216 protein-coding genes, 1 tRNA gene and 1 pseudogene (1 of these 218 running past the window's edge) are annotated in these 228,050 nt (G+C 59.9%); 105 read left to right on the top strand and 113 right to left on the bottom strand.

Going from position 1 to position 228,050, the window contains the following annotated elements:
* The first annotated feature begins 707 nt into the window (after positions 1–707).
* The gene (locus ACVDG9_RS22725) at positions 708–2,681 is read left to right on the top strand and encodes a M23 family metallopeptidase (RefSeq protein WP_173013818.1); all 1,974 of its coding nucleotides are present in this window, start codon (positions 708–710) and stop codon (positions 2,679–2,681) included.
* A gap of 143 nt (positions 2,682–2,824) precedes the next feature.
* On the opposite strand, the gene ACVDG9_RS22730 is transcribed toward ACVDG9_RS22725, so the two are convergent.
* The 9 genes from ACVDG9_RS22730 to ACVDG9_RS22770 all read right to left on the bottom strand — a co-directional run bounded on the left by ACVDG9_RS22730 (position 2,825) and on the right by ACVDG9_RS22770 (position 16,995).
* On the bottom strand, positions 2,825–6,046 hold the full coding sequence (locus tag ACVDG9_RS22730) for an efflux RND transporter permease subunit (RefSeq protein ID WP_447239053.1): 3,222 nt from the start codon (positions 6,044–6,046) through the stop codon (positions 2,825–2,827).
* A complete protein-coding gene (locus ACVDG9_RS22735) occupies positions 6,043–7,071 on the bottom strand; it encodes an efflux RND transporter periplasmic adaptor subunit (RefSeq protein WP_447239054.1) in 1,029 nt (342 codons plus the stop codon). Before ACVDG9_RS22735 ends, ACVDG9_RS22730 begins: the two co-directional genes overlap by 4 nt.
* 13 nt (positions 7,072–7,084) lie before the next feature.
* Positions 7,085–7,288: a YgaP family membrane protein gene (locus ACVDG9_RS22740; RefSeq protein WP_152505406.1), complete on the bottom strand. Its 204-nt coding sequence runs from the start codon at positions 7,286–7,288 to the stop codon at positions 7,085–7,087.
* A 206-nt stretch (positions 7,289–7,494) separates the two neighbouring features.
* On the bottom strand, positions 7,495–10,092 hold the full coding sequence (clpB, locus tag ACVDG9_RS22745) for an ATP-dependent chaperone ClpB (RefSeq protein WP_023002993.1): 2,598 nt from the start codon (positions 10,090–10,092) through the stop codon (positions 7,495–7,497).
* A gap of 255 nt (positions 10,093–10,347) precedes the next feature.
* Entirely contained in the window at positions 10,348–11,073 is a 726-nt protein-coding gene (locus tag ACVDG9_RS22750; RefSeq protein ID WP_447239055.1) for a DUF4167 domain-containing protein, read from the bottom strand.
* 361 nt (positions 11,074–11,434) lie between these two features.
* On the bottom strand, positions 11,435–12,283 hold the full coding sequence (gene prmC, locus ACVDG9_RS22755) for a peptide chain release factor N(5)-glutamine methyltransferase (protein ID WP_447239056.1): 849 nt from the start codon (positions 12,281–12,283) through the stop codon (positions 11,435–11,437).
* Position 12,284: 1 nt separating this feature from the next.
* A complete protein-coding gene (gene prfA, locus ACVDG9_RS22760; RefSeq protein ID WP_447239057.1) occupies positions 12,285–13,358 on the bottom strand; it encodes a peptide chain release factor 1 in 1,074 nt (357 codons plus the stop codon).
* Positions 13,359–13,412: 54 nt separating this feature from the next.
* Positions 13,413–15,680, bottom strand: coding sequence for a phosphoenolpyruvate--protein phosphotransferase (gene ptsP, locus ACVDG9_RS22765; protein ID WP_023002989.1), 2,268 nt, complete (start codon positions 15,678–15,680; stop codon positions 13,413–13,415).
* A 64-nt stretch (positions 15,681–15,744) separates the two neighbouring features.
* Positions 15,745–16,995, bottom strand: coding sequence for an aspartate kinase (locus tag ACVDG9_RS22770; protein ID WP_055659596.1), 1,251 nt, complete (start codon positions 16,993–16,995; stop codon positions 15,745–15,747).
* A gap of 193 nt (positions 16,996–17,188) precedes the next feature.
* Here ACVDG9_RS22770 and ubiG point away from each other — a divergent pair, with 193 nt between their 5' ends.
* The 3 genes from ubiG (at position 17,189) to ACVDG9_RS22785 (ending at position 19,421) form a co-directional block, all read left to right on the top strand.
* Positions 17,189–17,950, top strand: a complete 762-nt coding sequence (gene ubiG, locus ACVDG9_RS22775; protein ID WP_447239058.1) for a bifunctional 2-polyprenyl-6-hydroxyphenol methylase/3-demethylubiquinol 3-O-methyltransferase UbiG — start codon at positions 17,189–17,191, stop codon at positions 17,948–17,950.
* Positions 17,950–18,645 carry an alpha/beta fold hydrolase gene (locus tag ACVDG9_RS22780; protein WP_062486793.1) on the top strand — a complete coding sequence of 232 codons (696 nt, stop codon included), beginning with the start codon at positions 17,950–17,952 and terminating at the stop codon, positions 18,643–18,645. Before ubiG ends, ACVDG9_RS22780 begins: the two co-directional genes overlap by 1 nt.
* Before the next feature lie 230 nt (positions 18,646–18,875).
* Complete coding sequence (locus tag ACVDG9_RS22785; protein ID WP_023002985.1) at positions 18,876–19,421, top strand: hypothetical protein; 546 nt, start codon at positions 18,876–18,878, stop codon at positions 19,419–19,421.
* 202 nt (positions 19,422–19,623) lie between these two features.
* Here the strand turns inward: ACVDG9_RS22785 and ACVDG9_RS22790 are convergent, their stop codons facing one another.
* The 5 genes from ACVDG9_RS22790 to ACVDG9_RS22810 form a co-directional block, all read right to left on the bottom strand.
* Positions 19,624–19,995: a response regulator gene (locus ACVDG9_RS22790; RefSeq protein WP_168687525.1), complete on the bottom strand. Its 372-nt coding sequence runs from the start codon at positions 19,993–19,995 to the stop codon at positions 19,624–19,626.
* 381 nt (positions 19,996–20,376) lie between these two features.
* Positions 20,377–20,904 carry a DUF1178 family protein gene (locus tag ACVDG9_RS22795; RefSeq protein WP_023002983.1) on the bottom strand — a complete coding sequence of 176 codons (528 nt, stop codon included), beginning with the start codon at positions 20,902–20,904 and terminating at the stop codon, positions 20,377–20,379.
* The gene (locus ACVDG9_RS22800; protein WP_447239059.1) at positions 20,901–21,755 is read right to left on the bottom strand and encodes a carbon-nitrogen hydrolase family protein; all 855 of its coding nucleotides are present in this window, start codon (positions 21,753–21,755) and stop codon (positions 20,901–20,903) included. The genes ACVDG9_RS22795 and ACVDG9_RS22800 overlap by 4 nt, the downstream gene beginning before the upstream one ends.
* A gap of 47 nt (positions 21,756–21,802) precedes the next feature.
* Positions 21,803–22,060, bottom strand: coding sequence for a glutaredoxin 3 (gene grxC / locus ACVDG9_RS22805; RefSeq protein WP_006932400.1), 258 nt, complete (start codon positions 22,058–22,060; stop codon positions 21,803–21,805).
* Positions 22,061–22,174: 114 nt separating this feature from the next.
* Complete coding sequence (locus ACVDG9_RS22810; RefSeq protein WP_447239060.1) at positions 22,175–22,936, bottom strand: ComF family protein; 762 nt, start codon at positions 22,934–22,936, stop codon at positions 22,175–22,177.
* Between the two features lie 214 nt (positions 22,937–23,150).
* Between ACVDG9_RS22810 and ACVDG9_RS22815 the strand changes: the two genes are divergently transcribed.
* Positions 23,151–24,062, top strand: coding sequence for a methyltransferase domain-containing protein (locus ACVDG9_RS22815; protein ID WP_447239358.1), 912 nt, complete (start codon positions 23,151–23,153; stop codon positions 24,060–24,062).
* Positions 24,063–24,081: 19 nt separating this feature from the next.
* Here the strand turns inward: ACVDG9_RS22815 and ACVDG9_RS22820 are convergent, their stop codons facing one another.
* The 4 genes from ACVDG9_RS22820 to ACVDG9_RS22835 form a co-directional block, all read right to left on the bottom strand.
* On the bottom strand, positions 24,082–24,309 hold the full coding sequence (locus ACVDG9_RS22820) for a Flp family type IVb pilin (protein WP_306355458.1): 228 nt from the start codon (positions 24,307–24,309) through the stop codon (positions 24,082–24,084).
* Between the two features lie 29 nt (positions 24,310–24,338).
* Positions 24,339–24,740 (bottom strand): 8-oxo-dGTP diphosphatase MutT, encoded by a 402-nt coding sequence (gene mutT, locus ACVDG9_RS22825; protein WP_289807984.1) that lies wholly within the window; start codon positions 24,738–24,740, stop codon positions 24,339–24,341.
* Positions 24,741–24,825: 85 nt separating this feature from the next.
* The gene (gene argJ, locus ACVDG9_RS22830) at positions 24,826–26,067 is read right to left on the bottom strand and encodes a bifunctional glutamate N-acetyltransferase/amino-acid acetyltransferase ArgJ (protein ID WP_075284199.1); all 1,242 of its coding nucleotides are present in this window, start codon (positions 26,065–26,067) and stop codon (positions 24,826–24,828) included.
* Positions 26,068–26,322: 255 nt separating this feature from the next.
* Positions 26,323–27,207: a peptidylprolyl isomerase gene (locus tag ACVDG9_RS22835; RefSeq protein WP_051990069.1), complete on the bottom strand. Its 885-nt coding sequence runs from the start codon at positions 27,205–27,207 to the stop codon at positions 26,323–26,325.
* Positions 27,208–27,476: 269 nt separating this feature from the next.
* Between ACVDG9_RS22835 and secA the strand changes: the two genes are divergently transcribed.
* From secA to ACVDG9_RS22870, 7 genes are all read left to right on the top strand, one after another.
* Positions 27,477–30,248 carry a preprotein translocase subunit SecA gene (gene secA / locus ACVDG9_RS22840; RefSeq protein WP_447239061.1) on the top strand — a complete coding sequence of 924 codons (2,772 nt, stop codon included), beginning with the start codon at positions 27,477–27,479 and terminating at the stop codon, positions 30,246–30,248.
* 109 nt (positions 30,249–30,357) lie between these two features.
* Positions 30,358–31,395 (top strand): glycosyltransferase family 2 protein, encoded by a 1,038-nt coding sequence (locus ACVDG9_RS22845; RefSeq protein WP_208993448.1) that lies wholly within the window; start codon positions 30,358–30,360, stop codon positions 31,393–31,395.
* Positions 31,385–31,816 carry a GtrA family protein gene (locus tag ACVDG9_RS22850; RefSeq protein WP_296599575.1) on the top strand — a complete coding sequence of 144 codons (432 nt, stop codon included), beginning with the start codon at positions 31,385–31,387 and terminating at the stop codon, positions 31,814–31,816. Before ACVDG9_RS22845 ends, ACVDG9_RS22850 begins: the two co-directional genes overlap by 11 nt.
* A gap of 3 nt (positions 31,817–31,819) precedes the next feature.
* Positions 31,820–33,340 carry a glycosyltransferase family 39 protein gene (locus tag ACVDG9_RS22855; protein WP_447239062.1) on the top strand — a complete coding sequence of 507 codons (1,521 nt, stop codon included), beginning with the start codon at positions 31,820–31,822 and terminating at the stop codon, positions 33,338–33,340.
* 68 nt (positions 33,341–33,408) lie between these two features.
* The gene (locus tag ACVDG9_RS22860; RefSeq protein WP_447239063.1) at positions 33,409–34,599 is read left to right on the top strand and encodes an adenylate/guanylate cyclase domain-containing protein; all 1,191 of its coding nucleotides are present in this window, start codon (positions 33,409–33,411) and stop codon (positions 34,597–34,599) included.
* Positions 34,600–34,652: 53 nt separating this feature from the next.
* Positions 34,653–35,447, top strand: coding sequence for an alpha/beta fold hydrolase (locus tag ACVDG9_RS22865; RefSeq protein WP_023002969.1), 795 nt, complete (start codon positions 34,653–34,655; stop codon positions 35,445–35,447).
* Positions 35,448–35,577: 130 nt separating this feature from the next.
* Positions 35,578–36,540 (top strand): hypothetical protein, encoded by a 963-nt coding sequence (locus tag ACVDG9_RS22870; RefSeq protein ID WP_447239064.1) that lies wholly within the window; start codon positions 35,578–35,580, stop codon positions 36,538–36,540.
* 80 nt (positions 36,541–36,620) lie between these two features.
* Here ACVDG9_RS22870 and ACVDG9_RS22875 read toward each other — a convergent pair whose 3' ends face one another.
* Together ACVDG9_RS22875 and ACVDG9_RS22880 are read right to left on the bottom strand one after the other, a co-directional pair.
* Complete coding sequence (locus tag ACVDG9_RS22875; protein ID WP_152505394.1) at positions 36,621–37,805, bottom strand: NAD(P)/FAD-dependent oxidoreductase; 1,185 nt, start codon at positions 37,803–37,805, stop codon at positions 36,621–36,623.
* A gap of 170 nt (positions 37,806–37,975) precedes the next feature.
* On the bottom strand, positions 37,976–39,913 hold the full coding sequence (locus ACVDG9_RS22880; RefSeq protein ID WP_447239065.1) for a methyl-accepting chemotaxis protein: 1,938 nt from the start codon (positions 39,911–39,913) through the stop codon (positions 37,976–37,978).
* 312 nt (positions 39,914–40,225) lie between these two features.
* On the opposite strand from ACVDG9_RS22880, the gene ACVDG9_RS22885 reads away from it, so the two are divergent.
* Positions 40,226–41,101, top strand: a complete 876-nt coding sequence (locus ACVDG9_RS22885) for a DMT family transporter (RefSeq protein WP_447239066.1) — start codon at positions 40,226–40,228, stop codon at positions 41,099–41,101.
* A 36-nt stretch (positions 41,102–41,137) separates the two neighbouring features.
* Here ACVDG9_RS22885 and ACVDG9_RS22890 read toward each other — a convergent pair whose 3' ends face one another.
* Positions 41,138–42,028: a YihY/virulence factor BrkB family protein gene (locus ACVDG9_RS22890; protein WP_023002964.1), complete on the bottom strand. Its 891-nt coding sequence runs from the start codon at positions 42,026–42,028 to the stop codon at positions 41,138–41,140.
* Between the two features lie 163 nt (positions 42,029–42,191).
* Between ACVDG9_RS22890 and ACVDG9_RS22895 the strand changes: the two genes are divergently transcribed.
* Positions 42,192–43,880, top strand: coding sequence for an acyl-CoA dehydrogenase family protein (locus ACVDG9_RS22895; protein ID WP_055660439.1), 1,689 nt, complete (start codon positions 42,192–42,194; stop codon positions 43,878–43,880).
* Between the two features lie 6 nt (positions 43,881–43,886).
* Here the strand turns inward: ACVDG9_RS22895 and ACVDG9_RS22900 are convergent, their stop codons facing one another.
* Together ACVDG9_RS22900 and ACVDG9_RS22905 are read right to left on the bottom strand one after the other, a co-directional pair.
* Positions 43,887–44,462, bottom strand: coding sequence for an MgtC/SapB family protein (locus ACVDG9_RS22900; protein WP_228871083.1), 576 nt, complete (start codon positions 44,460–44,462; stop codon positions 43,887–43,889).
* Positions 44,463–44,551: 89 nt separating this feature from the next.
* The gene (locus ACVDG9_RS22905; protein ID WP_055659623.1) at positions 44,552–44,980 is read right to left on the bottom strand and encodes a DUF4399 domain-containing protein; all 429 of its coding nucleotides are present in this window, start codon (positions 44,978–44,980) and stop codon (positions 44,552–44,554) included.
* 208 nt (positions 44,981–45,188) lie between these two features.
* On the opposite strand from ACVDG9_RS22905, the gene ACVDG9_RS22910 reads away from it, so the two are divergent.
* Together ACVDG9_RS22910 and ACVDG9_RS22915 are read left to right on the top strand one after the other, a co-directional pair.
* On the top strand, positions 45,189–45,641 hold the full coding sequence (locus tag ACVDG9_RS22910; RefSeq protein ID WP_023002960.1) for a host attachment family protein: 453 nt from the start codon (positions 45,189–45,191) through the stop codon (positions 45,639–45,641).
* A 145-nt stretch (positions 45,642–45,786) separates the two neighbouring features.
* Entirely contained in the window at positions 45,787–46,374 is a 588-nt protein-coding gene (locus ACVDG9_RS22915; protein ID WP_055659625.1) for an exopolysaccharide biosynthesis protein, read from the top strand.
* A gap of 28 nt (positions 46,375–46,402) precedes the next feature.
* On the opposite strand, the gene ACVDG9_RS22920 is transcribed toward ACVDG9_RS22915, so the two are convergent.
* Positions 46,403–47,434, bottom strand: a complete 1,032-nt coding sequence (locus ACVDG9_RS22920; protein ID WP_055659627.1) for a sodium:calcium antiporter — start codon at positions 47,432–47,434, stop codon at positions 46,403–46,405.
* Positions 47,435–47,629: 195 nt separating this feature from the next.
* On the opposite strand from ACVDG9_RS22920, the gene ACVDG9_RS22925 reads away from it, so the two are divergent.
* Together ACVDG9_RS22925 and ACVDG9_RS22930 are read left to right on the top strand one after the other, a co-directional pair.
* The gene (locus ACVDG9_RS22925; RefSeq protein ID WP_023002957.1) at positions 47,630–47,794 is read left to right on the top strand and encodes a hypothetical protein; all 165 of its coding nucleotides are present in this window, start codon (positions 47,630–47,632) and stop codon (positions 47,792–47,794) included.
* A gap of 124 nt (positions 47,795–47,918) precedes the next feature.
* Positions 47,919–48,080, top strand: a complete 162-nt coding sequence (locus ACVDG9_RS22930; RefSeq protein ID WP_156912406.1) for a hypothetical protein — start codon at positions 47,919–47,921, stop codon at positions 48,078–48,080.
* A gap of 143 nt (positions 48,081–48,223) precedes the next feature.
* Here ACVDG9_RS22930 and ACVDG9_RS22935 read toward each other — a convergent pair whose 3' ends face one another.
* Positions 48,224–48,475 carry a YMGG-like glycine zipper-containing protein gene (locus ACVDG9_RS22935; RefSeq protein ID WP_023002955.1) on the bottom strand — a complete coding sequence of 84 codons (252 nt, stop codon included), beginning with the start codon at positions 48,473–48,475 and terminating at the stop codon, positions 48,224–48,226.
* Positions 48,476–48,676: 201 nt separating this feature from the next.
* On the opposite strand from ACVDG9_RS22935, the gene ACVDG9_RS22940 reads away from it, so the two are divergent.
* Complete coding sequence (locus ACVDG9_RS22940; RefSeq protein WP_075283357.1) at positions 48,677–48,925, top strand: hypothetical protein; 249 nt, start codon at positions 48,677–48,679, stop codon at positions 48,923–48,925.
* Positions 48,926–49,031: 106 nt separating this feature from the next.
* Complete coding sequence (locus ACVDG9_RS22945) at positions 49,032–49,406, top strand: YkvA family protein (protein ID WP_023002953.1); 375 nt, start codon at positions 49,032–49,034, stop codon at positions 49,404–49,406.
* An 8-nt stretch (positions 49,407–49,414) separates the two neighbouring features.
* Here ACVDG9_RS22945 and ACVDG9_RS22950 read toward each other — a convergent pair whose 3' ends face one another.
* Positions 49,415–49,882: a translation initiation factor IF-3 gene (locus ACVDG9_RS22950; RefSeq protein ID WP_447239067.1), complete on the bottom strand. Its 468-nt coding sequence runs from the start codon at positions 49,880–49,882 to the stop codon at positions 49,415–49,417.
* Between the two features lie 332 nt (positions 49,883–50,214).
* Here ACVDG9_RS22950 and infC point away from each other — a divergent pair, with 332 nt between their 5' ends.
* From infC to ACVDG9_RS22965, 3 genes are all read left to right on the top strand, one after another.
* Positions 50,215–50,754, top strand: a complete 540-nt coding sequence (infC, locus tag ACVDG9_RS22955) for a translation initiation factor IF-3 (protein WP_075283347.1) — start codon at positions 50,215–50,217, stop codon at positions 50,752–50,754.
* A 165-nt stretch (positions 50,755–50,919) separates the two neighbouring features.
* On the top strand, positions 50,920–51,588 hold the full coding sequence (locus ACVDG9_RS22960; protein ID WP_447239359.1) for a flavodoxin family protein: 669 nt from the start codon (positions 50,920–50,922) through the stop codon (positions 51,586–51,588).
* Positions 51,589–51,603: 15 nt separating this feature from the next.
* On the top strand, positions 51,604–52,503 hold the full coding sequence (locus ACVDG9_RS22965; protein ID WP_447239068.1) for a sigma-70 family RNA polymerase sigma factor: 900 nt from the start codon (positions 51,604–51,606) through the stop codon (positions 52,501–52,503).
* 30 nt (positions 52,504–52,533) lie between these two features.
* Here the strand turns inward: ACVDG9_RS22965 and ACVDG9_RS22970 are convergent, their stop codons facing one another.
* From ACVDG9_RS22970 to ACVDG9_RS23025, 12 genes are all read right to left on the bottom strand, one after another.
* Positions 52,534–53,124, bottom strand: coding sequence for an HAD family hydrolase (locus ACVDG9_RS22970; RefSeq protein WP_447239069.1), 591 nt, complete (start codon positions 53,122–53,124; stop codon positions 52,534–52,536).
* Positions 53,121–54,392, bottom strand: a complete 1,272-nt coding sequence (locus tag ACVDG9_RS22975; RefSeq protein WP_447239070.1) for a glycerate kinase type-2 family protein — start codon at positions 54,390–54,392, stop codon at positions 53,121–53,123. Before ACVDG9_RS22975 ends, ACVDG9_RS22970 begins: the two co-directional genes overlap by 4 nt.
* Positions 54,389–55,402: a LacI family DNA-binding transcriptional regulator gene (locus tag ACVDG9_RS22980; protein ID WP_447239071.1), complete on the bottom strand. Its 1,014-nt coding sequence runs from the start codon at positions 55,400–55,402 to the stop codon at positions 54,389–54,391. The genes ACVDG9_RS22975 and ACVDG9_RS22980 overlap by 4 nt, the downstream gene beginning before the upstream one ends.
* A 7-nt stretch (positions 55,403–55,409) precedes the next feature.
* Positions 55,410–56,573 (bottom strand): dihydrodipicolinate synthase family protein, encoded by a 1,164-nt coding sequence (locus ACVDG9_RS22985; protein WP_447239072.1) that lies wholly within the window; start codon positions 56,571–56,573, stop codon positions 55,410–55,412.
* A gap of 27 nt (positions 56,574–56,600) precedes the next feature.
* Complete coding sequence (locus tag ACVDG9_RS22990) at positions 56,601–56,915, bottom strand: Dabb family protein (RefSeq protein WP_023002943.1); 315 nt, start codon at positions 56,913–56,915, stop codon at positions 56,601–56,603.
* Positions 56,912–58,504 (bottom strand): GMC family oxidoreductase, encoded by a 1,593-nt coding sequence (locus ACVDG9_RS22995; protein ID WP_447239073.1) that lies wholly within the window; start codon positions 58,502–58,504, stop codon positions 56,912–56,914. The genes ACVDG9_RS22990 and ACVDG9_RS22995 overlap by 4 nt, the downstream gene beginning before the upstream one ends.
* 25 nt (positions 58,505–58,529) lie before the next feature.
* Positions 58,530–59,288, bottom strand: a complete 759-nt coding sequence (locus tag ACVDG9_RS23000) for a 3-ketoacyl-ACP reductase (RefSeq protein WP_447239074.1) — start codon at positions 59,286–59,288, stop codon at positions 58,530–58,532.
* Entirely contained in the window at positions 59,285–60,769 is a 1,485-nt protein-coding gene (locus ACVDG9_RS23005; protein ID WP_447239075.1) for a GMC oxidoreductase, read from the bottom strand. The genes ACVDG9_RS23000 and ACVDG9_RS23005 overlap by 4 nt, the downstream gene beginning before the upstream one ends.
* A 3-nt stretch (positions 60,770–60,772) precedes the next feature.
* Entirely contained in the window at positions 60,773–61,882 is a 1,110-nt protein-coding gene (locus ACVDG9_RS23010; protein WP_055659653.1) for an ABC transporter ATP-binding protein, read from the bottom strand.
* A gap of 4 nt (positions 61,883–61,886) precedes the next feature.
* A complete protein-coding gene (locus tag ACVDG9_RS23015; RefSeq protein WP_370198002.1) occupies positions 61,887–62,750 on the bottom strand; it encodes a carbohydrate ABC transporter permease in 864 nt (287 codons plus the stop codon).
* An 8-nt stretch (positions 62,751–62,758) separates the two neighbouring features.
* The gene (locus ACVDG9_RS23020) at positions 62,759–63,664 is read right to left on the bottom strand and encodes a carbohydrate ABC transporter permease (RefSeq protein ID WP_023002937.1); all 906 of its coding nucleotides are present in this window, start codon (positions 63,662–63,664) and stop codon (positions 62,759–62,761) included.
* Between the two features lie 164 nt (positions 63,665–63,828).
* Positions 63,829–65,079 (bottom strand): ABC transporter substrate-binding protein, encoded by a 1,251-nt coding sequence (locus ACVDG9_RS23025; protein ID WP_370198003.1) that lies wholly within the window; start codon positions 65,077–65,079, stop codon positions 63,829–63,831.
* 268 nt (positions 65,080–65,347) lie between these two features.
* Between ACVDG9_RS23025 and ACVDG9_RS23030 the strand changes: the two genes are divergently transcribed.
* On the top strand, positions 65,348–66,397 hold the full coding sequence (locus ACVDG9_RS23030; protein WP_447239076.1) for a LacI family DNA-binding transcriptional regulator: 1,050 nt from the start codon (positions 65,348–65,350) through the stop codon (positions 66,395–66,397).
* A gap of 8 nt (positions 66,398–66,405) precedes the next feature.
* Here ACVDG9_RS23030 and ACVDG9_RS23035 read toward each other — a convergent pair whose 3' ends face one another.
* The 6 genes from ACVDG9_RS23035 to ACVDG9_RS23060 all read right to left on the bottom strand — a co-directional run bounded on the left by ACVDG9_RS23035 (position 66,406) and on the right by ACVDG9_RS23060 (position 74,617).
* Positions 66,406–67,926 carry an aldehyde dehydrogenase family protein gene (locus ACVDG9_RS23035; RefSeq protein WP_447239077.1) on the bottom strand — a complete coding sequence of 507 codons (1,521 nt, stop codon included), beginning with the start codon at positions 67,924–67,926 and terminating at the stop codon, positions 66,406–66,408.
* Positions 67,923–68,696 (bottom strand): enoyl-CoA hydratase/isomerase family protein, encoded by a 774-nt coding sequence (locus ACVDG9_RS23040; RefSeq protein ID WP_447239078.1) that lies wholly within the window; start codon positions 68,694–68,696, stop codon positions 67,923–67,925. The genes ACVDG9_RS23035 and ACVDG9_RS23040 overlap by 4 nt, the downstream gene beginning before the upstream one ends.
* Positions 68,693–70,267, bottom strand: coding sequence for an acyl CoA:acetate/3-ketoacid CoA transferase (locus tag ACVDG9_RS23045; RefSeq protein ID WP_023002932.1), 1,575 nt, complete (start codon positions 70,265–70,267; stop codon positions 68,693–68,695). The genes ACVDG9_RS23040 and ACVDG9_RS23045 overlap by 4 nt, the downstream gene beginning before the upstream one ends.
* A gap of 2 nt (positions 70,268–70,269) precedes the next feature.
* Positions 70,270–71,268, bottom strand: coding sequence for a Gfo/Idh/MocA family protein (locus tag ACVDG9_RS23050; protein ID WP_031270236.1), 999 nt, complete (start codon positions 71,266–71,268; stop codon positions 70,270–70,272).
* Between the two features lie 487 nt (positions 71,269–71,755).
* Positions 71,756–73,873: a sensor histidine kinase gene (locus tag ACVDG9_RS23055; protein WP_447239079.1), complete on the bottom strand. Its 2,118-nt coding sequence runs from the start codon at positions 73,871–73,873 to the stop codon at positions 71,756–71,758.
* Complete coding sequence (locus ACVDG9_RS23060) at positions 73,874–74,617, bottom strand: response regulator transcription factor (protein WP_023002928.1); 744 nt, start codon at positions 74,615–74,617, stop codon at positions 73,874–73,876.
* Between the two features lie 211 nt (positions 74,618–74,828).
* On the opposite strand from ACVDG9_RS23060, the gene ACVDG9_RS23065 reads away from it, so the two are divergent.
* The 5 genes from ACVDG9_RS23065 to ACVDG9_RS23085 all read left to right on the top strand — a co-directional run bounded on the left by ACVDG9_RS23065 (position 74,829) and on the right by ACVDG9_RS23085 (position 81,462).
* Positions 74,829–75,869: an ABC transporter substrate-binding protein gene (locus ACVDG9_RS23065; protein ID WP_447239080.1), complete on the top strand. Its 1,041-nt coding sequence runs from the start codon at positions 74,829–74,831 to the stop codon at positions 75,867–75,869.
* 197 nt (positions 75,870–76,066) lie between these two features.
* Positions 76,067–77,095 carry an ABC transporter substrate-binding protein gene (locus ACVDG9_RS23070; protein ID WP_031270233.1) on the top strand — a complete coding sequence of 343 codons (1,029 nt, stop codon included), beginning with the start codon at positions 76,067–76,069 and terminating at the stop codon, positions 77,093–77,095.
* Between the two features lie 236 nt (positions 77,096–77,331).
* Positions 77,332–79,563, top strand: a complete 2,232-nt coding sequence (locus ACVDG9_RS23075) for an ABC transporter permease (RefSeq protein WP_055659662.1) — start codon at positions 77,332–77,334, stop codon at positions 79,561–79,563.
* Positions 79,560–80,621: an ABC transporter ATP-binding protein gene (locus ACVDG9_RS23080; RefSeq protein WP_447239081.1), complete on the top strand. Its 1,062-nt coding sequence runs from the start codon at positions 79,560–79,562 to the stop codon at positions 80,619–80,621. The genes ACVDG9_RS23075 and ACVDG9_RS23080 overlap by 4 nt, the downstream gene beginning before the upstream one ends.
* A 1-nt stretch (position 80,622) precedes the next feature.
* Positions 80,623–81,462 carry an inositol monophosphatase family protein gene (locus ACVDG9_RS23085; protein WP_447239082.1) on the top strand — a complete coding sequence of 280 codons (840 nt, stop codon included), beginning with the start codon at positions 80,623–80,625 and terminating at the stop codon, positions 81,460–81,462.
* A gap of 86 nt (positions 81,463–81,548) precedes the next feature.
* On the opposite strand, the gene ACVDG9_RS23090 is transcribed toward ACVDG9_RS23085, so the two are convergent.
* A complete protein-coding gene (locus ACVDG9_RS23090; RefSeq protein ID WP_447239083.1) occupies positions 81,549–82,430 on the bottom strand; it encodes a hypothetical protein in 882 nt (293 codons plus the stop codon).
* A gap of 52 nt (positions 82,431–82,482) precedes the next feature.
* Positions 82,483–83,412 (bottom strand): GlxA family transcriptional regulator, encoded by a 930-nt coding sequence (locus ACVDG9_RS23095; protein ID WP_447239084.1) that lies wholly within the window; start codon positions 83,410–83,412, stop codon positions 82,483–82,485.
* A gap of 96 nt (positions 83,413–83,508) precedes the next feature.
* Here ACVDG9_RS23095 and ACVDG9_RS23100 point away from each other — a divergent pair, with 96 nt between their 5' ends.
* On the top strand, positions 83,509–84,348 hold the full coding sequence (locus ACVDG9_RS23100) for an MBL fold metallo-hydrolase (protein WP_447239085.1): 840 nt from the start codon (positions 83,509–83,511) through the stop codon (positions 84,346–84,348).
* 134 nt (positions 84,349–84,482) lie between these two features.
* Here ACVDG9_RS23100 and ACVDG9_RS23105 read toward each other — a convergent pair whose 3' ends face one another.
* Both ACVDG9_RS23105 and ppk2 read right to left on the bottom strand, forming a co-directional pair.
* On the bottom strand, positions 84,483–85,490 hold the full coding sequence (locus ACVDG9_RS23105; RefSeq protein ID WP_447239086.1) for a Gfo/Idh/MocA family protein: 1,008 nt from the start codon (positions 85,488–85,490) through the stop codon (positions 84,483–84,485).
* 263 nt (positions 85,491–85,753) lie between these two features.
* Positions 85,754–86,662: a polyphosphate kinase 2 gene (gene ppk2, locus ACVDG9_RS23110; protein ID WP_055659675.1), complete on the bottom strand. Its 909-nt coding sequence runs from the start codon at positions 86,660–86,662 to the stop codon at positions 85,754–85,756.
* Between the two features lie 222 nt (positions 86,663–86,884).
* Between ppk2 and ACVDG9_RS23115 the strand changes: the two genes are divergently transcribed.
* The 9 genes from ACVDG9_RS23115 to ACVDG9_RS23155 all read left to right on the top strand — a co-directional run bounded on the left by ACVDG9_RS23115 (position 86,885) and on the right by ACVDG9_RS23155 (position 95,855).
* Entirely contained in the window at positions 86,885–87,526 is a 642-nt protein-coding gene (locus ACVDG9_RS23115) for a TetR/AcrR family transcriptional regulator (RefSeq protein WP_447239087.1), read from the top strand.
* A 75-nt stretch (positions 87,527–87,601) separates the two neighbouring features.
* Complete coding sequence (locus ACVDG9_RS23120) at positions 87,602–89,209, top strand: carboxyl transferase domain-containing protein (RefSeq protein ID WP_055659680.1); 1,608 nt, start codon at positions 87,602–87,604, stop codon at positions 89,207–89,209.
* Between the two features lie 4 nt (positions 89,210–89,213).
* A complete protein-coding gene (locus ACVDG9_RS23125) occupies positions 89,214–89,639 on the top strand; it encodes an ASCH domain-containing protein (RefSeq protein WP_023002915.1) in 426 nt (141 codons plus the stop codon).
* Positions 89,636–90,157 carry an O-acetyl-ADP-ribose deacetylase gene (locus ACVDG9_RS23130; RefSeq protein ID WP_447239088.1) on the top strand — a complete coding sequence of 174 codons (522 nt, stop codon included), beginning with the start codon at positions 89,636–89,638 and terminating at the stop codon, positions 90,155–90,157. Before ACVDG9_RS23125 ends, ACVDG9_RS23130 begins: the two co-directional genes overlap by 4 nt.
* Positions 90,147–90,476 carry a type 2 periplasmic-binding domain-containing protein gene (locus ACVDG9_RS23135; protein ID WP_023002913.1) on the top strand — a complete coding sequence of 110 codons (330 nt, stop codon included), beginning with the start codon at positions 90,147–90,149 and terminating at the stop codon, positions 90,474–90,476. The genes ACVDG9_RS23130 and ACVDG9_RS23135 overlap by 11 nt, the downstream gene beginning before the upstream one ends.
* Positions 90,477–90,479: 3 nt before the next feature.
* A complete protein-coding gene (locus tag ACVDG9_RS23140) occupies positions 90,480–92,474 on the top strand; it encodes an ATP-binding protein (RefSeq protein ID WP_447239089.1) in 1,995 nt (664 codons plus the stop codon).
* The gene (locus ACVDG9_RS23145; protein ID WP_447239090.1) at positions 92,461–94,092 is read left to right on the top strand and encodes an acyl-CoA synthetase; all 1,632 of its coding nucleotides are present in this window, start codon (positions 92,461–92,463) and stop codon (positions 94,090–94,092) included. The genes ACVDG9_RS23140 and ACVDG9_RS23145 overlap by 14 nt, the downstream gene beginning before the upstream one ends.
* 117 nt (positions 94,093–94,209) lie before the next feature.
* A complete protein-coding gene (locus ACVDG9_RS23150) occupies positions 94,210–95,070 on the top strand; it encodes a hydroxymethylglutaryl-CoA lyase (protein WP_023002910.1) in 861 nt (286 codons plus the stop codon).
* Positions 95,067–95,855 carry a crotonase/enoyl-CoA hydratase family protein gene (locus tag ACVDG9_RS23155; RefSeq protein WP_447239091.1) on the top strand — a complete coding sequence of 263 codons (789 nt, stop codon included), beginning with the start codon at positions 95,067–95,069 and terminating at the stop codon, positions 95,853–95,855. Before ACVDG9_RS23150 ends, ACVDG9_RS23155 begins: the two co-directional genes overlap by 4 nt.
* Positions 95,856–96,062: 207 nt before the next feature.
* On the opposite strand, the gene ACVDG9_RS23160 is transcribed toward ACVDG9_RS23155, so the two are convergent.
* The 7 genes from ACVDG9_RS23160 to hemC form a co-directional block, all read right to left on the bottom strand.
* Positions 96,063–96,800, bottom strand: a complete 738-nt coding sequence (locus tag ACVDG9_RS23160) for a hypothetical protein (protein WP_447239092.1) — start codon at positions 96,798–96,800, stop codon at positions 96,063–96,065.
* Positions 96,801–97,088: 288 nt separating this feature from the next.
* Entirely contained in the window at positions 97,089–97,910 is an 822-nt protein-coding gene (locus ACVDG9_RS23165; RefSeq protein ID WP_208984613.1) for a response regulator, read from the bottom strand.
* Positions 97,911–98,653: 743 nt separating this feature from the next.
* A tRNA-Thr gene (locus tag ACVDG9_RS23170) sits at positions 98,654–98,729 on the bottom strand.
* A gap of 200 nt (positions 98,730–98,929) precedes the next feature.
* Positions 98,930–100,972 carry a heme biosynthesis protein HemY gene (locus tag ACVDG9_RS23175; protein WP_447239093.1) on the bottom strand — a complete coding sequence of 681 codons (2,043 nt, stop codon included), beginning with the start codon at positions 100,970–100,972 and terminating at the stop codon, positions 98,930–98,932.
* Positions 100,973–101,049: 77 nt separating this feature from the next.
* The gene (locus tag ACVDG9_RS23180; protein WP_447239094.1) at positions 101,050–103,014 is read right to left on the bottom strand and encodes a COG4223 family protein; all 1,965 of its coding nucleotides are present in this window, start codon (positions 103,012–103,014) and stop codon (positions 101,050–101,052) included.
* A 120-nt stretch (positions 103,015–103,134) separates the two neighbouring features.
* Positions 103,135–103,851, bottom strand: a complete 717-nt coding sequence (locus ACVDG9_RS23185; protein WP_447239095.1) for a uroporphyrinogen-III synthase — start codon at positions 103,849–103,851, stop codon at positions 103,135–103,137.
* A 7-nt stretch (positions 103,852–103,858) separates the two neighbouring features.
* Complete coding sequence (gene hemC / locus ACVDG9_RS23190) at positions 103,859–104,785, bottom strand: hydroxymethylbilane synthase (RefSeq protein ID WP_447239096.1); 927 nt, start codon at positions 104,783–104,785, stop codon at positions 103,859–103,861.
* Positions 104,786–104,878: 93 nt separating this feature from the next.
* Between hemC and tsaD the strand changes: the two genes are divergently transcribed.
* The 13 genes from tsaD (at position 104,879) to ACVDG9_RS23255 (ending at position 115,203) form a co-directional block, all read left to right on the top strand.
* The gene (tsaD, locus tag ACVDG9_RS23195; RefSeq protein ID WP_062486703.1) at positions 104,879–105,985 is read left to right on the top strand and encodes a tRNA (adenosine(37)-N6)-threonylcarbamoyltransferase complex transferase subunit TsaD; all 1,107 of its coding nucleotides are present in this window, start codon (positions 104,879–104,881) and stop codon (positions 105,983–105,985) included.
* Positions 105,986–106,088: 103 nt separating this feature from the next.
* Positions 106,089–106,592 carry an NUDIX hydrolase gene (locus ACVDG9_RS23200; RefSeq protein ID WP_023002901.1) on the top strand — a complete coding sequence of 168 codons (504 nt, stop codon included), beginning with the start codon at positions 106,089–106,091 and terminating at the stop codon, positions 106,590–106,592.
* Between the two features lie 26 nt (positions 106,593–106,618).
* Positions 106,619–107,095 carry an NUDIX hydrolase gene (locus tag ACVDG9_RS23205; protein WP_447239097.1) on the top strand — a complete coding sequence of 159 codons (477 nt, stop codon included), beginning with the start codon at positions 106,619–106,621 and terminating at the stop codon, positions 107,093–107,095.
* Entirely contained in the window at positions 107,082–108,089 is a 1,008-nt protein-coding gene (locus tag ACVDG9_RS23210) for an NAD(P)H-dependent glycerol-3-phosphate dehydrogenase (protein ID WP_023002899.1), read from the top strand. Before ACVDG9_RS23205 ends, ACVDG9_RS23210 begins: the two co-directional genes overlap by 14 nt.
* Positions 108,090–108,566: 477 nt before the next feature.
* On the top strand, positions 108,567–108,857 hold the full coding sequence (locus ACVDG9_RS23215) for a YciI-like protein (protein ID WP_055659704.1): 291 nt from the start codon (positions 108,567–108,569) through the stop codon (positions 108,855–108,857).
* The gene (locus ACVDG9_RS23220) at positions 108,858–109,283 is read left to right on the top strand and encodes an EVE domain-containing protein (RefSeq protein ID WP_023002897.1); all 426 of its coding nucleotides are present in this window, start codon (positions 108,858–108,860) and stop codon (positions 109,281–109,283) included.
* Between the two features lie 27 nt (positions 109,284–109,310).
* Positions 109,311–109,982, top strand: a complete 672-nt coding sequence (locus ACVDG9_RS23225; protein WP_447239098.1) for a class I SAM-dependent methyltransferase — start codon at positions 109,311–109,313, stop codon at positions 109,980–109,982.
* 143 nt (positions 109,983–110,125) lie between these two features.
* Positions 110,126–111,298 (top strand): M20 aminoacylase family protein, encoded by a 1,173-nt coding sequence (locus ACVDG9_RS23230; protein WP_055659708.1) that lies wholly within the window; start codon positions 110,126–110,128, stop codon positions 111,296–111,298.
* A gap of 136 nt (positions 111,299–111,434) precedes the next feature.
* Entirely contained in the window at positions 111,435–112,229 is a 795-nt protein-coding gene (locus ACVDG9_RS23235) for an AlbA family DNA-binding domain-containing protein (RefSeq protein WP_023002894.1), read from the top strand.
* 1 nt (position 112,230) lies between these two features.
* Positions 112,231–113,001: a sulfite exporter TauE/SafE family protein gene (locus ACVDG9_RS23240; RefSeq protein WP_055659711.1), complete on the top strand. Its 771-nt coding sequence runs from the start codon at positions 112,231–112,233 to the stop codon at positions 112,999–113,001.
* 180 nt (positions 113,002–113,181) lie between these two features.
* Complete coding sequence (leuB, locus tag ACVDG9_RS23245) at positions 113,182–114,294, top strand: 3-isopropylmalate dehydrogenase (RefSeq protein ID WP_023002892.1); 1,113 nt, start codon at positions 113,182–113,184, stop codon at positions 114,292–114,294.
* Positions 114,295–114,374: 80 nt separating this feature from the next.
* The gene (locus ACVDG9_RS23250; RefSeq protein ID WP_023002891.1) at positions 114,375–114,794 is read left to right on the top strand and encodes a hypothetical protein; all 420 of its coding nucleotides are present in this window, start codon (positions 114,375–114,377) and stop codon (positions 114,792–114,794) included.
* Between the two features lie 13 nt (positions 114,795–114,807).
* Complete coding sequence (locus ACVDG9_RS23255; RefSeq protein WP_447239099.1) at positions 114,808–115,203, top strand: VOC family protein; 396 nt, start codon at positions 114,808–114,810, stop codon at positions 115,201–115,203.
* A 47-nt stretch (positions 115,204–115,250) separates the two neighbouring features.
* On the opposite strand, the gene ACVDG9_RS23260 is transcribed toward ACVDG9_RS23255, so the two are convergent.
* Positions 115,251–115,682, bottom strand: coding sequence for a YqaA family protein (locus tag ACVDG9_RS23260; RefSeq protein WP_447239100.1), 432 nt, complete (start codon positions 115,680–115,682; stop codon positions 115,251–115,253).
* The gene (locus ACVDG9_RS23265; protein WP_081713203.1) at positions 115,679–116,137 is read right to left on the bottom strand and encodes a MarR family winged helix-turn-helix transcriptional regulator; all 459 of its coding nucleotides are present in this window, start codon (positions 116,135–116,137) and stop codon (positions 115,679–115,681) included. The genes ACVDG9_RS23260 and ACVDG9_RS23265 overlap by 4 nt, the downstream gene beginning before the upstream one ends.
* Positions 116,138–116,197: 60 nt before the next feature.
* On the opposite strand from ACVDG9_RS23265, the gene ACVDG9_RS23270 reads away from it, so the two are divergent.
* A complete protein-coding gene (locus ACVDG9_RS23270) occupies positions 116,198–116,596 on the top strand; it encodes an antibiotic biosynthesis monooxygenase family protein (RefSeq protein WP_082809654.1) in 399 nt (132 codons plus the stop codon).
* A complete protein-coding gene (locus ACVDG9_RS23275; protein WP_447239101.1) occupies positions 116,596–117,087 on the top strand; it encodes a cytochrome b/b6 domain-containing protein in 492 nt (163 codons plus the stop codon). The genes ACVDG9_RS23270 and ACVDG9_RS23275 overlap by 1 nt, the downstream gene beginning before the upstream one ends.
* A gap of 88 nt (positions 117,088–117,175) precedes the next feature.
* On the opposite strand, the gene ACVDG9_RS23280 is transcribed toward ACVDG9_RS23275, so the two are convergent.
* Complete coding sequence (locus ACVDG9_RS23280; protein ID WP_447239102.1) at positions 117,176–119,395, bottom strand: esterase-like activity of phytase family protein; 2,220 nt, start codon at positions 119,393–119,395, stop codon at positions 117,176–117,178.
* A gap of 227 nt (positions 119,396–119,622) precedes the next feature.
* On the opposite strand from ACVDG9_RS23280, the gene ACVDG9_RS23285 reads away from it, so the two are divergent.
* Complete coding sequence (locus tag ACVDG9_RS23285; protein WP_055659725.1) at positions 119,623–120,822, top strand: multidrug effflux MFS transporter; 1,200 nt, start codon at positions 119,623–119,625, stop codon at positions 120,820–120,822.
* A 35-nt stretch (positions 120,823–120,857) separates the two neighbouring features.
* On the opposite strand, the gene ACVDG9_RS23290 is transcribed toward ACVDG9_RS23285, so the two are convergent.
* Positions 120,858–121,367 carry an arsenate reductase ArsC gene (locus ACVDG9_RS23290; RefSeq protein ID WP_228932467.1) on the bottom strand — a complete coding sequence of 170 codons (510 nt, stop codon included), beginning with the start codon at positions 121,365–121,367 and terminating at the stop codon, positions 120,858–120,860.
* 16 nt (positions 121,368–121,383) lie between these two features.
* The gene (locus ACVDG9_RS23295; protein WP_228932466.1) at positions 121,384–121,722 is read right to left on the bottom strand and encodes an ArsR/SmtB family transcription factor; all 339 of its coding nucleotides are present in this window, start codon (positions 121,720–121,722) and stop codon (positions 121,384–121,386) included.
* Between the two features lie 166 nt (positions 121,723–121,888).
* Between ACVDG9_RS23295 and ACVDG9_RS23300 the strand changes: the two genes are divergently transcribed.
* The 7 genes from ACVDG9_RS23300 to ACVDG9_RS23330 all read left to right on the top strand — a co-directional run bounded on the left by ACVDG9_RS23300 (position 121,889) and on the right by ACVDG9_RS23330 (position 128,334).
* Positions 121,889–122,971, top strand: a complete 1,083-nt coding sequence (locus ACVDG9_RS23300) for a pyridoxal-phosphate dependent enzyme (protein WP_447239103.1) — start codon at positions 121,889–121,891, stop codon at positions 122,969–122,971.
* Complete coding sequence (locus ACVDG9_RS23305; RefSeq protein WP_447239104.1) at positions 122,964–124,106, top strand: M24 family metallopeptidase; 1,143 nt, start codon at positions 122,964–122,966, stop codon at positions 124,104–124,106. Before ACVDG9_RS23300 ends, ACVDG9_RS23305 begins: the two co-directional genes overlap by 8 nt.
* A gap of 18 nt (positions 124,107–124,124) precedes the next feature.
* On the top strand, positions 124,125–124,868 hold the full coding sequence (locus ACVDG9_RS23310) for a maleate cis-trans isomerase family protein (protein WP_447239105.1): 744 nt from the start codon (positions 124,125–124,127) through the stop codon (positions 124,866–124,868).
* 208 nt (positions 124,869–125,076) lie between these two features.
* Entirely contained in the window at positions 125,077–125,214 is a 138-nt protein-coding gene (locus ACVDG9_RS23315; RefSeq protein ID WP_006937785.1) for a hypothetical protein, read from the top strand.
* A gap of 110 nt (positions 125,215–125,324) precedes the next feature.
* Entirely contained in the window at positions 125,325–126,359 is a 1,035-nt protein-coding gene (locus ACVDG9_RS23320; protein WP_023002877.1) for an aspartate-semialdehyde dehydrogenase, read from the top strand.
* A 336-nt stretch (positions 126,360–126,695) separates the two neighbouring features.
* On the top strand, positions 126,696–127,436 hold the full coding sequence (locus ACVDG9_RS23325) for a TenA family protein (protein WP_447239106.1): 741 nt from the start codon (positions 126,696–126,698) through the stop codon (positions 127,434–127,436).
* A gap of 4 nt (positions 127,437–127,440) precedes the next feature.
* Positions 127,441–128,334, top strand: a complete 894-nt coding sequence (locus ACVDG9_RS23330; RefSeq protein ID WP_023002874.1) for a DMT family transporter — start codon at positions 127,441–127,443, stop codon at positions 128,332–128,334.
* 491 nt (positions 128,335–128,825) lie between these two features.
* On the opposite strand, the gene ACVDG9_RS23335 is transcribed toward ACVDG9_RS23330, so the two are convergent.
* The 8 genes from ACVDG9_RS23335 to ACVDG9_RS23370 all read right to left on the bottom strand — a co-directional run bounded on the left by ACVDG9_RS23335 (position 128,826) and on the right by ACVDG9_RS23370 (position 133,693).
* The gene (locus tag ACVDG9_RS23335; protein ID WP_228870994.1) at positions 128,826–129,047 is read right to left on the bottom strand and encodes a hypothetical protein; all 222 of its coding nucleotides are present in this window, start codon (positions 129,045–129,047) and stop codon (positions 128,826–128,828) included.
* A 227-nt stretch (positions 129,048–129,274) separates the two neighbouring features.
* Positions 129,275–129,487 carry a hypothetical protein gene (locus tag ACVDG9_RS23340; RefSeq protein ID WP_055659743.1) on the bottom strand — a complete coding sequence of 71 codons (213 nt, stop codon included), beginning with the start codon at positions 129,485–129,487 and terminating at the stop codon, positions 129,275–129,277.
* A gap of 109 nt (positions 129,488–129,596) precedes the next feature.
* Complete coding sequence (locus ACVDG9_RS23345; protein WP_447239107.1) at positions 129,597–130,010, bottom strand: DUF1801 domain-containing protein; 414 nt, start codon at positions 130,008–130,010, stop codon at positions 129,597–129,599.
* A 20-nt stretch (positions 130,011–130,030) separates the two neighbouring features.
* Positions 130,031–130,459 (bottom strand): SRPBCC family protein, encoded by a 429-nt coding sequence (locus ACVDG9_RS23350; RefSeq protein WP_447239108.1) that lies wholly within the window; start codon positions 130,457–130,459, stop codon positions 130,031–130,033.
* Positions 130,456–130,782, bottom strand: a complete 327-nt coding sequence (locus tag ACVDG9_RS23355; protein ID WP_447239109.1) for an ArsR/SmtB family transcription factor — start codon at positions 130,780–130,782, stop codon at positions 130,456–130,458. The genes ACVDG9_RS23350 and ACVDG9_RS23355 overlap by 4 nt, the downstream gene beginning before the upstream one ends.
* 66 nt (positions 130,783–130,848) lie before the next feature.
* Positions 130,849–131,643, bottom strand: coding sequence for an ABC transporter ATP-binding protein (locus ACVDG9_RS23360; protein ID WP_447239360.1), 795 nt, complete (start codon positions 131,641–131,643; stop codon positions 130,849–130,851).
* Positions 131,640–132,683, bottom strand: a complete 1,044-nt coding sequence (locus ACVDG9_RS23365) for a FecCD family ABC transporter permease (RefSeq protein ID WP_447239110.1) — start codon at positions 132,681–132,683, stop codon at positions 131,640–131,642. Before ACVDG9_RS23365 ends, ACVDG9_RS23360 begins: the two co-directional genes overlap by 4 nt.
* Positions 132,659–133,693, bottom strand: coding sequence for an iron ABC transporter substrate-binding protein (locus ACVDG9_RS23370; RefSeq protein ID WP_447239111.1), 1,035 nt, complete (start codon positions 133,691–133,693; stop codon positions 132,659–132,661). The genes ACVDG9_RS23365 and ACVDG9_RS23370 overlap by 25 nt, the downstream gene beginning before the upstream one ends.
* Positions 133,694–134,035: 342 nt before the next feature.
* Between ACVDG9_RS23370 and ACVDG9_RS23375 the strand changes: the two genes are divergently transcribed.
* The 3 genes from ACVDG9_RS23375 to ACVDG9_RS23385 all read left to right on the top strand — a co-directional run bounded on the left by ACVDG9_RS23375 (position 134,036) and on the right by ACVDG9_RS23385 (position 138,904).
* Positions 134,036–135,676, top strand: coding sequence for a methyl-accepting chemotaxis protein (locus ACVDG9_RS23375; RefSeq protein WP_208993439.1), 1,641 nt, complete (start codon positions 134,036–134,038; stop codon positions 135,674–135,676).
* Positions 135,677–136,145: 469 nt separating this feature from the next.
* A complete protein-coding gene (locus ACVDG9_RS23380; RefSeq protein ID WP_447239112.1) occupies positions 136,146–137,240 on the top strand; it encodes an HD-GYP domain-containing protein in 1,095 nt (364 codons plus the stop codon).
* Between the two features lie 206 nt (positions 137,241–137,446).
* A complete protein-coding gene (locus ACVDG9_RS23385; RefSeq protein ID WP_023002861.1) occupies positions 137,447–138,904 on the top strand; it encodes a methyl-accepting chemotaxis protein in 1,458 nt (485 codons plus the stop codon).
* 101 nt (positions 138,905–139,005) lie between these two features.
* On the opposite strand, the gene ACVDG9_RS23390 is transcribed toward ACVDG9_RS23385, so the two are convergent.
* Genes ACVDG9_RS23390 through ACVDG9_RS23400 form a run of 3 tightly spaced genes read right to left on the bottom strand, consistent with a single transcriptional unit; the run spans position 139,006 to position 142,648 of the window.
* A complete protein-coding gene (locus tag ACVDG9_RS23390) occupies positions 139,006–140,028 on the bottom strand; it encodes a substrate-binding domain-containing protein (RefSeq protein ID WP_228872690.1) in 1,023 nt (340 codons plus the stop codon).
* Positions 140,029–140,084: 56 nt separating this feature from the next.
* The gene (locus ACVDG9_RS23395; RefSeq protein ID WP_023002859.1) at positions 140,085–141,113 is read right to left on the bottom strand and encodes an ABC transporter permease; all 1,029 of its coding nucleotides are present in this window, start codon (positions 141,111–141,113) and stop codon (positions 140,085–140,087) included.
* Positions 141,110–142,648: a sugar ABC transporter ATP-binding protein gene (locus tag ACVDG9_RS23400; protein WP_297844980.1), complete on the bottom strand. Its 1,539-nt coding sequence runs from the start codon at positions 142,646–142,648 to the stop codon at positions 141,110–141,112. The genes ACVDG9_RS23395 and ACVDG9_RS23400 overlap by 4 nt, the downstream gene beginning before the upstream one ends.
* 138 nt (positions 142,649–142,786) lie before the next feature.
* Between ACVDG9_RS23400 and mtnK the strand changes: the two genes are divergently transcribed.
* The 4 genes from mtnK to ACVDG9_RS23420 are packed head-to-tail and all read left to right on the top strand — an operon-like array spanning position 142,787 to position 146,832.
* Positions 142,787–144,049, top strand: coding sequence for an S-methyl-5-thioribose kinase (gene mtnK / locus ACVDG9_RS23405; RefSeq protein WP_447239113.1), 1,263 nt, complete (start codon positions 142,787–142,789; stop codon positions 144,047–144,049).
* Entirely contained in the window at positions 144,046–145,155 is a 1,110-nt protein-coding gene (gene mtnA / locus ACVDG9_RS23410; protein ID WP_075283981.1) for an S-methyl-5-thioribose-1-phosphate isomerase, read from the top strand. Before mtnK ends, mtnA begins: the two co-directional genes overlap by 4 nt.
* The gene (locus ACVDG9_RS23415) at positions 145,152–146,171 is read left to right on the top strand and encodes a sugar-binding transcriptional regulator (protein WP_062486654.1); all 1,020 of its coding nucleotides are present in this window, start codon (positions 145,152–145,154) and stop codon (positions 146,169–146,171) included. Before mtnA ends, ACVDG9_RS23415 begins: the two co-directional genes overlap by 4 nt.
* Positions 146,164–146,832, top strand: a complete 669-nt coding sequence (locus tag ACVDG9_RS23420) for a class II aldolase/adducin family protein (protein WP_447239114.1) — start codon at positions 146,164–146,166, stop codon at positions 146,830–146,832. Before ACVDG9_RS23415 ends, ACVDG9_RS23420 begins: the two co-directional genes overlap by 8 nt.
* A gap of 13 nt (positions 146,833–146,845) precedes the next feature.
* Here the strand turns inward: ACVDG9_RS23420 and ACVDG9_RS23425 are convergent, their stop codons facing one another.
* The 5 genes from ACVDG9_RS23425 to ACVDG9_RS23445 form a co-directional block, all read right to left on the bottom strand.
* The gene (locus ACVDG9_RS23425; RefSeq protein ID WP_023002853.1) at positions 146,846–147,349 is read right to left on the bottom strand and encodes a DinB family protein; all 504 of its coding nucleotides are present in this window, start codon (positions 147,347–147,349) and stop codon (positions 146,846–146,848) included.
* 22 nt (positions 147,350–147,371) lie between these two features.
* Positions 147,372–148,031 (bottom strand): carbonic anhydrase, encoded by a 660-nt coding sequence (locus ACVDG9_RS23430; RefSeq protein ID WP_139314252.1) that lies wholly within the window; start codon positions 148,029–148,031, stop codon positions 147,372–147,374.
* Positions 148,032–148,237: 206 nt separating this feature from the next.
* Positions 148,238–148,615 carry a hypothetical protein gene (locus tag ACVDG9_RS23435; protein WP_023002851.1) on the bottom strand — a complete coding sequence of 126 codons (378 nt, stop codon included), beginning with the start codon at positions 148,613–148,615 and terminating at the stop codon, positions 148,238–148,240.
* Positions 148,616–148,734: 119 nt separating this feature from the next.
* On the bottom strand, positions 148,735–150,492 hold the full coding sequence (locus tag ACVDG9_RS23440) for a sensor domain-containing diguanylate cyclase (protein WP_447239115.1): 1,758 nt from the start codon (positions 150,490–150,492) through the stop codon (positions 148,735–148,737).
* A gap of 200 nt (positions 150,493–150,692) precedes the next feature.
* Positions 150,693–152,699, bottom strand: a complete 2,007-nt coding sequence (locus tag ACVDG9_RS23445; protein ID WP_416384175.1) for a methylmalonyl-CoA mutase family protein — start codon at positions 152,697–152,699, stop codon at positions 150,693–150,695.
* Between the two features lie 276 nt (positions 152,700–152,975).
* Here ACVDG9_RS23445 and ccrA point away from each other — a divergent pair, with 276 nt between their 5' ends.
* On the top strand, positions 152,976–154,271 hold the full coding sequence (gene ccrA, locus ACVDG9_RS23450; protein WP_023002848.1) for a crotonyl-CoA carboxylase/reductase: 1,296 nt from the start codon (positions 152,976–152,978) through the stop codon (positions 154,269–154,271).
* A 138-nt stretch (positions 154,272–154,409) separates the two neighbouring features.
* Here ccrA and ACVDG9_RS23455 read toward each other — a convergent pair whose 3' ends face one another.
* Positions 154,410–155,084 carry a class I SAM-dependent methyltransferase gene (locus tag ACVDG9_RS23455; RefSeq protein ID WP_447239116.1) on the bottom strand — a complete coding sequence of 225 codons (675 nt, stop codon included), beginning with the start codon at positions 155,082–155,084 and terminating at the stop codon, positions 154,410–154,412.
* Between the two features lie 280 nt (positions 155,085–155,364).
* Between ACVDG9_RS23455 and ACVDG9_RS23460 the strand changes: the two genes are divergently transcribed.
* On the top strand, positions 155,365–155,901 hold the full coding sequence (locus ACVDG9_RS23460; protein WP_306355459.1) for a CAP domain-containing protein: 537 nt from the start codon (positions 155,365–155,367) through the stop codon (positions 155,899–155,901).
* A gap of 9 nt (positions 155,902–155,910) precedes the next feature.
* Here ACVDG9_RS23460 and ACVDG9_RS23465 read toward each other — a convergent pair whose 3' ends face one another.
* Positions 155,911–156,477 carry an SH3 domain-containing protein gene (locus ACVDG9_RS23465; RefSeq protein WP_023002845.1) on the bottom strand — a complete coding sequence of 189 codons (567 nt, stop codon included), beginning with the start codon at positions 156,475–156,477 and terminating at the stop codon, positions 155,911–155,913.
* A 200-nt stretch (positions 156,478–156,677) separates the two neighbouring features.
* Between ACVDG9_RS23465 and ACVDG9_RS23470 the strand changes: the two genes are divergently transcribed.
* Complete coding sequence (locus ACVDG9_RS23470) at positions 156,678–157,169, top strand: hypothetical protein (RefSeq protein ID WP_447239117.1); 492 nt, start codon at positions 156,678–156,680, stop codon at positions 157,167–157,169.
* 21 nt (positions 157,170–157,190) lie between these two features.
* On the opposite strand, the gene ACVDG9_RS23475 is transcribed toward ACVDG9_RS23470, so the two are convergent.
* Positions 157,191–157,922 (bottom strand): glycoside hydrolase family 25 protein, encoded by a 732-nt coding sequence (locus ACVDG9_RS23475; protein WP_031270181.1) that lies wholly within the window; start codon positions 157,920–157,922, stop codon positions 157,191–157,193.
* Between the two features lie 186 nt (positions 157,923–158,108).
* Here ACVDG9_RS23475 and ACVDG9_RS23480 point away from each other — a divergent pair, with 186 nt between their 5' ends.
* Both ACVDG9_RS23480 and xth read left to right on the top strand, forming a co-directional pair.
* On the top strand, positions 158,109–159,302 hold the full coding sequence (locus tag ACVDG9_RS23480) for a cation:proton antiporter (RefSeq protein ID WP_447239118.1): 1,194 nt from the start codon (positions 158,109–158,111) through the stop codon (positions 159,300–159,302).
* 70 nt (positions 159,303–159,372) lie between these two features.
* A complete protein-coding gene (gene xth, locus ACVDG9_RS23485) occupies positions 159,373–160,182 on the top strand; it encodes an exodeoxyribonuclease III (RefSeq protein ID WP_447239119.1) in 810 nt (269 codons plus the stop codon).
* Positions 160,183–160,367: 185 nt separating this feature from the next.
* Here the strand turns inward: xth and ACVDG9_RS23490 are convergent, their stop codons facing one another.
* Entirely contained in the window at positions 160,368–161,342 is a 975-nt protein-coding gene (locus ACVDG9_RS23490; RefSeq protein WP_447239120.1) for an NADPH:quinone oxidoreductase family protein, read from the bottom strand.
* A 164-nt stretch (positions 161,343–161,506) separates the two neighbouring features.
* Between ACVDG9_RS23490 and ACVDG9_RS23495 the strand changes: the two genes are divergently transcribed.
* Complete coding sequence (locus tag ACVDG9_RS23495; RefSeq protein ID WP_447239121.1) at positions 161,507–162,052, top strand: RNA methyltransferase; 546 nt, start codon at positions 161,507–161,509, stop codon at positions 162,050–162,052.
* 61 nt (positions 162,053–162,113) lie between these two features.
* Here the strand turns inward: ACVDG9_RS23495 and ACVDG9_RS23500 are convergent, their stop codons facing one another.
* Positions 162,114–162,686 carry a sigma-70 family RNA polymerase sigma factor gene (locus ACVDG9_RS23500; RefSeq protein ID WP_447239122.1) on the bottom strand — a complete coding sequence of 191 codons (573 nt, stop codon included), beginning with the start codon at positions 162,684–162,686 and terminating at the stop codon, positions 162,114–162,116.
* A 253-nt stretch (positions 162,687–162,939) separates the two neighbouring features.
* On the opposite strand from ACVDG9_RS23500, the gene ACVDG9_RS23505 reads away from it, so the two are divergent.
* Positions 162,940–163,449, top strand: coding sequence for an invasion associated locus B family protein (locus tag ACVDG9_RS23505; protein ID WP_023002837.1), 510 nt, complete (start codon positions 162,940–162,942; stop codon positions 163,447–163,449).
* A gap of 304 nt (positions 163,450–163,753) precedes the next feature.
* Positions 163,754–164,971, top strand: coding sequence for a dual-specificity RNA methyltransferase RlmN (gene rlmN / locus ACVDG9_RS23510; protein WP_077291540.1), 1,218 nt, complete (start codon positions 163,754–163,756; stop codon positions 164,969–164,971).
* A 128-nt stretch (positions 164,972–165,099) separates the two neighbouring features.
* Here the strand turns inward: rlmN and ACVDG9_RS23515 are convergent, their stop codons facing one another.
* A complete protein-coding gene (locus ACVDG9_RS23515; protein ID WP_370200627.1) occupies positions 165,100–167,286 on the bottom strand; it encodes a xanthine dehydrogenase family protein molybdopterin-binding subunit in 2,187 nt (728 codons plus the stop codon).
* Between the two features lie 3 nt (positions 167,287–167,289).
* Complete coding sequence (locus ACVDG9_RS23520; RefSeq protein WP_023002833.1) at positions 167,290–167,751, bottom strand: (2Fe-2S)-binding protein; 462 nt, start codon at positions 167,749–167,751, stop codon at positions 167,290–167,292.
* 181 nt (positions 167,752–167,932) lie between these two features.
* Between ACVDG9_RS23520 and ACVDG9_RS23525 the strand changes: the two genes are divergently transcribed.
* The 3 genes from ACVDG9_RS23525 (at position 167,933) to ACVDG9_RS23535 (ending at position 170,634) form a co-directional block, all read left to right on the top strand.
* Positions 167,933–168,553 (top strand): TetR/AcrR family transcriptional regulator, encoded by a 621-nt coding sequence (locus ACVDG9_RS23525; RefSeq protein ID WP_152505326.1) that lies wholly within the window; start codon positions 167,933–167,935, stop codon positions 168,551–168,553.
* Between the two features lie 166 nt (positions 168,554–168,719).
* Positions 168,720–169,940: an argininosuccinate synthase gene (locus tag ACVDG9_RS23530; protein WP_023002831.1), complete on the top strand. Its 1,221-nt coding sequence runs from the start codon at positions 168,720–168,722 to the stop codon at positions 169,938–169,940.
* A 10-nt stretch (positions 169,941–169,950) separates the two neighbouring features.
* Positions 169,951–170,634 carry a hypothetical protein gene (locus tag ACVDG9_RS23535; RefSeq protein WP_447239124.1) on the top strand — a complete coding sequence of 228 codons (684 nt, stop codon included), beginning with the start codon at positions 169,951–169,953 and terminating at the stop codon, positions 170,632–170,634.
* Here the strand turns inward: ACVDG9_RS23535 and ACVDG9_RS23540 are convergent.
* The 4 genes from ACVDG9_RS23540 to folP all read right to left on the bottom strand — a co-directional run bounded on the left by ACVDG9_RS23540 (position 170,631) and on the right by folP (position 175,270).
* Entirely contained in the window at positions 170,631–171,611 is a 981-nt protein-coding gene (locus tag ACVDG9_RS23540; protein ID WP_447239125.1) for a sulfatase-like hydrolase/transferase, read from the bottom strand. The genes ACVDG9_RS23535 and ACVDG9_RS23540 overlap by 4 nt on opposite strands.
* Positions 171,612–172,383: 772 nt before the next feature.
* Entirely contained in the window at positions 172,384–173,811 is a 1,428-nt protein-coding gene (locus ACVDG9_RS23545) for a sulfatase-like hydrolase/transferase (protein WP_447239126.1), read from the bottom strand.
* A gap of 110 nt (positions 173,812–173,921) precedes the next feature.
* Positions 173,922–174,437, bottom strand: coding sequence for a 2-amino-4-hydroxy-6-hydroxymethyldihydropteridine diphosphokinase (gene folK / locus ACVDG9_RS23550; RefSeq protein ID WP_077291535.1), 516 nt, complete (start codon positions 174,435–174,437; stop codon positions 173,922–173,924).
* Positions 174,434–175,270, bottom strand: coding sequence for a dihydropteroate synthase (folP, locus tag ACVDG9_RS23555; protein WP_447239127.1), 837 nt, complete (start codon positions 175,268–175,270; stop codon positions 174,434–174,436). Before folP ends, folK begins: the two co-directional genes overlap by 4 nt.
* Positions 175,271–175,564: 294 nt before the next feature.
* On the opposite strand from folP, the gene ACVDG9_RS23560 reads away from it, so the two are divergent.
* Positions 175,565–177,139 carry an alkaline phosphatase D family protein gene (locus ACVDG9_RS23560; RefSeq protein WP_447239128.1) on the top strand — a complete coding sequence of 525 codons (1,575 nt, stop codon included), beginning with the start codon at positions 175,565–175,567 and terminating at the stop codon, positions 177,137–177,139.
* A 214-nt stretch (positions 177,140–177,353) separates the two neighbouring features.
* Here ACVDG9_RS23560 and ACVDG9_RS23565 read toward each other — a convergent pair whose 3' ends face one another.
* Positions 177,354–178,565, bottom strand: a complete 1,212-nt coding sequence (locus ACVDG9_RS23565; RefSeq protein WP_023002824.1) for a multidrug effflux MFS transporter — start codon at positions 178,563–178,565, stop codon at positions 177,354–177,356.
* Positions 178,562–179,023: a MarR family winged helix-turn-helix transcriptional regulator gene (locus ACVDG9_RS23570; protein ID WP_152505321.1), complete on the bottom strand. Its 462-nt coding sequence runs from the start codon at positions 179,021–179,023 to the stop codon at positions 178,562–178,564. Before ACVDG9_RS23570 ends, ACVDG9_RS23565 begins: the two co-directional genes overlap by 4 nt.
* 204 nt (positions 179,024–179,227) lie before the next feature.
* Between ACVDG9_RS23570 and typA the strand changes: the two genes are divergently transcribed.
* The 10 genes from typA to ACVDG9_RS23620 all read left to right on the top strand — a co-directional run bounded on the left by typA (position 179,228) and on the right by ACVDG9_RS23620 (position 189,439).
* The gene (gene typA / locus ACVDG9_RS23575; protein WP_023002822.1) at positions 179,228–181,051 is read left to right on the top strand and encodes a translational GTPase TypA; all 1,824 of its coding nucleotides are present in this window, start codon (positions 179,228–179,230) and stop codon (positions 181,049–181,051) included.
* Positions 181,052–181,476: 425 nt separating this feature from the next.
* On the top strand, positions 181,477–182,400 hold the full coding sequence (locus ACVDG9_RS23580; RefSeq protein WP_447239129.1) for a sulfurtransferase: 924 nt from the start codon (positions 181,477–181,479) through the stop codon (positions 182,398–182,400).
* Position 182,401: 1 nt separating this feature from the next.
* Positions 182,402–183,532, top strand: coding sequence for a YeeE/YedE family protein (locus ACVDG9_RS23585; RefSeq protein WP_447239130.1), 1,131 nt, complete (start codon positions 182,402–182,404; stop codon positions 183,530–183,532).
* Positions 183,529–183,705, top strand: a complete 177-nt coding sequence (locus ACVDG9_RS23590; RefSeq protein ID WP_168687431.1) for a hypothetical protein — start codon at positions 183,529–183,531, stop codon at positions 183,703–183,705. The genes ACVDG9_RS23585 and ACVDG9_RS23590 overlap by 4 nt, the downstream gene beginning before the upstream one ends.
* Positions 183,706–183,862: 157 nt before the next feature.
* Entirely contained in the window at positions 183,863–184,915 is a 1,053-nt protein-coding gene (locus tag ACVDG9_RS23595; RefSeq protein WP_062486615.1) for a MaoC family dehydratase, read from the top strand.
* 76 nt (positions 184,916–184,991) lie between these two features.
* Positions 184,992–185,765: a helix-turn-helix transcriptional regulator gene (locus ACVDG9_RS23600; RefSeq protein ID WP_447239131.1), complete on the top strand. Its 774-nt coding sequence runs from the start codon at positions 184,992–184,994 to the stop codon at positions 185,763–185,765.
* Positions 185,766–185,850: 85 nt separating this feature from the next.
* Positions 185,851–187,332 (top strand): indoleacetamide hydrolase, encoded by a 1,482-nt coding sequence (gene iaaH, locus ACVDG9_RS23605; RefSeq protein ID WP_447239132.1) that lies wholly within the window; start codon positions 185,851–185,853, stop codon positions 187,330–187,332.
* 89 nt (positions 187,333–187,421) lie between these two features.
* A complete protein-coding gene (locus ACVDG9_RS23610; protein ID WP_447239133.1) occupies positions 187,422–188,024 on the top strand; it encodes an HD domain-containing protein in 603 nt (200 codons plus the stop codon).
* A 194-nt stretch (positions 188,025–188,218) separates the two neighbouring features.
* The gene (gene nudI, locus ACVDG9_RS23615) at positions 188,219–188,650 is read left to right on the top strand and encodes a nucleoside triphosphatase NudI (RefSeq protein ID WP_075284550.1); all 432 of its coding nucleotides are present in this window, start codon (positions 188,219–188,221) and stop codon (positions 188,648–188,650) included.
* A 204-nt stretch (positions 188,651–188,854) separates the two neighbouring features.
* Positions 188,855–189,439 (top strand): class I SAM-dependent methyltransferase, encoded by a 585-nt coding sequence (locus tag ACVDG9_RS23620; protein WP_447239134.1) that lies wholly within the window; start codon positions 188,855–188,857, stop codon positions 189,437–189,439.
* Positions 189,440–189,650: 211 nt separating this feature from the next.
* Here ACVDG9_RS23620 and ACVDG9_RS23625 read toward each other — a convergent pair whose 3' ends face one another.
* From ACVDG9_RS23625 to ACVDG9_RS23635, 3 genes are all read right to left on the bottom strand, one after another.
* A complete protein-coding gene (locus ACVDG9_RS23625; protein ID WP_447239135.1) occupies positions 189,651–190,922 on the bottom strand; it encodes a L,D-transpeptidase family protein in 1,272 nt (423 codons plus the stop codon).
* 344 nt (positions 190,923–191,266) lie between these two features.
* The gene (locus tag ACVDG9_RS23630) at positions 191,267–192,226 is read right to left on the bottom strand and encodes an acetyl-CoA carboxylase carboxyltransferase subunit alpha (protein WP_023002811.1); all 960 of its coding nucleotides are present in this window, start codon (positions 192,224–192,226) and stop codon (positions 191,267–191,269) included.
* Between the two features lie 331 nt (positions 192,227–192,557).
* Complete coding sequence (locus ACVDG9_RS23635) at positions 192,558–193,391, bottom strand: DUF3108 domain-containing protein (RefSeq protein ID WP_208984624.1); 834 nt, start codon at positions 193,389–193,391, stop codon at positions 192,558–192,560.
* Between the two features lie 340 nt (positions 193,392–193,731).
* Between ACVDG9_RS23635 and rpmB the strand changes: the two genes are divergently transcribed.
* Positions 193,732–194,028: a 50S ribosomal protein L28 gene (rpmB, locus tag ACVDG9_RS23640; protein WP_023002809.1), complete on the top strand. Its 297-nt coding sequence runs from the start codon at positions 193,732–193,734 to the stop codon at positions 194,026–194,028.
* A 116-nt stretch (positions 194,029–194,144) separates the two neighbouring features.
* Entirely contained in the window at positions 194,145–194,810 is a 666-nt protein-coding gene (locus ACVDG9_RS23645; RefSeq protein ID WP_447239136.1) for a VUT family protein, read from the top strand.
* Positions 194,811–194,880: 70 nt separating this feature from the next.
* Here ACVDG9_RS23645 and ACVDG9_RS23650 read toward each other — a convergent pair whose 3' ends face one another.
* From ACVDG9_RS23650 to ACVDG9_RS23665, 4 genes are all read right to left on the bottom strand, one after another.
* A complete protein-coding gene (locus ACVDG9_RS23650; RefSeq protein WP_447239137.1) occupies positions 194,881–195,921 on the bottom strand; it encodes an esterase-like activity of phytase family protein in 1,041 nt (346 codons plus the stop codon).
* Between the two features lie 19 nt (positions 195,922–195,940).
* Complete coding sequence (cobT, locus tag ACVDG9_RS23655) at positions 195,941–197,851, bottom strand: cobaltochelatase subunit CobT (RefSeq protein WP_023002806.1); 1,911 nt, start codon at positions 197,849–197,851, stop codon at positions 195,941–195,943.
* A 7-nt stretch (positions 197,852–197,858) separates the two neighbouring features.
* Complete coding sequence (gene cobS / locus ACVDG9_RS23660; RefSeq protein ID WP_023002805.1) at positions 197,859–198,845, bottom strand: cobaltochelatase subunit CobS; 987 nt, start codon at positions 198,843–198,845, stop codon at positions 197,859–197,861.
* A 67-nt stretch (positions 198,846–198,912) separates the two neighbouring features.
* Complete coding sequence (locus ACVDG9_RS23665) at positions 198,913–199,503, bottom strand: DnaJ domain-containing protein (RefSeq protein ID WP_023002804.1); 591 nt, start codon at positions 199,501–199,503, stop codon at positions 198,913–198,915.
* A 179-nt stretch (positions 199,504–199,682) separates the two neighbouring features.
* Between ACVDG9_RS23665 and ACVDG9_RS23670 the strand changes: the two genes are divergently transcribed.
* The gene (locus ACVDG9_RS23670; RefSeq protein WP_152505312.1) at positions 199,683–199,982 is read left to right on the top strand and encodes a BolA family protein; all 300 of its coding nucleotides are present in this window, start codon (positions 199,683–199,685) and stop codon (positions 199,980–199,982) included.
* 88 nt (positions 199,983–200,070) lie between these two features.
* Here the strand turns inward: ACVDG9_RS23670 and ACVDG9_RS23675 are convergent, their stop codons facing one another.
* Genes ACVDG9_RS23675 through ACVDG9_RS23685 form a run of 3 tightly spaced genes read right to left on the bottom strand, consistent with a single transcriptional unit; the run spans position 200,071 to position 203,222 of the window.
* A complete protein-coding gene (locus tag ACVDG9_RS23675) occupies positions 200,071–201,411 on the bottom strand; it encodes an HlyC/CorC family transporter (protein WP_023002801.1) in 1,341 nt (446 codons plus the stop codon).
* Positions 201,408–202,556, bottom strand: coding sequence for a 3-dehydroquinate synthase (gene aroB, locus ACVDG9_RS23680; RefSeq protein WP_447239138.1), 1,149 nt, complete (start codon positions 202,554–202,556; stop codon positions 201,408–201,410). The genes ACVDG9_RS23675 and aroB overlap by 4 nt, the downstream gene beginning before the upstream one ends.
* Positions 202,557–202,574: 18 nt before the next feature.
* A complete protein-coding gene (locus tag ACVDG9_RS23685; protein WP_023002799.1) occupies positions 202,575–203,222 on the bottom strand; it encodes a shikimate kinase in 648 nt (215 codons plus the stop codon).
* A gap of 157 nt (positions 203,223–203,379) precedes the next feature.
* Here ACVDG9_RS23685 and ACVDG9_RS23690 point away from each other — a divergent pair, with 157 nt between their 5' ends.
* Positions 203,380–203,523: a hypothetical protein gene (locus ACVDG9_RS23690; protein ID WP_167579543.1), complete on the top strand. Its 144-nt coding sequence runs from the start codon at positions 203,380–203,382 to the stop codon at positions 203,521–203,523.
* Positions 203,524–203,588: 65 nt separating this feature from the next.
* Positions 203,589–204,512 (top strand): site-specific tyrosine recombinase XerD, encoded by a 924-nt coding sequence (gene xerD, locus ACVDG9_RS23695; RefSeq protein WP_062486590.1) that lies wholly within the window; start codon positions 203,589–203,591, stop codon positions 204,510–204,512.
* A gap of 87 nt (positions 204,513–204,599) precedes the next feature.
* Here the strand turns inward: xerD and ACVDG9_RS23700 are convergent, their stop codons facing one another.
* A complete protein-coding gene (locus ACVDG9_RS23700) occupies positions 204,600–206,606 on the bottom strand; it encodes a methyl-accepting chemotaxis protein (protein ID WP_447239139.1) in 2,007 nt (668 codons plus the stop codon).
* Between the two features lie 413 nt (positions 206,607–207,019).
* On the opposite strand from ACVDG9_RS23700, the gene ACVDG9_RS23705 reads away from it, so the two are divergent.
* A complete protein-coding gene (locus tag ACVDG9_RS23705; protein ID WP_447239140.1) occupies positions 207,020–208,648 on the top strand; it encodes an AMP-binding protein in 1,629 nt (542 codons plus the stop codon).
* Positions 208,649–208,659: 11 nt separating this feature from the next.
* Here the strand turns inward: ACVDG9_RS23705 and ACVDG9_RS23710 are convergent, their stop codons facing one another.
* From ACVDG9_RS23710 to ACVDG9_RS23720, 3 genes are all read right to left on the bottom strand, one after another.
* Positions 208,660–209,778 (bottom strand): GNAT family N-acetyltransferase, encoded by a 1,119-nt coding sequence (locus ACVDG9_RS23710; RefSeq protein WP_447239141.1) that lies wholly within the window; start codon positions 209,776–209,778, stop codon positions 208,660–208,662.
* Positions 209,768–211,189 (bottom strand): lipopolysaccharide biosynthesis protein, encoded by a 1,422-nt coding sequence (locus tag ACVDG9_RS23715; protein ID WP_447239142.1) that lies wholly within the window; start codon positions 211,187–211,189, stop codon positions 209,768–209,770. The genes ACVDG9_RS23710 and ACVDG9_RS23715 overlap by 11 nt, the downstream gene beginning before the upstream one ends.
* Before the next feature lie 429 nt (positions 211,190–211,618).
* Positions 211,619–212,017, bottom strand: a complete 399-nt coding sequence (locus tag ACVDG9_RS23720; RefSeq protein ID WP_228870921.1) for a YchJ family protein — start codon at positions 212,015–212,017, stop codon at positions 211,619–211,621.
* 109 nt (positions 212,018–212,126) lie between these two features.
* On the opposite strand from ACVDG9_RS23720, the gene ACVDG9_RS23725 reads away from it, so the two are divergent.
* The gene (locus ACVDG9_RS23725; RefSeq protein WP_228870919.1) at positions 212,127–213,098 is read left to right on the top strand and encodes an endonuclease/exonuclease/phosphatase family protein; all 972 of its coding nucleotides are present in this window, start codon (positions 212,127–212,129) and stop codon (positions 213,096–213,098) included.
* 122 nt (positions 213,099–213,220) lie between these two features.
* On the opposite strand, the gene ACVDG9_RS23730 is transcribed toward ACVDG9_RS23725, so the two are convergent.
* Complete coding sequence (locus tag ACVDG9_RS23730; protein WP_447239143.1) at positions 213,221–213,586, bottom strand: c-type cytochrome; 366 nt, start codon at positions 213,584–213,586, stop codon at positions 213,221–213,223.
* A 188-nt stretch (positions 213,587–213,774) separates the two neighbouring features.
* Here ACVDG9_RS23730 and ggt point away from each other — a divergent pair, with 188 nt between their 5' ends.
* Positions 213,775–215,520 (top strand): gamma-glutamyltransferase, encoded by a 1,746-nt coding sequence (ggt, locus tag ACVDG9_RS23735; protein ID WP_062486562.1) that lies wholly within the window; start codon positions 213,775–213,777, stop codon positions 215,518–215,520.
* Positions 215,521–215,595: 75 nt separating this feature from the next.
* Here ggt and ACVDG9_RS23740 read toward each other — a convergent pair whose 3' ends face one another.
* From ACVDG9_RS23740 to ACVDG9_RS23750, 3 genes and pseudogenes are all read right to left on the bottom strand, one after another.
* Positions 215,596–215,985, bottom strand: a complete 390-nt coding sequence (locus tag ACVDG9_RS23740) for a hypothetical protein (RefSeq protein WP_235814940.1) — start codon at positions 215,983–215,985, stop codon at positions 215,596–215,598.
* A gap of 12 nt (positions 215,986–215,997) precedes the next feature.
* Positions 215,998–216,153: pseudogene (locus ACVDG9_RS23745) on the bottom strand (TetR/AcrR family transcriptional regulator); the annotation flags it as partial.
* 1 nt (position 216,154) lies between these two features.
* A complete protein-coding gene (locus tag ACVDG9_RS23750) occupies positions 216,155–216,535 on the bottom strand; it encodes a hypothetical protein (protein ID WP_055659851.1) in 381 nt (126 codons plus the stop codon).
* A 364-nt stretch (positions 216,536–216,899) separates the two neighbouring features.
* On the opposite strand from ACVDG9_RS23750, the gene ACVDG9_RS23755 reads away from it, so the two are divergent.
* Both ACVDG9_RS23755 and ACVDG9_RS23760 read left to right on the top strand, forming a co-directional pair.
* On the top strand, positions 216,900–217,685 hold the full coding sequence (locus tag ACVDG9_RS23755) for a ThuA domain-containing protein (RefSeq protein WP_023002786.1): 786 nt from the start codon (positions 216,900–216,902) through the stop codon (positions 217,683–217,685).
* Between the two features lie 70 nt (positions 217,686–217,755).
* The gene (locus tag ACVDG9_RS23760; RefSeq protein ID WP_447239144.1) at positions 217,756–218,823 is read left to right on the top strand and encodes a Gfo/Idh/MocA family protein; all 1,068 of its coding nucleotides are present in this window, start codon (positions 217,756–217,758) and stop codon (positions 218,821–218,823) included.
* Positions 218,824–219,113: 290 nt separating this feature from the next.
* Here the strand turns inward: ACVDG9_RS23760 and ACVDG9_RS23765 are convergent, their stop codons facing one another.
* Positions 219,114–220,145: an urea transporter gene (locus ACVDG9_RS23765; protein WP_168691922.1), complete on the bottom strand. Its 1,032-nt coding sequence runs from the start codon at positions 220,143–220,145 to the stop codon at positions 219,114–219,116.
* 800 nt (positions 220,146–220,945) lie between these two features.
* On the opposite strand from ACVDG9_RS23765, the gene ACVDG9_RS23770 reads away from it, so the two are divergent.
* From ACVDG9_RS23770 to ACVDG9_RS23785, 4 genes are all read left to right on the top strand, one after another.
* A complete protein-coding gene (locus ACVDG9_RS23770) occupies positions 220,946–221,191 on the top strand; it encodes a hypothetical protein (RefSeq protein ID WP_447239145.1) in 246 nt (81 codons plus the stop codon).
* A gap of 753 nt (positions 221,192–221,944) precedes the next feature.
* On the top strand, positions 221,945–222,877 hold the full coding sequence (locus ACVDG9_RS23775) for a helix-turn-helix domain-containing protein (protein ID WP_447239146.1): 933 nt from the start codon (positions 221,945–221,947) through the stop codon (positions 222,875–222,877).
* A 13-nt stretch (positions 222,878–222,890) separates the two neighbouring features.
* Positions 222,891–223,175, top strand: coding sequence for a hypothetical protein (locus ACVDG9_RS23780; protein ID WP_447239147.1), 285 nt, complete (start codon positions 222,891–222,893; stop codon positions 223,173–223,175).
* A gap of 32 nt (positions 223,176–223,207) precedes the next feature.
* A complete protein-coding gene (locus ACVDG9_RS23785; protein WP_447239148.1) occupies positions 223,208–223,516 on the top strand; it encodes a hypothetical protein in 309 nt (102 codons plus the stop codon).
* A 46-nt stretch (positions 223,517–223,562) separates the two neighbouring features.
* On the opposite strand, the gene ACVDG9_RS23790 is transcribed toward ACVDG9_RS23785, so the two are convergent.
* The 5 genes from ACVDG9_RS23790 to ACVDG9_RS23810 form a co-directional block, all read right to left on the bottom strand.
* A complete protein-coding gene (locus ACVDG9_RS23790; protein ID WP_447239149.1) occupies positions 223,563–224,879 on the bottom strand; it encodes a PD-(D/E)XK nuclease family protein in 1,317 nt (438 codons plus the stop codon).
* Positions 224,880–225,050: 171 nt separating this feature from the next.
* The gene (locus ACVDG9_RS23795; protein WP_447239150.1) at positions 225,051–225,527 is read right to left on the bottom strand and encodes a hypothetical protein; all 477 of its coding nucleotides are present in this window, start codon (positions 225,525–225,527) and stop codon (positions 225,051–225,053) included.
* Positions 225,528–225,579: 52 nt separating this feature from the next.
* A complete protein-coding gene (locus tag ACVDG9_RS23800; RefSeq protein ID WP_447239151.1) occupies positions 225,580–226,329 on the bottom strand; it encodes a hypothetical protein in 750 nt (249 codons plus the stop codon).
* A 120-nt stretch (positions 226,330–226,449) separates the two neighbouring features.
* Positions 226,450–227,334, bottom strand: coding sequence for a hypothetical protein (locus tag ACVDG9_RS23805; protein WP_447239152.1), 885 nt, complete (start codon positions 227,332–227,334; stop codon positions 226,450–226,452).
* A 347-nt stretch (positions 227,335–227,681) separates the two neighbouring features.
* On the bottom strand, positions 227,682–228,050 hold the final stretch of the coding sequence (locus ACVDG9_RS23810; RefSeq protein WP_447239153.1) for a hypothetical protein. Its footprint extends 411 nt past the window's final position; 369 of the gene's 780 nt are visible here — the last part of the coding sequence; the start codon falls outside the window, past its right edge; the stop codon is at positions 227,682–227,684.

Consider the following 228,050-nt stretch of genomic DNA (forward strand, 5'->3'; position numbering starts at 1 on the left):
CCTTGTTTGAAAGATCAGCGTACCTGCGTAACTCCTTAAAACCACCAGACATCCGAAAACATCCGATGATCGCAAGGCCAACGCCGCCTACGCTTCCCTTCCTTCAATAATCAAATTGTCAAAGAACCATTCGCCAGTCAGCAAATGCGGCCTGAAAGCCTTCAACCAAAGACGCCGAACCACTTCCCTGTTGCCAGGTCGATGCGGCAAAGTTGTTTGGTAGAACCAACAGCGAGGAGCGCCGTGTTGGCGGCGCCGCCGTCGATGGAGGGCGTTATACGCATGGCCTGAAGATGAGTCAACACTCTTTGTCAAAAAAGATTCACACAAGCCAAAACGTACGGATTCCCTTATCTAAATCATCGATTTAGTCCCGGAGCCTCGTCTTCTCCCGCGAATTTTTTCGATTTCTTTTTGTCTTTTTTGCTCCGGGAATACGGGAATGCCCACAGCCTCCCGTATGAGCCCCCTTATAAAGAAGACACGTAGCCCTATTGCGACCACAGAACCGACAAATTCTGCTCGTAACCCACCACCTCGAAGCGGTTCGCCTCGTGGGCATCCGTGCAGAAACAATTGACGATTTAAATCAAACACTGCATGTAGCAGGATCTGTTATGTTTAGCACCGCTGAAACATACTGGCCGTGGCCCAGGGCTGCGGGCTTCGGATTCACGCGATAGCTTAAAAGGACCGGACAGGTATTAATGCATTTGGGGCCCTTCCATAGCGCGCAGACCCTACGTATAGAGTTAGGTGAAGAGCCGCCGCTGCGCGGCTACGAAGGCCGTAGCGGCATGTCCGACCGTCGGCAGGTGTCTTTGCGCTGGTTTGCAGGTACCGTCCTGACAGGCGTCACTTCACTCGTATTGATGGGTGGAGCCCTCATGGCGGCACTCGACGGTCAATACAGTGTGGAAGCCGCACCCTCGTCCGGTGCATTTGTGAACGGCTTTGCCCTGTCCAGCGGTGGCGCCAAGGGCGATCGCGTCCTGCGCACCGCAGCCGAATATTCCAGCAAGCATGTCATCGACGTTAATGTGGTCACCCGCGAAGGTGACAGGGATCATATTCGGGTCCAGCCGCATGTCTTCGTCAGCGCAACGCTTGCGACCCGCAAGGATCCGGAACTCGCGGAGCGCATTCCCCCGTTCAATCCCTTGAACATGTTCGCTGACAATAACGACGATGATGGCGGCATCAGTGTTGCCGAAACCGGCACTCCGCTTCCAGCCGATTCCATCTATGGTGCAAAGCTGGAAAGCGAAGTCAGCATTTCGCTTGCCCCCTTCCCGTCTTCCAGCGGGGACATAGACCTCGACCGGACGCCGTCCGAAACCGAAGTTGAGCTTGCCGTTCGCGAAACCGCGCGCACTCTTTCTATTGACGCTGTCGAAATGGCGGCGAAATCCCTGGTTGATCCGGGCCGCTTCGATTTCAATCTCGCCCTGCAGCCCGACCTGGAACGCTACGCCGTGCGCATCACGCCGGAGAACGTTTCCTTCGTGTCCAAACAGGATGAGGACATCCGCTTTGCCGGGATGGACGAAAGCATCGTTCCCGTGACCAAGGACCAGGATCTGGTCGACGTCATGATGGATTATGACGCGACCGAAGATGAAGCACTTGCAATCTCGACTGCCTTCTCAAGCCTGTTCGGCATTTCGGACCTGACTGAAGGACAAAGATTGCGGATCGCCTATGCACCGTCGCCGGACGATCTGGAGCGGATGCGTCCTGAACGCGTCAGCCTTTATGAGAACACGGAGCACCGCGCTACGGTCGCCCGCTCGGACAGCGGCGCCTATATTGAGGCCAAGGAACCGAGCACGTTCCTTGCTGATGCCTTTGAGGAAGCCGACCGTGTTTCCTACGGCGGCCCGACCCCGGCAATCTACGACAGCCTCTACCAGACGGCTCTCGAACAGGACATGCCTGAAGAGATCATCAACGATCTGGTGCGCATGTTCTCCTTTGACGTCGACTTCAATGCGCGGGTCCAGCCGGGCGACGCCCTTGAGCTGTTCTTCACCGACGGCGACGACAACAGCCCGCCGAAGATCCTGTATGCCGCGCTCAACACCGGCAACACCACACGGGAATTCTACCGGTTCCGCACGCCAGACGACGGCGTGACCGATTTCTATGATGACACCGGTCAGAGCGCCAAGAAGTTTCTTATCCGCAAGCCGCTCAATGGCGGCAAGTTCCGCTCCGGTTTCGGCATGCGCCGCCACCCGATCCATGGCTACACCAAGATGCACCGCGGTGTGGACTGGTCAGCTTCGCGCGGAACGCCGATCATGGCGGCCGGGAACGGCACAATCGTCAAGGCCGGCTGGAGCTCTGGCTATGGCCGCCGTATCGAGCTGCAGCACACGAACGGCTATACCACGACCTATAACCACATGAGTGGTTTTGGCAGCGGCATCCGTGAAGGATCCAAGGTCACCCAGGGCCAGATCATCGGATATGTCGGCTCCACCGGCCTGTCGACAGGCCCGCACCTGCACTATGAAGTGCTCGTCAACGGCCGTTACATGGATCCGATGCGTATCAAGCTGCCGAAGGGCCGTACGCTGGATGGTGAAATGCGCACAGCGTTCGAAACCGAGCGCTACCGCGTCGACACCTTGCTGGACCGTGTCCGCAAGCCGTCGCGGATCGCTGCCATCAACTGACACTCCTGAAAAACAAAGTTCGGCCGGGGCCTTGGTACCCCGGCCGAACTTGTTGATGTCTGCACTCCAGACAGGCTTCGATCATTCAATCACCGCCTGAGGGACCGGCACCAACTTGACGCCGGCGACAATCAACCTACCGCTCATCCAGCTTCCGAAACTTCCTTCTGTCGTGCCTGGTCGCGGCGCAGAGCCATGTAGATCGCCGGGATCACCAGAACCGTCAGGATCGTCGACGATGCCAGACCGAAGAGCAGAGAAATCGCCAGCCCCTGAAATATCGGGTCGGTCAGGATAACAGCAGCGCCGATCATGGCGGCAAGCGCTGTCAACAGGATCGGCTTGAAGCGGATTGCCCCGGCTTCCAGCAGAACGTCCAGAAGCGGTTTGTCGGGCGTACGCGAATGCTGGATGAAATCGACCAGCAATATGGAGTTGCGCACGATGATGCCGGCAAGCGCAATGAAGCCGATCATCGATGTCGCCGTGAATGGCGCAGCAAACAGCCAGTGCCCCAGCATGATGCCGATCAGCGTCAGCGGAATTGGCGTCAGGATCACGAGCGGCAGTTTGAAGGAACCGAACTGGGCCACCACCAGGAAGTAGATGCCCAGGATCGCCACCATGAAGGCACCTCCCATGTCCCGAAAAGTGACCCAGGTGACTTCCCACTCGCCATCCCAGAGCAGTGTTGGCCGCGTTTCGTCTTCGGGCTGACCATGGAACGAGATCACCGGTTCACCGTCAGGTCCCCAATCCATGCCCTGGATCTTTTGTCCAACAGCCAGCATCCCGTAAACCGGTGCTTCGAACGCACCAGCCAGTTCGCCGGTTACCATTTCAACCGCGCGCCCGTTGTGGCGGAACACCGGAAAGGATGTCTTTTCCCTGCGAACCGTCACCACGTCGCCAAGCTCGATCACGCCCCGGCCTCCAGGCAATGCATTGGCCGGCACCGGCGTTGCAAGCACCGCTTCACCGATCACCATGTCACCCCTGGCTAGATGGATCCGGATCGGGATCGGATAACGCGCCCGGCCGCGGTGCGAATAACCGACCTCCGTTCCACCATAGAGGCGCCGGACGGTGTCGAAGACATCGCCCTGCTCGACCCGGTGATATTCAAGCCGGTCCTGATCGATGGCGATGCGCACCCGGTCGGCCTGGGTTCCAAAGGAATCGTCGACATCCACGATGAACGGCACGTCCTCGAAGGCCTGGCGAACCTTGCTTGCAACCGCGCGCCTGGTATCGGCGTCGGGCCCATAGATTTCCGCAAGCAGCGTCGCCAGCACCGGCGGCCCCGGGGGCGGCTCCACCACCTTCAACACGGTACCGGCGGGTAGGTCGAGACCTGTCAGCATCTCGCGGATATCCAGCGCGATGTCATGACTGGTCCGATCCCGCTCCCCCTTCTCGGTGAGATTGATCTGCACGTCGCCCTGTTCAGGCAGTGCCCGCAGATAGTAATGGCGAACCAGTCCGTTGAAATTGAAAGGCGAGGCAGTGCCCGCATAGCTCTGGAACGACAGGATTTCAGGCACCTCACCCAAACGGGCGACAATTTCCTGAAGAACCCTGTCCGTGTCCTCGACCGAAGACCCTTCCGGCAGATCGGCAAGCACCTGCAGCTCCGCCTTGTTGTCGAATGGAAGCAGTTTCACGGTAACGTCGGCGGTATAGAACAGCGCAAGCGAACCGATCGTGCAGACGCCGACGATCAGCAGAAAACCCCAGGCGCGCAGGCGCGAACCGATCAACGGTCTGGCAACCTTCGCGTAAATACGACCCAGAGCCCCGCCATGGGCTGCAGGCGCATGGGAATGGCCTCCGCCGCGGCCAGCGAATTTCATCATCAGCCAGGGTGTCAGCATCACGGCAACAAAGAACGAAAACAGCATCGCTGCCGAAGCATTGGCGGGAATCGGCGCCATATAGGGGCCCATCAAGCCTGAAACGAACAGCATCGGCAAAAGGGCGACGATGACCGTCAGCGTTGCGATGATGGTCGGATTGCCGACTTCCGCCACCGCTTCAACCGCGGCTTGCGTCCGGCTGCGATTATCCGACATGCCCCAGTGCCGGGCGATGTTCTCGATCACCACGATGGCGTCGTCCACCAGGATACCGATGGAAAAGATCAGGGCAAACAGGCTGACACGGTTGATGGTGTAGCCCATCAGATAGGCTGCAAAGAGCGTGAGCAGGATCGTCGTCGGGATCACCACCAGCGTCACCAGCGCTTCGCGCCACCCGATCGCCAGTGCGATCAGGACGACAATGGAGACTGTCGCAAGCCCAAGATGGAACAGCAATTCATTGGCTTTTTCATTGGCGGTCTCACCGTAGTTCCGGGTGATCTCCATATCCACGCCTTCGGGAAAGAGATCTCCGCGAATTGCTTCAAGCCGTGAAACGATTTCATCGGAAATCACCACCGCATTGGTACCCGGTCGTTTGCCAATGGCCAGCGACACCGCCGGGGCCAAGGTCAATGCTCCATCTTGCTTGCGAATATGGGCGACCCTGTGCTCTGCCGGTTGAGTGGCAAGGTCGATGCGGGCGACATCACGCACATAAACGGGCCGGGCATCACGAGCGGTCAGGAAGAGATTTCCGATCTCTTCGGCCGATTGCAACGTCTCCCCTGCGACCAGAACGCGCTGCTCTCCGGCTTCGCGAACATAGCCTGCGCGGAAGGACTTGTTGGCGCCCTCGATCTTGGCAGCCAGCTGCTGCAGCGTGATTCCGTAAAGCGACAGTTTTTCCGGGTCAGGTTCAACGCGAATGGCTTCCGGCTGCTCCCCGACGATGAACGTGAGACCGATGTCCGAGAGCTTGGCGATTTCGGTCTGAAGTTCACGCGCGATCCGGGTCAACCCGTTTGCCGTCCACCGTTCGGCGCCCCCCGGTGTCGGTGTCAGCGTAACGACGACAATGGCGACATCATCAATACCCCGGCCAACAATCAACGGCTCCGGAATGCCGACGGGGATCCGGTCCATGTTGGCGCGGATCTTTTCGTGCACGCGCAAGATGGCAGCGTCCGCGTCGGTCCCGACGAGAAACCGTGCCGTTACCAGCACACGGTCGTCCTGGGTCTGGGAATAGATATGCTCGACACCATCGATCGCCTTGACGATCGTCTCCAGCGGTTCCGTCACCAGTTTGACCGCATCATCCGCATTCAGGCCGTTGGCTTCCACATGAATATCGACCATCGGCACGGAGATTTGCGGTTCTTCTTCACGTGGCAGGGCAACAAGCGCAATCAGTCCGAGGGCAAGGGAAGCCATCAGGAACAGCGGGGTGAGCGGTGACCCGATGAAGGATCGGGTCAGCCATCCGGCAAGACCGAGTTTCATGGCACCAACACCCGATCACCGGCACGCAGTCCTGTCAGGATCTCGACCAGAACCGTCCCGTCGTGAAGAACATTTGCGCCTGGAACCACGGCGACATCCTGGGTGCCAGCCGCAACGGCAACCTGCACATAATCGACACCATGCCGGATCGAAAGAGCAGCTTCCGGCACCGCAATGACCTGACGCTCGCCGACGGGCACATGAACAAGGGTTCGTTCGTTGACGAAATAGTCTCCCAGGCCATCGACATCGACATCCGCCGTCACCCGGCCTTCGGTAATTTCGGGATAGACCTTCACGATCGTTCCGAAGGTTTGCCGGGTTGCGGTGCTCCCGGTCTCCGCAGCCTCTGGCTTGGGCTCAAGACCACGTCCACCCAGCAGGACTTTCGCTCCTGAGGTTATTTGGGCGGCATGACGCTCCGGGATGGAGAGACGCAGGAAGTATCGGCCGCTGGCAATCCGGGCGACCTCCTCTCCCGGCAGAATGACCGAGCCTTCCGTGACCGGCACCGTCAGAACGCGTCCGGCATTTGGGGCCAGGATCTCGCCTTCGCTGGCACGTTGGCGTACGACCGCCATCTCCGATTCCGCCGCAACGGTCTGGTTGGTGACAACATCGAATTGTGTGCGCACCTGGTCCAGCCGGCTTTGTGCCGCGCTGCCACGGGCGACCAGTTGCTCCACACGCTCCAACTCGGTGCGGGCATTGTGAAGCTGGGAGCGCAGAACCTCGATCCGGGCCTCCGCAGCCCCCAGTTCGAGTGCAATTTTCTCATCAACGACCAGGGCAATGACCTGGTCAGCCGTCACGACATCGCCCTCGCGCACGGAAATTGTCTTTATGGTTCCGCCAATGCGGGCACGGGCAGGAACGACCGTCCGGCTTTTGACCTCGGCAAATACCGCCTTGGTTTCCGGTACGGTGATCGGCTCGGCCAGAAATTCGCCGGCACGAGCCACCGGCGCGGCACCCGACGCTGCAGCCAGCGTCAAAAGGAAGAAAATGAAGATACCGCGTCTCATCTTGTCCTCCGCCTTACGAGAAGGCCACTCCCGGTTTCATGCCGAGCTTCTTGAAAATGATTGCTGCTGGACAAAAGCCGGTGACGGATGCCTGCATCAGGTTCAAGCCGACAAAGGCGTTGAGCAGATACCAGTAGGGCGAAACGTAAAATCCCAGCGCCAGGGACAAGAGCACCATGGCACCTGCAAACATCATGACTGCACGGTCGACTGTCATCTGAGTCTCCTTGATCGGATCAGCCGCCCTGGGGTTTCACCGAAGCGCGGCTCTTGTTTCACATTTATGAATATATGAATACCACAGCTTTTCGCGGGCCCGTTTGACAAAACGCAAATGCCCGGGCCAATCGAGCCACAAAACGAAAAACCCGCGGAAGTGTCCTTCCGCGGGTTTCCTTTTCATTTCTTTCAGCTTGCCTCAGATCAGGCGGCTGCGCTTTCCGAACCTTCCACCTGGAACATCAGGCGGTCTGACCCAGCCGTGACATCCACCGTCTGGCCGTCGAGGATTTCGCCGGCAAGCAGCTTTTCGGCGAGAGGATCCTGAACGTCCTTCTGGATCACCCGTTTCAGCGGCCTCGCTCCATAGGCTGGGTCGTAGCCCTTCTGAGCCAGCCAACCGAGAGCGCCGTCGTCCAATTTCAGCGTGATCTTGCGATCGCTGAGGAGAGCCCGCAGGCGCTCCAGCTGGATCTTGACAATATCGGCCATCTGCGCCCGCTGCAGGCGATGGAACAGCACGATCTCATCGAGACGGTTCAGGAACTCCGGACGGAAATGACCCCGCACGGCGCTCATCACCTCGTCGCGAACCGCATCCGTATCCTGACCTTCCGGCTGGTTGACCAGATACTCGGCCCCCAGGTTCGAGGTCATGATGATCAGCGTGTTGCGGAAGTCGACCGTCCGGCCCTGACCATCGGTCAGCCGACCGTCGTCCAGAACCTGCAACAGCACGTTGAACACGTCGCTATGCGCCTTTTCGATTTCGTCGAAAAGCACGACCTGATACGGGCGCCGCCGAACGGCTTCCGTCAACGCACCACCTTCCTCGTATCCGACATAGCCGGGGGGCGCGCCGATCAGACGGGAAACGGAGTGCTTCTCCATGTATTCCGACATGTCGATCCGCACCATTGCGCTGTCGTCATCGAAGAGGAACGACGCAAGTGCCTTGGTCAGCTCGGTCTTGCCGACACCGGTCGGTCCGAGGAACATGAACGAGCCAATCGGCCTGTTCGGATCCTGCAGACCGGCACGCGCCCGGCGCACCGCAGTGGAAACCGCATGAATGGCTTCTGCCTGGCCAATGACCCGGTTCGCCAGCATGTCTTCCATCTGAAGCAGCTTTTCGCGCTCGCCTTCCAGCATCTTGTCGACCGGAATTCCGGTCCACTTCGAAACGACCTGGGCAATGTGAGCCGGCGTCACGGCCTCATCGACCATGGCATCGGCATCCTCTGAAGCTTCCGCTTCGGCGAGTTTGCGCTCCAGCTCCGGAACCACGCCGTAGGCAAGCTCACCAGCCTTGGCCAGATCACCGCGACGCTGCGCGATTTCCAGGTCGATGCGGGCCTGTTCCAGCTGTTCCTTGATCTTCTGTTCAAGGTTCAGCTTTTCCTTCTCGCCCTGCCAGCGGTTGCTGAGTGCCTGCGACTTTTCTTCCAGATCCGTCAGCTCCTTCTCGAGCCTGGACAGACGATCCTTTGAAGCTTCGTCACTTTCTGCCTTCAGCGCCTCGCGTTCGATCTTGAGCTGGATGATCCGGCGATCCAGTTCATCCAGTTCCTCCGGCTTGCTGTCGACCTGCATCCGCAGCCGGCTGGCGGCTTCGTCCACAAGATCGATCGCCTTGTCCGGCAGGAACCGGTCGGTGATGTAGCGGTTGGAAAGAGACGCGGCCGAAACGATGGCACTGTCGGTGATACGGACCCCGTGATGGAGTTCGTACTTCTCCTTGATCCCGCGAAGGATCGAAACCGTGTCCTCGACCGTCGGCTCGCTCACGAACACAGGCTGGAACCGGCGTGCCAGAGCGGCGTCCTTTTCAACGTGCTTGCGGTATTCGTCCAGCGTTGTCGCACCGACACAGTGCAGCTCGCCGCGCGCCAGAGCAGGCTTCAAGAGGTTGGAGGCATCCATGGCCCCATCCGCCTTGCCGGCTCCAACCAGCGTGTGCATCTCGTCGATGAACAGGATGACCTTGCCCGCGGCCGCCTGGACTTCGGACAGAACACCCTTCAGGCGTTCCTCGAACTCACCCCGATATTTCGCGCCGGCAATCAGCGAGCCCATGTCGAGCGCAAGAAGCTGCTTGTCCTTGAGCGATTCCGGCACATCACCATTGACGATGCGCAGCGCAAGGCCCTCGGCAATCGCGGTTTTGCCGACCCCTGGCTCACCAATCAGAACCGGGTTGTTCTTGGTACGGCGCGACAGAACCTGGATGGTCCGGCGGATTTCCTCGTCACGGCCGATCACCGGGTCGAGTTTGCCTTCCCGGGCAACCTGGGTCAGATCCCGAGCGAATTTCTTCAGCGCGTCATACTGGTTTTCGGCAGTCGCGGTATCGGCCGTCCGGCCCTGGCGAAGCTGGTTGATTGCCTCGTTCAGTCCGTTTGGCGTAATGCCGTGCCGCTTCATCAGCTTGCCGGTTTCGCTGTCGCTGTCCATGGCAAGGGCGAGCAGAAGCCGCTCCACTGTGACGAAACTGTCTCCGGCCTTGTCGGCGATCTTCTCGGCCTGCTCGAACAGACGTGCGGTTGCCTGGCCCATGTAAAGCTGTCCGGACCCACCGGAAACTTTCGGCATCTTGTCCAGAAGGCCCTCAAGATCGCCCTTCAAGGCCTTGGCGTTGCCGCCGGCACGGTCGATCAGGCCACTGGCCATGCCTTCGGGATCATCCAGAAGAACCTTCAGGATGTGTTCAGGTGCGAATTGCTGATGGCCCCGCCCCAAGGCAAAGGTCTGAGCGGACTGAACAAAACCGCGCGCACGCTCAGTGTATTTTTCAAAGTTCATAAGTTACCTCCTACCCGTCCGCACCACCCGAAGCGTGGGGAACGATCTGGAATACGGACCCCTGATACGGGCATCCGCACAGCCTTTTGCAGTGCTGCTCCTCTAATATAGTGTTGCATATTCACCACAAAAGCCCCTGCGGCATCTTATTCTGTGCCGTCCGGAACGGATGTCTGCAAGCCAAACAAAAAACGGCGCCCATCATGGACGCCGTTTTATCTGTTTCAGCTTTATCGAGGCTGACTATCTACCGGATCATTCTCCGGCAGGAGCCTCGGCCGGAGCCTCTTCAGCCGCCTTGGCACGGCGCGGGCGCGCGACCCGGCGGCGTGGTTTCGGCTGATCCTCTTCGTCGGAACCGCCAGAAGCTTCAGCACCCTCCGCGGCGTCCGCCGTGGCCTGGCCTGCGTCAGCCTGATCACCGGAGGCCCGGCGCGGCGTGCGCGCACGAGGTGTCCGGGGGCGGCGGCGCGGCTTTTCGTCCGCTTCGTCGTCGCCGGCTTCGGCTTTCTCTGCCTTCTGGGAAGCGCCGTTGACCTTACCTTCCTGATCGATGACAGGCATGTCGTCGATGAAAGGCTGCGGGCTGTCGGCATCCATCAGGTCGTTGTCCGAGGAGGACACGTCCTGGGAAGACCGTTCTGCGCCATTGGAGTGGCCTGAGCCATTCGTTGCCGCGGCTTCGAAACCGTCTTCGGCTTCGTTGCGGGAAGAGGCATGCGCCATCGGCTGCTGTTGCGGCTGCGCGGCAGCCACAATGCGCAGATAGTGCTCCGCATGCTGGTTATAGTTCTCGGACATCACCCGGTCGCCGGATGCCTGGGCATCCCGTGCAAGCTGCTGGTACTTCTCTGCAACGTGCATCGCAGTACCGCGGATTTTCACATCAGGACCGTTTGATTCGTAAGTCCGGGTTAACGGATTTGGGCCCTTGCGGCCCCGTCCGCGCATACGCTTATTGCTTTGATTACCTGGTCTCATCCTGCCGTTTTCTCTTAAGGAACGGCGGTCAGCTTGACGCTGACCCAACATCGGAATTGCCTAAAACCGACACGAAATACCTGCCGAAACCAACAATGCTGGTTAGCGGCTGTCATTGAAAACATACGCAGCGCGCTAAAGGCCGATGGCCAACGCGATTGTCTTTTTCTTCGACAGTCCGAAACACCGGATAGTCCGATTTGCAACGGTTTCCAAAACGCTGAAGTTGCGCCGGTTCCCAGCTGCCGGATGCGCATGCCCCGCTAAACGCTGATAACATTTCCGGTCTCGGCAAGAGGAACGTACCCGTTTCCGTTGCGATTTCCAAGTGCTTTTTCGCCTTTGGATCAAATCCGCAAAATTAGAGCCTGCGCCCCACCACAACACGGTCGTTTCCGGAAAGATCTTTAATGATTTCAATCTCTACAAAGCCATGATGACGCAGCTGTTTTTCCAGATCCTCTCCTTGATCGAAGCCGATTTCGAGAGCGATCCAACCGCCCGGGCGCAGCAGCTTCACAGCATCCGCGACGATACGAACATAGGCTGTCAGGCCGTCCTCACCGCCATCAAGAGCAAGCTTCGGGTCATGCTGAATCACTTCGCGCGACAGTTCGGCGAGGACAGCGCTGCGGATATAGGGCGGGTTGCTGACAACCCAGTCGAAGCCGCTTTCCGGCCGCAGGGCGGAGGTATAGTCCGCCCGCACGGGAAGAAACCGGTCTTCCACGCCGTGCAGAGACGCGTTGCCTGCAGCACATTCGAGCGCCTGTTCCGACAGGTCCACCGCGATCATCCGGCTTCGGGGCAACTCGGCCAGCAACGTGACGGCGATCGCTCCCGTACCCGTGCCGATATCGCAGATAAACGGTGCTTCTTCAGGAGCACATCTTTCAAGCACGGCATCGATCAGGGTTTCAGTGTCCGGCCGGGGCTCCAGCGTTGCCTCGTTCAAATGAAATCGCCGGCCGTAGAAATCCCGCTCCCCGAGTATCCGGCCGACGGGCATCCCATCCAGGCGTTTCTGCGCATGGGCCTCTGCAAGTTCGGCCGCACCAGGTGCAGCCTCTTCCTGTTCACGAAAGACAAGATCCGACAGGGGCAGCTCGAGCGCCGCGCTGACCAGAAGCCTTGCATCCAGTTCCGGTGTCGGCAAACCGGCCACCCGAAACCGGTCGCGCACGGACCGGTAAAGCTGGCCGATGGTCACCTCAGGCCTCTTCGGTTGCCAGAAGATTGGTCTGGTGGTCCAGGATCAACGGCTCGATGACTTCGCCAAGCGCCTCCCCCGAAAGGATCTGCTCCAGCTTGTAGAGCGTCAAGCCGATACGATGATCCGTCACGCGGCCCTGCGGGTAGTTGTAGGTGCGGATCCGCTCGGACCGATCGCCGGACCCGACCTGCAACCGCCGGGCTTCGGTCCGCTCGCTCGCAGCCCGCTCGCGCTCCTCGTCATAGATGCGCGCCCGCAGAAGCTGCATGGCTCGCGCCTTGTTCTTGTGCTGCGAGCGTTCGTCCTGAACGGCAACGACGATACCCGTCGGCAAGTGCGTGATGCGCACTGCAGAATCGGTCGTGTTGACGTGCTGACCACCTGCGCCCGATGCGCGATAGGTGTCGATCCTCAAGTCGCTCTCCTGAACGTCGATATCGACGTCCTCCGCCTGAGGCAGCACGGCAACGGTTGCCGCCGACGTATGAATACGTCCGCCCGACTCGGTCGCAGGCACCCGTTGCACCCGGTGAACACCGGACTCGAATTTCATCTTGGCAAAAACGTTGTCGCCGGAAACGGACGCGATCACTTCCTTGTAGCCGCCGACTTCACCTTCGCTGGCAGACAGGATTTCCACCTTCCAGCCCTGAAGTTCGGCATAACGCTGGTACATGCGGAAGAGATCACCGGCAAAGAGAGCCGCCTCGTCGCCGCCGGTCCCCGCCCGCACTTCCAGGATGGCATCGTTGGAGTCCGCCTCGTCCTTCGGCAGCAGCCCGATGCGTACATCCTGGGCCAGTTCTTCGACGCGCTCTTCCAGCTCGTCGCGCTCCATTTCGGCAAGCTCGCGCATTTCCGCGTCGGAGGACGGATCCTGCACCAGTGACTTTGCACCGGCCAGATCCTGTTCCGCCTTGATCAACGCACGGATTTTGCCGACCAACGGCTCCAGTCCGGCATATTCCCGCGACAGCTTTACATAAGCGCCCGGATCCGGATTGGCGGACATCATGTGTTCGAGTTCAGCGAACCGGTCCAGCAGGGTATCAAGTTTGTGACGCGCCAGCATACGCGCTGATTCTCCAGAAATTATCGCTTTGACGGTGAGTTACGCCCGTTAGCGCTAAAGGGCAACATCGGTTTCGGCGGCAAAGCGCTTCAACACTTCCCGTATGTTGCTGTCATCGTGTCCCGGCTCCAGTCGCGGCAGCAACCTGGCGGACAGGCGACCGGCATCAAGGGTCCGAAGCATGGCTTTCACCGGCCCAAGAGACGCGGGCGACATGGAAAGGTCCCTGAAGCCCAGGCCTATCAACGCCATGCCTTCAAGTGGACGGCCAGCAAGCTCTCCGCAAAGGGTCACGGGCACATGAGCCTTATTTGCGGCATCCACGATGGATTTCAAGGCCCGGAGGAAGCCGACACCCAATGTGTCGAACCTGTCGGCAACACGCGTGTTGCCCCGGTCGACGGCGCAGAAGAACTGGAACAGATCGTTGGAACCGACAGACACGAAGTCGACATGGCTCATCAGTTCTTCCAGTTGGAACAGCAGCGAAGGCACTTCCACCATCACGCCCAGGCGGATGTTTTCCGGCGTGGCGTGACCGTGGCGGCGCAGGTGTTTGACTTCCTTGTCCACCAGCGATTTGGCCTGCAGGAATTCATCGACCACGGCAACCATCGGGAACATCAGTTTCAGGTCTCGGCCGGCGGCCGCATGCAGCAAGGCCCGGATCTGGGTTCTGAGCAGGCCCGGCCGATCAAGGCCGAGGCGCAGTGCGCGCCAGCCCATCGCCGGGTTTTCCTCCTGGATCGAGCGCAGGTACGGCAGCACCTTGTCACCACCGATATCGAGCGACCGGAACGTAACCGGTCGGCCCGCCGCCGCATCGAGAACCTGGCTGTACTGGGACTGCTGCTCCCGCATGCGCGGGAACGAAGACGCCACCATGAACTGCAGTTCGGTGCGGAAAAGGCCTACCCCGGCCGCGCCTGCCTCATCCAGGTGCGGCAGATCGACCAGAAGACCCGCATTCATCTGAAGCGAGATGTCGACACCGTCCCGCGTGACGGACGGCTTGTTGCGCAGGCGCCGATACTGGGCCTGTCGCCGCGCACGGAAGCGGACTTTTTCCGCATAGGCGTTTTCCAGATCGGCGGCCGGGCGCAAGTGCACTTCGCCGGTGTCGCCATCCACGATGATCGCGTCGCCGCCATCGGCCAGGCTGACGATATCATCCACGAGTCCGACCGTCGGGATGCCGAGTGCCCGGGCAACGATGGTCACGTGGCTTGTCGGACCGCCTTCTTCCAGCACCAGGCCGCGAATGCGGTCGCGACCGTAGTCCAGCAGTTCCGCCGCACCCATGTTGCGGCCGACGACGATCGCATCCTGGGGCAGTTCATCCAGGCCCGGGCCGTGTTCGCGGCCCATGAGTTCGCGAATAAGCCTGTGGGCAAGGTCGTCGAGGTCGTGCAGGCGCTCACGCAGATACGGATCGGTCTGGCGAAGCATCCGGGCGCGCGTGTCGCTCTGGACCTTTTCGACGGCAGCCTCGGCGGTCAGGCCGTTGCGGATCGCTTCCTCGATCTTCCGGATCCAGCCGCGGTCGTAAGCGAACATGCGGTAGGCTTCCAGCACCTCGCGGTGCTCGCCGATGGCCGCGATTTCTCCGCTGGCCAGCAGATCGTCGATCGAAAGACGCAGCCGGTTGATGGCAGCTTCCAGACGCCCCTTTTCCCGGTCCGTATCTTCCGCGATCAGGTTCGTGACGACGACACGCGGCTCATGCAGAACCACATGACCGAGGCCGACACCTTCGGCAAGGCCAACACCGTTGGAGGTGATCGGCCGGGAAAGATCCAGACCGGTGGCCTTCTGGGAAATGGCTTCCAGTTCACCGGCGGCGACCATTTCGGCGATCACCATGGCCGTCGTCTGCAGCGCTTCGACTTCGTCTTCCAGATAGGTCCGGTGAGACTTGTTCTGGACGACAAGAACGCCAAGCGTGCGGCCGGCTCTCAGGATCGGCACACCGAGGAAGGAATTATAGGCCTCTTCACCCGTTTCCGGCAGATAGGCAAAGCCCGGGTGGGCACTGGCGTTGGGCAGGTTCAGCGGCCGGGCTTCGGCCGCGATCAGGCCGACAAGACCCTGGCCGACGCGCAGCGACGCATTGTGAACCGCTTCGCTCTTCAGACCTTCGGTCGCATAGAGTTCGAGAACACCATCGGCGCGCAGGATATAAACGGAACAGACTTCCGCGACGACGTTCGAGGCGATCAACACCACGATCTTGTCGAGTCGCTCCTGCGCCGTGATCGGCTCCGCCATGACTTCGCGAAGCCGGCGGAGCAGAAGGCGCGGTCCGGCTAGGTTGCTGCGCATAGCGCCCCCGTTGATCCCGCTTCAAACAGGCCCCTTTTCTACAGGGGCCTGCCTCCCGGATGAACTATCCGTCCAACCCGTATAGCGAATGCAGAGTCCGCACCGCAAGTTCTGCATATGCTGAATCAATAAGCACAGAGATCTTGATCTCGGATGTGGTGATGGCTCGGATGTTGATACCCTTGGACGCGAGGCCGCGGAAACACTGGGCCGCGATGCCTGCATGCGAGCGCATGCCGATGCCGATGACGGAGACTTTCACCACGTCACGGGCGCCCTCAAGGTTCTGGAAACCGATGACGCCGCGATTGTCTTCCAGCACCTTGTTGGCGCGTTCGAAATCGCCTTCGGGAACCGTGAAGGTGATGTCGGTGGTCTTGCCATCCGGCGAAATGTTCTGGACGATCATGTCGACGTTGATGTTGGCATCCGCCAGCGGACCGAACACGGATTCGGCGACACCCGGCTTGTCGGCAACGTCACGAAGAGAGATCTGGGCTTCGTCCTTGGCATAGGCGATGCCGGTGACAACCTGCTGTTCCACGAGTTCATCCTCGTCGCAAATAAGAGTTCCAATCGGAAGGCCGTTCTCGCCGACCTGGGGCGCATCCGGATCGTCAAAGCTGGAGCGCACGAATGTTCTGACGCCATGAACCATGGCCATTTCCACGGAGCGCACCTGGAGCACCTTGGCGCCGAGCGAGGCCATTTCGAGCATTTCCTCGAAAGACACCCGGTCAAGACGCTGCGCCTTGGGCACGATGCGCGGATCGGTGGTGTAGACGCCGTCGACATCGGTATAGATATCACAGCGGTCGGCCTTGATGGCAGCGGCGATGGCAACGGCGCTGGTGTCGGACCCGCCACGACCCAGGGTCGCGATTCGGTTGTCCGGCGCCACACCCTGGAAGCCCGCGAGCACGGCCACCTGGCCCTGCTCGAGACGCTCGCTCAGGAAGCTGCCCTCGATATCGCGGATGCGGGCCGCACCGTGGTTCTCGTCGGTCTTGATCGGCACCTGCCAGCCTTGCCACGACCGGGCGTTGACGCCCATGTCCTGCAGCACGATGGCCAGGAGACCGGACGTCACCTGCTCGCCGGAAGCAACCACGGCATCATATTCGCGGGCATCGTGGAGCGGTGATGCCTCACGGCAAAACTCCACCAGCTTGTTGGTCTGTCCGGCCATGGCCGAAACTACCACCGCGACCTGATGGCCGGCGTCCACTTCCCGTTTGACATGGCGGGCGACGTTACGGATGCGATCGAGATCGGCAACCGAAGTCCCGCCAAATTTTAAAACCAGTCGGGCCATACCACTCGTATTCTTTATAGTCGTGTCTGGAAGCGCTGTTGCGCCTCTGGGATCGGCGCACATGCATACAGGCTGCGTTCCTTTGCTGCAACTGGGTGTCTTGACAAATAGTCTCAGACCTTGGAACGACTTCGAACCGTTGAATGACCAGGCGAAGCGCCAAGCCGCTTCACGCTCTTGAAAGGACCGTCCGATGACTGGCAGGGCTCAGGAAACCAGAAGCACGATCGACAGCGAGGAAGTCGCGCGCTTTTCCGCCATGGCAGAAGAGTGGTGGGACCCGACGGGCAAGTTCAAGCCCTTGCACAAGTTCAGCCCGGTGCGGCTGGGCTACATCAAGGAACATGTCTGCCGGCATTTCGACCGCAATCCGAAGACCACGGACGCGTTCAAGGGGCTGCGCTGCCTCGATATCGGCTGTGGCGGCGGCCTGTTGAGCGAACCGATGGCACGTCTCGGTGCCGATATGGTCGGCGCGGACCCGTCCGAAACCAACATCGAGATCGCCCGCCTTCACATGAAGACCTCCGGCCTTGAAATCGACTACAGGGCAGAAACAGCGGAAGCATTGGCAGCGGCGGGGGAGACCTTCGACGTTGTGTTCAACATGGAAGTGGTCGAGCACGTCGCCGACGTACCTCTGTTCCTGGAGGCCACCGCTCAAATGGTCCGTCCGGGTGGGCTGATGTTCGTCGCGACCATCAATCGCACGCTGAAAGCCTATGCACTTGCCATCGTCGGCGCCGAATACGTCCTGCGCTGGTTGCCGAAGGGCACACATTCCTACGAAAAGCTGGTCCGCCCTTCCGAAATCGAAGGCCCGCTTCAGACCGCCGGGCTCACCATGATCGACCGTTGCGGCGTCACCTACAATCCGCTGACAGACACCTGGGCCAGATCGCGCGATATGGACGTGAACTACATGCTGCTGGCGGAACGGGCGAAAGACAGCTGATGAGCGATCCGATCCTGTTCGTACCGGGCCTTCTGTGCACTGAAGCGCTCTACGCCCCGCAGATAGTTGCCTTTGCCGACCGACCGATCATGGTGGCAAACCACCGCGAACACGACAGCATCAAGGCGATCGCCGCCAGCATCCTGGAAAAAGCACCAGAGCGGTTTTCCCTTATCGCCTTGTCCATGGGCGGCTATGTCGCCATGGAAATCCTGCGCGAAGCGCCGGAGCGGGTTGGCAAGCTTGCCCTTCTGGACACCAACTCCCGGCCAGATACGCCCGACCAGTCGGAGCGCAGGCAGTTCCTCATCGACCTGACTCGCAAGAAGGGCTTTTCCAAGGTTCCCCACCTGCTTTACCCTGGGTTCGTTCATGAAAAGCGCGAGGAAGACGAAGAGCTGAAGGCAATCGTCGTCGAGATGGCGCAGGAAACCGGGCCCGAGGCCTTCATCCGCCAGCAGACCGCGCTTATCAACCGCATCGATTCCCGTCCCCGTCTCGGCGAAATCGCATGCCCCACGCTTGTGCTGGTCGGTGATGGCGACCGGCTCACACCGGTTGAAATCTCGCAGGAAATCCACGACCACATTCCTCAAAGCGAATTGGCGGTGATCCAAGGCAGTGGGCACCTGTCGCCTCTTGAAGCCCCTGAAAAGGTAACCGCGACACTGCGCGATTTTCTCAATCGCCCTTAACCCCGCAAATCGGCTGCACAAACCTGCGGCACAAATGCCTTTTACGTAAGAATCGGTATGCGATTTGATCCGTGTCAAAGCTTGGCCTTGATGCAAAGGTACAGTTACGTCACCTTTGGAGCGGGGCCCTGCGCTGGCAATGACAGAATGCGCAGGTCCGGGGACGGCAAGCCGGCGAAGAACGCCATGGCCAGCCGCAGGACGTCACACGAACAACCGGAGGATCTTTCATGCCGACGAAAAGCAATACAGGTGCCTTCGACTTCAGCGCCATGATGGCCGAATGGCCCAAGCTGCCGGAATGGCCGGCACCAACCGAATGGCCAATGCCTGCCTTTTCCAACTGGGCGTTTGCCGAGCGCGAAGACCGCATTGAAGCCAAGGCCATCGCAAGTTTCCAGAAAGTGGGCAAGACCATGTGGTCCCATGCCGAAAAGGCGTTTGATGACCACATGAATTTCGTCAGCCACCGGCTGCACCAGGACATGGAATGCGCCAAGTCCCTCAGCCAGTGCGCCGCGCCGGAAGAAACCATGGCAACCCTGCAGGATTTCTATTCCAGAATGGCGAGCGAATATCAGGACCATTTCGAAAAGCAGGCTGCCCTCTTCCGCGACAGCTTTTCAGAAAGCGCCGCCGTGGTTGAAGAGCTCAATGAAACGGCGATGGAAAGCGTCAACGAGATGAGCAAGGCTGCAGAAGAAAGCCTGGAAGAAACCAAGGCTGCGCTGAAACCGGCGCAGGCGCGGCGCAAACCGGCTTCAGCGAAACCCTGACGTCCTCGCCAGACCGGCCTATACCGATTAACCTGCTTCATCCCCCGGGCTGAAGCAGGTTTTCGTTTTGGTTGTCACGGAAAATTCCATTCGCCAGGCTCCACCGGCACCCGGTGAAACCGCGGCGAAACTGCACAATTCGGAAGCCAGGAAGACGCCTGCGTCCCAAACCGATCAGCAAAGCGCGCTCTGAAGGGCCCGCTTACGCCCGTTTGAGCAGCGTCCGGGCCGTTTCCACGGCAATCTGCAACCGCTTGGGGTTCGACGGCTTCGGAACGACTTCAGCCCCTCCGTAGCGATTCTTCAGGTCCACCTTGTCCGTATTACCGGTATGAAAGATGATCGGCACTTGCTGAGCATGCAGCGTGTCGGCCAGCGGATAGACAACGCCATCGGCCAGATCGACATCCAGAAGTGCCAACTCTGGCGGCTCTGAAGACACGCAGGAACGTGCCTCGGCAACGGTCGCGAATGGCCCGACAACCTGCAAACCCATGCCAGACAGGATATCTTCCAGCATCCAGGCGATCAGCGGCTCATCTTCCGCCACCATTACACGTATCGTATCGGGCATGTTCATCTCAGTCATCGACATCGGGAACCTCGGCACAGCATCATGATTATAAATGTTTGTTTCAATATTCAACACCGACAACCCGAAAAAGTTCCCAAGTCGATGTAAATTTTAAATATCCAAAATAATTAATAATGATTAACACTACGTAAGAAATTTCTTGGAACAATCCCACTACATAAACGCAATATATTTTCTTTTACGTAATCTTCATCTGAGACTACCGAAAGAGAAACGCCTCTTTCCCGGCAAACTAAACTTCCAGTGAAACGGCTGAGAAATCGCAACAGCAGGGAAATTGCAGAGGCCGGCAACCCGGGCGCGAAGCTCCCGCCCCTTTCCTGGGTACGCTCCGAACTTCACGCTGAAAGCCGCCTGAACTCAGTTCTTGTCGTCAGGCAGTTCAGGAAGTGCGAACACCTGGATGCCCTCGTCAAGCAATGCCTCGACATCCTTGGGCGTTGTCTCGCCATAGATGCTGCGTTCTTCAGCTTCGCCATAGTGGATCTTGCGGGCTTCCGCCGCAAAATTCTGACCGACGTTTTCCGAACTTTCGACGATACGCGCACGCACCAGCCGAAGAGCTTCGAGGATTTCCTTCTGCTGCACATCCTGAGGCAACAGGGCGGACGGGCGCATTTCGGTCGAGGCAGCTGCCGTCGGCGCATCGGCCTTGTTGGCAGCGGCTGCGGCCACCGACTGCATTTCCGCCTGCGCGGCACCGACAAGCGCCTCCCGCTTGCGTGCGGTTGAAACTGCCGGCGCCATCAAACCTTTCTGAACGCTGGTTGCTCCGCAGATCGGGCAGACAACCAGTTTTCGCGCACACTGCGCGTCGAAATCATCGGAATTGCGGAACCAGCCTTCGAAGGAATGTGCACTGTCGCAAACGAGCGTGTATTTGATCACGCCGAAATCTCCTTCAGACCATCCGCGTGACAGCAGACGAAATCCCGCTCGTTGGCGATCGCAGGGATGCGCGCCCGCGCATCGGCAACCTTCTGGGTGTCGATCTCGGCGAGAACGTAGCCGGGATCATCATTGTCTATCTCGGCGATCACGGCACCCCAGGGGTCGACAATCAGGCTGTGACCATAGGTTTCACGCCCGTCTTCATGCGTACCGCCCTGTGCAGCCGAAATCACGTAGGCACCGTTTTCAATGGCGCGGGAGCGCTGCAGTACGTGCCAATGCGCCTGCCCGGTCTGGCGGGTAAAGGCTGCCGGCCCCGTCAGAACCTGTGCACCCTGACGAGCCTGGGTCCGGAAAATTGCCGGAAATCTTATATCGTAACAGACAGCCATACCGACCTTGGCAAAGGGCAGATCCGCGATGACCGTCTGTGTTCCAGGTTCATAGGTTGCGGACTCGCGCCAGCTTTCGCCATTTGGCAGGTCCACGTCGAACATGTGGATCTTGTCGTAGGTCGCAAGGATCTTGCCGTCAGGCCCGATCAGAAAGGCACGGTTGGCGACCTTGCCGTTGCCGGCAAGCACGGCCAGCGACCCCAGATGCAGATAGATGCCCAGCTCGGCTGCAAGCGCACGTGCTCTTTTCAGGAACAGGTCGTCTTCGGCATCGGAAATCCGCTCCAGCAGTTCTTCGCGGCTGCGCACCAGAACATTGGACATTTCAGGCGTTTGAACGAATTGCGCGCCATCCTTTGCCGCTGCCCGGATCAGGTCTTCCGCAGCATCGGCGTTGTCCGAAATCGTCTTGCCGCTGCGCAGCTGAATGCATGCTGCCGTGAATGAGGTCATCCGACCGCTGTCTCCGTCCTGATAGGTAAGGTTGTTCGTTCAGTAAATCAGGACGCGAGCAATGCGTCCAGTTTACCTGCACGTTCCAGATCGTGAAGATCGTCGCAGCCGCCCACATGGGTTTTGCCGACGAAGACCTGCGGGAAGGTTGAATGACCATTGGCCTTCTGCACCATTTCCTTGCGCAGGCCTGGATCGAACGTGGCATCGTGTTCCGTGTAGGCAACGCCTTTCTTGTCCAGCAGCCGCTTGGCCGCCGTGCAGAAGCCGCAGAGCTGGCGCGTATAGATCACCACTTCAGCCATCAGGTCTTTTCCTTGCTTTTTGGCAGCTGCACGCTTTTTCCCGCACCGCCGCACACCAAATCCGGGCGTTATATGCGAGCGCGCGGCGAAAACTCAAGAGGAAGACCGTCGGGATCAGGTCGAGTTGCCCGAGCGCAAAGCAGGGTCGACTTGCGCAAATGTGAGCACGTCGACGGAAGCTGCCCCTGAAGAAAGCAGGCATTTACAGCAGGCCGACACCGTTGAACCGGTCGTCAGCACATCATCGATCAACACAACGTGACGCCCCTGAACCAGATCGGCCCGGACACCATCGACCTTGAACGCCGAGCGGACATTCTTGTGGCGGTCCTTGGCTGACAGGCCAACTTGCCGGCGCGTACGCTTTTGCCGCCTGAGGACCTGCGGTTCGAACTGACCACCGCATTCGCGGGCAACTTCCTTCGCCAGATCTGCCGCCTGGTTGAACCGGCGCTGCAGCAGTCGCATCCAGTGCAGTGGCACCGGCACCAGCAGGCTGTCCCTGCTCAGAAGTTCGCTGCCGGAACGCGCCATCCAGCGTGCCATCGGACGGGCAAGTTCCCGCCGCCCGGAAAACTTCAGCGCATGCACCATCTGCCGGGCAGGACCATCATAAAAGGCGACCGCCCGCAACCTGTCGAACACAGGCGGCGAGGCGATCGCCTGCGGGCTCCAGGCACCGTCGCCGACATCATAGGAGAAAGGAATACCGAGCCGCTGACACCAGGGCCGCTCCAGGAACGGCATCCGGGACCAGCATTCCGCGCACAATCCTGTCTGCTCGGACACCCGCGCATCGCAGCTGAAGCAGCGCTGCGGCAGCACGAAATCGAGCGCAAATCGCGCCGCGACTTCCGGCAGGCCGGCAATGTTCATCGCAAGGCTTCGCAAAACCGCTCCCCAATGGCACCCGATGGGAATAATTCTTCAAACTGAGGAATACCTTGGCACTGAAAACACAAATCTGGCCAGCCCAAACAAGCAGGAACTGGCCTGAACTTTCTGGAAGCCTGCTCCGCAAGCCGCCTGGCGCGACCCTTGCGCCTTTGACCTTGGCGGACGGATACCATATGTGACCGCGATAAGTTCGATGACAACCGGGATTGCCGTGACCGCACAACCAGATCTCTTCGACCGCTCCTTCTTCCGCACCTGCCGCCTGCGGGCGCTGATGGCTGCCAAACCGGGCGCGGACTTTCTGCTGAAAGCCGTCAGCGAAGATCTGCAGGACCGCCTGCTGCTGGTCAATCGGCGGTTTCCGGTTGCTGTAGATCTCGGTGGGCACTGCGCTCACGTGAGCGAAGCAATCCGGCAGTCCGGCAAGGCTGACCTCGTGTTGCGCGCAGATCTGTTTGCTGCCGACCCGAGCCTTGCTGCACCCGACCTTGTCTTCGATGACGCCCTGATCCCATTTAGCGACCAGTCGGTGGATCTGATCGTCTCCGCTCTCAACCTCCAATTCGTCAACGACCTGCCGGGCACACTGGTACAGCTCCGCCGTGCCTTGAAACCGGACGGCCTTTTTCTGGCAACCTTGCCCGGAGCCGGCACCTTGAGCGAACTGCGCGACAGCCTCACGCGGGCTGAGCTGGAAGTAAAAGGCGGTGCAGCTGCAAGGGTGTTGCCGTTTGCCGACACACGTGACCTCGGCAGCCTGCTTCAAAGGGCAGGCTTTGCGCTTCCGGTCACGGATCTGGACAGTCTGACGGTGCGCTATGATACGATGTTCGCACTGCTGGCGGATCTCAGGGCCATGGGTGCAACATCCGTGTTGAAAGACCGCAGCAGAAAGCCGCTGTCTCGACAGGTACTGCTGCGTGCGGCCGAAATTTATGCGCAGAACCACGCTGATGCGGACGGCAGGATCCGGGCGACATTTTCACTGGTAACCCTGTCGGGCTGGGCGCCGCATGAAAGCCAGCAGAAACCGTTGCGCCCCGGCTCGGCCAAGACACGGCTCGCAGACGCGCTTGGCGTTCAGGAACGGAAAATAGGCGACTAGAGGTAGCCGACGGCCCGGCTCAGCTGGAACCGAGCACACCTTGCAGAGCAGTCGAAATTGTTCCGAAGATATCGGTGCGCATGGCAGTACCGATAGCGGTCATGGCGACCAGGACGACAATGCTGATGAAACCGACAATCAGGCCGTATTCGATCATGGTCGCGCCGTGCTCGTCATCTCCGAAAGCTCTTCCTCGGCGAAAGGCCTGCAACATGCGGTCTGCGACGGTTTGAAATCGAAACGGCATGTGCCCCCCGGGGGTTTGAACAAACGGGCTTAAACGGCATCCAGGAGATGGGGTATCAGAGGTTCATCAGCGGCAGGCATCGGATAATCCCTCAGCCTGACAGCCCGCACCCATTTCAACGCCTGGCCTTCCTTGCCGAGTGGAGTTCCATTCCACCTGCGGCAAATGAACAATGGCATAAGTAGGTGAAAATCTTCGTAAGAGTGGCTGGCAAAAGTAAGTGGCGCCAGACACGCTTCGTTAACTTCAATGCCGAGCTCTTCCTCCAGCTCGCGTATCAGCGTCTCCTCGGGACGCTCACCTAGTTCGACCTTGCCGCCGGGGAATTCCCACAGTCCGGCCATGGATTTGCCTTCGGGCCGCTGCGCCAGAAGAATGCGGCCATCCGCATCCACAAGGGCGCAAGCGGCGACGAGCACGATCTTGGTCATTGGCAGATTGTCCAATCCTGAAACGCTGAATTAACGCGCGGTTAAGCACGTTTGCGGGCAGTACCGTCAGAACTGCTAGGGATACTCAGCTCCGGTAGTCGCCATTAATGGCGACATATTCCTTGGTGAGATCACAGGTCCAGACCGCCGCCTGGCCACTGCCGAGACCGAGATCGACCCGGATGACAATGTCTTCCTGCTCCATAACGGCAGAAGCCGCCGCTTCGCTGTAGTCTGGATCGCGTTCACCTTCCACGGCCACCCGCACATCGCCGAACCAGATGGCCAGCTTGTCGCGGTCGGCCGGCTCACCAGCCTTGCCGACGGCCATGACGACGCGCCCCCAGTTGGCGTCTTCGCCGGCGATTGCCGTCTTGACCAGCGGTGAATTGGCAATCGACAGCGCGATCCGCTTTGCGGACCCATCGCTTTCGGCACCTTCAACCCGCACTTCCACGAATTTGCGTGCGCCTTCACCGTCACGGACGATCTGATGGGAAAGGTCCAGCATGACGTCGCCAAGAGCGGCCCTCAGCACATCGACGCGCGGATCATCGAGCGAGGCAACGCTCTCCACGCCCTTTTTGCCGGCTGCACCGGTCGCGAACAGAAGAACCGTATCGGAGGTGGACGTATCGCTGTCGACGGTCACCGCGTTGAAGCTGCCGTCGACTTCCCCGCTGAGCAGAGCCTGGAGAACAGACGGAGCGATCGGAGCGTCGGTATAGATGAACGACAGCATGGTGGCCATGTCCGGCGCAATCATCCCTGCGCCCTTGGCAATGCCGTTGATCGTCACGGTAACACCATCCAGTTCAACGCTTGCAGTGGAGACCTTCGGATAGGTGTCAGTGGTCATGATCGCCTTGGCCGCATCCAGCCAGCTCGCGCTGCCCTGGTTGGCCTTCAATTCTCCGATGACACCGGAAAACTTGTCCGCCGGAAGCGGTTCGCCGATCACGCCGGTTGATGCCAGGAAGATTTCACCTTCGCTGCAGCCAAGCTCCCTGGAGACGATTTCGGCAGACAGTTCAACAGCTGCCTTGCCCTTCTTGCCGGTAAAGGCATTGGCATTGCCGGAATTGACCAGGAGCGCGCGGGCCTTGCCGCCACCGACCCGAGCCTTGCACCAGTCAACCGGCGCGGAAGAACACTTGGAACGGGTGAAGACCCCTGCGACGGCCGTTCCCTCGGCAACCGTTGCCAGCAGGACGTCGGTCCGGCCCTTGTACTTGATCCCGGCAGAGGCGGTCGCGAACTGAACACCCTCGATCTCCGGCATCTCGGGATAGGACTTGGGTGCAAGGGGAGATACGGTGGTCGACATCAAGGCGGTCCCGGTCAGATGATACAAAGTTCCGGATCAACGGGCGCTCAATCGAGATCGTTTGACCGTCCGGACATTGATCCATTCAAATGCGTGCGAGCACCTTGTCAGCGCTCGCCTGAACACTGGATGCTCTTGCCGTAAGCATGGGACAAAGGCAAGCCTTTTCAAGCCTTTTCGGGCGTGGTGCACAAAGGCTGCAAAAAAGCCCGGCAGTCTGACTGCCGGGCTTTCTGATTTCAGGCAGCGTTTGCCTTATTCGGTCTTCGCCGCACCGTCTTCGGCAGCAGCACCTTCTTCTTCGGACTTGGCCAGGGCTTCATCGAGGATTTCGACTGCAACCTGATCCTTCAGCTCGGCCATGCGGGCGTCATAGCGCTCGCGCATCAGCTGCTGGCGCAGACCGTTTGCGACTTCCTCGAACGCCGGCTTTTCCTGACGACGCTTGTCTTCAAGCTTGATCACGTGCCAGCCGAACTGGGTTTCGACAGGCTCCTTGGTATAGGTGCCCGGCTCCAGCGCAAAAGCCGCAGCCTCGAACGGCGGAACCATCTGACCCTTGACGAAGTACCCCAGGCTGCCGCCATTGGGACCGGACGGACCAGTAGATTTTTCGCGAGCCAGTTCAGCGAAGTCCGCGCCACCGTCCAGTTCGGCAATAAGGGCTTCAGCTTCAGCCTTTTCCTTCACCAGGATGTGACGGGCGTTGATTTCTTCCGGACCTTCGAAGTCGGCGAATTCCTTGTCGTATGCCGCCTGAACCTCTTCGTCGGTTACGGCACCGTCGATTTTCTGGGCAAGGTAAGCGTTCCGCAAGGCACGCAGTTTCAGGAAGTCGAGCTGGCGCTCGAAGTCCGGATCCTTGTCCAGGCCATCTTCACGAGCAGCATGCGCCATCAGTTCCATGTCGACCATGACGTCCAGAAGAAGCTTGCGCCACTGTGCCGGCGGGAACCGCTGCAATTCCTTGCCAAGGTCCTGCGCAGCAAAGGCGAGATCGGCTTCGGTGATTTCCGTGTCGCCAACTTTCGCGACCACATCGTCCGGTTCTGCAGCGGACAGAACGGTGGATCCGAGCGACAGCGCCAGGAGAGAAACGGCAAGCGCCTGAGCCGGCCTGCGCATCGAAATTCGGAACATGAGTAGTCCTTTACGTATCGGAACAGTAATCTTTCTTTCCCCTGTCTTGCAGGGGCGTGGCTACATTGCGCATTCCTGCGGCGTTGACAAGCATTCAGCCCCCTCTTATCTGTCGGGCGTCCTGGCCGTAGCGCCGGGAAGGCATCTTTTCGGCCGCGAATGCCGGCCAGCGCTCTGCGCCAGGCGGCAACGTGGACAGCAATTGAGACGATTTCATGGGCAGGCGCCTCTTTGCCAGTTGGCGCCGCCCGGTAGGGAAGGACCGCCACATGGCTGGCCTTGGCGCTTTAGCACGTAAGATTTTCGGTTCGGCGAACGACCGGAAGGTGAAGACATTTCGGGCAAAGGTCGAACAGATCAACGCCCTGGAGTCTGAGATCCAGGCTCTTTCGGACGACGCTCTCAGAGCCAAGACCGACGAGTTCCGAAACCAGCTGAAAAACGGCGCAAGCGTCGATGACCTCTTGGTTCCCGCGTTCGCAACCGTCCGCGAAGCGGCCCGCAGGGCACTCGGTCAGCGACACTACGACGTGCAGCTCATCGGCGGCATGGTCCTCAATTCCGGACAGATCGCAGAAATGCGCACCGGTGAGGGCAAGACACTTGTGGCAACCGCCCCGGTCTATCTCAACGCCCTGACCGGAAACGGCGTTCACGTCGTTACCGTCAACGACTACCTGGCACAGCGCGACAGCGACTGGATGGGTCAGGTCTACAAATTCCTCGGCCTCAGCGTCGGCTGTATCACCCACGGCCTGAGCGACGAAGAACGCCGGGCAGCCTACGCCGCTGACGTCACCTACGGCACGAACAACGAATTCGGCTTCGATTATCTCCGCGACAACATGAAGCATGACCGCCAGTCCATGGTTCAGCGCGGACATGCCTATGCCATCGTCGATGAAGTGGATTCGATCCTGATCGACGAAGCCCGTACGCCTCTGATCATTTCCGGTCCGCTGGAAGATCGCTCCGAATTCTACAATTCGGTCGACGCCTTCATTCCGCATCTGACTGAAGAAGATTACGAGCTCGACGAAAAACAGCGTTCGACCACCTTCACCGAAGCCGGTAACGAGAAGCTGGAAAAGCTGCTCGGCGAAGCCGGTCTGCTGAAAGGCGATTCGCTCTATGACGTCGAGAACGTCGCCATCGTGCACCATCTGCAGCAGGCGCTGAAGGCGCACAAGCTGTTCCAGCGCGACAAGGATTACATCGTCCGCAACGACGAAGTGGTCATCATCGACGAGTTCACCGGCCGCATGATGCCGGGCCGCCGTTTCTCCGAAGGCCTGCATCAGGCGCTGGAAGCCCGCGAGAGAGTGCGCATCCAGCCGGAAAACCAGACGCTGGCCTCCATCACGTTCCAGAACTATTTCCGCATGTACGGCAAGCTGGCCGGCATGACCGGTACCGCGTCCACCGAAGCCGACGAATTTGCCGACATCTACAAGCTGGAAGTGGTCGAAATTCCGACCAACGTTTCCGTCAAGCGGATCGATGACGACGACGAGGTCTACCGGACCGTTCAGGAAAAATTCCAGGCCATCGTCAAGCTGATCGACGACTGCAAGCAGCGTGCCCAGCCGATCCTGGTCGGCACCACGTCGATCGAGAAGTCCGAATATCTTGCCGAGATGCTCAAGAAGCACGGCTACAAGCAGATCGATCTCAGCGATCCGGCTGCTTTTGCCGCCGCGCAGAAGAACGAAGGCGGCAAGACCAAGGTCTTCGCGGTTCTCAACGCGCGCTACCACGAGCAGGAAGCTTTCATCGTTGCCCAGGCTGGTCTGCCGGGCGCCGTGACCATTGCCACAAACATGGCCGGCCGCGGTACGGACATTCAGCTCGGCGGCAACGCCGACATGCAGATCGCCATGGAACTGGGCGACATGCCGGAAGGTGAAGAGCGCAGCGCCAGGGAAGCGCAGATCCGCGCCGAAGTCGAGGACATGAAGCAGAAGGCGCTTGCGGCCGGCGGTCTTTATGTCATCGGCACCGAGCGTCACGAGAGCCGCCGCATCGACAACCAGCTGCGTGGCCGTTCCGGCCGCCAGGGCGACCCGGGCCATTCCAAGTTTTTCCTGTCCCTGCAGGATGACCTGATGCGCATCTTCGGGTCCGAGCGCATGGATTCCATGCTGCAGAAACTCGGACTGGAAGAAGGCGAAGCCATCATCCACCCGTGGATCAACAAGGCACTTGAAAAAGCTCAGCAGAAGGTCGAGGCACGCAACTTCGACATCCGCAAGAACCTGCTGAAATTCGATGACGTGATGAACGACCAGCGCAAGGTGGTCTTCGATCAGCGTATCGAGCTGATGGACAGCGAAGCGATCCAGGACGCGGTTTCCGACATGCGTCACGACGTGATCGACGATCTTGTATCCGCGCACATTCCCGAGCGCGCCTATCCGGAGCAGTGGGATACCGAGGGCCTTCAGGAAGAAGTCCGCAAGTATCTGAACCTGGATCTGCCGATCAAGGATTGGGCGGCCGAGGAAGGTATTGCCGACGAAGAGGTCAAGGACCGCCTGCGCAAGGCGGCCGACGCCGGCATGGCGCAAAAGGTTGCCAAATACAGCCCGGACATCATGCGTCAGGTCGAAAAGGCCGTGCTGCTGCAGACGCTCGACAACCTGTGGCGCGAGCACCTGGCCAATCTCGATCACCTGCGGTCTGTCGTCGGCTTCCGTGGTTACGCCCAGCGCGACCCGCTGCAGGAATACAAGACCGAAGCGTTCACGCTGTTTGAATCCATGCTGACCCAGCTGCGCCAGATGACCACCGCGCAGTTGATGCGGGTCGAACTGGTAACGGAACAGGCACCGCAGATGCCAGCCGAGCCGGAAATGCATGCTCATCACATCAATCCCTTGACCGGGGAAGACGAGATGGCCATGGCGGACGCCCAGCTTCCGGTACCTCCGGCGCAGCGTGACCCGGAAGACCCTGCGACCTGGGGCAAGGTCGGCCGCAACGAGGCCTGCCCTTGCGGCTCCGGCAAGAAGTTCAAGCACTGCCACGGCGTGCTTGTCTGACGGCAGTCGGAACAATTGACCATCGCGAAGGCCAGCCTCGTCAAAGGGCTGGCCTTTTTCGTGAAATTCCGGCAGGTTGCCGCCGACTTCAACCGGCTAACGAATGTTCATGCACACCAAAGCGGCTAACACTGTCTATGTCACCCGGCGGGAAAACGCCCGCCCGCAGGCACCGCTGCTCAGCGTCATCGTACCGGTCTTTAACGAAGAGGAAGTCATCCTCCACTTCCTGCGGGCAACCCGGCCGGTGCTCGAGCGAAGCGGCCTTCGTTACGAATATGTTTTCATAGATGACGGCAGCCGTGACAGGACCGCGGACATCCTGTCGGAGGAGCTTGCAAACGGCCTGCCGGGACGGCTTCTGGGCCTTTCCCGCAATTTCGGCAAGGAAGCTGCTCTTTCCGCAGGGCTCGAGGCGGCGAAAGGAGACATCGGTGTCATCATCGATGCTGACCTGCAGGACCCGCCGGAGCTCATTTTGCAGATGCTGGACGGATGGCGCGCGGGCTATGATGTCGTCTACGGCCTCAGGGTCGACCGGTCTTCCGACACGCTCATGAAGCGGTCCACGGCGGGCATGTTCTACAGCCTGTTCAACCGCCTGGCCAATATCGACATGCCCGCGAACGCCGGTGACTTCCGTCTGATCGACCGCTGCGTTATCGATGCATTGCTGCGCCTGCCGGAACGCAATCGCTTCATGAAGGGGTTGTTTGCCTGGGTCGGGTTTCCGGCCATGGCACTGCCCTATGAGCGCCCTCCTCGCCTGGCGGGGGCTGGCAAGTTCAATTACTGGAAGCTCTGGAACTTTGCGCTGGACGGCCTCACGGGCTTCACAACGCTCCCGCTACGGGTCTGGTTCTATGGCGGCGCCCTGATCTCTGTCGGCGCCTTCACCTATGCGCTTTATCTGACCTTACGCGTCCTCATCGAAGGCATCGATCTCCCGGGCTACGCATCGCTGATGGTCGCGCTTCTGTTCTTCTCGGGTGTGCAACTGCTGTCGATCGGCATGATCGGCGAATATGTGGCGCGGCTTTTCAACGAAGCGAAACAGCGGCCGGTCTTCATCGTTCAGGATGTCATCGAAGGTGGCAACACACCTCCATCCGCAAAGCAAACGGACGACGCCGCCAATGGCGCCTGAAATTCGCCATGGCAAGTTGAAGACGGAAACCGCTGCCGCCGGCAAATTCGCCGTGATCGGCGTGCTGGCGACGCTGACCCATGCCATTGTGGCGGGCAGCTTGCTGCAATCTGGAATGCTTCCGGCCTATCCGGCCAATATCTGCGGCTTCCTGGTCGCCTTCTGTGTCTCTTTCACCGGTCACTATTTCTGGAGCTTCTCGCACCTGCGCCGGAAGGGCACCGCAATCAGAAGCATGGCGCGGTTCCTGGTGATTGCCGTCTCCGGCTTCCTGCTGAACACCACCGTTCTGGCCCTGTGGCTGACGCTGACCCCCTGGCCTGATCTCATCGGCCTCCTGTTTTCCATCGCGATCGTGCCAGCCCTTTCCTTTGCCGGAGCCCGGCTCTGGGCCTTCTCGCACCATCCAGCCGAGACCTGACCCTTGATACGTCTGATCGAAAACGCTCCTTCAAGGGCGGCCCTCTATTACGCTGGCGGCCTCTGCCTGCTTTATGCCCTGATACCGGCCCTGACCTTTCCCAACCCGCCACTCGACGTGGTTGAAGGCTTTGCCTGGGGCCGGGAACTTCAGCTCGGCTATACCAAACATCCGCCGATGCAGGCCTGGCTTCTGGAGCTCACCTATCGTCTCACGGGAGGCCTCAGTGGCGGGTACTGGCTGAGCGCGCTTTCGGTTGCCCTTGGCTATCTGTTCATCTGGCGGCTCGCTCGCCGTCTCGGACTTTCCGGCCAGCAGTCCTTCTGGTCTCTCGTGCTGACCAGCGTAACCTTCTACTTCACGCTGCCCCTGCCGGAATTCAACCCGAACATCCTGCAGATCCCCATCTGGGCAGGCATGATGCTGCTGTTTCACCGGGCTTTGGACAAAGGCCGCCTGCTCGACTGGGTCCTGCTTGGCACCCTCGCCGCCTTCGGCCTTTATACGAAATATTTCGTGCTGCTCCTGATCGGTGCAATCGGACTTTATGCGCTGGTCTTCGCCGATGCCCGGCGGCATATCCTGCGCCCGGGCCCCTGGGTGACGATAGCCGTCTGCCTTGCCCTGCTGGTGCCACACGCGGCATGGCTTCTGGAAACGGATTTCCTGACGTTGCGCTACGCCGCCAGCCGCAGCAATCCGGCAGACGGTTTTGTCGACCACCTGTTCAATCCGCTGAACTTCCTGGCAGCTCAGATCGGCAATCACGCCGGCCTGTTCCTTGTGCTTCTGGCCGGTCTTGGCTGGCACGGCCTGAAACAGGTTCGCCTGCGCAGGCGCGAAGTTGCCACGCCCCTGGCCACACCTTCCGACCGCTTTCTGCTCTGGTTTGCCGTTCTGCCGCTTGCAGTTGTTCTGATTGCATCAGCCGTTACCGGCAACGAGTTCGAACATATGTGGGGCACGCCCATGTTCGTGCTGTCCGGCATCCTGGCGGTGCGGTTTCTGGCGCTACCGCAACTCTGGCCCTTTCCCGCCCGCGCCTTCGTTGCCGCCGTTGCGATCCAGGCGATTTTCCTGGGCATCCTGTTTGGGCAGGCGGTTCTGGAGCCGCACTGGAAACATAAGCAGACCCGGCTCCACTATCCCGGCAAGGCGATCGCCGAAGACATGGCACGCGTCTGGAAGGAGCACATGGGCACCGATCTTGCCTATGTGGCTGGCGATATGTGGTCGGCAGCCAACGTCACCACACAGGCCGCCAGCCGCCCGTCGATGTTCTATCTGCATGACCGGACCCTCAGCCCCTGGATCGACCCGAAGGATGTCCAGGAGAAGGGTCTGATGATCGTCTGGCGAGGCGACCGGGAAACACCGATTGAGGAAATCCGCCGCTATTATCCGGATGCTGTCCGCGAAGGGTCGCGAACGTTCGCCTACCTGACCTCCGGCAGCATTCCCGACGTCACGGTCAACTGGGTCATCATCCCGCCTGGCAAGGTGGTTTTCGAACCGGCGAATTAATCGCAAACGCTGGCACAAGCCGTCTGGAAACCGGACGAAAACAACACTAACTTGGCGCCATGATCAGTATGGCGGAAATCGACGGTGTGGAAGACTGGTTGATCGACCAGTCTCTTGGCTCGCCCGATCTGGGGTCGATGTTCGGAGAGATGTGCGAGCGCCTGCGCGCATGCGAGGTTCCTGTGGACCGCGCCATGATCGGCTGGTCAACCCTTCATCCCCTGATCGAGGCGGAAGCCGCCATCTGGGAAAACGGCACTGAAATCCAGCGCGAGCAGATTGCCCACAATGCCGAAGAAACAGACGAGTGGCTGCAAAGCCCTGTCCGTGCCGTGCTGGTCAACCAGGAATCCGTCCTGCGACGGCGCCTCAAGAATGCCAATGCCCCGCTCGAGTTTCCCTTGCTCGTTCGGCTGAAGGAAAGCGGGTACTCCGATTACATCGTCATCGCGACCGAATTCGACCTGCCGACCATCAAGGACCAGATTGCCACCTCCGGCATCGTGATCAGCTGGGCAACGCGGGAAACCGAAGGCTTTTCCGACGATGCACTGACCGCAATCCGCTACATTCAAAAACGCTTTGCCCTGGCCGCGCGCGCCACCATTCAGGGGCAGATCAACCAGACGATCGCAGAGACGTATCTCGGCAAGATCGCCGGCAACAAGGTGCTCAGCGGCCAGATCCGCCATGGCGACGGCCAGACCGTCGATGCGGTGATCTATTTCAGCGACATGCGCAATTCCACCGCGATTGCGGAACTGCTTGGTCCCGATGCCTACCTGTCGTTTCTGAACACCTATTTCGACGCGACAGCCGGTGCAATTCTGGCAAAAGGCGGCGAAGTGCTCGATTTTATCGGCGATGCCGTTCTGGGCGTCTTTCCCATAGGCGCACAAAGCCTGGACAAGGCGGTCGCACAGGCACTGTCGGCCGCGGATGAAAGCCGGAACCGTCTGAAAACGATCAACGCCAACCCGGCGCTGCCACACGTTCTAAAGGCCGGCATCGCCCTTTCCGTCGGCTCCGTCATGTTCGGCAATATTGGCGTCCCGCACCGGCTCACCTTTTCGGTGATCGGCCAGACGGTCCATGCGGCTGCACGGATCGAAAGCCTCACCAAGACCGTCGGCGCCGACGTTCTGATGACCGAAGACATCGCCCGCTTCGCCAGCGAACGATCAAAACCGGCCGGGTCGTTCGAACTGAACGGCTTCACCGACCCCCAGCCCCTGTTTACCCTGGACCGGCTTTTCTGAAAGCCGCCCGTCCGGCAGGTATTTCCTCATCCCACCGACAAGCAAAGACCGACATGACCGATCTACGTCCCGACGCCCCTTCCCATCTGCCTTTCAGAGACCAGGAAGCCACCGGCCCTGACAACGGTGCTCCGGTCGTGCTGCTGCACGGCTTCGGCGGCGACCGGCAAACCTGGCTCAACATACAGACGGCACTGGCTTCGAAGAAACGCTCCATCGCGTTCGACCTGCCGGGGCACGGCGAGGCGCTGGACTGGCCGCGGATCGGCAATGCGGGGGTTTCCGCAAAAGCTGTCGGGCAGTCTCTGGAGGCGCTCGAGCTGACGAAGGTCCATCTGGTCGGCCATTCCATGGGCGGCGCAGTGGCCGCGCTGATTGCCCTGCGCAATCCTGATCTGGTGGCCAGCCTCACCCTGCTGGCGCCGGGCGGCTTCGGCTCCGAAATCAATCACCGTCTGCTCCGTCGCTATGCGGCCGCAACGGATGCCGACACCATGGAAACCCTGCTGGAGCAGTTCTTCGGCTGGGAGTTCAAACTGCCGAAATTCCTCGCCAGAACGGCTGCCGAAAGCCGCGCGCGCCCGGGCGCGGCCGCGACACTGGAGGCAATCGCGGACGAGATCATCGACGGCAGCGTTCAAAAGACCCTGCCGCGCGACGAACTGGCAGCCCTGCCCATGCCGATCAAGGTCCTCTGGGGCACACAGGATCGTGTCCTGCCGACGCGCCAGGCCCACAAGTTGCCGGGTGTCGTTGCCACGCACATTTTCGAACGAACCGGCCACATGCTGCATCTGGAACTTCCCAAGGAAGTGACCCGGCTCATCCTTCAGAACGCTGGCTGCTGACGCGGACCAACATCTGGAACTCCAGAAAGTTTCCCCGTGATCTGGCCCCCCGGCGCGGTTTGGGATAGGTAGCAGGCCGAAACCCGGCCGGTCGGACGGCGGGGCCTGTATGAACCGAGCCGGAGCGCGCATGTCAGCCGAAATGTCAGCAGCCAACGATGTCATCGTCACGGCGGTGTCGGGCTATGAGCCGAAACACATGGCTGCCTGGTACAATTCCCTGAAGGCAACGGGGTATCGCGGCCGGACAGTCGCGGTGGCTTACAATGTCAGCGAAGCCCTTGTTGACTACATGAAGCACATGGGCTCGCTCGTCATCACCTTCGATCATGACGCCGGCCAGAAGCGCTATTCCTACTCGCAGCTTCGGGAAGAAATCGCCGACCATACCGATGGCGGCAAGCTTTACACCGACAGGCGCTGGACCTGGAACAAGCGCGTCCTGCGCTTCAAGGACAAGATCTACGACCGGCGCTTCTTCCATGCCAGTCACCTGGTGAAACAGCATCTCGATTCGCTTGGCGAGCCTGTGCGCTTCGTTGCGTTCTCGGATGCCCGGGACGTCATCTTCCAGTCGGACCCGTTCGCCTGGATGGAGGAGAACCTTGCTCCGGGCAAGGATCTCCTCATCGGTGAGGAAAGCATCACCCATGAAGACCCCTGGAACCGCCGGAACGTCCTGAAAACCTACGGCCGCCATGCCTATGACCGTGTGGCCAGGGTTCCCGTGTGCTGCGCTGGCTATTTCGCCGGCCGCTACGAGGCGATGATGGATTTCATGCTGGCGGTCTATTACTTCGACCAGACCAAGCGCAGCGGTGATCAGGCCGCCTTCAACCAGCTTCTGACCTTTTGCGGCTGGAAGGAAAAGGCCGAGAAGGTGAACTGGCAGGTTCCCTGGCTGCTGCACGCGGTCAGTGCGAATGTCGGCCCGGATGCGCCGGGATTCTGCATGCCGCGGGAAACCGTGCCGGTGTTCGAGGACGGGCTGGTCAAAACCTTCGACAAGCAGCCCTACGCCATCGTGCACCAGTACGACCGCAACAAGGAAATGACCGCCTATTTCATGGAGAAATTCGGCAAGGTCGAATAACAGCAGGCGCGAACCGCGGACAATGGAAGCGCTTCGCCCTCCTGTTGCCCGCCTGCACCTATCCTATCGGAACCTGTTGTTCAGGCTTCCGGCAGCAGATCATCACGCCACGGCTCACCGATCACCCGGCGGGCCATCATGTGCGAGCGCGGTGAATTGATGCTGTCGACGGCGATTAGTCGGCCATCGTGCAGGTAGGCGACATAGAACTTGTTGTCCTCGGTCGAACCCACGACCTTTGTGTCGTCATACCCTTCCGACAGACCGGCGATCTGCAGCTTGATGTCGTACTGATCGGACCAGAACCACGGCAACGGGTCGTAATCGACTTCCTGACCCAGCAGCGCCTGGGCAACCGCCTTTGCCTGGTCGATGGCGTTCTGGACGCTTTCCATGCGCACGGACCGCTGGTAGCGGTTGGAATAGAAACGCGTACAGTCACCCGCAGCGAAGATGTCAGGATCGCTGGTCTGGCCGCATCCATCCACCAGGATCCCGTTGTCGACCTCCAGGCCCGCCTCTGCGGCCAGGTGATCATTGGGCTCTGCACCGACGGCAACCAGAACCAGCTCCGCCGGAACCGTCTCGCCTGTCGACAACCGGACACCGGTGACACTGTCACCACCCTCGATTGCCTCGATGCCCGTATTCAGGCGCAATTCGATGCCGCGGGCCTTGTGCAGGCCGGAGAAATAGTCGGAGACCGCCTGGCTGACCACGCGCTTCATCGGACGATCCTGCGCCTCGATGACGGTGACCGACTTGCCCAGGCTTTTGGCGACGGCAGCGACTTCAAGACCGATGTACCCGGCTCCGATGATGGCGACATTGCTGCTTTTTTGCAGAATGTCCCGGATCACGTTGACATCGGCAATCGAGCGCAGCGTGACCACGCCCTTCTTGTCCGCACCCTCCAGCGTCAGCAGCCGGGCATTGGTGCCGGTTGCCAGAACCAGCTTGCCATACGGCAGCGTATCGCCGTTTGCCAGTGTCAGGCGCTTCGCGCCACGGTCGATCGCAACCACTCTGGTATTGGGAATGTGGTCGATATTGTTGGTGGTGAAGAAAGCCGGCGGGCGCAGCCACAAGCCTTCGGCGCCAATCTCGCCGGCCAGGAACTTCTTGGAAAGCGGCGGTCTTTGATAAGGCGGATGCGGTTCGTCGCCGATCAGCCGCAGCGGGCCTTCAAATCCGCCCTGCCGCAGGGATTGGGCGACCTGGGCTCCGGCTTGTCCTGCTCCGATGATGACGATGTCTTCCTGCATTCCGCTTCGCCCTCTTTGCGCTTGGCCGGTCCGGCGGATGGTGTGCCGGCCGATCGTTTGAGTGCATGGCTAGCACGAAGAAACGCAGGCCGCCAGAATGGCGAAACGCCGCGTCGGTGCGGACACGGCGTTTTTTCGATTTTCTTTGATTCAAGCGTTCCGGTTCGGGATCAGGCGCTGCGTACGCCTTGCAGGAATTCGGCAACTTCCTGCCGGATCAACGCGCCCTGCTCGCCAAGCGATTCTGCAAGGTGCTCCACTTCGGAACCGTTGGACCGTGCAAGCTCGGCAGCCGAACCGACAGCCTCCATGCTCGACACCCCTTGTTCGGACCGCGCCGAGGCACTGGAAACGTTGTGCGAGATTGCCTGAACGGCTTCGTCCTGCTGCTGCACGGCCGATGCCACAGCCGAGGCAAGGCCTTCCATGTCGGAGATGATCCGGTTGACGTCCTCGATCGCCTGGACCGCCTGACCGGAAGACCCCTGGATGGCCTCGATCTGGGTCGCGATATCCTCGGTGGCTTTCGAGGTCTGGTCGGCAAGCTGCTTCACTTCGGCAGCAACCACCGCAAACCCCTTGCCTGCTTCGCCCGCGCGGGCAGCCTCGATGGTCGCGTTCAGCGCCAGCAGATTGGTCTGGTTGGCAATGTCGCGGATCAGCCCCATGACTTCGCCGATCCGGTCTGCCGCGCTGGAAAGTTCCTGCATGGTGGCAACCGTTGAAGATGCACTCCGCACCGCCTGCTGGGCCACTTCCGTCGACTTGTTGGCCTGGCCGGCGATCTCGGCGATGGACGCGGCAAGCTCTTCCGCGGAATGAGCTGCGGAGGTGACGTTTTCCGCCGCCGTGCGCACCGCTTCGGCTGCTTCCCCGGACTGGTTGGCAACATCGTCGGCCGACTGTTCCATCGACTGGGACGTCTGCCGCAGTTCGCCGTTGGCTCGGTCAAGACTGTCGAGTGCCGCGGACACGGTCCCCTCGAACCGGCCGATCAGTGTATCGAGGCGGGCAACGCGTTCTTCGCGCCGCCGGTTTTCCTGATCCTGCGAGGCCGCAAGTTCAGCCCGCTCGACCGCGTTGTCACGGAAGACCTGAACCGTGCGGCTCATGGAAGCAAGCTCGGTGCTGCCACTGTCGTCCGGCAGGTCGAGGTCGGTCTGGCCGCTGGCAAGGGCTTCCATGGCCGACTGCAGACGCGCCAGCGGGCGCGCCACCGATTGGCCGATCACAAGCGCGATGGCCGGCAGCAGCAGAAGCAGAACCACGATAGCCCCGCCGATTGCATAGGTTGCGATCGACCGGGCCATCTCAAGCTGACCGGCGGCTTCACCTTGAATGGTGTTGGCGGCTTCGCTGAGGGAAGCGATGTGCGGTGGAACAAGTTCAAACAGGTTTTCCAGCAGTTCCGAATGCTCGCCCCGCTCTGTCTTGGCGACTGTGTAATCGTCGAAAGTCGTCTTGTATTTGGCCATGTTGTCGGCCAGCTCCGCCTTGATGGCGTCGGAGATATAGACTTTCTTCAAGAGCTTTTCGAAATCGTTGAACTCGCCCTGGAAAACCTCCAGCGCCGCCTCGGTATTGTTGAGCGTGAACTCCCGTTCCGCCAGCTGAACGGCCAGGATCGCGCGGGCCAGCTTTTCGAAATCCGGCCCGCCGCCGAATTTCATCTCTTCCGACAGGCGATGCTTGACCGCCCCAGCATATTCGTTGAGCCCCGCCAGATAGCCCTGCGTAGTGTCATACCCGATCTTCTGCTGGGCAGTGTCCAGCATCTCGAAAGCACCTCTTGTGCCTTCCAGCGTATCCTTGACGTCGGCGATTTCCGAAGCGTAGGCCGCTGCGGCCGGGTTGGTTGCGATCGTCTCCAGAACTGCGCTGGCTTCTTCAAGCTTGGCGTTGAAACTCTGGAATGTCTCGACGGATGGCGTGCTATGGTAACGCTCTTCAATCGAGCGCAGCGCTGCGGCGCTTTCCGACAATGTGCTGACCTGTCCGGCCAGTGTCGAACTGCTGCTCATGCGCGCAAAGGCCGAATTGAGCTCACCCTGGCTCCAGAAGAAGACACCGCCGATCGCAAGGAGCCCAACAATTGTGAAAAGGCTCAAGGCCAGAATTCTGGCTTTGACTGACAAATTCGCGAAGATCCGAAAAGGTGATTGAGATCTGAAGGCCACCAGCGTATGTCCCCTGGATCAACGGATGTGCCATCGGGGTCGATGTTTACATCCATGAGTTGATCGATCTGGAAGTGTTCGTGCTTCTGGCCTGCGTTTCTTTCACGACAGAACGTTCGAACACTCATGTTTGCGCCGTATATTTGACTATAAATGCCAACTTACGGTTAACATGCGTGTAACCCCACCGACTCGACGCAATCTAACCTTGCGTCATCTTCGACTTTGTCATTGAGGCTGCAATTGAATCTCCTCGCCAGAGCCGCACCGGCCATTTTTGTTTTGCTGTGGTCTACGGGCTTCGTCGGTTCTAAACTCGGCGCACCCTACATCGATCCGATGGTGTTTTTGACGGTCCGCTTCGTTGCGGTTTTGCCGGTGCTGATTCTGCTGGCGATGTTCTTGTCGAAGTCCTGGCCGAAAGATCCCGCTGCCATTGCCCATTGCATCTTCACCGGCATGCTGGTTCACGGCATCTATCTCGGTGGTGTGTTCTGGGCAATCAAACAGGGCATGCCAGCTGGAGCGTCCTCGATCATTGTCGGTCTTCAACCCGTGCTGACCGCGCTCATCGCGGTGGCTTTGCTTGGCGAAACCATTTCCCGCAGACACTGGCTCGCCATGGCCATCGGAGCGATTGGTCTTGCATTCGTTCTTGGTCCGAAACTCGACCTTGCCGGATCGGGCATCACGCCGGTGACGATATTCGTGGTCCTCATCTCCGTTGCAGCCATCAGCCTGGGAACGGTCTATCAGAAGCGTTTCGTACAGCACACCGACCTCATGGCGGCAACTGTCTGGCAGTACGTCGGCGCTTTGCTTGTCACAATTCCGCTGAGCCTGACCGAAAGCTGGCAGATCACCTGGTCAGGTGAGCTGATCTTTGCGATGGCCTGGCTCGTGCTGGTCTTGTCCGTCGGTGCAATCCTGCTCCTGATGCTGCTGATCCGCGAGGGCGCGGTCTCCCAGGTCGCCAGCCTTTTTTATCTGGTGCCGGTGGCAACAGCGGTGGAAAGCTATTTCCTGTTCGGTGAATCCCTGACACCGGTTCAGATCGGCGGCATGGTGCTGGTCATCAGCGCCGTCTTGACCATCCGCAAGAAGCCAGCAAGGAGCTAGGAGTGGTCCCCGGAAGCCGTCTTGCGGAAAATCCGGTCAGGCTTCTGTATCCAGCGCCAGCGCAAGCTGTTCCTGACGGCGGCGCCAGTAGCGCCGTTGACGGGAGATTGCCGCGTTGAGTTCACCACCCAGAATGAACACGAGCGCGCAGATATAAAGAAAGATCAGCGCGGTCATGATCCCGGCCAGACCGCCATAAGTGGAGACGTAATTGGCGAAGCTGGCGAGATAGGCGCCGAAGGCACTGCCGGCAATGATCCACATGAACAGTGTGGCGAGCACTCCGGGCCACAGGTCGCGGAAAGTGCGATGCCCCGCCGGCAGCAGCCAGTGGGTGATGAAAAGGCCGATGATCAGCAGCGATCCGGCCAGTGTGTATCGGGCAACGTTGATTGACAGCAGGAAAGTCTCGACCTGCGGCACGAAGACCTTCAGCCCCTCGAGGGCGAGCGGCGCCAGAACCACCAGAAACGTGTAGGCAAGCAGAATGCCGGCACCCAGCAGCACAAGCCCGATCGATTGCAGCCGCAACAGCACGATGGAGCGGTTTTCATGCTGCCGGTAGGCCCGGTTGAGCGCGGTACGCAGCGCCTCCACACCGTTGGAGGAAAACCACAAAGCGGCAACGGCGCCGAAGGTCACAAGGTCGCCGCGGCGAATGGTCAGGACATTCTGGATTTCCCGCACGACAGGCGATGCAACGCTTGCCGGCCAGGCATCGAACAGCAGTTCCGACACCGTGTCGGCAGCACCGGTCATGCCGAGAAAGGCCGCGAGCGAGGCGATGAAGATCAGCAGGGGAAATATCGCCAGCAACCCCGACAGTGCCACGTGACTGGCCATTGCAAAGCCGTCATCCCGGGCGAAGTGACCGATGGCGTCTTTCAGGACGGCGTAGATCACGAGAACTGTCTGTCTGGCGCTCATGACCCAAGATGTGGCCTGCGCTGACACAATTCGTCAAGCCTGGGTAGTGAAAACCGCATCCGCCAAAAGGTCTATAAATTCACGCTCGACAAATGAGGGTGTGCAACGCAACATAGCTTCAACAAGAAGCGCTGCTGCGCAACAAATGAAAACGGAGATCGCCATGTCCACCGCAGCCCTGCCGGCCGCAGAAACACCCGCAAGCCTTACCGAGCGAACGGAAGCTGCCGTCGCCACGCTCGATCATCTGCTCAATCTTGCAGCGCAGCGGGTGCGCGACCGCGTGAGCGAGGATGGGCGCATCTCCTCCCGCCTGATGGAAGAAGAGCAAAGGGCAACCCACGGACTGGCCTGGTTCGCAACCTATGTGGAGTCTCTGCGCCAATTGGATGCCTACGCGAAACGTCTGACCGCGGAAGGCCGCTACGGCGCTCTTGAGGACTACATCGTCCAGCTCGGATTTGCGGAGTACCTTGCGCAGATCTTTGGCGGCATTCCGATGAACCAGGGTGAAATCGTTCGCCTGGCGGATCTTGGCGTCTCTTCCGAAGAAGCTCTTGGCTTCCAGACAGCCGAAATCCTGTCGCTGATCGATTCCGGAAGCCGTCCGGAAATCCGCAGCGAGATCACCCGCCTGATCCGCGACCAGGCGGGCCATTCCACCTTCGGCGACCCAGGTCTGGACGAGACCATGGAGCAGATCCGCAACGAGATGCGCCGCTTTGCGGAAGACAACGTCGTGCCCAACGCGCACGAGTGGCATCTGAAAAACGAATATATTCCGCTTGAGATTATCGAGCAGATGTCCGAGCTCGGCGTCTTTGGCCTCACCATACCGGAAGAATATGGTGGCCTCGGACTTGGCAAGGAGGCCATGTGCGTCGTCTCCGAAGAGCTGTCCCGCGCCTATATCGGTGTCGGCTCGCTCGGCACCCGGTCCGAAATCGCGGCGGAACTCATTCTGTGCGGCGGAACGGAAGAGCAGAAGCAGCACTGGCTACCGAAAATCGCATCCGGCGAGATCCTGCCGACTGCCGTCTTCACCGAACCCAATACCGGTTCGGACCTTGCCTCGCTGAAGACCCGCGCCGTGAAGGACGGCGACGTCTGGAAGGTGTCCGGCAACAAGACCTGGATTACCCATCCGGTCCGTGCCGATATCATGACCCTGCTGGCCCGCACCAACCCGGATGAACCCGGCTACAAGGGCTTGTCCATGTTTATCGCGGAAAAGCCGCGCGGCACCGATGAGGAACCCTTCCCGGCAGACGGCATGAGCGGCGGTGAGATCGAAGTTCTCGGCTACCGGGGCATGAAGGAATATGAAATCGCTTTCGACGGCTTCAAGGTGAAGGGCGAGAACCTTCTCGGCCAGGTCGAGGGCGAAGGTTTCAAGCAACTGATGCAGACCTTTGAAGGCGCCCGCATCCAGACTGCTGCCCGCGCATTGGGCGTCGCCCAGTCTGCACTGGACCTGGGCCTGAGATACGCCGAAGAACGCGTCCAGTTCGGCAAGGAACTGGTCAACTTCCCGCGTGTTGCCGACAAGCTGGCCATGATGACTGCCGAACTGATGATCGCCCGCCAGCTGACCTATTTCTCGTCCTGGCAGAAGGATTCCGGCAAACGCTGCGATCTGGAAGCAGGCATGGCGAAACTGCTTGGTGCCCGCGTTGCATGGGCCGCGGCGGACAATGCGTTGCAGATCCACGGCGGCAATGGCTTTGCTCTGGAATATGCAATTTCCCGAGTCCTGTGCGACGCCCGCATCCTGAACATCTTCGAAGGTGCGGCGGAAATTCAGGCTCAGGTCATCGCGCGCCGCCTGCTCGAGACGCGCGGCAACGCCTGATCGTCATCAGATCGCCCCTTTGTCGCGATGGCCGTGTGCCTGCGCGTGGCGAAGCTTGTCAGATCTCTCGCTCATTCCCTCGTCCGGGGCGCTGTCCCGGGCCTGGGGGCCAAGCTTGCTTTGCAGGCGGCCGATGACGGCCAGGACAATCACCACCATGAGTGTTGCAAGACCCGCCAATCCGATCTGACCGACGCCACAGGCCGTGCCGATGGCGCCTGCCAGCCACATTGATGCACCGGTAGTGACGTTCTGCACCGAGCCGTTGCGGGAGAAGATCAGACCGGCGGAGAGGAACGCCACGCCCGCTGTCACGGCTTCGACCAGACGGAGCGGATCCACATTGACGTTGCTCGCCCCGGAAAAGGGAAGATCGGCAAGCGCCTGACTGATCAGGAGAAACAGACACGAGGCGAATGCGATAAGCATATGCGTCCTGAGCCCGGCATCCTTGCCACGCTCTTCCCGCTCGAACCCGATGATACCGCCCAGAACGATGGCCGCAATCATCCGCAGAACCAGAACGTCCAGCGGAACCGCACCGAAGCCGAGGTCCATCTCTGCGGCAAGCCGGTCTACCATGGTCGTTCCTTGTTGCGGGTCGGTCAGCATAAGAGAGCAACGCCGCAACAAGTCTTTCGTTCCGGAAGGTGACCGGTGCTGGCTGCCGCCTACTCCACGGTAACCGTGATCTTTTCCGACATGACCGGCGGATTGTGCGGAATGTGCGACCAGTCACCCAGCACCAGTTGCAACGTGTGTGAACCGGCTGGCAATTCGATCGTGGTTTCGGTTTGCCCACCACCGAAATGCTTGTGATTGTCATCCGCCGGAATAGCTTCGTTCAGCTCCTCGCCCTCGATACTCTCATCGATGATCAGGTGATGGTGTCCGGTGTTTTCCTTTTCCGTGCCGGCGGGGGCAACGCCCATTCCGGAGAGGCCGAACTGGATGGTCACCGGACTTTTGACGGTGTCGCCATCCTTCAGGTTTACGAAGTAGAGCTTCACGCCGTCCGGTGCCGGAGTTTCTCCAGCCTGGGCGACGGTACCTGTGAGGGCAAGCACGGCAGCACCGAGCCCGATTGCAAGTCTCTTCATGATCTTCTCCCTTTCAAGGACGGAATTCTGCATTGTTCCTCACGACCACTCTTCACTTAGGGCGCCGCGCTCTCTTCCGGTAGGCCCTGCAATCCGTTTCCCGTACTGGTAGGCTTGCGAACTGTCGAAATTGTCACAGATATCCTCAGGAACGCTTCCGGTGGTCCGGCGTTCACTCCAGACGGACCCAAAACTGCAGGAGTGCGACATGAAGGATGCGATCCGACTGAAACATGATGGTTGGGTAGTCGTTGCCGACGGAACCAAGGCTTTGTTCCTGACCAACGCGGGCACGGAACACGTGCCGGACCTCAAGGTCTTTCGGAAAGAAACCCAGGACAACCCTCCCAACCGCGAGCAGACCGCTGACCGTCCCGGTCGTTTGAGTGACGGTCCGCAGGGGCATCGAAGTGCAGTTCAGGAAGCCGACTGGCATGCGCTGGCTGAAGACGATTTCGCCGCGGACCTTGCCCAGATGCTCTACAAGCGCGCCCACAAGGGCAAGTTCGACGAGATCGTACTGGTCGCAGCCCCGTCGGTTCTCGGCCAGGTCCGCAAGCGCCTGCACAAGGAAGTCAGTGACCGTGTCGTCGCGGAGATCGACAAGGATCTCACCAATCATCCTGTCGATCGCATCGAGAAACTTGTCTTCGGAAGATAATCATCTTCTTGCGCAGACGCTGAGGGCATTCGGCCGCCACCGTCCGAACGTCCCTGCCACGATGTGCCTTGCAAGAGCAGGCTCGGAATTTTTTCACCCTAGAACACAGTGGCCGCCAATTGCGGCCGCTGAAACAGGCAGGACCATGACCGTTGATCCGGACTTGGACCGGCCCCTGACGTCCATTGTCGACAGGGTCGGAGACATTACGAAAGAAGGACAGGTCTCGCTTGACCGCGTGGTCGGCGCTTTCGAGAAAACCGGATTTGCGACGATGCTGATCGTGCCCGCGGCCGCCGTCGTGACACCGCTGAGCGGCATTCCCCTGTTTTCAAGCCTTTGCGGAGTGACCATTTGCCTGATCGCGGCACAATGGCTGATGAAACGCGACCGGGTCTGGCTTCCCCACTGGCTGGGTCAGCAAAGTCTTGAGGGCGACAAGGTGCGGGTGGCGATGAACAAGCTGCGGCCCGCCGCACGCTGGCTGGACAAACATTCGCGCGCGAGAGCACGGTTCCTCTTCCGGCAACCTCTTCGGGCCTTGTTGCCGCTCTCCTGCCTCCTGTTCGGCGCCTTGATGCCCTTTCTCGAACTGGTACCATTCTCGTCATCGCTTCTTGGCGCATCTGTTTGCCTGATTGCCTTCTCTCTCCTCACCCGGGACGGTTTCTTTGCCCTAGCCGCGCTTTTGCCCCTGGCCATCGTTGTCTGGGCACTGACGGCCTTGTTCTGAGGAAGGCCTCCCGAACAGGTTCGCAGGATCAACCGAGCGCCTGAAGCGCGATGGCACCGCCATAGATGCCAAGCAGACTGACACTCTCAAAACCGATCCCGCCGGGGCCTGACTTCTGCCGTACCAGCAACCCCAGAAGCAGAACCGCCGTCATCACCAGCCCGATCGCCAGCCAGAAATAGTCCTGAGGGGAGACGGCTTGATACAGCGAGCCGTCGCGATAGGCGACATCGGAAAGCGTCAGGAACAGAGTGTCGAAGGTGTTGCCGCCAACAATGCCGCCGATGGCGAGCTGCAGGGCACCACGATGCACGGCTGCCAGCGTCGTCACCAGTTCGGGCAGCGAGGTGACAACGGCTGTCATCAGCGCACCGACAAGCGAGGCGTTGAGATTGAAACGGTCCGTCAGCGCGCCAGCCACCTCCGCCAGCACCCAGCCCATCGAGGCGAGGATAAGCATCAGCGCTGAAAACCCTGCGATAAGCCGCAAGTTACCGCGCAGGTCGTGCTGTTCCTCATCCGGGCTGTCCTCGTGGGTTTCGGACGTATTCACGACACGCCACATGGGCTGCTCCCGCACGTGCCGCTGAGCCAGCAAACCGCTGCCATAAACGATAACCAGGGCGTAGGAGGCTGGATGAACGCCCAGTAACGTGATTTCCGGGGTGGTGTAGGCGACCAGGGGAATGGCCAGCAAAAGCATCAGCAGGGCACATTGAAAAAGGCTGGAAACGTCAGCGGCCACATGCTCCAGGTTGCCGCGCCGGTAAACGATGTCAGCGATGGCCAGAAAGGCAGTCTGCGCGGCGATACCGCCAACGCCATTTGAAAAGGCCAGCGACGCGCGGCCGTCCAGCGCAGCAGTTACGGACACCACGGTGCCCGAGAGCGACGTGGCCGCCCCCAGCAGGACACCGCCAACCAAGGCCTCGCCCAGCCCTGTCCGGTCGGCGATACGGTCAGCTTGACCGGTCAGATGAATGCCGCAAACCAGTATAACTCCACCGGCACCTGCAAAAAGCGCAAGCAAGACCCACAGCGGCAGGCTGTCGAAACCCATAGTGACCTTGTCCCCTCTTGGCATTTGCGGAAGTTGTCCGGACTTCAAAGGGAAAACGGCCACCCCACCAGGAAGTTCCCACCTGAACGTTCTCCCTTGGAACCCCCGGAGGGGAACGAATAAGGGTCTTGCGCGTTAACCGCTGAAGAGCAGTCGAGCCTGGCTGCCAAGTGGCAACATCGCGAGGTAGTGAAGATGATCTATCACGGCTTTAACGACGATGCAGACCGGCACCTTGCCATCCTGCGTGAAAGGATTAGAGACAAGGAAGCCTCCAGCTGGAAGCACCTTGCTCTTGGCTTCGGATTCAGCGGCATCATTTTTTCGCTGATCGCCCTGATATTCCTGCTCAGCTATTGACCGCACGCCCAAGGCAGCCTGGACGTTTTCAGGAACACTACTGCCGCTCGAACGTTGTTCTGAAGAGTGATGAGGCCGAACCGCCCTCAGCGCTTGCAACGACGCACAATCCAGCGAGGTAGAGATGACTTATCAAAGGCAGACCAACGCACAGGACAAGGAAGTCGTTCTGGGAGAAAAGGAAGCCAAGCAGGGCCTCGAACTTCACGAGATGCGTTACGTCCTGGCGATCGGCACCGCAGGCGCGGTAATCGCACTGGCGGTTGTCGGCTACATCCTGCTTTGAGTTCACCAGTCCGGAAGGGTAGAGCCCTTCGAAGGACCAAACAAAAGGGACGAACCTTGAAAAGGTCGTCCCTTTTGTTTTTCAGGCGAGAGGATCAACTCTCGCTCGCAGAAGGTGACCCGGCAGATTGCCGGGCAGACCGATTAACGGCAAGCCGCCACATATTCACGGCCATAGGAATCGCGGTAGATACACTTGCCCGGTTCCGTTGCCCTTCCGACAAGCGCACCGGCAGCTGCGCCGACGGCGCCACCAACAAGCGCTCCGCCTGCCTTACCGGTCGTTGCAGCACCGATCGCCGCGCCTGAGGCACCACCGATCACCGCGCCCTTTTGCGTGTTGTTGCAAGCGGTCAGACCAGTCAAAGCGACCGCAACCAGCATGATTTTCCACATGATCAACTCCCTTCGTGTTGCATTAGGCAGAACGGGAGAGCAGCGGAAATGTTCCAGAAAAAGATGGGAAACTACCGCCAAGACCAACGCAGAGATCCGTCGTGCGGAGGAACTTCTGTCACCCTCGAACGTTTGCCCGGTATCGGGCAGCCGGCGATCCAGCAGAGGATTTCCCGGCTGCCATTTACAGGAGGATCCGACATGACTGACAGGACCAGGGACGAGATCGCCCGTATTCTGAAAGACAACACGCGCAGCAAGGCTGATCGCGTAGACGAGCTTCTGAGGATGCGCGAGGACGCACGTGCCCTGCAACGGGCGGCGACGGAAAGCCCGATGGGTAACGAAACCCCGGATTCGTCGGGCCTTCGGGACATCGACAGGGCATTGGAGCGCCTCGGCCATAGCGACCTGACCGAGGCTGAGGAAAACAGTGCCGCAACCCTTTGACCGGCGACCTTGCGCGGCCCTTCCAGCCCGGCCTGGAAGGGCGAAACGTTGAAGCTGCCGGCAAGAAAACCTATCTCTAAAGGCGAACACAAGCACAGGCGGCCTCATGAACACCACCTTTGAAGACCTTGGCTTTGACCCCGAGATCCTCGGTCCGGAGGAAGAGCAGAAGAAGACAATCCGTCAGAAATTGATGACGACGGTCCGCAAGGCCGCGCGTCAGGTGCCGTTCATGGAAGATGTCGTCGCCGGCTATTTCTGCGCGCTCGATCCCTCGACACCCAGCAAGGTGCGGGCCACCGTGCTCGCATCGCTGGCGTATTTCGTGCTGCCTTTGGATGTAATTCCAGACTTTCTGATCGGCATCGGCTTCGGCGATGACGCGACCGTGCTTCTGGCCGCCCTCGCGATGATACGCAGCCACATGCGACCGGATCACTACCAGGCTGCAAAGGATGCCTTGAAGGACGGCGAAATCTGACCGCCTTTCTAGAGGTGGTCGCGTCCGGGCTGATCGTCTTGTGCCGGCTTGCGCGTCACTTGACCGGCCGCTTTGGTTCCGTGCCAGCAGCCTGACGTTCTCCCGGCAATCAGCCAGTAAATTCCACCGCCGATAAATCCGGCCGCCAGCGCAACCGCACTTCCCGGCCGGAAGGCACTGTCCGCGGCTTCGGCTCCAAGTGTCCAGACTGCAAAGGCGATCACCCCGGCGGCACCGACGTGAAACAGGAAACTGCGCAGCCGTGCAGCTTCGGCCAGAACGATTGCAACGGCAGCCGGGGCCAGGGCCGTGGCACCGACCACACTTGCACCCACGAGACCGCTTCCGACCATGGTTGCAAAGGCAATCGGATCGGCTTCGGGATGCCCGGCCCGGAAAAAGCCCCAGGCAAGGAACAGGCCGCACGCCAGTACCGCGAAGATGAAACCGAACGCGATCCTGAGAAGCTGCAACATGAATTTCCCGCCGTCCAAACCGCTGTCCCTCCTTGATATGCGCGAGCTGACTGCTTACTTGACCATCTGCCGGTCGGATTGCAACCTTCCAGAACCGGCAGTTGCCCGGCTGGCCATGATCAGGCCAGCCGGAGCCTTAGCCCCTGAAAATGTGACCCGGCATGTCGAAAACGGTGTTTTCGCTTGACTTTTTGCCGGTTTCGCAAGACGTTGGGGGATGGCGTTAGGCCATATCCATCTCAGCACCTTGGTACCAGCGTTCCGAGGGTTTTTGTGCATGGAGCATATCAAAGCCCTAGCGCCACGTTGAAACGAAAGAGGAGTTTGCGACCATTCGCCGTCCGTTCCGCGCCCCGCCTCCTACGAAGGAAGGCCCGCGCACAAACCACGAAATTCGCGTTCGCGAAGTCCAGTTGATTGATCATGAAGGCGCCAACCGTGGCGTCATCCCGACAGAAGAGGCGATGGGCATCGCCATGGATGCCGGGTTGGATCTTGTTGAAATCCAGCCGAACGCAAATCCGCCTGTCTGCAAGATCCTGGACTATGGCCGGTACAAGTACCAGGCTCAGAAGAAAGCAGCAGAAGCCCGCAAGAAACAGAAGACCGTCGAGATCAAGGAGATCAAGATGCGTCCGAACATCGACACCCACGACTACGAGGTGAAGATGAAGAGCATGTTGCGGTTCTTTGGCGAAGGCGACAAGGTGAAGGTCACACTCCGTTTCCGGGGCCGCGAAATGGCCCACCAGGACCTGGGCATGAACTTGCTCAACAAGGTCCGTGAGGAAACCAACGAAATCGCCAAGGTTGAATCCGCGCCGAAGCTTGAAGGCCGCCAGATGGTTATGGTTCTGGCTCCGATCAAGTAAGCTTCATCGCGTTTGAATGTCCGAAAACCCCGCTCCGGCGGGGTTTTCTCGTTTTCGGGCGGCAGAACAGCTCATTTCCTCAAAAATCCCGTCCGGCATGTCACATCCAGCGCCGCTGCCTTGTCATTACCTGCGAACACCACGTGTGCGCAGGAGACGAAAATGATGATGGACAATGGGAATGCAGCAGCAGGGCTTCAGACCAAGCTTGCGAATGACCGGCAATTGATTGACGTCGCCGTCGTTTTTCACAGCGGGTACGGTCACACAGAACGTCAGGCAACGGCTGTCAGGCAGGGCATAGAGGATGTCGACGGTGCACGCGCACTGCTTCTGACGGCCGATGAAGCCAGCACCCGCTGGAACGAACTCAATGCGGCCAGCGCAATTATCTTCGGCACGCCAACCTACGTCGGCGCAGCCTCCGCCGCCTTCAAGACCTTTCAGGAAGCCAGCTCGCAGGAAATCATGTCGAAGGGCTATCTCTGGCGAGACAAGATTGCGGCCGGCTTCACCAATTCCGGTTCGCGTTCCGGCGACAAGCTGGCGGTGCTCATCCAGTTGGCCCTGTTTGCAGCCCAGCACGGCATGCACTGGGTCAGCCTGGACCTGCCGCCAGCCAATTGTTCCTCGCAAGGATCGGAAGACGATCTCAACCGGCTCGGCTTCTGGCTCGGGGCCGCGGCACAGTCGAACACCGACGAAGGGCCGCAGTCAGCTCCCCCGGCCGCGGATCTGGCAACCGCCCGCCATCTTGGCAGGCGTGTGGCGAAAACGGCCTTGCAGTTTGCAGCCGGACGGGTGCAAGCACGGCCCGAACCGGCGTTGACGTGATAGGCTGTCGTGATCATGACGGACACACCGGCCCTTGAAGACGACACCGCTTTACGCAGGCGACTGACCCGCATCGCATACCGCATGCTGGGATCAGTCTCCGACGCGGAAGACGTGGTTCAGGAAGCCTGGGTTCGCTGGCTTGCCGCCGACCGGGAAAAGGTGCGCGAGCCTGTCGCCTTCCTGAAGACGATCGTCACACGGCTTTGCCTCAATGAATTGAAATCCGCACGCCGTCGCCGCATGTCTTACGTTGGCCCCTGGCTTCCAGAGCCCCTGCTGACGACATCAGATGCCGAAGTCGCCGACGACATCACGTTGCCCGTGATGGTGGCTCTGGAGCGGCTGTCACCGCTCGAAAGGGCCGCCTTTCTGCTGCATGACGTTTTCAGCATGGGTTTCGAGGAAATTTCGACAGCCATCAACCGGGAACCGGCAGCCTGCCGCAAGCTCGCCAGCCGGGCCAGGGCAAGGCTGCAGGAAGCAAGACCACGCTTTTCCGCCACGCCGGAACAGGGCCGGAAGCTGGCGACCGCCTTCTACGAAGCATCGCGCAGCGGCGACATGGAGAAACTCCAATCCCTGCTGGCCGAAGACATCGTCGTCTACGCCGACGGCGGCGGCAAGGTGCCTGCCACGTCAGCTCCGACATTCGGGCACGAACGGTCGATGAGCCTCTTTGCGGCACTCGCCCGCTATTTCAGAAAGGCTCCGTCACGCCTGGTCCGGTTTGCTGACATTGACGGACTGCCCGGTTTTGTAACCGAGGAAGATGGCGGCATTGTCCAGACAACCGCATTGCAGATCCGGGACGGCAGGATCATCGCCATCTATGTGACCCGCAACCCGGAAAAGCTCAAGCATCTTGGCGCAGATCAGGAGGTCACGATACGTCCGCCAATTGACCTGAACTGATCAGCACGAGTGGAAATCAGCTTCGCGGCGTTATCCGATCAGCCGGTTCACATCAACAACCGGCATTCCTGCGTTGTGCGCTGCCTCAAGCCCCTGATGACTGTCCTCGAACACGAGGCATTGTGCGGCTGCGACACCGAGCCGGGAAGCGGCTTCAAGGAAGAGATCCGGCGCCGGTTTGGCATGGGCAACGTCATCAATCGTGACAACCGTATCGAACAACGGCAGCAGTCCCGTCTCCTTCAACGACGCCAGCACCACTTCCTGCGGTCCACCAGAGGCGACCGCCATCGGCAACTTGCCGTGAAACCTCCGTGCAATGGCGCTTATTACCTCGATCTCGCCGACTTCACCGATCCGGGCCAATACTGCCGTGCGCATCTCCCGAACGGCCAGTGGGCGATCCACCGTAACGCCGTGCTCGGCTTCGTAGTCATCAAGCAGCACATGTTCCGACATTCCCGCCCGGGCGTGGTACCAGTCCGGCTCCATATGATGACCGGCGGCCCTGAACGCGTCCTGCCAGGCACCGGCATAGAGCGTTGGTGTTTGCACCAGCGTGCCATCACAATCGAAAATCAGGGCCTGCGCCCGTTGGAGAAGCGCCTCCAGTTCATTCATGTCATTGGGCTTTCGATGAGAATTGCACGGAAGTCGTTGACGTTGGTGAGGGTTGGCCCCGGCACCACCTGATCGCCAAGAGCCGCAAAGAAACTGTGGCTGTCGTTATCGCCGAGCATGGCGACCGGGTCGAGGCCAAGCGCCTCTGCACGCTCAAGAGTGCTTGGGCCAACAACCGCCCCTGCAACATCCGCCGCCCCGTCGACACCGTCTGTGTCACAGGCAATCCCGTAAAGACCGTTTGCCCCCTTGAGAGCGATCGCGAGCGCAAGGGTAAATTCCGCATTCGGACCACCACAGCCCTTGCCGCGCCGCGTCACCGTGCATTCACCGCCGGACAGAAGCAGGACGGGCCGCCCACCCGGTTTCATCGCCTGCTGGTATTCGATCGCAAGTCTCGCCTGCTGTTCAGCCACTTCGCGCGCCTCGCCTTCAATGGCGTCCCCCAGGATCTCGACTTCCATACCTTCGTCGGCAGCCAGGCTTGCCGCTGCTTCCAGCGAAAGCGATGGTGCCGCGATGATGCGGTTTTCCACCCTCGACACTCTTTCATCTTCCGGCGGCAGCACTCCGGTGGTGCCGTCCAGCACAGCGAGAACAGATGCCGGAACAGACATGCCAAAGCGTTCGATAACCGCACGCGCGTCAGCTGGCGTCGTCCGATCACCGACCGTCGGGCCTGAGGCAATAAAGGCCGGATCGTCACCGGCAACATCGGAAATGATCAACGCCGTCATCCGGGCAGGAAAGGCTGCCGCTGCAAGCTGGCCACCCTTGACCAGGCTGACATGCTTGCGGACCGTGTTCATGTCGGTGATTGGCGCGCCTGATGCCAGCAGGGCTTCATTCAAGGCCTGCAGGTCAGCCAGCGAAATATCTCCGGCCGGTGCCTCCAGCAGCGCCGACGCCCCGCCTGAAATCAGCGCAATCACGTGATCCGCTTCTTCAAGCGAGGACAACAGACCGAGAAGGCGCTGTGTTGCCTGAAGCCCACGCCCGTTCGGCACCGGATGTGATGCCTCGACGATTTCGATCCCCCGGCAAGGCCTGGAGTAGCCGTCGCGGGTGATGACCAGTCCCTCTGAAGCCCTCCAGGCTGCTTCAACCGCTTCGGCCATGCGTGCCGACGCCTTGCCGGCACCGATCACGACCGTCCGGCCCTTAATCCGTTCCGGCAGGAATGCGGGAACGCACTTCATCGGGTCGGCCGCTGCAACGGCCGTCTCGAACAGACGCCGCAACAGGGCCTCACGCGAACAATCTGTCATGCATTAAGTCCCAGGGTCGATTGCCGTTTGATCAGCTCGACCGGATAATGTTTCGTGTCGGGTGGCCTGACGCCATCGACAATCCAGGCCAGCATCGCTTCGGCAGCATTGCGGCCGAACAGCGCGGTATCGCAGCGCACCGAGCTGAGCCTGGGAAAGGCCAGTGAGCATTCCTCGATATCGTCGAAGCCGATGATCCTGAAATCCTGACCAACCTTGATGCCAAGCTCGGCAAAGCCGCTCAGCATGCCAAGCGCAACCAGGTCGCTGAAACAGATCGCCGCTTCCAGGACTTCGTGTTCCTGAAGGATCTTCAGCGCGATTTCACGGCCGAACTGCCTCGATGGCCGTCCGTGAAAAATGGTCGGCGCAAGACCGTTCGCCTGCATCACGCTTCGATAGCCGGACATGCGCTCCAAGGTAATCGGACGATCTGCCAGACCACCGGCAAAGGCGATCTTCTGACATCCCGTATCGATCAGGTGCCGTGTCGCAGCTTCGCCTCCAAAGGCGTAGTCATGCGAAGCAAAGGGAAACAGATCCGTGCGCTCGTCCAGCTGACGCAGCACCTGCATGGTGGGAATTCCGGCCCGCTCGATCCGCTCGAACGGGCTTTCGTCACCGCCATAGGTCGGCGAGATGACGAAGGCCGACACGCCATGCTCGATCATGCTGTCGATCACCTGGGCCTGGATCTCCGGGTCCTCATCCGTATTGGCGATGACGGTCGAGTATCCCTTGCTGGCAAAGGTCATCTGCGCACTGGCGGCAAATTCGGTGAAGAAGGGGTTGCGCAGGTCGTTGATGATCAGGCCGATGAGGCCGGATGCAGCGCCCCGCAAGCCGGCAGCCGACCGGTTGTAGACATAACCAAGCTCGTCAATTGCCCTGGCCACCTCTTCCCGGGTCGACTGTTTCACAAGCGACGAATTCTGGAGCACCAGCGAGACGGTCGACTTCGAAACGCCCGCCTGCCTTGCAACATCCAGAATTGTCGGCCGCTTCTTCATGAAAGGTCTATCCGATCCCGTGCAGTTTCAGGAGCAGCCCCATGCGCTCCTCGGCGATCTCCGGCTTTGACAACAAACGCGCCTGATCCGCAAGCCGGAAGACCTCCGCATAGTGGGCAATCTCACGCGAAGACTGAAAACCGGCCGGCATGATGAAGTGGCTCTGGGCATCGTTCAGCCAGGCAAGAAACGCGATTCCGGCCTTGTAGAAGCGGGTCGGAGCCTTGAAGATTTCCCGGCTCAGCGGAACGGTTGGCGCGAAGAGCTGGTGATAGGTATCCATATCCCCTTCCGCCAATGCCTCAAGCGCCTGGCTCGCCACGGGGGCAATCGCCGCAAAGGCCCCCAGCAGAGCATGCGAATAGTGCTTGCCATCGCCGGCGATCAGATCTGCATAGTTGAAGTCATCGCCGGTATAAAGCCGCACGCCCTCAGGCAAGCGCGCACGGAAGGCTTCTTCGTGTGCCTGATCGAGCAAGGAAATCTTGATGCCGTCGACCTTTGCCGCGTGGCTTTCGATGATGGCGAGGACGGCGTCGGACGCCGCCGAGACATCCTTAGACCCCCAATAGCCGGTCAATTCCGGATCGAACATGTCGCCCAGCCAGTGCAGGATGATCGGCTCCCGCGCCTGACGGATCAGCCGGCCATAGACGTCGGCGTAATCGTCCGGCCCGGCCCCGATCGCGGGAAGCGCCCGCGAAGCCATAAGAATCGCCTGACCGCCTGCCGCCTCGATGGCCTCCAGCTGGACTGTGTAGGCCGCAACGATGTCGTCCTTCGTCTTGAGATTTTCCAGCGGCACTTGATCGGTGCCTGCCCCACAGGCAACACGCGGCTTCAGCGGATGCGCCTTTGCCTCTTTCATGGTGCGTTCGATCAGTTCCTTTGCCGTTGCCCAGTCAACGCCCATGCCGCGCTGCGCGGTGTCCATGGCCTCGGCCAGTCCCAGCCCCTGATCCCACAGCCAGTGCCGGAATTTCAGCGTATTTTCCCAATCGACAGCCGGAGAACCAACCCAGGGATCGCGCTCGCGCAGCGGATCAGACACCACATGCGCCGCGGCAAAAGCGGTGCGGGTCAGCGGCACGCGCGGGGCACGCGGCGTCAGGGCTTCTCCGATGAGGCTGTAGGGTTCCAGACGGTTTTCGTAAGTGGGCAGGGTCAGCATGATACGCTCCGGAAACTTGGCGGCCGGTCAGGCCGAGACGGGAATATCGAGGACGAGAATGCCGTCGATCCCGCCGATGGCATTGGCGACCAGCTTGGCGCCGAGCGCCTTGTGGTCCGGATGGGTCTGGTAGGCTTCCAGTGCCTCCCAGCTTTCGAAATCGACGGTGAAACCGTGCATGTAGCCCCGTTCGATCTGTTCCGGGCTTTCGCTGCGGCCCGAAACGATCTCGCCGATGCCGGACACCTGATCGCGGATGCTTCTGAGTTCCTGAAACAGGCTTTCGATCAGCTCTTCGGCAACATCCGGCTGAAACTTGATGAGAACGATATGGCGGATCATGACAGCGCCCCGTGATCTTGGCGGATCATGTCGGAGGCTTTCTCGCCGATCATGATGGCCGCGGCATTGGTGTTGGATGAGATGACCGTCGGCATGATCGAGGCATCGACCACACGTAACCCCTCGATACCGTTGAACCTCAGGCGCGGATCGACCACGGCCTTGTCGTCGGAGCCCATGCGGCAGGTACCTGCCGGGTGATGGGAGGTCTTGGAGTGTTCGCAGATGAAGCGGAAGTAGTCTTCGTCGGTCTTCACTCCTGGCCCCGGCAAGTGCTCGGCCTTGATGAAGGGCTTCAGCGGTGCCTGCGCCAGAATTTCCTGCGTCAGCTTCAGACCCCGGATCGACATTTCCCGGTCCTGGCTGTCCTGCAGGTAATTCGGGTCGATCAACGGCGCATCTGCGGGATTGGAGCTCTTCAGGCGCACGCTACCCCTTGAGCGCGGGCGAAGATAACAGGAGTTGAGCGTCACGCCGCCGTCCGGCATGGCGGCAACGCCGGATTCGATCCCCGTCCCCAGACCCAGATGGAACTGAAGGTCCGGCGAACGCGCATCGGGATTCGCGTACCAGAACCCGCCCGTCTCGAACAGGCTGGAGGACACCGGCCCACGCCGGGTGAGCAGATATTGAAGGCCGGCCAGAACCGACAGATGCGGCTTGGCATAGCGGTCGTAGGTATGCGGGCCACTGACTTCGCAAATGCAGTAAAGGTCCAGATGGTCCTGCAGGTTGGAACCGACCTCAGGCTGGTCATAGGCGATATCGATGCCGAGCTTTCTGAGTTCGTCCGCGGGACCGATGCCGGAAAGCTGAAGCAGACGGGGCGAGCCAATGGAACCGGACGACAGAATGACTTCAGAGCCCGCCGTCAGCCGGGTGCCGTCTATGAGTTCGACACCGGCCGCCTTGCCGCCTTCCACCACGATACGGCGCACCTGGGCACCGGTCTTGATGTGGAGATTGGGCCTGCCCTTGTTGGGCGCCAGATACGCCATGGCGGAGGAAGACCGGCGGGCATTGCGCTGTGTCAGCTGGTAGTAGGCAACACCGTCCTGCTTCTCGCCGGTCACGTCCTCGTTTTTCGGAATGCCGAGCGCAGCAGCGGCTTCGAAATAGGCTTCGCAGATCGGCAGCGGGGCACAGGGCCTGGAAACGCCGAGCGGGCCACCCTTGCCGTGGTAGCGGTTGTCGTAGGTGTCGTTGTCCTCGGCCTTGCGGTAGTAGGGCAGAACATCTTCATAGCCCCAGCCCTCGCAGCCCATCTGACGCCACTCGTCATAATCGAGCGCATTGCCGCGGGTATAGATCTGCGCATTGATGGCCGAACCGCCGCCGATCACCTTCGCCTGGGTATAGCGGAACACCCGGCCCTGCATGTGCTTTTGCGGCACCGTGTGCCAGCCCCAGGAGCCGATCCCCTTGGTCATTTTCGCAAAGCCGGCAGGCAGGTGATAGAACGGATGCCAGTCGCGCCCGCCTGCTTCCAGCAGCAGCACGGAAACGTCCGGGTTCTCGGTTAAACGCGCGGCAACAACCGAGCCGGCGCTGCCACCACCGATGATGATGAAGTCGTAGCCTGTATTCATCTGAAGTCTCTCAGAACAACTCGCTCTAAAGCCGGGGGATCGACAGTCCGCCGTCCACCGCGAAGGTCGAACCGGTTGCAAAGGCCATTTGGCCATCGGCAATCGGCACGATGATTGAGCCGATATCGGCGGGCTGCCCCCACCTGGCAGCAGGCACCAGACCGCCTTCGATCCGGGCCGTGTATTTGTCTTTCACTCCGGCGGTCATGCCGGTTTCGATAATGCCTGGCCTTAGCTCGAAGACACCGATGCCATACGGCGCAAGCCGGACGGCGAAAAGCTCCGCCATCATGGCGGCGCCTGCTTTCGACAGGCAGTATTCCGCCCTTTCGATCGACACCATCTCCGCACTTACGGAGGTGATGAAGCTCATCGAGCGATAGCTGTCTGACGGCTGATCCAGCATGCGTCTCGCCACTTCCTGCGCCAGGAAGAAGGCCCCGCGCAGGTTGACACCCATGACGAAGTCGAAACTGTCGGGCGCCAGATCCAGCATGTCGCCCCGGATCCTGGCCGGAACGCCCGCGTTGGAAACAAAAGCCGTCACCGGCCCGAGATCCGCCTCCACCCGGTCGAGCAGCGTCTTGCAATGGTCGATGTCCAGAAGGTCATGCTGGAAATAGCGGCCCTTGCCACCCAGGCTGCTCAGGGCTTCGGCCACCTCCGGTGCGCCCGCTTCTTCCTGAGCGGCGATGGCAACCGTGTAACCGGCCTCCGCGAGAGCCCTCGAAATGCCGAGACCGATGCCGCGCTGGCCGCCGGTGACAAGTGCGATCCTGTTCATGCCGCCAGGTCCTTCTTGATCGTTTCGGCGGCGCGCAGTGCCAATGCCGCGACCGTGAGAGCCGGATTGACGGCAGCCGAGGTTGGCAGCGCTCCCGCATCGGCCACAAACAGGTTCGGATGATCCCAGGACCGGCAGTCCGGATTGAGCACGGAGATAGCCGGATCATCGCCCATGCGCACCGTGCCGCACTGATGCGAGGGCACCCTGCCGTCGAACAGGCGCGACAGCACCAGCGGGAAACCTGCCTCGCGCAGGGTCTTGCGGGTCTTCTCGACCAGCTTCCTGTGCGCCGTCATGTTGGACCGCTGCCAGATGAGCTGGATCTTGCCGTCCTTCAGGACAACCCGGCTTTCAGGATCGGGCAGATCCTCGGAAATCAGATAGAGATCAAGGGCATGCCCGGAAATCCAGCGGGCAGCGAATTTCGGCAACTGCGGCACCTGGATCTTCAGGATATCCGGTGTCACACGACCCAGCAGCTGGACGTTGCCCAATGGCTTGCCGTCTTCGCCGTCATCGAGATACCAGTCATTCAGGCCGAAGGTCTTCTGATAGACGGAAGTATTCCGGAACCGCGGATCAATGGCGATCATCGCCGTCGCATTGTGGTTCATGAAACAACGGCCGACATAGTCCGAGAGGTTGGCAACGCCGGACCGCAACAAGAGCGCCGCGGACTGGACAGCACCCGCACACAGGGCAACGACCCCCGGTGTCAGGCAGATCTCTTCACCGTCCTTGCTGTAGTGGACTTCATCTATTCGGCCGGACTTGTAGCCCGTCCGGAGTGCAGTGACTTCGGCACCGGTGACAAGGGTGACGTTGTCATGAGCCATTGCGGCTTCCAGCGCACAGGTTTCCGCATCCATCTTGCCGCATCTGAGGTCGGGGTAACCGTCCCAGCCGGTATGCCCGGCATCCAGCCAGCGGTCGATATCAACCCCCAGGGGCAGGCTGAACGGGCGAACGCCCGCCTGCTCAAGGCGCCGCCGGGCAATCCGGATGGCTTCCTCGTCCGGGATGGGCGGAAACGGATAAGGCCTGCCGTGCGGCGGTTCAGTCGGATCGGAGGCGGTATCGCCCCGAACCTGGAAAAGCTGTTCGGCGGCGTCATACCAGGGCGACAGCTCGTCATAGGCAATCGGCCAGGCAGGCGAAACACCGTCATAATGCTCCAGCGCGCTGAAGTCCTCTTCCCGGTAACGGATCAGCACCGCACCGTAGAGCTTCGAGTTACCACCGACATTGTAGTAGTTGCCGGGCTCGAACGGATTACCCTGTCCGTCGAGCCAGGTTTCCGGTGCCCGGAAAGCGCTGTTGGTATAGATGCGCCAGGGGTCCCGGGCCGGAGCATCGTCCGGTATCCGGTAACCCCGTTCCAGAATCGTGATCTTGGCCCCGGTCGGAGCAAGGCCCGCGGCAAGGGAAGCTCCCCCCATGCCGCTGCCAATGATCACAATGTCGGGCGCCGTATTCATGGGTCAGGCGATCCGCTTTTCGGTCTTCGGGTCGAAAGCGACCGCCTTTTCCATATTGAAGGCAAACGGGAACACTTCCCCCGCCTTCACGGCAACGTCGGCACGGAAGCGGCCGGTCACGTCTTTGCCGCCGATCTGGCTGACGACGAACGTGTCGGAGCCTGCCGGCTCGGTGACTTCCACCGGAGCATCGACGATGTGAACCGCCTTGGAATTGCGGTCGGCACCATCCTTGTCGGTAATGGCTTCCGGCCGAATGCCGAGGATGATGTCCTTGCCGATGCTGGAGGAGAGCGCGTCGGAGGCAAACGGAATGGCCGCCGTCTTGCCGTCTGCCAGCGAGACTTCCGCAGCCGGCCTGCCGTCCGCCGAGACCACCTTGGCCGGGAACAGGTTCATGGAAGGCGATCCCATGAAGCCCGCCACGAACATGTTGGCCGGATTGTCGTAGATCTCTTTCGGCGTGCCCAGCTGCTGGACATAGCCACCGAACATGACAGCAATCCGGGTCGACAGCGTCAGTGCCTCGATCTGGTCATGGGTCACATAGACGATTGTCGTGCCGAGCTTCTGGTGCAGCTTCTTGATTTCCGTGCGCATGTCGACGCGCAGCTTTGCATCCAGGTTGGACAGCGGCTCGTCGAACAGGAACACGTCCGGCTCGCGCACCAGTGCACGCCCCATGGCGACACGCTGGCGCTGACCACCGGAAAGCTGGCCCGGCTTGCGGTCGAGTAGATGGCTGATCTGAAGGAGATCGGCCACCTGGCCAATCCGCTTTTCGCGTTCCGGCTTCGCAATGCCGTGCATTTCCATGCCGAAGGAGATGTTCCCGGCAACGGTCATGTTCGGGTAAAGCGCATAGGACTGGAACACCATTGCGATGTTGCGGTCCGCCGGCTTGACGCCGTTCATGCTCTTCCCCTTGATCGCGATCTCGCCGGAGGTGATGTCCTCCAGACCCGCAATCATGTTGAGCAGGGTGGACTTGCCGCAGCCAGACGGGCCAACGAGCACGAGGAACTCGCCCTCTTCGATGGAGATGTCGGTTTCATGCAGGACCCGCAAGGATCCATAAGACTTGGTCGCCTGCTTGATGTCGAGAAAGCCCATTGTCTTATCCTTTTACTGAGCCTGCCATCAGACCACGCACGAAGTAGCGGCCCGCGACGATGTAGACGAGAAGGGTTGGCAGCGCGGCCATGATCGCGCCGGCGAAATGCACGTTGTATTCCTTCACCCCGGTGGAGGATTGCACCAGGTTGTTGAGGGCAACGGTCATCGGCTGGCTGTCGAAATCGGAGAAGGACGCGCCGAACAGGAAGTCGTTCCAGATGTTGGTGAACTGCCAGATGATGCAGACCACCGCGATCGGACCGGACGATGGCAGCAGGATGCGCCAGAAGATCCGGAAGAAACCGGCACCGTCGATCTGCGCCGCCCGGACAAGCTCTGTCGGAAAGGCCGCATAGTAGTTGCGGAAATAGAGCGTCGAGAACCCGATCCCGTAGACGAAGTGTACGAAGATCAGACCCGGCACCGTGCCGGCGATGCCCATCAGACCCAGCATGCGAGCCATCGGGATCAGCACCATCTGGAACGGAATGAAGCAGCCGAACAGCAGCAAGCCGAACAGGATGGTCGCACCGCGGAACGTCCACTTGGTGAGCACGTACCCATTCAGCGCGCCGACCAGCGTCGACAGGGCGACCGCCGGAACGACCATGATGATGGAGTTGAGGAAATAGGGCCGCAGACCCGTTGCCTCAACGCCTACCTGGGCACTCGACCAGGCGCTTTGCCACGGAGCGATGGTCCACTCCTGCGGCAGCGCCATCATCCCGCCTGAAGTGATTTCGGTCAGCGGCTTCAGCGAGTTGACCACCATCACGTACAGCGGCAGCAGGTAGTAGATGCAGAATAGTGCGAGCAGCAGATACAGGATCACCCGGGCCGGACGCAGGGAGGAAGACTTGGACATCGTCGACATCACTTTTTCTCCCTGAGTTCTGACCAGAGGTAGGGCACGATGATCGCTGCGATCGTCATCAGCATGATCACGGCGGAAGACGCACCGATGCCCATCTGGTTTCGGGTGAATGTGTAGGAATACATGAAGGTTGCCGGCACTTCGGTTGCGGTGCCCGGTCCGCCGCCTGTCAGGGCGATCACCAGGTCGTAGGACTTGATCGCCATATGGGCGAGCACCACGAAGGCCGACATGAAGGCAGGACGAAGCTGCGGGATCACGATCCGGCGATAAAGCGCGAACGTGGAAGCACCGTCGATCTGGGCAGCTTTCATCATCTCGCTGTCGATACCGCGCAGGCCCGCAAGGAACATCGCCATGACGAAGCCCGAGGTCTGCCAGACCGCAGCGATCACGATGGTATAGATCGCGAAATCCCGGTCCTTGATCCAGTTGAAGGTAAAGGTTTCCCAGCCCCAGCCGCGCACGACGGCCTCGATACCGATGCCCGGGTCGAGGAACCATTTCCAGGCAATTCCGGTCACGATGAAGCTGAGCGCCATCGGATAGAGGTAGATCGTGCGGATGAAGCCTTCTGCGCGGATCTTCTGATCGAGAAGGATCGCCAGCAGCAGACCCAGGACGCAGCAGATGGTGATGTAGAGAACGCCGAAAACCACAAGGTTCCAAACGGCCGTATCCCACGCACGGATCTTGAAGAGGTTTTCATAATTCTGCCAGCCGACCCAGCCGAAGGTGGGCAGAATACGGCTGTCCGTGAAAGACAGGTAAAGCGTGAAGGCGATGAAGCCGTAAACGAAGATTGCCACGATGGCGATCGTCGGGCTGAGCACGAGTTTGGGCAAAGCATCACGCAGTCTGTCAACAACGGAACCGCGCGGGTTCGCCGTTTCAGAGAGAGACATCTTGAGTTCCCCGACCTAGAGCACTTTTGCCGGCGTTCCAGCGAACGCGCGCGGCAGCTCTGAGACTTTGGTTCCGGCCGGCTCCAGGCGGTTGCTTGCAACCGCGAGACGGTCCGCCGAACCGGTGGGAGAGCGGTGACGGATCACCGCTCTCCGCGCGGTCGTTACTTGTTGATCTGAACGGCGGTAACGAGTTCTGCAACAGCGGTTTCGCTGTCGTATTCCCCGTTGAAATGCGCCGTGATCACGTCATACATGGCGTTCTTGACGGCAGCCGGGTTGGCGTGACCATGCGCCATGGAGCCGTAGAGGTTGCCGCTGTCGGCAGCCTTTTTCAGATCCACCATGCCCTTCTTGCCGCAGGCGTCAAAGTCATCGTTCGGCACGTCGGTCCGGGCCGGAACGGAGCCTTTGACGACGTTGAACGCGGACTGGAAGCTCGGTGACAGGATAGCGGTTGCAAGTGCAGCCTGCTCCTTGCCGACTTCCGGACCCTGCGCGAACATCGCGAACTGGTCGGCGTTGAAAGTCACCTGGTCCTGGGTGCCCGGGAAGCGGAAGCAGAGGAAATCTTCATCCGGCTTCTTGCCGGCATTCAGGAATTCACCCTTCGCCCAGTCGCCCATCATCTGGAAGGCTGCATCGCCGTTGATGACCATGGCGGTCGCAAGATTCCAGTCACGGCCGGAGAAGTTGTCATCCACATAGGAGCGGATCACGGCCATGCGGTCGAACGATTCCTTCATGGTGTCGGAGCCGAGCGCTTCCTCGTCCAGGTCGATGAAGGCCTTCTGGTAGAACTCGGGTCCACCGGTCGCCATCACGACTGCGTCGAAGATGGTCGCGTCCTGCCAGGCCTGACCGCCGTGCGCGATCGCGGTCTTGCCGGATGCCTTGACCTTTTCCAGAGCGGCAACGAATTCGTCCCAGTTCTGCGGCGGCTCGATACCAAGCTCGTCGAGGATGGCCTTGTTCGCCCAGACCCAGTTGGTGGAGTGGACGTTCACCGGAGCGGAGACCCACTTGCCGTCATACTTGGAGAATTTCTGCAGGGCTTCCGGAACCACGTCGTCCCAGCCTTCCATGCCGGCCAGGATGTTCAGGTCGGCGAGTGCGCCTTCCTTGGCCCAGTCGGTGATGTCGAAGCCGAGCATCTGTACGGCGGTGGGCGGGTTGCCGGAGGTAACGCGTGCGCGCAGCACGGTCATGGCCTGGGTACCGCCACCACCTGCAACCGGCATATCCTGCCAGCCGATGCCCTGGCTTTCCAGGTCCTGCTTCAGAACGTTCAGAGCAGCAGCTTCACCGCCGGAAGTCCACCAGTGCAGAACTTCAACATCGGCGGCGGACGCCAGGCTTGTGCTCATTGCAAGGGCGGCGAGGCCCAGCTTCAGAGATTTCAAAGACATCGATATTCCTCCCATAAGGTGCCTAAAGGCGTTTCGAGTGCCGGAGCCCGGCAATCGAGTGTCACGCAACGTTTATTGTAACGTTGCAAACCGGAGTGGTGTCAACGATTTTCATCACTCCCGAAAAACAAAGAGTTTCGTTTGTCTTACATACTATTAAGGCGGATGTTTCGGTGCTGCAGTGCAGCACATTATTGTGTTGTAACGTTACAAAAGCCCTGATTAGACTTGGCTTGCTTTTTGAGCTAGAAGGCTTCGGCTGAAGTGAACGGGCATGACGCGAAAAACCTTTGAACCCAACAGCGGTCGCGCCGCCGAAAAGCTGCCGCGTCCCACCTTGCGCACGGTGGCGCAGGAGGCAGGCTTCGCGGTGACCACGGTTTCCCGCGCCCTTGCCGGAGACCCCAGGATCGCGGAGACGACGCGCGAACGCGTTTCCGAAGTTGCCCGCCGTCTCGGCTACGTTCCCAATCGCGCGGCACAGCGCCTGCGCACCGGCCGTACCAAGGTCATCAGCCTTCTCCTGAACACACGGCACGAGTTTCTCAGCTTCACATCCGAGTTTCTCGGCGGCATGTCCGAAGGCCTTGCCGGAACCGGCTACGCGATCACCATTACAGCAGACGGTCTTGCCGACGACCGGCTTGAGGCAATTCGCAACATCCGCAGGCACTCGCTGGCAGACGCCATTGTCTTTACCCGCACCGAGTGCTTTGACGAGCGGGTCCGCTACCTGCTGGAGCACAACTTCCCGTTTGCCACCCATGGCCGGACGGACTTCACCACGCCCCACCCTTACGTCGACTTCGACAACGAGGATTTCGCTCGCATGGCCGTGGAGCGACTGGTTGCAAAGGGGCGCAAACACATTTGCATGGTCATGCCGAACGAACGCTACACCTTCGGTCAGCACCTGCGGTTCGGCGCCCGCCAGGCAGCCATTTCCCATGGCATTCAATTGACGGTTCCCGATGGCGTTGACCTCGACAGCGAGCCCGACGAGATCGCAGCGACCCTGCGCTCGCTCCATGCCGGCCCCAACGCGCCCGACGGTTATGTCTGCGTTGGTGAGGTCATGGCCCTGGTGACCCTCGCCTATCTCAACGACATCGGTCTGACACCCGGTATGGAAATCGACGTCGTCGCCAAGCGCGCCTCGCCCATTTCCAATCATTTCCGCCCGAGAATCGAGACCATCGACGAGGACCTGCGCGCCACTGGCAGAGCCATGGCCAAGGTTCTTCTCGCGAGGATCGACGGCGCCCCCATGGAGGATATGCAGATCCTCCTGAAGCCCGAAGGTGCCTTCTCGATTTCGGACTAGCCTGCTCATCACGCCACCCAGGGTGCTCGGGTCTTGCCGATGCGCATGGTCACGGTCTTGGCTTCCAGGAACTCGTCCAGTCCATATTTGCCAAGTTCCCTGCCCTGGCCGCTTTCCTTCATACCGCCGAAGGGCAGTTCCGCAAAACCATCCATCCAGGTGTTGGTCCACACCGTGCCTGCATGCGCCCGGCGGGCGAATTCCAGACAGGTGTGAACGTTCTCGCTCCACACACCGGCGGACAGACCGTAGTCGGCATCGTTGACGAGTTCGATCGCCTCATCCAGCGTCTTGAAAGTCAGCACCGAAAGCACCGGCCCGAACACTTCTTCGCGGGCGATCGGCATGTCGCTTTTTACATCCGCAACGATCGTCGGCTGGTAGAACTGTCCGGCAAGGCCGGGAACCGTCAGGGCTTCCCCGCCCAGGTGGACAGTCGCTCCCGCGTCCGCGGCATCGCGCACATATTTGTCGATTTTGCTCTGGTGGTCGGGCGTGATGATCGCGCCGACCTTGGTCGATGGGTCCAGAGGATCGCCGAAGGGCACCTTCCGCGACAGATCCACTGTCGCCTTCAGGAACGCCTCGGCGATGTCTTCGTGCACAATGATCCGGGATCCGGAGTTGCAGCATTCGCCTGCATTGAAATAGACGCCGAAGACAACCGCATCGACGGCGCTTTCGAGGTCGGCATCGGGGAAGATGACCTGCGGATTCTTGCCGCCAAGCTCCAGCGAGACCTTCTTCAAGGTTCCGGCCGCCGCCTTGACGATGGCCTTGCCGACGCCGGTCGAGCCGGTGAAGGTGACCATGTCGACACGCTTGTCGGCGGTCATCGCCGTTCCAACCGGATCGCCATAGCCAAGAACGATGTTGACGACCCCGGCCGGGATACCGGCTTCGATGCACAGTTCACCCAGAATGACCGTCGTTGCCGGGGTCATTTCGGAAGGTTTGATAACCGCGGTGCAGCCGGCAGCAAGCGCGAAAGGCAGTTTTTGCGACACGATCAGGAACGGAAAGTTCCACGGTGTAATGATGGAGACGACACCGACCGGCTCCTTGAGAACCAGGCCGAGCATGTCGCTGCCGAGTGAATTGTAGCTTTCGCCGTGCATGGTGCGCGCCAGCGAAGCGGCAAAGCGCCAGATATCGGACGCGCCTTCGATTTCAGCCATGGCCTGGCTGATTGGCTTGCCGGATTCCAGCGTTTCCCAATAGGCGATCCGCTCCCGTTCCCGGTCGATCAGATCGGCGATCTTCAAGAGAAGCGTTGCCCGCTCCTTGCCGCTGGTGCGGGACCAGCGTCCCTTGTCGAAAGCAAGCCGCGCGGCGGAAACCGCCGCATCAACATCACGGGCACCGCCCTTCGCCGCCTTCGTGACAACGCTGCCATGGGACGGAGACACACGATCGAAGGTGGACCCGTCAGCACTCTGACGCCAGTCGCCATCGATCAGGTGACGGGCGACGAAGGGTTCGGCCGGGAGTTTTGCTTCGCTGATGGAAATGACGTTCAGGTCACTCATGACTTAACTTCCAGGAAATTCGGTTTGCGCTTTTCACGGAAGGCGGTAACGCCCTCGTTGCGATCTTCTGTCGGACTGATCATGCCGGAGCCGAGCGCCTCGATCATGGCACTGCGATCTTCACCCACGGCGGCATGGATCATGTATTTGGCCACTTCCACGGCCCGGGACGATTTGTCGGCCAGCTTCTCGGCCATCTCGAACGCAGCTGAAGCCGGATCGTCGGATATCTCGGCTGCAAAGCCCGCCGCATAGGCACGTTCTGCGGAAATGCGCCGGCCGAACAGGGCCATTTCCTTCACCATCGGCTCACCCAGCAAACGGATCAACCGTTGCGTGCCGGACCAGCCCGGTACGATGCCGACGGATGCTTCCGGCAGCGCCAGCGTCGCCCTTGGCGCCATCACGCGAATATCGGCGGTCGCTGCAAACTCCAGTCCACCACCAAAGGCGTGCGCGCCAAGCGCAGCCACCGTCGGCTTGGAAAGCCGCGCCAGCCGGTCAAAAACCCGGTGACCTTCGCGCACCCAGTGGCGGGCAAACTCATAAGGCGACAGCTCGGACCATTCGAGAATGTCCGCACCGGCACAAAAGGCCTTGCTCTCCTCCGCTGTAATCACCACCGCAAGGATCGACGCATCGCGCTCCAGTTCATCGCAAAAGGGCTCAACTGCCTTCAGCATGTCGAGGGTGAACGCATTCAGCTTGGCCGGATTGTCCAGCTTCAGCTCGGCGATTGCCCCATGACGGATGAGATGAAGCGCGCTCACAGGCTCAACTCCATTGCACCCCTGGACAGAAGCGCTTTCGGCATCTCGACCAGATCGTTTGCGAGCCGCACCCGGCCCTTGGAAGCATCGACGATGTCACGTGCCGGATCGATGCCCGGCATGATCTCAGTCGCCACCAGGCCTGCATCGGTCAGGTGGATAACGCAGCGCTCAGTCACATAGATGACGTCCTGGCCGAGCTCCTTCGCCCTGCGGCCGGAGAAAGTGACATGCTCGACCTCGTCCACCATCTTGGTGAACTTGCCCGGTGTCCGCACCTTCAGTGCGTCTTCCGTCAACTCCAGATCGGCACCCGCCTCGAAAAGACCCGAGAACACGATCTTGCGCGCGTTCGCAGTGATGTCGACAAACCCGCCGCAACCTGCGGTCAGATAGGGCTTCTTGCCGAGCTTGGAGACATTTACGTTGCCATCCAGATCGATCTCCAGGAAGGACAGGAAGGAGACATCGAAACCGCCGCCCTGGAAGTAGGTAAACTGCTGCGGCGACGGCATGTAAGCATCGGCGTTGGAAGCGCAGCCGAAAGCAAAACCCGTCAGCGGCATGCCGCCGGTCGCACCTTGCTCGATCGCCCAGGTGACGGCCTGTTCCTGACCGGCTTCCAGCAGCACGCGTGGCACCATCGCCGAAATGCCGAAGCCGAGGTTTGCCGTCTGGCCGGACTTGAGTTCCATTGCTGCCCGGCGGGCGACAACCTTCTCGATGCCGTGCTCGGCAAGCGAGAAGCTGGACCACGGCCGCATGATCTCGCCGGAGATCGCCGGGTCGTAACCGGTTTCAGTGGTCTGGCGCTGGTCCGGATCGACAACGATGAGATCGACCAGATGACCGGGCACACGAACATCGTGTGGACGCAGCGAGCCCGAGGCCGTCACGCGCTTCACCTGCGCGATCACCAGGCCGCCATGATTGCGCACGGCAATCGCCTGCTCCAGGCCGCCGAGATAGGCGCCTTCGTGTTCGTAGGTGAGGTTGCCGCGTTCATCCGCAGTCGTTGCCCGAATGATGGCGACATCCGGCACAATATTCGGAAAATGCAGCCAGGTTTCGCCGCCAAGCTCCAGCCGGGACACGATGGGCCGGTCTGCCGCAACATCGTTCATGGCACAGCCCTGACGGATCGGGTCGACGAAGGTGTCCAGCCCGACCTTGGTCATGACGCCCGGGCGGCGGGCCGCAACATCCCTGTGCATGTCGAACAGGATGCCGGAAGGCACGTTGTAGGCAGCTACCCGGTTCTCCACCAGCATCTGCCAGATCGCCGGCATCGGCAGGTTGGACGGACCGGAGGGGTAGGACCCTGCAATGATGGTCGACAGCAGACCATCCTTGGCAAGGTGGTCGATCCCCTTGATGCCGTACATGTCGCCAGCGGCAATGGGATGGAGCGTCGTGAGGTTTCTCGGGTGCCCTTCACTGTCGAACCTTGTGCCAATGGCCTCAAGGATCTTGTCCGGGCACCCGAGACCGGAGGAAGAGGAAACGGTGATGACCGCGCCGTCCTGAATGCGGGCGGCGGCATCCGCCATGGAAACGATCTTGGAGGTCATGTTCAGAAGCCTCCATAGTTGACGGCAACAGCCTTGCCGGACTGCGCGGCCTCGCGCACGGCAAGGGCGACCGCCAGCGACTTGACTCCGTCGACACCATCGGCAGAAGGACGCCCCTTGCCGTTGACCGCATCGGCAAAGAGACCGAGCGCGCGGTGGTAGAGGTTATGCTTGTCGTAGGAGATCTCGTGTTCGCCATCCGCATCGACCAGACGAACCGCTCCGACAGGTTCCTGGGTCATGACGTTGCGGGCGAAGATCGACCCATCCGTGCCATGAAACTCGATGCCGGTTCCCGCAAATTTATGCGTGAAGCTTTCATGCGACTGCACCATGGCACCCGACGGCATCGACCAGACGGACATCACGCTGTCCTCGACCCCTTCTCCGAGGCCTGAGGCTGCTGCCTTGGCAACGACTTCCTGCGGATCTTCACCCAGGTGGAAGCGGATGGTGTCCGCGTCATGCACGGTGATATCGGGAATGACGCCGCCACCGGCAGCCGCATCGTTGATGCGCCAGCCGCGCAACGCGTCCGGCAGGTTGACCGCGTGGAAGACGCGCGCGCTCAACACCTTGCCGATGCGGCCGGAAGCGATCAGCTCGCGGATGGCCAGATGAGACCCGGCATTGCGCAAATGATGATTGGTCGCAAAGACCACACCCTTGCCGGCGGCAGTGCGAACCATTTCACCGGCCTCATCCAGGGTCATGGCCAGCGGTTTTTCGCACAGCACATGCTTGCCGGCAGCGATCGCGGCCAGCGCCTGCGCATGGTGCTTTTCGTTGGTGGTGGAAATATAGACCGCGTCGACACTGTCATCCGCAAGGAGCGCATCCAGATCCGTGAAGCTGTCGGCAATACCATGCTCACGGGCATACGCCTCGCCGCGGGCCGCATCCGAACTCAGGACGGACTGAATGTCGGCATTCTGCGAGCGGATGGCATCGATCATGTAACTCGACGCAATTCGGCTTGCACCGATAAGGGCCCAACGCATCCATTCCTCCCGAATAACTCTTAATTTTGGAACGTTCCAATTTCTTGATCGGAACAATTACTGGAACGTTCCAAATGAGTCAAGAGTGGAATTTTGCAAGGACGTGAAATTGGAGAGACAGACGAGATCGATGATCGAGTTAGACAACAATCAGCAACACGTTCGCATTGCTCAAAGTCTCCAGGCATCTCCGCCTTATCAACGGCTTAAGGCAGCTAGGCTGTCGCCGGCTCAGCACTGCATCAGAAATTGCCCCCACTCCCCCCCCCCTGCGTCACCCCGGGCGAGCATCGCGAGACCCGGGGCCCACTCATTTCCAGAGCGTTCGCAAGGTGCAGCAACCATCAAGACGATGACATCGGCTTCAGCAAGCGGCTTTGCGAGTAGGCCCCGGATCTGCGCTTCGCTTGTCCGGGGTGACTCAGGTGGTGAGGTGGTTCCGAATACGATGAACTTGGAAACGTTCCCCAGGTGGATGGTCAGCACCTCAGGAAACGACCTCGATGCGCGGAGTGACTTCCCCGGCTTCTTCCACGTTTTGCGGAAACCGCAATTCGACGGTCGTGCCCTTGCCCGGCTCGGAGAAGATATTTGCCGTGCCGCCGCTTTGGCGAACGAAGCCATAGACGACAGCGAGGCCCAGCCCCGCGCCGCCCTCGCTGGTCTTGGTGGTGAAATAGGGCTCGAAGGCCTTGTCGACCTCCTCCCGGCTCATGCCTATGCCCGTGTCCCGGACAGCGACCACGACCGCGTCCCCGTTTGAAAATGTGGCAACCTGCACTTCGCCGCCGTCGGGCATCGCCGCTGCCGAATTCAGGCAGAGATTGAGTACCGATTGCTCGAAGAGTTCCGGATCCAGCACCAGCGGTGGCAAGCTGTCGTCCAGATCCAGTTTCAGACTGCATTTCTCGCCGATGGCGATTTCCAGAATGTCCGCCATGCCGCGCAGCAACGAGGACATACCGATGCGGCTGAGGTTGGCAGGTTGCTGACGGCCGATGGTCAACATGCTGCTGGCAAGCGATCGGCCCCGATCCGCCGCCTTGCGAATGCGGGCAATGTTGCGGGCCTGACGGTCACTGAAGCCGCCGTCCCGCTCCAGCAGTCCGAGGCTTCCGGTAATGATGCCGATGGTGTTGCCGACCTCGTGGCTGAGCTGGTGCGTCAGGCGCATGATGCCGTCAAGCCTCTGGGCCTTGGCCGCCTCCGCCTCCTGCCGGTCCAGCAAGGTTACATCCCGGGCGAGCAGCACGACACCATCATCGCTTTGCCGCGACAGCGAGATTTCCGTCACCGACCCGTTCTCGGAACGATGACGTACGGAAAAGGGGGCGCTCAGGGGTCTGCCGTCGGGCGCACCCGGAAGCAGTTCGGTCCGGATTTCCGGGACCGGTTCCAGAAACTGGACAAGAGGCAGCTTGCGGGCAGCACCCTTGTGACCCAGCAATTCGATGACCCGCCGGTTCATGGTGACCGGTTTGCCGGCAGCATCGAAGATGGCAATACCCTCATTCATGCTGCGGAAGGTGGAACGGATTGTCCTGGCAGCGGCCTCCGCCGTGCGCCGCAGACGTGTGACCCGGTCAACGCTTTCCTTGAAGGCGAGAAAGGCCTGCTGCAGGTTCAGAAGCTCGGTTTCATCGCCCTGATAGACCGGTGGACCGACATCCTTCTGCCCTTTGGCAAGGGCGTTCATGCCGCTGGACAGCGAAACGATGCCTTTCGATACTCGGATGACCGAACGGATCGACATCACCGCCATGGTCAGCACCAGCAGTGAAGCCACGGCAACGATCACCAGAAGCTGCTGCAGGGTGGCCGAAGTCGACTGGAAATCCCGGTTGAGGGTTTCCGTCACGATGCCCGACTGGGTTTCCGTCGCAAGGGACAGCTCTCGCGCCACCGTGTGCAGCCTGGCAATTGCGCTGCGCACGGCGAACATTTCCAGGAGATAGCTGGTCTGCGCCTCGAAAACCCGCTCATAGGGCCCGAGGTCCGACGGCGGCAATGAGGCCGCGGCAGGCTCCGCCACGTAACGCCGCTTCAATTCACCCAGCTGAAACAGGCTGCCCGCACTCGACACGGAATGCACGATGGCATTGAGGCGCTGGCGAGGTTCCTTCTGGCTGGCGGTGTCGGCAACGGCGATCATGCCGAGCGCGGAGGAGACTTCTTCCTTGTAGTGCTGGGCGGTTTCGGCCTTGGCAGACAGCGCGAGCGTCTGCGCACGGATCTGCCCGAGCAGTTCGAAGATCCGCGTGTTGGCGGCCCGGTAGGTCTCCTTGCCCGGCGGATAGTCAGGAAGCGAACTCAACAACTGGTCGACCTGCTCCACCAGCAGCCGGCTCTTGCCAGAGACGGTGTAGGGCGAGGTCGCATTCATCAGGAAAGGCGCACTGGAGACGAGGTCAGACACCTGCCGCGAGACCAGCGCGGCATCAGCCAGACTGGTGAAGGCCTGCAGCCCGTAAGCGGCGGTTTCCTCACGCGCCTTCAAAAGCCCGTAGATCGCGATGGCCGACAGCGTGAAGGCGACAGCGCAGATCAGCGCGATGGCGGCAGGCAGCCTGAAGGCAATGGAAGAAAGAACCGGCCGGCTGATCATTTAAGGTGCATGGGCGGGATCCTGATGCAGGATGTAGCCCTTCCCCCGGCGGGTCTTGATATGTTGCGGCAGGTCCGGGTTTCGCTCGATCTTGCGGCGAAGCCGCAGGACCAGAACATCGACGTTGCGATCGATCAGCCGGTCTGTTTCCGCGCCCAGCTGTTCCAGGATCTTGGTCCGGCTCACCGGTTCGTTCGGCGTCGATGCCAGGATCTCCAGCAGGGAAAATTCCGACGACGTCAGCGTCCGGGTCGGGTGAGACGTGCAAACGGCCTTGCGATTGACGAGATCGATCACCCAGTCGCCCAGAAGCAGCGCGGTCGGCTCGTGCTGAACGCTGATGGTGTCCTTGTCGCTGCCGCGCAGGGACGGATGCATCCGCCGGAGCACCGCCTTGATCCGGGCGGTGAGTTCAATCGGCTCGAACGGCTTGACCACATAATCGTCGGCGGCGGTTTCAAGGCCAAGCACACGCTCTGCGGCGCTACCGGCGGCCGTCACCATGACGATACCGATATCGGTCTGCGACCGCAGCTTCTGCGCAAACACCCGGCCGGACATGCCCGGCAGGTTATGATCGACCAGAACCAGATGAAAGGCATGCTCCGGCAGGATCCGCGCAGCTTCTTCCGCAGAGCGCGCGGCAACCGGCGACCAGCCTTCGGCTTCCAGAAGATCCGATATCAGTTCCGCCATATCCTGATCGTCCTCCACGATCAGGATCTTGATGCCTTCGTTCAGCAAACCTATGTCCTCCCGAGTGACATCATAGGCATAGAGCCGTATTATGCAAAGCCTTGGTTTTTCAATTGCTTGTCACATTTGTAAGGCTTGTAATATTTGTAACTCTTTTCTTTTGCCGGCGAAACAACAGTAACCAATCTCCTGTTGCGAACACTGCCTCTTCTGCCATGGTAATAGCTGTCCGGGGCCTGGTTCCGGACTGGGAGGAAACATGAAATTCATCGCGTCACTCGGAGCGGGTGCGGCCGTATGGCTGTCGCTGTCGCTCAACGCTGCTTCGGCGCAGGACCTGAATGTCCTGTGTGCCGTGCAGGTCGAGTGGTGCCAGATGATGGAGGCTGTCTTCGAGGAAAAGACCGGCCTTGATGTTTCCATGGAACGCAGAAGCACCGGCGAGATCCTCGACAGGGTCCGGGCCGAGCGCGACGCACCAAAGATCGACGTTTGGTGGGGCGGCACCGGCGACACCCACCTGCAGGCTGCAGGCGAAGACCTGCTTGAACCCTACCAGCCGAAAAACTTCGAGGACACGCTGCCCTGGGCGCAGAATTTCTTTCTGATGTCAGGCGGCAAGGCGGCAGGCATTTATGCGGGCGCACTCGGGTTTGGCTACAATTCCGACTTTCTGGCTGCGCACGGCGTTGCCGCTCCGTCCTGCTGGAAAGACCTGACCGCACCGCGGTACAAGGGCCTTGTTCAGATGCCCAATCCGAATTCCTCGGGAACCGCCTATACGATGCTGGCAACGCTCGTCCAGCTGCTGGGGGAAGACGAGGCTTTCGAATATCTGGCGGCGCTTGCAAAAAACATCGACAGGTTCACCACTTCGGGCGCAGCACCGGTTCAGGCAGCCGCCCGTGGTGAGACAGGCATCGGCATCTCCTTCATCCACGACGCGGTGACGCAGAAACTTGCCGGCGCGCCCATGGTCATCGTCGCACCTTGCGAAGGCACCGGCTACGAGATCGGCGCCGTCAGCATCGTCAAGGGCGCCAGGAACCCCGAGGCTGCCCGCCTGTTCGTCGATTTTGCGCTGAGCCCGGAAGGACAGGAAACCTGCGCGGCCTCGGGACAGAACCAGATACCCGCAAACGCGAAAGCGTCGCTGCCACCGGCAGCCCCCGATATTTCACTCATTCGCATGGTCGACTACGACTTCGCCACCTTCGGTTCACCTGACCAGAGGCGAAGACTGCTCGACCGTTTCGACAAGGAGGTGCTGCAGACGGCAACCCCTGTAGCCACCCAGTAAAGGACGAGATTGACCCTTCGCCAGCGAAGGAAAATCCGGAGTTCGTCATTTGAAATTCGACCGGCAACGGACCCGTGGAGGCGGATCCGAACGGGCAAGCTTTGCCTCATGCCGGTCAACACATCAGCCCCCGGGCTGAAACAAACGCCTGCCCGTCCGGGCAGGTAACAGGCTGAAAGCCAAAAGTGGAGGAAACCATGTCTTTGAAATCACTTTCCGTCGCACTGCTTGCAACGGCAGCAACCTACTCGGTTGCTCCGGCCATGGCAGCGGGCGACCTCAATGTCATCTGTTCGGCGGATGTCGTGATCTGTGAACAGCTGCAGGGCGACTTTGAAGCCAAGCATGACATCAAGGTCAACATGGTGCGCCTGTCGTCAGGCGAAAGCTACGCAAAGATCCGCGCTGAATCCCGCAATCCGAAGACCGATATCTGGTGGGGCGGCACCGGCGACCCGCATCTTCAGGCAGCTTCTGAAAACCTGACCCAGGAATACAAGTCGGAAAAGCTCGCAGACCTTCATGAGTGGGCTCAGAAGCAGGCGGAAAGCTCCGGCTTCAAGACCGTTGGCGTTTATGCCGGCGCTCTCGGCTGGGGTTACAACACCGAAATCTTCAAGGACAAGGGCCTTGCCGAACCCGCCTGCTGGGCAGACCTCCTGAAACCTGAGCTGAAAGCTGAAATCCAGGTCGCCAACCCGAATTCTTCCGGCACCGCCTATACAGCGCTTGCTTCCCTGGTTCAGATCATGGGCGAAGACGAGGCCTTCGACTATCTGAAGGAACTCAACAACAACGTGTCCCAGTACACCAAGTCGGGTTCTGCACCGGTGAAGGCCGCTGCCCGCGGCGAAACCGGCCTCGGTATCGTCTTCATGCATGACGCCATTGCACAGGCTGCTTCCGGCTTCCCGGTCAAGGCAATCGCACCGTGCGAAGGTACCGGGTATGAAATCGGCTCCATGTCCATCGTCAAGGGTGCCCGCAACCTCGACAATGCGAAGGTCTGGTACGACTGGGCCCTGTCCCCGGAAGTTCAGTCCCGCATGAAAGAGGCAAAGTCCTTCCAGCTGCCGTCCAACAAGGCTGCCGAAGTTCCGCCGGAAGCACCGAAGTTCGAAGACATCAAGCTGATCGACTACGACTTCACCACCTACGGCAACCCGGATACCCGCAAGAGCCTCCTGGAGCGTTGGGACCGTGAGATTGGCGCTATCGCCAACTGACCCCAACACCCGAAGAAGTCCGCACACGGCTGCCTAATAGCCGGGTGCGGGCTTCGCCCGGACAGTCTGCGCAGCAAGGTGGACGTACGTTCGCTAAAAGCTGCCGCCACAAGCATCTGCACATCGATGGCAATGCCGCGGCACGTCCGCACTTCCGGCCGGCTTCGCCAGCGCATCGCAACAGGCATGCGGCGGGGCACGTCCGTTATTGAAAAACCATAAATACAGGGGTGGCCATGCTGAGTGGCAACAAACGGCTGAACGCTCTACTCGGGCTGGGGATCGGCGCCTTTCTGATCGTACCCTGGTACAGGGTCGAACGCGGCTTCTTTTCCTTTGAGTGGCCATCGGACTTTCCGTTCTCATCCGATCTCGCGCCCGGTCTTCTGCAGATCTTCGCGGAAGGTCGCGTGTGGCTTGTGCTGGCACTGGCCCTCTTCCTGATCGGCGGCAGCGCGCGCTTCATGGCGGACGCCAACAAGCGCGGCCGATTGCTCGTCGTCACCGGCACCATCGGCATTCTGTACATGGCGCTTCAGGGCCTTGCGATCAGCTTCACCGGCTGGGCCTGGACCTTTCCCGAAACCGCCTTCGGAGCCTTGCCGCTTGGCCAGCCCGCCATGGGGGCAGGTGCCATCCTCACCTCGCTGATCTTCGTTCTCTTCATAGCCTTCGGTCTTGCCGAGCGGGGCTTCATGAAGGGCGATGCCTTTGTCGTCGGATCGATCTCCATCCTGATCTTCCTGGTGACGGTATTCATCTTCTATCCCATTGGCTCGATGTTCGCCGGCTCGGTGCAGGATTTCGACGGCTCCTTCAAGCCGGACGGCTTCATCCGCAACATGCAGGATCCCGCGATCTGGAGCCTTGACTGTGTCATCGGCGGCAATCGCTGCGGCGTCGCATGGCGCACGCTGTTCCTTGCGGTGATGACCGGCCTCGGCTCGACCATCCTCGGCCTCGCCTTCGCACTGGTCGCCACACGCACACGCTTTCCCTTCAAGAAAGGCCTGCGGCTTCTGACCGTCCTGCCGATCATCACCCCGCCCTTCGTGATCGGCCTGGCACTCACCTTGTTGTTCGGCCGCTCCGGCGTCGTTACCGAAGCGCTCGACACGCTGTTCGGCATCGAACCAAGCCGTTGGCTCTATGGGCTGACAGGCATCTGGATTGCGCAGGTCCTGTCCTTCACGCCAATCTCCTTCCTCGTCCTGATCGGTGTTGTCGAAGGTGTCAGCCCATCGATGGAAGAAGCCTCGCAAACGCTGCGGGCCGACCGCTGGCGCACGTTCTGGCGCGTCTCTCTGCCGTTGATGAAACCCGGCCTTGCCAACGCTTTCCTGATCGGCTTCATCGAAAGCATGGCCGATTTCGGCAATCCGCTGGTGCTTGGCGGCAGCCATGGCGTGCTCTCGACCGAAATCTTCTTTGCCGTCGTCGGCTCGCAGGTCGACCCGTCCCGCGCCGCCGTGCTCGCGATCATCCTGCTCAGCTTCACACTGACCGCCTTCCTTGCGCAGCGTCTATGGCTGTCGGGCAAGAACTTCGCAACCGTCACCGGCAAGGGCGACAGCGGTGCCCATGCGGGCCTGCCGAAGAGCCTCTCCGTCACCGTCTATGGCATCGTTCTTCCCTGGATGGGCTTCACCATCGTCGTCTACGGCATGATCCTGTTCGGCGGCTTCGTGAAGACCTGGGGTCTCGACAATTCCCTGACGCTGGAACACTACGCCAGGGCGTTCTCGGTCACCTTCCAGGATGGCGCTCTCGTGTGGACCGGCGTTGCCTGGAACTCCTTCTGGACGACCATGGAAATCGCCCTGATCTCCGCGCCCCTGACGGCGGCAGTCGGCTTGCTGACGGCCTATATCATCGTGCGGCAGAAATTCGCCGGCAAGAACGCCTTCGAATTTGCCCTCATGATGAGCTTCGCCATTCCCGGCACCGTCATCGGCATCAGCTACATCATGGCCTTCAACCTGCCGCCCATCGAGATGACCGGCTCTGCCCTGATCCTGGTTGCCTGCTTCGTCTTCCGGAACATGCCCGTTGGCGTGCGCGGCGGCATTGCCGCCATGAGCCAGCTCGACAAGAGCCTGGACGAAGCTTCGCTGACGCTTCGGGCCAACAGCGCCCGGACCCTGCGCAAGGTGATCCTGCCGCTGTTGCGGCCGGCCATCACCGCTGCGCTGGTCTATTCCTTCGTCCGGGCAATCACATCCATCAGTGCGGTCATCTTCCTGGTCAGCGCGGAATACAACATGGCGACCTCCTACATCGTCGGCCTCGTCGAAAACGGCGAATACGGCATCGCCATCGCCTATTCCTCCATGCTGATCTTCGTGATGATCACGGTCATTGCGGGCTTCCAGCTGCTGGTCGGCGAACGCCGCCTGCGCCGGGAAAACCGCGTCTCCGGCATGGCCAAATCCAATAAAATCCGTATCGCGCAGGAGAAAACTGCATGACTGACCTCAAACCCGGCTCCGTCGTTTTTGAAAACGTCCGCAAGGACTTCGGCACCTTCACCGCCATTCCGGACCTGTCGATAACCATCGAACCCGGCACTCTGGTGACCCTGCTCGGCCCCTCAGGCTGCGGCAAGACGACCACCTTGCGCATGCTGGCAGGTCTCGAACACCCGAGCGCGGGCAGGATCCTGATCGGCGGACGGGACGTCACCATGGTTCCGGCACATGAGCGCGACGTCTCCATGGTGTTCCAGTCCTATGCACTCTTCCCGCACATGAACGCGCTCGACAATGTGGCCTACGGCCTGGAATCCTCCGGATACAAAAAACGCGAGGCGCGCGAGCGGGCGGAAGAAGGCCTTGCCCAGGTCGGTCTTGGCAGCATGGGTCACCGCCTGCCGGCAGAGCTTTCCGGTGGTCAGCAGCAGCGCGTCGCGGTCGCTCGTGCTCTGGTGCTGAACCCACAGGTGCTTCTGCTGGACGAACCCCTGTCCAACCTTGATGCCCGGCTGCGCCGGCGCGTCAGGACGGAAATCCGCGAGCTGCAGCAGCGGCTCGGTTTCACCGCCGTCTACGTCACCCACGACCAGGACGAAGCACTTGCGGTGTCCGACCGGATCGTGGTCATGAAAGACGGCAAGATCGCCCAGGAGGGCGCTCCGCGTGAACTCTACGAAGAACCTGTTTCAGAGTTCATCGCAGACTTCATGGGCGAGGCGAATGTCGTCAGTTGCGAAGTCGTCGGGCGTGAAGGCGACGAAACACTGATCGATGTCGGTGGCCTGCAGCACCGGCTGCGCGCTCGCCAGACCGCCAACGGCAAGGCCAAGCTGGCGGTAAGGCCCGGCTCGGTCGTGCTGAACCCGGAAGGTGCTTCCGGCCTTGGCGGAGAGATCCTGACCGCGGCCTATCTCGGCGATCATGTCGAATACGAGATCGAGACCCAGGTCGGAAACTTCTTCGTCATCGATCATTCGGTCGAAAGGTCGTTTGCCCCCCACACAGCCGTTTCCCTCGGCTTCCGCAACCGCGGCCTCGCCCTGATCGAGGCATGAGATGACACTGGTTACTGAAGACATGTCCCCATCGACCGATGCGCTGACAGCAAGGTTCGCCGCAGCTCGGGAAATCGCCGAAGAAGCCGGTTCCCTGGCACTGGACTATTTTCGGCGGCGCAAGGACCTCACCATAGAGATCAAGGGCGGCCTGCAGGATGTCGTTTCGATCGCTGACAAGAACGTTGAAACCCTCATCCGCGACAGGCTGCACACCTCCTTTCCCGAAGACGGCATCCTGGGTGAGGAACACGGTGTCGAACAGGGCAGCAGCGGGTTCACCTGGGTGGTTGATCCGATCGACGGCACCTCCGCCTTCGTTCACGGTCTGCCGAGCTGGTGTGTTTCGATCGCCCTTCTCAACGACACGGATCTGGTCATGGGTGTTATCCGCGTGCCTTGCGACGACGAGAGCTTCGCAGCCGTCAAGGGCGGCGGCGCAACGCTTAACGGCGAACCCCTCCGGCTTGATTCATCCAGAACCTTGCAAAACAGCCTGACCGGGATCGGCGCCAACCACGCCGTACCGGCGGAAATGATCGGCGCGCTTATCGCCGGTCTGATGGCGCGTGGCGGCAACTACATCCGCACCGGATCGGGCGCGCAGATGCTGGCCTCCGTGGCCGCGGGCAGGCTCGCCGGGTTCTACGAACCGTCCATGCATGCCTGGGATTGCCTTGCCGGCTATTGCCTGGTCGCCGAAGCCGGCGGCAGCTACCGCCCCTTCCCGGTGGCGGGGGATGCCATCCTGGACGGTGGTCCGGTTCTCGCGGCCGGTCCGGGAACATTTGACGATCTGTCAGCTCTGGCAACGGAGTGCGAGCGTTTCCTGAAAAGCTGACGTTTCAGGGAAATCCTGCGAACATCTCCAAAGGCGTGTCTCGGAAGAGGTACGCCTTCTTTTCATTCAGGACCTTTTGAACGACCTCAAAACATCACGCGCAGCAATTTTCCGGTCGATTTTTCAAACTCGAGCCATTCCGGGCGAACCTCTGTCAGAACTTCGATTTCCGCCCAACCACAGCCTGAAAGTGGAACGCAGACGGCCCGGCGCCCGGGGCTGTCCGTTTGCTCGTCCGCATTCAGCAGCAAGAACTTCAGGCCGAGTGCATCCGTTGCCGCAGCCGTCTTATCCGTAGACAGGTAAAGCGGCGCAGCGGGGTTTGCAGCTATCATGTAATCAGGCTTCGCCTCTACGTCCGGCGGCCCGAAGCCGACAAGATAGCGAGTGGCGTTTTCGAAGATACGGACATCCTTGCGTTCCAGGTCTTCTGCAATACGCTCGATGGCGTTGAGCGCGGCCCAATCGCAATTCCCGCCACACTCTTCTCCACTGGCGCGGGCAATCTCCGGCACATCCCGGTTTATTGCCGCCAGCAGTTCTGCAGACGCCTGAGGCAGACCAAAGGCAGCAAGATGCTGTGCAGCGTCTTCACGTGTCTGGTTTGCACCTATTGCGGAAAAGCTCTCCAGAATGGCCATCCGCCGCAGCAATTCAGAAGAAATCCGACCGTCATGAAGAAAACTCCCGGCGGTGTTTCCCTCTGCATCAAAGACCAGGACCCGATCGACAGCCAGAACGATGTTGCCACCTTTCGGAAAAGGCAGACGGTCGCCGTTTGCCAAGATCAAACGTCTTTGACCGCCGCCCTCTGACAGCTTCATCTGGAGACCGCCGAACTCGACCGCACCCGTGATGGGAGAAGGCAACGTGTCCGCAGCGGCGCCGCCCGCGAGAAGGCAGGGGCCCACCACGGCCAGAAGTCCCAAAGTTCTTGCGAAGATACCTATCGCGTGTCCCTCTCTCATATTCGTATGCGATCGTCGGCAGCGGGAAAGGTCGCACCAACAAGAGGGTCGATCAAGCCGATTCCCCTGCCATATCTGACTGCCGTCGATACTGCTCGCGGAACGCGCCCGGCGTCAGGCCGGAAAGGCGTGAAAACAGGCGAACGAAGGATGGCGGGTCGTTGTAGCCGACGGCAAAGCAGATATCCGAGACGGGCCGATCCGTTTCGATCAGGAGATCCCTGGCACGTTCAATGCGAAGCTCCTGGAGATACTGTTTCGGGGAAAGCCCGGTTGCCAGCTTGAAGCGCCTTTGAAAGGTCCGCGCCGGCAGCCCGCTCGTGCGCACCATATCGGCAACGCTCACATCATCACCCGACCGGGTTTCGAGGAAATGCTGCACTTTCAAGATGGAAGCATCGCCGTGCCGAAGTTCAGGCAGGAAGCGCCTGAACCGGCGCTGGTCGCGGCGGCGAAAGTCGACAATGAAATGCCGCGCCGTGGCAACGGCCACCGGGTACCCCAGAAACCGCTCGATGAGCGCCAGCGCAAGATCGACCCAGGCCATGAGGCCTCCGGCCGTGATCAGGTCGGAATATTCGATCAGCAGCCTGTCCGTATCGAGCCTGAGGTCCGGATAGGTTGCTGACAAACGCTGTTCCAGTCCCCAATGGGTCGTAACCTTGCGCCTCTCCGCCAGACCGGCCGCCGCAACGAATGTCAGCCCGGTACAAGCCGAACAAACAACAGCGCCGCGACCGTGCAAATGCTGGAGAAAAGCAGGAAGAGCCGGAACCTCTTCCAGACGGACCGTTCCTGCCGAGGGCGGCAGGACTACCGCGTCATATCGGTCCACTGCCGCGGAAAAATCTTCCAACAGATCCAGTTTCATCCCGGTATCGCTGATCCGCGCCGCATGGCCCAGAATATCCTGGAGCCCGTAGACAGCGGATTTCAGGGATCCCGGATAAGCGAGAATGGCGATCGACAGCGATTGGCCCATTTGGCTGGTTTAGCACATTCTTTGTCATTTGCGCCAATCGCCCCGAAAGATGCTCGAAGCTAGCTTTCTCCAAAGCACAAACACCTGGAGACCCCTATGCTCGGCACTCTCGATAAATTTGCATCCCGTCTTGCACTCGGCAACCTGACCGTCACGGCCCTGTCGGACGGCTATCTCGATATTCCCGCAGCCTATTTTTCCAACGTGACACAGACCGAACAGGACGCCGTCAGCCCGAGCACACGCTTTGGCGCCAATACCTGGTTGATTGAGACCGGCACCCGCAAGATCCTGGTCGACGCCGGTTCGAGCGAATATCTGAAGGAACGATTTCCGGCCAGCGGCACGCTGACATGGCAGGCTCCGGAAAAGACCGAAGAGCGCGCAGCGGTGACCGATATCGTCATTACCCACATGCATGCCGATCATATCGGCGGACTGTCACTGAACGGCAGCTGCCTCTTCCCGAATGCAGAGATCCACGTTCAGGCCGCCGAGTGGGACTTCTGGACCGACGAGGCCTTGCTGACCTCCGTACCGGAAGACAAACGGCCACTGGTGGGTCTCATTCAGGCGCTTGCGAAACCGGTCGGCAATCAGCTCCGGCTTCATCGCGGCGATACCGACCTCGGCGATGGCATCACCCTGCTTTCAGCGCCCGGCCACACCCCTGGCCATCAGGCCTTGCACCTTTCTTCAGGCAGCGAGGAAGCCATTCTGCTCGCGGATGTCGTGGTGTCCGATGCGCTGCAATTTGCCAATCCGGATGTCCGTTATGCGCTCGACAGCGACCCGGATCTGGCCGTGAAAACAAGAAGGGCTCTGTTCGACAGGCTGTCGGCAGACAGGATCCCTTTCGCCGCGACCCACCTGTCTACCGACAGGTTCGGATATCTGGAAACACGCGACAACGGGTTCGCTTTTGTGGAGATTTGAACACAAGGCGACTTTTCAACCACGCCAAGTCCTTTCGTGGCTGCGCAGGCCTTTGCCCCGCGGTCTCCTCAAAAAAACAGGTCCCGGCTCGAGGCCGGGACCTGGCTTTGCGGGAGGCAGGGTGTGCGAACGGCTTAGCCGATGCTGACCCAGCCATCCTTTTCGGCCGACGCGAAGATGGCGTCGAGGATCTTCATGTTCTGGACGGCATCTTCCGCGCCATAAGGAAGCGGCGCTTCACCGGTGATCGCCCGGCCAAACACGTCCGCCAGTTCGGCATATTGATCGCAAGGCGCGATGATATCCGACTGCATCGCCGCATCGCCGAGCAGCGAGCCGTCGTCAATCCGGATCTGAACAGCTTCGCCCTGCGGCGCGTTGAACGGGATGACGATTTCCAGCCGCTTCTTCGTACCGACCAGATGAATGCGCTGATAAGGCGTCAGCTGGGTCGAGACGGTGAAGTTGAGATGCCGGTTGTTGCCGAAGTCGAGCAGGGCACTGGTCATGCGGTCGGTGCCGAAGGCGGGATCCCGGTCGATAAGCGAAACGACCCGCTGCGGTTCGGCATCGAAGAAATACCGGCCGGCCAGCATCGTGTAGCAACCGATGTCGAGCAGCGCACCCCCACCGATATCCGCCTTGTTGCGGATGTTACCCGGGTCATCATTGTAGTAGCTGAAGAAGGTCTGGATCGCCTTCAGCTCCCCCAGATCGCCGGACCGCACGATCTCGCGCGCCTTGATCCACTGCGGGTGGGCCCGAACCATGAAGCCTTCGGCAACCAGCTTGTCCTTCGGCAACTCCAGAAGCTGCTTTGCCTCTTCGGCATTCAGCGCGACCGGCTTTTCGCAAAGCACGTGCTTGCCCGCGTTCACCGCCTGGATCGTCACGGGCACATGCATGTGGTTGGGCAGCGGATTGTAGATCGCGTCGATCTCCGGATCTGCGAGCAGCTCCTCGTATGATCCGTAGGCCTTCTCGATGCCGAGACCCTTCGCTGCTTCCTTTGCCCGGTCGAGATCTCGCGAAGCAATCGCATAGGCGGTGCCGGTCTTCGACCGCTGGATGCCCGGAATGACCTTATCAAGACCGATTTTCGCGGTCGAAACGATCCCCCACCTGATAGTCTTTTCCGTCATGCCGGCATCCTTCCCATGATTTTGAGGTACGCACGCCAGATGACATAAAACGATTTAACTCCGCAAGGGCAGAAAGGCCGGAGAAAGGCCTGCTCGCTGGTGAAAAGCTGATTTGAATCCGGCCTCATCGGCTGGACGCGGGCAGCAGTCACACCAACCTCGCCCTCCGGACAAGCGTAGCGGAGATCCGGGGAGACATCGAAGGTCTTTCACCGCGATTTCACACAGCAGCGCCGCGCCCGTGAAGGGAGCACTGTCCCGGCTCAGAATTTCTCCGGCACGTAGAGATGTTCCGGCAGGACCTTGCGCTCATAATCGGAATTGTAGACCCGTTCCGGCAGCTTGATCGGGTCGTGCGGGATATCTTCGTAAGGGATCATCGACAGGAGGTGGCTGATGCAGTTGAGGCGCGCCTGCTTCTTGTCGTTGCCTTCCACGATGAACCAGGGTGCTTCGGGAATATTGGTCCGCTCGAAGGTTTCTTCCTTGGCCTTGGTGTAATCCTCCCAGCGCACGCGGGATTCCAGGTCCATCGGTGACAGTTTCCACTGCTTCAGCGGATCGTGGATGCGCATCAGGAAGCGCAGCTGCTGTTCTTCATCCGTAATGGAGAACCAGTATTTGATCAGCCGCACGCCGGAGCGCACGATCATGCGTTCGAATTCCGGCACATCGTGGAAGAACTCCTCCACCTGGCTATCACTGGCAAAGCCCATGACGCGCTCGACGCCGGAGCGGTTGTACCAGGAGCGGTCGAACAGCACCATTTCGCCGGCGGCCGGCAGATGCGGCACGTAGCGCTGGAAGTACCACTGGGTCTTTTCACGGTCGGTTGGTGCCGGCAGCGCCACGACACGGGCGACACGCGGATTGAGCCTTTGCGCGATGCGCTTGATGACCCCGCCCTTGCCGGCAGCGTCGCGCCCCTCGAAGATGATCACGATCTTCTCACCGGTATGCTGCACCCAGTCCTGCAGCTTCACCAGTTCGGCCTGCAGACGCAGCAACTCGTGGAAATAGGTGTTCCGGTCGATGGTCGACTTGTGCTTCTTCGCGGAGATGAAGGCGAGATCCTTGGCGACGAGAAAATCGTCGATCTCCATCTCCAGCTCTTCGTCCAGGCTGTCTGCCCATTCCGCTTCAACCCAGGTTTTTGCACTTTCTTCGGTCATCAATCGGTTCCTTTGAAATACATCCCGGAGGTACGCCCAGGTTCGTCAGCGCATTCAACCGGACGCAGAATGCCCAAGGACTGTGAACAGGTTATCCATGAAAGTTTTTTGACAGTCGCGCCTGTTCCCCTGTCATTCTTTCTAGCAGCAACGCTTTCGCACTCAAATTACCCTTGCAAATGAACGAACGTTCATTTATTTTTTGCAATAGGGAGAAACAAGATGGCAAGTGCAGCCGCAAGACCGCAAAGCCGATCCAGAACGGGCGCGAAAGGCCAGGAGACTGCCGCACGTGTGCGCAAGGCAGCCCTGAAACGCTTTGCCGCCAACGGTTATGCCGCTGTCTCCATGCGCGAAATCGCCGCCGATGTCGGCGTTCAGCCAGGCGCGCTCTACAACCATTTTCCGACCAAGCAGGATATCCTGAAGGACCTGATGCTCGCCCACATGGGCGAACTCCTTGCTGCCTGGGACGAAGCGGCTTTTGCGGCTGACATGGACCCGCTGGAGCGTTTTGTCCGCTTCCACATCCGCTATCACCTGGAACGGGCGGACGAGGTGTTCATTTCCTACATGGAACTGCGCAATCTCGAACCGGACAACTTCGACATCGTCGAAGCCGAGCGCCGTCGCTACGAGGGCATCCTGACGGGTATTCTGGAAACCGGCTCCGCTGAAGGGCGCTACAGCGTCCGCGAACCGAGGGTCGCCACCCGCGCGATCATCGCCATGCTGACTGGCATTCCGAGCTGGTACCGCCAAGGCGGCCGCCTGTCGAAACTGGATATCGAAGAGATTTACCTGGACCTGGCGCGCAAGGCCGTTGCGCCGGGGAACCAACACATTCCGGCCCCTCAGGCGTGAAACCGGACGCGTGGGGAGCAAGCAACTGAACTCAATCGACCGTCCACAAGGTTGATCCAAGGGAGACCGGGTGACATGAGCATCCTGAAATCGAGCCTATCGCCGAGAAGCGAACAGTTTGCAGCAAACCGCGCCGCCCACGAAGCGGCCATGGACACCGTCAAGGCAGCAGCCCAGACAGCCCTGGACGGTGGTGGCGAGACCGCCCGACAGCGTCATGTGTCCCGCGGCAAGATCCTGCCGCGCGAACGCGTCTCCCGCCTGCTCGATCCCGGCTCACCCTTCCTGGAAGTCGGCATGCTGGCCGCCCACGAGATGTATGAGGGCGCTGCTCCCGCCGCCGGCATGATCGCGGGCATCGGCCGGGTTGAAGGCCGCGAGGTGATGATCCTCGCCAATGACGCCACCGTCAAAGGCGGCACCTATTATCCGATGTCGGTCAAGAAACACCTGCGCGCCCAGGAAATTGCCTCGGAAAACAATCTGCCCTGTATCTATCTGGTCGACAGCGGCGGCGCCAACCTGCCCAACCAGGACGAGGTCTTCCCGGACCGCGACCACTTTGGCCGCATCTTCTTCAACCAGGCCAACATGTCGGCAAAAGGCATCGCCCAGATCGCGGTCGTCATGGGCTCCTGCACCGCGGGCGGCGCTTATGTGCCGGCCATGTCGGACGAGACCATCATCGTCAAGAACCAGGGCACCATCTTCCTGGCCGGCCCGCCCCTGGTGAAGGCCGCCACCGGCGAGGAAGTATCTGCAGAAGATCTCGGCGGCGGCGATGTCCACACGCGCCTGTCCGGTGTTGCCGATCATCTTGCCCGCGACGATGCCCACGCACTGGCGCTCGCCCGCCGCGCCATCGCCAGCCTCAACCGCACCAAGACCCCATCCGTCGCGCTGCAGACGCCGGAAGACCCGCTCTACGATCCGGACGAAATCCTCGGTGTCGTTCCGGCCGATCTGAAAACGCCCTACGACATCCGCGAAGTGATCGCCCGCACCGTCGACGGATCGCGCTTCGATGAATTCAAGGCCCGCTACGGCACCACTCTGGTCTGCGGCTTCGCCCATATCCATGGCATGCCGGTTGGCATCATCGCCAACAACGGTGTTTTGTTTTCCGAAAGCGCGGTGAAAGGGGCCCACTTCGTCGAGCTCTGTTCCCAGCGCAAGGTTCCACTGGTGTTCCTGCAGAACATCACCGGCTTCATGGTCGGCCGCAAATATGAAAGCGGCGGCATTGCCAAGGACGGTGCCAAGCTGGTGACGGCGGTCGCCACCACCTCGGTCCCGAAGATCACCATGCTGGTGGGCGGCTCCTTCGGTGCCGGCAACTACGGCATGTGCGGCCGGGCCTATTCGCCGCGCTTCCTGTGGACCTGGCCCAATTCCCGCATTTCTGTCATGGGCGGCGAACAGGCCGCCGGCGTGCTTGCCACCGTCCGCCGCGACGGTATCGAGCGCAAGGGTGGCAGCTGGTCGGCGGATGAGGAAAAAACCTTCAAGCAACCGATCATCGATCAGTTCGAACAGCAGGGTCACCCGCTTTACGCGACTGCCCGGCTCTGGGACGATGGCATTGTCGACCCGCGCAAGACCCGGGACATTCTGGGCCTTTCCCTGTCGGCAGCCCTCAACGCCCCGATCGAAGACACGCGCTTCGGTCTCTTCAGGATGTGATCCGATGTCCATCGACGAGCTGAAAGCAAGATACCCCGGCGCCGAAACCTTCAAGTTCGGCGACAATGCGGACCTGTGTGCCCAGCTCATCGCCCTTGTCCGCGCCGGCAGGAAAACCGCCACATGCGGTGCCTTGCAGAGCTATGAGGACGGTGGTGAGGTCCTGCCCGTTCATGGACGGCGGGACATTGCACTGAACTGGGACGACACCCCCGCGCTGGTGATCGAAACACTGGAAGTGTCCGTCGTGCGCTTCTGCGATGTCGGGGAAGACTTCGCCCTGGCGGAAGGCGAGAATGATGACCTCGCCGGCTGGCGCAGGGACCATCAGGTCTTCTTTGAACGCAACGGCGGATTTGACCCGGAAATGGACCTTGTCTGCGAGCGCTTCAAGGTTGTTGAAGATCTGCAGCCGGAGCTCAAGCCATGAGCAGGATCGAGACACACATAGGCGACATCACCCGGCTCGACGCGGATGCCATCGTCAACGCGGCCAACTCGTCGCTGCTCGGCGGCGGCGGTGTCGACGGGGCGATCCACCGTGCGGCAGGTCCGGAGCTCCTGGCCGAATGCAGGACGCTTAACGGCTGTGAAACAGGCAACGCAAAGATCACCAGTGGCTACCGCCTGCCCGCCCGTCACGTCATCCACACGGTCGGCCCCGTCTGGAAAGGCGGCACGTCGGGCGAAGCGGACCTTCTTGCCTCCTGTTATGAAACCAGCCTGCGTCTTGCGGCAGAAACCGGCTGCAGAAGCATAGCCTTCCCGGCCATTTCCACCGGCATTTACGGCTATCCGGCCGGCAGCGCCGCGTCGATCGCGGTGGAAACTGTCAAACGGGTTCTGGAGGACCTGCCGAAAATCGAAACCGTCACACTGGTTGCCTTCGACGAGGCAAGCCATGCCCATCTTCTGGCAGCACTCGGGAGGAAACCTCATGAAGGGTGAAGTCCGCTCGATGGTGGAATGCGGCCCGGATATCGAAGCAGCGTTCCGTGACCAGCATCCCGACATACAGCTGACGCAGCCCCTGACGGCCATCCTGGTTGCGCTCGACGAAGGCAATATCGACAAGGGCGACACCCTCTCCGTCGGCGGCCTGAAGGTGAGCGTGCTGGCAACCGGACGAAGCGCACTCCTTGCCGACGGGAGCCGGAACTCCATCACGGTGTTCAGCGAGCTGCCCATACAACATATGCCGGATCTTGCTCCGGACCGAACTGCCGATACCCCCGGCGCACTAGTCACTCCCTGGGAGGAGAACTGAGAAATGTTCAAGAAGATCCTCATTGCCAACCGCGGCGAGATTGCCTGCCGGGTGATGGCAACGGCCAAGAAGCTCGGCATCAAGACCGTTGCGGTCTATTCCGATGCGGACGCCAGGGCCAAGCACGTTGCCATGGCCGACGAAGCTTTCCGTATTGGACCGGCACCGGTCTCGGAAAGCTATCTGAAGGCTGACAAGATCATCGAAGCCTGCAAGCTGAGTGGCGCCGAAGCCGTGCATCCGGGCTACGGCTTCCTGTCGGAAAATCCGGATTTCGTCGACGCCCTCGACAGGGCCGGCATAGCCTTCATCGGCCCGAGCGCCTCTTCCATCCGCGCCATGGGCCTGAAGGATGCCGCCAAGGCGCTGATGGAAAAGGCCGGCGTGCCGGTGGTGCCCGGATATCATGGCGAAAACCAGGACGCGGACTTCCTGAAGGAGCAGGCCGACCGGATCGGCTATCCGGTGCTGATCAAGGCGCGTGCCGGCGGTGGTGGCAAAGGCATGCGCCGGGTCGATGACCCGAAGGATTTTGCAGACGCCCTGAAAGGCGCACAGCGCGAAGGCGAAGCGAGTTTTGGCGATGGCCGCGTGCTGATCGAGAAATACCTGACCAAGCCGCGCCATATCGAGATTCAGGTTTTCGGCGACAGCCACGGCAATGCCGTGCATCTGTTCGAGCGCGACTGCTCGCTGCAACGCCGCCACCAGAAGGTGATCGAGGAAGCCCCTGCCCCCGGCATGCCGGAGGAAATGCGCCGCGCCATGGGGGAAGCCGCCGTGACCGCGGCCAAGGCCATCGACTATTCGGGCGCCGGCACTATCGAGTTCATCGCTGACGTTTCCGAAGGCCTCAGGTCCGACCGGTTCTATTTCATGGAAATGAATACCCGGCTGCAGGTCGAGCACCCGGTTACCGAGCTCATCACCGGCGAAGACCTGGTCGAGTGGCAGCTTCGCGTGGCCTCCGGCGAAACCTTGCCAAAGCGCCAGGAAGATCTTTCCTTCAACGGCTGGGCCTTCGAAGCCCGGCTGTATGCGGAAGATGCGCCGAAGGGCTTCCTGCCCGCCATTGGCACGCTGGAGCATCTGGCCCTTCCGGAAGACAGCGCCCGGGTCGACAGCGGCGTGCGCTCCGGAGATGAAATCACCCCCTATTACGATCCGATGATCGCCAAGGTGATCGTCCACGGCCCGACCCGCCAGGCGGCACTCGGCAAGCTGCTGGCAAGCCTTGAGGCAACAGAAGTTGCCGGCTGCGTCACCAACGCCGGCTTTCTGGCGGCCCTGTGCCGCCATGAAGGTTTTGCCGCGGGCGATGTCGACACCGGCCTCATCGACCGGGATCTGACCCAGCTCATAGAAGAGCCCTCCATTCCGGTGGACGCGATTGCCCTTGCCGCTCTCACGGCGCTTGGCCTGACCAGGCCGGCAAGTGGCAACGATCCGTTCGACACGCTGGCCGGATGGCGGATCTGGAGTGCATCGCGCCAGTACGCACTGCTTGAAATTGCAGGCGAGCGCCGGGACGTCGAGGTCCACGCCCTCGGCCATCAACGGTTCGCGGTCCAGCTGGAGGAAGGCTCACGCGAATATGCTCTGGTGAAGGTTGAAGGCGGTGCGATCACCTACGACTGTGACGGCCACCGTGCCCGGGCGGTCGTAGTGGAGGACCGCAAGGGACTGACGGTCTTCCTCGGCGGCCATGCTTTCCCGGTTGCCTTGCCGGACACGCTCAGCGCAGACGAGGAAGCCGGCGGCGCGGGCGATCAGCTGATCGCACCGATGCCCGGCCTCGTGAAGGTTCTGAACGCCAAGGCAGGCGAAGCCGTGACGAAGGACCAGCCTCTTGTGATCCTGGAAGCCATGAAGATGGAACACACGCTGAAAGCCCCGCGGGACGGTGTCATTGGCGAGGTTCTTGTTGCCGAAGGCGAGCAGGTAACCGACGGCACCGTCCTTCTGGCGCTCGCGGAGGAAGCCGATGCTGCCGCATGACGCCACGAGTTATGACGACCTGTCCGGCAGGTTCCGATGGGAAATCCCTGACCGGTTCAACATCGGCGTTGCCATATGTGACGACTGGGCGGCACGCGAGCCGAACCGGGAGGCGCTGGTCTATACCGACGAGGACGGCAGCGCCACCAGCTACACCTATGGCGACCTGAGGCGGCTTTCCAATCAGCTTGCCAACCTGCTGACCGCCCGAGGCGTCCAGCCCGGAGACCGGATCGGCGTCCTGATGCCGCAAAGGCCCGAAGCAGCCTTTGCCCATATTGCGGCCCTGAAACTCGGCGCGATTACCATTCCGCTTTTCACCCTGTTCGGTGAAGAAGCACTTGAGTATCGGCTGAAGGATTCCGGCGCAAAGGCAGTGATCACGGATGCAAGCGGCGCTGCCAAGCTGGCGACCATCCGTGACCGGTTGCCGGAACTGACGACTGTCCTTTGTGCAGATGAAGACGTCCCGGGGGCAGAAAGCCTCCATCATCACATGGCCGGACACGAAGGCACATTCCACCCCTTCGACACAGGCCCCGATGACCCGGCAATCATCATCTACACCTCCGGCACCACCGGACAGCCCAAGGGCGCCCTGCACGGCCACAGGGTGCTGCTCGGCCATCTGCCGGGCGTCGAGATGAGCCATGATCTTCTTGGCCAGCCGGGTGACAGGATCTGGACCCCGGCGGACTGGGCCTGGATCGGCGGCCTGCTCGACGTTCTGATGCCTGCGCTCTTCCTGGGTGTGCCCGTGGTAGCGTGCCGGTTCAGAAAGTTCACCGCAGAAGCAGCCTTCCAGCTGCTGCAGGACCAGAAGATCCGCAACACCTTCCTGCCGCCAACCGCGCTGAAGATGATGCGTCAGGTGGAAGCCCCGGAAAACCGCTGGCAATTCACCCTGCGGTCCGTTGCCTCCGGTGGCGAGACACTCGGCGCGGAGCTGATCGACTGGGGCCGCCGCACATTCGGCCTGACGATCAATGAATTCTACGGCCAGACCGAGTGCAACATGATCGTTTCCAGTTGCGCCAGACTGATGGAAGCGCGCCCCGGCATCATGGGCCGCCCGGTTCCGGGTCATGATGTCAGCGTCGTCAGCGACACGGGCGAGGAACTGCCTGCCGGATCACTCGGCAACATCGCCGTCAAACGTCCTGATCCTGTGATGTTCCTGAACTACTGGAACAACATGGAAGCGACGGAAAAGAAATTTGCGGGCGACTGGCTTTTGACCGGCGACACGGGCATCAAGGACGATACCGGGTGGATCCGCTTCGTCGGACGGGATGACGACGTCATCACGTCATCAGGCTACCGCATCGGCCCGGGAGAGATCGAGGATTGCCTGATCAAGCACCCGGCGGTCGCCATGGCCGGTGTCGTCGGCAAACCCGACAGCCAGCGCACGGAGATCGTCAAGGCGTACATCGTCTTGAAAAGCGGCATTGAACCGACCGACAAACTTGCCGGGGAAATCGCCGACTTCGTCAAGACGCGCCTTGCAGCCCACGAGTATCCGCGCGAAGTCGCTTTTGTCGACGCCCTGCCCCTGACCACCACCGGCAAGGTCATCCGCCGTGAACTGCGCGCCCGAGCAGAGCAGGAAGAGTGATCGTGTCAAACACCGTTTAACGAATGCCTCCGCGATTTGCCTGGTGCCGTCCCCGGACGAAGCGCAGCGAAGAACCGGCCTCACCTTTAGGCCTCACGAGAAGCTAGAGAAGAAAACATGTCTGAATTCGTCACCCTGTTTGAAATGGGCCCGCGCGATGGTCTGCAGAACGAGAAAACCTTTGTGCCGACGGCCCAGAAGATCGACCTCGTGGACCGGCTTTCTGCCTGCGGCTTCCGCAAGATCGAGGTGACCAGTTTCGTCAGTCCGAAATGGGTACCGCAGATGGCCGACGCCCAGGAGGTGATGGAAGGCATCTACCGGCACCCGTCCGTGACCTATGCGGTGCTGACACCCAATGTGAAGGGTTATACGGCCGCCAAGAAGGTGTCGGCGGATGAAGTCGCCATTTTCGGTTCGGCCTCGGAAGGCTTTTCCAGAAAGAACATCAATTGCTCGGTTGCCGAAAGCATCGAACGCTTCAAGCCGCTTCTGGAAAAGGCACATGAGGACGGCATCCCGGTTCGCGGCTATGTCTCTTGCGTAACCGACTGCCCCTACGACGGTGCAACACCACCGGAGAAGGTTGCGGAGGTCGCCAAAACGCTGTTCGATCTCGGCTGCTACGAGATTTCCCTCGGCGATACCATCGGCGCCGGAACGCCGGAGACCATCGGCCGGATGCTGGACGCCGTGCTGACCGCGATCCCTGCGGACAAGCTTGCCGGCCATTTTCATGACACCAAAGGCCGGGCGATCGAGAACATCGAGGTCAGCCTCGAAAAGGGCTTGCGCACCTTCGACAGTGCGGTCGGCGGTCTGGGCGGTTGCCCCTATGCACCGGGTGCCAAAGGCAATGTCGCAACCGAAGCCGTGCTAGACCTGATGACCCGCAAGGGCTTCGAGACCGGCATCGACCGGGCAAAGCTTGCTGAAATCGCCGACTTTGCCCGCACCCTCAGGAGTGTTGACGCATGAGCTTCGAGACAATCTCCCTTGCCGTTGACGACCGGGGCGTCGCAACGCTGACACTCAACCGCCCGGACAAGCACAATTCGCTTTCCGCCACGATGATCTCCGAACTGACGGAAGTTGCCGCGCAATTGGCGGAGGACGACACTGTCCGTGTCGTTGTCCTGACGGGTGCTGGTGCCAGCTTCTGCGCGGGCGGCGACCTTGGATGGATGCGCGAGCAGTTCGAAGCTGACCGCGAAACCCGCATGACTGAAGCGCGCAAGCTTGCCATGATGCTGCAGAGCCTCAACGAATTGCCGAAGCCACTGATAGGCCGTGTGCAGGGCCAGGCCTTTGGCGGCGGCATCGGCATGATGAGCGTCTGCGACACCGTGATTGCCGTCGACAGCGCCAAATTCGGCCTGACGGAAGTACGTCTCGGCCTCATCCCGGCCACCATCAGCCCCTATGTGCTGGCCCGCATGGGCGAAGGCAAGGCACGCCGGGTATTCATGTCCGCCCGCCTGTTCGGCGCGGAAGAGGCTCGGGATCTCGATCTTGTGGCGAAGGTCGTGAGCGAGGCGGACCTTGATGCGGCGATCGAAAAGGAAATCAAACCGTATCTCTCCGCTGCCCCCGCTGCGGTAGCCGCCTCCAAGGCGCTGGCCCGCAGCCTTGGCCCGGAAATTACCGAAGAAATCATCGACGACACCATCCGCCGTCTCGCCGAGACCTGGGAAACCCCCGAAGCCCGGGAAGGCATCTCCGCATTCTTCGAAAAGCGAAAGGCGAACTGGGTCGGTTCATAGTTTGCAGCGGCTGATGCCAGCACCGGGTCTTCAGACAATCAAACTCCCCACTCCCTCATCCTGAGGAGCGCGCTGGCGCGCGTCTCGAAGGATGGGCCACACAGAACAAGCAGCCCATGCTTCGAGACGGACCTGACAGTCCTCCTCAGCATGAGGATGAATTTGTGGTGAGCTTCAACAAAGCGCTGGAAACAGAAAAGCCCAGCCTCAATGGCCGGCACTGCGCCTGGCGTGTTCGATCAGGGCCGCGATACGCGCCACTTCCTTCTGTTCCGACTGCGGCGGTTCCTGCGGCGGGCCACCGTACATGCGCTCGCGCCGCTGGCGGATCTTCTTGCGCTGATATTCACTGATCCCGTCAGGAAGCTCCATACCGGCCCTGTCGATGTTGATCAGCACCCGCTGCAGGTCTGGCACAAGTTCGGAGGAAATGGTGAAGGTTGCTCCGTCCGGGCGCTTGAAGACCAGTGTCGTGGTGGTTTCAGCCCCATTCAGCAGAACCGCTGATCTCGGCCCCAGCGAGCCGATCGTCGACTGGAACCAGGCAGCCCAGCCGGAAGCGTGCCACAGGCGGATGTCGATTTTCTTCAGATCCTCATACATCACCCGGACGCGCCGGCCGAACTGGGTGAATTCGAAACCGTTGCTGAAGAAACGGATCCAGGATGTCTCCTGTCGTGCGGACACTGTGAACAGCACCGGTGCAATCGAGGCAGGCCCCAGGCAAAGCAACGCCATCAGGGCTGCGCCTCCGCTCCAGTCTGCCATCCCGATGAAAGCTATGGAAAAGAAAGCGGCACCAATCACAAACCCGATCATGTCGAGTACCAGAACCGGCGGATGACATACCGGCTTTACGGCACCGGACGGTACGTTCGGCCGCGGCAAGGCGGCATAGATCCCGGCGGCCGCGATAATGCAGAGCAGGCTGCTGAGCACCGACATGAAAAAATATCCGCCGACTATACCCAGCACGCAGAGGCCGAGAGGCAATATCCGGCGAAGTAATTCAAGTTTTGCTGTTTTGCCCACACCGCTCTCCATGCATTCAGACAGTGGAACCGATACGAACTAGGGGGAGACTTCTGATTCTTTCATTGAATCAACTGAAGCGTTTTAAATCAAGAATGCTGACAAACAATCCAGAAACAATGTAAGCGTTCGGCAAATGGTTCCCTTGAAATTTCCAGGAGACCCAAGAGGAACGATCAGCACTCGCCAGTCCGGCGAGCCTCACGATGCCTTGCGTTCTCGTTCCATGAAGCTGAACATGTTGCGCACCTTGCCGAATTTTGGCGTATCCAGCTCCAGGAACTGATGCATGAGCGTATCTATGTCCTGAGGCGTGAACGGCTTTTTCAGGAAACCGGATATCCCGACGAAGGCCGCGGACCGCTCCAGATAGCTCGTGTCGTTGGTGGACATCATGTAGATGCCGATCTTGCTCGACAGGTCCCGGATCGAACCGGCAAGCTCGATACCGTCAACATCCGGCATGTGAAAATCCGTCAGCACCATCCGGAACTTGCCCGATGCCAGTGTACGAAGCGCCGCCTGCGCACTGTCGGCTTCCGAGATTTCAAAGTCGAACCGGCTGGCCTCCAGAACCTTGCGCGTCAGTTTGCGCATCGTACCGCTGTCGTCGACGATCAGGATCGGATAGGTCGTCGTCATCGTCATGTAAGTGGCGACGATCTCCGACACATCCTCCTGGGTGAAAGGCTTTTTCAGGAAATGATAGGCCCCCAGCTGCTGAAGCATGTTGGCATTGCGCTCATCAAGGCCGCTTGAAATTGCGACCGTCAGACAATCTGCAGACTTCGTTTCGCTCATCGCGGCGATTACGTCCGGACCATTCAACCCCGGCATGTTGATGTCGATGAAGGCGATGTCGATCTGTTTCTTCTTCAGAACCTCGACAGCAGAACGACCGTTATCGACGTTATCAACCTCGATGTACCGCTTGGAACGATGAACGGCGATGCCGTTGTTGATGACTTCACGAGCGATGCCGCTGTCGTCAGCGACAAGAATGCGGATCATTTTATGCAGCAATTCTCATCACCTTGTGTGCGGCTCTCGCATCGTCACTTGAGGCCATGTCTAAATTAACAAGTACAATAAGGAAACAATTGTATATTTTCTGTTACTGAAGCTCACCAGGCATTTTACAACCTTTGATATACATAAATTTACATGAATATTCATTCACTCGATTCCAAAATTCTTACAAATAGGATGTAAAGACCGAAACCTCATCTGGGAAAATCCCACAAAATACGAGGAAACAGGCGCAACCCAGCGTCACAGGATTCCCGCAGTCGCATTATGGTTCAGTGACTTCCGTCGAATTGGAGCAACCTGTGGCCAGCTTTTTCAAAACACGGAATCCAACCAGCCTGTTTCTGAAAATAAGACGAGACTAAAACAAGGATCTGTCGGTCGAGACGATCGTCACGTCAGGACAAGGGCGCCCGCAACATGCCACACCAACTCTACGTCAATTTGTAGCGTCAGAATTGGACAATCACCTCGCCTCTTGCAAGGACTGCCGACGAGCCATCAATGCGGCACTTCCCGTCCGACAAACAGAAACCGGATCAGCAGCAGGGCAACACAAGTTCGCCAGCATCAAAGCTGTCACTGCGACCTGTGCAGCCCATGAATCTGGTGGCAGGGCCAACGATCGCACAGCTGTTTCTGAAGTCTCGTGACAGCTTGCTCAATTCAGAGGAAAGCATCAGAGAAGGGATAGCCCTGTCGGGCGCACCTGAAAAAAGGAACCTGGGCCTGGAAAGTGGTGCCGCTGAAGGGACTCGAACCCCCGACCCCATCATTACGAATGACGTGCTCTACCATCTGAGCTACAGCGGCGTTCTCCGGCAGATGCCGGGCATCGCGCGATTTGGCGCGGGCACTCAGGTCAAGCCCGAGTGCGCCGCTAATTACCGGAGCTTGGCGTCAGATGCAAGAGCCTAAAACCGGTTCTTTCAGGAAGATCACACCTTCCCTTTTCCGGAAGCCAGGCAAACACATGCTCGTCAGCACATTCCGACTATCGCCGCAGCAGCGCTTCAGTTGAAAAAGCGCGGCCGTGGCGTCTTGGCGGTCTCGTCCTCGTCGTCCTCATCCGGGCCCGGATCGTCCGGCATCCGCGACAGGGGAAACTCGATTGGTCGGTTGAGATCCTCTTTCGAACTGCCGGATTTTGTTTCGCCTGTTTTGGCCTCCCCGGCTTTGGCTGCCGATGTCTTTGCATCCGCCGATTTCGAGGTTTCCTCAACCTTGGCCTCAGATGCTGCCTCTGGCTTGGAAGGCGTCTCGGAACCGTTCCGGGTGTCGGTCTTGCCGGTCACTCCAGCTTTCGCTGTCCCGGCGTCTTTGCCTGTCACCACGGCAGGTTTGTCGTCTGCCCCGGCTTCGGCTTTTACCGCGGTTTCCTTGGCTGCCGTCTTCTCAACGGTCGCAGCCTTGTCCGAAGGTGCCTTGGTAGCCTCGGCGTCGGGCAGGTCCTTCAGCGCAGGGCTGTATTTGACATCGTCCGTCGTCCCTTCGTAGCCCTGCTTTTCCAGTGGAGCAGAGGCAGCGGAAGGTTCCGCGGCGGCTGACTTGGCGCTGCCGGATTTGGCGTCACCCGTCTCGGGTCCCGCAGGCTTGGCAGTGGCAGGCATGGTGACGGGTTCGGCTTCCAGCACCACGGCGCCGTCATCCACATCTGCAACCGACCGAACCGGCTCGGCTGGAGTGGCGGACGGCAGGGCCGGCGCCTCGAACAGGCTGTCCTCAAGCAGCGGACCGTCCTCATCGGACAGACTGCCCGGCGTTGCCCACTGGAACGCATCGAGCTTGCCGGTGACCGGTGACACCGGCTGCCATTCGGCGGAAATGATGCCGTCGGCCATCCAGACCTTGTCGAGCGGCGCACTGACGGCACGGGCCAGCCAGTCGCGTGTGCGGCCCCGGTCACCGTGTTCGGCTTCCTCCACTTCCGCCATCAGCAGAAACGCCTGACGGGTAGGTTCGGACTGCAGCACCTTTTTCAGCTGCTTGCGCGCTTCTTCGAACTCGCGCGCCTCCATGGCTGCGCGGGCGATGGCCAGCGCACCTTCGGGAGTGTTTGCCCGCTGTGCGGAAAGCGATTTCACCCGCTTCAAACGATCGACAGCCGAATCGCCGGTACGCACATGGGCATAGGTTTCAGCCAACTCCGGATGCGGGAACAAACGCCAGGTCGCCTCCAACACTTTGGAGGCCTTGCGAATGTCGCCCCGGCGCGTTGCCAGACGAGACGTCAGCACGGCGGCCGGCACAAGGTCGAGTGCCAGCCCATGAGCTTCCTTGGCCAGCGAATAGGCCCGTTCCGGCTCGCCGTCCTCCAGCTTTGTCGCAAGGGCCGTCAGGATGACGGCGCGCTGACGCCGATAGGTTTTCTTGTCCAGCATCTTTGCGGCGTAGTTGCGCTCCAGGGTCTTGAGCGCTTCGTCCCAATGGTGGGCAACCGCCTGGTAGCCGAGCACGGCCTTGCCGGCCCACTCCAGACCCGGCGATGTCTTGGCGGCTTCCTCCGCATAATGGCGTGCTGCCACCGGCTCCCTGTGCCGCTCGGCCTCGATGAAGAGGCCGTGCAGACCAAGCGCCTTGGTGGCCGGATCTTCCAACATCGCCTCGAAACGCTGACGCGCTTCGTCGTCCTTGCCGGCAAGCTGGGCCGTTTGCGCAAGCAGCAGCTTTGCCGCGGGTTCATCATCCAGCAGCTTGTCGGCGTCCAGCGCGTAGCGACGCGCCAATTTGGCGTTGCCCGTGCCCAGAGCGATCAAGCCCTGTGACAGCGCATTGTAGCCCTTGTCTTTCCGGCGGCGCCGAAAGAAGCGGCTGGCAATCTGCGGTGATTTCAGGACGACGCGGATCACCCAGACAATCGCCAGGAAGATCGCCAGGAAAATGGCTGCGGCAAGGGCAACAATCGCAGGCGACTGCTCCCAGATGTCCGTCCCGACCTGCTGGCCGCCTTCATAAACCGGCCAGGAAATCTGGATCGTTCCCGGCAGGTCCGCCATCCAGGCAAAGCCCATGGCAACGGCAAACAACAGCGCGAAAAAGAACAGAACGCGGATCATTCAGTTCGCTCCCTGCGACGGCCGGCTCCTGCCGGCACATAGTTCCATTGACGGGCGGGCGAGTGGCCGGCCTGCATTCAGCTATCCTTCGCAGCAAGCGCGTTGAGCACTTCCTGCGAGGCCTTGTCCGTCAGGTCATCAACCTCGACCCGGGCTTCGGCGCGCGTTGCCCAGTCGGCAGCAGCAGCCTGTCCCTGTTCTGGCAGATCCTTGTAGGCGGCAAGTGCCGACTTGAGGTCTCCCTTCCGGACGGCGTTTTCCATGCGCTGCAGGGCAGCGGCCGGCCCGTCGCCTTCACCTGAGCCCGAACGACGAACGGTGAACAGCGACTGTGCACTGGTCATCAGGCTGTCGAGTACATCACCGGACCGGTCCGGTTCGGAAAACGTCTGGTAGACAGAGCGCGCAACCGGTGGGAACTGGGCGATCAGCACGGGCACCGGTTCGACACCGGTCTTGGCATTGGCCTCCAGTGCAGACAGGTCGAGCCCGCCCGGCAGCCCCGCCTTGACGGCGGCCAGCTCGGTTTCATAAGGGCGGCCGGAATCGACGGCCGACTTCAGCGCGGAAACGGACAGAGCCCTTGCAGCAACTTCACGCGCCGTCGCATCGCCCATCGTTGCCTCAACCGCGGCAAGTCGCGTTGAAAGCGCGTCCAGTTCAGAACGCAAACCTTCCAGCGCTGCCGTGTTGGCCGCGCCGACAGACTTGATGTCGGCAGCAAGCGAAGACAGGGTCTCGGTTGCCCGCGCCTGGCTGTCGGCAAGGGTTTTCAGGGAAACGTCCGACGTCGATACGGCTGTCTGCGCTGCCTTCGCGGTCGCTTCGGTATTGGAAAGTCTGGTTTCCACCTCGGAAAGGGTCGTCTTCAGGTCCGAAAGCTGGCCCTCGAGCCCGGTTACGGAACCCGAAAGCTTGTCGGCTTCGGAAGATGTCGACGTGGTGTCGGTTTCCAGCTTGGCCAGGCGGCTTTCAAGCGGCGCCAGATCCACCTGACTATCGCCCTTCACTTCCTCTTCCAGCGCGGCCAGACGGCTTTCAAGCGGCTGGAGATCGGCTGGGGTTCCTTCGCCGGTACCGACACCTGCCGAAGCGACGGTGCTGCGCAGTCCTTCGATATCTTGCTTCAGGGCATCGACCGCGGCGCCCAGATCGGACGACGACGCATCCTGCAGTTTGGCTTCAAGCGCGGTGACCTTGTTTTCCAGAGCAGAAACAGCACCGGAGCTGCCCTGGCTGGAGACCGAAGACGTCACGTCGCCGAGTTTTTTCTCCAGATCAGAGATCTTGCGTTCGGCGGCACTGAGCGCGCTGGTGAGCTGCTGGTTCGGCTCGGGCGACAGTTTGACGAGCCCGGCCTGGTAAAGGCCGAAGCCGCCGCCAAGCACCAGGATACCGCCGATAACGGCCGCAATCAGAACGCCGAATGCCCCGACACCGCCGCGGTCCTCAGCGGCCGGCGGATTGGAAAAGCTGGTTGATCCCCCGGGACGGGAGCTGTTGCTTGTCGAGGAGGTTCCGGTCTGGCTGGTGGCAGACGTCGATGAGCTTGCCGGAGACGCCGGTTTTCCGGTCGCCGATGACGACCCGGTTGTGCTGGCTCCTGCGGGCTTTCCGGCAGTGGAAGACCCGGCAGTGGTAGATGACGAAGAAGAATAGCCTGATCCGGTCGAGGACGAGGTCGATGCAGACGAAGAGGGCGACGATGTGCTGCCCGAACTGCCGGTGCTGCCGGAAGACGTTGTATTTCCGGCTGACGTTGAGCTGCCGGACGCAGTCGTGCTGCCGATACCGCCTGTCTTGGTTGCACCCGCAGTCGTGCCGGCAGACCCCGTCGTGGCGCTCGTCGTTGAGCTCGTACCAGAGGCTGGCTTCGTGTCTGTCGGCTTGGCACCGACCTTCTCTGCGGTCAGATCAATCGTTACCGGCCGCTTGCTGCTGCCGGAGGAAGACGCAGTGCTGCTGCCCGGCTTGTCCTTGCCGCCGGTGCCGCTGCCGCCCGATGAAGATGTCCCGCCCGGGGATTTCTTGTCCGTCGTCATCTCATCTCCTCCTGAACCCTGCCGGTCCCAAGACCTTCACTATACACACCTCTTTGCGAAGCGGTACCGCCGCAGCAAAGACTTTTGCGCGCTGCAAAAGAACGACTCCCCCGGATCTGGTTAACACTGTGTTAAAGCCAGATCCATCAAGGCGCTTTCGTTCGGCGCAGCTGCAATACGCACCTGGCTTACCTCAAATAGGGGCTCGGCCGACTGCCGCGAAAGGGCATAAACAGGCAACCTGGAAAAAATATGGTCGAGACCGTGCCTGCGAACCAGCGCCAGAAAAGCTTCAGCCGTGCGTTTGGAATAAATGAAGACACCATCAAAGGCATTCTGGCGAAGGCCGTCAACCACGGCAGAAGGCAGGCTTTCCGCCAGCTCCATGCGGTAAAGCACGACGGTGCGACAGGAAATGCCCCCTGCGGCGAGAAGTCCCTCCAGATCCCCCGCCCGTTCCTCGGCAGCAGGATAAAGGACGGTCCCTGAAGACAATCCGCTCCGATTATCGAGAATCAGCTGAGCCAGCGCAGCAATATCTCCGCTGGCCGAAAGTACACTTGAAAAGCCCGCTTCCCGGCAGGCGAGTGCGGTCGCGTCGCCCACCGTGAAAACCGGCAAGCTCCGCAAGGCATCGATCCGGCCCTGCGCTAACAGGACGGCGACCGACCGCCGGCTGGAAAACGCCAGCGCCGACACGCCATCCGGCCCGAATTGTGCCGACCGCACCTCAACGGTTTTCAGAACGGGAGCTTCATCGGCAACATGCCCCAACGCCCGCAGTTTTTCAGCGGTCCTCCGGCAATCCGGCTGGGGGCGTGTCACCAGAAAGCGCATGACCGGGTCAGGCTCCTGCCAGAAAGTCCGGTCCCATCCGGGTTTTCAGATCTTCCCCGACAGACCGGCCAATCCGCTCGGCCTCTGCCGCAGGCCCACTGCCCGATGCCTCATGCGCGGCCGATCCGTCCGGCTTCAGCACAATCCCTCGGAAGTGCATCGTATCGCCTTCGAGCGTTGCCAGACCGCCGATGGGCGTGCGGCAAGACCCGTCCAGAACAGCTAGGAAGGCGCGCTCCGCATCAAGGCGGATCTGCGTTGCCGCATCGTGAATTGCTGCCAGCATTTCAAGGGTAGCCTTGTCGTCCGCCCGGCTTTCGATGCAGATCGCACCTTGGCCGACAGCCGGCAAAAACTGGTCGGTTTCCAGAAGGCTGGTGATTTCCGCTTCCAGGCCCAGCCGGCGCAGACCGGCAGCCGCCAGAAGTGTCGCGTCCACCTCGCCCTCTGCCAGCTTGCGCAGGCGTGTCTGCAGGTTGCCGCGGTACATCACCACTTCGATATCCGGGCGCAGCCGCTTGATCATCGCCTGGCGGCGCAGCGAACTGGACCCGACGACGGCGCCCTGCGGCAGATCGGTCAGGGTCTTTGCCTTGGGCGACAGGAACGCATCGCGCACATCTTCCCGCGGCAGGAAGGCCGTCAAAGCCAGACCATCCGGCAGGACCGTCGGCATGTCCTTGGACGAATGAACGGCAAGATCGATCCGCCCGTCCAGAAGCGCTTCCTCGATTTCCTTCGTGAACAGCCCCTTGCCACCGACTTCCGACAGCGGCCTGTCCTGGATCCTGTCGCCGGAGGTCTTGATGACCACGATCTCGAACGCGTCTTCGGCCAGATCATGGGCCGCCATCAGCCTGTCGCGGGTTTCGTGGGCCTGTGCCAGCGCCAGCGCGCTGCCCCTTGTTCCGATACGCAAAGGATTTGATTGCAAGGTTTACCGTCCAGATGCTACGCCCGGCAGAAATGACGGGCACCGATTTATGTCTTTTCGGATGTCCTAACACAGGCCACCGCACTTAGACCAATGACCTCAGTCAAAACAGATGACAATGCGACCAATCTGACGGTCCTGGGCATAGAAACCAGCTGCGACGAAACCGCAGCAGCGGTGGTGTGCGGCCCTGCGCACAAGAAGATCCTCTCCAATACGATCCGTTCGCAGATCGACGAGCATACAGAATTCGGTGGCGTGGTGCCGGAAATTGCCGCCCGTGCCCACATCGAAATCCTCGACCGGATCGTTGCCGAAGCCATGAACGAGGCCGGTTGCGGCTGGGACGATATCGACGCGATTGCCGCAACTGCCGGTCCCGGCCTCATCGGCGGTGTCATCGTCGGCTTCATGACCGCCAAGGCCATCGCCATGGCAGCGGGAAAGCCGATCGTCGGCGTCAATCACCTGGAAGGCCACGCCCTTACCGCCCGCCTGACCGACGATCTCGAGTTCCCGTTCCTCTTGCTGCTCGTCTCCGGCGGCCACAGCCAGTTCCTGCTGGTGCGCGGCGTCGGGGACTATGAACGTCTCGGCACGACCATCGACGATGCCATTGGCGAAGCTTTCGACAAGACAGCCAAACTGCTGGGCCTGCCCTATCCCGGCGGCCCGCATGTAGAAAAAATGGCTGCCAAGGGCGACGTCACCCGCTTCCGCCTGCCGCGTCCGCTTCTGGATCGCCCGGGCCTCGACATGTCCTTCGCCGGACTGAAGACGGCACTTCGCACCCAGGCGAAAAAGCTTGAACCTGTCGATGAACAGACGATTGCCGACCTCTGCGCGGCATTTCAGCGATCTGTGTCCGACGTTTTGGCAGCCCGCACCCGCTCCGCACTCGATCTCTTCCGGACACGCCACCCGGGTGTCAAACCGGCAATCGTTGTGGCTGGCGGTGTCGCGGCGAACCAGGAAATCCGCAACAGTCTTCTGGCTGCGGCAGAAGAGGCAGATGCCCGTTTCATCGCGCCGCCCATGCGCCTTTGCACCGACAATGCAGCAATGATCGCCTGGGCCGGTATCGAGCGGCTTCGACTTGGCCCCGTGGACGACATGAGCCTGTCACCCAGGCCTCGCTGGCCGCTGGATTCAGCCAATGCCGGTGTGCTCGGCGCGGGTAAAAAGGGTGCCAAGGTCTAGGGTGTGGACCGGTAAATCATCACTCAATTTCCCACCGACCCTTTTGCGCGATCAAAGACCCTGTTAGGAAACTTCAGCCTTCCAACAAGGACTGTTCTGAGAAATGCGCGTCTACCACAAGGCCTATGTCTACCTGACCTGCGGCACGGACCTTCTGGTCTTCGACGAACCGGACACGCCTCATCTGGGCCTGCAGGTTCCAGGTGGCACCATCGATCCGGGCGAAAGCTTTCTGCATGGCGCCATGCGGGAATTTGCCGAGGAAACCGGCCTCGAACTGGACGTGGCCTTTGATCATTTTTCCAGTCAGGATATCCCGTTCGAAACGATCCCTCCCGTCGGACAGTACCGGCCCGCACCCAACCGTCCGCTGCTTGGCCGACACATCCGCCGCAACTACCATGTCCGCCTTGGTGCCCGGCCGAAGAGCGAGTGGGAACATTACGAAATGCATCCCAGCAGCGGCGGCGAACCGATTCGCTACCGTTTCTTCTGGGTTGACCTCTTTGGCGAACGGGCAAGCGACGAGGAAAACTTCTTCGCAGCCTTCGGCGCGCCCCTCGATGCCCTGCGCAAACGTGTGACACGCCTCGCCAACGCGGCATAAACAACAGTTCTTTCAAGGACCTGCCCGTGCTGATCTACCAAAAGGCCTATGTCTACCTGACCTGTGGAACAGAGCTTCTCGTGTTTGTGGAACCCGATTTCCCGAATGCCGGCCTCCAGGTTCCCGGAGGCACGGTCGACCCCGGCGAAAGCTATCTGCAGGCTGCCAGGAGAGAATTTGCCGAGGAGACCGGACTTTCGTTGGATATCGCGCTCGAATCGTTCGCCGACCAGGACCATATCTTCAAAGATGTTCCCCGTTGTCTCGACGGCTTGCATCGCCGGCGGCATTTTCATGGCCGAATTTGTGAAAAGCCCGCGACAGAATGGGAACATTTCGAAATGTCACCGAACGCAGGCGGTCCCCCGATAAGGTTCCGCCTGTTCTGGATTGACTTGTTCACCATGGATGCGCCGACCGAGGCCCGCTTTTTTGAAGGGTTTGGAGCGCAACTTGAAACATTACGGACGCGCGTGGAAAGGCAGAGCAATGGGCGCCATTAGGTCTATCGGCGTCGTTGGCGGCGGCGCCTGGGGCACGGCCCTGGCCCTGACCGCGGCCCGTGCCGGCCGGGAAGTGCGCCTTTGGGCGCGTGATCCCGGTACGGTCTCCGATATCAGGTCCCGTCGGCAGAACCCGAGGTATCTGCCGGGAATCACCTTTGACGAGGAACTGGAAGCGACATCTTCGCTGGAAGAGGTTGCCGACGCTGATGCCATCTTGCTGGTGACACCCGCCCAGACAACCCGTGCGATGCTGGCTGCCCTCAAACAGACCGGCAAGGTACGCGGCCCCGTCGTGCTGTGCGCCAAGGGCATCGAACAATCCTCCGGCAAGCTCTTGTCCAAGGTCATGAGCGAGGAACTGCCCGGCGTCGAACCGGGCGTCCTGTCCGGCCCGAGCTTTGCCGACGACGTCGCCAAGGGCCTGCCGACTGCCGTCACCGTTGCCGCCAATTCGGCCAAGACCGCGCTCAGCCTGTGCGAAGCAATGCAATCGCCCTGTTTCCGGCCCTATGCCTCGATCGACATTCTCGGTGCCCAGATCGGCGGCGCCCTCAAGAATGTGCTCGCGATCGCATGCGGGGCCGTGGTCGGCCGCAAGCTCGGCGCCAGTGCCCAGGCGGCCCTGACCGCACGCGGCTTTGCCGAACTGTCACGCCTCGGCACTGCCATGGGCGCACAGGGTGAAACCCTGACAGGCCTTTCCGGTCTGGGAGACCTTGTGCTCACCTGTTCGTCCAGCCAGTCGCGCAACTTTTCCTTCGGGCTGCGGCTCGGCGAAGGCTTCATGGCTTCCGAGCTGATTTCGGCAGGCGGCAAGCTCGCGGAAGGCGCCTATTCCGCCCGCGTCGCAGTCAAACTGGCCCGCAAATACGATGTCGAAGTGCCGATCTGCGAGACCGTGGCCAGGATGATCGACGAGGACCTGACCATCGACGACGCCCTCAACACCCTGATGGCACGCCCGCTGAAATCGGAAACGGCAGGGCTTTAAGCCTCTCGCAAGGAAACCGGCTTTGGCATAGACACAGGCCGGCACCTGGCTCTCTTTCCGCTTGTGATAGGGGATTGGCATATGAGCGATATCCTCATCCCCTCGGCGTCACCCCGGACAAGCGAAGCGCAGATCCGGGGCCCACTCGCCGCGCCGCTTGCCGAAGCAGACAAGGTGCCCTGAAGAGGCACAACCCATTCCGGCTCTCTGGAAACGAGTAGCCCCCGGGTCTCGCGTTGCTCGCCCGGGGTGACACTTGTGCTTGCTGCCTGTCTTTAGTCCAAAGTCAGTTGCCCTGCCACGAAGGGGAGAACAGCTCCCCCACCCCCTCATCCTGAGGAGCCGGGCAACGCCAGGCGCCTCGAAGGATGGGTCGCTTGCACAGAGTGTGATACACCTCTCAGACTTTCCCCCATTGAGTTTCCCCCGCCCCGGCCCTAGGTTCGACGCAGATTCGACCAACCCGGGGAATTCTTCATGCTTTATGCCCTGATCTGCACCGACAAGCCCGGTGCCCTGCAGACGCGCCTCGACAACCGCGCCGCCCATCTCGACTTCCTGAAAGGCCTCGGCGACAGCCTCAAGGCAGCCGGCCCGTTTCTTGACGACGACGGCAACATGACCGGCTCGCTGGTGGTGATCGAAGCCTCCAACCGCGACGAGATCCTGGCGATCTCCCAGGAAGATCCCTACGCCCGTGCCGGTTTGTTCGAAAGCGTCGAGATCCGCCCCTGGAACTGGGCAATCAAGAACCCGGAGGCAAACTGAGTGCAGTACTGGCTGATCAAGTCCGAGCCCGACAAATGGTCCTGGGAACAGCAGAAGGCCCGTGGCGACAAGGGTGAGCAGTGGGACGGTATCCGGAACTACCAGGCACGCAACAACATGCGGGCCATGGAAATCGGCGACAAGGCGTTCTTCTACCATTCCAACATCGGCAAGGAAGTCGTCGGCATCGTTGAAGTCTGCAGTGACATCCATCCGGACACCACTATCGATGATCCCCGCTGGGAATGCGTGGACTTCAAGGCCGTCCGTGACATGCCCAAGCCGGTGACCCTGGCCGACGTAAAGGCCGAACCGCGCCTTGCCAAGATGTCGCTGGTCACCTCCATGCGCCTGTCGGTTCAGCCGGTCACGGAAGAGGAATGGAAAATCGTCTGTGAAATGGGTGGTCTCAAAGAGCCTGCCTAACTTCCTCTCCTGAGAGATCCGCCCTGAATGGCCCTTATCAAGGATCCGGCAGCCTTCATCCGGAAGGAGACCAAGGTCAAACCTGTGCCGCATGCGGAGGAAATCCTTCTGCATGTGGCCGATGAGGCCATGGATCTGTGGCAAAAGACCGAAGACGAACTGGGCGAGCTAGGCCTGCCGCCGCCATTCTGGGCCTTTGCCTGGGCAGGCGGCCAGGGACTTGCCCGCTACGTGCTCGACACGCCGGAGCTGGTCGCGGGAAAACGCGTTGTCGACTTTGCCTGCGGCTCCGGTCTGGTCGGTATAGCTGCCATGAAGGCCGGCGCAGCGTCCTGCCACGCGGTCGACATCGCCCCCTACGCCCTGACCGCAACACGCCTCAACGCTGCGCTCAACGAGGTGGAGATCACCACCGAGACCGCGGACATCACCACCGGAGAACCGCCGCAAGCGGACCTTGTCTTCTGTGGTGACGTTTTCTACGACAAGCCCATGGCCGACAAGGTGCTGGCATTTCTCGACAGGTTGCTGGCGAACAACATCGAGGTCTATGTCGGCGATCCTGGCCGGTCCTATCTGCCCTCGTCACGCCTGATTGAAATGGCGGCCTACAGCGTTCCGGTGGTCGGTGCGCTGGAAGACAACGAGATCAAACGCACGCGCGTTTTCCGTTTGCAGGAAAAATCATCCGGAGAATGACCTGGTGGCGGATCAGTCTTGCAGACCTTCGCCTTGCACATAACTTTTTCCGCAATCCCACTTCCTCTTTTTGCAGCTTGCGATAGGTTAGCCGTTCAAGCTTAAAGCGCTTTCCTGTTCCGATGTGTTTCTAGGAGTCCTTCATGCCCATCGTTAATCGCCTCGCGGATCTGGCCGACGAGATCACCGCCTGGCGCCGCGACATTCACGAAAATCCCGAAATTCTCTACGAAACGGTGCGGACTGCCGAGAAGGTGTCCGAGCTGCTGCAGAGCTTCGGTGTCGATGAAATCGCAACGGGCGTCGGCAAGACGGGCGTCGTCGGCGTGATCAAGGGCCGCAATGGCGGTGCCGGCAAGACCATCGGCCTGCGCGCCGACATGGACGCGCTGCCGATCGAGGAAATCACCGGCAAGGACTATGCCTCCAAGATCCCGGGCAAGATGCACGCCTGCGGCCATGACGGCCACACCGCCATGTTGCTGGGCGCTGCAAAATATCTCGCGGAGACCCGCAACTTCGACGGCACGGTCGTCGTCATCTTCCAGCCGGCCGAAGAAGGTGGCGCAGGCGCGAAGGCGATGATCGATGATGGTCTTCTGACCCGCTGGCCGATCGAGGAAGTCTACGGCATGCACAACTTCCCGGGCATGCCGGTGGGCGAATTCGCCATCCGCAAGGGCCCGATCATGGCCGCGACCGACGAATTCCGCATCACCATCACCGGCCGGGGCGGCCATGCCGCCAAACCGCATGAGACCATCGACCCGATCGTGATCGGCTCGCAACTGGTGTCCGCGCTGCAGACCATCGCCAGCCGCAATGCCAATCCGCTCGATTCGGTTGTTGTGTCGGTGACCGTTTTCCAGGGCGGCAACGCTTTCAACGTCATTCCGCAGGAAGTGCTGCTGCGCGGCACCGTGCGCACGCTGAGCCCGGAAATGCGGGATCTCGCACAGGCACGGATGGAATCCATCGTCAGCTCTGTTGGCGATGCGTTCGGCGCAAAGGCAGTTCTGCAGTTCACGCGCGGGTATCCGGTCACGGCGAACCACGACGAGCAGACGGATTTCGCGGCAGCCGTCGCCGAAGGCATTGCCGGGGTCGGCAAGGTCAATCGCGAGATCGAGCCGATGATGGGCGGTGAGGATTTCTCCTACATGCTGGAAGAACGCCCGGGCGCGTTCATCTTCGCCGGCAACGGCGACAGCGCGGGCCTGCACCATCCGGCCTATGACTTCAACGACGACCTGATCCCTGTCGGCTGTTCCTACTGGGTGAAACTGGTCGAAACGGCCCTGCCCGCGGCGGCCTGACCGCCTGTGAAATCCTTCATCGCCATCCCGGTTCGCACGATGCCGACCCAGGATGACGGGCCGGGATGACGGCGGGAAGGTTTTGGATTAAGAGTGACGCCGGTTCCGACCGGCGTTTTCATTTGGATTTTCAAATATGGCTCTTTCCCCGTTCAAGCTTCCCTTTCTGGCAGCCTATGTCGTGGTCGGGGCCATTGTCGGTGTCCTGGTGATCCACCCGCTGAACCTTGTGGTGGTCTGGTGGGAACTGGCCCGTTTTTCGGAAACGGCTCCGAACCTCCTTGAATTTCTGACGGCGCGGCTGTGGCTGGTGCTGCTTCCCCGGCATCTGGATGTTGCGGTTGCCTATACCGGTCTCGGCGCAGTTGTCGGCCTCGCCTTCGGCATCTTCACCCGCAACTACATGCGAACGTCCGAAGCCTACCGGTCGCTGCGTGAAGAGCAGACCGCGCTCATTCCCGATCTTCTGAAACAGGGCGAAAACCGGCGCGTGGAGTTCAAGTCGTCGCTGCGCTGGGACCTGAAGGAAAACCGGACCAACCGGTCCCTGGAAAAGGTCATCGCCAAGACCCTTGCCGGCTTCTTCAATGCCGATGGCGGCCATCTTCTGATCGGTGTTGACGACAACGGCACACCGCTTGGTCTCGACAAGGACCTGGCAACGCTGAAAAGCCCGGACCTCGATTCGTTCGAGCGCACCGTCAACGACATCGTTTCCAAGACACTCGGCGGAGATCTCTGTCCTTACATCCACACGGTCTTTTCCAGGGTGGACGGCAAGGACGTGGCGATGGTCATCGTCAGCCCGGCCCCCCGCGCCGTCTATCTGGAAGAAAACAAGGCCTCGGTCTTCTATCTGCGCAGCGGCAATTCCACCCGCGCACTGGATGTCCGCGAAGCGGTCAACTACGCCAACAAGAGATGGTCGTGACATGTCGGACATCGCCGGCTTCTTCTTTCCCGATCAGCTGCACCTTGCTGCATCGCTGACACTGATCGTCACGAGTTTCTTCACCTCGGCCCTGACAGCGGCCGTCGGCCTTGGCGGCGGGGTCGCGCTGATCGCGATCATGGCAACCGTCATGCCGGCCAGTGCCCTGGTGCCGGTCCACGGTGTCGTTCAGCTCGGATCGAACGCCGGGCGCGCACTGGTGCAACTGAAACATGTCGACTGGCTGATTGCGCTTTGGTTCGCAGTCGGGGCGGCAATTGGCGCGGCCGTGGGCGGCGCCATCGCGGTGGAATTGCCGCCGGCGGTTCTGAAGGCGGGCATCGGCCTGTTCGTGCTGTGGGTCGTCTGGGGCAAGGCACCGCATTTCGGCAAGGCGCCGAAACGGGTCATGGCGGCGGCGGGTTTTGCCTCCACGTTCCTGTCCATGTTCTTCGGTGCGGCCGGCCCCATCGGCGGTGCTGTTTTGTCGACCCTCGGCCTGCCGCGCCACGGGTTCGTCGCCAACCAGGCAATCACCGCGCTGATCATGCACGTCTTCAAGATCATTGCGTTCGGCGCGCTCGGCTTTGCCTTCGCGCCCTGGCTGGGACTGATTGTTCTGATGATCGCCAGCGGCTTTCTCGGCACGCTTGCCGGCAGCCGCCTGCTCGGCCGAATGGACGAGAAGAGCTTCAAGACCGGCTTCAGATGGGTGATGACCGCGCTGGCGCTGAACCTCCTGTTCCAGGCAGTGCGGGGCTGGCTCGGCTGATCCTTGCCGGAGCCGTCCTGAAACCCGCTTCAATCCCGCTGCCCTCCGGGCCTTTCAGCCGTTCTTGACCTTTCCCCACGGCTTGCTTGAGTTCTTCGCAACTGGCTTCATCTTGAAAGACAACGGCCGACGCGCTAACCCATCGCCATCAGATTTCTCAAAATGCGGGATGGAACATCCATGGCTTCACAAAACCTTCTGCTTCTGCCGGGTGACGGCATTGGCCCGGAAATCATGCAGGAAGTGAAAAAGGTCATTGCCTGGTTCAATGAAAAGGGCGGCATGTCCTTTGAAACCGACGAAGGCCTGGTGGGTGGTTCCGCCTATGACGCGCATGGCCAGTCGATCTCCGAAGAAGACATGGCCAAGGCCATGGCTGCCGACGCGGTCATCTTCGGCGCCGTCGGTGGGCCCAAGTGGGACGACGTTCCCTACGAAGTTCGCCCGGAAGCCGGCCTTTTGCGTCTGCGCAAGGACATGCAGCTGTTCGCCAACCTGCGCCCGGCCATCTGCTACCCGGCGCTTGCCGATGCATCCTCGCTGAAGAAGGACGTGATCGAAGGTCTCGACATCCTGATCGTGCGCGAGCTGACCGGCGGTGTCTACTTCGGCGAACCGAAGGAAATCATCGACCTCGGCAACGGCCAGAAACGCGGTATCGACACGCAAGTTTACGACACCTACGAGATCGAGCGCATTTCCGGCGTCGCCTTTGAGCTTGCGCGCACGCGCGGCAACAAGGTCACGTCCATGGAAAAACGGAACGTGATGAAGTCCGGCGTACTGTGGAACGAAGTCGTTACCCAGACGCACAAGAACGGCTACGAGGATGTTCAGCTGGAGCACATGCTGGCTGACGCCGGCGGCATGCAGCTTGTGCGCTGGCCCAAGCAGTTCGACGTCATCGTGACGGACAACCTCTTCGGCGACATGCTGTCCGACGTTGCCGCCATGCTGACCGGTTCGCTCGGCATGCTCCCGTCCGCATCGCTCGGCGCACCGGATGGCGTTACCGGCAAGCGCAAGGCGCTTTATGAGCCCGTCCACGGCTCGGCTCCGGACATTGCCGGCACGGGCGCTGCCAACCCGATCGCCATGATTGCCAGCTTCGGCATGGCGCTGCGTTACTCCTTCGAGGAAGTTGCAGCCGCCGACAAACTGGACAAGGCCATCGCCAACGCTCTCGACAAGGGCCTGCGGACGAAAGATATCGCATCGCCTGGCCAGGCCACCGTTTCCACCGTGGAAATGGGCGACGCCATCATTGCCGAACTGGACGCCTTGAGCGCCTGATAGGCAATCGCCATTTGCAAGCAGAGCCGTCACCGGTTATCCCGGTGGCGGCTTTCCCTTTTCAAGATACCGCTGGTCCCATGATCGAAGACAAACTCGCCCCCTTTCTCGGCACCTGGATCCTCGACACGGAGGAAAGCGACTTCGAACAAGGCGAACCGCCACGCAGCGCCACGCTCAAGATTGACGAGAACTTCGGCGTCGCCGTCTTCACGATGAACCAGGTGGCCTCCGACGGTGAAGTCACCAACGACACTTTCGAGGCAATGCCGGACGGCCCGGAAGTGCGTCTTGGCAAAAGCGGCCTGGTCGATGCCATGCGTCTCGTGTTCCAGGGAGATCGCAACCTCATTTCGGAAGCCCGCCGCGGAGGGCTGACGATCATGAAAGCCGACCGGGAACTGTCTGACGACGGCAGAACGCTGACTGTTACGCAAACCGTCCACCTGGTCGACGTTGCAAGCTACACGAACGTATCCGTCTATCGGCGCGCGCAGTAGGAAACGGCCTGCCATGAAACAGATGATTGGAGCGATCGCCCTCATCGTGCCCGAGTATGACCAGGGTATCGACTTTTATGTCGGCAAGCTTGGCTTTGACCTGGTCGAAGACACCCACCTTGGCGGCGGCAAACGCTGGGTACTGGTTGCGCCCAAGGGCAGCTCCGAGACACGCCTCCTGCTGGCGCAAGCCGACGGTGACGATCAGCACGCCGCCATCGGCAACCAGACCGGCGGCCGTGTGTTCCTGTTCCTGCACACCGACAACTTCGATCGCGATCATCAGGCGATGCTCACGGCCGGCGTCACCTTTCTGGAGACACCGCGCCATGAGGCTTATGGCAAAGTAGCCGTCTTCCAGGACCCCTTCGGCAACAAGTGGGATCTGATCGAGCGTTTTGAGGGTTAAGCGTCCCGCGCAGCGAAGGTTTCGCATTCCCCGGCTGGCCCGCAGCCTCAGATAACCTGCAACGTGATCAACGCGACAGCGACATAGCGTGCTGTCTTTGCAATTGCGACCAGCAGGGTGAAGCTCCAGAAGGGTTCCTTGAGCACACCTGCCGCCAATGTCAGGGGATCGCCGATAATCGGCGCCCAGCTGAGCAGCAGGCTCCATCGTCCATAGCGGTGATACCAGCCCGTTGCCTTGGCGAGCTTGTCAGGCTTGACCGGAAACCAGGAAGCGGTCGACCAGGCGGTTGCTGCCCTGCCGAGACCCCAGTTGACCATTGATCCGAGCGTGTTGCCAAGGCTTGCCGCCGCAACCAGCAGAACGACGGGTTCCGTTCCAAGCGCAATCAGGCCGGAAAGGCCAAGTTCGGATTGGGCGGGCAGCAGGGTGGCAGCCAGAAAGGAGATGCCGAACAGGCCCATCAAGCTGGCACTCATCGGGAACTGCCGGTCTGGGCTTTCTGCATGGCTGAAATGGCTCTGTGCATGAAATCCAGGAACTGTGCCTTTTCCTGTTCCGAAAACCCCTCCAGCGCCTCTCCGTTCTGGGCAATCGCAGACGCGATGGCTTCCTTTTCCAAAACCTTGGCCTTGTCGGTCAGGAATATTTCCTGAACCCGGCCGTCTTCTTCACTCGCCCGACGGGTGATCAAGCCGTCCCGTTCCATCCGGGCCAGGGTGTTTGCCAGCGTTGCCTGTTCGATATCAAGCAACTGCACGAGTTCCTTTTGCGTGCGTCCTTCCTTTGCCCAAAGGGCGACCAGTGCCGGAAATTGGCCCGGCGAAAGGCCTAGCGGCCGGATACGGCGATGGAGACCGGCGGCAAACAGCCGTGCCATGTGGTTTGCCAGATACCCGGCGGAGGAATCTTTTTCGAAGGTCATCCCTTGCATATACGATAGATAGCACCCTATATAAATAAACATAGCTTGCTATATAATTAGGAGTTCGAAATGACATCACTCTGGACACGTCGTGCCATTCATCTGGCAGCACTTTCCTTCCTGACCGCCAACCTGGGAGTCTCCGCCATGGCGAGTGAAATCAACACCAACACCCCGGTAACGCTGATCAATTCCTTCGAAGTTCCCGAAGACCGTCTTGCCGACGCAGTTCGCAGCTGGGAACAGGCGCGCGACTTCCTGAAAGAGCAGCCTGGCTACATCACCACGCGCCTGCACCAGTCCCTGTCTCCGCAGGCGAAGTTCCAGCTGGTCAACATCGCGCTTTGGGAAAGTCCAGATGCGTATCAGGCCGCCATTCAGAAGCTCGGCAAAAGCGGCATCGTCGCGGAATTCAAGGGCATCAGCTTTCATGCCGCGCTCTACACCGTCATTCGGGAGGATGAGTGATGGCGGCCTTGCCCGTAACCGGAAACAGGCTGCTGCACTGGACGATTGCCGCTCTTACCATCAGCGCCCTGGCTACCGGCTATGCCCTGACGAACAACGAACCGTTTTCGCCAAACCTTCTGAAAACCCATCTGAGACTTGGCTTGTCTGCGGGCCTGCTCGCTCTTGTCCGCACAATCTTTTGGCTGGCAAAGGGGGGCCCTCAGCCGGTGTTCGCCGTTCATTCCGGGTTGCAGCAAGCTATCGGCAAGGGCGTCCACGCCGCCTTGCGCCTCATACCGCTGCTGCTCCTGGTCAGCGGTATCGGCATGATCGCCATATCCGGTAGCCTTGAAAAGATTGCGAATGGCACATTGCCGGGACTTGCGGCTTTCGCCGGATTGCCACCGGCAGGCCTGCACCATGCCGCGGCGCTTTTGCTTGCAGCACTCATCGGACTGCACGGTCTTGCCGCCCTGTGGCACTGGCAAAGACGAAGTTTCACGGCATAAGAATGGCAATGCAGAAAAGGAAAGGCCCGGCTGCATAAAGCGGCCGGACCTTCGCTCAGGTCTTGGGAGGACCTTTGTCTGAAGTGCCTTAGTTCAGGCGGCTTGCCGGGCCGAGGTCGATCAGTCGGGTTTCACCCGGTGCATCGTCGACACCATCATTGTCGGTGACCAGGATCAGACGACCATCGGCCGTGATCGTCAGGCCTTCCGGCTTGTCGAGAACCCAGCCCTTGCCTTCAGCCAGAGCCGGCAGGATATCCATGGCGTAACGCTTCTGGACCACCGGGAGCTCAGATCCGTAGGCAGCCGGGGTCACCCCCTCCAGGGAGGTCGTGGTGATCTGCTTGATGGCTGCGTCTTCACCACCCTTGTTGTCGCGCTCCAGAATGGCGAACTTGCCGTCGCCCATGGAGACGATTTCCGACAGGCCGACCCAGCCGCCGGCTGCGCTCTTCGGCTTGTCGAGCGGATAGTGAACGAAGCCCCAGGACTTGTCGGCCGGATTGTAGATAGCCAGCTTCACCATGCCCTTCGGGTCGTCTTTCCATTCACGCTGAACGGCGACGGCCACCAGCGTCTTGCCGTCCATTTCGAACTCGGCAACGCCTTCAAAGGAGAAACGTGCGGACTGGGCGTTCAGCTCTTCCGGAAGCGTGATTTCTTCCTGAACCTGACCGTCGGTACCGACTTTCAGCAGCAGGTGCTGCAGTTCCTTGTCCGGATTGCCTTCGGAAGCCAGCCAGAAGCCGCCATCCTTGGAAACAGAGATGCCTTCCAGGTCCAGTTTTGCCTGATTGCCACCTTGAACGGTTGCATAGGCAACGATTTTTGCCGGCTTGGAAGAGATGTCCAGCGTGTAGATGCGGGCGTCGTCATAGAAGCTGTCGCTAACGGCGTAGAGCTTGTTGCCGTCTTCCGGGTCTGCAGCCAGTGCGGACAGTGCGCCCCAGCCGATCGGCGCGCCTTTTTCCGGGTCGGTTTCGGACACGACCATCGGGTAGGACGGAGCGTCCGCACCAAACTTGTAGAGGGAGACCTGCGCGCGAACGTTGTCTTCCGCACTGTCGACCTCGTTGGCAACCACAAACAGGTCACGGCTCGGGATCGCAAGTGAGCCTTCCGGACCGACGTGTGTCGGCAGGAACTGGACGAATTCCGGCTCGGCGCCGGTGTCCTTGTAGACAGCAACGAAGTTGCCGCGTTCGGAATTGACGAAGATCAGCTTTTCACCGCCGAATTCACCAACCGTCACACCTTCCGGCTCGGTGCCCTTCTTGGACGCGCGCTTGGCCGGATAGTGGCCGTTGGCCATGCCAAGGTGTTCCATCTGGTTGCCGCTGTCGAACAGGACCTCGCCCTTGGTGTTCCAGATGGTGAAACCGCGCGAACCGCCTTCGTAGTCGCCTTCGTTGGCGGTCACGAAACGCTCGTCGTCGATCCAGGCAACCGCATCCGGCTCACGCTTGACGTTTTCGGTTGAACCGGAGGCATCGCTCATGCGCGCCTTGGACACCGGAATGTTTTCAGCCGAAGCCGTACCGGCGGAAAAATGGCTGACAACTTCACCGGAGGCCAGATCGACCACGGCGATATGGTTGTTTTCCTGCAGCGTGACGACAACCTGGTTCTGGGAGTTGATCGAAACGAACTCCGGCTCCGGATCGGTCGGTGCGACTTCTGCAAGACCCGTCAGGTCGACAATGCGGACCGCGTCACAGTTGGTCGGCGTGCCGGTTTCGTCCAGATCGAAGATCGCGAGATGGCCGGCCGGCATCTGCGGGATCACGCCGTCGTTCAGATCTTCGTCGCGCTCGTTCTCGATGGCGATCGCAACGAACTTGCCGTCCGGAGAGATGGCAACGCTGTCCGGCTGACCCTTGGCATCGCACTTCGCGGTGATACCAAGACCGTCGAGAGCGATCACGGCCAGATGGCCGGACGCATTGACGTAGTCTTCGGACGTGTTGACGCCGGCATAGGCGAATGTTTCGCCGACGGCGACCGAAGTCGGCTCACCACCAAGCGCGGTGCGGCCCATCGGCTGCAGGTTCAGCGGGTTGGCCGCATTGACGAAAACAATGGCTTCGCCCGGGCTGTCGGTGAAGACGAGCGTGCGGCCGTCCTTCGTGGCGTAGATGATTTCGGCAACGGTTTCGGTGGCCTGATCCACGCCTTCCGGCAGGGTCTTGTAGACCGGGAATGTGTTGATACGCTCGAAATACTCTGCCTGTGCTGCCGACACGGCGCCAAGGCCGAACAGGACTGAAAGGCTGACACCTTTTAAAAAGCGCCCACGAAGGTCCGCCATTGCACTCGCTCCCACAAAATATCGGGTTGATGGTGCGCGCAAGCTAGTGGCCCTGATTACAATATCGGTGACAGTTGCATGAAGCTTTCATGACAACACCCAGCAAGCCTTGAATTTGCATTTCGAGCACTTACATCATATCAAGGCCGGGCGGTGATCTCCGCCACCTCCATCTTCCAGACTTTCCCGCATTTGTGCCTCCGGCGCATTTTTCATCGGATTTTCCAATGCAGATCGGTTTTGTCCGCTCCGCCATTGTGCTGGGGCTTCTCGCTGCTGTCGGTCCATTTGCCATCGACCTCTATCTGCCCGCCATGCCGGAAATCGTGCAGGCATTGCAGACGGACGACGCTGCGGTTCATATGACCTTCACGGTCTATTTCATCGCTTTCGGGTTAGCCCAGTTGATCTACGGTCCGCTGGCAGACCGGTTTGGACGCAAGCTGCCCGCCTTCCTGGGCCTGATCGTCTTCCTCATCGGATCGGTCATGTGCGCGACTGCGGTCGACGTTTCAGCCCTGACATTCGGCCGTTTCGTGCAGGCGCTTGGTGCCGGCGCGCCGATGGTCATCGTGCGGGCCGTGGTCCGCGACCTCCACACCGGACCAAAGGCGACCAGGCTGATGGCTCTGGTGATGCTGGTCTTCAGCGTTTCGCCGATGCTGGCACCGCTCGCCGGCAGCCTGATCATCCAGTTCGGCAGTTGGCGCCTGATCTTTGTGGCCCTGGGCGTGATTTCCCTTCTCGCCATGCTGCAAATGGCCTTCCTGCTGCCCGAAACGCTACCGGCCGAGCGCCGGGGCAAGATCGACCCGACGGCAATGCTGCGCAGCGCCATCTACCTGATGCGTGACAGCAGGTTCATGGGTCTGACGCTGATCGGTGGCTTCTCGCTGGCGAGTTTCTTCGTCTTCATCGCCGCAGCGCCGCTGGTCTACATGACCCAGTACCAGTTGACGCCGACAGCCTTCAGCCTTGTTTTCGCGCTGAACGCGATCGGCTTCTTTGCGTCTTCCCAGTTTGCCGCCTCGCTTGGTGAGCGCTTCGGCATGGGCAGAGTTGCATTGAGGGCCGTCAGCGGATTTGCGGCAGCCAACGTTCTGCTGGTCATTCTTGTGTGGAGCGGCATCGACGACCTGCCGGTTCTGATGGCGCTCTTCTTCATCGGCAACACCTGCCTCGGACAGGTCATTGCTCCGGTGATGGTCATGGCGCTGGAAGAACATGGCGAACATGCCGGCATGGCATCCTCCCTCGGGGGCACCTTCCAGATGGTTGCCGGTGGCGTGATGATCCTCGTCTGCAGCCCGTTCTTCGACCGGACAGCTTTGCCATTGGTTGGCGCGGTTGCCGCCTGTGCGCTCATCGCCCTGGTCATCGCACTGCTGACCCTGCGCACGTCGCGTGAGGGCCAGGCAGTCGCCTGACGCGACAACCTTGAAACCAGTCCGCCGGAGAAGCGTTACACGTGCTCTTCGGCGGACTGCCCGATCTGATCGAGTTTCTTCTGCAGGGACAGACGGTCGAGCGAAGACATCGGCAGGCTCACGAAAACCGAGATCCGGTTGCTGAGCATCCGGAAGGCATCGTTGAATGCGACCGCCCGTTCGCTGTCGCTTCCTGCAACCGCTGCGGGGTCTGGCAGCCCCCAATGAGCGGACATCGGCTGCCCGGGCCAGACAGGGCAGGTTTCCTTGGCCGCATTGTCGCAAACGGTAAAGACGAAATCCATGACCGGGGCATCCGGCACAGCGAACTCGGCCCAGTCCTTCGAGCGCAGCCCATCCGTCTTGAAATTGAGCTTGCTGAGCAAGGCAAGTGCTTCCGGACGCACGGCGCCAGCCGGTTGTGACCCGGCAGAAAACGCCCTGAAGCGGCCCTGCCCGTCCCGGTTCAGGATCGCCTCCGCCATGATCGACCGGGCGGAATTGCCAGTGCACAGGAAAAGCACGTTGTAGACATCGCCGGACATTTGATCCCCCTTGACCTCAACAGGTCTCTCCGCAGGCAATCGTCTCGATGACCTGCGCACAAAGTTCCGGATGACCACCACAGCAATCGGCCATCAGAAACGTCAGCAACTCACGTATGCCGTCAAGGTCCGCGAAGTACCGGATCGACCGCCCCTCGCGTTCATTGCGGACCAGCCCGGACTGAAGCAGAACAGCAAGGTTCGCCGACATGGTGTTCTGCCGAACGTCCAGCGCCTCACCGATCTCGCCTGCAGTCATTCCTGCCTCACCAGCCCGGATTAGCAGCCGGAAGACTTCCAGTCTGGTTTTCTGGCTGAGCGCCCCAAAAGCGCTCAGCGCATCTTTTATATCCATAATTCATGATATTTCGATTCATCAGCAACAGGCAAGTCTTTTTTCCCGATCGGGCGCAACATCTCGGACACGGCCCGGTCTGGTTCGTAACCGTCATTTTCAGCAAGTCGCTTGCAACCGGCCTTCAGAGCTGCTGACCTGCCTGGGAAACCGCGCGGGGCAGATGATGAAAACACTGAAAAATCCTTTCCTCGGCAAAGGCCTTCCCGAGCAATGCGGGCTTGCGGATGGATCCGTGTCGCAGGACGTCGCCGGAGCAGAGAACCTTTTTCGGAAATGCCCGCGTGCGGATGAAACCCCGCTGCTTATGGCGAACGACCTCGCGGCCGATCTTGCTATCGAGAACCTTGCCCTCAAGGACGAACGGCAGCGCATGGGCCTTGGCAGCTTCAAGGCACTTGGCGCTGCCTATGCGATCGCCAAACTGGCTGACCAGCGCGTCCGGGACGGGCTTGCCCCCTTTCATTCCTCCGCACTCAACGGCATGACCTTTGTCTGTGCGAGTGCCGGGAACCACGGCATGTCCCTTGCCGCAGGCGCTCCGCTGTTTGGTGCCAAGGCTGTCGTCTTCGTTGCCGATACTGTTCCAAGCGCCTTTGAGGCCCGCCTCAAGGCCCGGGGCGCTGATGTTGTCCGGGCCGGAGCCACCTATGAAGACAGCATGACGGAAGCCCAGAGGCGCGCCGAGGCCGAAGGCTGGACCTTGCTGCCGGACAGCACCTGGCCTGGCATGACCGCCGCCGGACACGACGTCATGGAGGGCTATCTTGTGATGGCCGCGGAAATTGCCCGGCAGATCAAGACACCGCCCACGCATGTCTTCCTGCAGGCGGGTGTCGGCGGACTTGCCGCCGCCTGTGCCGTCGGCGCGCGCCTGACCTGGGGCCGCGATGTCACCATCGTCGTGGTGGAGCCAGAATACGCACCCGCCCTTATGGCCAGCATCGAAGCCGGAAAGCCCGTCACGGCGCCCGGTCCGGTGTCGAACATGGGCCGGTTAGACTGTAAGGAACCCTCGCATCTGGCGCTGAAGTACCTGGCCAGGGAAGCCGATTTCTTCGTGACCGTTTCCGACAGCGAAGCGGCTGAAACGGTCGACTGGCTGGGCAACAACGGCATTGCGACGACGCCATCCGGTGCGGGCGGTATCACAGCCGTTCGACACGCAGGTGGCGGGGCATCGACCCTCGGCCTCGGACCGGAAGCCCGGGTGCTCTGCTATCTTTCCGAAGGACCGGAAGATGTCTGAACAGGATTTTCCTGAAGACGAATTTGCCGCGCGCACGCAAGCAGCCCAAAAATCCATGCTTTCCCAGGGCATCGACGCGCTGTTTTTCACGACCGAAGCCGAAATGCGCTATTTCACCGGGTTCCGGACCCTGTTCTGGCAGAGCCCCACGCGACCCTGGTTCCTCGTGGTGCCGGTAAACGGCAAGCCGATTGCGGTCATTCCGCAGATCGGCGCGCACCTGATGGCAAGTACCTGGATTGACGATATCCGGGTGTTTTCCGCCCCGCACCCCGTCGATGACGGCATCGCCCTGCTCGCGGACACCCTCAAGGGCTTCACGAAAATCGCCATGCCGATGGGGCGGGAAAGCGTGCTTCGCATGCCTCTTCGCGACTTTCAGCGCCTTCGAGATCTCACAAACGACGCTGAATATCTGGATGGAACCGGCCTGATCCAGAGCCTCAGGATGGTGAAATCTGAACGTGAAATTGCTCTCCTGCGCGAGATTTGCGGTATCGGCTCGGAAGCATTTGCCAAGGCACCGGCGCTTTTTCACTCCGGCCAACCGCTCAACGAGGTTTTCCGGTCCTTCCGGATCGAACTTCTGAAGCAAGGTGCGGACGATGTGCCTTATCTGGTCGGCGGAGCCGGACAGGACGGCTACGGCGATGTCATTTCTCCCCCCTCGGCCCGCCCCCTACAGGAAGGGGACGTCCTGATGCTTGATACGGGCGCAACCAAAAGCGGATATTTCTGCGATTTTGACCGCAATTTTGCGATCGGCCGGGCCAGTGATGCCGTCAGATCCGCCCATGAAACACTTGTCCGGGCCGTTGAGGCAGCTGCCGAAATTGCCCGCCCGGGCCGCACCTGTGCCGATCTATTCCAGGCCATGGCCAAGGTGCTGGACCAGGGCGAAGGTGACGTCGGCCGGCTCGGCCACGGGCTTGGCATGCAACTTACCGAAGCGCCCAGCCTGACCGGCTTCGACGAGACCCCACTTCGAGAAAACATGGTGCTGACACTGGAGCCGAGCCTCTCGCTCGGCCCAGGCAGGATGATGGTTCACGAGGAAAACATTGTCATTCGAGACGGATCACCCGAATTCCTGACCGTGCCGGCAGGGCCGGACATTCCTGTTATCACCCGCTAGAACACCTGGAACCGCGGCATGAAACTTTCCTTCGACTGCGACAAGGGCTCGGCAACAAAAGCGGCTTTCGGCCTGATCTTGCTGTCGGTTGACGAAACTATCGAGAGCGAGTTCCGGCCTCTCTTTGATCAGGAAGGCGTCTCGCTGCTTCACGCCAGAATCGAGAGCGCTTCCGAAGTCACCTCCGAAAAACTCATGCAGATGAAAGCCCGGCTGACGGACACCGCAGCCCTATTGCCGGGAACGCGACCACTCGACGTCATTGCCTATGCCTGCACGTCCGGCGCAACGGTGATCGGATCGGATCAGGTCGCCGGTGCGATCCAGGCAACTCATCCTGGCGCACGCGTGACCGACCCCGCCCGCGCGTTCTTTGCAGCCCTTGCACACCTTGGTGTCTCGCGGATCGCCATCGTCTCGCCCTATGTGGAGGAAGTCTCCGACGCACTCTGCCGTCTCCTGGAAGAAAACGGCATAACGCCCTTGAGTGTCGGTTCTTTCGGGCAAGCGGAAGAAGCCGTGGTCGCAAGGATCAGCCTGCGGTCCGTGGAAGAGGCAATCTGCGAGGTTGGCAAGGATCCGGAGATAGAAGCCGTCTTTGCCTCCTGCACCAACTTGCGCACGCTCCCTGTCATTGAAGCCTGCGAGAAACGTCTTTCCAAACCCGTCATCAGCTCCAACCTGGCGCTCGCATGGCACATGATGCATCTGGCGGTCCTGCGGACGGCGGACCGTGGACCGGGACGGCTTTTTGCCACCTGAGCCGCAAAAAACGGAAAGATCCACGCCAGAACACAAGGCTGCCGAAGGTCTTCTTTCGGTGAAATTGCCGAGGCTGCTGCTATTCGACTGTTCCCGAACGGCATCAATTCGTTCACTTAGCTGGCAACACCTGCCTATTCCTTGTTGACTCGCGGGGATTTCCGGGCAAAAACACCGCCGTCTCAAGTTTTGACGATTGCGAGCCCCGATGACCCGGCTGAAAGCCGACATTCTGGATATGATGTCCCAGGCCCTTGCCAGCGCTACCTTCATGCGCGGCGAGCCCCGGACGGCTGCCGCAACCGCTCTTAAACGCACTACCAAGACCACCAAGACCACCGCTTGACGGTGCCGCTCATCCCGCCTCCCCGGGGATGGGAGGCGCCGGGAGCCGGCCACGCCCATCCAGAACCGGGCGGCTGGCGAAGCGGGGAGACGGACAAGGACTAGTCAAAGATGGGTTTCAAGATCGCAATTGCAGGCGCTACCGGCAATGTCGGACGCGAGATGCTGGACATTCTCGCTGAGCGCGGCTTTCCGGCAGACGAAGTCGTCGCCCTCGCTTCCCGCCGTTCCCAGGGCACCGAAGTCTCCTTCGGCGACAAGACGCTGAAGGTTCAGGCCATGGAGAACTACGATTTCTCCGACACCGACATCTGCCTGATGTCCGCCGGTGGCACCGTTTCCAAGGAATGGTCGCCGAAGATCGCTGCCAAGGGCTGCATTGTCATCGATAACTCTTCCGCATGGCGCTACGACGCGGATGTGCCGCTGATCGTGCCGGAAGTGAATGCCGATGCCGTTGCCGGCTTCACGAAAAAGAACATCATTGCCAATCCGAACTGCTCCACCGCCCAGCTGGTCGTGGCGCTGAAGCCGCTGCATGATCACGCAAAGATCAAGCGCGTCGTCGTTTCCACCTACCAGTCGGTTTCCGGCGGCGGCAAGGAAGCGATGGAAGAGCTGTTCAACCAGACCCGTGCGGTTTTCGTGAACGATCCGATCGAGCCGAGCAAGTTCACCAAGCGCATCGCCTTCAACGTGATCCCGCACATCGACAGCTTCATGGAAGATGGCTACACCAAGGAAGAATGGAAGGTGTTGGCGGAAACCAAGAAGATGCTCGATCCGGCCATCAAGGTGACCTGCACCGCCGTTCGCGTACCTGTGTTCATCGGCCATTCGGAAAGCGTCAACATCGAGTTCGAAAACGAGATCACCGCTGAAGAAGCCCGCAACATCCTGCGCGAAGCTCCGGGATGCCTCGTCATCGACAAGCAGGAAGACGGCGGCTACATCACGCCATACGAAAGTGCCGGCGAAGATGCGACCTACATCTCCCGCATCCGCGAGGACGCAACCGTTGAAAACGGCCTCAACATCTGGGTCGTTTCCGACAACCTGCGCAAGGGTGCGGCGCTCAACGCCGTCCAGATCGCCGAGGTTCTCGTCAACCGCGGCCTGATCACGCCGAAGAAGGCAGCAGCCTGATCGACAGTTCAAACGGGCGCCTCTGGCGCCCGTTTTCTTGTGGCCTGCCGGCTGCCATCCGGTCGACGGCACTGCGAAGGTCCTGAAGCGGGAACCGCGTTCCCGACACGTACCAAGCAGCCCCCCGAGCCATCGATCCAGGCCCCGGATTTCCTCTTTCCGGGGAAGCTCGACGCGCTATGTCGAGCGTTGAAGCGACAACACTCAGCTCAGCGCCACAAACCCGAACATTGCCGGCGACCGACAGGTTTTGATGTTGACAGGCCGCAAAAACAGCATCACCTCTGTCATCCCCTATTCCCGGCGTTCGCAAAGGCCGCCAACGAGTTTTCTCCCATGCCCTCTCAATTTGACGGGTCGTTCACCGACTTCCTTGAAAGCACTCCCGGCGGACGCTTTACCGACTGGCTGACAGCTTGCGCCGAGCCCTATTGGAGCGATGCGACCAGCCATCCCTTCACCGTTGCGATCGGCGATGACACCATGCCGGAGGAAGCCTATGCGCGTTATCTGATCGAGGATTACACCTTCGTCACGGATCTCGCTTCCACTCTGGGATATCTCGTCGCCAAAGCCCCCGGAATGCCCGCCAAGTCGCGGCTCTCCGGTTTCCTGGCTCTGCTGACCTCGGAGGAAAACGACTACTTCCTGCGCTCGTTCGAGGCGCTCGGCGTGGAACCGCGGGTTTATCAGACCGCAGCACAGGGCCCTGTGACCCGCGCCTTCTCGCAGCTCCTGCTGAAATCGTCCGGACAAGGCAGTTACGCCGAAGGCCTTGCATGCCTTCTCTGCGCGGAATGGTGTTATCTCACCTGGGGCCAGCGCGAAGCGGGAAAACCGCGCCCGGACGCGTTTTATCTCGCCGAATGGATTGACCTGCACGCCGTGCCTGGCTTCGAGGCCTTCGTGACCTGGATCCGGGCGGAAATGGACCGGATCGGCCCCAATCTGCCGGAACCCGAGCAGGCCCGCGTTGCGGGCCTTTTCCGCCAGATGAGCAAACTGGAAGTCGCCTTCTTCGAAGCCGCCTGGACCGGCAAAGTGCCCGGTCCGGAGGACGATCTGTTACGGACCTGACCCGATGTTTCTCTATGAAGCCGCAGCCCTCGGCGCGGCTGCCCTGTGGGCGCTGACAGGCCTGCTGTCCACCGGCCCCGCTCAGCATCTCGGCGCGATTGCCTTCAACTGTACCCGCATGGTGCTTGTGGCATTGATGCTGTGCGCCTGGGTGTTCCTGACCACGGGGTGGAGCTCCATCGGCGACGCCCAGATGCTGCCTCTAGTCCTGTCCGGTTTCGTCGGCATCTTTCTTGGCGACACCGCGCTTTTCCTGACGTTGAACCGCATGGGTCCACGCCGGACTGCAATGCTGTTCTCTCTGAATGCCCCCATGTCGGCGATCCTCGGCTGGCTGCTCTTGAACGAAGACCTCAGCCCCACGCAGATGGTCGGTATCGGCCTTACCTTTCTGGGGGTCCTGCTGGCCATCCGTTTCGGCAAGCGCAAGTCCCAACTCCACAAATGGGAAAACATCAAGGGTCCGGTGTGGATTGGCGTGCTTCTCGGCCTTGCCGCAGCACTGTCCCAGTCGGTCGGCTCCCTCATTGCCCGTCCGATCATGGAAACCGGCGCTGACCCGGTCGCAGCTTCCAGCATACGCGTCGGCGTTGCTGCTGTGGGCCTGCTGCTCCTGACACGCCTTCCGGTCAGCTGGGTCAAGCCGGCAGGAAACTTTACGCTTCCGGTCGTCGGCCTGATCGCCATTTCCGGCTTGCTCGGCATGGGTCTCGGCATGACGCTGATCCTGTTCGCGCTGTCCGGCGGAGAAGTCGGTATCATCGCAACCCTGTCGGCAACGACACCCGTCCTCATGCTACCGATGATGTGGTGGCGAACCGGGGAAGCACCGGCACTAGGCGCCTGGGTAGGCGCGGCAGGTGTTGTGGCAGGCAGTGCGCTGCTCTTTGCCAGCTAGGCAAAAGGAAGTTGGCAGATCGGAACAATGGATCTACAAGTGTGAGAGGAATATGGGAGCCGGATTCGAACCGGTACTTTGCAGCGGGCTGCAAGCGGGTAGTTCCGACCTCACCCGGCTCCCTAACGCCAGTATCGATAGTTTAAAAAACACCCGAAACGAATTTCGAGGACCGACCGCCCCTCGAGTAAGCAACCGGCAAAAACATAGCTGACACCAAACAAGACGTTCCAGCTTAAACAGCCATACCGCCCCGACGCAGCCAGGAAGATCTTATGCCCCTACGGCATATCTCCTATTCCCCATCTGGGGAATACATCGGTACTTTTTTCGAAAAATTTACTTAAACTCGCTCGTCAGCCTCGCCTGAATTACTACTACTGGGTGTATTTTCGCAACGAACACCTCGATGACAAGAACAATTGTCCGCATCGATTTACAGCCAAGCAGCGCCATTCAGCCGCCAAATACCGAACGGTAATGAACGCAGATCAAAGCAAACTGGCGGCCTGTTCGTCGGGCCGCAAATCATCCGACATTGCATTTATGCCATCTGCGGGGCATCCATCTTGCGCTACGTCCATGTCCGGCATGTCGCTTAGACTTTGGCGCAGGATCGGCGCCAGGTGGTCGACAAAGCGGCGCACCTTCGCCGTCACCAGTCGGTTTGAAGGATAGACGGCAATGATCTTCTTTGTCTTCCAGAGAACCATTCTGGCCTTTGCCGCGCTCGCCGCCTTTTTCAGGATCCGTATCCGCGGATGAGAGCAAGGCTGCACGTGGAGCCGACCTTGCCCGGATCATGGCTTGCGCCAGGGGAAAACGCCCCTGCCCCCTATTTCACGATAAAGTTTCCAGGATAGGGCACACCAATGCCGTTGGCCTGACGGCCAACGGCGCCTGGAAGCCGAATTCGGGCTATCCTCCAATCGACTGCCCGTTACCGTGCCTGCCGACGCCACCTTTCGGCATAAGGCAGGGCAAAAAGGTAAAGTCCCGATACCAGCAAGAAGATCAATGGCACCAACGCAAGTAAACCGACCCAGAGTGCCGGCTCGGATTGCCCCATGGCAGCCAGATTGACAACCACGGCCAGCGTAAAGGCTATGGACAGCCAGCGGTGCAGCTGACGGATGATCTTGTTCCAATTCATGGTTTGCTCCTGGTGATCACGACGCAAGATCCCGTCTGCCGGAAAGATCCGTCAGCAAAGGGTTCTTGAGAGTTGGAGGTGTGCGCTCAGGCCGCCGCGCGGCGGACTGTCAGACTTTGGCTGATTTCCTGCGCGATTTCCTGGCGGCCGAGGCAGCGGCATTCTGCTCGGCGGCTGCACAAACGAGGGCTTTCAGCGCCGCTTCATCGATGTCTGCATCCTCGAACAGGTCGATTGCCCGGCGCACGTTGCCGTCCAGGCTGGAATTGAAGAGACCAGCCGGATCATCAAGTGACGCGCCTTTTGCGAACGTCAGCTTCACGGCTTTCTTGTAAGTCTCGCCGGTACAGATGATGCCGTCCTTTTCCCAGACGGGAACACCGCGCCATTTCCAGGCTTCCTCGACTTCGGGAACCGCTTCGTGAATGAGGGCGCGCATCCGCGCCAGTGTGCGTCCACGCCAGCCGTCAAGGTCTGCGATCCTGGCGTCGATCTGCTGAGCGGGGGACACTTGATTGTCCATGGTCGTCTTCCTTGCGGTTATCAGGCGTCTTCGCCGGCATCGTCCAGCCGCGCAACAACGCTTTCCAGCGCTTCCATGAAGCGGGGCCAGGCGGCGCTTGCACCGCGATAGTAGGGCAGTTGTTCCTGCGTGAAGCCGATTTGCTCCATACGCAGAAGGGTGCCGTTATCCGTCGGGGTCAATGTCCAGGTCACGGTGCTTCGAAGATCCTTGGTGTTCCAGCTGTAGGCCAGCGCTTTATGCGGCTCGATCGACTGGACTTCGCAATCGACCATTCCCCAGTCGGCACTCAGGTCGAAGCGGTGACCGACAACCGGTTTGAAGGCATTTTTCATGAGCCATTCCTCGATCAGGTGGGGCTGGGTCAACGCGCGCCAGATCTTTTCCGCGGGAAAGGGAATTTCCCGTTCCACGACAACAGCAAGGGTATCTTCGTCCGAGAAACTCATTGGTCCATTCTTCTCAAAAGGTCTTCCAGATCGTCGAACCGGCGTTCCCAGAACACGTTCATGCGCTGAGTCCAGTCGACAAGCGGTGCGAGCGCTCCGGGCCTGGCGCTATAGTGCGACTGCCTCCCCTCCTGGCGGTCCGTGACAAGCCCGGCCTCCTTCAGGACGCCAAGATGTTTGGAAACTGCGGGCTGGGAGACACCGGCCTGATCGGTCAACACCCGCACTGTCAGCTCGCCTTCGCGGCAAAGCCGCTCGAACAACGCCCGCCGAGTCGGGTCGGCCAGCGTCCGAAACAGAAGGTCAGGTGTTAGCTCACTCAAATTCATAACTCCACGGTTATTGATTGAATTGATAACCTTGGAGTTATGAACGAGTCAAGGCACAATTCAGACCTGCACCGCTTCCCGCTTGCGCGCAAGTGACGGCAGGCAGACGGTGCGGCCATCGGCGAGCTGTTCGATCCGCACATCGACACCATAGACTTTGCAAAGAGCAGCGCTTGTCAGCACTTCCCTTGGGGGGCCATCCGTCTTGATGCGACCATCGTGAAGCAAAGCCACCCTGGTTCCGATTGCAAAGGCGTGATCAGGGTCGTGGGTCGACAGGACAACGGTCAGGCCGTCCGCCGCAAGACCTGCAACTTCGGAAAGCACCAGCGCCTGATTCCCGAAATCGAGACTGGATGTCGGCTCATCCATCACGAGGACACGTGTTTCCTGCGCAAGTGCCCTGGCGATCAGCACCAGTTGCCTCTGTCCACCGGAAAGCTGCGTATAGTCTGCACCGGCGAGTTCCCCGATACCGAGCCTTTCCAGCGCCGCCAACGCGACGTCCCTGTCACGCGGGCCGGGCTGCTGAAAGGCACGCAGTTTTGCGGTTCGGCCCATCAGCACGACTTCCAGAACCGGAAAGGCAAAAGGCGCGGCGTGTGCCTGTGGAACGTAGGCGATCCGCGTCGCGATATCTGCACGGGACAGCGACTTCAGCGGCCGTCCTTCCACCAGCACCGTGCCGCCACGCGCCGGCAACAGCCCCAGAAGTGTCTTGAAAAGAGTGGTCTTGCCGGACCCGTTGGGCCCAAGCAGGCAATAGACGTCGCCAGAGGAAGCGGTCAGGTTCAACTCGCTCCCGACATCGTGGCCCGGATAGCCGATGGACAGGTTTTCAGCCCTGAGCTTCACGCCCATGCCCGCCTCCCCCTGGCAAGCAGCCACAGGAAAAATGGCGCACCGACAACGGCGGTCAGAATACCGAGCGGGACTTCGGTTCCCGAGAGCGTGCGTGCCAGCGTGTCGACTGCAAGAAGGTATCCCGCACCAAGCAAGGCTGCTGCCGGCAACAGGCGCCCGAAACCAGGGCCAACGATCATCCGGGCGATATGCGGTATCACCAGCCCCACCCAGCCAACGACACCGGCAATGGCGACGACGCTTGCGGTGATTAAGGTCGCGCAGAAAATGACGACAAGCCGCAGCCGACCGGCCTCCACACCAAGCGCCTTCGCTTCTTCATCCCCCAGAGACAGGACGTTGATCCGCCAACGCAACAGGAACAGCGGGACAAGGCCGAACAGAACTGCAGGTACCGCCGGCAGGATATCGCCGGCCTTAACGCCTGCCAGACTGCCCAGCAGCCAGAAAGTGATCGCCGGAAGCTGGTCATAAGGATCTGCCAGCACTTTGAGCAAGGATGTCGCCGCCCCCGCCAGAGCGCCGACGACGACGCCTGCAAGCACAAGGACAAGCGTGCTGTCTCCTCCGCGCACCGTCGCGGCAACAAAACCGACGAGAACAACAGCGGCAAGACCGCCGGCAAAACCCATCAGCTGGATTGCTGCGACAGGAAGCGACAGGAAGATGCCGAGCACGGCCCCGAGCCCCGCGCCGGCAGAAACACCGAGAATATCCGGTGACACCAGCGGATTACGGAAAAGGGTCTGGTAACATGCACCGGCGGCGGCAAGCGAAGCCCCGACCAGCAGCGCGGCAACCACCCTTGGCAGACGGATCGACAGCAGCACCGTGTCCTGCGTTCCCGAAGGCTGTGCGCCGGACACGACGCGCGCCAGCACACCGACGGCCTCGGACGGCGTAAGCGGAAACGGACCGATCAGAAGAGCCGCGAAACTGCCAAGAACAAGCGCGAGGCCGAGCCATAAGAACAAGCCGGAACGCGCGAAAGAAGTAGATTTGCCGGTCAGGGAGCCCGCCCCTTTGCCCATTCCAGCAGAGTGTCGAGCTCTGCTTCACTCAGGTCCACATGATACCACAACTTATAGAAGTCGGCGGTTTCCTGACGCAGCTCCCCATCCCAGAGTTCGGGATAGAATAGGCCTGCAAGCCATTTCAAACCCATCATCCGATTGACGGACGGTGGCCTGTCGATCCAGCCGAAAGGGGCCGTTGGCGACAGGAAAACCCGGCCGTCACGCACCGCGGCAATGCCTTGCCACAGGGGATCCTGCCAGACAGCTTCATAGAAGCTACGATCCCACGTCACGATTGTGTCCGGGTTGGCAACGATAATCTGCTCGGGACTTGCCTGCACCAGTCCGTATTGCCCAGGCACATCGGCAACGTTGCGTCCACCGGCCTTTTCGATGATTTCGGTGTTGATCGACCCTTTCAGGCCTGTTTCAAGTCCATCCGCCCCACGGGCGAGGTAGACACGCGGCCTGTCCGCCTCGGGCACGGCACCAAGCGCCGAAGTCAGTGCGGTGAAGGTTGCCTCGACATCTGCGGCCAGAAGATCTCCACGCTCCGGAACGCCAAGCGCCTCGCCCACAAGACGCAACGCGCCGGCGGTTTCATCGAACCGGCCGTTGACCAGAAGATAGGGAATCCCTGTCTGTTCCTGCACACGGTCGGCAAGATCGATATAGGTATCGCGGACGGACCCGAAATCGATGATCAGATCGGGTTTCAGGGCAAGAACCTGCTCCAGGTTTGCCTCCCCGCCGCGTCCGGTCAGCCGGCCGGTCTCGGGCAGGTCCCGAAAGGCTTCGGCGATGAATGGCTTCTCGTAGTCCCGCAGCGCTCTCGGCCAGCCGAGCAGCGCTTCCGGTTTGAGCGCATAGACGAGAATGGACGCCGGAGGCCCGGCAGCAAACACCCGGGTCACCGTCTCCGGGATCTCGACCGTACGACCCGCGGAATCGGTAACGCTTCGCGCCAGGACGGACGTCCCCGAAATGCAAAGCAGGAAAAGGCAAATAGCGGCCAGGCGCGTCATGTTTCCTCCAGCATTCTTGTAACTGACCGAGGGTTTCTGCTCATTTCAGTTCAGCTTCAGGAAAGCGACAAGACAGAAACTCCATCGGTACAGAGATGGATCATGCGGAGAAAATACACAAAAACAACATAAACTGCAGCTCTTTCACGGAACTATGAAACGCTCACTAAACTGTGATTATCACTGCTATTTTTACGCGAATTTTCTTTCATTCTTAATTTACGCAAATCGACAAAGATGATCCCAATTATGACCTTGGGGGAAATGATGAAGAAGTTCTTGTCCCGATTAAGCGTGACTTCAACGCTCGCAATTATTTCTGCCAGCGTGCTTGGAATATCGATGATTGTTGTGGGCTTTATCCTGTATCAGGTCGCCCTTGGCCAGGCTGAGGACCGTGCCCTCGTCAAACAGGATATCAACCTTCGCGTGGCAGCGACGCTGCTTCAGGACCGCATCGACGGTGCAAAGGTCAGCTGGGACGCAAACAACAACGTCAAGCGGATCGAACTGGCCGAAATGCCGGTGTTCGAAAACCATGACATGATCGACGCCGTCGGGCGCATGACAGGTGAAACCGCGACTGTTTTTGCCTGGGATCCGGAAACCAAGGATTTCTGGCGCAAGACCACCAACATCATCAAAGGTGACGGCAAGCGTGCCGTCGGAACCCAGCTCGGCCAGAACGGCGCGGTTTATCCTGTCGTTACCCAGGGCAAGACCTTTCACGGGCAGGCCACCATTCTCGGCAAGGACTACTTCACGGTTTACCAGCCGATCTTCTCATCTAAGGGCGATATTCTCGGCATCCTTTATGCCGGCGTGGAAAAGGCCGCAGTCGAAGCCAACGCATGGGAACTGACCAGCCGCTACGCGATGCTGGTGCTGCCGGTCGTCGCCGTTTCGGTGGTGCTCCTGATCCTCGCAATTCGCCGCCAGCTGCGTCCGATTACACGCCTTGCGGAAATCACGGACCAGATTGCGCAGGACAATCTCGCTGACGAAGTCCCCTTCAAGGAACGCTCCGACCAGATCGGCACGCTTGCCCAGGCCGTCAGCACCCTGCGTGACAGGGCTGTCGAGCGGATCGAACTGACCGAACACCAGCGCACGTCCGAAGCTGCGGCGATCGACCGCCAGAACCGTGTTCAGGGTCTGATCGAAACCTTCCGGACCAATGTCTCCAACGTGCTCAACTCGGTCAACGAAACCGTTCATGGCCTGGAAGGCACCGCGGGACACCTCTCCGACCTGTCCGGCCAGAGCGCCTCAAGCGCGACGGAAACCCTGAACTCTGCCGATGAAGCAACATCGAGCGTTCAGACCGTGGCCAGTGCCGCGGAAGAACTCTCCGCGTCCATCAGCGAAATTTCCCGCCAGGTGGCCCAGACGACGGAAGTTGTTGGCCGGGCAACCGAAGGCACCCGCATGACCAACGAAAAGGTGGAAGGCCTTGCAGCCTCCGCCTCCAAGATCGGCGAAGTGGTAACGCTCATCCAGGCGATTGCCGAGCAGACCAACCTGCTGGCCCTCAACGCCACCATCGAAGCGGCACGCGCCGGGGAAGCCGGCAAGGGCTTCGCGGTCGTCGCAGCGGAAGTGAAGGAACTGGCCACCCAGACCTCCAAGGCGACCGAGGAGATCAGCGCCCAGATCACCGCCATTCAGGATGCGACCAAGGACTCGGTCGGTGCGATCGCGGAAATCACCAAGATCATGGAAGAGGTGAATTCCTACACCAGCACCATCGCGGCGGCCGTGAGCCAGCAGGGCTCGGCAACCGGCGAGATTTCGCAGAACGCCCAGAATGCCGCCGAAGGCACCACCTTCGTGTCGTCCTGCATGTCCGACCTTTCCAGTGCGGTCAATCAGACGTCGCAGGCTTCCCAATCGGTTCTGGACGCATCGGAAATGCTGTCTTCGCGCACGGAGGAGCTGAAACAGGAAGTGGAAACATTCCTGAACGGTGTGGCCGCCGCCTGAGGCAAACAACCAACGACAATTTATCTTGTCAGGAAGGCGCGGACATCGTCCGCGCCTTTTTCGTTTTCGGCATCCTGTTTTCGCTCAGAACTCTCCCGACATCAGAGCCCTGCGTCGCGGCAATCAGCCTCCAACCACGTTTATCCAGAGACCGCACAGGCCAGCCCGCCCGGCACGTTGGTGAGCGCAGGAAACGTCGAGCACCTGAAAAGGCGAGACTTTCAGCCCTGCAACCGTCACGCAGCACTTTTCGCGCAGCCAAAACTTTGCTGCACTGCACACGATTATTCACCAAGTGCCTTTAACGTTTACAGGCTGGCCAATTCACACATGCGGTTAAAGGGAAGTGTCCGAAGCAAAAATTACGCAGCATCCTGCGTATTTTTACTTGGCAGATTTACTAAACCTTTTTTAGGTTTTTTCTACAATCCTTGATTTCAACCAAAATTGTTTCAGATGCCAATTGATCATGGTTCAAATTTTAGTTGCGGCAGTGGATTTCGGAAATTTTCCATCGCGTTTCGCCAGAATCGCGACCCTCTACCCGACAAAACGAATTGCCTTCTCCCGCGCCAACCTGAGGGACATCAAGCCCCGCTCGCTGCTTCTTGTCGACTTTCTGGGCCTTGGCACTGACCACATCGAAATACTTCGAGATTTTTCGAGAAGCGGCCAATCCGTGCCGGCGCTCGGCATCGTTGATACAAAAAGCAGACAGAGCGTGCTGCAGGCGCGCGAGCTCGGCTTCTACAATCTGATAGATCGCGAGGAAAAATTCGCGACACTGTTCGAAAAAATACGCGAAGTGGTGGGCGACTATTCCAAACCGACCCTGCCCAGCCGGTATTCGGAGAAAATCGTCAAGTCGGTTGAAACCACCAGCATGGGCTTGAACCTGATGTCGGCCGCCGCCCTTTCCGGCGCTCCCCTGCCTATGCAGCTTCTGGCAACCAACGCCCAGGACATCACCTCGGTCATCATGACGGACGGTCTCGACAGTTGGTTGAGTGCGGTTCAATGCCACCACAGCCACACCTTCTGCCACACGATGATGGTCGCTGGGCACACGGTTTCGTTTTCGCGTGCACTCGGCCATTCCGAAGCGGAGCAGACAATTCTCGGCCTGGGCGCACTGGTGCACGACCTGGGCAAGGTAAAGATCCCGCTTTCCATCCTGGACAAGCCTGGCAGGCTGACCCTGGAAGAACGTGAACTTGTCAACAAACATCCGCTCTTTAGCCGGGAGATGCTGGCAACGCGCCAGGAAGTTCCAAAGCAGGTTGTCGAGATGGCACTGTGTCACCATGAGTTTCTGGACGGAACCGGGTATCCGGATGGCCTCAAGGGCAATCAGATCTCGCAAAGGGTCCGGCTTCTGACGATCAGCGACATCTATTCCGCCCTCACCGAAAAACGAGCCTACAAGGACAGCCTCAGTCCGCGCCAGGCCTTTGCGATCATGTTCGAGATGAAGGGCAAGCTCGACATGGACCTGTTGCGAAAATTTAGAACCCAGGTGCTGAGCTCGGAATTCGGCCGTGTCCGGCGGCAGGCCAGGGCCTGAGACCTGGGAAAACACCCCAAGACTGTAGCGCTAAATTCAACACCGCCCCAGGATTGCGCGATCACCTATTTGTGTTGTCAAAAATAGCTATATCGTCCGACTAGAAAGGGTCATTGAAACTCTTTCTTCAGTTTCCCCTACGACAATATCTCCCCCTACAGACGCAAAAACCGGGAGTAAACAAGGTGCTGTTTTCAGGGTCGAACATGTGGAAAGCCGCCTTTGATGCGCTAAACCGCTCGCAGGCCATCATCGAGTTTACACCCGAAGGCACGATCCTGACTGCCAATCCCAATTTCCTGAAAGCGATGGGCTACGCCCTCAATGAAGTTCAGGGAAAACCTCACAGCATGTTTGTCGACCCCGCCTACGCGGCATCGGCAGAATACAAGGCCTTCTGGAAAAAGCTGGCGCAAGGCGAATTTCAGACCGCCGAATATCTGCGCTACGGCAAGGGTGGCCGGGAAGTCTGGATCCAGGCTTCGTACAACCCGATCCTCAACACCGCCGGCAAGGTGGTCAAGGTAGTCAAGATCGCCTCGGACATCACCGAGCGCAAGCAGAAGAGCGCCGATTTTGAAGGTCAGGTTGAAGCGATGAACCGGTCGCAGGCCGTGATCCATTTCGACCTCGACGGCACGATCCTCGACGCAAACGAAAATTTCCTGTCCGCGATGGGTTACTCCCTCGATGAAATCAAGGGCCGTAAACACAGCATGTTCGTCGAAAAGGACCATGCGGCAAGCACGGAGTACCGGCAGTTCTGGAAGAATCTCGCCGAAGGCAAATTTCAGGCGGGTGAGTTCAAGCGCATCGGCAATGGTGGGCGCGAAGTCTGGATCCAGGCAACCTACAATCCGATATTCGATTCCGCCGGTCGTCCCTTCAAGGTCGTGAAGTTCGCGACTGACCGCACTCCGCAAGTCGTCGAAAGACGTCGCCGCGCGACCGTTCAACAGGGCATCGACCAGGATCTTTCCGAAATCGCCACGGCCATTTCCAACACGACGGAACAGGCAACAACTTCCGCATCAGCGTCCGAACAGACCTATTCCAGCGTGCAGACAGTTGCCGCAGCGGCAGAAGAACTCGTTGCCTCGATTCAGGAAATCAGCCGCCAGGTCCAGACCGCGCTTGAAGTTTCGCAAAGCGCTGCGACCGAGGCCGAGCGGTCAAGTGACATAATGAGCGGGCTGTCTGAGGATGCAAAGACGATCGGTTCGGTAATCGAACTGATCGACGGCATTGCCGACCAGACCAATCTCCTGGCCCTGAACGCCACCATCGAGGCCGCAAGAGCTGGGGAAGCCGGCAAGGGCTTTGCCGTTGTTGCCTCCGAAGTGAAGAGCCTCGCCGCGCAGACAAGCAAGGCAACCGAAGAGATCTCCAACCAGATCGGCTCCATGCAGGAGACGACCGGTCAGGCAGTCGCCGCAATCGAATCGATCCTTGCTGTCATCAAGAATGTCGGAGACATCGCCGCCAGCATCGCATCCTCGGTCGAGGAGCAGTCGGCGGTTACGAATGACATATCCTCCAACATGCATTCGGCCGCCCAGGGTGTGGAACGGATCACCTCCAACATGCAGTCGATCTCCTCGGCAACTGCCCAGATAGACGCCGCGACCAAGAACGTTAAGCAGGCCTCGCAATCCCTGATGTGAACAAGGGACGCGCAATCTGACATCACGCCCCGTCCCTGCCAGACAAAAAAACCCGGTGCCAAGGCACCGGGTTTTCTTTTGACGGGTTATTGAACCTGGCCTTAGCGCGCCGGAAGCGGGATCCATTCGGCAACAGAAACATCGGCATGCTGGAACTGCGGCATCTTCTGGCCCAGCTCTTCCATGTTCTTGACGTCCTGCTCGTTCAGGAAGTCCTGGGTGATCAGGGTCGGCGGCACGACAACCTGCTTGCCCGGGTCTTCACCTGCCAGCATCAGCGCCAGCGTGCGCACGCTGACTTCACCGACCACCGCCGGGTTGGTCGCGACCGTTGCCGCCCACGCGGAATCCGGCTCGCGCATGGCGGAGATATCGGCCGTGGAAACGTCTGCGGAATAAATGGCGATGTCCTGGTTGAGACCGGCTTCATCGACCGCGATCTTCACGCCTTTGGCAAATTCATCGTAAGGGGCAAAGACGACGTTGATGTTCGGGTTGGCCTGCAGCACCGAACGGGCCTGGTTGGCAACGGAGTTGGCAATCGGGTTATCAAGCGTGCCGAACATGGCCGCTTCCGTGATCCCCGGATTGGCTTCCTTGACTTCCTTCCAGGCGACGTCGCGGCGGTCCAGCGGTGCGATGCCCGGCACATAGACATAGCCGGCGGTAAAGCTGTCGCCATTGTCCTTGATCGCCTGTTCCAGGGCCAGCTTGCCGAGCAGGTAGTCGGACTGTTCGATTTGCGGGATCGCATCGTTTTCAACGTTGACGTCGAAGGCAACAACCTTGATGCCCGCATCGACGGCGCGCTGTGCGGCGGCCTTCATGGATTCGGTCAGGCCATGCTGGATGATGATGCCGTCGACACCAAGCGCAATGGCCTGATCGACCATGTCGGCCTGAAGGGCGGCATCCTGACGGCTGTCGAGAACACGCAGATCAACGCCAAGGGCAGCTGACTGCTTTTCAACACCCGAAAGATAGGACTGGAAGAAGTCACCGGTGGACAGATAACGCACCAGCGCGATCTTGACCTCTTCCGGCTTGTCGAACGGCGCCGGCATGTCGGCTGCAAAAGCCGCTCCGCCGGAAAGCCCGATCCCGGCGGCAACCGCCAGCTTCATGAATTCACGTCTCAGCATTTGTTTTCCTCCCAATGGAAACGGCGCCATTCAGGGCGTCACGCTGTTCTCCGGCCCCCACGTCGCGAGGACAGGTAGAATGTGAAGACAAGGGCGGCGACCAACACGGCGCCCTTGACGAAATCCTGCATGTAGTAAGGAGCGTTCATCATCGTCAGCCCCTGAAGAAGAATGCCGACAAACAGGGCCCCTGCCGCCGTGCCGAAGGCGTTCGGGCGGGCAGCGCCCAGTACCGCGAAGCCGATGAGGGCTGCGGCAACGCTGTCGAGCAGAAGGTTGTTGCCGGAGGCGATGTCACCGCGGCCAAGGCGGGCAGCCAGCAGAATGCCGCCAACCGATGCCAGCATGCCGGAAATCATGTAGGCCACGATCTTGTAGCGCTGCACGTTTGTGCCGACCAGTTCGGCAGCCCGCTCGTTGGAGCCGATGGCATACATCAGGCGGCCATGGCGGGTGTACCCCAGGAACAGCCAGATCAGCAGCGCGATCAAAAGGAACACCACCACCGGCACCGGCAGCAACCGGTCCAGGAACAGGTCGAACCGGTGCCGGCCGAGCCACAGGAAGGCCGCGGAGAACGTTCCCTCCGCAACGACGCCCTCGCCCAGGCTCATTCCGGTCGCAATCGAATTGCCCTGAGTCGGAATGCGCTGCAAACCGATGAGAAGGAACATCATGCCGAGCGTCGCCAAAAGGTCCGGCACCCGCATCTTCACGATCAGGAACCCGTTGATCAGCCCGACGACCGCACCCATCACCAGGCAGAGTGCAACCGCGACAAAGGCGGATTGCTCCAGCACCACCATGGAATAGGCGGACAGCATCAGCGCCGAGGTTGCGACCGAGCCGATGGACAGGTCGAACCCGCCCACCACAAGCGTACAGGTGACACCGAGCGCGAGAATGCCGGTAATGGCCACCGACTGCAGGATGAAGACTGCCGAACGCGGGCTGGCAAAGCCGCTGGCATAGAGGCTGAAGAAAAGGGCCAGTCCGCCGAGTAGGACGAGGAAGCCGTAGCGGATGGCAAGTTCGAGCGGGTTCTTGTTCATTGTTCCGGTATTCATCCTGCCATTGCCTGCGTTGCTGGCTCGCTCTGCCCCTGCCCGCCTGCGGGCCCCGAGACATCCGCGACCAGACGGTTCAGGTCGACGTTCTTGTTGATGTATTCGCCGACGATGGCGGCCTCGTGCATGACGACGATGCGGTCGGCGATTTCCAGGGCCTCGTCGATTTCCGCCACGAAGACGAGCGTCGTGCGCCCTTTTGCGGTCTGCCGGATGTAGTGACCGATGTCCCGCCGGGCGCCGATGTCGACCCCCTGGAAAGGTTCGTCCAGCAACAGCACGCGGCTTGCCTGCAACAGCCAGCGGCCGATCATGACCTTCTGCTGGTTGCCACCCGACAAGGTGTTGATGCCGTCACCGTTGCCCTGACAGACGATCCCGATCTTGCCGATCATGTCGTCAGCAGCCCGGCGTTGACCGCGCTCGCTCAGGAAAGAGAACCGGCTGAATGCCCTCAGGAAAGGCAGTGTCATGTTGTTGGCGATGTCGAAGTCCGGCACCACGGCGTTCACGCTGCGGTCCTTCGGCGACATGAACACACCCTTGGCGACGGCGTCTTCCGCACTCTTCGGAGTGTAGGCCTTGCCGTCCAGACGCAAGGTGCCGCCGGCCGGTTTCGCAAGGCCAAACAGCACTTCCGCCAATTCCGTGGTGCCGCTGCCGAGCAGACCCGTCAGGGCAACCACTTCGCCTTCGCGAGCAGTCAGATCGATCTGCGGGCCATTTTCGTGTAGGCGCACACCATCGACTTCCAGGATCGGATCACCGCCGGCAACCGGATCGATATCGACCTCGGTCATCTGGTGGCCAAGCATGGCGTTGACCGCGCCGACATAGTCCAGCGGCTCTGTCTCGAACAGGCCGGAAATCGCCCCGTCTCGCATGGAAACGATCCGGTCGGCCACGCGGCGGATGTCCGACATGCGGTGGGAAATATAAAGAATGGCGACACCTTCCGCACGCAGCCGGTCAATCAGCGCGAACAGGCGGTCGGCTTCGGAAGCGGACAGTGATGAGGTCGGCTCGTCCAGAATGAGCAACTTCGGCGCGCGGGCCATGGCACGTGCGATCGCGATCATCTGGCGGTCGGCAACCTCCAGATCCGCAACACGGGTGCGCACGTCCATCGTCAGACCCATGCTCTCGGCAACCTTGCGGGCCTGCCGGCGAAGTTTCCTGTCGTTGACGAAGAAATCGGCGCCCGGTTCGGTCAGGAGGTCCAGCGTCAGGTTGGTGGCAACATCGAGATCCGGAATGACACCGTCATCAATGGACTGGTGAACGGTCACGACACCCTTTGAGATGGCATCGGCCGCATCAAGCGGCTTGAAGGGCGCACCGGCCAGCTCGATTTCGCCGGCATCGGCAAAATGATAGCCGCACAGGACCTTCACCAGCGTCGACTTGCCGGCACCGTTGGCTCCCATCAGCGCCGTGACTTCGCCGGCGCGCAGCTCCAGATCAATCCCCCGAAGCACGTGGTTGCGCCCGAAGGACTTTTCCAAGCCGCTCAATTTACAGGTGACGTCTGGCACCTTTCCTCCCGATATTTTTGCGAGTTCCTCCCCCGCTTCTCATCGTTACAACACGCTAAATAGGCATTTGTCAACTGTGTTGACTTTTGAATAATCTTGACCATTATCGGGGCAAAATAGGGAGGAACAAGACCCAAGATGGACACGCCAGACCTCTATCGGCCCCTCACGCCGGAAACGCTCGGCGAAAGACTTTCCGGCATTTCCGCCGTTGCGGACAGGATCGGAGCAGACCCGTCTGACTGGACCGTTCGCGAAGTTGGCGACGGCAACCTGAACCTCGTCTTCATTGTCGAGGGCCCCAAAGGCACGATCATCGTCAAGCAGGCGCTGCCCTATGTGCGCCTGGTCGGCGACAGCTGGCCGCTGCCGCTTTATCGTGCGCTTTACGAGAACCATGCGCTTGTGCGACAGGCCGCCCGTGATCCGGGCGCAGCACCGGAGGTCTACCACTTCGATGAGGACCAGGCGCTGATCGTCATGGAATTCCTCTCGCCGCACAAGATCCTGCGGCGCAAGCTGATCGATGGTGAAAAGGTTGCAGGGCTCGGTACTTTCCTTGGCACCTTCTGCGCCCGCACCGCGTTTCGCGGCTCGGAACTGTCCATGAAGAGCCCGGACAAGAAGGCCGATGTCAGCCTGTTCGCCGGCAACGTGGAAATCCCCGCAATCACCGAAGCGCTGGTTTTCACCGATCCTTATTTTGCTGCTGAAATGAACCACCACACGGAAGGTCTCGACCCCGTTGTGGCAGACCTGCGCACCAATGCCGAACTGAAGGCAAAGGTGCAGCGGTTCCTGATGAAATTTGCCTCCAACACCGAAACCATGGTGCACGGCGACCTGCACAGCGGCTCGATCATGTCCACGGACAGCGACAGCCGCGTCATCGATCCCGAATTCGTGCAATACGGCCCGCTCGGCTTCGACATCGGCATGCTGACGGCCAACTTCCTGATGGCCTATTTCAGCCAGCCGGCCCATCGCAGCGCGGAAACACTCGACGATTTCCAGGAATGGGTTCTGTCGGTCATCGCCGAAACCTTCTCATCCTTCGAGGCCGAGTTCACCCGCCTCTGGAACACCGAGCGCACCGGCATGCTTTATCCGGCTTCCCTGTTCGAGGATCAGGGGCAGGCATCGGACTTCGCATGTGCGGGCCTCCTGCAGGAAATCCGCAAAGAAGCCATGGGTTATTGCGGCATCGAGATGCACCGCCGTACCCTGTCGCTCGCCCACAATGCCGACTTCGAGGAAATCGAGGACAAGCAGCTGAAGCGCCGTCTGGAAACGCGCAACCTGCTGATGGGGGCCGACCTCATCCTGTCGCCAGAAAGTTACGGCTCGACCGATGCGCTCGTGAAGCTTGCGCGCCAATTCAACAAGAAGGACATCCCATGAAGGTCAACGGCACTCATTACCGCTCGCTCTGGTGGGATGACGACAAGGCTGCCCTGCAGATCATCGATCAGCGCTGGCTGCCGCACGAATTCCGCATCCAGCAGGTCGACACACTTCAGGACTTCGCCGACGCGATCGTTGAGATGCGCGTGCGCGGCGCGCCGCTCATTGGCGCAACCGCTGCCTACGGCATGGCACTGGCCGCAAAGATCGACCCGTCCAATGCGCATCTGGACACGGCCTGGGAGTTTCTCGACAAGACCCGGCCGACGGCCATCAACCTGCGTTGGGCGCTCAACCGCTGCCGTGCGCACCTGCTCCCGCTGCCGGAAGCCGACCGTCCCGCCGCAGCGCTGAAGCTCGCGCACGAGATTTCCGACGAAGATGTCGGCATCAACCACAGCATCGGCCAGAATGGTCTTGAGATCATCCGCAAGATCGCAGCGGGCAAGAAGGACGGCGAGCCTGTCCGCATCCTGACCCATTGCAACGCCGGCTGGATTGCGACCGTGGACTGGGGCACGGCGACGAGCCCGATGTACCAGGCCCATGACGCCGGCATTCCGATCCATGTCTGGGTAGATGAAACCCGCCCGCGCAACCAGGGCGCCCTCACCTCCTGGGAACTGGGCAGCCACGGCATTCCGCATACCTACATCACCGACAATGCCGGCGGCCACCTGATGCAGCACGGCCTTGTCGACATGGTCATCGTCGGAACCGACCGCACCACACGCCGCGGCGACGTCTGCAACAAGATCGGCACCTATCTGAAGGCACTCGCCGCCAAGGCCAACAACGTGCCGTTCTACGTTGCCCTGCCTTCACCGACCATCGACTGGACGGTAGATGACGGCGTTGCCGAAATTCCGATCGAGGAACGCCAGGAACGCGAAGTCACGCACATCCAGGGCCTGACGGACGACGGCAAGATCGGCGTCGTGCAGGTGACACCGGTCGGCACGCCCGGCGGCAATCCTGCCTTCGATGTCACGCCGAACCACCTCGTCACCGGCCTGATTACCGAACGCGGTGTCTGCGAGGCCAGCGCCGAAGGCCTTGCCGCCCTCTTCCCGGATCTCAGCAGGATCGCCAAGAGCGCATGAGCCCTGGCCCGACCAGTTCCCGGCCAACCGGCACCAAGGCCGCGGCACCCTCCGCGGCCACCAGGGCGCGCAGCCAGGACGATGCCATCATCGAGGTCACCTGGTGTTACTACCAGGAAGGCATGAACCAGAACGAGATCGCCGAACGCCTCGGCATTTCGCGGGCGACGGTCGTCAACTATCTGTCCGAAGCGCGAAAACGCGACTATGTCCGCATCACACTGGACACGGACATCTTTCGCGATCACGACCTGGCGCGCCGTCTCGTCGACCGGTTCGGTCTGCAGGACGCCATCGTCGTTCCGACATCCCCCGCCGGGGCAGACCAGTCCCTTGACCGGGTCACCCGGGTGGTCGCCGACTGGCTGCCAGGCCTGCTGGAACCGGGCGACCGGCTTGGCGTTGCCTGGGGCGAAACGGTCTACCGGGTGGCGGAAGCCGCGCCGCGGGTGACGGTGCCGGACCTTACCGTGGTTCAGCTGGTCGGCTCGCGTCCGGCAGCCCTCGGCTTTGCCGCGGAAACCTGCTCGGCAACGCTCGCCCGCCGCTATGGCGCGCACTGCGTCAACCTTCATGTGCCGCTGCTCTTGTCCAACCGGGCGCTGGTGGAAGAACTGAAGCGGGAGCCGGTGATCCGCATGCAGCTTGATGCGGTGGCCGACTGCAACAAGACCATCTTCGCCTGCGGCACCTGCACCGCAGACAGCCACGTCGTCCATACCGGCCTGCTTGACCCCGCCGACGTTGACCCATGTGCGGAACGCGGTGCCATCGGCGTGATCTGCGGCCGCCTGATCGACCACGACGGCAACGGTCTCAACCGGGAAATCGAGGACCGGATGATTGCCGTGACGCTGGACCAGATGCGCGGCAAGGACATGGGCCTGCTGGTCGGCTCCGGCCCGGACCGTGCCAGACCGATGCTGGCCGCCCTGCGCGGCGGCTACGCCACCCACATCGCCACCTGCTCGGAAACGGCGACGGAAATGCTCAATCTGACGGAAAACAATGCTTAAGACGCCTTATCAGGACACTCCCGAACTTCGCCAGGCCATCATCGATTCCTGCAAGGAGATGAACAGCCGCGGTATCAACCAGGGCACATCGGGCAATATTTCCGCGCGCGCAGGCGACCGGATGATCATCACGCCCTCCGGCGTGCCCTATGACCGCATGACCCCGGAGATGCTGGCCTCCATCCCGCTGGACCGCGACAGCGCTTTCGAAGGGCCCCTGCCACCTTCAACCGAATGGCAGTTCCACCTTGCGCTGCTGCGGGCAAAGCCGGACATGCACGCAGTCGTGCACGCCCACCCGGTCCACTGCACCGCGCTGGCGATCAACCGGATGGAGATCCCCTCTTGCCATTACATGATCGCGCTCTTCGGTGGTGACACGGTTCCCCTGGCGGGCTACGCCCTTTTCGGCAGCGACGAACTTGCCCGGGAAGTGACAGACGTCATGAAAGACCGGCAAGGCTGCCTGATGGCCAACCACGGTGCCGTGGTTGTCGGCGAGACCCTTGAAAAGGGCCTCTGGCGTCTTGAGGAACTGGAAGTCCTGGCCAAGGCCTATATCCTCAGCCGGACGATCGGCTCGCCGCACATTCTCTCGAAATCCGAGATCGACGCGGTGCTTGGCGCGGTGAAGAACTACGGAATGAAGACGGAAGTCTGAACAGGCTTCCCCGTCACACCAGATCGGGCATGAACGGCAGATCGGTAACGCCGATGTCATGCCCGGCCTGTGTCAGCAGTGTCGACACCTGGCCGCGATGATGGGTCTGGTGATTGAACATGTGGGTGACAAGCATCCAGCGCGGCCGGGACCGGGGAATGCCGTCCTGGCCGCTTGTCCATTCCAGATCCTCCGCCAGCCAGTCGATGGTCAGCCACTCGGCAAAGTCGGAGATCTGCAGGCACATGTCGAAATGGGCGGCTTTCAACTCATCGAAATTCTCGAAGAGATCAACGCCCATGCCCTTGATTTCGTATTTGCGGCCGGTGAAGCGGCTCATCCAGGCCCTGTCGGCAAACAGGATGTGGTTAAGCGTGGAATGCACGGACCGGAAGAAGGCGCCCCGGTCGGCCTTGCGGTCTTCATCGCTCATGAGATCCGCTGCCGCATAGACCTTTTCGGTCATCCAGCTGTTGTATTTGGCCATTCGGCGATAGAGCACCGGATCGACGAGCATGACGTCCCTTTCCTTGCAGCGCTTATCCCGCCGTGGCGAGAGCTTCAGGGGCTGTCGTGGAGAATCTCTGTGTTTCGGCGTCCATGACCCGCAATTCGCCGGACCCGATGTCGAACCAGGACCCGTGCAGGCTGAGCGAACCCGCCGAAACGGCCGCCTCGATGAACGGGAAGGTCATCAGGTTCTTCAGCGACTGGCGGATACCGGCATATTCCATGGCAAGCTGAGGATCGTCAGCCTTGTCCACCGGCATGCAGGCCATCGCGATTGCCGCCGGTTCCAGCAACTTGATCCACCGGCCGATGAACTGACCTGTCGCCATCGGCGCATTCGCGTTTTCCCGGAACGCCTTCACGCCGCCGCACTGGCCGTGTCCCATGATCACAATGTGCTTGACCTTGAGCCCGTTGACCGCGAATTCGATCGCGGCGCTGGTGCCGTGCTGGCCTTCCGTATCCTCGTAAGGCGGCACCAGGTTGGCAACGTTGCGCACCACGAACAATTCACCCGGACCGACATTGAAGATGCCTTCCGGCGTAACCCGGCTGTCGCAGCACGAAATCACCATCACATCCGGCGTCTGACCATAGACCGCCAGGCGTTCGTGGGTTTCCTTGTATCTGACGAACCCCTTGTTGAGGTAACGGCCGTAGCCTTCGAGAAGATGTGCGGGGAAAGTCAAACTCAAGTCTCCAGCTCTTGTCACCCGGGATCAGCCACCTGCACCAGATATGGGCAGGCCTGCCAACCGGAACGGCGGCACCTGATGCTGCATCCCGAAGGACGCGCACCTGTGCACGAACGATAGGGGATCTCCCCTGCCGGCCATAGATACGGGTTAATACGTAACGAGCCAAGTGACTTCAACCTTTTGGACGACTTCGTCCCTCAGGTCGCGACATTCACCTCATGGGGCGGCTCACCGTCCTCGTGATCCTCATAGGCATGACGGACGTTGTCCGCGGGCATCCTGTCCACAGGTCCCCGCAAGGGGTGTACCGGCCCGTGATCGATGCCCGGTTCCATGACCTGCAACGCGACAGCCCGATAGGCGGCAACGCCATCCAGCACATGATTTACGGTGTGGTGATCGTCAACAAGAACTGCCGGAGTGTCCTCGGACATCCCGGTTTCATTTTCATGGCGCTCTGCGGTGTCACGCTTCTTTCTGCGGTCGTAACCGGTGCCGTCACCGTCACGGTCCGCGGGGTACTCTGTCGCATGCGCCACGACCTGGGCCGATTGCGGCCTTTCGATCGTCGCCATTCCGGCCTCCTGGCCCTCAGAGAATTGCCGCCTTCTGGCGGAACCCGCCAATTGTTTCAACAAAGGGTTAACAAAACTTTACGTTAAGTTAACCCTCGGTATTGTCAAAGGCAACTGTCTCAGGCCGACTGGGACCGAGGGGTCGGATAGTCGACACAGACCCGGTTGCGGCCCGACGATTTGGCGATGTAAAGCGCCTGATCCGCCCGGGCAATCGTGTCTTCGACATCACGATCATCAGCCGTGACTTCCGCCAGACCAATGCTGACCGTGACGGAGATATTGCCAACGCCGGCATCCACGGTGAGGGCTGCAATTCTCAGCCTGATGCGTTCGGCCAGGACCCAGGCCCCGTTTGCGTCGTTTTCCCTCAGGAGGAGAACGAATTCTTCCCCGCCGAACCGGGCAGCCTTGTCGGTCGAACGGATTTCTTCAACGATGGCATCACCGATGGCCCGGATGACGTCGTCACCGGCCCGGTGCCCGAATTGATCATTGACGGTCTTGAAGTGGTCCGCATCGATCATCAGCACGCTGAACAGCCGGTCGTGACGCTGGAAGGTCGCAAAGGCATCTTCCGCAAATGGCTGGAACGCACGCCGGTTCAGGAGGCCCGACAGGGAATCGTGTTCAGCCAGCGTTCTCAAGGAGCGGATGTCGGCTCCCAGTTGCCGGTTCCGTTCCTCACTGGACCGTATGTTGCGGCTGTATTCGTCCTTCAGAACCGCCAGCATGTCCCGGGCTGTCCTGGCGCTTTCTTCCACGGTACCGAGCCGGCGAAGCAGCGATCTGACGGAAGCAGACACCTGCGAAAGCTCCCGGAACCCGTGCAAGCGCGGAACTGTCGTTTCCTTTTCGTCACGCCCGATCCTGTCCAGTGCTGTGACCAGGCCGAGAAGCGGCTGCGAGATGGTGCGAGACGCAAGCCATGCCAGCAGCGCGGAAAGACAGGCAACCGCAAATCCGATCAGAAAGATATTGCGAACCAGAGCCGCCACCCGAGCGGACACGACGCTGACCGGCTGCTGCACGGCAACTTTCCAGCCCAGCCCCGGATAATCGCCAAGGCCCGAGGTTTCGACCTCCGCGACCACCATGTCGGGATTGCCGGGATCGTAGGCAGCAGTTTCCCGGGAGAGGTTTGTGCCCTCGGCGTCTTCCCCGACGAGCACCGAGCCGTCGCGCGCAAGCACGAAGAGATCGAGCCCTTCCTTGCCGAGATTGTTTTCCAGAACATCGCGCCGGGTTTCTTCCGCCCAGCTCCAGCTCATGTGCGCACCGAGTACGCCCGCCAGTTTTCCGTTTTCGTCTTTTACCGGCATTGCCACGTCGACGAAACGAAACGGCGCTTCGTCGGGGTTTGTCCGCAACAGGTGGTCAAGCAACTTGGCAAGATGCACATCCTCGACCGCCGGCCCTTTCAGGCCACTGACGAACCAGGGCCGCTCGGCGACGGATGCGCCCTCCAGCATGCCCTTGGTTGCCGCCACGACCGTGCCGTCGATAGATGCAAAGCCGATCCAGGCATATTGCGGCAGGCTGCGCTGCAGCTGGTCAAGCGTTTCACGGATGATGTCGGGATTGCGGGTCCAGACGGGCTTCAGCAGTTCCATGTCTGCGACGTTGCGCACTTCGCGGTAACGGTCGAACATCGTCTGGTCCAGCCGCTGCGCCATGCTGCGTGCAATCAGGGTCAGGTCCCACCGGTTTTCCCGGATGGCTTCGCCGCGTGCAATCAGGGCCGCACCGAATGCGGCCACCGCGATCGAAAGGATGCAAAGCGAAGCCGCCAGAAGGGCAATCTGCTGGCGCAGACTGGTCCCGTCCCGCAATCCGATGAGGACTGAAGTTATTCTGGAAATTGGCTTACGTATCATCGGATCGTTTCCTGCTTAGACCCGCGCTAAGGGAAACTACTAATGGCCAAGTATAAATAAATCTTGAACCCGCCAGCGAAACCGACGCAGCCACGACTGCGCCAGTTGCAACTGAAAGTTTATCCGAGACTAGAAGAGCGAATAATTTTCGCCAATAAATACTTCAATCGGCATTATTGTCACTTTCGACGAAGGCCGGTTCAAGCAGCCTGTTCTGCACGGTTGCCGACAATCTTCACCACATCGGCCATGATATCGGTGAGCTGGAAGTCCTTGGGCGTATAGACCGCCGCAATGCCTTGCGCCTTGAGCTGTGCGGCGTCTTCGTCAGGGATAATCCCGCCAACCACGACCGGAATATCGTCCGCACCGGCTGCCCGCAGGCGGTCCATCACGTCACGCACCAGGGCCAGGTGCGAGCCGGACAGGATCGACAGACCGATCACGTGAACGTCTTCTTCCACCGCGGCGTTGACGATCTGCGCCGGCGTCAACCGGATACCCTCATAGACCACTTCCATGCCGCAGTCGCGCGCCCTGACGGCAATCTGTTCCGCACCGTTCGAATGCCCGTCGAGACCCGGTTTGCCGACCAGGAACTTCAGCCGGCGGCCAAGTTTCTTTGATACCGCCTCCACGTCAGAGCGGATGTCTGCCAAAGTGCCGACATTGTCCCGCACGGCCTGGCCGACACCGGTCGGTGCACGGTACTCGCCAAAGACCTCGCGCAGTGTCCGGCCCCATTCGCCTGTGGTCGCTCCGGCCTTGGCCGCGGCAATGGAGGGCTCCATGATGTTGCGGCCTTCCTGGGCGGCGGCTTTCAGGTCCGCCAGCGCGGTTTCGACCGCGGCTTGATCGCGTGCATCGCGCCAGGCCTTGACCTTCTCGACCGCTTCTTCCTCGACATGCTCGGAAACGGTGAGAATGCCGCCATCTTCCCCGGCGGCCAGAGGTGAAGGCTCGCTGTCTGTCCAGCGGTTGACGCCGACCACCACCTGGTCGCCGCCTTCGATCGCGGCAAGGCGTGCGGAATTGGCTTCCACAAGCTGGCGCTTCATGTAGCTGCTATCGACCGCGGCGACCGCACCACCCATGGCATCGATCCGGGCAAGTTCCTCGCGGGCTTGCGCCTTCAGCTCTTCCACCTTGCGGGTAATTTCGGCGGAGCCGTCAAAAATGTCCGCATAGTCCAGAAGGTCGGTCTCATAGGCGACGATCTGCTGCATACGCAGCGACCACTGCTGGTCGAACGGTCGTGGCAGGCCCAGCGCCTCGTTCCATGCCGGCAGCTGCACAGCGCGGGCGCGCGCATTCTTGGACAAGACCACCGCCAGCATCTCGATGAGGATACGGTAGACGTTGTTTTCCGGCTGCGGCTCGGTCAGCCCGAGGCTGTTCACCTGAACCCCATAGCGGAAGCGGCGATAGCGCTCGTCCTCAACGCCATAGCGCTCCAGGCAGATCTCGTCCCACAATTCGGTGAAGGCGCGCATCTTGCACATCTCGGTAATGAACCGCATGCCCGCATTGACGAAGAAGGAAATCCGGCCGACAGCCTTTGGGAAATCTTCCTCCGGAATGGCACCACTCGCCTTGATGGAATCCAGAATGGCAACCGCCGTTGCCAGCGCGAAGGACAACTCCTGAACCGGTGTCGCGCCTGCTTCCTGCAAATGATAGGAGCAGACGTTCATCGGGTTCCATTTGGGCATGTTGGAATAGGTCCAGGCGATGACATCGGTCGTCAGTCTGAGCGATGGCGCCGGCGGAAACACATAGGTGCCCCGGGACAGATATTCCTTGATGATGTCGTTCTGGGTCGTGCCTGACAGCAGTTTGCGGTCGGCGCCCTGTTCATCGGCAGCCGCTATATAGAGCGACAGCAGCCAGGGTGCGGTCGCGTTGATCGTCATGGAGGTGTTCATCCGCTCCAGCGGAATGTCCTGGAACAGGGTGCGCATGTCGCCGAGATGTGCCACCGGAACACCGACCTTGCCCACTTCGCCGCGCGCCAGGGCGTCATCCGGATCGTAACCGGTCTGTGTCGGCAGATCGAACGCAACGGACAGGCCGGTCTGACCCTTGGCAAGATTGCCACGGTAGAGCTTGTTCGATTCGGCCGCCGTCGAGTGGCCCGCGTAGGTCCGGAAAATCCACGGACGATCTTTCTCCGGCCGGCTCTCACCCGATGCACTCATGCCACTCATCCTCCTAAGGCGTTCTGCTGCCTGTTTTTTCTTGATTTGGCAGCACCGCGTCAGCCTGTTTCTCCCGAACAGTCAGCAGTGTGCCGGAGTTTACGCGACTGCGAAACCCCAATGTGCAATGCAAAATATGGTTGGCATCAAAACGCAAGTTAAGCAATAGTCGTATAGAACGGTGATCGTTTTTGAACAATAGTTGCGCAAAATTGGGTATTTGCCCGATTACGACTTGTGCAAATGCGAAATTCTGAGGCCCAAAAGAAGCCCTGGGAGGGGAGAATGACAGCGACCGCGGAAGCCAATGACAACCAAACGCGAGAGGGCGCGCCGGTGAAAGATCTTTATGAAATCGGAGAGATCCCGCCGCTCGGACACGTTCCCAAAAACATGTATGCCTGGACCATCCGCCGGGAACGCCACGGACCGCCGGAAGACGCCATGAAACTGGAAGTCGTGCCGACCTGGGAACTCGACAGCCACGAGGTTCTGGTTCTGGTGATGGCCGCCGGCGTCAATTACAACGGCATCTGGGCAGGCCTCGGTCAGCCGATCAGCCCGTTCGACGGTCACGGCGCCGCCTACCACATTGCCGGCTCCGATGCCTCGGGCATCGTCTGGGCCGTCGGTGACAAGGTCAAGCGCTGGAAAGTGGGCGACGAGGTCGTGGTTCATTGTAACCAGGACGACGGCGACGACGAGGAGTGCAACGGCGGCGACCCGATGTTCTCCACCTCCCAGCGGATCTGGGGCTACGAGACACCGGACGGGTCGTTCTCGCAGTTCACCCGCGTGCAGGCCCAGCAGCTTATGCCCCGGCCGCGCCACCTGACCTGGGAAGAAAGCGCCTGCTACACGCTGACGCTCGCGACCGCCTATCGCATGCTGTTCGGCCATCACCCGCATGAGCTGAAGCCGGGTCAGAACGTGCTTGTCTGGGGCGCCTCGGGTGGCCTTGGCTCCTACGCCATCCAGTTGATTACGGCAGCAGGTGCCAATGCCATCGGCGTCATCTCTGACGAGGACAAGCGCCAGTTCGTGCTGGATCTCGGTGCCAAGGGCGTGATCAACCGCAAGGACTTCAAGTGCTGGGGTCAATTGCCGACGGTCGGCTCGCCCGAATATGCGGAATGGTTCGCGGAAGCGCGCAAGTTCGGCAAGGCGATCTGGGACATCACCGGCAAGGGCAACAACGTCGATATCGTCTTCGAACACCCGGGCGAGGCAACCTTCCCGGTCTCCACCCTGGTCTGCAAGAAGGGCGGCATGGTCGTCATTTGCGCAGGCACGTCAGGCTTCAACTGCACCTTCGACGTCCGCTACATGTGGATGCACCAGAAGCGCCTTCAAGGGTCACACTTCGCCCATCTGAAGCAGGCCTCGGCCGCCAACAAACTGATGATCGAACGGCGCATCGACCCTTACATGTCCGAGGTCTTCCCCTGGGATCAGATCCCGAAGGCCCATACCAAGATGTGGAAGAACCAGCACGCACCGGGCAACATGTCCGTCCTGGTCTGCGCGCCGACCACCGGTCTTCGGACCTATGAGGACGTTCTGGAAGCCTCCACCCGCTGATCCGGCACGTCGCCTTCAGGGCAACCACCTGCAGGCGGCGGGCTCAACAAGCTCCCTGAAAGGCTGGGGGCCTCAAGCCCCGTTAGCCTCATGCAGCCTGACCAGCCCGTGTCTCACGGGCTGGTCTTTTCTTTTTGATTACCCGGCGGTGGCGACCCAGCCTCTGAAGGTGAAGGCCGTGTAAAAGGTCTCGACGTCGACAAATCCGGCCTGCCTCAACAGATCCGCATCCTGCTCGGGCGTCAGCACCGGCAATCGCTCCTTCATCGCGGCCATGCCGTTTTCGGTAAGCGAGCGGGAAGTACCGGATAGGGTGGAAAACGCCGCATATCTTGCCAGCCACCTGTCCTTGCCTGCACGGTCGGTCGGAAAGCTGTGATGAACCGAAACGAAGGCCGCTCCAGGCTTCAACCGTTGCCGCAGTCCGGAAAGAGTCTTCAACCTCTCCTCCCGATCCAGAAAATGAAGCGTCAGCAGGCAGGCGGCGCCATCAAATTGTCTTTCGGGGGCATCCTGGATGTATCCCTCCAGCAGGCTCACTCTTGCCCCGAGGGGACCAAGGTGCTCTTGCGCCTTTTCCAGCATGTCTGCGGACGGGTCGACACCAAGGAAACGCCAGTCCGGCTGCATGCGGGCAAAGGCCTTCAGTTCAACACCGCCACCGGCACCAAGCACCAGGATTGTTCCGTCCGATGGCGCCCGCTCCGCCAGCAGCAGGCCGGTCATCTTGTGCATGTCTGCAAGCCCGGGAACGAGCCTTGCCGTTCTTTCCGCATATCCGGTGGTTGATGCGGCTCCGGAAAACAGGGACATGGAAAAGGTCCTCAAGCAATGCGTGGCCTGGTGCTCCGATCCATACCAAGACGCTCGGCACCATCATGTTACTTTATATGTAACTTGAAAATTGCCATTCAAGAAACCTGCTCCATTTTTTCCAACCCGTTGCGCGCACACCCCAGCTGAAAGGCTTGTGCACCGGTTTCAGGAGCCTTGCGCCGCAATTCTGCTCAACTGTCGTCCCATCACCTTCCAAAGTGAGGCGAATCATGTGCCTCACTAAATCTCATTGATCCTGAGCGGGAGCTTCAACAGCGTGGCTGACAATCCGATGGTCCATCGATCCCTGAAACTCGCCCTCGCCGGAGCGCTGCTGCTCTCGGTTGCCGCCTGCATGGGCGACCGCATGCAGACGCCGCCCTTTTACGAGGACATGGCGCGTGTCGACGGTGTGGTGGATGCTGCAACGGCCGCTCAGATGATCTCGCAATACCGGATCAACAACGGACTTTCGCCCGTGATTGCCGATCCGCAGCTGACATCCATTGCAAAATCGCAGGCCGACGCGATGGCCGCGGCCGGAAACGTTCAGGCATCGCTCGCCCCGAACCAGCAGCTGGCAACCCGCATGGCCTCCATCGGCGAGCCGAAGACGGCTGCCGCCGAAAACGTCAGCGCCGGATACAGGACCTTTGCCGAAGCTTTTTCAGGCTGGCGGGAAAGCCCGAAACATAACCAGGTCTTGCTGACGAAAGACGCCACCCGGCTTGGCATCGCGACGGCTTACGCGCCCAATGCCAAGCACAAGGTATTCTGGTCGCTGGTCATGGCCGGACCGAAACCGGCCCGGTAACAGCCCGCGTCAATAGATACGCGGTTCGAAATACCTTTGCGGATAACCGGGAAATGAATCCCAGTAGGGCCGGATAATGATCGGCTGCGGCGGCGCGACCACGACAGGCGGTGCTTCGTAAAGCGGTTCCGGTGCATAGACGGGCCCCGGTTCAACCGGCGGCGGATCATAGGGAGGATCGCCCTTGTAGACCGGCCCGCCGCGATAGGCAGGCGCAGGCGCCTCCGCATAGATCGGGTAATCCCGGTAGTAGCGCTGCACACCCAGGTTGATGCCCGCGCTGGGGATCGGCCGGCCATAATAGATGCCTTCACCGCCATAGCTGAGATATTGGCCGGAAACCCATCCCTTCACATTGGTGAAGGCGGCATCGCACCAGCCGAAGTCGGCCGTACACCCGAAAATGGTTACCCCGCCCCCGCGCGGCACGGTGGCCATCACGGGATAATTGGTTCCCGGTCCGGCGCGCATGTTGAGATTGGCCGTCGTGAAGGCAATGGCCGGCCGTGATTGTGCGCTTGCTGGCAGCACCATCATCACGATCGCGGCAAATGCCAGCGAAAAGCGGATCAACATGTTCAAAACTCCAAAGTTCTGCGCCCTGACGCTTTCAAGAAGCGGCTAGCATCATGGCAAAAGTATAGCGCTGCAGGCGTCTCTATTCCTTCTCACGCCAAAGGCTGCCCGCCCCAGCTTGCGCCCAGCTTGCGTCCGATTTGCGTTCGGCCTGCATTTCGGGCTTGATAGGCGCACGAACAGCCGGGGGGCTTTGTGAAGTGAAACGAATTCAATCTGTTGCGTCTGCCATGGCGCTGGCGGCGCTCTGGTTTGCTGCATCCATTGCACCGGTGTCGGCCTTCGATGCGCATGCGGGCTATTATTACCCGGAGGTGCAGACCCAGGAGGTTTATGTCTCAGAACTGGACCTTGCACCTGACACGGGCAAGCGGTCGCGGGCAGCCTTCGTCAGCGGCCTTGCATCCCAGAACGCAAAACTGGGGTATCCGCCCGGATATCACCTCTTCGCCAAGGGCACCGAACTGGAAAAACTGATTGTGGTGGCAACCGGCGACGGGCGCTATGACACGCTGTTTCGGCTGCGAGCCCTGCTTGCCTCGCTGACCTCGATGGCCCGCACGACGGAACTCTTCGCGCGGTCAAACCAGCCGCAGGACCTGAACTTCCTCGATCTTTGCAAGATGATCGGCTTCACCCAGGTCACAGTCAGCAACGGCAAGGACGTCACGCACCAGATCAAGGTGCGCTAGCGGTATTGGCTCAGGGAACGGTCAGCGCCTCAGCTTGCCGTTCAGCCAGTCGCGGTACTGCGACTTGGTACCGAAGAACGCATTCCGGTCGACGTCGCCTTTGACGCCCGGCACCCGGCCCTCGGCCGTATACTGCCAGAACACCCAGTCGTCGCGCTGCTCATAGATGTTGTTCGGGAAGCTGGCGACCGAGCGCAGCCAGAATTGCTCGTTCTTGAGCGCACCGACCAGCCTGTCTCGGTGAAAATCGACCGAGGAATAGATCACCGGGCGCTTGCCGTAGTGCTTTTCCATTTCGTCGAGGAAGATCTTCATGTCCCGCAGGATCTGCGGTCGTTCCGGCCGTTCCCGGCAGGTCTTGGAATGCGCATTCCATTCCATGTCGAGAACAAGCGGCAGGGCTTGCGGGTCGACGGGAACGATTTCCTTCACCCACGAAATCTGCTCTTCAACCGGACGGCAGAAATAATAGAAGTGGTAGGCCCCGCGCGGCATGCCCGCCTGGCGCGCTGCCACCCAGTTCTCGACAAAGCGCGGGTCGACGTGGTCGCCGCCTTCGGTCGCCTTGATCCAGGCAAAGGCGACACCGCCCTGTTTTGCGGCCGCCCAATCGATATCGCCCTGCCATCGGGACACGTCGATGCCGTGTACCGCGTAGTCTTCTGGCGTTGGATCCGGAAAGTCGTAAGCCGCGCACGAGCTTAAAAAGATGAACCCGAAAATGGAACAAAACGATTTTACGATTGCCAGCACAGCGTCCTCGGCAGGGTTAAGAAAGGCTTTCACTCACCGCACAAAATGCGCGGGATTTCCTAACGGAGCGTAGACGAAATCACGATTTCTCCGCATAAACACGTATCTGTTATCGTGCGGGCAATCGAATAGGGCGGGATTGCGGCGGATCAAAGACGTCTGGTCTCTTTCCCTCAATGTATGAGCATGGAAATTGCGACCACCCTGATCGCCATTGGCGCCCTGCTGCTGCTCGGCATGCTGGCCGACGAAATCGGCCACAGGACGCAGATGCCCCGCGTGACGCTGCTGATCCTGTGCGGACTGGCCGCGGGCCCCGCCTTTCTGGATCTTCTGCCTGAAAACCTGACCCAGCTTTACGAAACCCTCGCCGTTCTGGCCCTGTCGATGGTCGCCTTCGTTCTGGGTGGCAAACTCTCCAGGGTCCATCTGCAGAACAGCGGCAAGGCCGTGACGGTCGTTTCGGCTTCAGCGGTCGTGTCAACAGCGATCGTCGTCTTTGCAGGTCTCGCCCTGCTCGGCTTTCCGCTGGAACTGGCACTGATTCTGGCAGCCCTGGCCACCGCCACCGACCCGGCAGCCACCAGCGATGTCATCCGCCAGTACCGCGCAAAGGGGCCCTTCACAACCATCCTGTCCGGCATCGTTGCGCTGGACGATATCTGGGGCATTCTGGTCTTTGCGTTCTGTCTCATGGGAGCACAGGCGCTCATGGGCGGCGATGGCTCGGGCGCCCTGCTGCATGCGGTTTGGGAGATTGCCGGATCGCTCCTGCTTGGCGCGATTGTCGGCCTCCCGGCGGGCTACCTGTCAGGCCGCCTCCAACCCGGCGACCCGACCCTTGCCGAGGCGCTTGGCATCGTGTTCCTGACGGCGGGTCTGGCCCTCTGGCTCGACCTCTCGTTCCTGCTTGCCGGCATTGCCTGCGGGGCCATGGTGGTCAACACCGGGCGTCACCATACCCGGCCGTTCTATGAGATCGAACATATCGAATGGCCGTTCATGATCTTCTTTTTCGTGCTGGCCGGTGCAGCGCTGCAGCCGGACCTGCTTTTGAAGCTTGGTCTCCTTGGCGCGGCATATGTTCTGCTGCGGCTCGCCGGGCGTCTGGCAGGAGGCTGGCTAGGCGGCAAGCTCAGCGGCGGGGCCGGAACCGACCGAAGCTATCTCTTCGGCCTCTCGCTTCTGCCCCAGGCGGGCGTCGCGCTTGGCATGGCCCTGGTTGCTGCCGAAGTGCTGCCGCAGTTCCGGGACGAAATTCTGACCGTCGCCATCGGATCAACCATCGTCTTCGAACTGCTCGGCCCCGCGGCCACTCAGCTCGCCCTGAGACGGGTCGGCGAAACCGGCAAGGCCGGGGAAGACGATCCCGAGACCTGAATTCGTTTGCACTCGGTGGCCGAATCCGTATGACTTGGCTATTCCCGCAACAAGCCTTGGCAAATTTCCCATGACAGACCGGATCAAACTCGTCACCTGGAACATCAATTCCGTGCGCCTGCGCATGCCGATTGTGGAACAGTTGATCGAGGAAGTCGCACCGGACGTGATCTGCCTGCAGGAAACCAAGTGCCCGGACGCCAATTTCCCGGAAAACGCCTTCCGCAAGGCGGGATACGAACACATGGCCATCCACGGCCAGAAGGGCTACCACGGCGTCGCAACGCTTTCCAAGCTGCCGCTGAGCAACATCGAGAAACGCGACTTCTGCCAGGTGGGTGACAGCCGTCACGTGGCCGCGGACGTGCCTTTCAACGGTTCCAGCCTCCGGCTGCACAATTTCTATGTGCCGGCAGGTGGTGACGAGCCGGATCGCACCATCAACCCGAAATTCGGCCACAAACTAGACTTCATGGCAGAGATGCTGGGATGGCTGAAAGGCGAGGAAACCTCGAAACCCGCCATTCTGGTCGGCGACCTCAACGTCGCGCCTTACGAGCACGACGTCTGGTCCCACAAGAAGCTCCTGAAGGTGGTCTCACATACCCCGGTCGAAACGGAACTGTTCGAGCAGGTGCGCGAGGCAGGCGGCTGGCTGGACGCCATGCGCCAGTTCACCCCGCTGGATGAAAAGCTCTACACCTGGTGGAGCTACCGCGCCAAGGACTGGTCTGCCGCCGACAAGGGCCGCCGTCTTGACCACGTCTGGGTGTCTCAGCCGCTCGCCCCGTATGTGAAGGGCACCACGGTCCTGCGCGACGCACGCGGCTGGGAAAAGCCGTCCGACCACGCCCCGGTGATCGCCGAATTCGCGATCTGAGGTCAATTCGAACAAGCGGCCCATCCTTCGAGACGGACCTTCCGGTCCTCCTCAGGATGAGGCTGTAATTTGGACAGCCCGGAAAGGTGCAACAGTGACGACCTCATCCTGAGGAAGCGCAAAGCGCTGTCTCGAAGGATGGGCCACACCCCCGGAAGGCCGCGCCGCGCATACTTCCGCAGCACTCAAGGCGTCACAATCACCTTGCCCTGCACCCGGCGCGCAGCGATTTCCTCAAGCGCGGTTGCCGTTTCTGCCAACTTGTAAACGCCGTGGATGTGCGGCTTCAGCTTGCCTTCAGACACCCAGGACAAAAGTTCCTTCATGTTGCGGCGATGGCCTTCCGGATCCCGGTCGAGTGCTGCGCCCCAGAAGACACCGCGAATGTCGCAACCTTTCAGCATCACGATATTCAGCGGAATTTTCGGAATGTCGCCCGCGGCAAACCCGATCACTAGGAACCGCCCCTCCCAGGCCGTTGCCCGGATGGCCTGTTCCGACAGCTCTCCGCCAACCGGGTCGTAGACCACATCCACACCCTTTCCACCGGTCAGCTCCTTCAGGGTTTCCTTGAGCGGCTCAACCGAATAATCGACCGTCATGTCAGCGCCGAGCGAGCGGGCAAAAGCGAGTTTTTCCTCAGATGAGGCGCAGGCAATCACCTTTGCTCCCATGATCGCGGCAATTTCCACTGCAGCCTGGCCGACACCGCCCGATGCGCCCAGAACGGCAACAGTCTCGCCGGGCTTCAACCCGGCCCGGTCGCGATAGGCATGCAGCGTGGTGCCGTAGGTCACGGTCAAACCTGCCGCGACTTCAAAGGGAATATCGTCCGGCAGCGAGACAAGATCGCCTGCTGCGACCACCACTTTTTCCCGCGCAGCACCCCAGCGCATGTAGCCCATGACCCTGTCGCCGGGCGAAACCCCTTCGACGCCGGAGCCCACCTGATCGACCACACCGGCGAATTCGGCACTCGGCGAAAACGGCATTTCCGGCTTGTACTGGTACTTGCCCCTGATGATCAGCGTATCGAAGAAATTGAGCGCACAGGCCTTCACCCGCACCACGACCTCCCCCGGCCCGGCAACCGGATCGGCAATCTCCTCGACAACCAGGCTGGAAGGCGGACCGAAGCTTTTGCAGAGACAGGCTTTCACGGCATCCTCATGACATTCTACGCGTAAAGCGCCGCTCGCGCTGCGCCGGGTGAGACGTTAGCAAGCCCTGTTCGAGGCGGGAATTGGCTTTCCGGATAAGCTGAAAACTTTCGGCCATGGCGAAAGTCGGCTATGAGGCAGCCAAATCGAAAACGGACAAACTGATGCGCGGATATTTTGCAATCGGGGCCGAAGGCCTCTCGAAACGGATGAACCTGGGCACCTTGATGCGCTCTGCCCATGCCTTCGGCGCCAACTTCTTCTTCACGGTGGATGCCGACCAGAAGCTGCGCAAGGCGCCCCCCTCCGACACCTCCAAGAGCCCCGGCCACTTGCCTGTCTTCACCTGGGACAGCGTAGACACGATGGACCTGCCCAGAGGTTGCCAGCTTGTGGGCATCGAGCTCACGGACGAATCGATCGAGCTGCCGAGCTTCGGACATCCCCTTCAGGCAGCCTACGTTCTTGGTCCTGAAAGAGGCTCGCTTTCATCGCAGATGTTGGCGCGCTGCGACCACGTGGTGAAGATCCCGACAAAGTTCTGCATCAATGTCGCCATGGCCGGTGCGATCGTCATGTACGACCGTCACAGGGCGCTGGGTCGCTACGCGGACCGCTCAACCACAGCCGGCGCCCCCAGGATCGAACGTCCGAAACATGTCAGCGGCGGTCCGGTGATGCGCACGGGACGGAAAGTGCCAGGAACCTGAATGAGTTGTGCCTGAACTTCAGGCCACCAGAATTTTGGGTGTCTCTTGCCCGGGGCCCCAATTAGTCCACATCCACGGACGTGTCGGTTTCCAGAAGCTGACGCAACCGTCCGAAGGCAAGCCGGATACGGGATTTGACCGTGCCAAGCGGCAAACCCGTGTGTTCGGCGATCTCGCTGTGCGACTGTCCTGCAAAAAAAGCCAGCCGAACCACATTCCGCTGCTCTTCAGGCAACTGCAACAAAGCAGCACGCACGCGTTTTTCCCGCAGCTTCGCATCCATCTCTTCGGCAATGTCCGGCAGGGGCGTCGGGTGCAGAGACGGATCTTCGGGATCGAGCGCGGCAGACTTCTGGCGGCGGATCCTGTCGATACGCCGGTTCCGGGCAACCCGGAACAGCCAGGTGCTGGCATTGGATTTTTTCGGATCGAACAGATCGGCCTTGCGCCACAGCGTCATCATGACGTCCTGGGCGACTTCTTCGGCAAGGGCCTCATCGGCGCCCTGCTTCATCAGGTAGCCCTTCAGGCGCGGCGCAAAGTGATCGAACAGCTCGATGAAAGCCGCCTTGTCCCGGTCTTCCGCCACTTTGACAATGAGATCGGAAAAATACTGCACCTGCGTCAAAGACAATCAATCCCCCTGCCGATCCATCTTCTTTATCAGGTTCGGCATAATTCGAAAGGGGGGTCAAGCAGGTCTGCCACACTGTTGCCGCGTTTAACCGCAAAGCGATAAGGTTGGTGCACGCACCGAAAAACAGAAAATACAATTGTCGGGCTTCAACCCTTTCGTAACCCGCTTTAAGTTATCATTAAAGCAAGGTTTATATGTCAGACGGCAGTTGAACTAAATTTGACGGAAACTCAAATCCAACGGTGTGGAGATGATGAAAGCAAAATCGCTGGTTCTGGCCATAGCAGGTCTTGCCGTTTCGAGTGCAGCGGCTTTCGCACAAACCCCGACACTTCTGAAGCAGCACAAGGACTGGGCGGCCTATGCGCTGACCAGTGGCGGCGGCAAGGTTTGCTACGCGCTTACCAAACCGACGACGTTGCTTCCGGGAGATCGAAATCACGGGGACGTATTCTTTTTCGTGACCACCCGCCCGGCGGAAGGCGTCTCGTCCGAGCCGAGCCTGCTGGTCGGTTATCCTTTCAAGGACAAATCCTCGGTCAGCGTAGACATTGACGGCAAGGGCTTCACGCTCTTCACCAACAATGACGGTGCCTGGGTCGAAAATGCTGCAACCGAAGCGCAACTCGTTTCTGCCATGAGGGCAGGCCGGGAAATGACGGTGACCGGCGAATCCAGCCGCGGCACCCGCACCACCTACAAGTTCTCGCTGTCCGGCGTCACAGCCGCGATCGACGACTCCAACGCTGCCTGCCGCTAACGCGTTCAGGCAGCAGCTTCTCCGGCTTTCCCCTGCATCCGCAGGGCGAAAAGCCGAAGTCGGCCGGTGGTTTCCTTTCAGTCTCGACGTCACCCTGGACGGGCCAAACGGCCTATCCGGGTCGTTGTCGTTGCGTAAAAACAGCTCTGCATAGCTCCCCTGCACGTCAGCAAACTTGATTTTCGGCGCTTTTTGTGGTTTTGGGAGCGCTTGAAATCAGACCTGCAAGTCAGGTGCCCGGCGACCGCGTAGTCTTGTTCCAAGACGCCTGAAGACCCTGCCGGAAGAGATTACGGATCACGACATGGCAATTACGCTCGACATCGCGCGGGACAATCCGAACGCGCACACCGTTTCAGCCGAAGCCGTCCTGCCCGGCGAAGACAAGCCGACGCTGATCGGCCTGTCGCGCGAGGAACTGGGTGAAGCGCTCGGCACAATCGGCGTGCCGCAGAAGCAATGGCGCATGCGTGCCTCCCAGCTCTGGCACTGGCTTTATGTGCGCGGCGTGTCCGACTTTGCGCATATGACGAATATCGCCAAGGACCTGCGTCAGAAGCTGGACGAAGCCTTCACGATCGCCCGTCCGGAAATTGTGTCCGAGCAGATCTCCGTCGACGGTACCCGCAAGTGGCTGTTCCGCTTTCCCGCGCGCGGCGCCGGCCGCCCGGTCGAGGTAGAAACCGTCTATATTCCTGAAGAGGGCCGCGGCACGCTCTGCGTTTCTTCTCAGGTCGGCTGCACCCTCACCTGCACTTTCTGCCACACGGGCACCCAGAAGATGGTCCGCAATCTGACGGCCGAAGAAATTCTGTCGCAGATCCTGATTGCGCGCGACCGGCTGGGCGATTTCCCGCATGCGGACACCCCTCAGGGCGCCATCGTGCCGTCCGAGGGCCGTCTGGTGACCAACATCGTCATGATGGGCATGGGTGAGCCCCTCTACAATTTCGACAACGTCAAGAAGGCGCTGCTGATCGCGTCCGATGGTGACGGCCTGTCGCTCTCCAAGCGTCGCATCACCCTGTCGACCTCCGGCGTCGTGCCGGAAATCTTCCGCACCGGTGAAGAAATCGGCTGCATGCTGGCCATTTCGCTGCACGCGGTTCGTGACGAGCTGCGCGATGTGCTGGTGCCGATCAACAAGAAATGGAACATCAAGGAACTGCTGGACGCTTGCCGGCAGTATCCGGGCCTGTCCAACGCCAAGCGCATCACCTTCGAATATGTGATGCTGAAGGGTGTCAACGACAGCAATCAGGACGCGCTTGAACTGGTCCGCCTGCTGAAGGGCATTCCGGCCAAGATCAACCTGATTCCCTTCAACCCGTGGCCGGGCACCGATTACGAATGCTCCGACTGGGAGCGGATCGAGGAATTTGCCGACATCGTCAACCGCGCCGGCTATGCCTCTCCGATCCGCACACCACGCGGCCGCGACATCTTCGCCGCCTGCGGACAGCTGAAATCTGCGTCCGAGCGCATGCGAAAGAAGGACCGTGAGGCCCTGGCAGCCTCCTGAGGCAACATCATCTGCTGAACGAAAAACGGCGGCTCACTGGAGCCGCCGTTTTTATCTGATCAGAAAACGTCAAACCAATCTGGAAAAAGGCCGCCCGGAGGCGGCCTTTTTGTATTCTTCGGCGAGGCTCAGACGAGACCGGACTTTGCCAGCGGCAGGCTGGTTGACCACTCGCCCTTGGCAGCGGCAATCGCGTTGGCGACAGCCGGGCCGATTGGCGGAGTACCGGGCTCACCGATACCGGTCGGTGCTTCGTTCGAAGGAACGATATGCACCTCGATTTCCGGCATGTCGGACATCCGGATCGGCTCGTAGGTGTCGAAGTTGGTTTCCTCGACAACACCATCCGCAAGCGTCACCTGGTTCCGCAGGATCGCACCAAGGCCGTAGCCGATGCCGCCTTCGACCTGTGCCCGGATATTGTCCGGGTTGATCGGCGTGCCGCAGTCGACCGCTGCCGTCACCTTTTCCACCTTCACAGTGCCGTCGTCGCGGAAGGAGATTTCCGCCACTTCCGCCACAAAGGAGCCGAAGGACTTGTGCACGGCGACACCGCGGTGACGCCCTTCAGGCAAGGGCGTGTCCCAGCCCGCCTTTTCAGCCGCCAGCTTCAACACGCCCACCTTGCGCGGATCGTCCTTGATCATCTCGAGGCGATAGGCAACCGGATCCTTGCCGGCTTCCTTGGCCAGACGATCGATCATGGTTTCCATGACGTAGGCCGTGTGGGTGTGACCGACCGAACGCCACCACAGAACCGGCACCTTCGTTTCCTGGAAGGACTGGTCCATGTTCATCAGCGGAAACGCATAGGTGGTGTCATGCGCGCCTTCGGTCATGTTGTGGTCGACACCGTCCTTCATCAGCATGGCTTCGAAAGGCGTGCCCTTGACGATGGACTTGGCGGCGATGTTGTACTTGAACGCCGTCACGTTGCCCTGGTCATCAAGACCGACCCGCAGCCGGTGAGCCGACATCGGACGGTAGTACCCTCCGGCCATGTCGTCCTCACGGGTCCAGACGATCTTCACCGGAGCCGGCGCCATGCCGGCGGCCTGCATCGCCTTGGCCAGGGTGGTGATTTCCACGACCGGATGCGCATCGGCCTGGGCGCGGCGCCCGAAGGACCCGCCTGCCCACAGGGTGTTGATCTTGACCTTCTCGAACGGAATGCCGAGTACGGTGGCCGCCACGTTGTGGTCGATGGTCGGGATCTGGGAAGCGAACCAGAATTCCGCCGTTTCACCGTCGAACATCATGGCGATGTCGAGCGGTTCCATGGCGCCATGGGCCAGGAACGGGAAGTCATAGTCGGCTTCGATGACCTTGGCCGAAGCTTCCAGCGCCGCGTCGACATCACCGTCTTCGCGAACCTTCACACCCGGCTTGGTGGTCATGTCCTTCAGTTCGGCGATCATCGCATCGCTGGACCGGGTTTCCGCCTCGGCATCATCCCACTCGATTTCGAGCAGGGACCGGCCGTTGATTGCCGGCCAGGTGGACTTGGCGATCACCGCAACCCCGTTCGGGATCTGCAGCACGTTGACGACGCCCGGCACCTTCTTGGCTTCGGTGGCGTCAAACGACTTCACCTTGCCGCCAAAACGGGGAGAGCGGGCGACAACGGCAACCAGCAGGTCATCACGCTGGAAGTCCATCGTGTAGGTTCTGGGCGCACCGACGGTCTTGTTCTTGACGTCGAGACGCGGGAACGATTTGCCGATGTAGACCCACTGGTCCGGTGTCTTCAGTGTCGGCTCTGCCGGAACGTCCTCGTTGGCGGCAAGACCGGCAAGCTCACCCAGGGTCGCGGACTTGTCCGCACCATGAGAAACGACGCCGCCCGACACGGTGATTTCACCCGCCGGTACACCCCATTCCTTTGCCGCGGCGGCAACGATCATCGCTTTTGCCGCGGCACCGGCCTGACGGTACTGCATGAAGGAGTTCGCCATGGCCGTGGACCCGCCGGTGCCCTGCACGCCGAACAGCGAGTTGGCATAGACCTGAGGGTTGGACGGTGCAAATTCGACAGTGACCTGCTCCCAGGAAGCGTCGAGTTCGTCGGCGACCAGACTGCACAGACCACTGGCCGTGCCCTGCCCCATGTCGAAGTGCTTGGACAGGACCACGACCGTGTTGTCCGGACGGATGTGAACGAAGGGCTGGATGAACTCGCCTTCGGCGGCCGAGGCAGTCGAGCGCGGCAGGTTCATGGCAAGCACCAGGCCACCAACGGTGCCGGCGGACATCTTCAGGAAGGTGCGCCGCGTCGGCATTGCGGCTGCCAGCGGTTGTTTCAGGAGATGCAGCATGGCTCAGGCCTCCATCTTGTCTGAAGCAAGGTGGATGGCCTTGCGGATCCGGGCATAGGTGGCGCAGCGGCAGACATTGCCGTCCATGGCTGCGTCGATGTCCTCGTCGGTCGGCTTGGGCGTTTCGGCAAGCAAGGCTGTTGCGGCCATGATCTGGCCGGACTGGCAATACCCGCATTGCGGCACGTCCAGCTCGTTCCAGGCGGCCTGGACAGCAGCAGCCGCCTTGCCGTCGATACCTTCGATCGTTGTGATTTCAGCGCCTTCAAGGTCGCCGACGAACGTCTGGCAGGACCGGACCGGAATACCGTCCATGTGAACCGTGCAGGCACCGCAGGAAGCGATGCCGCAACCGAACTTTGTCCCCGTCATTCCCAGCTCGTCGCGCAGAGCCCACAGCAGGGGGCTCTCGGGATCCGCGTCGAGCGTACGCGTTTCCCCGTTGATTTTTAATGTCACTGACATGAGGAGGCGTCTCCTTTGGCTGGCCAATTCTGGCTAAAGGATGTAAACTACACCGTGCAGTTTAGTTCGTAACTGCACATCTGTAAACGCCAGAGTTTACATAGGGCGCGATTTTTGGGATTAAAGAGGCGGGGGTCCTGTCGTCTGACAGATAATGCAACGGGGTATATATGAGTAGGTAATGTCCGTATCGGATCAGAAAAAGAAGCAGATCGTCGAGGCTGCAATCGCCGAGTTTCAGGAAAAGGGTTATGCCGGAGCCAGCATGGACCGGATTTCCGAGCGAGCCCAGGTTTCCAAGCGCACGGTCTACAATCACTTTGAAAGCAAGGACGTGCTTTTCAAGGAGATCAACCAGTGCCTTGCCGATCAGATCAACTCGGCGCTTGAAGTCGCCTACGACCCGGCGGCGCCCATTCGCGATGCCCTGGTGCGTCTCGGCTGGGCCGAAGGCGAGCTCATGATCAATCCGTGCTTCATGAGCCTGGCCCGCATGGTCATGAGCGAAACGATCCGAGACCCGGCCCTTGCAGCCGATATGGACAGCCGCATGACCAAGATCTCCGTCTTTACCGAGTTCATGGATCGCGCCACGCGTGAAGGCAAGCTCACGGCCGACGACCCGTCCCTGGCGGCCACGCAATTTCTCGGCCTGATCAAGGCCCGATCCTTCTACCCGAACATCCACAGCGGCCGCGTGACGACCCGCCCCGAGATGGAACGGATCATCGAGGAAAGCGTCGACATGTTCCTGGCCCGATATGGCGCCAGGGCGACCGCGCAAACGGTGGCGGCGCAGTAACAGGCGACCGCCAAAATTTCCCGACATGGCAGATCGACCCGTGTAGAGCGAAACGCGACGAAATGAGTGCATCGCGGGGCTTGCGCCATGCATAGAACCGGCTAAATTGCCGCAAATTTTCATCGGCGGGAAACCGCCAGGAACATCGAACTGGATTTTTCCCAAAATGGCGCATGGTGACATCAAAAAAGTCGTGCTGGCCTATTCCGGCGGCCTCGACACCTCCATCATCCTGAAATGGCTGCAGACCGAACTGGGCTGCGAAGTGGTGACTTTCACCGCCGATCTCGGCCAGGGCGAGGAACTGGAGCCGGCGCGCAAGAAAGCCGAAATGCTCGGCATCAAGGAAATCTACATCGACGACCTGCGCGAGGAATTCATTCGCGATTTCGTCTTCCCGATGTTCCGCGCCAACGCTGTCTATGAAGGCGTCTACCTGCTCGGCACTTCCATCGCCCGGCCGCTGATTTCCAAGCGCCTGATCGAGATTGCCGAAGAAACCGGCGCTGACGCGATTGCCCACGGCGCAACCGGCAAGGGCAACGACCAGGTGCGTTTCGAACTGTCCGCCTATGCCCTCAACCCGGACATCAAGGTGATCGCGCCGTGGCGCGACTGGACGTTCAAGTCCCGGACCGACCTTCTGGAGTTCGCCGAACAGCACCAGATCCCGGTTCCGAAAGACAAGCGCGGCGAAGCTCCGTTCTCCGTCGACGCCAACATGCTGCACTCCTCATCGGAAGGCAAAGTTCTGGAAGACCCGGCCGAGGAAGCACCGAACTACGTGTTCCAGCGCACGGTTGACCCGACCGAAGCACCGGACGAAGTCACCTACATCGAAATCGGCTTCGAAAAGGGCGACGCCGTCTCCCTCAATGGCGAGAAGATGTCGCCGGCAACGCTCTTTGCCAAACTCAACGACTATGGCCGCGACAACGGCATCGGCCGTCTCGACATGGTCGAGAACCGCTTCGTCGGCATGAAGAGCCGCGGCATCTACGAAACGCCGGGCGGCACCATCCTCCTGACGGCGCACCGCGCCATGGAATCCATCACGCTCGACCGCGGTGCCTCGCACCTGAAGGACGAACTGATGCCGCGTTACGCCGAGCTGATCTACAACGGGTTCTGGTTCTCGCCGGAGCGCGAGATGCTGCAGGCCCTCATCGACAAGAGCCAGGAGCATGTCACCGGCTCCGTCAAGCTGAAGCTCTACAAGGGCAACGTCATCCTCGTCGGCCGGTCCTCGCCCTATTCGCTCTATTCCGAAGAGCTGGTCACCTTCGAGGACGACCAGGGTGCTTACGACCAGAAGGACGCCGCCGGCTTCATCAAGCTGAACGCCCTGCGCCTGCGCACCCTCGCCAAGCGCGACCGGATCGGCTGAGATCTCTGACATGACAACACCGGCGGCAGCAAAGCTCGAACAGAACCTTGCTGCCGCCGGTTTTTTGTTGCTCGGCGGCTTTGCTCCTGATGGCACCGTTGCCGTTCCAGCTCTTGCCAGCGGCAAGCAGGCCCGAAGCCTTCTCCTGATCGGCAGCACAGGTCCGTCGATCTGGCCGCACCTGACGGCAAGTCCGGAATACAAAAACGGCCACCCGGATCCTCTCGACCGCTACACGCGGCGCAGGCTTTTGGACCTTGCCGAGGCATCCGGCTACGAACCGGTGTTTCCCTTCGAAGGCCCGCCCTATCACCCGTTCCAGCAATGGGCGATGAAGTGCGGCGGCTTCTCCCAAAGCCCCCTCGGCGTCCTCGCCCACCGAACCTTCGGGCCCTGGGCTGGCTTCCGCGCAGCGTTTCTGAGTGCGGACCCCTTTGACGGACCGAAGCCGGTCACGATGGACGGCCCCTGCCCGACCTGCACCGATGCACCTTGCCTCGCGGTTTGCCCGGTCGGTGCCGTTACGGTGCACGAAGGCTACAAGGTCACTGACTGCCGAAACCATCTGGCGACCAGCCGCCACCTGGATTGCTGGTCCGGCTGCCTGGCAAGACGGGCCTGCCCCTTTGGCCAGGAGCACCGACAAAGCCAGGCAACAGCCGGGTTTCACATGGAGAGTTTCCTGGGGCTCTAGTTGCTCAACGATGCCTTGAGTTGAACCGGTCCTGCAGCCGTCAAGGTGCGAGGATCAATCTTTGGCATCAGGTGCAACCAGGCAACCTTTCCAGGCTGGAACTGGTTGCGGCCACTGCGCGAAAACAAGGGCGGATGGTGGTCACCGACAAGTAAAAACTCAGTATTTGTCAAATTTTTCGTCAAAGCAATGTCACGCACCAGATGTGCAACATTCAGCCATTGTTCGCCCATCAAGCACAATTCTCGATCCTCGAATATCCCGCCTGTTTCGCATGATAACCTCGCAGGGGCTTCTCCCGGCTGAACTGGTTTGTGGGAATTGAGCGTCAGCCAGTACACGAACTTCGGTTCGTTCGGCCGATCTATCAGATAGGATTTGACCGATCTGGCAACATCAGGATCACAAAGTCCCCTGAAGGTGCTGCCACACCGGCGGGCCGTGTCGCTGGAATCCAGACCTGCGTTCTGTTCCAGAAAAAATAGATCCTGAAATCCGATCTTCGGAAACCAATCTTTTCGTTCAAAAAACTCGTTCGTGAACGCATGAAACGCTGCAGTCCGATAGCCCGCGTTCAACGCTTGCTGAGGCAAACAGTCCGCGCTGTCCTTATCACGAAAGTCCCTGTAATCGGCCTTGAGATTACAGAGTTCACGCGCTTCACCAGACGTAGTCGAACCGAAAAATTCGGTCGTGCCACGTTCGATCAAATAGCCCTGCTTCACTTCGTCAGCAAGGAGTGGACCCCAGACGGCTTCCTGCTTCTTGCTTGAGGTAAAAGCACCTAGCCCCTCAACCATGACCACGACTACATTTGGCTGAAATGGCGTTTCCATATGTTCCACCAGATCCACCTGTTGGCTGGCCGCATGGTCAATCGGCACATAACTTTCTGAAAAACCGCTCGCGACCTCGACCGATTTCTGCGGCGTCAAATTCACCCACCAGTCAACCGCACAGAAGGTGGTCAAAACCATCGCGAATGGCACAAGTCGGATTTTGTGCCGATGGAGGCTTAGCCGTGTCACGGTCACATAAGTTAACCAAAAGGAGCACAACAGAGCTGATACAACCAGAAAATAGAGTAGAGACTGAAAGACACTAAGGTTTGCCGCGTAGCGGAGTGAGTCCACTATCATCGTGAGTGGCATCTGAAAATAAAAAGAGGTAAAAACAAGAGAATCGATCAAGAATATAAGAAATAAAAGTCCAAAAAACACATGTCGATTTATAACTAACCCTAAGACACAGATCAATCCCAGCACAGATATAAATATCGACCGAACAGGACTAAAGTAAATTGAGCATAATATGTAAAAGGCATTCGGTATCAGGATTGGAAGAGTAGCAAATATTATTGTTTCTTTTGAGAGCCAGTTGTTTTCGCGTAATCGCGCTGTTAGTGTGGAAATTGGTTGCATGATTCCGTCCTTAAAATTAATAGGCGAATTGACAAGCGGAAACTGCAACCTATAAGTTTATATCAAATTAAAATATCGCAAAAAGTGTATACGGGTTGTGCACGAACCTGCAAGGCAGGCGCACAAAGCCAGCCTGCGCATGGGACATGCGTTAACAGGTTGAAATGATGATGCTGTCTGGAATACGACTGCGGCTCGGAAAGGTCAGTGACCGATCAAGGTGACACTCTCCATGCGCCTTGTCGAACTCACGCGCGTGTCGTGGAACGAGAAGCTACACAACCATACATTCAGATTGTTCGGCGCTTTTGGAGGACGATACCAGCCATTAGTTCTGAACGTCAGCAGGTCCTGCAGACAACTTTGCCGCAAGTGTCTGTTGCTCGTCTCTTTTAGGCTTAAGGTGAAGCCAGGCAACTCTTCCTGGAGCAAACTTGTTGCGCGCACTCCGCGAAAAAAGAGGCGGATGGTGATCGCCGACAAGCACAATTTCGGTTTCCGCGAGACTCTCATCAAGCGCGATGGCCTTGACCAGATGTGAGACATTCACCCACTGCTCCGCCATCCGGCAAAGTTCGACATCTCCAAAAACACCGCCGCCATCGTCACAGGAAAATCTAGGCGGCACTTCGCCTGGGTTGACCGGCTTGTGGGAATTCAGCGTAAGCCAATAGGCAAACTTGCGGTCACCGTCAGCTTCCAACAGAAATTTCCCAACGGCTTCGGCAGCGTCTTCATCGCAATATCCCTGGAAAGCAATTCCGCACAGGGGCAGGGTTCGGTCAGCGCCAAACCCAAGTTTGTTTTCCATGAAGAAGAGGTCCTGGAAGCCGATCTTCGGATACCAATCGAGCCGTTCGAAGAAGTTGCCCGTAAAGGCATGAAACGCGGCTGTGCGGTATCCCGCTTTGACGGCTTTCAGCGGAAGACACTCACCACTCTCCCGATCGCGAAAATCCCGATAATCCGCCTTGAGATTGCAAAGCTCGCGAACCTCGCCGGAGGTCGTCGACCCGAAATACACCGCGTCGCCTTGTTCAACGACATAGTGCTCGGCAACATCGCGTTCCAACAGAGGTTGCCAGATCAGGTCTCGCAGTTCCTGAGAAGCAAACGCGCCCAGGCCTTCCACCATCACCACAAGCACATTGCGCTTTTGTGCATCGTCCAGATGATCTTCCAGGCCGCTGTAGAGACTGGCCGCATCGTCGGTTGGCACATAGCTTTCCTCAACGCTCGTGGCTGCCAACGCATATTCCTGAGGCAGGGAATTCGCCCACCAGTCGATACCGGCGTAGATCGCCAGCACCACGAAAAAAGGCGCCAGGTTCACTGTCTGGCGGTTCTGACGGGTGCGAACCACGACTTTGTACGTCAGGGCAAAGGACACCAGCAGAACAATGGCGGCCGCAAGGTAGACTGCAGAATTCATCAGGCTGAGATTGCCAGCGTAACGCAGGGAGTCGACCAGCATTGGCAACGGCATCTGGAAAAAGTTGGAAATCAGGACAAGAACGTCAACGGTCATCACCGCAAGAAGCAGAACAAAGAAGATAGACCGATGCAGGTAGAGCCCCAGCAGACAGATCAAGGACAACAGGAGTACGAAGAACGTCCGGAAAGGGCAGTAGAACAAGCTGAGAAAAATGAAGACGGCATTCGGGATCAGGATAGCCCCAAAGGCAAACGTGAGCGTATCTGCCGACAGGAGATGCCGCTTCTCAAGAGCATTTTTCAGACTTTGAACAACTGACATGAATACGGGACCTGGATATTCTCCAGCCGGATCCTGTCCAAGAATGTTTAAATTAACGTTCCAACCGTCGGTTTCGCCGCCCCGGCGCTATCGCCACTCGGTTCTAAACTTCACCCGTCCAGCTTCACCACGCCATCCTGGTCCGGGCAGGTTTCCAATGCTTCCATCGCGGTGCGGCCGTCGCCCAATGGGGCGTCGGGCCAGATTTCGGCGAGCGGGATCAGAACGAAGGCCCGGTCGCCCATGCGCGGGTGCGGGATTTCGAGGTCGTTTTCGGCAACCTTTTGCAGACCGTAGATCAGAACATCGATGTCCAGCGTTCTCGGTCCCCAGCGCACGTCCCGCACACGTCCGAGTTCGGTCTCGATTTCAAGACAGCGCTTCAGCAGCGCCTGCGGGCTCATGGTGGTATCGATCACCACGCAGCAATTGCGGAAATCGTCCTGCGGCACCGGCCCCCAGGGCGGCGTCCGGTAATCGGAGGACCGGGACACCAGCATGACGCCGGGCGTTTCTTCCAGCCGGCGGATGGCCTCATCCAGATTGGCCTTCGGGTCACCAAGGTTGGATCCGAGCCCAAGCGCACAGCGGGTCGGGGCGTCAGCCATCGCATTTTCGGCATTCATTCGACAGGGTTCCGTTCCAGGCGGGTTGCCTCGATCATACGCACGCAATCGGCATGTGGACTTACGTCATGCGCCCGCACAATCGCGGCCCCTTTCAGCATGGCCGTCATGTGAACGGCAACGGATCCGAACAGCCGGTCTTCCGTTTCCGCTTCCAGCACGGCACCGATCATGCGCTTGCGCGACGCACCCGCCAACAGCGGCAGGCCGTGTTTCTTCAGCGTTTCGAAACGGTTCAGGACGATGAAATTCTGGTTGATGGTCTTGCCGAAGCCAAAGCCCGGATCAAGGATCTGCTTTTCCCTGGCGATCCCTGCCTTTTCCGCCAGGCCCATCGAGATTTCGAAGAACCGGTCGATGTCCGAAAGAATGTCCAGTCCGGCATCGGCGGCAAGACGGTTATGCATCATAACCACATGCACGCCGGCCTCGGCAACAACGTCAGCCATGGCCGGATCCTTTTGCAGACCCCACACATCATTGACGATGACCGCCCCTGCCGCGCAGGCGCGACGCGCGATCTCCGCCTTGTAGGTATCGATCGATACGGGCGTCCCCATGTCGATCACCTGATCGAGGATCGGATCGAGCCGCGACCATTCCAGGTCCAGCGGCACCGGTTCGGAGCCCGGCCGCGTGCTTTCGCCGCCGACATCCAGAATATCGGCCCCTTCCAGAATCATTTCCTGTGCACGCCGCAAGGCGGCATCCGCATTGGCGTGGCGCCCGCCATCGGAAAAGGAATCCGGGGTCACGTTCAGGATCCCCATCACGTGGGGGCGTTGGTGTCCGGCGTCGAAACGCGGCGGCTCGTAGGCTGTCGGGGTCGGCATCATTGCGTCCTTTTGACGGTCAGGCACGTGTTTGGCCCGTCTGACACCGACGGTCAAGCGGCACCAATGCGACTTCGCCCTGCTTGACCCCGCTCCAAGGCTGTGGACGATCACGATTTGGAAGCAATTTGGAGGTTCAATCGTTCCGCGGCGGTTTTCCGGCAATCCGCACACGCCGTCATCAAAAATTCGGGAAACGGTCTTGGAACAGACATCCGTCTGTCACGGAGCTTCAGCACCTGATGTTTTTGCCAAGGGACTCGCCCCTGCGGTCCCCAGCCACGGAGCTTGAAAATGTCTTCAAACGTTTCTCGTCGCAATTTTCTGAAATCATCGGTTGCTACCGGTCTGGTACTGACCTCACCGCTGGCCATGCCGGGCCTGTCGCGCGCCGCCTCGCGCCCGCAGATCACGCACGGCCTTCAATCCGGCGACGTTGATGCCAATTCCGGCATGATCTGGGCCCGCTCGGACCGCCCGGCGCAAATGCTGGTTGAGGTCGACACCACCGGCACGTTCGAAACGCCGCGGCGCCTTGCCCCGATCAATGCGCTTCCGGACACGGATTTTGCCGTCAAGCGACTGCTTGAGAACCTGCCGTCTGATCAGGATGTCTTCTACCGCGTCGCCTTTGCCGACCTGAACGACGTCAATGCCGTATCCGAGCCGATGACCGGCCGCTTCCGCACCGCCCCGGCGTCCCGCCGCAACATTCGTTTCGCCTGGTCGGGCGATACCGCCGGCCAGGGCTGGGGGATCGATACCGACCGTGGCGGCATGAAGACCTACGCCACCATGGCAAAACATCAGCCGGACTTCTTCATCCACTCCGGCGACACGATTTATGCCGATGGCCCGATGAAGGAAACCGTCGAGCTGAAGGACGGCACCGTTTGGAAGAACATCGTCACGGAAGAAAAATCCAAGGTTGCCGAAACGCTGGACGAATACCGCGGCCAGTGGAAATACAACCTCATGGACGAGAACCTCAAGGCGTTCAACGCGGAAGTGCCGACCTTCTTCCAGTGGGACGATCATGAAGTCGTCAACAACTGGTCGTCCTCCAAGGACCTCCTGTCCGATGATCGCTACAGCGAGAAGAACATCCACCTGCTGGCCGCCCGCGCCGGCCGGGCTTTCCACGAGCTGGCTCCCATCCGCTACACCCCGGCCGAGCCGGGTCGCGTCTACCGCAAGATCGCCTATGGTCCGCTGCTGGACGTATTCTTCCTGGACCTGCGCTCCTATCGCGGGCCGAACGGCGCCTCGATGGAAGACACCATGACACCGGCTTCGCGCATCCTCGGCGCCGAGCAGCTTGCCTGGCTGAAGCGTGAACTTCTGAATTCCAACGCCACCTGGAAGGTCATCGCCTGCGACATGCCGATCGGCCTGATCGTCTGGGACAACTGGAAAGACCAGGCCGGCGCCGAAGCGGTTGCCAACGGCGATCACGGCGCTCCGAAAGGCCGAGAACTGGAATTTGCCGATCTGCTGCGCTTCATCAAGACGGCAGACATCGACAACATCGTCTGGCTGACCGCCGATGTGCACTACACCGCCGCGCATTACTACAATCCGGACAAGGCCCAGTTCCAGGACTTCAAGCCGTTCTGGGAATTCGTCTCCGGCCCGATCCATGCCGGCACCTTCGGCCCGAACGATCTCGACATGACCTTCGGCCCGGAGCTTAAGTACATCAAGGCCCCGACTGCGGAACAGGGTGCCAACCTGCCCCCGTCCATGGGGCTGCAGTTCTTCGGCCTGGTCGACATCGACGGTCAGAGCGAACAGCTCACCGTCCGCCTGATGGACCGTGACGACGTCGAACTGCACACCGTCACGCTGGACCCGGTTCGCAAGGCCTGATCTGAGTTTCCAGAAAAAAGAGCGGGCCGGGAAACCGGCCCGTTTGCTTTTAAAAAAACCTACCGTCGTCATCCCGGACGCAGCGAAGCGGAGATCCGGGACCGGAGAGCCGAGGTGTTTCCGATGGAGACTTATCATTCGGCGCTGTGCCTCCCCGGTCCCGGCTCGCGCTGCGCTTGGCCGGGATGACGACGGAGAGGCGGATAATGTGCGCCTACTCCGCCGCCGCCGGCTGACGGATCTGGCTGCGCAGGATCAGGAACAGAATGATGCCGGCGATGGGCATACCCGGCAGAATGAAAGCGAGGCCAAGGATCGGCTCTCCGAGCGCGGCGATCGCGAGGCTGGCGACAATGCCGCCACCGAACTGCAGAAAGCCGAGCATGGAACTTGCCGAACCGGCGATATGCGGGAATGGTGCCATGGATTCGGTGAAGCTTGCCGGCAGAACCAGCGCCAGCGCGAAGGTGAACAGCGCCACCGGCCCCATCACCGTCAGGATCGTCGGTTCATGGGTGAGCGTGACATAGCACATCAGCGTTGACGCAACGACCCAAAGGCTAAGCCCGTAGGGCACCAGCTTGCGGGCTTCGAAGAAGCGAAGGAGACGCCCGGTCAGGATGGTTCCCGAAATGAAGGAGCCCGACTGGATGATCATGGTCAGCCCGAAGGCGGACGGCGTCAGACCGACTTCATAGATCAGGATGAAAGGCAGGACGGTCGCCAGGGCATAAAGGTTGCCAAGCCCGAAACCGATGAGAAGGCTTGGCGCCAGGAACCTCGGGTCCTTCAGCAAGGTGCCGTAGTTGATCGCAAGTTGCCGCGGATTGAGGTGATGCTTGCCCGGCTGCGGGTTGGTTTCAACCTGAAACACGAGCACCGCAACCATCAGCAACGCACCGTAGATCACCATGCACCAGAACACTTCCTGCCAGCCGAACAGTTCCAGCACGATTCCGCCGATCGTCGGCGAAATCGCCGGACCAAGGGCCAGCATCATCGCGATCGTATTCATGATCCTGGCAGAGGCCTGGCCGGTAAACTGGTCACGGACGATGGCGCGCGACACCGCGATGCCGACCGCGGCCCCCACACCTTGAAGGGCTCGGGCAAAGACCATGAACTCGACAGTCGGCGCGAAGGTCGCCAGCACGCTTGAGACGAGATAGAGGACCAGGAAGGCGATCGTGACCGGCTTGCGTCCAAAGGCGTCCGTCAAAGGGCCGCAAACCAGCTGCGTGACGGCAAAACCGGCGAAATACGCCGTCAGGGTTAGCTTGACCGCTGAATCGGTGGTCCCGAAGGCTTCGACCAGGGCCGGCATGGCCGGGGTATAAAGCGCCATCGAAATGGGGCCGATAGCGACAAGCCCGGCCCCGAGAAGCGATGTACGTCTTGCGCTCATGATTGAGCTGTCGGCGGTCATTTCTGTTTCCCTTTGGAAACCTCCTGCAGCAGGCTGTCCTTCATGGTCTGCAGAAGCGATTCCAGTATCTGCCGTTGGTCGGCGGGAATGTCCTCAAGCGCCCTGGAGCGCACCTCTTGCAGGGCAGTCCCAATTTTCTCAAGCAATGGATCGGCCAACGGCGTCAGCTCGATTATCTTGGCCCGGCGGTCGTTCGGGTCCTGGCAGCGGCGGATCAATCCGGCCTTTTCGAGCGTGTCGAGGTACCCGACCAGGGTCATAGGCTCGACATACATCGCATCTGCCAGAACGGCCTGCCGTTGACCCGGAAGTCGCCAGACATAAAACAGCGTACGCGCTTCTCCGGCAGTCAGACCAGTGTCGACCTTGGATAACTCCGCCTCGAAGTTTCGCCGCAGCAACCGTGCCAGATCAACGACCAGCATGGTGACACCGACATTCGGAGTTGGAACTCCCATCGCCACCCCATTTTAGTAAGGTTACCTTACGAATACGGCGCTTCAGGAAGCACTGTCAATGCGTAGATGTGACATTGCGTTGCACAATTCCCTCGCGCCACGTATAAAGGCGCCAAATTCGGCGCGGATGCCGATCCATAGCATAATCAACTTCCAGACAAGCTGCGGGTCCCCAAGGGCCCGTTCTGTCTTTTGGAGCCACTCATGAACCTTCGTAATATTGCCATCATCGCGCACGTTGACCATGGCAAAACCACACTCATCGACGTTCTTCTGAAGCAATCCGGTGCCTTCCGCGACAACCAGCGCACCGAAGAACGGATGATGGACTCCAACGATATCGAGCGTGAGCGCGGCATCACCATTCTGGCCAAGGTCACCTCACTGGTCTGGAAAGACACCCGCATCAACATCGTGGACACACCGGGCCACGCCGACTTCGGCGGCGAAGTCGAACGTATCCTGCACATGGTCGACGGCGTGATCCTTCTGGTGGACGCTGCTGAAGGCCCGATGCCGCAGACCAAGTTCGTGCTCGGCAAGGCCCTCAAGCTCGGCCTGAAGCCGATCGTCGCCATTAACAAGATCGACAAGCCGGAACAGCGTGCCGATGAAGTGCTGGACGAGGTCTTCGACCTGTTCGCAGCCCTCGACGCCAATGAAGACCAGCTCGACTTCCCGGTGCTCTACGGTTCGGCCAAGCAGGAATGGATGGCTCTGGAGCCGAACGGCCCGCAGGACAGCATGGACCCGCTCTTCGACATGGTCCTCGACAAGGTGTCGCCGCCGGAAGCCCAGCCGGGCGATTTCCGCATCCTGGCAACCACCATCGAATCCGACCCGTTCCTGGGCCGCATCCTGACCGGCCGTATCGTGTCGGGCACCGCTCTGCCGAACATGCCGATCAAGGCGCTCTCCCGTGACGGCAGCGTGGTTGAAAACGGCCGTATCTCCAAGATCCTTGCTTTCCGTGGCCTGGAACGTCAGCCGATCGAAAAGGGTGAAGCGGGCGACATCGTCGCCATCGCGGGCCTGACCAAGGCAACCGTTGCCGACACGCTGTGCGCCCCGTCGGTCAATGAATCCCTGCAGGCTCAGCCGATCGATCCGCCGACGCTGTCCATGACCTTCCGCGTCAACGACAGCCCGCTGGCCGGCACCGAAGGCTCCAAGGTTCAGTCCCGCGTCATTCGCGACCGCCTGAAGAAGGAAGCAGAAGGCAACGTCGCCCTGAAGGTGGAAGACACCGACGAGCCGGACGCATTTGTCGTCTCCGGCCGCGGCGAACTTCTTCTGGCGATCCTGATCGAAAACATGCGCCGTGAAGGCTTCGAGCTTGGTGTTGGCCGCCCGCGCGTCGTCTATCAGTATGACGATGCCGGCAACCGCCTGGAGCCGATCGAGGAAGTCATCATCGACGTTGATGAAGAACATTCCGGCGTCGTGGTTCAGAAGCTGCAGGAACGCAAGGCCGACCTTCTGGAAATGAAGCCGTCCGGCGGTGGCCGCACCCGTCTGGTGTTCCACGCCCCGACCCGCGGCCTCATCGGTTACCAGTCCGAACTGCTGTCCGACACCCGCGGCACGGCGATCTTCAACCGTCTGTTCCATGGCTATGAGCCGCACCGGGGTCCGATCCAGGGCCGTCACACCGGCGTGCTGCTGTCCAACGGCACCGGTGAAGCAGTTGCCTATGCCCTGTTCAACCTGGAAGACCGCGGCCCGATGATGATCGATCCGGGCACCAAGGTTTATCCGGGCATGATCATCGGCGAACACACCCGCGGCAACGACCTGGAAGTGAACGTGCTGAAGGGCAAGCAGCTCACCAACATCCGCTCCGCCGGCAAGGACGACGCTGTCAAGCTGACCACGCCGAAGAAGCTGACGCTGGAAGCAGCGCTTTCCTACATCGCAGACGACGAGCTGGTGGAAGTCACACCGGACTCCATCCGCCTGCGCAAGGCCGTCCTCGACCCGCATGAGCGCAAGCGCGCGGAACGTGCGGCGAACAAGGAATCGGCATAAGCCCGATTGAACCAACCAGAAAAGCCCGGGCATTGTCCCGGGCTTTTTACTGAGGGACAGTATCCATTGCACCTCATCCTGAGGAGCCGCGTCAGCGGCGTCTCGAAGGATGGGTACTTGCTCCGACAACTGCCGCCCATTCTTCGAGACAGCGCTTCGCGCTTCCTCAAAATGAGGTTTTGGTTTCCCTTCTCCGGTTTTCAGGGCCCACTTGTTTCGCCGGCAGACCAGAAGACTTGAGACAGCCCGCAAGCCTTTGCCGCAACCAATTGCCACGGCGCATGTCCGCCTTGGTTTAAATTGTCAGTCCGGTGACGGAAATTGAAACGCCATCCCACGCCTCCCGACCGGGAACTCCTTACAATTCCGCCTGAGAATTGAAGCGCCTGGCCTCAGGTCAACCGCGCACAAGGAAGGCTGAACCAATGAAACATTTCGCTCTCGCACTGGCGATGACCGCAAGCCTCGCCACATCCGCCACCGCCGCAAGCTTCGGCCCGCTGGTGGAAGCTGCCGAGCTGTCCGCGTCGCTGGACACCGTAGAGCCGGTGCTTCTGGACATCCGCAACGAGGGGTACGAGAAAGGCCATGCAGACGGCGCGCTGTTTGCGCCCTATCGCATGTTCCGCGGACCGGCGGAAAACCCCGGTGGCCTTGTGGATGTTGAAAAGCTGGAAGCTGAACTGGAAGAACTCGGCCTGGAACAGGATACGCCGATCGTGATCCTGTCCGAAGGCAAGACCGATACGGACTTCGGTTCTGCCGCGCGTGTCTACTGGACCTTGAAATCCACCGGCTTCACCGACCTGTCGATCCTGAACGGTGGCCTGGAGTCCTGGAAAGCCGCCGGCCTTCCGGTCAACGCCACGGCCGAATCCGCCTTTCCGAGCGAGCTGGAACTGACCTTTGACGACACCTGGCTGGCCACCACGGCAGACGTTTCCGCCGTCGCTGCAGGCGAGTCGAATGCGCTTCTGGTAGATGCTCGCCCGGCGGATTTCTTCAACGGCAAGAAGGCGCATGAAGCTGCCTCGCGTCCGGGAACCCTGCCGACCGCCATCAACCACACCTACACAGCGTTCTTCAAGGAAGGCTCGCCGGCAATGTCCACCGCCATCGACCCTGCCTCGCTGAAAGCATCGCTTGGTGTCGAAGACGGCAAGGATACGGTTTCCTTCTGCAACACCGGTCACTGGGCCGCGGCTCACTGGTTTGCGGTGTCCGAAGTCGCCGGAGTGGAAAACGCAAAGCTTTACGCGGGCTCCATGGTCGAATATTCCCAATCCGGAAACGAGATGGTCAACACACCGGGTCTCGTACAGAACCTGATAAACCAGATACTGAACTGACGTGACCACAGCCGCAGACATTCACACCGCCGCTGCGACGCCAATCTGGCGCCGCGGCGGTCTTGTTTTGGCCGCCCTTGCAGCCGTTCTGGCCACCGCCCTTCTGGTTGGTGGACGGTATGGCCTGCTGCTTGCCGTCGGCCTTGGCTTCGGCATCGTGCTGGAAGGCCTGCGCTTCGGTTTTGCCGGCCCCTGGCGTGCGATGATCCTGCGCCGAGACCCGGGCGGCCTTTGGGCGCAGCTTCTGTCGATCGCCCTTGTCTCACTGGTGGCCTTTCCCCTGCTTGCCGCAAACCAGGGCGAGCTGAGCGGCGCACAGGGCCCAATCGGCTTTGCCATGATCGCGGGAGCCTTCGTCTTCGGCGCTGCCATGCAGGTCGTGCTCGGATGCGGGTCCGGCACCCTGGTCAATGCCGGGTCCGGCAACGCGGTTTCCCTTGTCGCCCTGCCCTTCTTTGCCATCGGCAGCTTTGCCGGGGCCTATCACCTGATCTGGTGGACAGATCTTGGGGCATTGCCCGTTCTGACCCTGTCCGGCTGGCAAGGCGCAGCGATTACGCTCCTCGGACTTTCGGCAATCGCCGCAGTGCTCTGGAAACTGGCAGCTCCCGAAAACCGGCGCCTGCCTCGCCGGCTGACAGTTGCAGCCGTGCTGCTGGCCGCCCTTGCCATCCTGAACCTGATCGTGGCCGGCCAACCCTGGGGCGTTGTCTATGGCCTTGGCCTTTGGGCTGCAAAGGCGGCATCTGCAGCCGGGGCGGATCTTTCCGGATCCGTTTTCTGGAGTGCACCTGCCTCCGTCGAGCGCCTGACCCATAGCCTGCTGACGGATTACACATCCCTCACCAATATCGGCATTATCCTGGGTGCCTTTCTGGTCGCCAGCTGGCGCACCGGCGGCCTGTCGCAGAAAATCCAGTCGCTGCCGGCCCAAGCCTGGCTCGCCGCAATTGTCGCGGGCTTTCTGCTGGGCTATTCCTCACGCCTTGCCTTCGGCTGCAATGTCGGTGCGTTCTTTTCCGGCATCTCGACCGGCAGCCTGCACGGCTGGGTCTGGTTCGCGGCCGCCTTTGCCGGATCGATCTACGGCGTGAAACTGCGCCCGCTCCTGAAGCTGGAGGCAAGATCATGACCCGGTTGGTAACAGCTTCCGTCGCCCTTGCCGGACTTGCGGCAATGATTGCTCTCGATGCATCTGCGACACCACCCAATCCCTACAAGGCCCCGAAACTTCTGGCTCTGGGCTCCGGCACCGCCCCGAGTGGCGGCTTTTGCGGTGCGCTGCCCGACCCGGCCGGCAAATAGCCGAGCGACCCTTGCCAACCGGCAACCGCTCCCGGGTTGCCATGGGATGCCAAAGCCTCGACTTGCATTCACAAGGTCATCGGCAAAACGTCTGACTTGCTTGTGTGCACCGCAGCGGGCTTAATCCTCTCCGACAAATCAGAACCGGGAGGCACAGGTGAGCAAGACCAATCGCGGCAATTTCTTCGAAGACTTCAAGGTGGGACAGGTCATCCGCCACGCAACGCCGCGCACCGTCACCAGCGGTGACCAGGCGCTTTACACCGCGCTTTACGGCTCTCGCTTTGCGGTTCAGTCGTCAGACGCTTTCGCAAAATCCCTGGGTTATTCCCACGCCCCGGTCGACGACCTGCTGACCTTTCATATCGTCTTCGGCAAGACAGTGCCGGACATCTCGCTGAATGCCGTCGCCAATCTGGGTTATGCGGGCGGCCGGTTCCTGGCACCGGTTTTCCCGGGTGATACCATTTCCACCGTCTCCGAGGTGATCGGCAAGAAAGAGAACTCCAACGGCAAGACCGGCGTCGTCTATGTGCGCTCGACCGGCTACACCGAAAACGGCACCGAGGTGCTGGATTATGTCCGCTGGGTGATGGTCAACAAGCGTGTTGCCGCCAATCCGGCGCCGGAACCGGTGGTGCCGGAACTTCCCTCAGCGCTCGACCCGCAGTCACTCGGCACCGCCGTGCCATTGCTCGACACCGCCAATTGGGACAATGACCTGGCCGGATCCGAGTACCGTTTCGACGATTACGAGATTGGCGAGAAGATCGACCATGTCGACGGCATGACGGTGGAGGAAGCCGAGCATCAACTGGCAACCCGCCTTTACCAGAACACCGCCAAGGTGCATTTCAACCAGCACACGGAAGCTCACAACCGTTTCGGCCACCGCCTGGTCTATGGCGGCCACGTGATCTCCATTGCCCGTGCGCTGTCGTTCAACGGGCTGGCCAACGCGTTTCATATTGCCGGTATCAACGGCGGCCGCCACGTCGGCCCGCTGGCAGCCGGCGACACGGTTTATGCCTGGTCGGAAGTTCTGGACAAGGCGGACATCGACGGCCGCTCGGACGTCGGCGCGCTGCGTCTGCGGCTTGTCGCCACCAAGAACCGGACCTGCCATGACTTCCCCGGACAGGACCATGAGGACAACTACCTGCCCGAAGTGGTTCTCGATTTCGACTACTGGGCCCTGATGCCGAAATAGGCATCACACCCGGCCCGATCCTTTTGGATGACGGATCTCCTCTTCCTCGCTACCATGACGCAAGAGGAGGTTTGGCATGCTGACAACGCTTTCGGGCCGGGAAACAAATCTGATCTTCGCGATCATGCAGGACATTATCGCCATCCAGGACGCACGGCAACTCAGGCTGCAGCTCGGCACCCGCTTGCTGGACCTTCTGGAGGCGGACTACTTTGCCTCCTACGTCTGGACAAGGACCGACGGCGACACGGACGGCGTGTTCCTGAACATGGACGAGAGCAATCTCGCCGCCTACCAGCAGCATTTCCAGCACTGCGATCCGATTACACCCAGGTTCCGCATGTGCCGGCGCGCCACCCACCTCGACCAGGTCATTTCCCGGGAAGACTTCCTGCGCACCGAATTCTACAACGACTTTCTGGCACGGGACGGCCTGCATCAGGGCATGAACTTCCATGCCTATGCGGCGACCGGCCATCTGGGCGACCTGCGCATCTGGCGCGGCGCCGGCAAGGAAACCTTCCAGCAGCGCGACCTGGAAATACTGAATGCGATCGGCACGTCCTTCGGACATGCCCTTGCGAACATGCAGGCACACGAACGCAAACAGCGCGATGCCGACCCCCGATTGCGCTTGACGGCCTGGGCGGGCCACCACGGGCTCACCAGCCGGGAACAGGACGTGCTTTGCCTGGTGAGTGAAGGCAAGCGCGACCGCGAGATTGCGGCGGAACTTGAAATCTCCGTCACGACCGTTCGCACCCACCTCAAGGCGATGTTTCAAAAATCGGGGGTGACCAGCCGGGCGGAACTGCTCGCCAGCGTCAACACGCGACTTTCTCTCCAATAAACGAAGCGCCTCCTCATTTTCGAGGATGCGCCGGAAAAGGCACAGGCGTTTTCTGTTTCCCTCATGCACAAGAAGGGGAACAAACATGAAAGTGCATCTCACAGCAGGACTGACTGCGATCGCAGCCCTCTTTGCCGGTCCGGCGTTTGCCGCCGACGACATCACCACCATGAGTGCAGCGGAAACGGCGAGCGCCATAGCCGGACAGACGCTGACAGCCACGGATCTCGTCAACGCCCTCATCGCCAGAACCGGCGATGACCCGGGCAATGTCTACATCACGTTCGACAGCGAAGGCGCGCTTGCAGCCGCTGCTGCCGCCGATGAAAGCGTGAAGGCAGGTGAACCCCTCGGACCGCTGCACGGCGTGCCGATTGTCGTGAAGGACAACATTGCCTCCGCTGGCCTGCCAACCACCGGTGGGACGCCTGCCCTGAAAGGATGGGTGCCCGCAGAAGACGCGCCTGTCTTGAAGAAACTGCGCGATGCGGGCGCGATCCTGCTCGGCAAGACCAATCTTCACGAACTTGCTTTCGGCATCACCTCGAACAACGCCGCCTTCGGCGCGGTTGCCAACGCCTATGATCCGGACCGCTTTGCCGGCGGCTCGAGTGGCGGCACCGGCGCTGCGATCGGTGCCAGGCTGGCGCCCGCCGGCCTTGGAACCGACACGGGCGGCTCGGTGCGTATTCCTTCGGCACTCAACGGTGTTTCCGGTCTGCGCCCGACCACAGGCCGCTACCCGGCGGAAGGTATCGTGCCGATTTCCGCGACACGCGACACGCCCGGTCCGATTGCAAGAACGGTTTCCGACCTGGTCCTCCTCGATGCGGTGATCACGGGTAGCACTGCGACACTCGACCCTGCAGACCTCGGCACCGTCCGTCTGGGTGTTCCAGGCGTGCTGACGGACAACCTCTCACCGGAAACGGATCGTCTCTTCAAGGAAGCTCTGGACAAGCTGCAGGCCGCCGGCGTGACCCTTGTCCCCGTCGATATCAGCACAGAGCTTGAACTTGCCGGAAAAGCCGGTTTCCCGATCGCCCTGTGGGAAGTGAAACGGGATCTTGCCGTCTTTCTGGAGATGCATGAAACCGGGCTCGGGCTGCAGGACATAGCCGATGAAGTCGCCAGCCCCGACGTCAAATTCGTCTTCGACAATCTGGTGCTGGGCAACCAGGCGATTCCGGATGCTGTTTACCGGGAGGCAATGGACGACATGCGGCCATTGATCCAGGCCGGATATGCTGAAGTCTTTGCAGCCAACAAGCTGGACGCACTGGTTTTCCCGACAACCCCGCTGCCAGCACAGCCCATCACCGGTTCCGATGAAACCGTGTCGCTGAACGGAGAAGACGTACCGACCTTCCCCACGTTCATCCGCAACACCGATCCGGGTTCCGTCGCCGGAATTCCGGGCCTGTCCTTGCCCGCGGGGCTGACATCGGACGGCCTGCCCGTCGGCCTGGAGCTTGATGGCCCCGCCTATTCCGACCGGCATCTGCTGTCGCTCGGCCTGGCAATCGAAGCGGTTCTGCCGCACCTTCCGGCGCCAGTGTCAAACTAGGCAGAGGGCCTCCACAGAAGCAGGGCGTTTCCTGTCTGGACTTTATCGGAAGTCCTGGCGCACACTCCCGCAAAACAGGAGTGTGCGCCATGAAAACAGTGTCCTTCATCCAGATGAAAGACGGCACCAAGGAAGACTACGATCTGCTGGCGGAAGCGGAGCGGCCCTATCACGCCCTGACACCGGAACGGATCCTGTCCGAGCTGAAGCGCCAGAACGAGGACACGCTGTCCGGCTACAAGATCACCCGCATGCAGCATGGCCTGCAGGCGGCCACAAGGGCGCGTCGGGAAGGGGCGGACATCGACTGGATCGTCGGCGCGCTTCTGCACGATATCGGCGACGGGCTGGCCCCGCAGAACCACGACCGATTCTCTGCCGAGGTCATCCGCCCCTTCGTGCGGGACGAGGTTGCCTGGGTGGTGGAACATCACGGCATTTTCCAGATGCTCTATTACGGCCGTCACTATGGCTGGGACGAAAACGCCCGCGATCAGTTCAAGGATCACATGCACTTTCAGGCCTGCGCCGACTTCTGCGAACGCTGGGACCAGTCCTCCTTCGATCCCGATTATGAAATGGACACGCTGGAAAGCTTCGAACCTCTGGTGCGCGAGGTTTTCTCGCGAAAGGCCTACGACCCGGCCGTGCTGCAGGAAGGCATTTCAAGGGGATTGCCGCCGCTGCAGTAAAAGACAAGCACGTGATCGACGCGGTAGCTTTTGTCTTTCAAAACACCGATCGACACTCCATCGCAAACAACCCGTCTATTGCTCTCTCAACCTTTCAAGAGTTCGGGAGACTGCCCCCTGTTGCGACGAATGCCGCCGTTGCCGCGGATCGTAGCCGGACTTTTCCTCGTAAAATCAGTTAGATCGAGAAAGACATGCGTCAGAGAATTATTGTTTGCCCTTTGATCGAAAACGAAGGCGCGTACCTTCTGTGCAAGATGCCAAGCGACCGGGGTGTCTTTCCCGGACAATGGGCACTTTCGGGTGGCGGTCTGGAACAGGGTGAGCGGATGACAGAAGGGCTGCTTCGAGAAATCTCGGAAGAACTGGGATCCGACCTGACGATTGAGGACGTCCAACCCTGGACGTTTCGCGACGATGTCCGGACAAAGACCTACCCGGACGGCACTTCCGAGCAGATTTACATGATTTATCTCATATTTGATTGCAAGGCGGCGAACCGCAACGTTTCCATCAACGAAGAGTTCGAGGACTTCGCATGGGTCCTTCCCGAAGATCTCGGCAAATATGATCTCAACGAAGCCACAAGAATGACGCTTGAGGCAAAGGGCCTGCTGCCGTCCTGACAGGTGTCGAGGATCCCGAGATCTGCCCACCTTTTTCTTCCGTGCAAGCGCTCCCGCCAGGAATGCTCCGCTCAAATCCCGGCACGATAAGGCTCCCTCCTCAACAACGGCCTTCCAGGCCAACTTTGCGCCGCAAACAGCCGCCACAACTTCAAGTTATGCGGCTTTGAAATTGAACCTGATGGGGAGGGGCGAGCGTCATCAATGACCAGCGAAACAGTGAATTTTTACAACACCACTGCCAAGGAATATGTTGCCGACAAGGAGACGCCTAATCCCAGATTGCCTGCCTTCCTGGAGCGATGCAAAGCAAAGGGCAGAATTCTGGAACTGGGAACCGGAGGCGGTGTGGACGCCGAGGCCATACTCAAGTCCGGCTTCGTCCTGGATGCGACGGATGGCTCGTCCGAACTCGCTGCGATAGCTGCGCAACGGTTAGGCCAGCCGGTTCGGACCATGTTGTTTAACGAGCTTGATGCGGTTGAGCTTTATGACGGCGTCTATGCCTGCGCTGCACTGACACACGCTCCAAGAGCCGACCTCGGCGATGTGGTGGAGAGAATTCATCGGGCGCTGCACGACAACGGGGTCGTTTGGGCCAGTTTCAAGGTTGGCACCAACGAAGGCACAGACGCGTTTGGTCGCTACTACAATCTTCTGCCTCAGGACGAACTGACTGCGATCTGGCGAGAAGCGGCAACCTGGAGCATCCTGGAAACAGAAACCTGGTTGGGAAGTGGTTACGACCGCAGACCAACCCAATGGGCCGCCATCACCGCGATCAAATAACGTCCGTTGAGGCAGGCTGTGCCTGCGGGCTTGCGCCCCGAGTTTCCCACATCACGCAAGATCTGCTCACTCCACCGTCACGCAGTTCGGATCGCATTCCCTCCACATCCTGAGGACTTTGCAATCCTCTGGATGTGGACATCATCCGGGGGGGCGGGATCTCCATGGAGCTGAAGACCGGGTATGAGGCTGAAGCCGGGACAGGGACCGATCAGTTCGGCTTGGTATCCGGAACCACTTCGGTTTCGATCGGGCCAACACCAGCGCCTTCTTCCGAAGCTTTCGGACCGAAGGGTACCCAACGCTTGAAGAAGCTTCCGACAGAGCTGCCGCCCGACTGGTCCTGCGGGGCAAAGGCGGTCTCGACCGCCGAGCCCGGACGCCGCTGTGCTGCCGGAGCCGCTTCTGCAGGAACTGCAGCCGTCGCCGTTTCGTCGGCGGGCTGTACGTCAGGCGCAGCCGTCTCGGCCGTGGCAACAGCCGGGTTGGTGTCGTCCTCACCGCCGCCAAGCGCTTCGGCAAGCCGGTTGGAGCGCTCTTCCCAGCGCTTCTGGCGCTCGTCACGAGCATCGAAGCGGGCAGCAAGCTGCTGGTATTTCTCGTTGTCGCGGCGCTGCTTGGAGGCAACTGCCGTCGCGATGCTCGGGCTCACCTGATAGTCGGGGCATTTGGCGCTGGCCCGGAAGGGCACGCCTTCAACCAGCGTGGTAGCATCGAAAACGTATTTCTTCTCGCAGACGGAAATCTGCGGCGGGGTCTGCGTGATCTCGAAATGGTCGTAGCCGGTCTTCAGCATTTTCCAGAATTCCATGTGCTCGCTGTCGCGGTGGCGAGCCATGTTTTCCGGCGTCATGCGGAAGGGAAAGGCCTGAACCTGGAAGGAGCGCTGACCACCCTTGAAGCTGTCGCGGGCAAGCGCGTAGATGTCCTGGACCTGCTCGTCCGTCATCGCGTAGCAGCCACGGGACGAACAGGCGCCATGCACCATCAGATGCGAGCCGGTTCGGCCGTGGGAGCGGTCATAGGAATTCGGGTAACCGAGGTTGAAAGCCAGGTGATAACTGGAATTCGGGTTCATCAGGGCAGGCGTGATCTCGTAGAAGCCTTCCGGGGCCTGACGGTCGCCTTCCTTGAACTTCGGGCCGAGCTTGCCGGACCATTTGCAGATCTCGAACTCGTCCAGAAGCTGGTATTTGCCCGTGCGGGTCTGTTTCCAGACTTCCAGAGCACTTTCTTCCTTGAAGATCCGGATCATGATCGGCGAGGTCGAGCTCATGTTGAGATCGTTCATCTTGCGCTTGATCGACGCGCTGACGGGCTGCTGCGCCTTGTTGGGGCCTGCAGTGAATTCGTCTGCCTGGCAAGCCGCCAGCACACCGGCAAGCATCAGCGCCGCACCAAGACGGGCTGCCTTGCGGCCACTCAGGCCGCTGTTGCCAAGAAGAAGGCCGGCTGGCGTGTTCATAAGGCGCCGAAAGACCATGATACTGTCCCAAACTAAGCGGAAACCGACAAAGGCGAACGAACTGCCTTGCCGCACTTCCTGCGTCCTCGCCCCCGCGCAAAGGCTAGGGAATGATGGTTGACGATAAGTTACTGAAACCGGATTGTGCCTGCGACCAAAATTATGGTGATAGGAACAAAAACTTGCCCAAGCGTCATCTTGTGCGTCCCAACTTCGCCTGAATGACGGCAAATTCTGGCCACAGGATGGCAAAAAGGCCGGTTTTACGGCGGCCTTGCATCGTTTTTTTCCGAAATACAGCAGTTTGGTGAACAGCGCGGTTGCCAGCGTGGCGATATCGCCGAACCCGGCAACCGGAAGACCTAGCTCAGGGTTCTGCCGATAGCGATGAATTTTTCGCGCCGCTGCTTGCGTATTTCATCCGGCGACAGGCCTGCCAGCTCTTTCAGCGCAGATTCGATCGCCTTGCCCGCGTTGTCGATAACGATTTCACGTGCACGGTGCGCACCGCCGACAGGCTCCTTGATGATGTCATCGATGACACCGAGCTGCTTGAGATCCTGTGCGGTGATCTTCAGTGCTGTCGCAGCGTCCTGCGCCTTGGCGCTGTCGCGCCACAGGATGGAGGCGGCGCCTTCCGGTGAAATCACCGAATAGATCGCGTGTTCCATCATGAGAACCTTGTTGGCGGTCGCGATCGCTATCGCACCACCGGAGCCGCCTTCGCCAATGACGACGGAAACGGACGGCGTTCCAAGGCCGAGGCCGACATCCGTCGAGCGGGCGATGGCTTCGGACTGGCCGCGCTCTTCAGCCCCGCGTCCCGGATAGGCGCCGGAGGTGTCGACAAAGGTGATCAGCGGCAGGCCGAAACGTTCGGCCATTTCCATGACCCGGACTGCCTTGCGGTAACCTTCCGGACGGACCATGCCGAAGTTGTGCTTCAGACGCGTTTCGGTGTCGTGGCCTTTTTCCTGAGCCAGGACAGCCACCGATTGACCGCGAAAACGACCGATGCCGGCGATCAGCGCTGCATCTTCGGCAAACTTCCTGTCACCGGCAAGCGGCGTGAAATCTTCGATCAGACCGGCGATATAGGCAACGGCATGCGGGCGATCGGGATGGCGGGCAACGAGCGTTTTCTGCCAGGGCGTCAGTTTGGCGTAGAGGTCCTGCAGCGTTTGCGAGGATTTCGTTTTCAGCCGGTCGATTTCACTGTCGACATTGACGGCTTCGCCATCTTCCCCGGCCAGAGCGCGCAGCTCCTGGATCTTGCCTTCAATGTCTGCAACGGGCTTTTCGAATTCCAAATAGCTGTGCATTTACTCGGTTACCTGAAACAAGCCGGCACCGCCTTACGTCCGGCGGCCGCTCCGGAAATTCTGTCACAAGATCGAAGGATTACCAGCCGAAAGCGACCAGCCACCCGAATGTCGATCATTTCAAAGACGTTCAAGCATCTTTGCCGCGTCTGAACAACGCAAGATGCTCCAGGCAACGCAAGCGTGCCTGAACGCATAGTTGGAGGGCTGTATCAAGAGACGCAAGTGGGCGCAAGTCTCGGTGTGCCGGCAAACAGGGATTGAAAGCCTCTCGCGCCTGGGAAACCCTTCCCGGTTTTTTTGCCGGAAAGGGCCGAAGAAGGGTCGGTGATCAGTCGACGGATGCCTGATCGCTGCCAGCACCGTCGATCTTGAGCTTGTCTGCTTCCACGATCAAGCGGCCGTTCTTTGTATCGATGGAAATCCGGTAGGGGACGAGCACGTTGTCACGGCCCATCGGCGCAACCCACACTTCCATGTTGGCCTGAGCCATGTATTTGACCGAATCCTTGGACGGGCGGTGCCCGGCGACAGGTACCCAGCGGGCCTTGCAAACGACGACCTGGCCGTCATAGCCGTGGCCCGAGACTTCCTTCGTGCCGGAATAGCTCAGCTTGATATCGAACCGTGTCCAGCCGTCGAACACCGGCAGACGACGCGAACAGGCCTTCGGCCCGAGACTGTCCTTGGCACGACCGACCGGCATCAGAGCGGCGCTCAGCGGATCGATCGCATTGCGCGTATGCCGGTCAGTCACCTTGATCCGCTCCGGATTGGGCTTGAACTGCGGCGCGACTTCCATTGAACGGATGGACCCGGAGCCCTGGCTCAGGTTGACGTAGAAATCGAGATTGGAGGCGTGCGACGCCATCCTGTATTTCGACGGCACGACGCGCGATCCGACCATCCAGCCGGATGCTTCCGCTCCACCCTTGCCGGTGGTGAACAGCGTGCCGATCCCTGCCGGCTCCAGGCTGACCTTGGCCGAATAGGCATTGCCCTGCATGACGAGCGACAGCGTTCCGCGCCCGACCTTGAAGCCGGCAATCGAAATATTGTAAAGGCCGCCGACGCTGTTTTTCTTGGCTTCCGCCGGTGTCGTCAGCAGCGCCGCAGCAAGCATTGGCAGGGCGACCAGCCGCCCGAGAGACATCAAACCAAACACTTCAAAACCTCCGGACTGCCGTCTGGCAGCGAATTGCGCCCCCGCGCCATGAGTGTTCCGCGACGGAAAGATACCATAAATCCCGCTCGATGAACGACCCCAATCATTCTAAATTATGGTAACTCACTGGTTAACAGCCGGGCGTCCTGCAAATAAAAGCAGTGAATCTCCGCAAAGCGGCGGAGATGTCTTGACGTTGGCCTTCACTCGCATTATAGCGGGGCAACTTTTTCCGAGAAATGCCGGAGACGATGTCGCCGGGCCTCAGGTCCGCGCCGGTTCCGGTTGGACTTGCTGGGTTCAAAGTAACGGCCCAGCCACGAAAACAAAAGGTGATATCATGGCACGCCGTTGCGAACTCTCCGGCAAAGATGTGATGACGGGCAACAACGTCTCCCACGCTAACAACAAGTCCCGCCGCCGGTTCCTGCCGAACCTGTGCAACGTATCCCTCATCAGCGACACGCTCGGCGAAACCTTCAAGCTGAAGGTCTGCGCACACGCACTGCGCTCCGTCGAACACCGCGGTGGCCTGGACGCATACCTGATGAAGGCAAGCGACGCGGACCTGTCCGATGCTGCTCGCAAGATCAAGGTCGACATCAAGCGCAAGCAGGCTGAAGCCGCTGCCGCTTAAGGCCTGAAGCGCCTGCACGGCTTGTTCCGGCAGCAGGCAGCTCGCATACTTGCAAAGAACCTTTACAGGACGCCCAATCGATATCGGTTGGGCGTCTGTCGTTATGAGGTGAACACATGACCGAAACCCGGACCTTCTCCGCGAGCCATCACGTAGTCGCCATTCTGGCGATGGCGGCTGTTGTCGTTGCATCCAACTTTCTGGTCCAGTTCCCGGTCGAGCATTTCATCGGCGGTGTCAATCTTGCCGATACGCTCACCTGGGGTGCGTTCACCTACCCCGTCGCCTTCCTGGTGACCGATCTCACCAACCGCCGCTTCGGCCCGACCGCCGCTCGCAAGGTTGTGATTGCCGGCTTCCTGATTGCCGTGATCCTGTCGATCTGGCTGGCGACGCCCCGCATTGCCATCGCCTCCGGAACCGCGTTCCTGGTCGCGCAATTGCTGGACGTGACGATATTCGACCGCATGCGAAAGCTGTCCTGGTGGAAAGCGCCGATCACCTCTTCCTTCATCGGCTCGGTAATCGACACGCTCCTGTTCTTCGGCATCGCCTTTTCCGCCAGCTTTGCCTTCATCGACGGCCTGTTCGGGATGGACGACAGCTCGCTCGCCTTCCCGGTGCCCTTCCTGGGCATCAGCGACGATACCCAGGCGCTGCTGTGGGTGTCGCTGGCCGTGGGAGACTTCCTGGTCAAGATGCTGGTTGCCGTCGCCCTGCTCGCCCCTTACCGCATCGTGCTCGGCCTGTTTCAGGCCATGCCGAAGGGAACTGCCGCCTAGGCACCAGGCGCGAAAAAGGCGGAGCTGGTCGTCCGGGGATGGACTTGCCGGGCAGAAGTGCTCCTGCGCCTCAATCTTCCAGTCGAAACCTCAGGAACAAGGTCCTCTGCAGGATCGAACGGTTGTTGTCGGAGACAAGCGTCAGGATTGTTTCACCGTTTTCATTGGTGTGAATACCCAGAGCTTCCATGTTGTCGATCTGGGAGTTGAAGTCGGCCTCCAGCAGCAACTCGCCTTCCAGAACGGCTCCGGCAGCAATGTCGGCTCCTTTGAACCGCCGCAGCCGCAGGCCGATCAGATCACGCAGGCTGAAGCGGCGCTCCACCAGAATCATGTCGCCACCGGGCAGAAACGCCGCATCCGTCGCATCGAAGCGCTCATACCGGCGGATGGTGAAGCGTTCCGTGCCGTCCGGACCGATGATGAAGCCAGACAGATCATGCAGGTCGCTTGGCGCTGATTCCGCGACAGCCACGAGCTTGCCGGCCAACGGGCCGTCCTCCGGCCCGGCCGCCAGAGCTTCCAGTCCGGTGTTGCGCGGCAGATCACGAATATCCTGCGGCAGCGCGACTTCACCGATCATCCTTTCCTTGCCGGTCGAAATCGGCCACGGATACCGGTAGATGGCGTTGCGGGTTTCAGCAGTGACATAAAGACCGGAGCCCGACAGCGTCAGTGCCTCGGTATCATGACCCCAACGTGCATCGAGCGTTTTGCCATCGGCACCCAATAGCGGCGCGAAACGCAGGTCTTCGATCTCCGTCGGCTTGCCATCCGCTGTCTGCACGATTCGGCCACTGACCCAATGTCCGTTGTCGGTGACCGCCAGAAATTCGCTTCCCCCGTCCAGACTGATCAGACCGGAAAGCCCGCCGACCTTGCGGTCCGCGGCTATCAGCTCCAGACCGCCAAGAAAAGTCAGCTTGCCGAAGGTCGTATCGGCAAGCCCTATGCGGAATGTGTCGATGGACCGGGTACGGGCCTTGACCGGCTGTCCGCCCGAAAGCAGCTCCGGCGCCCCGGCGGCTGCGGGCGCAGCAAACCAGAAAGTGGAGAGAAAGACGGCAGCCAGCGCGAAGCTGCCTGCCGAAAGACGCCTTTCTGCTCCCATGTTTTCCAGATCCTGCCGACTAACGATGACCCGCGCGGCGACGGCGGCCACGCGTGTTGAAGGAGGTGTCCACCTCGTCGTCGAAAAGGTTGGCAAGCTGGTCTGTCATGGCACCTGCCAATTCTTCGGCATCGACAATGGTGACCGCCCGTCGGTAGTAGCGCGTGACGTCGTGTCCGATACCAATGGCGATCAGCTCGACCGGTGACCGGGTCTCGATTTCCTCGATGACGTAGCGCAGGTGGCGCTCCAGATAGTTACCCGGGTTGACCGAAAGCGTGGTGTCGTCCACCGGCGCGCCGTCGGAAATCATCATCAGGATGCGACGTTGTTCGGGCCGTGCCATCAGCCGGTCATGAGCCCACAGCAGGGCTTCGCCGTCGATGTTTTCCTTCAAAAGGCCCTCGCGCATCATCAGGCCGAGATTGCGCCTGGCCCGGCGCCAGGGCGCATCCGCAGACTTGTAGATGATGTGGCGCAGGTCGTTGAGCCGGCCAGGTGTCGGTGGCTTGCCCGCACCGATCCAGCTCTCCCGCGACTGGCCGCCTTTCCAGGCCTTGGTGGTGAAGCCAAGGATCTCGACCTTCACGCCGCAGCGCTCCAGCGTGCGCGCCAGAATGTCGGCACAAGTGGCGGCAACGGTGATCGGACGCCCGCGCATGGATCCCGAGTTGTCCAGAAGCAGCGTCACGACCGTGTCGCGGAAATTGGTGTCCCGCTCCTGCTTGAAGGCAAGCGGGGCCATCGGATCGGTTACGGCACGGGTCAGCCGTGCGGTGTCCAGAAGCCCTTCTTCAAGGTCGAAGTCCCAGGCCCGGTTCTGCTGCGCCATCAGCTTGCGCTGCAATCGGTTGGCAAGGCGCGCCACGGCCCCTTGCAGGTGGGTCAACTGCTTGTCCAGGAACCCGCGCAGACGATCGAGCTCCGCCATGTCGCAAAGTTCTTCAGCGGTAATCGTCTCGTCAAACTGAGTGGTGAACACGCGGTAGTCGGATTCCGGCCGGTTGGAGAACGGCGTATCGGGCCGGTCGCTTTCGCCCGGCTCCTCGGTATCCTCCGACATGTCCTGATCGGCGAAGTCTTCCATATCGGCTTCGGCGGCTTCCGTATCGCCGCTTTCCTGCTCTTCGCCGGAAAGTTCCATCTCCTGCGGAGAGGCTTCCTGTTCGCCGGAATCTTCTTCGCTGTCGTCGCCCGATTCAGCTTCGTCGTTGTTGCCCTGGTCCTCGTTTTCTTCCGGGTCCATGTCCTGGTCGTGATCGCCAAGCTCATCGCCCATGTCGAGCGATTTCAGGACGTCGCGAAGACGGGCCGCGAAGGAATTCTGGTCCTCGACTTCGGCTTCCAGCCTGTCGAGGTCGGCACCGGCCTTGTCCTCGATCCAGCCACGCCACATGTCGACGAGCTTTGTCGCGCTTTCCGGCGGCTTTGCGCCGGTCAGCCGTTCACGCACCAGCAGGGACAGGGCATCCTGCAGCGGCGCTTCTTCCCGGCTGGAGATATCCGGCGCACCGGATTTGCGGAACCGGTCGTCAAGCATCACCGACAGGTTGTCGGCAACCCCTTGCATCCGGCGTGCGCCAACGGCTTCGCAGCGGGCCTGTTCGACCGCTTCGAAGATCGCCCGTGCGTCTGGGCCCTGCGGCATGTTCTTGGAATGAACAGCCTTGTCGTGGCAGGCAATGCGCAGGGCGATGCTGTCCGACAGGCCACGGGTGATCGCGATCTCGCGCGCGTTGATCTTGCGCGAGGGCTCGGGCAAGCGCGCGGACATGCCGCTGAGACCGGGCCGGTCACCGGAAAAGATGACTTCCAGTTCCGGTTCTCCGGAAATCGCCCGCATGGTACCGGACACCGATTGCTTGAATGGCTCGGTGCTCGGTGCGGGCTTGTTGCCCGGAAGGGAATTGTGACCCGGCCGCGGTGCCATCGGGACCTCAGCTCATGACTACGTTGACGGAGGATTCCGGCAGATCTTCACCGAAGCAGCGCTGATAGAACTCGGCCACCAGGGACTGTTCCATGTCGTCGCACTTGTTGAGGAAGGTCAGACGGAAGGAAAAGCCGACATCGCCGAAAATCTGGGCATTTTCCGCCCAGGTAATGACCGTACGCGGGCTCATGACCGTGGACAGGTCGCCGTTGATGAAGGCGTTCCGGGTCATGTCCGCCAGGCGCACCATCTTGGAAACGGTGTTACGGCCTTCGTCCGACTGGAAGTGCTTGGCCTTCGACAGAACGATATCCACCTCGTTGTCATGCGGCAGGTAGTTCAGCGTGGTGACGATCGACCAACGGTCCATCTGCGCCTGGTTGATCTGCTGCGTGCCGTGATAAAGACCGGAGGTATCGCCGAGACCGACCGTGTTGGCGGTGGCGAACAGCCGGAAGGCGGCATGCGGACGGATGACCCGGCTCTGGTCGAGCAGCGTCAGGCGGCCGGAAGATTCCAGGATACGCTGGATCACGAACATCACGTCCGGACGGCCGGCGTCGTATTCGTCGAAGACCAGCGCGACATTGTGCTGATAGGCCCAGGGCAGGATCCCGTCGCGAAACTCGGTGACCTGCTTGCCGTCCTTGATCACGATCGCGTCCTTGCCGACCAGATCGATACGGGAAATATGGCTGTCCAGGTTGACGCGGATACACGGCCAGTTGAGACGCGACGCCACCTGCTCGATGTGGGTCGATTTACCGGTACCGTGATACCCGGTCACCATCACGCGCCGGTTATGGGCAAAACCCGCCAGGATCGCCAACGTGGTCGCGCGGTCGAACAGGTAGTCTTCGTCACGCTCGGGCACATGTTCTGACGGCGCGGAAAATGCAGGTACCTTGAGGTCGGACTTGAAACCGAAAACCTCTTCTACGGAAATTTCAGTGTCCGGCATGGCCATGGCCGCAGTCGTCGTCTCAGTCATCAGTCCTCCGCAGTCCCGGAAGTTCGGGAAGGGTCGTTTGGGAAAAGCCGGCAGGACCCTGCAGGCTCTAAAGGAAACCGGCTTTTTTCAGAACGTTATACGCCTGAATGATTTCCCGCAGGCGGTCTTCGGAAGACCTGTCACCGCCATTGGCATCCGGATGGTTCAATTTAACAAGCTCCTTATAGCGCGCTTTGATTTCGGCGCCACGGGCTGTGTAAGGCAGATTGAGCACATCCAGGGAACGTTTTTCAAGCGTTAGTAGCTTTCTTTCGCGCGGTCGCCGAACTTGCTCGGTGCGCCGCTGCGCATTGGAGCGCATGCTGGAGCGGGCGTCGAACCCGTCCGGCCCCTCGGCTGCCTGCCGGTTTACGCCCATTTTCCAGGTCGGCCGGTGCCCCGTCAGACTGTCCTTCTGATAGGTGCGCACGTCGTCGTCGCCCATACCTGTAAAATAGTTGTAGGACTTGTTGTATTCGCGCACATGGTCGACGCAGAAATTGAAATACTGCCCCTCCCGGTCACGCCCTTTCGGCGCCCGGTGCGTGCCTGGCCGCTTGCAACCCGGATGGTCGCACGAAGGATGGCGGTCCTGTTCCACCCGTTCCTTGTCCGGTTTCACACGGATGCTGTCGAAGAGTTTTGAGTCCAGTTTCATGCGCCGAAATATTGAAGTGTGAGGGCCGACGGGCAAGCCGCAGGCCGTTGCATTGTCCCGGTATCCAAAGTTAATTTCCCCGCACCGGATTTCGAAAGTCGAAGAGCCCGGCACTGTATCAGGCAGGGCCGGACCACGAAAGACTTGAACTTCGAAAACAGCTACGCCAAGTGAGACACATGAGCACAAAGCAGACGATCACCGACAAACTCTCCGCAGCCTTCTCGCCGTCTTTTCTGAACGTCATCGACGAGTCGGAAAAGCACAGGGGCCACGGTGGCTGGCGCGAGGGCGGCGAAACCCACTTCCGGGTACAGATCGCCGCAGCCGCTTTCGAAGGCATGAACCGCGTGGCGAGGCACCGGGCGATCAACGACCTGCTTGCAGACGAAATTGCCGGCGGAGTGCACGCCCTGGCGCTGGAAATCCGCGCTGACAGCGAACCGGATCCCCGCGCGGCTCGGGTTTCGGGCGGTTGACAGGCTCGCCTTTTTACTGATCTTCCAACCAGCCACAAATCAGCCTGGCTAGCTCCACCCGGCCTTTGAAGCCGGGTGGATTCTTGGCTCAGGTGCCTGCTTTCGCAGCTGCTCCCGCAACGGCCTGGGCAGCTCCGGCCGGCATCTTGACGCCGGGTATCTGGCCAAGCGGCATGATGCGCAGCCGCGTGATGCGGTTCTTCTCCCGCCGCAGCACCGTGAAGCGGAAGCCGTGGAAGGTGAAGATCTGGCGCTCGTCCGGAATCATCCGTGCTTCGTGAATGACCAGACCGGCGATTGTGGTCGCCTCGTCGTCCGGCAGGCTCCAGTCGGCAGCGCGGTTGAGGTCGCGAATCGGCACCGAGCCGTCGACAATCACCGAACCATCGGCTTGCGGCCGCAGGCCTTCCAGCTCCACGTCGTGCTCATCGGCGATCTCGCCGACGATTTCTTCCAGAATGTCTTCCAGCGTGACCAGGCCCATCACCTCGCCATACTCGTCAACCACGAGCGCGAAATGGGACTTGTGGCGCAGGAATGCATTGAGCTGATCCTGAAGCGAGGTCGTGTCGGGAACGAACCAGGCCGGGGCAGCGATATCCAGAACGTTGATCTTCGCAGCATCGCCACCGGCCGCCTGCAACGCACGCAGCAGATCCTTGGCATGCAGCACGCCGACGAAATTGTCGCTCTCCCCGCGCCAGAGCGGCAGGCGGGTATAGGGCGATGCCAGAGCCGCGTTCACCAGCTTGTCCGGCGCATCGTCCGCATTCAGCGCCACCATGTTGGTGCGGTGAACCATCACGTCCGAGACTTCCAGTTCTGCCAGGTCGAGCAAACCGCCGAGGCGGTCGCGCTCACCCTTTTCCAGGCCACCTTCGATATGCTGCAGATCGACGGCGCCGCGCAGTTCCTCATGCGGCGACAGGATCGAGGTGTCGTCGCCGATATTGACGCCAACCAGCTTCAGGATGTTGCGGACAATCCACTCCACCCCGACCACGATCGGACCGAACACGGCCACCACGAAGCGTACGATCGGCGCCACCGCCAGCGCAAACCGCTCCGGATTCGAAATGGCCCAGGTCTTCGGCAGCACTTCGGCAAAAACCAGAACGAGGGCGGTCATCACCAGGGTGGCAAGCGCAACGCCAGCGTCGCCGAACAGGGACAGGAACACACTGGTTGCCAGCGCAGACGCCAGAATGTTGACCAGGTTGTTACCCAGGAGCAGCGCGCCGATCAGACGTTCCCGGTTGGCGATCAGCAGGCTGACCACCCGGGCGCGCCAGTCGCCGGTTTTTTCCATCTGGTGCATGCGCGCGCGCGATGCGGCGGTGAGCGCAGTTTCCGAACCGGAAAAGAAGCCGGACAGGAACAGGAGAACGAAGATGGCGACAATCGCCAGCCAGAGAGCCGTTTCCGTCATGCCTCGAGTTTCTCCTTCAGGAAGTCAGAGACCAGTGCGGGATCGACGCCTTTTTCGACAAAGGCTTCGCCGATACCGCGCGTCAGAATGAAGGTCAGCGCCCCCCGGCTGACCTTCTTGTCCTGCGCGATGATATCCATGAGCGTTTCAGCCGGTGGCAGCTGACCGGGGATGTCCTGCACCCGCACTGGCAGGCCGACATCGCTCAGATGCTTGTGGACACGTTCGACGGTGTCCTCGCCGATCAGGCCGAGGCGCTGAGAGAATTCATGTGCCAGCATCATGCCGATGGAAACGCCTTCGCCATGGACCAGACGCTCGGTCTCGTAGGCGACCGCCGATTCCAGGGCGTGGCCGAACGTGTGCCCCAGATTGAGGAGCGCCCTGCGGCCGGATTCCAGCTCGTCGGCAGCAACCACATCCGCCTTTGCCTGACAGGACCTTGCGACGGCCTCGTCCCGTTCCGCGCCACCTGCAAAAACCGCCTGCCAGTTGGTCTCCAGCCAGGTGAAGAAATCCGCATCACCCAGGAGCCCGTATTTGGCGACTTCCGCATAACCGGCGCGGAAGTCGCGCAGCGGCAGCGTATCCAGAATGGCGGTATCGGCCAGCACCAGGGCGGGCTGGTGGAAAGCGCCGATCAGGTTCTTGCCATGACGTGAATTGATGCCGGTCTTGCCGCCGACGGAACTGTCGACCTGGGCAAGAAGCGTGGTCGGCACCTGAATGAAGGCCATGCCACGGCGCACGGCCGAAGCGACAAAGCCCGTCAGGTCACCGACGACACCGCCGCCAAGGGCAACGACCGCGTCACCGCGCTCCAGCCGGGCGGCCAGAACCTCGTCGCACAGGCGTTCGAATTCGCGGAAGCATTTGGTGCTTTCGCCTGCCGGCACCGTGATGGCGGTGTGCTCCAGACCGGCAGCCTTGAGGCTCTGCGAAAAAGCCTTCAGATGAAGGCCCGCAACGGTTTCATCGGCAACGACCGCAAGACGCGCGCCGGGCATAACGGCGGCGATTTCCGCTCCCGCTCCTTCAAGCAGCCCCCGACCGATCTTGATGTCGTAACTGCGCGCGCCAAGATCGACCCGGACGATTTTCTCGTCCCGGCCCAACAATGCTTTTGCCACTACCGTGTCTACCATGCCGTCACGCTTCTAAATTCAGGTCATTGATGTTTGCGCGGCGCTGGTGGCCTCGCGTTCGAACAGGTGATCCGCAAGGGTGGCGACGATCTGATCGACCACCGCCTCATGCGGAACGTCCTTGGAGGTGACCGTCAGGGCCGCCTTGGCATAGACGGGCTCGCGGTCAGCCATCAGCTTGCGCATCGTTCCCTCGGGATCGGGGTTTTGCAGCAGTGGACGCGTGGACCTGCGCCGGACCCGTGCCATGACCGTGTCGAAATCGACTTTCAGCCAGATGGACAGGCCAAGCTCGGCGATTTCCGCCCGCGTTGCCTCGCTCATGAAAGCGCCGCCGCCCGTTGCCAGCACCTGCGGTCCTTCACGCAGAAGACGGGCGATCACCCGTTCTTCACCGCTGCGAAAATAAGGCTCGCCGTGTTCGGCGAAAATTTCCGCCACGCTCATGTTGGCCGCGCGCTCGATTTCGGTATCGGCGTCGACAAATTCAAGGCCCAGCCGGTGCGCCAGCCGCTTGCCGACGGTCGACTTGCCACAGCCCATGATTCCCACCAGAACGATGGACCGATGCCCCAGGGCAGCTACCAGGCGGGCCAGATCAACGGGTTTTACGTCTGTCTCCGCGGATCCTCCTTCGGAAGACCGCGCCTTGTCGTGTTCTGTCATGGCGGCGTTTTAGCATATTCGTCAAAAAAGACACGGGGGAACTCCGCTTGCCGGACTGCTGCTTTGCCTTGCATGCGCCCCCGCCTTGTTGAAACAATCGCCTATCCGATTCGCTTGCCCGTGAGCGGACCGACGCCCTGACCTGGAGACAGCCGACGTGCCGACCCTGACCCGCCTGTTGCTCGTGCTGCTGCTGCTCGGCGCGCTCGGTTATGGCGCGATCTACTCCCTGGCCAACCTTGTCGATCCGCGTGAACGGGAAATCGAGGTTAGGGTGAAGAAAGACGGCTTCGGCCGCTAGCGCACGCTTTCAAATGGCGGGTTATCAACGGGACAAGTTTCAGGTCCTTTGCGAAGGCATACGCAATGGCAACCGGTTTCGATCTTGAAAACTTCCTCGAAATGCTGGCCGCCGAACGCGGCGCGGCAGAAAACACGCTGGCCGGATACCGACGCGACCTGGAGGATTTTTCAGGCTTCCTCGGCCGAAAAACCCTTGCATCAGCGCAATCCGAAGACATTTCGGCCTACCTGGGCGATCTCAACCGGCGCGGATTTGCCGAGACCTCGCAGGCAAGACGCTTGTCCGCGCTGAAGCAGTTCTACAAGTTCCTTTACGCGGAGGGCTCCCGGGAAGATGACCCGACCCGCACATTGTCCGCCCCGAAAAAACGCGCGAGCCTGCCCAAGGTGCTGTCGATGGAAGACGTCGACAGGCTGATCGAAACCGCCAGGGCGGAAACCGAAAAGCCCCAGAAAAGCGCGGCGGCACGCTTGCGTACGCAGCGCATGTACACACTTATCGAAGTGCTTTATGCGACCGGCTTGCGCGTTTCGGAACTGGTTGCCCTGCCGGTTACCGCTGCGCTCAGGGACGCCCGCCTGATCGAAATCAGGGGCAAGGGCGGCAAGGAGCGGCTGGTGCCGCTGTCCCGCGCTGCCCAGGCTGCCATGAAGGACTACGTCGGTCTGCGTGCTGCCGAAGGGGCGTACGAAAAAAGCCCGTGGCTGTTTCCCTCCCATGGCGACAGCGGACACCTGACGCGCCAGCATTTTGCACGAGACCTGAAGGACCTTGCCGTCGCCGCCGGTCTCGATGCCGGCAAGATTTCCCCGCACGTGCTGCGCCACGCATTCGCTTCCCACCTGTTGCAGAACGGTGCCGACCTCAGAGTGGTGCAGCAGTTGCTGGGCCATGCGGACATTTCCACGACGCAGATCTACACCCACGTCCTGGACGAACGCCTGCGCGAACTGGTGGAAAGTGCACATCCCCTTGCGAAGAAGTAATTCTTTCCGCAGCCACAACCTCGCGAAACACAAAAATACCAGCCTTCCTGGCGGAAGGCTGGCCTTGTTCGTCGTGGTGTCTCGCGGTCAGGCCGCGCGAACACCGGAAAGGAAGTTGGAGATCTCGCTGCGGATAAGGGCTGCCTGTTCGGACAGCGACGTTGCCAGCTGCTCGACCTCGCCGCCGGTTGCCCGGGCGTGTTCGGTGGCGGAACCGACCGCGGTCATGCATTCGGCCCCTTCATGCGAGCGGGTCGAGGCATCGACCACGTTCTTGGCGATGGACTGAACCGCGGCATCCTGCTGAATGACGGCCGATGCCACGGCCGAGGCCAGGCCTTCCATTTCGGAGATGATACCGGTCACCTCATCGATCGCTTCAAGCGCATGGCTCGACGACATCTGGATTGCTTCCACCTGGCTGGCGATATCTTCCGTCGCACGCGAGGTCTGGTCCGCAAGCTGCTTCACTTCGGCGGCCACGACCGCAAAGCCCTTGCCGGCCTCGCCTGCCCGGGCAGCCTCGATGGTAGCGTTGAGCGCCAGGAGATTGGTCTGATTGGCGATATCGCGGATCAGCCCCATGACTTCGCCGATCCGGTCGGCCGCGCGGGACAGTTGCCCCATGGTCTGGGACGTGCCTTCCGCGCTGGCAACCGCCTTCTTGGCCACCGTCGTGGAGTTTGACGCCTGGTTGGAGATCTCGTTGATAGACGCTGCCAGTTCCTCGCTGGCAGATGCGGCCGAGTTGACGTTTTCAGCAGCCACCCGCACGGCGTTGCCGGCCCGGTCCGCCTGCTGGGCAACATCGTCCGCCGCGGCTTCGACGGCGGCAGAGGTCTGCGTCAGGTCAGAGGTAGACCGGTCGAGACTTTCCAGAGCCTGCCCGACCGTTGCCTCGAAATTGGCGATCAGTGATTCAAGACGGGCCACACGGGCGTCGCGCTGCGCGTTTTCTTCTTCCGATGCGGCCGCGAGGCGCTGCCGTTCGACAGCGTTTTCCTGGAAAACGGAAACGGTGCGCGCCATGGCGGCGATTTCGACACTGCCTTTGGCGGCAGGCAGATTGACGTCCACATGCCCGGACGCCAGTTCTTCCATGGCGTTCTGGAGACGCGAAAGCGGATTGGCGATCGACCGGCCGATGAGCATTCCGGCCAGGACGCCGAACACCAGGAAAGCGGCGATCACGCTGACAACGGCGAGGGTCGAGTAGGCCCGGACGGTTTCAAGATCCTGCTCGGCTGCCAGTTCGGCGTCGCGCGCGGCGTTGTTGAGCGCTTCCAGGCGTGGCGGCACGAGATCGAACAGCGTTTCCAGAAGTTCGATCGACTTGTCCTTTTCGGCCACCGCCGCCGTATAGGCGTCGAACGCTTCCCGGTAGATCGCCATCTTGGTGCCGACGTCGTCCTTGATCTCGTTCGGCAGATAAGCCTTCTTCAACAGGCGCTCATACCGACCGAAAGCCACCTCGAAGTTGCCGAGGGCAACGTCGTTGCGGTCGAGAATGAATTTCTTTTCCGACAACTGAACATCGAGCATGGTGGTGACCATCTTCTCGAAGTCCGGACCGCCACCGAAGCGCATTTCCTTCTTCAGGCGCTTCAGCACCTCGTCGGCGTTTTCGCTGAGAGTTGCTCGAAGGCCTGTTTCGGAATTGAAGCCGATTTCCCGCTGAACGGTATTGAGCGACGAAAAGGCACCCGACGCCCCGTCAAGCGTGTCGCGAACGTCTGCGATCTCCGCATTGAAGGCTGCGGCAACAGGCTTGGCGGAGATGTCATCCAGAACCCCATGCGCCTCACTGAGCTTGGCCTCGAAAAGTTCGTGATCCTTTTCCTCCGGCCGCGCCAGATAGCCCTTGCCGATGTTGCGCATGCCGTTCGCAATATCTGAAAGATCAGCAACGCTGCGCGCCAGTCCCGCGCTTTGATCAAGCTTGTTGAAGGCTCCGGCCACCTCGTTCTGGCTCCACCAGAACACCCCGCCGATCGTCAACATGCCGATTGCGGTCAGAAGGCTTAGAGAAAGGATTTTCAGTTTCACGGAAAGCGCGCCGACACGAGCGAGCGCGGACTGCCCAAACATCTTCATGGATCTACAGGTCCCCAGCCGGACTATTTTTTATCCTGGCGGGATTTTGATCCTCATAAGTTAAGGAAATCTCGCATTTATTAGTGAACACGTTGCTACCGGATGCTGATTTTCTCACCACAAAATCGCAGTCAAAGACCAACCGGAATGGTGGCGTTATGCCCCTGTTTCACGCAGGTGGGCGTTAACGATTTCAGGACCATCGCGCATGGCTGACCCACTCGGACAACCGATAATTTATAAGGAATAATGACAGTATAAGATTTTATTCCAGCCACACTTGCCGGCGTGTTTCAGAAGTCCGGTTAAGGATTTCATCGCTGCTTTCAAAGGATGGATTTCGGCTCTATTGCGCTGCAGCAATGACCGCCCTACACTCCGCTGCTCAAAATTGAAGCACCGGACGCTCTGAAATGCTGCAGCCTACTGGCAACTACGACGCGCTGAGAGAGACATTCCGCTGGCCTCGGCCCGCAACCTACAACATGGCCGCAGCAGTCAGCGATGAATGGGCTGCAAGAGACCCGGAGCGCCTCGCGATCCGTCAGGTTCTCGAGAACGGTTCCTGCCGGGACTGGAGCCATCTTGCGCTGAACCGGGCGGCCAATCGCCTTGCCAACGCCCTTGAAGGCCTCGGGCTCAACCGCGGCGAACGGGTTGCCCTGCTTCTGCCGCAGATCCCACAAACCGCCATCGCACATCTGGCGGCCTACAAGACCGGCGCAATTGCAGTGCCTCTGGCAGCCCTGTTCGGGCTGGAGGCGCTGCGCTACCGGCTCTCAGATTCCGGCGCCCGCGTTCTGGTGACTGACACGGCCGGCCTGGCAAAGCTTGCGGAAATCCGGTCTGACCTGCCCGGCCTCGATCTGGTGATCTCGGTCGACGGACCGGAAACCGGCGTGTTCGGGTTTGAAGATCTGCTGGACAAGGCGTCCGACACCTACCGGACCCTTGCGACCACACCCGACGATCCGGCTTTGATGATCTACACATCCGGCACCACGGGGCAGCCCAAGGGCGTGTTGCATGGCCACCGGGTGCTGCTCGGCCATATGCCCGGCATCGAGCTTTCGCAGAATTTCCTCGGCCGTGAAGGTGACTTGCTCTGGACGCCCGCAGACTGGGCCTGGGCAGGCGGCTTGCTGAATGCGCTGTTTCCGGCTCTGTCTCTCGGCGTGCCGGTGGTCTGCCACGCGTCTCGCAAGTTCGACCCGGAATTCGCCTTCCATCTGCTTGAAAGACAGAAGATCCGCAATGCCTTCATTCCGCCGACGGCTTTGAAGATGCTGCGCGCTGTGGAGCGTCCGGCCGAGCGCTTCGACCTCACCTGGCGCAGCGTCGGCTCTGCCGGAGAATCCCTCGGCAGGGAAACCTATGACTGGTTCGCTACGGAATTCGGCTTCAACGTCAATGAATTCTATGGCCAGACGGAATGTAACGCAGTGCTCGGTTCTGCGGCCGCACTTGGCGTCAGCCGCTCTGGCGCCATCGGCAAGGCAACGCCTGGCCATCAGGTTGCGATCATCGACGATGAAGGCAATGAGCTGCCGGCAGAAACCCTCGGCCAGATCGCCATCCGTCGGCCGGACCCGGTAATGTTCCTGGAATACTGGAACAAGCCGGAGGCGACGCGGGAGAAGTTCATCGGAGACTGGATGATCACCGGCGACCAGGGCCTGATGGACGAGGACGGCTACGTCCATTTCGTTGGCCGCGACGACGACATCATCACCTCGGCAAGCTACCGGATCGGCCCCGGCGAGATCGAGGATTGCCTGCTGAAGCATCCGTCGATCGCGCTTGCCGCGGCTGTCGGCAAACCGGATCCGCTGCGCACGGAAATCGTCAAGGCCTTCATCGTCCTGAAGCCAGGCACGGAAAAAAGCGCAGCTCTGGAAAACGATATCCGCACTTTCGTCCGCGAACGTCTGTCGGCCCATGAATATCCGCGGGAAATCGAATTCGTCACCTCGTTGCCCATGACCACCACCGGCAAGATCATTCGCAGGAAATTGCGGGACCTGGAGAGCGTTGAAGGCTAGGATCGCCCGTTTCAGGCGCGCAGGCGCTTTCTCAGCGTCCGTGCAGCTCGGCGCAGGGCTTGTTCAAGCTTCAGGTCCGTCTTGCACAACGACCGCTTCAGGCCATCGGCAAAAAGCATCGTGCCGGTTTCCAGCCGGCCTCGCCACAAGGGCTCGATCATCGAATGCCCGGGAATGGCCAGGGAATCCGCTCCCCTGAAGCCAGGAATGGCGAGATTGATCTTCAAGGCCTGCAGCGCGATCTGGGCGCCGGGAGAATAGCGGGCAAACTCCTCGTCAAAGGCGATCTTCCAGGAATACACCTTGCCGGACTGCTGAAACAGCACCAGGGCGGCAACCAGTGTCTGTCCCGACCAGAGCTGGTCGATCCGGACCCCGTTTCGACTTGCCAGATTGGCGACGGCCGTGCGGGCAAAGTCCGCCGTCCCGGACTGACTGCCCAGCGCGGTTCCGGACCGGCCCTTCCAGCCGGAGGCCTCGAGCTCCAGAAAGGCTTCGAACCCGGCAACGGCATCAGATCCGGACAGACTGCGGAAGGAGGTCTTGCCGTGGTCACCCAGCCGGCGCATCAGCCGGCGCATTTCCTTGCGCCTCTTGCCGCTGTCAGCCTCGGCAAGTTGTGACTTGCCTGTGGCTCCGGCGCCGTGGCTCGCCCGGAAGGACTTCGCCAGAACCGACTTCTTTCCCGCGCCCACCGCCCTCAAGCGCGTTGCCGACTGGGAATGAAGCGGCAGATAGGGGATGGCGAGCGCATTCCCGGGCTCTCTGGCGGCATTGATGAAAGCGGCGATTGCCTCGGCACCAGCGTCCGGGTGGATCAGCGGTGTTCCGAGCGGCGCGTATTCGCTTGCCCAGGTGGTGTTGACCGCAACGGCCAATCCAAAACGACGTCGGCCGACGGGGGCCGCCACCAGCCAGCGGCCACCCGGCCGCTCCCGGACCACGACAAGTCGTACCGCCTGTTTGCTCATCTTTTCCAGAAACGGACGAAGGAAATCCGGACCAAAGAAAGGGTTCGGACTGAGGGCAGCCGCACAAAGCGTCTGCCAGTCCTCAAGCGGTATGGCGGCGCTCAACGGATCGAGGGACAAGACCTCGAGCTGCACGGAAGAGAGCGTATCATTGGTCAACCGGACGGTTCCTGGCGAAAAGCAAGGGCAAAACGAACGTCGTGATATTGAGCTTCCGTTTTGCCACAACCGCAAGGGCAGTGGCCTCAAAAAGGATCGCAAGACTTGTGGCAATGGCCGCTCCGGCAAGGCCGAGCAGCGGGATCAGAACAAGATTGAGGACGACATTGAGAACAAATGTCCCGGCATAAATGCCGGCGCAGGTGTTCTGGTGCCCTGTCATCGTCAGAAGCGCGTCGGCCGGACCGACGGATGCGCGCGCAAGCACGCCGATCATCAGGAGGGCGATCAGCTCGTAGCCGCTTTCAAAATCGCTGCCGAAAAGAGCAAGCAGAAGCGGCGCGATCAGAAGCAGCCCCACGCCCGCGGCCACAGACGGCCAGAAGGTCCAGAGAGTTGCCTGCCGCATGTAACCGGCAAGCCCCGAAAGATCCTTATTGTGGGTGTAGCTGGAGAAGCGATGCGCCGAGGCGGCCCTTACGGCGAAATAGACAAAATGCACCAGCGCCAGGGTTCTGGATGCAGCGAAATAGACCGCAACCTCGTCCGGATCCTGAAAGAAACTCACCATGATCACGTCAGCACTGGTGATCAGCTGCAGAAAACCGTCGACCATCAGCATCGGCATGGACACCGCCAGCCAGGATCTAAACTCGACCTTGTACGGCCCCTTCGGAACGCGTGGGCCCAGCCGCCTGCGAAGATGCACAAACTGGTAAAGCGCGACCAGCGCCGTTGCCACGACGGCCACGATGGCAGCTGTCAGTGCATCGGGCCGAAACCCGGCCAGAACGGCACCGACCAGCAAGAACAGGATCGCCAGCGGCCGCCAGATATAGGTTGGCAGCATTGCCAGCGACGACCAGTCGTAGCTGCGCGCGATACCGTCCTGCACCAGTCCGAAGGCAAAGAAGGGCAGCGCCAGCAGGACGACCGACAAGGGCTGGAAATAGGACGTATCAATAAGCGGGCGAAACAGGGCGAGACAGCCGATGCCTATGGCCGCCGCAGCGCCCCCGAGAAAAAACGCCATTTGCCGGCTCGTTCGCAAGAACCCGCGCAGGCGCGCCATGTCCCGGTTCTGCAGATATTGCGGGATGAACCTGCTGGCAGAGGTGGAAAAGCCGCCGCAGGCCATGACACCCAGAACGATCACGAAAGTCCAGGCAACCGAATAGAGGCCATAGTCATGCGCCCCCAACAGGCGCGCGAGCACGATTTGCGACAGATAGGCGAGCGCTGCACCGGCGATCCGCACCGCAAAGGTCGATACCGCCATCCGGCCCGCAGCGTGCCGTTCGCTTCCACTTCCCTTCAGGAACTCCAGGATCTGATCAGCACCCTTCCCCAATCCCAGAGGCGAGGCGATGCCTTGCAAACGCTTGGTCCAGGAGTTGGCGGAAAAACGCACGTAGGGGTCCCTTATGAGTACTCTTCCGTATTTGTGACATGAGTGACTTAATATTCTATGGCGATCAGTCAAACGCAGCCAGCAACGTTTCACAGATGTGTGAGGACGATGGAAAGTTGGTCAAGACGTTGATTTTACCTTCTATCCTGCCAATTCCGTTCTCAGCGTTCGGACATCCATGAAGACAGCTTCCCTGCTTGACACCGGCACCGGGAATCATGCTAATGAGAACAAATCGAGAACGAGATTCGATTCGACCCTGTCGACCACCCTCGGCTGACCCTGCCGCGGGCTTTCCCGATCTCCTTGTTGCGGATGTTGAGGGCTGCCTCCCCTTCTATCTGCAAATTGGTCCGGTCCCTGCTCCCGCCGCCAATCGCAGGGACCGGACGATTTTTTCAAAGTCAAAAATGAAGACAGCCAGCCGACCTATTCCGGCACGGCTTCCACATAATACCAGCGACCGCTTTTCTTGCGAAAACGGCTCAGTTCGCGGTGCACGTGAAGCTTGCCGCCGGACAGGTATTTTGCCTCGAAAAGAACGGTGCCGTCCCTGTCGGCAGGCCCGCCCTTGTCGGTGGCCAACACACTGAGGCCCGTCCAGTGGCTTTCCGCCGCCCAGCGCGCGGTGCCTTGCGCATCGAAACTCGGCTGATACTTCGGCCAGAGCGTTTCCTTCAGATACGGAATGAGTTGCCGGACGTAAGCACTGTAACGCGAGCGCATCAAGGCCTCTGCGGTTTCGGGCAGGGCCTTTCCAGCAAGATAAGGTTCACAGCACAGATCGAACCCCTTGCCGCTGCCACAGGGGCATCCCTCTCCACTCATTTGCCTCTCCCCGTCTTTGGTCGGCTCATTCCTGCATCTGCGCTCTCTACCACTTGGCCCGATGCGCGGCTATGGTTTCAGGTACGCTTTCCAGCTTCGGGCCTGCTGAATGAGACTTGCCACCTTCAACATGGAATCCTTTGGTGCGGACCGGCATGATCCGGACGCACTGACACCCCGGCTGGACGCGCTTCGGCCAAAGATTCTGGAGCTTGAGGCCGACATCCTTTGTCTGCAGGAAGTCAACGCGCAGAAACGGAAAGGTGTCTCAGCACGGCAGTTCCAGGCGCTGGAACTTCTTCTGGAGGGAACGCCGTACGAGAAATTTCACCGGGCAACCAGCGAACGACCTTCGGGGAAAGGTCCCGGCGACCGCCATAACCTGGTGGTTCTCTCTCGCTTTCCGATAACCAGGTGCCTAAGTCTTTACCAGGCACATGCCCACCCGCCGCACTGGCAGCCCAAAACCGCTGTACCGGCCTATCGCAGTCCGCAGACGATCCTGTTCGACAGGCCCGTTCTGCAGGTGGAAATCGACATCGGCACCGGCCGCCCCCTGCACGTCTTCTGCGTACATTTGCGGGCGCCAATCGCCGCGATGATACGCGGCGGCAAGGCAGAGGACCGCACGTGGACATCCGTTTCCGCATGGGCGGAAGGGTATCAGCTATCAGTGTTGAAACAGACCGCCCAGGCACTCGAACTGCGCCTTGCGGTGGAAGACCTTTTCGATGCAAACGAGGATAGCCAGATCGTCCTGGCGGGTGATTTCAACGCGACCGGGGAAACCGGAACCTTGAGGCTGCTGCGCGCCGACCCGGACGACACCTGTTCGCCGCAACTTGCCGCGCGCCGCCTCTACCAGCTGGACGCTTCATTGCCGCCGGAAAAGCGCCAGACCGTCATTCACAAGGGCAAGGGACAGGCGCTGGACCACATTCTGGCCAGCGCATCCGTCGCCCACCGAACGGTTGACTTCAAGGTGTTCAATGTCGGTCTTCCGGATGAAGTCTTCGACGCGGATGAAGACGCCTATGCCGGATCCTTCCACGCCGCGATGCTGGCCGAGTTCGAGTTTTAAGGGACCAGTGGCAAATCTTGCGGTGCCCCTAGACCACGTCCTGACGAGGCACGAGTGCGCAGTCTCGAAGGACGGGCTTCGTGCCCCACCCCTTGCAACGAGGTCTGGTGTAGCGAAGAACCTCAGGGTACCAGGGATTCGATGTAGCTGGCGAGATTGGCAATTTCGATGTTGCCGAGGGTCATGTTCGGCATTTGCGGATGGGGATCGGCAAGGAAGGTCGCAAGTTTTTCTTCCGTCCAGCCGGGATCCTTCGCAATGTCGTAAAAGCTTGGCAGCGACGCGCTGGAGGCGCGATCCTGGTCTTCAGACACGAGGTGGCAGGCAGAGCACCATTGCAGCGCCAGCGCTTTGCCGGCGGCAGCATCGCCCGCCTCGGCTGCACTCGTACCGGAGAGGGCGGCGACAGCCATAAGAGTGGCCCCGCCCAGGAATGATCGCACACCCGAATGGTGACGCGGTTTCGAAACGGCAATTGCCTTGCTCATGAATCCTCCTTCAACCAGTCGCGTTCTGGCCCACGTGCAGCTTGTCCCTTCAAGACTGCAGCCTATCTGATCATCTAGCCTTGCGCTGAATCAAGAACTACTTAAAGTTGTCGGACAGAGCGCCACGCCTGTTGCGCGTCCTGCCCTCCACTTGCCAACTCCCGCCATCCAGGCGACCGGAGAGACACATGAAACATCTTCTCAAATCCAGCTTTGCCGCGGTTTCCCTGGCGACCGCCCTTGTTGTCGGCATCGCGGCACCTCTCGCTGCGCAGGATTCGCCGATCTATTCGCTGAAAGACCGCTTCCAGCCGGAAACGGCGCAGAACGGCATGGTTGCCAGCCAGGAAGCCGTCGCAAGCCGCGTCGGTGTCGACATCCTGAAGAAAGGTGGCAACGCAGTCGATGCCGCCATTGCCACCGGCTTCGCGCTTGCCGTCACGCTGCCGCGCGCCGGCAACCTGGGGGGCGGTGGTTTCATGATGATCCACCTGGCGGACAGCGGCGACACCAAGGCGCTCGACTATCGGGAAATGGCACCTGCCGCAGCCTTCAAGGATATGTTCCTGGGAGAAGACGGCGAACCCGATAACCAGAAATCCCGCTTTTCCGGTCTTGCTGTCGGTGTGCCGGGCACGGTCGCCGGTTTTGCCGAAGCCTTTGAAAAACACGGCAGTGGCAAGCTGACCTGGGCAGAGCTGGTCGCACCTGCCATTGACCTTGCGGAAAACGGCATCGAAGTGACACCGGATCTCGCGGCATCGCTGACCGCATCCGCAAAGCGCCTTCTTCAGGACCCGGCCACTGCCGCGATCTTCTACAAGACCGGCGGCCTGCCGTTCGTACCGGGCGAGACACTCAAGCAGACGGATCTTGCCGCAACGCTGAAACTGATCGCCGACAAGGGGGCAGCCGGGTTCTACACCGGTGAAGTTGCCGAAAAGATCGCACAGAAGGTAACTGCCTCCGGAGGCGGCATGACCACGGAAGACCTGGCCGGATACAAACCGGTCTGGCGCGACCCCGTCGTGGGCAGCTACCACGGCTATGAAATCGCATCGATGCCACCACCGTCTTCCGGCGGCGTGCACATAGTGCAGATCCTCAACATGCTGCAGGGCTATCCGCTTGCCGAATATGGTCCGAACTCTGCAGACAGCATCCACGTGATGGCCGAAACGATGCGGCGCGCCTACGCGGACCGCTCCAAGTATCTGGGCGACCCGGATTTTGTCGATGTTCCGGTAAAGGGTTTGACCGATCCGGCTTATGCCGCTGAACTGGTGAAATCCATCAAGATGGATGTGGCAACGCCTTCTGAAGAGGTGAAGCCCGGCGATCCTTTCCCCTATGAAAGCAACCAGACCACGCATTATTCCGTTGTCGACAAGGACGGCAATGCGGTCTCCAACACCTACACGCTGAACTTCTCCTACGGCGTCGGCCTGACCGCCGACGGCACGGGGGTCTTGCTCAACAATGAACTGGACGACTTTTCCGCAAAGCCCGGTGTGCCCAACGCCTATGGCCTCATTGGCGGAACGGCCAACGCGGTTGAGGGCGGCAAGCGGCCACTTTCGTCCATGAGCCCGACGTTGGTGTTCAAGGACGGCAAGCTGTTCCTCGCCACCGGTTCGCCAGGCGGCAGCCGTATCATCACCACCACGCTGCAGATCATCCTCAACGTCGTCGATCACGGCATGAACATCGCCGAGGCGACGGCTGCTCCGCGCATCCACAATCAGTGGCTGCCGGATGAAATCCGCATCGAGGAAGGTCTTTCTCCGGACACGATCCGCTTGCTGGAAGCCCGTGGGCACAAAGTGGAAGTCAAGAACGCCATGGGGTCGACCCAGTCGATCATGCTCGTTGACGGTGTTCTGGCGGGGGCTTCCGACCCGCGGCGCCCCGGCGCGCTTTCCGCCGGCTACTGAGGCATAAACAGCCTTCGCATTATCCCGGGCGCACTTCGAGCGCCCGGTTTTTTTATATGAAGCTCCGGTCGAGGATTACTTTCTCGACCCTGTTTCTGTCGCCATTGCAACCAGCTGCGCAAAGCGCCGATCGAGGGCAACACGCTCATCTGCCGGCATATCCGGCCAGACAATCTGGCTGCCGACAAAAGCCGCGTACTCGATTTTAGCAACATCTGCTGCAAGCGCAGGCTCCATCCCTCCAGCTTCGTAGAGCCGCGCGACAAACCCGGTTCGCAAATCATCAACGTCCCGGACGATCTCCTGCGCCCGAAGGTCTGATTGCGCGAATTGGCGCACGGCCTGCTCCAGCCGGTGGTCCAAGCGATTGGCGAGATCCGAGAGCTTCCGCGCCCGCAGATCCCCCTTTTCGGCCAGTGTCTGTTCAGCAATGTCGAGCGTGTGCCGCTGTTTCCAGGCAAGCATCAGGGCTTCGACGAAAGCCCCGTGATCCTGAAAATGGTGATAGAACGAGCCGCGCGTGCGGTCTGCTGCGGTGCAGAGAGCCTCGATGGTCAGTCCCGCCGGGCCATCCTTTGCAAGCTGTGTCAGACCGAGATCAAGCCAGTCCGATTTTCCGAAACGCTTCCTCAGGTCAACTCACTCCGCCCAAAATACCAAGACCACCCAGCAGGACAATTGGCAGAAACAGCCAGCCCTGCGGCATCTGGCTGTATTTCTGCTTCTTCAGCGGTGGCACCGCAAGGCCCAGCAGACAAAAAGAAGCTGTCAACACGGTCGCCACCAAGCCGAGATCGAGGCTTTCAGACCGCACACCAGCGATAGCAAACATGACGGCAATCATTGCCAGAACGATTGTCACGATATGCCAGCAGTAATAGGCGACATATTTCGGCACCGGGTGCAGATCCGACGCTTTCAGCAGCGGTACGGCGATCGTCCGCCCTCCTGCGAATGTATGCAGCAGGCAGACGGCAGCCGAAAGACCCGCGGCTGCGAGCAATAGACCATTCATTTCACCACTCCCTCAAAACAAACCATAACATATGGTATGTTTTCATGAACTGACCTGACTGGAAATGCGGCGGTGGGTCACAGCCCCAGCCTTCTCGTTCCGATCGGTCCCTTCTTCGCCTTGGTAGTGTCCGCCCTTGAGGCCCGCCCTGACCGGTGAGCATCTGTCCACGACATTGAGCGTACCGGCCGCGGAGCAACCGGCGAGAACTGTGATCGAATATTACAGCCCCTCCGATTGACAGCACAAAACCTCGGTGCTAGCGCTATCCAAAGCGCTTTGGAGGAACTTTTCAAAAGAAAGCGCTTTCTATCCTTAGCTCGCCAACAATTCTGCCAACATCTGAAGAACGGGAGAGGCTGAAATGCCGATCAGAGCCGTGGTCTGGGGCGAAAACGTCCATGAACAGCACAACAAGATCGTCGCGGGTGTCTATCCGGACGGCATGCATCAGTGCATTGCCGATACGCTGAACACCGATCCCGAAATCACCGCCACCACCGCCACCTTGCAGGAACCCGAACACGGTTTGACGAAGGAACGCCTTGCCGAAACGGATGTGCTGTTGTGGTGGGGTCACGCCGCCCATGGCGACGTTTCCGACGAAGTGGTGGAGCGCGTCTGCGACGCCGTCTGGTCCGGCATGGGCATGGTGTTTCTGCATTCGGCCCATTTCGCCAAGCCGTTCAAACGCCTGATGGGCAGCCCGTGCAATCTCACCTGGCGCGAGGCCGGGGAGCGCGAGCGCCTATGGGTGACCAGCCGCAACCATCCGATCACCAACGGTCTTCCCGACAGCTTCGAGCTGGAGATGGAAGAAATGTACGGTGAGCCCTTCGGTGTGCCGGAACCGCTGGAGACGGTCTTCATCAGCTGGTTCCAGGGCGGCGAGGTTTTCCGCTCGGGCCTCACCTACAAGCGCGGCGCGGGCAACGTCTTCTACTTCCGCCCGGGGCACGAAACCTATCCGACCTATCACAATACCCATGTGCAGACGGTGCTGAAGAACGGCGTCAAATGGGCGTTCAATCCGATGGCCCGGATCGCCGACCCGAACATTGCGCCCAATGTTCCGGTGGAAGCGGCTCCCGAAAAGATCGAGGAACGCGGCCCGAAGCTGCACGCCGACGGCGAAGAAGGTTTCCGCTGATCCACTTTCCCTTCCGGACCGGCAGACTTTCGCCGGTCCGTCCTGCCCTCAAACGCTGAGGAAGATCCCCGTGACCTCTGCTGCACCCCCTCTCCGGATCCTGATAGTCGGCACCGGCAACATGGCGCGTACCCACGCGGATGCCTTTTCAAAGATCGACGGCGTTGAAATCGTCGGCGGCGTCGACCAGCGGCCGGACGTGCTCACCCAGTTCTGCGACACCTTCGCCATTCCGAACCGCTTCGCAACGCTGGAAGAGGCAATTGCCTGGGGCGATTTTGACGCTGCAGCCAACGTGACGCCGGACGCGGCGCACCATCCGACCACGATGGCCCTAATGACCGCGGGCAAGCACGTTTTGTGTGAAAAGCCGCTGGCGACCAACGCTGCCGACGCCCGGGAGATGGCGGATCTCGCCCGCACGAAGAAGCTGATCGGCATGGTCAACCTGAGTTATCGCAATGTTGCCGTGCTGCAGAAGGCCGCCGAGCTGGTTGCGGGTGGTGCCATCGGTGCGCTTCGTCACTTCGAGGCTTCCTACCTGCAAAGCTGGCTGACGCAGCCGGCGTGGGGAGACTGGAAGACCGAGAGCCAGTGGCTCTGGCGCCTGTCGAGCGCGCACGGTTCCAAGGGCGTTCTCGGCGATGTCGGCATCCATATCCTCGACTTCGTCATCTTCGCCGCCGGCAGCCCGGTGAGCGAACTTTCCTGCCGGCTGAAGACCTTCGACAAGGCAGAGGGCGGCAGGATCGGCGAATACACGCTCGACGCCAACGACAGCGCCACCCTGCAGGCCGAGCTGGAAAACGGCGCGCTCGGCACGATCAGCGCCACCAGGTTTGCCTCCGGCCATCTGAACGACCTGCGCCTGCGCCTTTATGGCGACAAGGGCGGCCTGGAAGTGCGTTTCGAGAAGGGCATCGAAGGCCTGCGCATCTGCCAAGGCGAAGATCTTTCTTCTGCGACCTGGACCGACATCGAAGTTGGCGCTGTTCCGACAGTCTACCAGCGGTTTGCCGCCGCTATCCTGACCGGAGCCCCGGCCGACCCGGATTTCGACCACGGCGCCCGGCTTCAGATCGCCCTCGACCTTGCCGAACGCTCACACGCGGAGAATGGCTGTTTTCTGAAAGTCTGAGGCTGACGTCACGAGAAATGCGAGCGGAGCCGCTCAATAAAGCCCCGCTCACAAGCCACCCTCTCGATCGTCATCCCGAACGCAGCAAAGCGAAGATCCGGGATCGGAGAGCCCCTGATCTGGCAGTATCGAGGAACAGAAAGGCTCTTGCCTCCCCGGTCCCGGCTCGCGCTACGCCTGGCCGGGACGACGATAGAGAGGCTGGAGAAGGACGACAGGCTGGTCGGAGGTACGTGCTATCCAAGGCCCAGGCCTTCTCGGCCTGCATGGAGCCTGACCTGTCTGCCGGCTCAACCTTCCCGCAACGCCTTGAGATAACGCCTGCGGTTGGCCTCTGGCGTAACAGCGTCAGCCGGTGCAACCGGAACAAGGGCCGCAAATCCGTTGACGCCGATCAGCATCAGCCAGGTCACGATCACGAAGGTCGAGGTGAGCACCGGCATGCCGATGGGCTCCAGAAAGATCGCGACGGACGCCCAGAGCCAGGTCGACACAACAACGCCAAACAGCGTGTAGAGGGCAGACGCAGGCGTCAGCACCAGAAAGAAGCCCCCGAGGGCGATCGCCGTCAGGGCGGCATTATACCCGAAGAGACCGTCACTGATCGCCCCTTCCGGCGCGCCGTAAACAACGGCGACAAAGGCTGCCACATTGGCCCCGAGCAGCGCCATGATCGCGCTGATGCGCGAATTCACCGCAATGCCGAGCACGATCAGGTAACCGCTGATCCAGTTGTCCTGAAAGAAGATCTGGCCGATGGCATTGCCGATGCCCTTGTACCAGGTCGCGAGAGTGTACTGGACCGTGCCGTCATACTGGGTGGGCGAGACGGGCTTGGCGAGCGGGCCGGCATCGATGCTGTGGAACTTCAGGACGGCAAACAGGAACAGCCAGCCGACCAGCACGAACGGCATTGTCAGCGGCGCCACCCTATGCGGGCCAAGCAGGTTTGCAAGACTGGTGAAGACCATGGCCGTCATGGCGGAACCGAACGCGATATAAACCGTCAGATAAACGGACGGAACAGCGCCGTAGTGAAAATCCTCGCTTGTAAAAGCAATCAACGCCAGCGCGACAAGCGCTCCGTTGAAGCCGAACAGCCCGTCGCGGATCAGCCCCTTGTCCGCCTGCAGCAGAACCGCCGTCGCGGTGGAGATCACCACCCCGAAAACGGCAATGGCGCCATAGATCGGCGAATTGAAGAAAAGCGCACCCAGGATGATCAGACCCGAGACCGGATTGTTTTGAAACACGACCTGCCCGATGCCACGCAGGCACCAGTCGACAAAACCGAAAACCGGATGTTCCTTCAATGCGTTCAATGCCTTCCCCCCGACTGCAAGCGGCACGCGGGCACGGTAACACGGCCCGGCAGAAGGCGCGGAACTATTGACCGCGGAGAGATCATTTTTTTGAAACGCGACCAGACGTGCCGGACAGCCGGTTCCGGGCGTGTCTCGTTGGGCCTGAAAAGCTTCGGGTGTGCCAGGCAGGATCTGGATGGATCGACACAGGACGCCAAGCGCTGGCAGGCACTGGAACTGCAGCGGAACCGAATGGTTCCACTGCAGCCAAGTTGGGTACTTGAGGCAAAGCAAAAGACGGAGACAACCGGTATCCGGCTTCTCCGCATAATGCTCGCTGACATTACTCCCTGGCCCCTGCAACTTCGTTCAGGTTGGGAGCCGGGTTTGTATCAATGTTTAGACGAACCTTGAAATACTGCCGATAGCGCGCGGCAAGCCGCCAATCCCGGAGCAAAAACAAAAAACCAGCATTCTTTCGAATGCTGGTTTCCTGGACCTTTCGGTCGAATTGGAGCGGGCGATGGGATTCGAACCCACGACCCCAACCTTGGCAAGCGAATAATTACAGCGTTGAATAAGTCACGTGAAATACATCCAAGTTGATCTTAGTGCTCATGAGTGACGGCTAGTCCGGCGTTCATCCAACAGGCATCAAGTGAACTTAAGCAAACTTGAGTTCACAAACGCGGAACCCATGTGAATAAAGAGACAGTAACCGTGCTGTAACCTGCTACGGTCCTGCTGCCAACGAAAACATGACGTAAATTTATGATAGTATCTAGTTGCAGATCAAATTCAGTAACTAGGACGATTGCATGCCTGCAAAAATACCTTATCACGGCGACCACAACCGTTTACTCCGACCACGAAAAAAGACGGAAGAAATTGAAGTATTTAAAAATACAAAAAATTCACCGATACGCGTAATCATTAGTGTCAATACCGGATTGCTTCAGAAGCAGTATGATAACGAGGCGGCAGCCAGGAAAAAAAAGGCGTTAAATCCAAAGCGCATGGACGGAAAACTGAGCGAACATTACTTCAGCGCACCGTCAAGCTGATGGCAAAAAAGGGAATTGGAAGTAAAAAGTGATAAGAAGGCGGCACGCGCCTTGACTGGGAATCTATATAGAATTCAATCCAAACGTTATTATGAGATATTCTCGCGAAATTGGCGTAGAACTATAATGATAGATATCATTATACACCTTGACGTAATTGGCCGTATTTAGTGGTGAAAGAGCAGAATTGTATAAGACTGTATCTAAAAATCTTCAACGCGGCAAAGGTAGGGATCTGGCGCGCGAGGTCAAACCCTACGAACCCCGAAGTAGGGCCGAACTTCGAAGCTGGTGGTACAGGGTGATATTACATCACAAAGACGATTTCTCTTCCGTCAGAAAGAGATACGGCAAAAAATTTCCGCGATGGCTTTTTGATGAAGTTCAAAGCTTTACGACAGTGAAATGGCTCGCATATTGGAGCCGGAAAACCGGCAAACCCAAGAAATACCAGAAGCCCAAACGTTGATTATTTGATGCTTAACTTGAAATGGCGGACATTATTTTGAGAGAACACCGGTAACTCGGCTTTATCAGCAGTTGAGTCGATTGTACGTTTTTTCACTGAACGTCAATTTCCGCAAATTCCCAAAGTTTGAGAGCAGTAGGCGCATCTCAGATAGGCGTTAGATAGGCGTTATTTTCTGGAAATGACTTCTTTTCCTCATATATCACCACCCAAATGCTTAAAAATGCTTATTTACTACATAGTTCTTAATGCCCATTATGCTTTTGAACGCATTGGAGGCAGTTATGGCACATACACAAAAGGTCAACCTCAAACGATTGGCTAGCCTACTCGAAGGCACGATGCTCAGCCAAAAAGAGTTAGCAGCACAAATTGGCGTTGACGCAGGAACTTTGTCGCGTTGGAAGCGCGGTAACATTAAGAAGCTCCGCACCAAGCAAATCAACAAACTCTGCGAGGCGCTTAGCACCACGCGAACCGAACTATGCTCGGACGGTGATTTTCTCGACAGGCCGGCCATCGAAGCAAGAAATAGAGGGCAAGCCAATTTCAACCTCGACACGGCGTGCCGAAACGCTTTGGCCTTGGTCGCTCATCGTTATGGCGTCACGAGACAGGAAATCGTCGAAGTGGCACCACTCATGTTTTTCATTCTGGCAGAGCAATCATTAAACGACAGAAGAGCTAAACTACAAAAATTTAAAGAAAATCAAGAGCTAACTGAGAATTCAGTCCCAGCGCATATGAGAATAAAGTTGCAAGATTTGTTCGACAAAGAAAACGAAAACATCTCTCAAACGGAAGAGCATTCGGTTGATGAACGCGATCTATTCGGAAAACACTTCGGGAATTGGGACAGACAACCTGAGAACAATCCGTTCTCAAACTTTCTCAGTGCGAGCCTGAAAAACACCGGCACTCAGAGCAACTGCGCTGTCGTTTGGGATGGATACGACCCTCCCAAATATTTTGTTGGGTTGGAAGAACTCAGCGAACTGCTTGGATCAGAAAAAGAAGCCTGCGGCCACGTCATCAACGGCAGTGTCGCACTTTCTGAAATGCCAGGTGACGTGCGCAGATCCGATCCAGAACGCCGGGCCGCTTGGGTCAAAGAAAAAGCTTCACTCAACGAAATCGAGATCCGTGAAGAGATCAAGAAAATAGACCTCAGCAAATGGTCTGGATTTTCAGATCAACAATCCGAAGACAATTTTTGAGATGGAGGGACACGTGGGTTCAACAAGCACTCATTTCTCAACACACGCAATTGTGCGTATGGCTCAACGTGGCTTTCGTGACAGCGATGCAGATTGGATCGTGGCTATCGGAACGGAAGTTGAAGGCGGATACCTTGTGCGCAAAAAGGACGTACAAGAGCTCACTCGCCAGCTTAAGTACATGCAGCAGATTTTGGATCGATTGGCAGGAAAACGCCTCGTTGTTGACGGCGGCACAGTTGTCACTGGATACCATGTGAAACGCTCCAAGCTACAAAAGCTCCTGAAGAATCAGTAAATTAATGCACCTCATTACCGAGAGGAACAAAGATGTCAAAAGCAAATAGAAGTGGAATTTCACTTGATGAAAAAGACGCTGCAATAGTCAAAGGCATGTTAGCGCGCGGAGACCGGCAACACGATATCGCAGCATGGTTCGGCGTGAATGGAGGGCGGGTCGCCGATATCAGCACAGGCAAAACTTTTGACCATGTCGCAGCGGTTCACGAAGGCTTGCCGAAACCTGGCCCATATCTTTCGGGCCGTTCTGGAAATGATGCCAAAGAAACGATTGAGCTGGTGATCGAAGAACTTCTCGAGATGGCTCAAAGACTCGAAACAAGACTGAAGGATATTTGAAGAGACAATCTGTTGAATTCAAATCATGATTTATTTGATCTACGCATCATTGTTTTTGACCGATCGAACCGCGTAATATAGATGTGTAAATCGGTAGATGAATCGCGAGAAATTTTGCTGATTTTGAGACTACGAGCTCAGCTAATTCTTCGGCTGATTTTTCATTATCTACAGCTTTTTCATAATTCCTTTCAGTTTGAACGTACTCAGCACTTAGATGTTTCCATCTGGGAGCCAATGTAGAAGTTTTTCGTCCAATTTTTATTTTACCGCATACAACATGTTTCAAAACTTCTTCGTACACTCGAGATCGAGAATCCGCGTCACCGGGTCCAAGCACAATTGACATCTTGAGCTTTCCATTTCCCCAATCGGAAAGCTCTATGGCAATCAACCCACCCGACGGAATCCATGTTCGGTCATCTCCACAAAAGCCAGGCATTTCCTGCCACTCTTTGACCGAAAATCTCAAAACCCTGGGAGCTGAGTTCTCCAATACCAGCGTCAATGACGCGCTCGATTGAACCTTGGTAGCCAACTTATTCCAATTGGCCGTTAGCCATGCAATAATTTCTGCTTGCAGGTCCGGCCGATACTTATAAAGCTCGTCAAGAGCTGCCCGGTGTTTCGTCCAAATTTGCCTGGCGATTTTTGCAAGCTCTTCGTCTTCCACAAAATTTCTCCTTATCATTGAGGAGTAATCTCGAAATAGTTCGACCGCTTTTCCACTAACATTTAATTGGGAGACGGTCTGATCGAATCTCTCAACAAGACTAATCAAAGATACAGGGACCCAAGAATTGGTCTTGTCATGCATCTGATCAGTCGCATCTAAAGTTAAAAACACAAATCCCCTATGCCAATGTTCATCTGAATACTCCTCAAGAATGTAGTTAAGATATTTTGTAAGTTGGTGCTCACTCTCAGAGGCAGCAATCTTCAGTTCAATTGCAACAACCACGCCCTTATAGTCGGGCTTGGATGAGTTCGATGGTATCTCAATTAAGATGTCTATATTTGCACGTTCACGGAATAGAACGGCGTTCCCGCAATCAAGAAAGTGGACATCAAGTGGCTTGAGAGAGAATTGACCACTTTCTGCCTGTGATCCAACTTCAAATAGTAGTGCCTTGAGAAGACGGTCTCCAAATGGATGAGGCGTATTTGGATCAAGTATGAAACTCAAGAAGTTGGAGTGTCGTATTTCCTGGCGCACCATTCCAATTGCTTCAAAGGGGCAAAAATGATTGATGCGCTTCTCAAATTCTTCAAAACTATATTCTTCTTGCCCAATCAAAAGGTCTTCAATTAGCTTTAGCTTCTGCTCAAAATCGAGTCCAACAGCTTTTGAATTTTCTTCCATTTTCTTCACAAACTCAGCTGATAACAATTAAAAAACGCGCTTTTTAAGCCAGTTGCAGGCAACCTAACAAATTCAAATACCAAATGAAATTCTTGCTCTAAAACTCGACATTCCATAATGGAGCTTATGCGAACCTGTTGGCGTTTGACGCCAAGCTATGACCGCAACTCGCTAGCGAAAATGGATCGGCCCCTTCCACGATTTATCGCCACTAAGAGCTTCAGCAATAAAGTCAATTAAGTTTCTTCCTGCGATGAGGAACTCTGCCGTTCGCTCACGTGTAAAATATGCTGGAAGCTGGGCTTTATTTCCGTGAGCGACATTATTTCTCAACTGCGCATAACTTCGCCCCAACAATACTCGCCAAGACGAGACCTCGACTTCCTCGCTATCCCACTTAAGGCCGCCTAGCTCGGAAACTACGAGCTTTTGCGGCACGGTCAGTCTAAATATTTCAAAATCCGAGTTTGAGAAATCGAACTCATCAAAGGGGAAGATCTCTTCCATTGCCTGCCCCAATAGTTCCCAGTTTACGCCCGTAACAGCATTAGTCACCGGGTCGATGTGCGCAAAACGCAGGTCTAAATTGACCACAAAGAACTCAAACTTAGCCGCATCAATCATAAATCTAGCGATGTCACGATCCATTGCCACCTTCCTTGCCCTTTCTAACTCAGAACAAGTTTTTCGAAAACTCGCGCTACAGAGCAGGTAAAATGACAGGGTTTGATATTGGGCCAGTGTTTTTAAAACCTGTCGGGAAGACAACTTCCACACCACCGCCTGACTGGCCGTACATTGGAACACTCGCTCCACAACGCGATTTCGTTTTTGGCGCCGGCCGTAATTCCCAACGGAAGCAAGCAGGCAAAAGGCCAGGAAGCGCTAGTCGGGCTACTGCGGAGAACCCAGTCGGCATAAAGGGAACCTCTGAAAGTGGAGCCGTAAAAGTACCTGGTGCGATAGTTTTTTTCTTTTGATCAATACGCTTGCTGACTGGGAAGGGTTCCCAGCGATAAAAGATGTCATCTGCTGCGGTCAGTCCAGCAAAAGGCAAATGACCATAGACCCATGAACTTGGTTGCGGTGGAGAGGGAAATGGCCCAACCGGATATATCTTAAATTCAAAAGAACTTAATATGCTGAAATCGCGAATCTTTTGAGGGTAAACATCCAATTTACCAAGCCATTTAGTGAACTTTGCAACCCGATCTTCAATCTGAATTTCGTTGCCCCCACACAACCATTCAGCAAGTAAGATTTCTGAAGAATGATCACTCTCGCCGTGTAACATGAGATCGCTATAATTGAACGCTACTTGTCCACTAACAATAATTATTAAACTCTCGAACTTCTCCTCGTTGCTCAACATCGCCTGAATTCCCATCGCGGTTTCCGGCTGCTTATCAAGCCAATCACAGTCTTCATCCGAAATCTTGAATAGTTTCATCTTAGAGCTTTCCAAGGTGTATCGGACAACTCAAATTCTTACGGTTGTCCGTATTGGAGCTTGTGCGAACGTACAGGACCTGGTTGGTTCACGTTACCGCAACTAGCTTGCGAACGAGCCCTATTTGCTCCGGCTAAATTCTTTTGAATACTGAAATGCCTTATCTAAATCAGTGTATTCGAAGGCTGCTGCTCGATTGATCAAAAACTCTGGTGCGAACTTATCAATGAGCTTTTGTTCAGGCTTCAGAAATTCCCGGATTTGTCGTCGAACTGCTTTTAATTGCGCGCTGGAAGGTTTAAAAATACCTTTACTCTTTAGAGCTGCAGTTACAAGCTTTTCCTGGCGCTCTCGGCGCTCCCGACCAGTGCAATATGTGCTGATGTAGCGCAGTAGCGCTTTAAAAAATAGCCCCTGACAATGGATCAGTTCCATGTTTTCATCGAGGGTACTTTGGAAAGCTGCAGTTACGTTATTGGTACGATTAATTTCGCGATAGAATGCAAGTGTTTGTGCTTCCAGAAAGCCAACACTTATCTCTGAAGGTGGAGCAATAAAGAGATAAGCAGGTACCGGCTCCTTCAGACTCACTTGTTTGTAAAGATGCAACCCAAAACATAACGCAAAAACGCAGGTGAGATTGTTCGCCGTAGCAACATTCAAAACCCGGAGCAATTCAATAACTTCAGTCCAGCTCATACGGTCGCCACTCGGAGCAAACAGGAGACCCTCATCGGCAGTTCCATGAGCATCGACATGGAGAATAGGTCGCAACCCATTAGTTGCATCGGCTGCTAATTTACTTAGGACACTCTCAAATTCTGTTCGGTTCTCAGCTGAATGCTCGATCAACTGAAAACCATCTGCAATAGAGAGCCCTTCAAGGTCTTCAAGTATACGACGGGTCGGGCCCATCTCGTTTTCAGGTAGGGAGTGAATCCAAACTATGGAATTGGTCTCTAATGTTTCCGAAATGGTGAGCGAAGTACCAGAATAAGAAATCATCTAAAAATGCACCCCCTAACTTCCTAATCTAATCAACACCATAACTAAATCTCGCCATTCAAGATTAAAAAAATCGGTCGATAAAAGATACGGCAATGCGCCATAGTCGATCTTATGCGAAAACTGCTGTGTCTGGCAGTTGAATACCTTGCGGCGGATACTTGCTGCAAACGACTTTATGCAACTTAAGCTGAACTTCTTGCTCCTCATGCACAAACGGCTGCACTGCTGACTAACTGTCCATTTGCTAAGCATGGTGAACGACCATAGCCGGTCGGGGAAGTTTTGTTCGCAGTTAGCTACTGGCTAGGAGCTTGCAGGCGGCGTCGGAAGTCACAAGCTCAGGGTCAAGTAGAAACGTTGGGCTGGCGCCAAACGTCAAATTCGGTAGGCAAAAGCTGGTATATTTCTTCTTTCGTCATAGAAACTAAATCAAAATTCATTTGGAGCTGTTTTGCGATTTGTGTGGCTAATCGCCGTGCACTCCCTGGCGTCTCCTTGCCAAGTGCTTTGGGCTTCATAGTCCCGGTATTCGGATCGATGTACATCTCAACCGAGACTTCTAAAAGTGCGGGCGTGGTCAAGAAATCCTTATCTGATGTATATAATTGCTCAACTGCATCTGAATGTTCATACATCGGGCGTGAAAGAAAAAGCTTTGCAGCATTTTCACCCAACTGGCGATGTAGCCAGAATGAAATAAAAGCTAAATGCCG

The sequence above is a fragment of the Roseibium sp. RP-7 genome (assembly GCF_053005225.1).

Bases quoted from the DNA above. Each gene is read 5' to 3' on its own strand.
- ACVDG9_RS22780 (WP_062486793.1), top strand. From the start codon at position 17,950: ATGAGCGATCCGATCCTGTTCGTACCGGGCCTTCTGTGCACTGAAGCG.
- ACVDG9_RS23285 (WP_055659725.1), top strand. From the start codon at position 119,623: ATGCAGATCGGTTTTGTCCGCTCCGCCATTGTGCTGGGGCTTCTCGCT.
- rpmB (WP_023002809.1), top strand. From the start codon at position 193,732: ATGGCACGCCGTTGCGAACTCTCCGGCAAAGATGTGATGACGGGCAAC.
- ACVDG9_RS22970 (WP_447239069.1), bottom strand. From the start codon at position 53,124: ATGAATGAACTGGAGGCGCTTCTCCAACGGGCGCAGGCCCTGATTTTC.
- ACVDG9_RS23030 (WP_447239076.1), top strand. From the start codon at position 65,348: ATGACGCGAAAAACCTTTGAACCCAACAGCGGTCGCGCCGCCGAAAAG.
- ACVDG9_RS22935 (WP_023002955.1), bottom strand. From the start codon at position 48,475: ATGTGGAAAATCATGCTGGTTGCGGTCGCTTTGACTGGTCTGACCGCT.
- ACVDG9_RS23115 (WP_447239087.1), top strand. From the start codon at position 86,885: ATGGCAAGTGCAGCCGCAAGACCGCAAAGCCGATCCAGAACGGGCGCG.
- clpB (WP_023002993.1), bottom strand. From the start codon at position 10,092: ATGAACTTTGAAAAATACACTGAGCGTGCGCGCGGTTTTGTTCAGTCC.
- ACVDG9_RS23790 (WP_447239149.1), bottom strand. From the start codon at position 224,879: ATGGAAGAAAATTCAAAAGCTGTTGGACTCGATTTTGAGCAGAAGCTA.
- ACVDG9_RS23560 (WP_447239128.1), top strand. From the start codon at position 175,565: ATGTCTTCAAACGTTTCTCGTCGCAATTTTCTGAAATCATCGGTTGCT.
- ACVDG9_RS22960 (WP_447239359.1), top strand. From the start codon at position 50,920: ATGATGGACAATGGGAATGCAGCAGCAGGGCTTCAGACCAAGCTTGCG.
- ACVDG9_RS23740 (WP_235814940.1), bottom strand. From the start codon at position 215,985: ATGCTTGCCTGGAAACAGCGGCACACGCTCGACATTGCTGAACAGACA.
- mutT (WP_289807984.1), bottom strand. From the start codon at position 24,740: ATGACCAAGATCGTGCTCGTCGCCGCTTGCGCCCTTGTGGATGCGGAT.
- ACVDG9_RS23065 (WP_447239080.1), top strand. From the start codon at position 74,829: ATGAAATTCATCGCGTCACTCGGAGCGGGTGCGGCCGTATGGCTGTCG.
- ACVDG9_RS22915 (WP_055659625.1), top strand. From the start codon at position 45,787: ATGACCGTTGATCCGGACTTGGACCGGCCCCTGACGTCCATTGTCGAC.
- ACVDG9_RS23000 (WP_447239074.1), bottom strand. From the start codon at position 59,288: ATGAACAGGATCGCACTTGTCACCGGCGGCCAGCGCGGCATCGGTCTC.
- ACVDG9_RS23275 (WP_447239101.1), top strand. From the start codon at position 116,596: ATGGCGGCCTTGCCCGTAACCGGAAACAGGCTGCTGCACTGGACGATT.
- ACVDG9_RS23420 (WP_447239114.1), top strand. From the start codon at position 146,164: ATGCTTAAGACGCCTTATCAGGACACTCCCGAACTTCGCCAGGCCATC.
- ACVDG9_RS23600 (WP_447239131.1), top strand. From the start codon at position 184,992: ATGCTGACAACGCTTTCGGGCCGGGAAACAAATCTGATCTTCGCGATC.
- ACVDG9_RS23795 (WP_447239150.1), bottom strand. From the start codon at position 225,527: ATGGATCGTGACATCGCTAGATTTATGATTGATGCGGCTAAGTTTGAG.
- ccrA (WP_023002848.1), top strand. From the start codon at position 152,976: ATGACAGCGACCGCGGAAGCCAATGACAACCAAACGCGAGAGGGCGCG.
- folK (WP_077291535.1), bottom strand. From the start codon at position 174,437: ATGAATGCCGAAAATGCGATGGCTGACGCCCCGACCCGCTGTGCGCTT.
- ACVDG9_RS23495 (WP_447239121.1), top strand. From the start codon at position 161,507: ATGCGCGGATATTTTGCAATCGGGGCCGAAGGCCTCTCGAAACGGATG.
- ACVDG9_RS22740 (WP_152505406.1), bottom strand. From the start codon at position 7,288: ATGACAGTCGACCGTGCAGTCATGATGTTTGCAGGTGCCATGGTGCTC.
- ACVDG9_RS22770 (WP_055659596.1), bottom strand. From the start codon at position 16,995: ATGGCCCGACTGGTTTTAAAATTTGGCGGGACTTCGGTTGCCGATCTC.
- ACVDG9_RS23095 (WP_447239084.1), bottom strand. From the start codon at position 83,412: ATGGGCCAATCGCTGTCGATCGCCATTCTCGCTTATCCGGGATCCCTG.
- ACVDG9_RS23395 (WP_023002859.1), bottom strand. From the start codon at position 141,113: ATGAATACCGGAACAATGAACAAGAACCCGCTCGAACTTGCCATCCGC.
- nudI (WP_075284550.1), top strand. From the start codon at position 188,219: ATGCGTCAGAGAATTATTGTTTGCCCTTTGATCGAAAACGAAGGCGCG.
- ACVDG9_RS23620 (WP_447239134.1), top strand. From the start codon at position 188,855: ATGACCAGCGAAACAGTGAATTTTTACAACACCACTGCCAAGGAATAT.
- ubiG (WP_447239058.1), top strand. From the start codon at position 17,189: ATGACTGGCAGGGCTCAGGAAACCAGAAGCACGATCGACAGCGAGGAA.
- ACVDG9_RS23260 (WP_447239100.1), bottom strand. From the start codon at position 115,682: ATGAGTGCCAGCTTGATGGGCCTGTTCGGCATCTCCTTTCTGGCTGCC.
- ACVDG9_RS23610 (WP_447239133.1), top strand. From the start codon at position 187,422: ATGAAAACAGTGTCCTTCATCCAGATGAAAGACGGCACCAAGGAAGAC.
- argJ (WP_075284199.1), bottom strand. From the start codon at position 26,067: ATGTCGACCACCGTATCTCCCCTTGCACCCAAGTCCTATCCCGAGATG.
- ACVDG9_RS23345 (WP_447239107.1), bottom strand. From the start codon at position 130,010: ATGGACAATCAAGTGTCCCCCGCTCAGCAGATCGACGCCAGGATCGCA.
- ACVDG9_RS23685 (WP_023002799.1), bottom strand. From the start codon at position 203,222: ATGACAGAACACGACAAGGCGCGGTCTTCCGAAGGAGGATCCGCGGAG.
- ACVDG9_RS23415 (WP_062486654.1), top strand. From the start codon at position 145,152: ATGAGCCCTGGCCCGACCAGTTCCCGGCCAACCGGCACCAAGGCCGCG.
- ACVDG9_RS22930 (WP_156912406.1), top strand. From the start codon at position 47,919: ATGACTTATCAAAGGCAGACCAACGCACAGGACAAGGAAGTCGTTCTG.
- ACVDG9_RS23625 (WP_447239135.1), bottom strand. From the start codon at position 190,922: ATGGTCTTTCGGCGCCTTATGAACACGCCAGCCGGCCTTCTTCTTGGC.
- ACVDG9_RS23125 (WP_023002915.1), top strand. From the start codon at position 89,214: ATGTCCATCGACGAGCTGAAAGCAAGATACCCCGGCGCCGAAACCTTC.
- ACVDG9_RS23215 (WP_055659704.1), top strand. From the start codon at position 108,567: ATGCTTTATGCCCTGATCTGCACCGACAAGCCCGGTGCCCTGCAGACG.
- ACVDG9_RS23445 (WP_416384175.1), bottom strand. From the start codon at position 152,699: ATGAGTGGCATGAGTGCATCGGGTGAGAGCCGGCCGGAGAAAGATCGT.
- ACVDG9_RS23540 (WP_447239125.1), bottom strand. From the start codon at position 171,611: ATGGTTTTGACCACCTTCTGTGCGGTTGACTGGTGGGTGAATTTGACG.
- typA (WP_023002822.1), top strand. From the start codon at position 179,228: ATGAACCTTCGTAATATTGCCATCATCGCGCACGTTGACCATGGCAAA.
- ACVDG9_RS23020 (WP_023002937.1), bottom strand. From the start codon at position 63,664: ATGTCTCTCTCTGAAACGGCGAACCCGCGCGGTTCCGTTGTTGACAGA.
- ACVDG9_RS23290 (WP_228932467.1), bottom strand. From the start codon at position 121,367: ATGTCCGGCGATGTCTACAACGTGCTTTTCCTGTGCACTGGCAATTCC.
- rlmN (WP_077291540.1), top strand. From the start codon at position 163,754: ATGGCAATTACGCTCGACATCGCGCGGGACAATCCGAACGCGCACACC.
- ACVDG9_RS22975 (WP_447239070.1), bottom strand. From the start codon at position 54,392: ATGACAGATTGTTCGCGTGAGGCCCTGTTGCGGCGTCTGTTCGAGACG.
- ACVDG9_RS23330 (WP_023002874.1), top strand. From the start codon at position 127,441: ATGTTTCTCTATGAAGCCGCAGCCCTCGGCGCGGCTGCCCTGTGGGCG.
- folP (WP_447239127.1), bottom strand. From the start codon at position 175,270: ATGCCGACCCCGACAGCCTACGAGCCGCCGCGTTTCGACGCCGGACAC.
- ACVDG9_RS23425 (WP_023002853.1), bottom strand. From the start codon at position 147,349: ATGCTCGTCGATCCGGTGCTCTATCGCCGAATGGCCAAATACAACAGC.
- ACVDG9_RS23135 (WP_023002913.1), top strand. From the start codon at position 90,147: ATGAAGGGTGAAGTCCGCTCGATGGTGGAATGCGGCCCGGATATCGAA.
- ACVDG9_RS23080 (WP_447239081.1), top strand. From the start codon at position 79,560: ATGACTGACCTCAAACCCGGCTCCGTCGTTTTTGAAAACGTCCGCAAG.
- ACVDG9_RS23665 (WP_023002804.1), bottom strand. From the start codon at position 199,503: ATGAAACTGGACTCAAAACTCTTCGACAGCATCCGTGTGAAACCGGAC.
- ACVDG9_RS22990 (WP_023002943.1), bottom strand. From the start codon at position 56,915: ATGATCCGCCATATCGTTCTCATCAAGTTTCAGCCGGATGTTGCCGAA.
- ACVDG9_RS23255 (WP_447239099.1), top strand. From the start codon at position 114,808: ATGAAACAGATGATTGGAGCGATCGCCCTCATCGTGCCCGAGTATGAC.
- ACVDG9_RS23130 (WP_447239088.1), top strand. From the start codon at position 89,636: ATGAGCAGGATCGAGACACACATAGGCGACATCACCCGGCTCGACGCG.
- tsaD (WP_062486703.1), top strand. From the start codon at position 104,879: ATGACCTCAGTCAAAACAGATGACAATGCGACCAATCTGACGGTCCTG.
- ACVDG9_RS23050 (WP_031270236.1), bottom strand. From the start codon at position 71,268: ATGCGTTGGGCCCTTATCGGTGCAAGCCGAATTGCGTCGAGTTACATG.
- ACVDG9_RS23720 (WP_228870921.1), bottom strand. From the start codon at position 212,017: ATGAGTGGAGAGGGATGCCCCTGTGGCAGCGGCAAGGGGTTCGATCTG.
- ACVDG9_RS23440 (WP_447239115.1), bottom strand. From the start codon at position 150,492: ATGATACGTAAGCCAATTTCCAGAATAACTTCAGTCCTCATCGGATTG.
- ACVDG9_RS23545 (WP_447239126.1), bottom strand. From the start codon at position 173,811: ATGTCAGTTGTTCAAAGTCTGAAAAATGCTCTTGAGAAGCGGCATCTC.
- ACVDG9_RS23320 (WP_023002877.1), top strand. From the start codon at position 125,325: ATGGGTTTCAAGATCGCAATTGCAGGCGCTACCGGCAATGTCGGACGC.
- ACVDG9_RS23645 (WP_447239136.1), top strand. From the start codon at position 194,145: ATGACCGAAACCCGGACCTTCTCCGCGAGCCATCACGTAGTCGCCATT.
- ACVDG9_RS23265 (WP_081713203.1), bottom strand. From the start codon at position 116,137: ATGCAAGGGATGACCTTCGAAAAAGATTCCTCCGCCGGGTATCTGGCA.
- ACVDG9_RS23105 (WP_447239086.1), bottom strand. From the start codon at position 85,490: ATGACGGAAAAGACTATCAGGTGGGGGATCGTTTCGACCGCGAAAATC.
- ACVDG9_RS22920 (WP_055659627.1), bottom strand. From the start codon at position 47,434: ATGGGTTTCGACAGCCTGCCGCTGTGGGTCTTGCTTGCGCTTTTTGCA.
- ACVDG9_RS22810 (WP_447239060.1), bottom strand. From the start codon at position 22,936: ATGAACATTGCCGGCCTGCCGGAAGTCGCGGCGCGATTTGCGCTCGAT.
- ACVDG9_RS22865 (WP_023002969.1), top strand. From the start codon at position 34,653: ATGACCGATCTACGTCCCGACGCCCCTTCCCATCTGCCTTTCAGAGAC.
- ACVDG9_RS22945 (WP_023002953.1), top strand. From the start codon at position 49,032: ATGAACACCACCTTTGAAGACCTTGGCTTTGACCCCGAGATCCTCGGT.
- ACVDG9_RS23120 (WP_055659680.1), top strand. From the start codon at position 87,602: ATGAGCATCCTGAAATCGAGCCTATCGCCGAGAAGCGAACAGTTTGCA.
- ACVDG9_RS23280 (WP_447239102.1), bottom strand. From the start codon at position 119,395: ATGGCGGACCTTCGTGGGCGCTTTTTAAAAGGTGTCAGCCTTTCAGTC.
- leuB (WP_023002892.1), top strand. From the start codon at position 113,182: ATGGCTTCACAAAACCTTCTGCTTCTGCCGGGTGACGGCATTGGCCCG.
- ACVDG9_RS23045 (WP_023002932.1), bottom strand. From the start codon at position 70,267: ATGACCTCCAAGATCGTTTCCATGGCGGATGCCGCCGCCCGCATTCAG.
- ACVDG9_RS23380 (WP_447239112.1), top strand. From the start codon at position 136,146: ATGGTTCAAATTTTAGTTGCGGCAGTGGATTTCGGAAATTTTCCATCG.
- ACVDG9_RS22850 (WP_296599575.1), top strand. From the start codon at position 31,385: ATGGCGCCTGAAATTCGCCATGGCAAGTTGAAGACGGAAACCGCTGCC.
- ACVDG9_RS23435 (WP_023002851.1), bottom strand. From the start codon at position 148,615: ATGGCGACGATCGAAAGGCCGCAATCGGCCCAGGTCGTGGCGCATGCG.
- grxC (WP_006932400.1), bottom strand. From the start codon at position 22,060: ATGGCTGAAGTGGTGATCTATACGCGCCAGCTCTGCGGCTTCTGCACG.
- ACVDG9_RS23630 (WP_023002811.1), bottom strand. From the start codon at position 192,226: ATGCACAGCTATTTGGAATTCGAAAAGCCCGTTGCAGACATTGAAGGC.
- ACVDG9_RS23805 (WP_447239152.1), bottom strand. From the start codon at position 227,334: ATGATTTCTTATTCTGGTACTTCGCTCACCATTTCGGAAACATTAGAG.
- ACVDG9_RS23145 (WP_447239090.1), top strand. From the start codon at position 92,461: ATGCTGCCGCATGACGCCACGAGTTATGACGACCTGTCCGGCAGGTTC.
- ACVDG9_RS22890 (WP_023002964.1), bottom strand. From the start codon at position 42,028: ATGAGCGCCAGACAGACAGTTCTCGTGATCTACGCCGTCCTGAAAGAC.
- ACVDG9_RS22870 (WP_447239064.1), top strand. From the start codon at position 35,578: ATGTCAGCCGAAATGTCAGCAGCCAACGATGTCATCGTCACGGCGGTG.
- ACVDG9_RS23175 (WP_447239093.1), bottom strand. From the start codon at position 100,972: ATGATCCGCGTTCTGTTCTTTTTCGCGCTGTTGTTTGCCGTTGCCATG.
- ACVDG9_RS22950 (WP_447239067.1), bottom strand. From the start codon at position 49,882: ATGTTGCAGCTTCTCAGGATCGCGTTCGGTTTCATCTTCGCGGTACTG.
- ACVDG9_RS23090 (WP_447239083.1), bottom strand. From the start codon at position 82,430: ATGAGAGAGGGACACGCGATAGGTATCTTCGCAAGAACTTTGGGACTT.
- ACVDG9_RS23240 (WP_055659711.1), top strand. From the start codon at position 112,231: ATGTCGGACATCGCCGGCTTCTTCTTTCCCGATCAGCTGCACCTTGCT.
- ACVDG9_RS23750 (WP_055659851.1), bottom strand. From the start codon at position 216,535: ATGAATGGTCTATTGCTCGCAGCCGCGGGTCTTTCGGCTGCCGTCTGC.
- ACVDG9_RS23140 (WP_447239089.1), top strand. From the start codon at position 90,480: ATGTTCAAGAAGATCCTCATTGCCAACCGCGGCGAGATTGCCTGCCGG.
- xerD (WP_062486590.1), top strand. From the start codon at position 203,589: ATGGCAACCGGTTTCGATCTTGAAAACTTCCTCGAAATGCTGGCCGCC.
- ACVDG9_RS23525 (WP_152505326.1), top strand. From the start codon at position 167,933: ATGTCCGTATCGGATCAGAAAAAGAAGCAGATCGTCGAGGCTGCAATC.
- cobT (WP_023002806.1), bottom strand. From the start codon at position 197,851: ATGGCACCGCGGCCGGGTCACAATTCCCTTCCGGGCAACAAGCCCGCA.
- ACVDG9_RS23650 (WP_447239137.1), bottom strand. From the start codon at position 195,921: ATGGGAGCAGAAAGGCGTCTTTCGGCAGGCAGCTTCGCGCTGGCTGCC.
- aroB (WP_447239138.1), bottom strand. From the start codon at position 202,556: ATGGTAGACACGGTAGTGGCAAAAGCATTGTTGGGCCGGGACGAGAAA.
- ACVDG9_RS23015 (WP_370198002.1), bottom strand. From the start codon at position 62,750: ATGTCCAAGTCTTCCTCCCTGCGTCCGGCCCGGGTGATCCTGTATCTG.
- ACVDG9_RS23730 (WP_447239143.1), bottom strand. From the start codon at position 213,586: ATGAGCAAGGCAATTGCCGTTTCGAAACCGCGTCACCATTCGGGTGTG.
- ACVDG9_RS23755 (WP_023002786.1), top strand. From the start codon at position 216,900: ATGCCGATCAGAGCCGTGGTCTGGGGCGAAAACGTCCATGAACAGCAC.
- ACVDG9_RS23480 (WP_447239118.1), top strand. From the start codon at position 158,109: ATGGAAATTGCGACCACCCTGATCGCCATTGGCGCCCTGCTGCTGCTC.
- ACVDG9_RS23515 (WP_370200627.1), bottom strand. From the start codon at position 167,286: ATGCTGCATCTCCTGAAACAACCGCTGGCAGCCGCAATGCCGACGCGG.
- ACVDG9_RS23055 (WP_447239079.1), bottom strand. From the start codon at position 73,873: ATGATCAGCCGGCCGGTTCTTTCTTCCATTGCCTTCAGGCTGCCTGCC.
- ACVDG9_RS23725 (WP_228870919.1), top strand. From the start codon at position 212,127: ATGAGACTTGCCACCTTCAACATGGAATCCTTTGGTGCGGACCGGCAT.
- mtnK (WP_447239113.1), top strand. From the start codon at position 142,787: ATGGACACGCCAGACCTCTATCGGCCCCTCACGCCGGAAACGCTCGGC.
- ACVDG9_RS23375 (WP_208993439.1), top strand. From the start codon at position 134,036: ATGATTGTTGTGGGCTTTATCCTGTATCAGGTCGCCCTTGGCCAGGCT.
- ACVDG9_RS23230 (WP_055659708.1), top strand. From the start codon at position 110,126: ATGCCCATCGTTAATCGCCTCGCGGATCTGGCCGACGAGATCACCGCC.
- ACVDG9_RS23520 (WP_023002833.1), bottom strand. From the start codon at position 167,751: ATGTCAGTGACATTAAAAATCAACGGGGAAACGCGTACGCTCGACGCG.
- ACVDG9_RS23455 (WP_447239116.1), bottom strand. From the start codon at position 155,084: ATGTCCCTGTTTTCCGGAGCCGCATCAACCACCGGATATGCGGAAAGA.
- ACVDG9_RS22910 (WP_023002960.1), top strand. From the start codon at position 45,189: ATGAAGGATGCGATCCGACTGAAACATGATGGTTGGGTAGTCGTTGCC.
- ACVDG9_RS22965 (WP_447239068.1), top strand. From the start codon at position 51,604: ATGACGGACACACCGGCCCTTGAAGACGACACCGCTTTACGCAGGCGA.
- ACVDG9_RS22730 (WP_447239053.1), bottom strand. From the start codon at position 6,046: ATGAAACTCGGTCTTGCCGGATGGCTGACCCGATCCTTCATCGGGTCA.
- ACVDG9_RS23305 (WP_447239104.1), top strand. From the start codon at position 122,964: ATGTCTGAACAGGATTTTCCTGAAGACGAATTTGCCGCGCGCACGCAA.
- ACVDG9_RS22820 (WP_306355458.1), bottom strand. From the start codon at position 24,309: ATGCCGTTTCGATTTCAAACCGTCGCAGACCGCATGTTGCAGGCCTTT.
- ACVDG9_RS23700 (WP_447239139.1), bottom strand. From the start codon at position 206,606: ATGAAGATGTTTGGGCAGTCCGCGCTCGCTCGTGTCGGCGCGCTTTCC.
- ACVDG9_RS22875 (WP_152505394.1), bottom strand. From the start codon at position 37,805: ATGCAGGAAGACATCGTCATCATCGGAGCAGGACAAGCCGGAGCCCAG.
- ACVDG9_RS23775 (WP_447239146.1), top strand. From the start codon at position 221,945: ATGGCACATACACAAAAGGTCAACCTCAAACGATTGGCTAGCCTACTC.
- ACVDG9_RS23185 (WP_447239095.1), bottom strand. From the start codon at position 103,851: ATGCGCTTTCTGGTGACACGCCCCCAGCCGGATTGCCGGAGGACCGCT.
- ACVDG9_RS23180 (WP_447239094.1), bottom strand. From the start codon at position 103,014: ATGACGACGGACAAGAAATCCCCGGGCGGGACATCTTCATCGGGCGGC.
- ACVDG9_RS23370 (WP_447239111.1), bottom strand. From the start codon at position 133,693: ATGACGCGCCTGGCCGCTATTTGCCTTTTCCTGCTTTGCATTTCGGGG.
- ACVDG9_RS23310 (WP_447239105.1), top strand. From the start codon at position 124,125: ATGAAACTTTCCTTCGACTGCGACAAGGGCTCGGCAACAAAAGCGGCT.
- ACVDG9_RS23535 (WP_447239124.1), top strand. From the start codon at position 169,951: ATGACAACACCGGCGGCAGCAAAGCTCGAACAGAACCTTGCTGCCGCC.
- ACVDG9_RS23200 (WP_023002901.1), top strand. From the start codon at position 106,089: ATGCGCGTCTACCACAAGGCCTATGTCTACCTGACCTGCGGCACGGAC.
- ACVDG9_RS23010 (WP_055659653.1), bottom strand. From the start codon at position 61,882: ATGGGCTTTCTCGACATCAAGCAGGCGACCAAGTCTTATGGATCCTTG.
- ggt (WP_062486562.1), top strand. From the start codon at position 213,775: ATGAAACATCTTCTCAAATCCAGCTTTGCCGCGGTTTCCCTGGCGACC.
- ACVDG9_RS23785 (WP_447239148.1), top strand. From the start codon at position 223,208: ATGTCAAAAGCAAATAGAAGTGGAATTTCACTTGATGAAAAAGACGCT.
- ACVDG9_RS23005 (WP_447239075.1), bottom strand. From the start codon at position 60,769: ATGAATACGGCGCCCGACATTGTGATCATTGGCAGCGGCATGGGGGGA.
- iaaH (WP_447239132.1), top strand. From the start codon at position 185,851: ATGAAAGTGCATCTCACAGCAGGACTGACTGCGATCGCAGCCCTCTTT.
- ACVDG9_RS22735 (WP_447239054.1), bottom strand. From the start codon at position 7,071: ATGAGACGCGGTATCTTCATTTTCTTCCTTTTGACGCTGGCTGCAGCG.
- ACVDG9_RS23590 (WP_168687431.1), top strand. From the start codon at position 183,529: ATGACCCGGTTGGTAACAGCTTCCGTCGCCCTTGCCGGACTTGCGGCA.
- ACVDG9_RS23670 (WP_152505312.1), top strand. From the start codon at position 199,683: ATGAGCACAAAGCAGACGATCACCGACAAACTCTCCGCAGCCTTCTCG.
- ACVDG9_RS23570 (WP_152505321.1), bottom strand. From the start codon at position 179,023: ATGGGAGTTCCAACTCCGAATGTCGGTGTCACCATGCTGGTCGTTGAT.
- ACVDG9_RS23800 (WP_447239151.1), bottom strand. From the start codon at position 226,329: ATGAAACTATTCAAGATTTCGGATGAAGACTGTGATTGGCTTGATAAG.
- ACVDG9_RS22940 (WP_075283357.1), top strand. From the start codon at position 48,677: ATGACTGACAGGACCAGGGACGAGATCGCCCGTATTCTGAAAGACAAC.
- ACVDG9_RS22785 (WP_023002985.1), top strand. From the start codon at position 18,876: ATGCCGACGAAAAGCAATACAGGTGCCTTCGACTTCAGCGCCATGATG.
- ACVDG9_RS22725 (WP_173013818.1), top strand. From the start codon at position 708: ATGCATTTGGGGCCCTTCCATAGCGCGCAGACCCTACGTATAGAGTTA.
- ACVDG9_RS22995 (WP_447239073.1), bottom strand. From the start codon at position 58,504: ATGAATACAGGCTACGACTTCATCATCATCGGTGGTGGCAGCGCCGGC.
- ACVDG9_RS22860 (WP_447239063.1), top strand. From the start codon at position 33,409: ATGGCGGAAATCGACGGTGTGGAAGACTGGTTGATCGACCAGTCTCTT.
- ACVDG9_RS23580 (WP_447239129.1), top strand. From the start codon at position 181,477: ATGAAACATTTCGCTCTCGCACTGGCGATGACCGCAAGCCTCGCCACA.
- ACVDG9_RS22905 (WP_055659623.1), bottom strand. From the start codon at position 44,980: ATGAAGAGACTTGCAATCGGGCTCGGTGCTGCCGTGCTTGCCCTCACA.
- ACVDG9_RS23315 (WP_006937785.1), top strand. From the start codon at position 125,077: ATGACCCGGCTGAAAGCCGACATTCTGGATATGATGTCCCAGGCCCTT.
- ACVDG9_RS23505 (WP_023002837.1), top strand. From the start codon at position 162,940: ATGATGAAAGCAAAATCGCTGGTTCTGGCCATAGCAGGTCTTGCCGTT.
- ACVDG9_RS22790 (WP_168687525.1), bottom strand. From the start codon at position 19,995: ATGCCCGATACGATACGTGTAATGGTGGCGGAAGATGAGCCGCTGATC.
- ACVDG9_RS23335 (WP_228870994.1), bottom strand. From the start codon at position 129,047: ATGGTTCTCTGGAAGACAAAGAAGATCATTGCCGTCTATCCTTCAAAC.
- ptsP (WP_023002989.1), bottom strand. From the start codon at position 15,680: ATGCGCAGCAACCTAGCCGGACCGCGCCTTCTGCTCCGCCGGCTTCGC.
- ACVDG9_RS23250 (WP_023002891.1), top strand. From the start codon at position 114,375: ATGATCGAAGACAAACTCGCCCCCTTTCTCGGCACCTGGATCCTCGAC.
- ACVDG9_RS23565 (WP_023002824.1), bottom strand. From the start codon at position 178,565: ATGACCGCCGACAGCTCAATCATGAGCGCAAGACGTACATCGCTTCTC.
- cobS (WP_023002805.1), bottom strand. From the start codon at position 198,845: ATGACTGAGACGACGACTGCGGCCATGGCCATGCCGGACACTGAAATT.
- ACVDG9_RS23390 (WP_228872690.1), bottom strand. From the start codon at position 140,028: ATGAAGCTGGCGGTTGCCGCCGGGATCGGGCTTTCCGGCGGAGCGGCT.
- ppk2 (WP_055659675.1), bottom strand. From the start codon at position 86,662: ATGACCGAAGAAAGTGCAAAAACCTGGGTTGAAGCGGAATGGGCAGAC.
- ACVDG9_RS23770 (WP_447239145.1), top strand. From the start codon at position 220,946: ATGCCTGCAAAAATACCTTATCACGGCGACCACAACCGTTTACTCCGA.
- ACVDG9_RS22815 (WP_447239358.1), top strand. From the start codon at position 23,151: ATGACAACCGGGATTGCCGTGACCGCACAACCAGATCTCTTCGACCGC.
- ACVDG9_RS23085 (WP_447239082.1), top strand. From the start codon at position 80,623: ATGACACTGGTTACTGAAGACATGTCCCCATCGACCGATGCGCTGACA.
- ACVDG9_RS22980 (WP_447239071.1), bottom strand. From the start codon at position 55,402: ATGAAGAAGCGGCCGACAATTCTGGATGTTGCAAGGCAGGCGGGCGTT.
- ACVDG9_RS23210 (WP_023002899.1), top strand. From the start codon at position 107,082: ATGGGCGCCATTAGGTCTATCGGCGTCGTTGGCGGCGGCGCCTGGGGC.
- ACVDG9_RS22800 (WP_447239059.1), bottom strand. From the start codon at position 21,755: ATGACCTCATTCACGGCAGCATGCATTCAGCTGCGCAGCGGCAAGACG.
- ACVDG9_RS23225 (WP_447239098.1), top strand. From the start codon at position 109,311: ATGGCCCTTATCAAGGATCCGGCAGCCTTCATCCGGAAGGAGACCAAG.
- ACVDG9_RS22900 (WP_228871083.1), bottom strand. From the start codon at position 44,462: ATGGTAGACCGGCTTGCCGCAGAGATGGACCTCGGCTTCGGTGCGGTT.
- ACVDG9_RS23705 (WP_447239140.1), top strand. From the start codon at position 207,020: ATGCTGCAGCCTACTGGCAACTACGACGCGCTGAGAGAGACATTCCGC.
- prfA (WP_447239057.1), bottom strand. From the start codon at position 13,358: ATGCTGGCGCGTCACAAACTTGATACCCTGCTGGACCGGTTCGCTGAA.
- ACVDG9_RS23295 (WP_228932466.1), bottom strand. From the start codon at position 121,722: ATGGATATAAAAGATGCGCTGAGCGCTTTTGGGGCGCTCAGCCAGAAA.
- ACVDG9_RS22845 (WP_208993448.1), top strand. From the start codon at position 30,358: ATGCACACCAAAGCGGCTAACACTGTCTATGTCACCCGGCGGGAAAAC.
- ACVDG9_RS23300 (WP_447239103.1), top strand. From the start codon at position 121,889: ATGAAAACACTGAAAAATCCTTTCCTCGGCAAAGGCCTTCCCGAGCAA.
- mtnA (WP_075283981.1), top strand. From the start codon at position 144,046: ATGAAGGTCAACGGCACTCATTACCGCTCGCTCTGGTGGGATGACGAC.
- ACVDG9_RS22895 (WP_055660439.1), top strand. From the start codon at position 42,192: ATGTCCACCGCAGCCCTGCCGGCCGCAGAAACACCCGCAAGCCTTACC.
- secA (WP_447239061.1), top strand. From the start codon at position 27,477: ATGGCTGGCCTTGGCGCTTTAGCACGTAAGATTTTCGGTTCGGCGAAC.
- ACVDG9_RS23035 (WP_447239077.1), bottom strand. From the start codon at position 67,926: ATGAGTGACCTGAACGTCATTTCCATCAGCGAAGCAAAACTCCCGGCC.
- ACVDG9_RS23075 (WP_055659662.1), top strand. From the start codon at position 77,332: ATGCTGAGTGGCAACAAACGGCTGAACGCTCTACTCGGGCTGGGGATC.
- ACVDG9_RS23235 (WP_023002894.1), top strand. From the start codon at position 111,435: ATGGCTCTTTCCCCGTTCAAGCTTCCCTTTCTGGCAGCCTATGTCGTG.
- ACVDG9_RS23160 (WP_447239092.1), bottom strand. From the start codon at position 96,800: ATGTCGGTGCTCAGCAGCCTGCTCTGCATTATCGCGGCCGCCGGGATC.
- ACVDG9_RS23100 (WP_447239085.1), top strand. From the start codon at position 83,509: ATGCTCGGCACTCTCGATAAATTTGCATCCCGTCTTGCACTCGGCAAC.
- ACVDG9_RS23350 (WP_447239108.1), bottom strand. From the start codon at position 130,459: ATGAGTTTCTCGGACGAAGATACCCTTGCTGTTGTCGTGGAACGGGAA.
- ACVDG9_RS22985 (WP_447239072.1), bottom strand. From the start codon at position 56,573: ATGCTGACCCTGCCCACTTACGAAAACCGTCTGGAACCCTACAGCCTC.
- ACVDG9_RS23150 (WP_023002910.1), top strand. From the start codon at position 94,210: ATGTCTGAATTCGTCACCCTGTTTGAAATGGGCCCGCGCGATGGTCTG.
- ACVDG9_RS23385 (WP_023002861.1), top strand. From the start codon at position 137,447: ATGTGGAAAGCCGCCTTTGATGCGCTAAACCGCTCGCAGGCCATCATC.
- ACVDG9_RS23270 (WP_082809654.1), top strand. From the start codon at position 116,198: ATGACATCACTCTGGACACGTCGTGCCATTCATCTGGCAGCACTTTCC.
- ACVDG9_RS22750 (WP_447239055.1), bottom strand. From the start codon at position 11,073: ATGAGACCAGGTAATCAAAGCAATAAGCGTATGCGCGGACGGGGCCGC.
- ACVDG9_RS22925 (WP_023002957.1), top strand. From the start codon at position 47,630: ATGATCTATCACGGCTTTAACGACGATGCAGACCGGCACCTTGCCATC.
- ACVDG9_RS22835 (WP_051990069.1), bottom strand. From the start codon at position 27,207: ATGTTCCGAATTTCGATGCGCAGGCCGGCTCAGGCGCTTGCCGTTTCT.
- ACVDG9_RS23675 (WP_023002801.1), bottom strand. From the start codon at position 201,411: ATGACGGAAACGGCTCTCTGGCTGGCGATTGTCGCCATCTTCGTTCTC.
- xth (WP_447239119.1), top strand. From the start codon at position 159,373: ATGACAGACCGGATCAAACTCGTCACCTGGAACATCAATTCCGTGCGC.
- ACVDG9_RS23155 (WP_447239091.1), top strand. From the start codon at position 95,067: ATGAGCTTCGAGACAATCTCCCTTGCCGTTGACGACCGGGGCGTCGCA.
- ACVDG9_RS23325 (WP_447239106.1), top strand. From the start codon at position 126,696: ATGCCCTCTCAATTTGACGGGTCGTTCACCGACTTCCTTGAAAGCACT.
- ACVDG9_RS23340 (WP_055659743.1), bottom strand. From the start codon at position 129,487: ATGAATTGGAACAAGATCATCCGTCAGCTGCACCGCTGGCTGTCCATA.
- ACVDG9_RS23465 (WP_023002845.1), bottom strand. From the start codon at position 156,477: ATGTTGATCCGCTTTTCGCTGGCATTTGCCGCGATCGTGATGATGGTG.
- ACVDG9_RS23365 (WP_447239110.1), bottom strand. From the start codon at position 132,683: ATGGGCAAAGGGGCGGGCTCCCTGACCGGCAAATCTACTTCTTTCGCG.
- ACVDG9_RS23070 (WP_031270233.1), top strand. From the start codon at position 76,067: ATGTCTTTGAAATCACTTTCCGTCGCACTGCTTGCAACGGCAGCAACC.
- ACVDG9_RS23530 (WP_023002831.1), top strand. From the start codon at position 168,720: ATGGCGCATGGTGACATCAAAAAAGTCGTGCTGGCCTATTCCGGCGGC.